This window comes from Fictibacillus sp. WQ 8-8 (assembly GCF_024494405.1).
In the GTDB taxonomy this organism is placed as follows: domain Bacteria; phylum Bacillota; class Bacilli; order Bacillales; family Fictibacillaceae; genus Fictibacillus_C; species Fictibacillus_C marinisediminis.
Genome location: NZ_JAMXKG010000006.1, coordinates 56,866 through 282,440 on the forward strand (window position 1 = coordinate 56,866; position 225,575 = coordinate 282,440).

The following is a 225,575-nucleotide window of genomic DNA, read 5'->3' on the forward strand; positions in this document are numbered from 1 at the left end:
AATAACCTGTGCTACCGTTTTATTATGCTTTTCTGCCAATGCCATCAGGATCGGCTCATCAAAGATTTCACCCTTTAACAGCGGTCTCCATGCTTCCAGCTGGATTTGATGATCTTTGCAGAAAGCCAACAGTTCTTTTTGTGTAAGGCGGGGATGGTACTCCACTTGATTGACCATCGGTTTAATCTCACAGTCTTTCATAAGGTCTTCCAGATGGTGAATTTTAAAATTACAAACACCAATCGCTTTTGTCTTACCCTCTTTATAAAGCGTTTCTAATGCTTTCCACGTCTCTTTATACTTGCCAGACACCGGCCAATGAACAAGGAACAGGTCTGCGTAATCCATATCAAGCTTTTTCAGGCTCTCTTTAAATGAGCGCAGCGTCTCCTCATATCCCTGTTCTGTATTCCAGACCTTGGTCGTAATAAAAAGCTCTTCACGCGGGACATCCACCTGTTTAACAGCCTCTCCTACACCTTCTTCATTTTTATAGAACGAAGCTGTATCGATGCTTCTGTAGCCGGCGGCGACCGCATGTTTAATTGCGTCAATAACCTCTTGGCCTTCTTCTGCTTTATATACCCCAAGACCCAGCCATGGCATCTTTAAACCGTTTTGTAATACAGCTGTATCAGAAATACTTTTTATCATATGTACCGCCTCCTTGTTTGTATGGTACCACTTGGCTGGAGAAAATGAAAAAAAGTGCTAAGAAAAAAGCCCTCCAGGGAGATTGAGGGCTTTTAAGAGTTAACAAAAAGCTTGCGAAGAAGTCTGAATAATGAAATAGGATCAATTAATTGAAGTTAGGCTCAATTATTTCTGATTTGGCTCAATTAATTGAAGTTTAGCTCAAAAATGTTGAGTTCCGCTCAATTAATCAAAAATAAGCTCAATATCGACAAAATCGCTCTTTAGACCGAAGCAAGTTCCTTAGCTTTATTCAATTCAAATTCCTTCTTGATGCCAGCCAGCACTTCACCGTTCGTGAGCAGCTGAAAACCGGTCAAAGCGAGCGCTTTTGCACCGAGAATAAGCGCCTGATCGCCCTGCTCTGACTTTGCCGCCTCCCTGAACTCATCCGTATGTCCGACTATGTGATCAGGGCCGATTTGAAGATAGGGATGGATGGTTGGCACTGCCTGGCTGATGTTACCGGCATCAGTCGAACCAAGTCCGCATCGGTGTGAGGTATCTACTTCTGCACCCAGACTCTCCAGCTGTTCTTGAAACACTTTATCAAACGATCGATTTAATAAAAGGTTATCCACCTGATTCTGAAAAGCAATAACATTAAGCTTTGCGCCTGTTGCAAGGGCAGCACCTTCTGCGATGGCTTTTACTTTTTTCGTTGTCTCATTCAGTTTTGCTCTTGTGGAAGCACGAATGTAAAAACGGGCCTTCGCATATTCAGGCACAATATTAGGAGCGTCTCCCCCGTGTGTAATGATGCCATGAATTTTCACATCGTCCGCCACATGCTGGCGCAGTGCGTTAATCCCGACAAACAACTGAATAACTGCATCAAGTGCATTGATTCCCTTTTCCGGTGCCGCAGCCGCATGAGCGGGCTTTCCGATGTATTCAAAATCCAGCGGATCAACGGCAAGCGATGTCCCGGTAATGCGGTTAGCGTTACCTGGATGGAACATTAACGCAGCATCAATGCCGTCCAGCAAACCGTGTTTCACAAAACTTCCCTTCGCACTTCCGTTCTCTCCGCCTTCTTCAGCAGGCGTTCCAAAAACAGCTACTTCTCCTCCGATCTCATCGATAACGGAAGCAAGAGCGATGGCCGCTGCCACACTTGATGTACCGATGATATTATGGCCGCATGCATGACCGATGCCGGGAAGGGCATCATATTCTGCTAAAAAGGCAACGGATGGCCCATCTAGAATAGAACGCTTACGGGCAACAAATGCCGTTTCGTGACCGGCCACTCCGCGTTCTACCTGAAACCCCTCTTTTTCGAGCAGCGATGCCAGCAGGCTGGATGCAAACACTTCTTCATTTCCGATTTCTGGATTATCATGGATCTCGTGAGAAGTTTGAATGTAAGCCGCTTGGTTTACATCAATGTTCGTACGGATTTGTTCCTGGATTTCTCCGGCAGTTCTGCTGATTACAGTCATGATCTCAGATCCTTTCTCTCTCTATTACTCTCCAATTTCACTTAGTGGTACAAACGTAGGAATGGTTGCACCTTTATAGATTTCTTTAATCTTCTTGGCTGTATCTTTTGATTGATAGATCTTCGCAATTTTTTTCAGCGATTTTTTATTTTTATCTTCAGTTCTTGTTGCAATGATATTGATATATGGCTTTGCAGTCTTGCTTTCAAGGAAGATCGAATCTTTCTTCGGATTCATTCCAGCGTCGACAGCAACGCCATTGTTAATGATTGAAGCGGCCACATCAGGAAGCACCCGTGGTGTCTGGCCTGCAACTACTGGTTTAAGCTTCAAGTGTTTTTTGTTCTCCACCACTTTTTTCAGATCACCATTCCCATCAAAGTTCTTTTCCAGTTTGATTAGCCCGGCACTCTGCAGAAGAAGCAATGCACGGCCCATGTTCGTAGCTTCATTCGGCAAAGCAATGGTTGATCCAGCCGGGATATCCTTGATGTTCTTGTATTTTTTTGAGTAAACGCCCATAGGCGCAATGACGGTTGTTGCAATCGGTGCTAAATCCAATTTATGTTCTTTTTTAAACGAATTGAAGTAAGAGATGGTCTGAAACGCATTAGCGTCAATATCCCCGTCAGACAATGCCTGATTCGGACGGACATAATCGGAAAACTCTACGATTTCCAAATCAATGCCTTCTTTTTCTGCTTTTTTAGCGATATACTTCCACACGTCACTGTCAGATCCACTGATGCCCATCTTTACTTTTTCAAGGCCTTTTTTATCTCCGCCGCTGCACCCGCTCAAGAATGCCGACATTAAAACCCCGATGACTAAAATGATCAATGAATATTTTTTCATACGATTTTCCTTCTCCCTTTTCTCTTTTTATCTTCTTCTAATTTTTCTGGACAGTATATTTCCTGTGCTCTGCAAGCCTTGAACAAGGATGACGAGCAGAACGACGGTGACAATCATCACGTCTGTATCAAATCGCTGATAGCCGTAGGCAATGGCCAGATCGCCCAAGCCTCCTCCACCAACAGCCCCTGCCATCGCCGAAGCTCCGACCAGGCCGATCGTTGCGATCGTAAACGACAGGATCAGTGAACTGAATGCTTCCGGCAGCAGTATGCGAAAGATGGTCTGCCAAGGAGTAGCTCCCATGGCTTCTGCGGCCTCTACAATGCCCGGATCGATCTCAAGCAGGCTGTTTTCCACGAGCCTTGCGATATAGGGGCCGGCATATACAATCAATGGCACAATCGCGGCCGATGTCCCGATAGAGGTACCGACTACTAATCTTGTAAACGGGATAATCGCCACCATTAAGATGATGAACGGTATCGAACGCAGAACGTTTACAATCGCGTTCAAAACGTTAAAGACGGCCAGGTTTTCAAGAATGTGCCCCATCCTCGTGACTACGAGTACGACGCCAAGCGGAATGCCGATTACAGCCGAGAACAATAAGGAAAATCCAACCATCGTTAAGGTATCACCGGCCGCATTTAAAATGTCGACCCAAAATGTACTCCAATCAACTTGCATAAGGTGCAACCTCCCTTATTTCGACTTCACTCTGGTTCACGAAAAAGATCGCTCTTCTGATTTCCTGTTCGTCGCCGATCAATTGAACAACAAGGTTTCCGAAAGGGACGTCTTGAAGTTCTGTGACATGGCCGTATAGAACGCTGACGTCCACGTTGAATTTCTTGGCAATCTGTGACAGCAGCGGTTGTCCTGTGGATGCTCCGGTAAATACAATCCTGAAGATCTGATGATTCCTGTCCTGCTTCTTCAATAGGTCTTTAAGGGACTCAGGCAATTCATCCTGAAGAACTGAACTGACGAAGCGCCTTGCCGTCTCAGTCTGTGGCCTTGCAAATACATCAAAAACGCTCCCTTTCTCAATCACTTCTCCGTTCTCCATAACAGCGACGGAATCGCATATCTCACGAATGACGTTCATCTCATGCGTGATGATCAGAATCGTAATGTTGTATTCCTTATTGATTTTTTTCAGAAGCTTTAAAATACTGGAGGTCGTCTGCGGATCCAATGCCGATGTTGCTTCATCACACAATAGCACTTCCGGATCAGTGGAGAGCGCCCGGGCAATGCCTACCCGCTGTTTTTGTCCGCCGGAGAGCTGGTCGGGATATTTATGCCCGTGCTCGGACAAGCCAACAAATTCCAGCAGGTCGTTCACCTTCTCTTTAACGAATGATTTCTTCATGCCGAGAAGATAAAGCGGTGTCGCAATATTATCAAATACCGTTTTTGCGTTCAGCAGATTAAAATGCTGAAAAATCATACCGATATTTTTCCGTTTTTTTCTCAGTTCCTTCGGAGACAATCTTGCCATGTCCTCCTCTCCTACAAAGACGTGCCCTGATGTCGGCTTCTCCAAAAGATTCACACATCGCAGCAAGGAGCTCTTTCCTGCTCCGCTGTATCCGACAACACCGTAGATCTCTCCTTTTTTTATCTCAAAGCTCACATTGTTTAACGCTCTTACCTGGCTTTTGCCACTCTCATAAATTTTGGTTACCTCTTCAAATCGAATCAATGATGTGATCTCCTTTCTCGCTACTGTTAAAACATCAAAAAAAGCCTCTTCTTGAAAACAAGAAGAGGCCTGACGCATAGATGAGTGGCTGATCTCTTCTTATCTTCCAAGCGCTAATCGCTTGCCGGACTTGGCACAGTATTCCCATTAAACCGGGAACCCGCTGCCGAGGTTTCAAAGGGCCAATCCCTCCACCTCTCTGGATAAGAAACAAATATAATGTTCAATTAAATAAAAAAATCTCTTCTTAAAGAAAGAAGAGATGTTGTATCCATAAGGAAACGAGCTGCTCTTCTTATCTTCCAAGCCCTTAAAGGAACTTGCTGGAATTGGCACAGTGTTTTTCAAAAGAAAAACCCGCTGCCGAGGTATCACAGGGCCATATCCCTCCACCTCTCTGGATAAGAAACACGTTCATATTTACTTGATGTGACCTATCTTATACCATGATCTAAGTCGATGTCAAATCTTTTTTCGGAGTTCTCTGATCGGAATAAAAACACTGAAGCCATAAAAGCCAGCCACATTACTCCTCCGGCAACTCCAGCCAGTACATCCGTAATATAGTGAATGCCTAGATAAATTCTGCTCCAGCAAATAAATCCAAGGTGCACTGCCAATATACAAAATTTCGTTCTAACAAATTTTTTTGATAAGAGTGTAAAAAGACCATAAAGCGCTGTTGCATTCATCGCATGAGCACTCGGATATCCATACCTAATGTAAAAAGGTTTAGTGGATGGAGGCCGCTGCTTCCAATTCTTTCTCCAAACAGAGTTAATCAAACGGCATCCGATCAGGTTGGCTATTAATAAAAAAACAATGTTTCTCTTTCCTTTTTTCCTGTATCTGTATGCAGAATAAATAGTGGCAGGAATCAACAGAAATCCAGAACCAAGAAAAGAGTAACTTCTCAGAAAGAAATCCACGAAACCTCCGCCCCGTGCTGAAAATATAGCCAAGCTTCCCATTCCGTCAAGTTTCATCCAATGATCATCATTACGAAGCCTGTTCATTAGTCTTAAAGCTACAATACCCATTATCATAACGCCGCTTAGAATTGCCATATTCTCTTTTTTCATATCCGCCCTCACTTTAACTTGCTTTTATGTACATATCCTTTCATGTGGCGGACTATTTTATGCGTTCAGGCACCTATTAGAATTACTCTATTGTTAAAGTTTCACCGCATCTTTTTCTAAGAAAACCATAATGCTGCCCTGTTCTATTTTTTGCACATAACGCTCAGCGGTCCGTTCTGAAAGATCCAGGGACATGAGAACTTCTTTTAAATCATCCTCTGAATCCTCATTAAACATGGATGCAAATGGACCAGCAGCAAGCAGCGGACCAATACCGGGAACACCAAGGCCTGGCACCGCGATGGCTCCGCCGATACCAGTCAGAAAACCTGCAATGGTTCCATAGGCGGCTTCGTTTACATCTTCGTCCAGATGTTCTTCTGAAACATTCGTTTTATCGGCAACTCGATCCATCTTTCCATCATCTTTAGCAAGGATGGAGATGTCCTTTGCATTATATCCTTGATTCACCAGGGATTGTATACTTTCAACAGCTTCGTTCTCTGTTTCATACACTCCAATCACCATTTTGCTCATATGTATTGCCTCCTAATCAATGTCTGATTTTATTTACTAGTATTTACCCCAACCCTATATCTGTAAACAGGTGTCATCATAAGCATAAGAAAACTCCCCTCCAAATGCCGGGGAGTTTTAGATGGTTTCCTCTTTTAGGATAGACCGGCTCTTTGGAAAATATATTCCTTTTGATCCGCCTCTTCCCTTGTGTCTCCCAGTACGAGGCCCTGTATAAGCGTGCCGGCATCTTCATAAGGGCTTTCACTGCCATTATAGATCGACAGCGGAATGAAATATCTATCTTCAATCCCCCGTTTCACTTCATCATACAGGGGTTCTATACCGCCCTTGGATTCCCAGGAAACGAATTTGATTACCTTTTTACCGAGCTGTTCATCAACACTGTCTCTCATAAGAAGTGCGGCGGTAGAACCGTTGACTCTATAATTTAAATCAAAGGCTATTTTCCTTCCATCAGCCGTTACCGCAATGTCAAATCCTGCAATCCCTTTATAGCCTCTTTTACAGCCTTCTTCCATAATTCTTCTCCCGACCTTGATGACCTCATCATCGGGTTCTGACTCTTTATCGACCCAGTTTCCTTTATATTTTCCGTCTTCCGTAATATTTTGGACCGTACTGCCCAGATAAATCAGACGGTCATCTGCTGTACAGGCAAACTGAACGCAATAATTGTGCTCGATCTCCAAGTACTCTTCTATGACAATTCCTTCACAGGAGGCGAAAAAGTTTGCTGCCCTGTCAATGTCCTCCTGATTTTTGCAGATAAATACATCAAAACCTGCCGCATTTGCCTCATTTGTCGCTGCCTTAACCACACATGGAAATGGGAAGGTTTCTAATTGATCATGAAGTTCCGCAGCTGTTGTTGATTTTCGTTTCGGAGCATGTCCAGAAGGAACCAGCTCTTCTAAATTCGCTTTATTGTTTAAATACTGAACAAGGCGCGGATCGATCCAATAATTTTCTGATGACATTTCTTCTTCTGGGTGAATATGCTGAACTACCATCTTCTTCTGCTCTTTTTCTAAGCGGCCGAAAATGTTTCGATAATCCGCCTCTGTCGAATATTCGTGAACAGGAAAACGAAGCAGGAGACCCGCCCGTTCATACAGCTCCGTTGCTTTTTTGGTAGTTACCGACCGGTTGCAGATGACCGGCATGCTTCCCAATACCGCAAACTGGCTTCCCGTCAGAAGATCAAGCTTTACTGGACAATCGGGAATCCACTTATTATGAGCGAATGAAGGCCTCGGATTAAAAATGAGATCCGGACCGTAAATTTCAGAAAATGTATAACGCGGAACAATTGCTGGTTTACTTATCTGCATGGATTGTACCTCCTGAACATGCTTTGATTACAGGATAAATACCTTTTTTAGCTTACCCTTAAACCAGCAGCCTTATCATTTAGCAAGCAATGTTTTCCATTTGCCCTATTCTGTTTGAAGCTGATGTATACTAGGGAAATGGCAAAAGAAGTAAGCTGCCATGGAGGAAATTATGAAGAAATCGCTGCAAAATCTGTTCCCGCTGCTTTCTTTAGGATTATTGCCGATTTGCTCCTTGATCTATGATTGGGTCAATCACCCCGGGAGCGAAGTGCATAACCTAGCTACAACAGTTGACAGGAACATACCATTCTCTGCGGTTTTTATTATCCCTTACCTATTGTGGACCTTATATATTTACGGAACCTTGATTTATTTCTATTTCAAAGATAAGAAGACGTACTTCAAGACACTGTTTGTTTACATTGCAGGCCTGCTGGTCTGCTATACGGTATACAGCCTTTTTCAGACCACCGTTCCTAGGCCGCTCGTTGCTGGCTCTTCATTCTTGGAATCTCTTGTAAACCGGGTCTACGAGATGGATGCCCCTTATAATTGTTTTCCAAGCATCCATTGCTTTTCCAGCTACCTGCTGGTCCGGGTAATGCGCAAGGCACCGTTCTCAACAACCTGGAACAGAAGTATGATTACGTACTTTTCCGTGATTATTATCGTTTCAACTCTGATGGTTAAACAGCATGTCATCCTGGATGTGTTCGCTGCCGTCTTGTTGGCAGAGACACTATGTTTTGTCTCCGAGAGAAATTGGTCACCTTCCGTAAAATCCAAACCAATTCCCTCATCAACGAAAGAAATCAGCCATTAAAAAAGCTCCAGCGCCACGATCAGCCCTTGGCGCTGGAGTTGGATTAAAAAATCCCCATTGAGGCGGTGCCAGGCACCATTTCAATAGGGGTTTTTATTGTTAAGCTATTAGCTGAAAATCGGAGCAAACATCATGGTCACGAACATGAGCGTTAAATACAGAATGGAGAATTTAAACATTCTTCCTGACCACGCAATTTCCGTTTCTTTTTCTTTGTACTTAAAGGACTGCATCGCACGGTAAAGGAAGACTGCTCCTAAAATACCCGCAACGATTAAGTACCAGATTCCCAGTACGTTAAAAAAGTACAAGAGAAGAGAAGCTGCTACCGCAAATACGGTATAAATTAAAATATGAACCTTCGTTTGCTTAAAGCCCACTTTGTTCGGCAGCATCGGTACATTTACACTCTTGTATTCTTCTGCCCGTTTCATTGCCAGTGCAAAGAAGTGCGGAGGCTGCCATGCGAACATGAATACAAATAAGAGCAATGCGATCAAATCAAAGTGTCCGGTAACTGCCGTATAGCCAATAATCGGAGGTGTAGCGCCTGAAATACATCCGATTTCCGTATTGATCACAGTCACCCTTTTAGAAATTGTATAAACAAATCCATAGAAAATAAATCCAATAAAACCTACAAGCGCAGCAACCGGATTTACCATCAAGCCTAAAATGGCCTCACCTATGATAATAAAAATGAGCGACATTAAGATCGCATTTCGTTTCGGTATTCTCCCATTGGTAATCGGCCGGTTCTTTGTCCGTTCCATGTACTTATCGATATCCGCATCGTAAACATTATTCACGATCGCAGATGAACCGATCACAAAAATGGTTCCTAGAACTGTCCAGAAGAAAAGCTCCCATAAGCTAAGGCTTGAAGAGAGATTTCTCGCACCGATGCAAAAGCCAGCAATTGTTCCTAACAGGTTAGAAAAGATAATACCCGGCTTTGTTATTTGTATATAGTCTTTTAAAATGCTTGGAGCAGCATTTTCACCCATAAAATCACCATCTTTTCATATCTATCATATAGTATGTCTCTATTTTAACAGACCTAACACTAGTTTGTGATAAATGTCACATTATGTTCTTATACTGTTCAATAATCGTTCAAATCTCGTCAGACATAAAAAAAGACAGCCGCGTGCAGCCATCGTATTGTTTATAAGTGGCGGCCCCGGCAGGAATCGAACCTGCGACGCACGGTTTAGGAAACCGACGCTCTATCCACTGAGCTACGGAGCCAGCCGAAAGCACTGCCATATCAGCATTATCTAACTTTCTTTGGTTCGCTTTTGTATTATACAGGATAACGGTCTATATTAAAAGTGTCTTGTTTGTTCCTTTCGCAAAAATAATGAGAAGAATGGCAGATTATAAATGAAATCTGAAGCAAGATGAGTAGCTTGTTCGGTTTATTCCGGCTACATCACATACTCACTTCTTGTTCACCGTTCCCTCTAGTTGATTTGATTATAACGGGTTCTAGTGGTTGATTATTCTAATTTACCTTTCATATATTCAAAAATTAGGGCGTTTCCTTTTCTTTTTCTTTTAAATATAAATTGATGGTTTTTTTTAGTTCAATCAATTCCTTATTATAGTTATTTTTAATCTAAGGTTTGGAAAAAGATTTACTACCTTTATTATCTTTATTATTTTGCATACCTATTCTCCTTTTGCCCAGTTGTTTATTTTTAGTATGCTCGATAATAAAACCCAAAGAGGTACGGTAATCAATTAAACACTTAAGCTTGAGTATGTTTCAGACATTAAGGCCCTTTATGTTCTGTTATGCATTAAGGAAACCAAGAGTAAAAAGCTAAAAAATAGAAAAACCGGAAAAGGCTATGCTGTTTCGGTTTTTATATGTCACATTAATGGTGTTTCAAAGGTTTCCTGTCCAAATGAATTATACAGAATAATATTTTACATTAATTCATAATATATATGTTTTCGAGCATCATCAAATAAACGTGCATACAATTGCGTTTGATGTTGACGACTTCTGTGTTAGAAGAGTTGGGTAAAGAAGTCGTAATCTCCCAATACTTGTCCAATTTCTTTTCCTCCTATTGATATTTGTCATATTGTTTTTTTCGGGCGGATTCCATAAGGCGTGTATAAATACGAGTACTATTGATATTGGCGTGGCCGAGCAATTCCTGGATATAACTCTGTGGCATATTCTTCTCTGCCAAATGAGCAGCAAACGTATGCCGCATGGTATGCGGTGTTATTCTAAATCCTAAAGCATCAGAAAATTGCCGAAACTGATACTCTATAAAAACTCGGCTTAACCTTCCTCCTTGTCGATTCGTAAAAAGGTACTTGCTATCCGTTTCCCGGTCGCTCAGATATGCTTTTATACGTTCATAACATTCATGTGTAAAAAGGACAAAGCGCTCTTTGTTGCCCTTCCCTTTCCTTATCCAAATCTGTCTCGTTTCCCATTTTATTTCTTCTAAGGTGATATTTATTAATTCACTTACCCGTACACCTGTGGAATATAATGTCTCTACCATCGCTCTATCCCTTAGACTTGATCTAGTATGTTCTTGTAGAAGCGCCACTTTCCGTTTACTCTCAAATAATAAAAGTTGGAGATAAAGCATATGACTATTTTGCGACTAAAAGAAATATTGTACCAGTAGGCAATTGCGAGGATAACGCTTGTAGGATAAAATAAAACACCCTGGTATCATCTATGATACCAGGGTGTTTTCAACTTAAAAATTCTTATTTTTAAATTTTATATTTACAACAGCAATATGTATAAAGCAAAGAATGATGAACCCAACAAATGCTACATAAAAGTTAACTTTTGTATAAATGAAAGCATATAAAAACAACAGAATTCCGTAAATTACAAACATCACTCCATTAACTTTTGCAAATCTTTGTTTGTCATCATCTATTACGGAATCCTTAGTGTATCCGGCTAGTAAAGAAAAATTTTGTTTTTTCCAGATTAAATATGCAACTAAAAAAAAGAGTAAACTCAAAATAATAAAGATTAATCTAATTATAACCATGTTACTCCTCCCCCTGAATATCCCTTTTATTAAAAAATATCATTGATTACTATTTTTTAACATATATGTTTTTAATTGTTTATTAAAAGACTGCTGCATTAGTCACAATGTCCAGAGTAAATAGAAAATGGCGCAAAGTTTGTTGCTAAAGAAGGCATTGTATATGTAATTCAATGAGGAAATAAAAAAGAGAAATATAATCGAAGGATTGGTTACATAAATATCTAGCAGATTAATTTTAACATCCAAACAGTAGTTTGAAGAAGATTTTTTGACAAGCGGAAATAAACATTTATTTGACACTGCGATTATACCAATCATAATTAGCATCTTGAATAATTTCTTCATTTATCCCTCTCCTCTTCATATGTTCCATATTAATTTCGCCAAAAATGGAAATGTCTAGGGTGTTTTAAAAAGGCTGTATTCGTATACATTGTTGGTTTTATCATGTTGTTCAACTAACAACGGTTATCTCAATGTTGACGATACTATTAAACAGAAGGGAAACAACCAATTAATAAAATAAACGCAAAGCTAATTGCTTCGCGTTTATTTTGTGAGAATTATTGTACTTTAGTTGCAGGGATCACCACTATAGGGCCTGTCAGCATCCTCTATTGAATAGTGTACGTGGGCTTGAGCTTGAGCTTGAGCTTGAGCTTGAACTTGAACTTGAGCTTGAACTGGACCGGCGCTTTTTCACTTTTTTACATTTTAATTTGACTGTTTTAGAGGAACGCTTACAACCACAGTGTTTTTTCTTTTTGGACGACAAAAAAATCCCTCCAAACCGTTATAAATTGAGAAAAAAGGTTTAACCTTGTCTCTCACTTTATCTTATGCAGAAATCTAGTAAAGCGTTTGGACGAGCTGGAAAAATCTATTAAATAAAATGCAGGTTGACAAAAGAATTAACATAACATTTCATATTACAGTTTGGGCTCCAGTTTCCTCAACTCCACCCAATCGGATGATTCTTCATACACAGGTGTAAAGTGATCCCCCCATCTTTTTAGAGCATACTCAATGTTCCATCGAATCATATCATTTAAAATATCTTTTCGCTGTACGGTTAAGTTATATGTTTGCGGTAATTATAGAGCATGTAATTAATCCAATGAATCTTATATTTTTATCAATAAAACATCCATTCGGCGGTCCTCAAGATATCTGCCTTCATAGAGATCATCTGTAGGCCAGCCTCCCACCTCTTTAAGCGCAGATGTTCTGTATAGTCTCGGATAAGGTATAGTTTGCAAGCAAGAATTCATACGGGTCATCAAATGATTTTTCTCCCTTGACCTCAACAATTCTTAAGACTTGGCCCTGCTCATTTTCATAAATAAGCGTGTGATTCCCACATATTAATGCAACATCTTCAGAAACTCTCTCCGCCTCCGCTATCATGATTTCCAGCGTATTTGGAAAAAACCAGTTACCACTGTCAAGCATTAAGGTAAGAGGCGTATCGATCTTAAAAGGACCAAAAAGCAAAGTGTCAGACCTCTCAGCATGATATACCGTACTATTCGAAGGATTATACGCCGGCTTTAGGCTAATTTTTCAGCATTTAAAAAAGCGCTATAAATAGCGCTTCATACCGTCGACATACCCTCTCAATAGTTATATATTTTTTATCTTCATCAACCTATGCCCCCTTATTTATTTCAAGTGTAGAAATAATCCATAGGCACCTTCTGCGATCATTTGTATCGCCATCACGGCAAGTATAAGTCCCATTAGTCGGGAAATAACATTTAAACCATTTTCTCCAAGCTTTGTAATAATAGAGGTTGAGTAAAAAAAAAGGATAAAGGTAGCTGCTAATACAAGGATATAGCTAATAAATACGCTCCCTAGATTTTCAAGAGAATGGGAGGAAGTATGTGCCATAACACTAGCTATGGTTCCAGGGCCCGCTATGATGGGGATCGCAAGAGGCGTTATGGAAATATCGTCCTTTAACTCTGCTTCCTTTTGTTCTTGGTGATGAAGGCTTTGCGCTTTTGATGTTTTAGCATGGAGCAGGTTATATGCGATTCCAAAGATTAATATTCCCCCAGCTACTCGAAATGCATGGATCGTAATCCCAAAGAACGAAAAAATTAAATTTCCTAAAAGTAGAAAAACAGTAAGAATGATAAACGAAATAATAGCTGCTTTTCTTGCGGTTCGGTGTTTTTCTTTAAGAGAATAACCGCTAGTAAGAGACATGAAAATGGGAATATTCCCAAGCGGATTCATAACGGCAAAAAATGAAACAGTGAGCTTAAGGATTAAAGTCAGCAAAGTATATACTCCTTTCGTTACCACTTTAACTATTTATTTCCCAATAAGCTTTAGTTCATAAGCCACTGCAATCGAATCTTATAAACATTGGGATAGGGCACTATTTGAGATTCCTAACAATCATTTACCTAACCTTCACACTGCCTTAGTACTAGCATTATAAGTCTTTATTAAGATAAAAGTCGTATAAAGTCGTACTGTGTCAAATCGTTCTTATGGTTCATAGGCACGACCACGCATGTACCTTATACTTTATATTGTTAAATAGTCAGAAAATTCAGAGGAGGATTAAAATGAAGCAGATTTTATCCATATTTGCGGTGTTGATGCTCATCAGTACAATAGCAGGCAACTTTAAAACACCAGAGAAAGCTAGCGCGGCCACTTTAGAGGTGGATCCAGCATTAACACAAGTGCTAAATAAGGTTTCAGACTCAGTTCAAGTAGAAGGTGTCATCACTTACAGTGAAATGCCTGGTGTGTCTCAACTTAACCAATTGAAGGATTTAGGTTTGCAGACGAGGACCTTCCATAAACTTCCGATGGTGGCAGTAAAGGGCACGAAAGCTGACATCAACTCGTTATTGAACGCAAACCTGGGTGCAGAATCCATATACTATAACAAAAAATTGGAATACAAATTAAAAGACAGCCGAGGATTAATCGGAGCTGAAAAGGTTTGGAATGAATTAGGATATACGGGCAAAGGGACAACCGTTGCCGTTATTGATTCAGGAATTGATGCTACCCATAAGGATCTTCCAATTGGTGATAAAGTAGTGCAAAATGTGAAGTTTTTGACAGGGAACAGCCTGTTTGAATCTTCAAAAACGCTGTATGCAGAAAATATACCAAATACCGATACCACCTCAGGACACGGTACACATGTAGCAGGAACCATTGCCGGCAACGGTACTCAAAGCGATGGCTTGTATAAAGGAATTGCTCCTGATGCCAAGCTCGTAGGTTTAGGTACAGGAGAAGCTATTTCTGTCCTCTGGGCACTTGAAGCGTTTGATTATACGCTTGAAAACCAGCAGAAATACGGAATTGATGTAATCAGCAACAGTTGGGGAACCACTGGAACGTATTCAGCAAAAGACCCGATCAACGTTGCGAGCAAAAAGGCACATGATGCAGGAATGGTCGTATCTTTTGCAGCAGGAAATGAAGGTCCAGATGAAAATACGATCAATCCTTATTCTGTCGCCCCATGGGTTATTTCCGTAGCAGCTGGAACAAAAGACAAACAACTTGCTGACTTTTCCTCAAGAGGCGTAAAGGGGGATCCATTATTGCATCCTGACATTACCGCTCCGGGTGTAGACATTGTATCTACAAAATCCAGTACAGGCATGGTTATGAACTTGCTCGGCACCAAAAAAGACGCCACCTACATTGCACCTGAGCATTTACCATATTACACAACAGCAAGCGGAACGAGCATGGCAACACCTCATATATCCGGAGTAGCGGCACTTATGCTGGAAGCCAATCCATCCCTTCAGCCAGACCGTGTTCTGCAGCTGATGCAGTCTACTGCAGATCCAATGTCCGGATATGAAGAACATGAGGCAGGCGCGGGGTACGTCAACGCGTATGAAGCAGTGAAGGCAGCCAAACAATAGGCAGTTCGTGGAAAAGTCATGAAAATAGCTTTGAGATAAACAGCCCTTTTTAAATATTGGGCTGTTTTTTTATAACACGACATTAATACAATCTTCTAGAATAAGGAGTGTAATTATTGTAAAGCGACTACAATACAGGGATGGGACGCTTTGGAGAAGTTTCAATCTTTATTCTAACGGTTGACCTAGACAAAATAAAAAAACGCCTCCTTCCGTATGCTTGCCAACAGACAAGAAAACGTAAGAAGACATTCTTCGGTTATGTAATTATTCGGGTATTAGACCGTGTACCTTCAGTAAAGCATCTGTTTGACAAAAAGCCTTGAAACAGTTGATATCATTAAAGTGGCGGCCCCGGCAGGAATTGAACCTGCGACGCACGGTTTAGGAAACCGACGCTCTATCCACTGAGCTACGGAGCCAATATTTATGGTCAACAAAGTGTATTATACAAAACTGCAAGCCTTTTGAAAAGCCTTTTGTTTGGGCAGGTTGATTATTTCGCCCTCTTTCTCTACTCTATAATTATACATAAAGTTCATGTCCAAAAATTCATGCAAAGGATGAATTATATGCACACAACACTTGAAGATGTAAAAAAGCACCCGGTGTTTCATTATTTTGCCGAAATTTCCGCCATTCCCCGCGGATCCGGCAACGAAAAAGAAATCAGTAATTACCTCTTGCGTTTTGCAAAAGAAAGGAATCTTGAAGCGGTACAGGACGAAGCGCTTAACATTTTCATAAAAAAACCCGCTTCAGAAGGCTATGAGCATGTCCCTGCCGTCATTCTGCAAGGCCATATGGATATGGTATGTGAAAAGAACAAAGGAACGGCCCATGATTTTGAACACGACCCCATCTCTCTGCAGCTAAAAGATGATATGCTCTATGCGTCCAATACGACACTCGGAGCGGATAACGGGATAGCCGTTGCTTACGCCCTCGCCCTCCTTGATTCGAGTGGTATTCCTCATCCTGCCCTTGAAATCATCATCACTACAGAAGAAGAAACAACCATGAAAGGCGCGCTAGAAGCCAGTCCTGAAATTTTTTCCGGAGAAATTTTTATTAATCTTGATTCAGAAGAAGAAGGCAAATTATTGGTCAGCAGTGCAGGCGGCATAACGGCCACTCAAGCTCTCCCCATTCAATGGGAAACTGCTCCAAAAGAGCTTAAAGGCTACAAGATCCAGTTGAGCGGGCTTTTTGGCGGCCACTCCGGCATGTCTATCCAAAAAGGAAGAGGCAATGCCAACAAGCTCCTTGGAAGAATTCTGCATGATCTTTCCGTCCTGTTCCCTTTCAGCCTTCATTCAATCAATGGAGGGATGAAATCAAATGCGATCCCTCGGGAAGCCGAAGCTGTAATCTATTTACCTGCAGATGCTTCAATCGATCTCCCAAAGCTGGTGTCCAACTGGGAACATGTTCTTAAAAATGAGCTGCGGACAGCTGATCCGGAAATCTCAGTTACAGTCGAAGAAACCGCGGAAAGCCCGGACAAACTATATTCCGTCAAAACCACACAAAACGTGATCACCTCACTCATGCTGATCCCAAGTGGTGTGCTGTCCATGAGCCAGGAGATTGAAGGTTTAACAGAGAGTTCAACCAACCTTGGAGTGGTAACGAGCAACAGCCAGGAAGTTCGTTTTGTCAGTGAGATACGAAGCTCTGTGAAAAGTCTGAAGCAGCAGACTGTTGAGCAGAATAACCTGATTGCACAGCTTACAGAATCTCGGTTCTCCACAGAAGCTGATTATCCGGAATGGCCTTACCTCCCAGATTCAAAAGTCCGCCGCTTGTTTGAAACGGTCTACAAAGATTTATACGGCAACCCTCCAGAGATCGTAGCCATTCATGCCGGTCTGGAATGTGGGGTTTTCACAGAAAAACTTCCACATATCGATGCGATTTCCCTTGGTCCTGATATGTTTGATGTGCATACTCCTGAAGAACACCTCAGTGTACCTTCCACCATTCGGACATGGGATTATTTGAAGGCTGTTTTACAGGAAATGAACAACTTTTATAAATCATGATAACGCACACCCCGGGCTGAATTCTCTTCCTTGAATCCTCCAATTTTACTAACTGTAATCAACGGGCAGGGAACTATTTACCATTCTATGCGTAAACAAAAAAGAGGACGGCTCATCCAATTGAGTCGTCCTCTTTTTATCATTTTAGTCTTAGAAGTCAAAGTTATCCGGATCGGGCCCGACTCTTTGATCTTCGTTTAGCGTATTGATTTTCTCCATGTCTTCCGCGCTTAGTTCAAAGTCAAAGACTTCGGAGTTTTCTTGAATTCTATGGTCTTTTACGGATTTCGGAATGGTCACAACACCATTTTGAAGATCCCAGCGCAGGATGACCTGTGCCACGGATTTGTTGTGTTTTTCCGCAATCTCAGAAAGTACTGGATTGTTTAGGAGCTCACCCTGCATCAGAGGGCTCCACGCTTCCATCTGAATTTTGTTTTCTTTACAGAAAGCAAGCAATTCTTTTTGAGCTAACCGCGGATGATACTCTACCTGGTTAACCATCGGTACAATCTCACTGTCTGCCATTACGTCTTTTAAATGGTGGACGTGGAAGTTACTCACACCGATCGCCCGGACACGGCCGTCTATGTATAATTTCTCCAAAGCACGCCATGTTTCTTTATATTTCCCTTCCACTGGCCAGTGAATGAGATAAAGATCCACATAATCAAGCTGAAGCTTTTTGAGAGATTCCTCATATGCTGCTAATGTTGTTTCATAACCTTGATCTGCATTCCATACTTTCGTCGTGATGAATAATTCTTCACGCGGGATGCCGGAATCTTTGATCGCACGGCCTACGCCTTCTTCATTTCCGTATACTGCTGCAGTATCAATGCTTTTATATCCTTTGCTCAAAGCCGATTTAACGGATTGGTAGACTTCGTCCCCTTCTTCCACTTTATAAACCCCAAGGCCGAACCAAGGCATTTTAACGCCATTGTGCAATGTTGTTGTGTCTTGAAGATGTTTAGCCATCTTATTCCCTCCTTAGATTATGAATATATCGACATTTTCGCATAAATCTTCAAAAACAAGAAAAGATATGCCTGACAAGTGTGCAGGCGTTTGCCTTTACGAATATACCCATAATCAAGGAAAGAAAAAACGTTTCTTCTTTTAGATTCTGATGCTTTTTGTTGTAAAATTGAGGCCGTCTTTTCAAAACTTTTACAATTATGTGCAGGAGTGTTTCCTTTTTTATGGAATACTACATTCATGTAGAAGTAAGTTACGCGGAGGTGTTTTGATGAAAAATAATGTCATTGACTTCCCTAAGCAAGTGAGCAGAGATGTTATTCTTGAAAACGAACTGGACTTGATCACCGAGATTCGGGCACTTCTCAGTGAGTTTCAAAATGATTATCCGCTGCTGATTAAACGTGCGATCCTGACACGGGTCGATCTGTTAACGAAGCAACTCGTAACGATGAATTAACAAACGTTTCTTTGGTACTCGTTCAGCAGCCCGTCAAGCTCCTGGCTGCACTGGACCGTTTCATGACTAGTAAACCCTCTGAGAAATGCCAGCCTGATCAGCTCTTCTTTTTTTGCTCCAATCGATTCTAAAAGCCATTTTTGGCGATACTCTACATTACTCACACACAATGCTCTCCTTTTCTATCAATTCCAACATAATCAGATACACAAGTGATATTATCTATAAAAAGTTGACGTTTGAGAAGGGATTCAACAAAAGAAGTGATAAAGTTACAAAACAATACAAACTTCCCTTTGAAAAGCCGCGTTATCATATGGGCTTTTGGTCATACTATTGAAAAAAGACAGGAGAATCCTTTTGAAATACGTCAAATTTATCGTCTTGTCACTGGGGTTTATTTTCCTTGCCGGCATGTGGTATTTCGAAATCATAAGCTGGTTCAAATGAAAAGCTGAAGCTAGACTTCACTTCCTCGAAAAAAAAACATTCTGCCCTTGGGCAGAATGTTTTCCTTTATTATTCTTCAGTCAGGTTTTGTTTGTTGACAGATACGACCTTTGTTAAGTCAATAAGCTGATCGGTCAGTGCAGACACTCTTAACGTAGCCAGTTCTTCTGACAGCTCCCGTTCTTCATTGAAATGAAGGGGATCAGCGACAAATTGATCCGGCAGTACAAGGCTGTATAAACCTCTCATCACCGTACGCAGGTTGTTTAATGCGTTAATTCCGCCTTTTCCGCCGCCAGCAGCCGCTGCGATGGCAACTGGCTTGTTCTTAAAATGGCCGCCGCTTAAAAAATCAAGTGCATTTTTTAAAGCCCCGCTCATTCCATTGTGATATTCCGGCGTGCAAATAAAAAATCCATCCGCTTCATCAGCCGCTTTACTCAAACCGCGAACAGCTTCATCCTCCCGCTCCGCCGTATCTCCCGTGAATAATGGAAGACGGTCTTTTCCCGCGTCGAAAAAGGAAACATCTATACCTTTTTCTTTCAGAACGTTTGCTGCATATTCGGCAATGCCTCTGGTTCTTGATTCCGCAGTTGGACTGCCGTTCATAACTAAAATTTTCATGTTCATTACCTGCCTTTTAAATTTCCAAAATGTTCTTACCTGTATATATTATACTTAAATTTTGAAATAGGTTAAGTATTCTGTTTCTGAGCTTTAAAGGCAGGGAACAATGTCTTCTGCACAGAGTGTTAGGCGCCTGCATACACTAGATTGTCATAAAGGCTACTTAAAACGAGAGGTGAAACGAACGTGCTACCTTATCCAGGTCCTCCTTTACCCTATCCGGGGCCAGCACCCTTTTCAGGACCTCCTGGGCCTCAAGGATGGGCCGGTCCAGGCCCGGGTTATCCAGACCCGGGCTATCCAGACCCGGGCTATCCAGGTCCAGCTCCAGGTGCCGGAGGTTACTACACTCCATACAATAATCCCCTGAAGTTATCGACCTTGACAGCCGTCGAGTGGTTTGTTAAACGGGGATTGACTGAAGCGCCGAAAACCTCCTATGAACATGCTTTGCGGGAGGCTGTTGCCATGGCTTATCTGTACGGAAAAGGCTACCCTCAGCAAGCCGCTTACCAAATGGTAGAATCATGGGAATTGGATGAAAAGTTTTATCCAGGCGAGAGACATGAAAATTATTGAAATGCTAGAGGATACAGTAATGTATTCTCTTTTTTTTGCGAAAATGATAAAAAGACAAGGAAGAACTCCCTGCCTTTTTAGCTATCAATCATTGCAGAAACGATGTTGCCTTATAATTTACGCCAATTCCATTTCCTCCAGCTTTGCCTGAGTCTACCACTTTAAGATAATAATCCCCTGATCCAGCGAGATTGATCACTTTTTGATAGCCTACTCCCTTTTCTGTTATCCAAGGTGTCTGGCCTACTTTTTCATCCGGGAAAAATAAATGCTTTTGCCAAAGCTCAAGTTTCAGCTTTCCGCTTCCTGTCGTCTTCTTTATCGAAATGGTCGCATAGGTGTCGTCAAACGAAACAGCAGACGAGGACTTATCTCCTCCATTTGACCTTACTTGGACTGAGCTGGCTGCATAAACAGTGCCTGTTACCAATAAAAGGAATGCTGTTAAAAGGATAGTTTTTGCCTTCAAAACGAAATCACCTCGCGCGTATGTTATTTCAACATAATAACATACGCGCGAGGCTAACTTAACTGATATTCATAAAACAGTAGGTTTATCCTATTTACTGCTTTTTTTCATTGAAATAATGGACCCCATAGGCTGAACCTTCTGAAACCATTTTTGAATCTTCATAATCGCTCGGATCAGGATGGCCGCCTTTTTCCACAGGGAGAACCTTCGTTCTATCTGAATAGTCAGGCTTAATTTTCCTCTTAATGTTTTTCAATGCAAGTTTTGTTCGAATTCTGTTAGGCTTTGATGATAACCATACGGCTGCAGCCGAAGTACCTATACCCACTAATATCCATGGTTTCATACTCATTGTTTGTTTCATATTCGAACCCTCCTTAGTGGTTTATACCCTGTTTGAAGAAGTGATAACCTGTAAAAACATTTCATTTTATTTACAAAAAAATAATTCGTTAGCCATGTGTATGAACCGATGGAAATATCGGCATATTAACCATAATTAGGATATTAAGGAGGCAGAATTCGTGAAGACCATATTTTTCAACATGCTTCTTTTCCTCATTTTACTGATTACCGCCGGAACGCCGACACTTGCCAACCCGCTCAGCCAAGAAAATAATGAAAATAAAAGCGGTTCATCCATCTATGTGCTGTCACAGCGAAAAATGGATGTAACAGGTGACCGGCGCCCTGACGTAGTAACGTTAATGGGCCAAAAGGAAAAACAGGAGAATATTTACTCTGAAAATCTATTTTTGATTCTTCAAGACTCAGCAACCCATCGGTTCACAACCTTAAATTTAAATGATGGGGGATATCATCCTCACATTCAGTTCTTTGATTTCAATGGTGACCATATTCCTGAGACATACATTTCGGCTGAAACAGGCGGGCGCGGAGGAACTTCTGTCTTTCATCTAGTATCTGCAAAAAATAACCATGTGTTCGAAATTCCGGTTCCTTCTTCTTTAGGAATCAGCGGAAGATTTACAGATGGCTACAACGCTACGATTTTAGTTAAAAACACTGGAAAAATCACTTCTATTAATTTAAAAGAACGAAAACAAAAATATGATACTTCTGAGGTCTATAAAAATGGTACCCTTGTAAAACCGATCAAGGTATCCGCTAATAAATTCAGCATGCTCACACCTGTAGACATAAATGGTGATGGCATATTCGAATTGCGGGGTGTTCAGAGGATATCCGGGATCGCCAACGCAGACTCAGTTGCCTTCGCAGACTCTGTCTGGAAATTTCAGTACACACGCTGGGAGCTTGTGAGCAGCAGCGTACATAAAGCAAACTGAACTTAACAAAAGCCAGCGGCGAAAGGTATTCTTAAATACCTTTCGCCGCTGGCTTTCCGTTTTCGTGCCGCTTGTTTTGTTGCTGCTGCTTAAAATCACCTGAGAAGCTGATCTGCAGCGTCCGAGTCCATAATATTACCGTATATTAAGTTGGCAAATTAAAAAAGAGCGGCTCTCATTACGCTCAAGGAGCCGCCGCTTCATTAGTTTTTATCCTGGTTTTGGTGTTCTTGCTTCAAGTTTTTTATGTACTCAGTTTTCTTCTTTTCATTGTGTTTCCGCTTATTTTTGGCGAATTCATTAATGGTTTCCCGTTTTCTTATCCATTGTTCATCTTCTCCTTTTGAGCCAATTCTTCTATCATGGGGATTAAGTCATATCACCTGGACAATCATAATGCTGATTGTCGGTGCCGCTTTCGCCTTTTATTTTAAGCGCGAAACAGAGACATTTTTTTTCCTCGAATTCGTCTGGGCGTTTATCGGAATTGCTGTCAAACAGACAGATTTACAAGACATTAAACTAGCCGCACTATTAGTGGCTGGCGTTCTTGCGCTTCATGTCATCTACCGTCTATTTCCAAGAAACAAGCATTTCAAACACCGCCTTCAATAAACAGATAAAAAAATAGGTTGGTCTGCATAAGCAGCCAGCCGTTTTTTTTTGAATTTCTATTGGGAATCTCCGTAAGAAAATGGCTGATTTTTATAAAAAATCCTGTATACTTCATATAGGCATAATGAGAATACAGGAGGCCTCTATGGATAAACAAAAGTGCCCTTTTCCGGTATTTATTCCGTTAATCGTCGGTATTGTCGCAGTTTCTTTTTCTTCTATTTTTGTTAAGCTTTCTGATGCTCCCGTTTCCGTTCAAGGGATGTATAGGCTGCTTTTTACTGTTCTGTTCATGCTTCCTTTTGCAGGTAAGCAGTTCAAGCATTCGAAACAAGTTACTCCCCGTCAGTGGCTGCTACTTTTTTTGTCGGGAATGTTTCTTGCTCTTCATTTTTTGCTCTGGATGGGTTCCCTGAAGCTGACGACTGTCGCAAGCTCTACGATCATACTCGCTTTGCAGCCTGTCTTTGTTCTGATTGGGGCCTTCTTTCTATTTAAAGAAAGAACAACCGCCGCTTCGCTTGCTGGGATGGGGGTCGCCATCTGCGGCGCTGTGCTGATTGGCTGGGGTGACGTTGGCATATCGCCCGAAAATTTGCTTGGAGACGTACTTTCCCTTCTTGGGACGCTTGCAGTAGCGGTTCATATGCTGATCGGACAGCATCTTTTACGGCGTATTCCTTCTTATTTTTATAGTCTTTCTGTTTTTGTATCCGCTATTGCTGTTTTTGCTCTTTATAATTTGGGGGCTGGCATCGCTATGGCCGGTTATTCCAAACATGATTGGACCGTTTTCTTTTTACTTGCCATTGTTCCCACCGTCTTCGGCCATGTCCTCTTTAACTGGCTGATGAAATACGTAAGTGCAACAACCATCTCTGTCAATATCCTTGGTGAGCCTGTTGGCGCGAGCATACTGGCCTATTTCATGCTGAATGAGCATATATCTGCATTCCAGGCAGCTGGAGGTTTTCTTGTCTGCACAGGGCTGTATCTATTTTTGAGAACAAACAGGCCCTCACATCCTGTAAATGATCCTGCTGTTTCTCATGGTGTATAGATGCAGAAGTTGATAAAAACCGTTAAAAGAGGTACGTTTATAGAGTTAATGCAGGTTATCGTTTCAAAATAAAAATACATAGATATATGATTTGATCAGGAGGGGACTCAAGATTGGAAAATAAAAAAGCGTTGCCAATCTTATTCTTAGTCATGTTTTTAGTGATGGTTGGATTCGGAATCATTATTCCTGTCCTTCCTTTTTTTGCGGAAAAGGTCGGAGCAAATCCGGCACAGCTCGGTTTGCTGATGGCTGTTTATTCATTGATGCAGCTTCTTTTCGCCCCTATCTGGGGAAGAGTTTCTGACAGGATCGGCCGGAAACCGGTCATGCTGATCGGAATCGCCGGACTTTCTATTTCCTTCTTTTTGATGGCTGTCTCCAGCCAGCTCTGGATGCTTTTTGCGGCACGGATTATCGGCGGCCTGCTTTCATCCGCCAACATGCCAACAACGATGGCTTATGTAGCCGATATTACGACCCCGGAAAACCGGGGTAAAGGTATGGGTATCATCGGTGCAGCTGTCGGTCTTGGATTTATTTTCGGCCCGGCTATCGGCGGTGTTTTTTCCAAGACGAGCTTGAACACACCGTTTTATCTTGCTGGAATTTCATCAATTATCACGTTTTTTCTCGTTCTTTTCGTATTGAAGGAATCACTGCCTAAAGAGCTGCAGACGAATGGACCGTCTGAACCTGGATCGAGATGGAAATCTTTTACAGGAGCCGTATCCATTCTGTTCGTGCTTCAGCTGTTCATTTCCCTTTCGTTATCAGGACTTGAAGCGACTTTCGCTTATTTTGCTGCAAAAAAAGCTGGACTTGATACCAATCACCTTGGCTACATATTTATGATCATGGGGTTTGCAGGTGCTCTTGTTCAAGGAGGACTTGTCGGCAGACTGACCAAAAAATTCGGCGAAGGAAAAGTCATCCAGGCCGGCATTGTTATTTCTGCTGTCGGGTTTGGTTTGATCCTTCTAGTTCATAACTTTACGACGGCGGCCATCTATCTTTCTATTTTCGGGATTGGCAATGGTGTAATCCGCCCTAGTGTCTCTGCACTTTTAACAAAAACCTCAACATCAGGGCATGGCAGTGTAACCGGACTGCTCTCTTCCTTTGATTCTCTTGGACGGATCATCGGGCCTCCGCTTGGCGGCTGGCTGTTTTCTGTTGCAGCGGGACTTCCGTATATCTCAGGAATCATATTGTCCGTCATCGCCCTCGTCCTTTATCAGTTTTATAGTGTGCGGGCAAATGCCTCAATATCCGCGGCATAAGAAGCATAAAAGAATAGAAAAAGCGACAAGGAGAATTAAATTCTCCCTGTCGCTTTTTTTTTTGATTTTTTGCGGTGCCATTTTGGCGTGCCAGGCACCGCAATTACACAAGTGTCAAAAGGCGGTGCCTGGCACCGTACATGTAATGGTAAGCGTTTTATTTTCCTTTCTGAATAAAACCTACTACACTGAAGCTATATACTTTCGTTTATATAATAGGAGGGTCACAATGTCTGTTTATGAGTATCGAGCAAAGACGATCACGGGGGAAGAAAAATCTCTCAGGGACTACGAGGGCAAGGTGTTAATCATTGCCAACACAGCGAGTAAATGCGGTTTCACTCCTCAATATAAGGAACTTCAGGCACTTTACGACCAGTACAAGGAACAAGGTCTTGAGATCCTTGGTTTCCCTTGTAACCAGTTTGCAGGCCAGGAACCTGGGAGTGAAGAAGAAATTCAGGAGTTTTGCGAATTGAATTATGGAGTGAAATTCCCCATGTTCGCAAAGGTTGATGTAAAAGGAGACAACATTCATCCTCTCTTTGCTTTCCTGACAAAAGAAGCGCCCGGCATTTTAGGCTCAAAGGTGGTCAAATGGAATTTCACAAAGTTTCTTGTTGATCGAAATGGAAACGTTGTATCCCGCCATTCTCCTCAGACATCACCCAAAGATATGAAAAAAGAAATTGAATCGCAGCTTGCACAGCAATAAAAAGATTTTCCATAAAACGCACGCCCTGGAATACGGTCCAGAGCGTCGTTTTTTCTTTGCTCCAGGATTTAGGCTTGCCATCAAGGCATTCGTCCAGACCGAGTGGCTGATCCTTCATATACTGTATCGAGGATGTTGGAATAGTATTTTGAAGGAGGAATTTAATATGTATGCAAACGCACCGATTAATGTACCGATGAATGCTCCGCTAAACGTTCCTGTTGCAGCTTCTTACGGGTACGGTTATGGCGGCGGATGTCACGGATATGGCGGTTACGGTTACGGCGGCGGCTACGGCGGCGGCTACGGCGGCGGAAGAGGATTTGCGATTATTATCGTATTGTTTATCCTCTTGATCATCATCGGCTGTTCGTGCGGGATTGGCCATCTCGGTGGATGTGAATCCAGCAGCAGCTGCTAATTTTACTGCAGAACAAAAAGATCCAGGCGGAGGCGCCTGGATCTTTTTGTTTGGTTTTGGTTTTGGTGCCTGGCACCGTAATTACACACTTGTGTAATTGTGGTGCCTGGCACCAACCATTTTAGCAGCTTCTATTCTTCGTCTCTGTTGATCACCATTCCATCAACATGACGTTTGCTCAAGAGCCGGTCTTTTTTTCGGTTTTCCTTGGTTTCAAAAACAATATCCATATCATATCCCTCAGGATACAGCTCGGTTCTTGAAATATGGAGGGTGAGGCGAAGCTTATGGATCTTCACCTTTTCTCCTTGGACAATCACTTCGTATTCTCCTCTTTTATCTTCTTCCGAACAGATGATGCCCGCCGTTTTTAAACTGGATACATACACCCGATCCCCCACTTCGAACGTCCGGGCTTCCGGTTTTTCTTCCGTTTTCTTTTCTGCTTCTCGTATCTTGCGGTTTCTCCCTTCTTCTGCTTCTCTTCTTTTCCTTATCATTTGCGTTTGTGCTTCTACATGCAGTAAATCGAACATAGTGCTCTCTTTCTTTTCTGAAACCTCTTTGCTCGTTATTTGTTTTGCCCTTGTGATCAGCTTTTGTTCGAGACCCAGCTTCCACGCGATGGAAAAGGCCTGGCTTTCACCAGCTTCCCCAATCTTCAGCTCATAAAGCGGCTTTAGAGATTCGAGGTTAAAAGCCATCGATGCGTTCTCAAATCCTGGAGTAAGATAAGCAAAATCTTTAATCTCACTGTAATGGGTCGTGGCTAGAATGGAAGCGCCTCTCTCAAACAAGTCTTCAAGAATGGCTACAGCCAGCCCCATTCCCTCAGCAGGATCGGTTCCTGCACCAAGTTCATCGAGGATGACAAGCGTATCAGGACCGGCCTTCTGAAGGATGGAGATAATGTTCGTCATATGCGCCGAAAATGTGCTCAGCGACTGTTCAATGTTCTGATGGTCACCGATATCTGTCAGCACCTCTGAATAGATTCCAAACTCGCTCCCCTTTCCTGCAGGAATATGAAGCCCCGACTGAACCATCAGCGTCAGCAGTCCTGCCGTTTTTATGGCTACCGTCTTTCCGCCGGTATTCGGACCCGTAATAACGAGTGCTCCATAGTTTTCACCGAGTCGGAAGTTCAAAGGAACAGCATGGCTTCCGAGCAGCGGATGCCTTCCTTCATGGATAATGGTCCGTTTTTCACGATTAAGTGAAACCTCTCTGCCATCAAGAGCGATGCTGTATTTGGCTTTGGCAAAAATAAAATCATAATGAAGCATCCCTTCAATATTAACTGAGATCTCATGTTTGCAGCCTGCAACCAGACCTGTTAATCTGCCCAGCACCCTTGCTGTTTCGATGTCTTCCTCTGCCTGCAGAAGCTGAAGCTCATCCTGCAGCTTGCGGACATCTTTCGGTTCAATAAAAACGGTGGATCCGCTGGAAGAGGAATCAATGATCTGCCCATCCATGCTCCGTTTAAATTTACTTTTTACAGGAATGGCATACCTTCCGTCTCTCACCGAAATCATTGGTTCCTGAAGCATATCCCGATAGGCCGGTGACTTTAGCATATGATCCAGCTTTGCTTTGATTTTTTCCTCACAGGCAAGCATCCTCTTTCTTACTTTTTCAAGCGGCTTGCTGGCTCCGTCATCCACTCTTCCGTTACGGATACAGCGCTGAATTTCAGATTTGAGGTCTTTCAGTTCAAACAGGGAGTAAGCATAAGCAGACACAGTTGGTGCAAGAAATTCTTTGTCCTTCATATACCGCTGCAAACGCTCTACGTTTTCTGCAAGCCCGCAAATAAGCTGCAGCTGTTCAGGGCTTAAGAGAAGGCCTTTATCTGGAATCGTCATCACATGGTCGATCCCGTTCAAGTTCGCAATAGGAACGCTTGAAGACTTTCTAAGAATTGCTGCCGCTTCCGTCGTCTCTCTTAGCCAATTCTTAATGATTGTGATCTGTCCAGAGGGCATTAGCTCTAAAATTTTTCTTTTTGTACTCTCGTTTAATCCATACGCAGATAATGTTTCTGTAATTTTATTAAATTCGAGCATGTTAATTGTATGGGTGTTCAAAGGTAGTTGCCTCCTCATATTTTTTCGAATAACTAATCTATAAAACAGTTCCCCCTTTCCCGGGAACAGGGCCAGATCATGCAATAAAAAAAGGCAGAAATGGACCGCCGCCATTTCTGCCTGTTATCAATTTTCGTGTGGAAGGATACGCCTCTCCATACAGCTGTCCCCTGACTTATGGAAGCTGTAAAAAGCATAAAAAAATACGCCCAAAGAGCGCGGCATCGTTCGTTGCACAAAATACGTACACGAAAATGATAATGTTGTATGCTGACCGCTGTTCTTAACTATTGGTGGCCGCAAAAAGACATCTAGAATACAACCGCTTCAAGCACGGCCTTTTTGCTCCAACTATCCAATTCGCTTAGTTAAGAACGTGAACACTCATCCACACAACTCCCTTCCTTTTGTTACTTCCATCATATGTAAAACCCTTTCCTTTGTCAACATGATGGGTAAAAAAATCCGCAGAGAGCCGACTCTCCACGGATATTCCTGTCTTCTATTCTGCCACCGGCACCTTTTCTTTCTCTGCCCCCTTGCCGCTTTTTGACAGACGGACCGGATAGATGCTGTTCACTGGAATAAACTCATCCTCCTGTTCTAGAGGGAGCGGTCCTTCATAAAGCAGGGCAGCAAGGGAAGTATGCTGAAAACGAAGAGAAGTCCGGTCTAAAATGATTCCATGCCTTTCAATTGCTGAAACCCTTTCCTTTGTAAAATCAATTTTTTCACCGACGAGAAGGTAGGTATTCACCTCTTGTTCTTGTTTCTTAGGGCAGAGTTCTGATACAGCCGGTTTGTTTCTATATACTTCCCTAGTTTCATAGATCGATAATAAGTCTTCCACAATGGCACTTGCTGTTGCTTCTGCACCAGCTCCCGGCCCTTGCAAGGTCAAACAGCCGAGAAGGTCTGTCTGAATACGGACGGCATTGTCCACGCCTTCCACACCATACAGCGGATGATCGCTATCCACAAATACAGGCTGTACCTGGAGATCAAGTCTATCGTTTAAAAGAACGAGATGCTTCAGCCGAAGCCCCAGCTGCTCAGCCAGTTGAATCTCCTCAAGAAGCACATTTCCAATCCCCTCCACCTGCACTTCTTCCCAGGATGGCTGCACGCCATAAATCCATTTGCTCAGCACCATCGCTTTGTAAAATGCGTCCAAGCCTTCGATGTCATTTGTCGGATCCGGCTCTGCATATCCTTTTTTCTGTGCCAGTTCCAGCGCTTCTTCAAACGAGGAACCTGTCGTTCTCATGTACGAAAGAATGAAGTTGGACGTTCCATTTAAAATGGCTTCTACATGCTGAATCCGATTGATTCTTAAAAGCTCCCTCAATGTTCTCAAAATCGGTATTCCTCCGCCTACGCTCGCTTCATAGACAAAACGGACACCCTTTGCGGCAGCACGCTCTGTTAATTCTTCTCCATGCCGGGCAATCAAATCTTTATTCGCAGAAATCACATGGCATCCCGCTTCAAGTGATTGTATGATGTAAGACCGTGCAGGCTCGATTCCGCCAATCGCCTCAATGACCACATCAGGCACTTCTTCCCCGATCGCCTTCTCGAATTCGGACGTCAACGGTACCCCCTTTACGAAAGGCCTTGCTTTGGAAGAATCCTTAATCAAAATACTGGACAGCTTCAGACGATGACCCAGCAATTCTTCTAAAGCACCTTTTCTATCCATGATGGATGTATATACGCCGGATCCTACAGTCCCCAGCCCCAGCAGTGCTATTTTTAATTCTTTCAACATAATCACTCCTTCTGCAAAAGTAAATTTTTTATTAGTGGATGAATGGTATCTGTATGATGGCAAAAGAAAAAACCTCTTTCTAAAGAAGAGGTCTGCAGTCCGGCCTCCTCTTATCATCCAGGGTTCTTTCCTGCAGGTAGTAGCACCTTTTCAAGTAGAATACTTGAAGGTTGCCGGGCTTCATCGGGCCTTTCCCTCCGCCGCTCTGGATAAGAGTATTATCATGAGATTGAAACATGTTATGTAGCACTTTATTTTTTTAGTACAAAAAACCCCCTTATCACGAAGATAAGAGAGCTGTATGGTTCCGATCCGTCTCTTATCTCCCAAAGTTTTACCTTTGAAGGATTTAGCACCTTTTCAAGTAGAATACTTGAAGGTTGCCGGGCTTCATTGGGCCTTTCCCTCCGCCGCTCTTGATAAGCTTCATTAAATTAGTCTTACTCTATCACGGCAGACAGGAGAGCGTCAACCATTATTCAGATATTTCTGGAATCATTGCAGATTATTTTTGGTATGATAGAAACACATAAATAAAAGGGGTGGAAGGTTTGGGCAAGAAAATCGTATTCACAGGGGGAGGTTCCACCGGGCACGTTTCTGTTAACCTGGCTCTGATTCCTTTGTTCTTAAAAGAAGGCTGGGAAGTCAGCTATATCGGTTCAAAAGGAGGAATTGAACGGCAACTGACAGAAACCATCGAAGGCGTCCGCTATTACAGCATCTCTACTGGTAAACTAAGGCGCTATTTTGACTGGAACAATTTTAAAGATCCGTTCCGTGTCATGCAAGGAGCATTTGAAGCATTTCGGCTCATCAAGACCATAAAACCAGACGTGGTCTTTTCAAAGGGTGGTTTCGTATCCGTTCCCGTAATCCTCGGCAGCCGGATGAACAAGGTGCCAATTGTGACCCATGAATCCGATCTTAGTCCAGGGCTTGCAAACCGTCTTTCACTCCCCTTCGCTAACAAAGTGTGTACAACGTTCCCCGAAACCACTGATCATCTTCCAAGGGAAAAAACGGTATACGCGGGTGCTGTTATCCGTAAGGAGCTGCATGAAGGGATCGCAGTCAAGGGGAGAGCTTTCTGTGGTTTGACTCCTGGTAAACCGATCATCTTGATCATGGGAGGAAGTCTCGGATCAAAAAAAATAAATGAGGCCGTAAGATTAAGCCTTGACGCTCTGCTTCCCCGCTTTCAAATCATTCATCTTTGCGGAAAAGGCCAGAAGGATTCTTCCATTCTGAAAAAAGGCTACATCCAGTTCGAATATGTATCGGATGAGCTCGCAGATATCCTTGCAGCAACGGATTTTGTCATTTCAAGAGCAGGCTCTAATTCTATCTTTGAGTTTTTGTCACTGAGAAAGCCAATGCTTCTCATTCCACTCTCAAAAGAAGCAAGCCGCGGAGATCAAATTGAAAATGCCCGATCATTTGAAAAACAAGGCTATTGCGAAGTTCTGTTTGAAGAAGACCTGACTGCTGAATCCCTTATGCAAGGCATTGAGCAGCTTTATTCGAATCAGGAAGCCTATATCAGCAGAATGGAAGAAAGCCAGCTTAGTAATGCGTTAGACCATCTGTTTTCCATCATTAAAGAAGAAGCAAAAGGATGACTTTCCCCATTCCTCCTCTGAGATGGGGGAAAGCTAGGAGAGGAAAAAGCAATAGATAAGCTTGGCCCAAATAATGCGGTGCAAGCTTTTTATTGTGCGTCGGGACAGAAAGCTGAAATGAATGTGTCAAATCGCTGAAATAAGGATTTATGTTCAAATTCGGCTTAATTATTTTCAACAAATCCTAAATATGTTCAAAAATCATAGTTCGCCCGATTATTTCTTATGGTTATATTTTCCCAGCGCAGATCTGTCTCAGACCTTCCAATGCGTGCTGTTTATCCATGCCCTGGGCAGATATGCAGCATAGCCCCGCAATACCGCGAAGCTTGCTCATACTAAGCATGCTTTTAGCGTTCATCTGGCAGTTATCAAGTTCAAAATAGATCTGGCACTCTTCATATTCGTTCGCCTTAAGAACGAGCTTGTTAATTGTCGCAGAATTCATTTTTTCCTGCAAAAAGCAATATGTCTTCATTACCTTCCACTCCTATTCTTTTTCCCTGCCATTTTAATGCACTATCATTAAGCACATGTTAAGCTGGTTTAGCTTTTATGCACACCAATGAGGATATGCGTGCACACTCGCCTTTATGTGAGTAAGAATGAATTTAGGAAAAAGGACTTGATTAGCGGTTTAAAGAGATTTTTCAAGAATATGAAGAAACTTTCCCTCGCTTTCCTTTACTTCTATTTCTGCAAAACCCATTCTGAACCAAAAAGAAAGCGCAGGGATATTCCCGCTAAGTACACCGAGACGCAAGTATTGTTTGTTATTTTTCTTTATCTCTTCTTCGCATGCTAGATAGATTTCCTTTGCGATCCCCTGTCTGTGGAAAGTGCTGTGTACCATTAAAAATCCAAGCCACGGTTTATGGTCCTTCGGATTGTTCAGAATGTACTCAACGATCGCAGCGTTGTTGCCATCCGCTTTAATCAAATAGCGTTGTCTCGGGGATCCTTCCAATCCCTTTAACTCTTCCGTCACCTCTTCAAATGTCACTTCGCCACGACCGTAAAACAGCTTATTGTAAAACGGATTGGTGTTCATGATCTCCAGTTCGTCCATAGTTTTGTCAGGACCGCTCTTCTCCCATGTCAGCACAACGTCTTCCCCCTTTTATCTGAATCCATCATAACCTGTATACTATCGTTCTTTCTAGATAAGAAAAAGCGCACCCCTTGATTAGAGTACGCCCTCCTTGCTATTTATTCTCTTTGATATTTTTTGCTTCAGCTATGTCTCCCTGATTGGCAATCGGATCAGCAAACGTTCCTTTTGGAATATCAGCTTTTCCTTTTCGCTGTTCAGCGTTTTGCTTGCGGATTTTTTCACTGTTAGCCATAACGGCACCTCCTCTTTGGTTATTACCGTAACCATTTTCGAGGAGTCTATTCTTCTATTGCTCAAAATTAATATAAGCGTTCCGTGGATCTTCCTTCTTTTTAATCATATCGGTTTCATAGAGCCAATCCGAAACCTTTTTCCATGAACGCTTGTCCTGATAGCCAAAAGGCTTCTTTCCGCTGTCCATTAAAGGCAGCAGGATCTGCAGGCTTTTCTTTTCTACGTTTTGATCCAGCGGGAATTCTTTGTTTTCATGCTTAAATAAGACATTCAGTGCCTGGTCCGGATAATCGTGTACATCCTTTTGGCCTTTTTCCAGCGCATTCCAAAACTTCTGGTAAAGCTTTCGGTTCTTTTTCAGTCCATCTTCACTGGAAACAAGAACGAGCTCATAATAATCAGGAACACCGTACTTTACAGGATCAATGGACCGTACAGGATGGCCCTCTTTATTCAAGAGAATCTGTTCATGGTTAATATACCCTCCAGATATTCCATCGACTTTGTGAGCCGCCATCGCGGGGATGATATCCCAGCCGACATCTGTCATCTTCACTTTTTCAGGATTGCCTCCATCATGTTTCACCATTGTTTTGACCATCGCTTCATTGATGGGAATAGAAGGATAGCCTACATTCTTCCCTTCCAGATCTTTGGGTGAACGAATCGAACTGTTTTTAGGAACCATCAAATGGTTTAATGGATGCCTGACCAGCGCTCCCAAGGAAACAACAGGAATATCTTCTGACCTGGAAAGAACGACCTGAGGCTGGTACGTTAATGCAAGATTGGTCCTGCCGGCAGCCACCAGTTTTAACGGATCGTTCGTTTCTGCTGGCATCTTCACATCAACCTGGATGCCTTCTTTCTTAAAATATCCTTTTTTGATGGCGTCATAAATGCCGGCATGTACTGCATTCGGATACCAATCGAGCATGATGCTGACTTTTTTAAGATCCCCTTTTCCTCCTTGATTGGCTGTGTCCCCTGAGGAACAAGCACTTAAAAGGAGAAGCAGGCTCCCAAAGAAGAGCCAGCTACTTCGTTTTATCCATTTGTTCATGTTGTACATCCTCTCTGTTAGCTTTCCATTTAAACATTTGTTTTTCTGCGAGTGCAGCTGCTCCGAACAAACACATCCCGAGCAATGACAATAGAAAAATGGCAGAAAATACTCCTTCTGCATTTAGGCTTCCCGACATTCTTCTGGAATAATAGCCAAGCCCCTCGCTGGCACCAAGCCATTCGCCGATCGTCGCTCCTACTACTGAAAATACAGCGGCGAGTTTTATCCCTGAAAAGAAAGCCGGAAGCGCCATTGGCAGCTGCACCTTTTTGAAGACCTGCCATCTCCGTGCTCCCATGGAACGCAGAAGATCCACATAATCTCGGTCATGATGGTTCAAACCATCATACGTGCTGACGACGATGGGAAAGAAGGCAATCAGTACGGTAACCGCCACTTTGCTCCAGATGCTGTAGCCGAACCAAAGGACAAAGATCGGAGACAGTGCAATGATCGGTATCGTCTGGGAAATCAAGACCGCAGGATAGACCATTTTCTGTACAGATTTGAAAAAAAACATGGCAACAGCAAGCGAAACACCTGCAATGGCTGCGATCAAAAAACCGAGGATGGCTTCCTTGAATGTCGCCCATGTATGTCCTAGAAGAACCTCTTTGTTTTCAAAGAGCGAAACGAGGATACCTGTAGGGGCCGGCAAAATAAACGAAGGCACCCTGTCTGTCCTCACAAGCCATTCCCATAGTACGAGCAAGACGGCGGCAGCAGCCAAAAATAAATAATAGTCTTTAAAAAATCGTTTCATGCTGTTCATTTGTAATTCTGCTCTCCAATTTATTGATTAATCCCACCATCTCATTCGTTAATACTCTATTTCTCGGCCTCGGAAGCCGAATCATCACCTCTTCTGTTTCGCCAGATGGATGCAGCAAGATGATTCGGTCACTTAAAAAAACCGCTTCATGAAGATCATGTGTAACCAAAAGAATGGTTTTGTTTAAATCCTTCCATAGGGAAGAAATCCATTCGTGCATTTCCTTTTTAGTCATCGCATCTAAAGCACCGAATGGTTCATCAAGAAGAAGTACTTCTTTTCCAGTCAGCAGGGTGCGGAGAAAGGCTATTCTTTGGCGCATCCCCCCTGAAAGTTCATGCGGATAAGCATTCCGGTAATTCCACAGTCCTACTTTTTTCAGCCATGAATCCCCCTCTTCTACTTTCTGTCCTTTCTGGTTCTGAATCTCAGGAGCAAGAAGAAGATTTTCCATGACCGTACGCCAAGGCAGAAGCAAATCCTTTTGAGGCATGTATCCCGCCGCTCCAGGATAGACTGGCTTCTCATGTACGATAATCTCTCCCTGATCAGGTTTCTCCAGTCCACAGGCAAGCTTGAGCAGGGTACTTTTTCCGGTTCCACTCTTGCCGATGATCGATACAAATTCTCCGGGCGCTGCTGCAAAATTGATGTTCTTGAGAAGCGGGAGGGCTTGTTTTTGCTCCGTAAAAGAATAAGATACATTCTTAAAGATTATTGACATAAAAACTCTCCTTCAAAAGGTGATTACACCGGCCATCCATGACCGTAATACACCATATCCCAAAACATGAATTCAAAGCGCGATGTGGTCAGGAAATGCTCCTCTAGCACCGCCAATTCCTGTTCTGTCATATCTTTCGCCAACTTGTTCAGTTCAACAATCAGCCACTGTGCAAGTGCACCGAACTCTTCTGATGCATACATCTCAATCCATCGGGTATACGGATGCTCTGCGAGGCTTCCCGCTTCCCTCTTTAATAGCGTTCCGATCTCGTGGTAGCTCCACATGCACGGCAGCAGGCATGTGATTAACTCAGCAAGTGTTCCCTGCTGGGAGGCGTTCATCATATAGCGAGTGTACGCAAGGTTAATTGGAGAAGCTTGCTCAGCCTCCAGTTCCTCGGGCTCGATGCCGATTTCATGGCAGTACTCACGGTGAAGATCCATTTCTGTATTCAATGTTTCATGAAGCAGGCTTGAAAACCAGCTCATCGTCTCTGTATCCTTGGATTTTATCGTCCCTAACGCAAAGAGCTTTGCATAATCCTTTAAAAACACATAATCCTGTTTCATGTAATAAGCAAAGCGCTCTTTAGGCAAGGAACCATCTTTAATACCCTGAACGAACGGATGAAGATGAGTATGCTTCCAGATTGGTTCCACGTTTCTGTGTAATCTATCTGTAAATCGTTCTTCCTTTAACTTTGTCATGGTTTATTGCTCCTTTCTGTATTGCACCACTTTGCAATAAATCCGGCGAGAACCTTTGAATGCTCCAGCAACTGTTTAAGCCTCACCTTTTCATTGACAGCATGGGCTTCGTTCAGCTCTCCCGGGCCATAAATGACAGCTGGGATTCCCGCCTGTCCAAGCCACCCCGCATCTGTAACGGTCGGCGACATCGAAACAGCAGCTTTCTGTTCTGAAACGGCATCATGCTGTTCTTTCAGTACTGCCAATGCTTCATGATTGTGATCAACATCAAGTGCATGAAAGATTTCCCCCTTCTCCTCAATCATGGATATTCCTCCCCACTTAAACAGAGGCAGGTTGTTTTTCAGCCATGGATCGGCCTTTGCTATAGCAATAATGTGCTCCTCAATTTCTTTTGCAACATCTTCATACGTCTCATTCGGGTAAAAATGAACAGTAACCCAAAGTTTGCATTCATCAGCGATAAATGCAGCATTCCTGCCTCCTTCAATGACAGAGGGATTGATGGTCGTGCTTCCGAACGGGAAGTTTGGATATGTTTTGGTTACTGCCCAATGCCGTTCAAGTTCCTGCAGCCCTTCTATAATCTTCATCATTTTTTCAATGGCGCTCGCTCCTATTATTCCGCCGCCTGCATGAATCATCCGCGAGCGAAGGCCATCATGAAAGGTCTCTTTACTTTTTATCGTGATCCAGCCGGTGATGACCCCGCCTTGTCCATGAATCTCAAGATTGGACGTATCAGCCACGAGCGCAAAGTCAGCTTTCATTCCCCGATCTATACAGGATTTGGTACCCGCTTCCCCGGCTTCTTCGCCGGTTACTGATTGAAAAAAGAGGTCCCCTTTCAGCTTGATCCCCAGCTCTTGAAGAAGCTGAAGAGCAAACAGAGAAGAGGCCATGCCTCCCTTCATGTCTGCTGTACCCCGTCCATAGAGCCATCCATCTTCCTCCGTCAGCACAAACGGCGGATACTTCCATTGCGTTTCATCCCCGACAGCTACGACATCAATGTGGCCGTTAAGAAGAAGGCTTTGATATTCCTCTGAGGCATCTCCTTGTTTTGATCCTGCGACAATCTTGTCGCCAGGAAACAGCTCCCACTCCTCCGTCTTAAATCCAAGGCCAGAGAGGATGGATTTCACGCAGCTTTGTGCCTCTTCAGTGTTTCTTGCAGGAGGACTGACCGTCTGAAAGGCAACGAGCTCTCTTAAAATCTCAATCAGCCTCTCCTGTCTCTCCTCCGCTAATCTATTAATCTTCTCTTGTAATCCGCTCATGGCATCCTCCTTTATCTTTTATCTGGTGCCATTTATCTGGTGCCAGGCACCAGTCTTTACATACTTGTGTAACGGCGGTGCCTGGCACCGTAGAAATCAACACAAAAAAGCCGCCTTCATGAGAGATGGCGGCTGAGGTTTTTGCTGAGGTCATCTATTCTGAATCAGCTTGTTGCTTCAGCACGCTTCCCTCCGCTGGTATAATCCAGATCAGGTTCCAAGGGTCTAGAACACAAAGGTTCAGTCTCAGCCGTACGGCCCCCCTAGCAGATTGCTATTTCATTATCCTATTAAACTGTAATAGAGATTTTTCGCTTCTGTTATATCTTTCGTGCCGTGAATCAGTACGCGTCCGTCCTTGAAAAAGACAAGCCGCTGTTCTTCTTGATTGCTGTATGAAAGCAGATAAGGGTTCTGTTCTACTTTCCCGCCAAGCCGCGACAGGGACAAAGAAAGCTCATCCAAATCCCTTTCTCCCTTTTCCGAAGGACGGATCTGGACGGTGTTCCTTCCGCAGAGCACAGCTGTCTTCGTCTGATTTTCAGGATTCAGATGCGGATACTGAGGATGTTCTCCACAGGAAGGACAGTCCGTTTTTTTTAGCTTTTGGACATCCATCGCCAAATAATGATTGTTCCATACATCAAAGGAAACCAGTTTGTAGCGGAGTGCAGCGGTGTTGCCCGTCAGCAGCTTCAGTGCTTCAGACGTCTGGTGAGCGACAACCATTTGGACAACAGGCGCAATGATTCCCGCCGTATCACACGTTGCTCCGCCCATCGGCACCTTCTCCAGGAGACAGCTTAGACAAGGCGTCTCCCCGGGTAAAATCACATAACTGAGTCCGTAGCTTCCAACGCATGCGCCGTAAATCCAAGGAATCTTCTTCTCCTGGGAGATGTCATTGATCAGCAATCGCGTATCAAAATTATCTGTCGCATCAATGATCAGATCGGCAAACTCCGTCAGTTCCCTCAGTTCTTCAGCTCCTGCATCCAAAACAAGGCCCTCTACGTGGATATCGGAATTAACCTGTTCCAGCCGTTCTCTTGCAGCAACCGCTTTAGGCATCCGGTACTTTGCATCTTCCTCGCTGAAAAGCTGCTGACGCTGGAGGTTGCTCCATTCTACATAGTCACGGTCAGCAATCGTGATCCTGCCCACACCCGCGCGGGCAAGAATTTCTGCATTGCCCGTTCCGAGCGCACCCGCACCGATAATCACAACATGTTTATCAGACAAGAGATCCTGTCCCTCTTCTCCTATAGGCTCGAATAACATCTGCCTGGAGTAGCGATCATTCATTAAATACTCATTCCCTCCAGCGGACTGCTTGCCGCTGCATACCTTTTCTTTGGAATTCTTCCCGCTTCATACCCGAGACGGCCGGCTTCAATGGCAAGCTTCATGGCCTCGGCCATTTTTACTGGATTATCGGCCCCTGATACCGCTGAATTCAGCAGTACTCCATCAGCCCCCAACTCCATGGCCGCCGCCGCATCAGCCGGTGATCCGATGCCCGCATCTACAATCACTGGTATATTGGCCTGCTCAATAATAAGGCTTATGTTTAACGGGTTGATGATCCCGAGGCCAGATCCAATGGGGGAAGCTCCGGGCATTATGGCATGCACGCCAAGTTCCTCTAATTTTTGTGCAAGAATGACATCATCTGAAGCATAGGGCAAGACCGTAAACCCCTCTTCCAACAGCATTTCTGAAGCCCGCAGCGTTTCCAGCGGATCAGGCAACAGAGTTTTAAAATCTCCTATCACTTCTACCTTTATCATATCACATAGCCCCGAAGCTTTTGCCAGCTTCGCGATTCTAACCGCCTCTTCTGCCGTTTTCGCACCCGCCGTGTTCGGCAGAAGCGTAAAGTTCTCTGCCTCCAGCTTTTCTAAAAAGTTTGGCTGGTCGGGATCAAAAATGTTCATCCTTCTTACGGCAAATGTAAGGATTTCCGTGCCCGACACCCTTACTGCCTCTTTTTGGACATCAAAATCAGGGAATTTACCTGTTCCTAAAAGCAATCTGGAGCGAAATTCATAGTTTCCAATCTTCAGCATAACCTCATCCTCCTCCTACAAAATGTACGATTTCTATTTTGTCACCATCTGCTAAACGCGTTTCTGCGTGCTGGCTTTTATCCAAAATTTCTTGATTCAATTCAACGATTGCCCCTTTGCCGGCAAGCTTTAACTCTCCCAAAAGTTCCTGGACTGTACGGGCTAAGGCTATATCTAAGGCTGTTCCGTTAACCATCAGTTTCATGAGACTCATCCTTTCATCTTTTTATAGGCAAACCGGTCTGGCGCAAACTCTTTTAATCTTTCTTCCTGCAGATCTCCGATCAGCAGCTCTGCCATCCATCGCCCTGTCAGCGGACTGAGCAGGATCCCATTGCGAAAATGGCCTGCCGCAATGTACAAGTCTTTATGGTAAGGATGTTTCCCCATGTACGGGAGGCCATCAGGAGTTTGCGGCCGAAACCCTGTCCATGCCTTCTCCCATTCGCCCTCTTCGATAGCAGGAAGGACTTCACTCGCTTTTGTCAGCAGTTCCAAAACTCCCTTTGCTCTGACCTTTCTGTCGTATGTACCTGCTTCCATGGTTGCTCCGATTACGAGCCTGCCTCCTTGCTTAGGGACGAGATAGCATTCATCTGAGATAACAGTTGATGTAATGACCGGTTCTAAAAAGGTTAAAGAAAGACACTCTCCCTTTACTGGAAAAAGAGGCATGTGCAATCCGGTCTGGGCCGCCAGTTTCCCTGTCCAGACGCCTGATGCGAGCACTGCCTTCTCTCCGAAAAACATACCCGCGCTCGTTTGGATTCCAATCCCTGACCGGCCCATTTCGAATCCGGCTGCTTCGGTATAATCTAAAAAATCAGCTCCAAGCATTGCTGCCGATTGGGCAAAGGCTTTCGTCAATTGAGATGGATTGACCTGGCCGTCTTTCGGCAAATACATTGCACCTTCCAATCCGCTGGACAGCTTCGGCTCCATTTTCAAAAGCTCCGATCCGCTGATCCACTCTGCCGGCTGGCCGTTATCGTTGTGAAAATCAATGAGTTGCTGCAATCGGAGGCTTTCCTTTTCATTTTTTGCCGCTTTAAACAGCCCTTTGTCTATAAACTCAATGTCAATCCCGCTGATTTCCTTCAGTTCCCTGTTTAACTCAGGAAAAAGACTCCTGCTCTCACGGGCCATCGTGTAGAGCGGCCCTGCCTCATTCAGTTCTGCCTGCGCTCCAAGCATTCCTGCAGCGGCCGATGAAGCTTCACTGCCTATTCGGTTCTTTTCAATCACAAGCACGGTATACTCTGTATGTTTGCGCAAATAGTAAGCAATGGCACAGCCGATTATCCCCCCGCCAGCAATTATCACATCATAGTGCCTGGGCATTATGACATCTCCTCCTTCTTAAGTGCTTCCGCATAGCCTTTCGCTTCTAAACCCGGATCTACCGCCGACCAGATCCCCGACATGACGGCGATTCCTTTTGCTCCCGCTTTTATGAGTTCACTAGTATTACTTGGTGTAACCCCTCCGATGGCGATAACTGGAACAGTGACCGCTTCAGCAACCTCCCGCAATTGATCCAGACCCCGCGGATCGCTCCCTTTTTTGCTTCCTGTTCTAAAAACGTGTCCGTAAAACAAATAATGAGCTCCTTTCTCTTCAGCATAGAGCGCTTCATCTATGGAATGAACGGATTGGCCGATTCTCAGCCTGCTAAAATAGCGGTGTACGATTTCCGGATCAAGACTGGAGCCTTTTAAGTGAACGCCTTCAGCTCCCGCAGCAACGGCTACATCCACACGGTCATTGATATAGATCTGCTCCCGGCCCAATCCAGCTCTCTTCAATCTCTCTGCCAGATTAAAAATCTCACTGGCACTTCTGTCTTTTTCCCTGATATGTATGCACGTCACATATGGAGCCAGGATGGATGCGGCCGAGATGATTTCGTCAGGCTGTTTCCTTCCATTTGTCATTACATGAAACTCGAATTTCCCCACCTTGCATCCTCCTTTTTCCCATACAAAAAAGCCACCCTTTTCGCAGAAAAGAGTGGCTGATTATCTGTTTTCTAATCAACAGCAGCTGTATGTGTCATACAGTGCGGATTCCACTTCCCTACGCTGGCATCATCCAGATCAGGTTCAAAGGGTTTAGAACAGGTTGTTCAGTCTCAGCCGGCAAAGGCTCCCCCAGTGTTGCTAGAGTTATTTAATTAACTTCATCTTACCATTCAGGTTAAAAATGTAAAGAGATTAAAATTTGATTTTCGATTCCAGGAAGGATCGAAGCTCTGATACCGGCATGCGGACCTGTTCCATTGTGTCGCGGTCACGTACCGTTACCTGCTGATCTTCTTTAGAATCAAAATCATACGTAATACAGAAAGGAGTTCCGATTTCATCCTGTCTGCGGTAACGTTTTCCGATGGAGCCTGTTTCATCATAATCGACCATGAAGTCGCTGGCAAGACCGGCAAATACTTCTCTTGCTTCTTCAGAAAGCTTTTTCGATAAAGGAAGCACTGCTGCTTTAAACGGCGCAAGAGCTGGATGCAAGTGAAGAACAGCCCTTGTATCTCCGCCTTCAAGCTCTTCCTCTTCAAACGCGTCGATCAAGAACGCAAGTGTTACACGGTCTGCGCCAAGTGAAGGCTCGATGCAATAAGGGATGTAACGGTCATTCGTTTCTTGATCGATATAGTTAAAGTCTTCACCAGAGTGCTCGCTGTGGCGCTTAAGGTCAAAATCAGTACGGGATGCGATGCCCCAAAGCTCTCCCCAGCCAAACGGGAACTGGTATTCAAAATCTGTCGTAGCGTTGCTGTAGTGGGAAAGCTCTTCGGATTCATGGTCACGCAGGCGAAGCTTATCCTGTTTCATGCCAAGATTCAATAAGAAATCGTGAGCATAATGCTTCCAGAAATCAAACCATTTCAGTTCTTCGCCAGGCTTGCAGAAGAACTCTAGCTCCATCTGTTCGAACTCACGGGTACGGAACGTGAAGTTACCAGGTGTGATCTCGTTACGGAAGCTTTTGCCGACCTGAGCGATCCCGAACGGCAATTTCTTTCTCATCGTACGCTGCACGTTTTTAAAGTTTACAAAGATCCCTTGTGCTGTTTCGGGACGAAGAAAGATTTCGTTCGTGCTGGATTCCGTTACACCCTGGAACGTTTTAAACATCAGGTTAAACTGGCGGATAGATGTAAAGTCGTGCGCATCACAATCCGGACATGCGATGTTATGCTCTTCAATCAACTTTTCCATTTCATCGAAAGAAAGCCCGTCAACAATCTTCTCGATTCCTTTTTCAGCAAGTGCATCTTCAATCAATTTATCGGCACGGTGTCTCGCTTTACATTGCTTACAGTCGATCATTGGATCATTGAAGTTTCCGATGTGTCCAGATGCTACCCATGTTTGCGGGTTCATGAGAATCGCTGAATCCAAACCAACATTGTATGGAGATTCCTGAACAAACTTTTTCCACCAAGCTTTTTTCACGTTGTTCTTCAGTTCAACGCCGAGCGGGCCATAATCCCACGTATTGGACAAGCCTCCGTAAATTTCTGAACCCGGAAAAATAAATCCACGCTGTTTTGCCATGTTGACGATCTGTTCCATTGTCACACTCATGACCATCTCTCCTTTTTTAGTAAATGCTAATTAAATCAACCAAAAAAGCCCTCATCCATAGACAAATATCCTTGTCCAGGGACGAGAGCTTATACTCACGCGGTTCCACCCTAATTGATGCTAAAAAAAGCATCCGCTTTGGTCAATTAATCGCTCGAGACTGCCGTTTCTCTGAACTTTTGTCCGGGCTTCCACCACCCCCGGATCGCTTTTCAAAAGCACCTCAGATACTATTCGTCTGTCATAGCTTTACATGTTTAGATTATGGGGAAAATAGTACAATTTTTCAGCGGCATTGTCAAGTTTTTTCAGCCAGTTGGCCCTTTCCCCTATTATAAGCCAGAAGTTTCCGGTTCATTCAAGAGGATTGAAGGGTGTTTACTGTGGGTGTTTTACATGCCGATGTTTCGGATTCACATGCCAATCTCACTCAATTACAGGCCAATTTCTCAGACAGCACTTCACGTTATCAGCAAAGAGTTTTTTATCTTTACTTATCAAAACCCGCCAAAGCCTCCATAGCCGCCTGGAAAGCCGCCGTATCCGCCCGGGAAACCGCCGTATCCGCCCGGAAAGCCCCCGTATCCGCCCGGGAAACCGCCATAGCCGCCAGGATATGGTGCAACCCCGCCGTACCCGTAACCGTAGCCGTAAGCGAACGGACGGGGAGCAAGGGCAAACCCTGCAATGGAACCGAGTCCAAGACCTACCAAGGCTGCACCAAGGACCGGAAAGAACCGCCCTGAACCATCGTCATGATAGGGAAGGAGATAGACATTTTCTGTATCAACGCTTTGGATGGAGCCTCTATAGACACTCCCGTCATGGGTGGTAATTTCAACGTCTTGCCCAATATGCTGACAGCAAAGACCGTAATATTGTTCCTTCAAAAGTAAACCTCCTCTTTACCCTGATTACACTACTTACCCTGCATCTTATGCAAATTGTGGAAAACGGGTGTGGACAGCAGTCTGCCCGTTTCAACTATTGGAGCAAATGGGTATATAGAAGATAGAAACCTTGAAAGGGGCTCCTTTATGGAAAAAGATTTGTCACAGCACAAAGAACATGCCCAAAGAAAAGCAGAAGAATATAAAGATGAAGCTGCACCATGGATCGTCCGGATGGCCCGCCTAGGCCATTTCTCAAAAGGAGCCGTTTATATTGTCATTGGAATACTTGCCGTAATGACAGCATTCGGTTTGCAAGGTAAATTAACCACTTCCTCAGGTGCCCTCTACACCATTGCCAAGCAGCCCTTTGGCTCTGTCATGCTCGCTGCGCTGGCTGTAGGACTTGCAGGCTATGCACTGTGGCAAGTCATCATGACGGTCTTTGACCCCGAGCATAAAGGAAATGACGCAAAAGGATGGATGGCGCGAATCAGTTATCTCATCATCGCTGCTATATATTTCAGTCTATGTGTAAGTGCAATCAAAATAATCTTCAGAGCGAGTGCCAACTCGTCAAGTCAAAAATACCAGACCTTATCCGCAAAAGCGCTGGCACAGCCCTTCGGACAAACAATCATTGCGGTTATTGGTGCTGTATTTATCGGTATAGGGGTTTATAACTTCTACAAGGCCTATACGGAAAAATTCAAAAAAGGGCTTAAACGTCATGAGATGAATCAAAAAGAATGGAAGACCGCACGTTATATCGGGAAGTTCGGACTTTTTGCACATGGTGTAGTATTCGCCATCATCGGCATCTTTTTAATCAGAACAGCCATTCAGGCAGATCCAGATGAAACAAAGGGGCTGGATGGTGCTCTGGCTGAACTTGTAAAGCAGCCGTTCGGTCCAGTGCTCCTTACTATCGTCGCTCTCGGACTGGTCGCTTATGGCGCCTACTTGCTCTTTGAAGCGAAGTACCGAAGACTCGATCCTTAATGATAAAACAGCCTCGTCCCTTTTGGACGAGGCTGTTTTCATTTACCAGGCTTTAAAACTAGTTTTTCTCCGTTTTTGAAGCTGGATTCATTCGTTTCCGTTACATGATAGCGGCCTGTAGTCCAATCTTCAATCTGGTTATCATACCACTTGCTGAGGACATGTCCTGACTGTCCTGGACCGACGACATTGTAGGTTTTCGTCAAGTCTGCAAGATCAACAACCGTTCTCCAGGCAGCTCCATGGTTCACTTTCCCTGTAAGAGAATCCCAGCCTGCAGCACCTACTGTTACCCTGCTTCCTCCCATCGGCGTTTCTTTTGGATTAAACAGCAGGTTCAGCGGCTTTATCGCTGATAGAGGATGATCAAACGGCAATGTATGATACGTTCCCCACTTCCACTTATCGGGATTTTCACCCTGCAGCTTCTCCACCTTTTTAACCGTTCTGCTGAAGGAGATTGTTGCGGCTTTGTCCAGCCCCCCTGCCTCTTTGATCCAGGGACCTTCCTTACCCTCGGCCGCATGACGGATCAGTTCATCCACGACTTGAGCCTTGCCGTCAAACAACGGCATCATCTTTTCATCAATCTTTTTTTCAAAGAGAACATCGCTGAACTCTGGCATCCATAAGTTGAACAGCAGGGGTGCAGCAAGATTTTTGTCATCTTCATGATTCCAGTCTTTCAATAGTTTTACCGCTTTTCTGCCGTTTGTTCCAAGGTCTGCAGTCTTCAAATGGGAGAGAAGGATCGGCAGCATTTCTTCTGCCTGAAGATTTTTCCTGTCGAACTGCAGCTTCTGCATATCTTTTAAGGATAGCTTTTCTTTGGCTGACAGAACATCTTTTATTCGCTGCTCCCGGTAAGGCTGGGCCCATGAATCAGTAATGTGGTACGGGTAGTCGTCACCGATCACTTTATTATTTGCCGTTGCAATAAATCCTTCTTTTGGGTTCACGGCCATCGGGAGCTTATCCCAAGGAATATAACCCTTCCATTCATATTTCTTTTCCCAGCCCGGTACAGGGACAGAAGCATATTTCTCTTTACGGATCGGAATCAGTCCATTGGCGCGATAGGCAATTGTTCCGTCTTTAGATGCGAAGACAAAGTTCTGGGCCGGTGTATGAAAATAAGTCAGCGCCTTTTTAAACTCATTCCAGTTCTTTGCTTTATTAAACATCAGTACAGCCTGAAGTTCCGTTGAGGGCTCAAGTGCCGTCCATCTCATGGAAAGCGCCGTATTCTTTTGCTTGTCATAAGCAAATTCGGACATGATCGGACCGTGACGGGTAATCGTGACTTTGTAAGGAAGGGTCTTTTGATCTTTCACTTTTATATTTTCTGTGATGATTTTGGCTTTCTCCCATTTTCCTTCATACAGAAATTCATCCGGATGATCGGAATTTCTTTTTTCAATGTAAAGGTCCTGAACATCGGGTCCTACATTTGTGACTCCCCAGGCAATCTGTGTGTTCCGGCCAACGATAATTCCCGGAACCCCCGCAAATATGACACCGCTTACATTCATGCCGGGTGCTTTTAAATGGCTTTCGTACCAGATCGATGGCGTGCTCAATCCAAGATGAGGATCGTCTGCAAGATACGGCAGACCAGATTTTGTTTCGGTTCCGGCCACCACCCAATCATTCGAACCGTTGAATTCATTAGGAATGACCGCTTTAGCGAGGCTGCTCTTAATATCCACCTTTGCTTTGCTTGCGATATCAATGATCTCTGCTCCGCCCTTTGGATAAGAAGGGAAAAGATCAAGTGCGCTGCCCTTTGGGAAATTCTGCAGCAAGTAATGCCTGAATGCCTGTCCTTCCCAATGTCCGCCAAGATCAAAGGCCATATATTTTCCAATGGTCAATGAATCGACGGGCGTCCATTTCTTTGGCTTGTACCCCACCATCAAAAATTCGATCGGAAGTGAATTGTTCTTTTCGGCATCCCTTAAGTAGGCGTTCACGCCATCCGCGTACCATTGCAGCACTTGCTTCGCTTCAGAAGAATACAGTTCATACGATGCCTCTGCGGCTCTTCGTAAACCAAGCGTCCTGAAATAACGGTCCTTTTCCACCGTTTTCTCACCGATTACTTCGCTTAATTGTCCTGACGCCTGGCGCCTGCTCAAATCCATTTGAAACATCCTGTCCTGAGCCGTAACGTATCCTTGGGCAGTATATAAATCTTTTAAACTGCCAGCCTTGATATGAGGTACACCGTTCTTGTCACGGACAGCTACTGCCGTTCCGGAAAGTGATGGAACGGTTTTTGTACCGCTCACAACTGGAAGGCTCTTTCTTAGTATCCAATAGGCAGCCGATCCCGAAATGGCAGTAACGAGAAGCAGTCCTGCCAGCATAATCACGGCCACTCTTTTCCATTTTTTCTTTTTCGGTATCTGTTTTTCAATTTGAATAGCTGTTTCCACCTGTATTCCCCCTCTTTCTTTATGGCTTCTTTACTCTTGTCTTTTTTCCTTCTCCTGTAAAATCCAATTTTAAGAAATCTCATATGCCCTACAAAAGTTTATATATTTGATAGAAGAAGTAATGATGGTTTAAAATGGTTACTTTGAAAGGGGGAGCCGTATGAAAAAATGGATATGGCTGACGCTCATCCTTTTTGCATTATGTACGCTGGCTGCTGGAGGGTGGTATTACTATCCCCAGTTTAAGATAGATCGCCTGAAGGCACAGAATGCCGCAGTCACTGAATCCGCCGGGACGAAATCCCATTCGGCTGATGTTTCTTATATTCAGCATTTAAAAACCTTGCCTGCAAAAGAGATTCATCATCTAGCTTTGGGAGATTCGGTCATTCAGGGCCGAGGTTCTAATCAAGGCGGTTTTATTAAAATAGCCAGCAGTAATCTGGCTGTCCTTACGTCTAAAAAAGTGCAGCTAGATAATCAGGGAATTTCAGGAGCAACCAGCCGTGATCTGCTTAAACACATCTCATCCCCAGGTATGTCGGACCGGATAAAATCTGCGGATATTATTACGATCAATATCGGGGGCAACGATCTGGTGAAGCTTGCTTTAAAGGAAGGGCCTGTCCAGGCACTTCAGGATTATCAAAACGTGAAATCTGCTTATGAAGAAAATTTAAATAAGATATTTTCATTAATTCGAAAAGAGAATCCTGATGCTATTCTCGTATACAATGAATTGTATAACGCTGTGGACTCGGGAGAATCCTTTTATCCGGCAACTAAAAAATTGCTGAATGACTGGAATCTGATTGCCTATGAAACAACAGCCAAATATAAACCATCTGTTGTGATACCGAGCAGCGAAGTGCTTAAGCCCGAAAACAGGAAAGAATGGATTTATGATTCTATTCATCCCAACGACAAAGGCCACGAACTGATTGCGGAGCAGATGATTAAAACACTTAAAGCTCCTTATAAGAAAAAATAAAAGGCATTGTCCCGGCAGAGGACAATGCCTTTTCATCTTTATTCAGCGAGCATAAAGTCACGATAAACAAAATTGCCGTCTCTAACCGTCTCACTTCCCTGAACCACTTCAATCTTTTGCCTGAACAATGGCCCCCCAATTACAAGAGTATGGAATTCTCCGTTTTCTCCGCATGGATCTACGTTCTCGGGTAAATCCGTTCTCCAGTCGCCGTTGATCTCACGGCCCAGAAAATCTTCATCCAGCTTCGTTCGATCAAGAGTAGTAACGACGGTCCGATATCCCAACGCGAGAAATTCGTCGATGAGATCCTCTGACTTTGCGCCCCACAGAGGGAAAACAGCTTCCATTCCAGCCAGTTTTAATTTGGCCTCCCTGTACTCTCTGATGTCAGCAAGAAAAATGTCTCCAAACATCACGTGCTGAATGCCGGCTTGGCTCACCTTGTCCATTTCTTCCCGCATCCGCTCCTCGTAGATCTCATTCGTGCATACTTTTGGAATTCTAACTTTACGGACAGGAAAGCCAAGCGCGTTTGCCTGCGCATCAAGAATTTCCTCCCGAATGCCGTGTATGCTCGTCCTTTTAAAATCCTCATTGACTGTCGTCAACAAAGAATCGATTTCATATTCCTTTGATTCCAGCAATTTATGAAGAGCCAGCATGGAATCTTTGCCCCCGCTGAATGAAACTACAATTTTTTTTGTCATCGTCTCACTTCCTTTTGTATCCTAATTTTGGTGTAATTGAAATAGATGGTCTACATATGATTATAAAGCAATGAGGAGGAGAGAATGGAAGAACATTTGGAGTATACAGAAGAAATACCTCAGCCATTGGTGAAGAAGAAACGTGCCTATCCGGTGACCTGGGGAGGATTCATCGGCTTTTTTGGTGCTTACCTTGGATTCATCATCTTGTTTTCATTGCTGACCGGCATGTTTTACGCGCTCGCAGCTGTCATTTTTGGTTTTTCCATGGCTGGATTTGAAAAAAGCCCTGTCTTCTTGCTGATTGATGCTTTAACGTTCACTGCAGTCATGCTCGTCTTTAAGCGCACCCGTCAATTTATGTTCCAGAAACTAACGCTGGGTGCCCTGAAAAAGAAGAGAACCTACTTCTTGATGGCTTGGGCTCTCATCATTTGCCAGGTATCACAATATCTTATTTTTGAGGTGCTTCATCTCGAAGATCCCGGATCAAACGGAGATGACCGCCTTTTTACAAGCGGGATTGGTATCGCAGGTATCGTTATTGTTATTTTTTGCGCCTGCATTGCTGCACCTGTAACTGAAGAATTGGTCTTCCGGGGATTTCTGTTCCGTTTCTTTCATGAGAGATATCATTTTATTGCGGGGCTGGTTGTTTCTTCTGCTGTCTTTGGCTCTTTGCATATCGGTTATCCGCTGGCTGCCGGTATCATGGGCATAGTTTTTGCTATGCTGTTCTACTTTACTAAATCTCTCGTTCCCGGCATGCTTGTCCATGCTCTATGGAATACGTATGTCTCCATTGTCGAGCTTCTTTCTTAATTGTATTTAGCAAAAAAATAGAGGCACCTTTGTAAAGGTGCCTCATATGTATAGGGGATTTATATTATCTCACCTTTAAATCTTATTGATAAGCATCAAGAGACTTGCGACTTGGTGCCTATTTTTGCTTCTTCATGGCATTACAGCCTTCAGTCAGACGATATAACTAAGACCTTTACGCTAGCCCCATAATCCTTTAACCAGCTGATCGCCTTTTATGAATCCGTTAATCCCGTTCTTCTCAAGCAGATAATCCACAACCTCCTGCCGATCCATCCCTAGAGTCTCCAGCCCTTTGGCGATCGTCTTAAGGTAAGCAAAGGAAGGAGGCACAAACTCTTCTTCCCCCATATCATGGTTGGATGTAAACGTGAAAATCGGCTTGCCTTCGCAATCTCCCAAATAAACGATGGTTCCGTACCATCCCTCCGTTAAGGGAAGAAAACGGGATTCCTTAATTCGGGCGAAATCAATCTCTAAACCATCGATGCCGTTTTCCTGTGAAGCAACATCCATAAACTGCTCTTCAGAAATCAAATACATTCTTCCTGCTGTCTTCTCATTTTCACCTTCACGGTGGCCGATGAACGCCACTCCTCCTGTTCCCCATTTGCTTTCCTGTTTAGAAAAATAAAGCGGGTACTGAATGTTTACCGGCTGGTCAGCCAGTGGAGGATCACAATTGCGGCATCCTCTCTCTGGTTCAGAGCTGCCTTCGGCCTGCTTTCCCTCTATATAACAGCTGAACCTGTCTTGATTCATATTTGAGCCGTAACTTGCATACCATACATAATTCATCAATCTGCCCCTCTCTTACAAATAGCGCACTTGCTGTTTAATATAACGCTTTAAATAACTCGCAAAGTCCATAAAACTGTTTTTATCCTCAAAAATGCCCTTTAGGGTGTCAATCTGCGGGAATATTCCATGCCGGTTAAATCTTACTGCCGTAATTCCACGAAAAAACTCGCTTCCATCTTCATTCAGTATGACAGTACACACCATTACTTCTTTTGTCTCTCCAATATAATGCTCTTTTAATTCAATTACATCCACCACATCAAGCTTATATTTCCGCATAATCAAACCTCCCCTTTTATTGTAGCAAACGTTGAAACAGAAAACCCGGCTGTGTTTTTAACTATTTCCCTGCAAAAACAGCATCAATACAACCGGGATATAAAAGTAGTAAAAATGGCATGTATTTTCCTTTAAACTTCAAATTGGAGAATATTTATTCCATTTTGCTTGGTAACTTGGTACCATTGCACTACTGGAAAAGATTTGAAATAGTCTTAACGATTCTTGCTATAAATTGACAATCGGGATAAAATAGGAATATATAAGACAGGGGTTGCTGCTTATCCTGATACAACGTTCTAGCCCGAAATAATTAGGGGGAGGGAATGGTATGACAGTATTCGAAGCAATGTCGTTAATGATTGGTTTTTCAATGCTAGTTCTGACCATTATTCGCTCCAAGGACAACGATTAGGGTTACATCACATATCTCATACAAAAAAGCCATGCGGCATCGCATGGCTCTTTTTTAGTATTATTTTATTTCTCTTTTTTCTACAACTAATTCATTTTCACGAACATCAACACGTAATTCTGTACTTTCTTCTTGCTCCAGAAGGACATCTGCAACAGCATCCTCCACTTTCTCCTGAATCACTCTGCGCAAAGGACGTGCGCCGAACGATGGATGATAGCCCAGTTCAGCAATTTTCTTTTTCGCCTCATCCGTAAAACTGATAGAGATGCCTTGTTCAACCAGGTTTGCTTTCAATTCTGTAAGCATAAGGTCTACGATTTGAACAAGATCTTCTTCTTTAAGTGACTGGAATTGCACAATACTGTCAAAACGGTTAAGGAATTCTGGCTTAAAGTAAGAACCGATCGCATCGAGAATGCTTGTTTCTTTTTGAACTTCAGCCACCTCGTTTGTAAATCCTAATTTCTTCGTTTGTTTAATTCCAGAACCAGCATTGCTCGTCATGATAATGACTGTATCCTTAAAACTTACCGTACGGCCCTGGCTGTCAGTGAGGCGTCCATCTTCAAGAATTTGAAGGAACATGTGCTGGACGTCCGGATGAGCTTTTTCAATTTCATCGAGTAGGATGATGCTATAAGGCTTGCGGCGCACCAGTTCTGTCAGCTGTCCTGCTTCATCATGGCCGACATAGCCTGGAGGTGAACCGATCAGCTTGGACACGGCATGTTTTTCCATGTACTCACTCATATCGAGGCGAATCATGGCTTCCTTATCACCGAACAGTTCTTCTGCAAGCGACTTCGTAAGCTCTGTTTTACCTACCCCAGTCGGACCGACAAACAAGAAGGATCCAATTGGACGGCTTTTGGCTTTAAGGCCTGCACGGCTTCGGCGGATGGCTTTTGATACTTTATCCACCGCTTCTTTTTGTCCGATGACTTTTTGGGATAAGTTTTTCGCAAGATCTTTCATTTTTGCCTGTTCGTCCGCTTGAAGCTTCCTTACAGGGATTCCTGTTTTCTGTTCAACGATTTTTTGAATATCTTCCAATGAAACCTCTGTTTTCATTTTTGGTTCGTTTTCGGTCAGTTTTTCCTGAAGCTGAAGTTCTTCCTGGCGAAGTTTGGCTGCAAGCTCATAATTTTCGCTCAATGCTGCTTTTTCTTTTTCCTTAGAAATTTCTTCTAATCGTTCTTCAATAGAAGAAGTTTCACTTCCTGAGTGCAGCAGATTGATTTTTGAACCTGCCTCATCCATGAGATCGATCGCTTTATCTGGAAGGAATCGGTCTTGAATATAGCGGTGAGAAAGATTTACACATGCTTTTAGAACATCATCAGAAAAGCTTACTTCATGATATTGTTCATATTTTGGAGCTAGTCCTTTTAAGATTTCATACGCTTTTTCTGGCGTAGGTTCATTAACGATTACTGGTTGAAAACGGCGTTCAAGCGCGGCATCCTTTTCAATTTTGCGGTATTCTTTCAGTGTGGTTGCCCCAACAACTTGAAGCTCTCCTCGTGCTAGAGCAGGTTTTAGAATGTTACCCGCATCCATAGATCCTTCCGCAGACCCGGCACCGACAATCTGATGAATTTCATCAATGAAAAGAATGACGTTCTTGCGTTTTTGAAGTTCAGCGATCAGCTGCTTCATCCGTTCTTCAAACTGGCCGCGGATTCCTGTATCAGCAACAAGAGATGCCACATCCAGCAAATAGACTTCTTTAGATAAAAGTTTAGCCGGCACAGAGCCTTCTGCAATTTTTAATGCAAGACCTTCTGCAATGGCTGTTTTACCTACCCCTGGTTCCCCGATGAGAACAGGGTTGTTTTTATTTCGGCGATTCAAGATCTCAATGACACGGCTGATTTCTTCTTCCCTGCCGATCACTGGGTCGACCAAGCCTGCTTTCGCTGCATGGCTTATATTGCGCCCGAATTGATCTAGGAATCCTCCTCCGCCACCCTGCTGGGTCTTAGGAGACTGCTGCTCGCTGGAAATACCTGAATTCATTCCGCTGCTCATCATTTGTTTAAAGAATTCGTCAAAGGATGAGAATTGATTCATAGGATTTATACCTCCTGCAGTGTTCATGGATTGTGTTACTTTATGGTAGCAATCTGTACAAAGCGTTAATTGTTGTTTGTGTTGATTAAAAGAAACATTCATATGAATAGTCGCAGGATTCACTTTACATTGTTCACATCGCATAAAGCATTTCCTCCTTCATTGTAATAGGTCATTTGTTTTGTCTGACTTTGACTATCTTTGACCTTATGGCTTTATTATACTTTGACCTTCTTTGACTTTCAAGGTTTTTGCTCAAATAATTTATACTTGCTTATTTTAAGTGTGTATCATTATCTTTGGTTTCTAGTACCTTACACTTCTTGTTCCCGAAAATCAAATGATCTGTTTTTTTCTGAATCGGAGACCACAACCCAATAAAAAAGCCCGCTTCATGAGCGGGTTCTTCACTATTTAATCTCAAATGTTTGCTTCTGTCTGTAATCGTTATCCTCATCTATTGCCGTGAGCCAGATTTCAATCGTATATGTTCCGGCTGGCAAATTTTTGACTATGATGTCCTGTGTATAGGTTTCTCCTTGTTTTAAAGCGATCTTCGAAAGAGCTTGAGTAAACATATGGTCATCTGAGTATTGATAAACTTTTTTGCCCTCTTTATTTTTCACAATGTAGTCAAATTTCTTACCGCTTGTGAATTCAAATATTTTGACTTGCTCTGTCTGATTTTTCAGTTCATAGCGCAATAGCGCGCTCCCAGCTTTTTGCTCGAGAATCGAAAGTTTAGGCTCGATGGCGCCTGCAACAATTCCTCCGCCATTGTTTCTTTCAGGATCGTCTTTTTTCTGTTCCTGCTTGTTTCCGTCTCCCATGACTGGTTCTCCCTTCTTAGCCTCATTCTTTTCCGTTGTGCCGCATCCGGCTAAAACGATGATAAACCCCAATATAAGCAGCCAGCTTTTCAATGTCATCACCTCACACATAGTCTTGGCTGATTTTTGTTATTTTACCAGAATAAAAAAAGGATTTTTATGTCTACATCTATAAGTACCCTTAAGAGAGATTATTCAACATACACCCAAGGGAGGATTTTTACATGCCAGTACTACATGAAGATTTGCTTATAGAAATGAAAAAACTTACCGATGAAAAACGTGCAACAAGCAACGAGACGATCCTTCAGCAGCACAGCAAAGATGAGTCCCATCATTCACCTGTACTTCCGGAAGTGGTGGTTTTTCCTGATTCAGCTTCCGAAGTTTCTTCTATATTACAATACGCCAGCGAACACCAGATTCCTGTTGTTCCTTTTGGAGCAGGTTCAAGTCTTGAAGGTCACTGCATTCCACTCCAGGGCGGCATCTCTATTAATTTCCAGAATATGAACAAGATCTTGGAAGTGCGTGAAGAGGATTTCCTAGTCAGGGTGCAGCCGGGGGTAACGCGTACACAATTGAATCAGGCATTAAAAAAGTACGGTTTGTTTTTCCCTGTTGACCCAGGAGCAGATGCTACGTTAGGCGGGATGGCAGCAACGAATGCGAGCGGTACGACTAGCGTGCGGTATGGAATCATGCGGCCTCAAGTCAGAGATCTGGAAGTCGTCCTTGCAGACGGCTCGATTATCCATACAGGCGGGCTCGCCGCAAAATCATCATCCGGGTATCATTTGACAAGTCTTTTTGTCGGTTCGGAAGGCACGTTAGGTGTATTTACTGAACTTACACTCAAAGTCTATGGCATTCCTGAGGCTACTGTTGCTGGAAGAGCGGTTTTCCCTAGTGTTAAAGCGGCGGTAGATGGCGCAATATCTCTTCTTTCCTCAGGAAACTCACTAGCCCGTGTAGAGCTTGTTGATGAATATTCCATCAGGCAGGTCAATCAGCACAGTGAAACCTCCTATCCCGAAAAGCCCACTCTTTTCCTGGAGTTTCATGGTAACCCATCCGGTATGCAGCAGGATGTTGCCTTTGCTGAAGAACTATTGTCAGCTAACGGTTCTGAAGATCTGATATTCGAAACAGATTCTATAAAGAAGGCAAAGCTTTGGGAAGCAAGACATCACCTTGCCTATGCATTTAAGCATGGGTTTCCTGGAAGAGAGATGATGCTGACAGATGTGTGTGTGCCCTTATCTGAATTAACAGGCGCTGTGGTTTACGCTCGTGAACTGATAGAAAGGGAAGGTCTGCACGGCGGAGTTCTCGGACATGTCGGTGATGGGAATTTCCATTCTATTCTCATGTTTGATAAGAGCAGCGAAGAAGAAACACAAAAAGCCAATCGTATTAATGAGATGATTGTCGAGTATGCCCTTTCTAAAAGAGGAAGCTGTACCGGTGAACATGGAATCGGAATCGGCAAGATGAAATATTTGCAGCAGGAGCATGCCGATACCCTGCCATTGATGAAAATGATCAAAGAACAGTTCGACCCCCGCCATATTTTAAATCCGGGGAAGGTTTTATTTTAAAAACAGCAGATTAAGGAGAATGCGGACAGGGTAATAATAAAGTACAAATTTACCTTAGAAAGGACTAATCCATGAAAACTCTAATCATCCTAGTACTCGTAGTCATCCTTATCGTTCTGTTTATGAAAAGAAGAAGATAGTACGTAAAGAGGGGCTGTCCAAGAAGTCTGTAAGCTGTTGATTTCCGTTCCAGGCTGCTCGCTTTCCGCGGGGCGTGCGGTGAGCCTCTTGGTGCAAGCACCGGCGGGAGTCTCACCTGTCACGCTAGTCCCGCAGGAGTCTCGCATCTTCCACTTCAATTAACTTTTCATTGAAGATTTTTCAAGCCAAAAAGGGGCTGCCTGAAGGTCAATTTTCGACTTTCTGGACAGCCCCCTTTTTTTAGGTATAATACAAGCTGTTTAGTAGAAAATAGGAACAAGTGATTTTCACTATTTAAAACATGAACAGAATAATGTCCCTTAATATCCTGATGTTCCCCTATCGGTAAAGGTAAAGACCCATATCATCCAATCCGGCACCAGTGATTAGTTGGAAAAGCCGAAGCGCCTGGGGCTAGACATTACACATCTATAAAAAAAGCCAGCTCTATTTGAACTGGTCTAGTTCGTTTTTAATGCATTTAAATCTTGATTCCACTGCATCGGCTGCCAATGTGCAAGATCGTAGCTGCCTCCATCTATGTTTTCCTTTTCCTTGGACAGCGTCTCCAGAAGTTCCTGCGGCAAATGCTCTGTATTCAGAGTAAGATCAATGGAATCATCCGGTGAGTACAACAGAACAGTAAACAGCTTTTTATTTACCATATCCATCCCGTGTACATGCAGATAGCGAAGATCATTCATCCTGTATACGAAAAAAATTCGGTAGGGGGACATCTCATCATCCTGCCTTTTTAGAATCAGTATGTCCCGGGTGCCTATTTCTAAACGACTGAAAATGGATAGATGGGCAATTTCACTTGAACAGTTGTTCCTTTATTCTTTTCACTCTCAAAAGAAATGTTACCGTAATGTTCTTTTACAATTTTATAGCATACCATCAGACCAAGCCCTGTTCCCTTTTCCTTAGTCGTATAAAAAGGTTCTCCTAATTTTCCAAGCCTGTTTTTCGGTATGCCCGAACCCTGGTCTTCAATCTTAATCACTACGCTTCCTTTTTTCTTTATGACAGCAAGCGTGATGATTCCTCCTTGACCCATGGCTTCAATGGAATTCTTTAACAGATTGATAAATAACTGCTTCAGCTGATTTTCCACACAATAAATAGAAGGAATATCTTTATCCACTTTTAATTGAATCTGTATGTTTTTAATAATGGCTTGTGTGTCCAGAAGGCGAATCACAGATTGAAGCATATCTTCTAATGAACTGTATTCGAAGTGGACGGCTTGCGGCTTGGCCACTAGCATAAGCTCCCCGACAATGTCATTAATTCGTTTTAATTCCGTCAGCATAATTGCAACATATTTGGTTTTCATCTCTTCATCTGTTTCCTTTAAAAGCTGGGCAAAGCCGATTAAGGATGTAAGGGGGTTTCGTATTTCATGGGCGACTCCTGCCGCCAGCTCTCCCAGAACAGAAAGCTTCTCCGACTTTCTTATCAATTCCTCAGTTTCCTTCGTTGCTGTAATATCCCGAGCGATCGTTACGAAGCTTTCTATCTCGTTCCATTCGTTAAGTACCGGAACCGCATTAGTCTCCATGACCAGCCAATCTCCATTTTGATGCATCAGGCGACATTCAAAGGTAAAAGGTTTTTTTTTCATTTTGGCCTTCGCAAAGGCAGCTCTAAGAAATTCCCAATCATCCGGATGAATCCTTGAAAAAAGAATTCTGTTTATTTCATCTAAGTTACTAGAGAATCCGAGGATGGCTTCATGGGAAGGTGAACTATAGATCAGTTCCCCATTGGGATTGGCTACGGCGATTAAATCTTTAGAATGCTCGGCAATGACACGGTACTTCGCCTCACTCTCACGGAGAGCCCGCTCTGCCTTTTTTTGTGCTGAAATATCCCGGTAAATCAAACAGAAACCGATGACTCTGCCCTGCATGTTGCGGATCGCAGAAAACGATATGGATACATCAATCCTTAATCCATCACGCCGGACTCTCTGGGTTTCAAAGGAAGGAACCGTACTTCCTTCGGCAAGAAGGCCCATAATACTTTTAGATTCCGCTTTGAATTCATCCGGTATGATAATGTGCGAATCGATTTCATCGGATAGAAGGTCATGCTCTTCCCAGCCGAACATATTCTCAAAGGCATGATTGACCTTGATCAGATTTTCTTTTGTATCGACAATTAAAATGGCGTCAGTCGTGCCCTCGAGTACAGATTCCAAAAGTTCGAGCGCGACACTCAGCTCTTCTTCCTTTTCTTTATGCTGGGTGATGTCCCTTCCTGTCACAAACAAAAACAAAGGATTCCCTTCTTCGTCAAAAGTAGCTTGTTTGATTAATTCAAGATAAATATACGATCCGTCTTTTTGCTGCACTTCTTCTTGAATTTTTATCGGATGTCCTGTTTCCCAAGCCTTCTTGTCTGTTTCCTTTGACCGCTCGATCATCCCTGCATTACACCAGGAGTTCTGTTCATCAAGAGCTTTTCCTTTATACGTACAGCGGTCCACTCCACATACCTGGAGTGCAAATTCATTAGCCTCTATCCAATGGCCTTCTCTATTTTTCAAGCATATAAATTCAGGCAAAACATCAATTAATTTTTTGAAAACACCAAGTCTCGGAAGAAGTTCATCTTTGGTTAGCATCATTTTCAGTCCACACCCTCAACTATCATTCTGTCGTATTGTGTCTCAATCCCTTTTATATTAGATAATGGAGTAAGGTTTTCCTTCAAGAATTTACCGACAAATAGAGACAATAATAGGCATGGGAAAAACTTTGTTCATCAAAAAAAGCCCCGTGACCCGGGGCTTTTTATTTTATACTGCTTTAACGGCTTCTTTCAGTGATTTTCCTGGTTTAAATGCAGGTACACTGCTTGCGGCGATCATGATTTCTTCCCCTGTTAGAGGGTTGCGCCCTTTACGGGCGTTGCGGTTGCGAGTTTCAAAAGTTCCAAATCCAATCAGCTGGACGCTCTCACCCTGCCTTAATGCATTGGTAATCGATTCAAGAACAGCTTCCACCGCAAGGGTTGACTCTTTTTTATTCATGTTTGTTGCAGATTTTACTGCGTCAACTAAGTCTTGTTTTCTCATGAAAAAAATCCTCCTAAAAAGTAATTTAATATATTGCATTTGCTACCATTATTAACGCTTTCTCACTTTTTATACATCTGCCCTGCATATTTTCAAACATGAAAAGATCCCGGTATACAAGGCCGGGATCTTTCTCTTAACACTTAGATTGTCTCTCTAGAATCCATACACGGTCATTCCGCCGTCTACAAAAAGAGTTTGTCCTGTACAATAGGAACCAGCGTCAGAAGACAGGAAAACGGCAGGACCGACTAATTCGGCCAGTTCTCCGACTCTGTTCAGTGGAGTGCGGGATAGAATGTCATTCAAATAGTTTTCATCTGCAAGAAGTTCTGCTGTTAACGGTGTTCTGAAATACCAGGGACCAATTGAGTTCACATTGATTCCGTAAGGGCCCCATTCCAGTGCAAGGTTTTTCGTCATTTGGATCATCGCCGCTTTCGTCGAAGCATATACTACTCCCGTTCTTAACGCAACATGCCCTGCTACAGAGGAAATGTTGATGATTCGCCCGTTCCCTTGAGATTTCATAAGTTTAGCGGCTTCCTGGGAAAAATAGAAGGCTGAACGAAGGTTGGTGTTCATGATCTTCTCCCATTCCTCTTCAGAAACTTCCAGCGCTTTGCTTCTAATATTCATACCGGCATTATTGACTAGAATATGTACAGGAATTTGGCGTGATGTAAGAGAATCATATAATGATTGAATTTCTTCCTTTACTGTCACATCTACTGTAAAGGCATATGCCTTTCTCCCAAGTTTTTCGATAGAGCCGGCAACTTCATCAAGATCTGATCGAGTTCGGGAGATCAGTACAACATCCGCTCCAGCTTCAGCAAAACCAATGGCCAGTGCCCTGCCGATTCCCCGCCCTGCTCCAGTGATCAATGCTGTTTTTCCTTCCAACGAAAAAGACGGTAAATACATGATCAATCTTCCTCTCAGTTAATTTAATGTAAAAAGACTCGCCAGATAACAGAATATTTCTAACGTAACAAAGTATCCCTCTTTTATCCATTAATAAAAGATATTTTTTAACAGAACGAACGATTTACCTTCACAAAACGTATTACTATTGATTCATGAATCAGGTCGCAAGGAGGACACCGTAAAGATGGAAGAAAAAGATTTGGTCAAAAAAGCAAAAAAGGGCGACCAGCATTCTCTTTCTCTCTTGCTGCAGCAAAATTATTCTATTTTGTTTCATTATGTACTGAAAATAACGATGAACCGTTCAACAGCAGAAGACCTTGTACAGGAGACCATGCTTAAATGCATTCAAAAGATTGGGTTATACGAGGGAAAGTCTAAATTTTCTTCCTGGCTCATTTCCATCGCATCCCATCTATACATCGACCAGTTCAGACGCAAGAAAACCGAGCAGAAGTACCAAGAGCACGAACAGGCATCCCGAAACCTGAAATGGAAAGCCGCTTTCATCAATGAAGAATGGAATGAAGTGCTAGATGCCGTAAGCCTTTTAAACGAAGAAACAAGAACCCCCTTAATCCTAAAGCATTATTACGGTTATACGTACGACGAGATCGGGAACATGCTGAATATTCCCGCCGGAACGGTTAAATCTCGGGTTCATACCGGGTTAAGATTCATTAGAAAGGAGTTAGCTGAAAGTGAAGGAGAATCCAGACTCAGCAAATAACCTTGAAGATAAGCTCAAGGAAAGCCTCTCACAGATTGAAAAATATGAAGAATTCAGCGTGCCAGACCTTGCCTTTTTTGAACAAATGGTAGCTGAGGAAACCAGCAGAAATAAAAGACAGCTCGCTAAAGAGCTTGCCCTGTTTGGAGTGATAGCTGCTGCAGTTCTGTTCTGCGTGGCAGCTATGCTTATTCGGCTCCCTTCTGTTTTCGTCATCCTTCAGGCTCCCGTACTGATTGGTGCTATTCTGTTTCTTTATAAACATCATAGAAAAGAAGGTGAATGGAATGACACATAACATACACGGCCAGCCGCTTTGGACACTAATTCTCGTTGTCATCATTCTTCTTTGCCAGAGCACATGGCTGTTTCTGGACGGAAGGAAACGCGGCTACCGTTATTGGTTCTGGTCTCTATGGGGATTGATCCAATGTCCGTTCCCTCTCCTCTTTTACCTCATATTCGCAAGAAAAGTGTTCAGGTCCAAACCATAAATCTCCTTAGCGTTTATGTCTGTCCTCTTGTGGGGAAAATGGTAACATAAGGAGGAGATATCATTGCAGACATCACTTTACGAAAAATTGGGTGGCAAAGACTCCATAGGAAAAGTGGTTGACCGTTTTTATGATAAAGTTTTGGCCGATTCGAGTGTAAATTATTTTTTCGAAAATATCGATATGGAAAATCAGAGGAAACATCAAACCAAGTTCTTGAGTTTCGCTTTGGGCGGACCCGCTCAGTATTCCGGAAAGTCGATGGCAAAGGTACATGAAGGCATGAATCTCCAGCCTGAGCATTTCGACGCCATTGTTCTTCACTTAAAAGAAGCGCTTCAGGAGTTTAACGTGCCCGAACAAGATATTGAAACAGCAGTTGATCACGTCAATACACTAAGAGATGACATACTTTATAAATAATAAAAAAAGAGGAGCTGCTCAATCCTGAGTCTGCTCCTCTTTTTTTACTCTTTTTCTACCCATTCCTTCCGCAGGACAAAAAGCTCTCTGAGTTCCTGAGTAGAAAGCTCTGTAATCCAGTTTTCACTCGTGATGACTTTTTCGCTAAGCTCTTTTTTGCTTTCAAGCATTTCATCAATCCGCTCTTCAAGCGTACCGAGCGTGATCATCTTATGAACGGTCACAAACCGTTTTTGCCCGATTCGGTGGGCACGGTCTGTCGCCTGGTTTTCTACAGCTGGGTTCCACCAGCGGTCAAAATGAATCACATGGTTTGCTTCTGTAAGATTTAACCCTGTCCCCCCAGCTTTCAAGGACAGCACGAACACACTGTGTTTTCCATCCTGAAACTTTTCAATCATTTCATCGCGTTTAGCCTTAGGCACTCCTCCGTGCAAAAAGAGCATATCTTCGTTCCAGCGGTTCGCGATATAGTCCTGAATCAGATTGCCCATAAATAAAAACTGCGTAAAGATCAAACACCTTTCGCCCTTTTCTCTTATGGCTTCCAAGAGTTCCACCAGCTTCGAAAATTTATTCGATCGCTCCTCGAGCCTGTTCTTCTTTTCTTCCTTCAGATATAGAACCGGATGGTCACAAACCTGCTTCAGCTTGCCTAATAAAGCTAAAATCAGCCCTCTTCGCTTCATGCCGCCTTCTTGCTCAAGCTGCTGAAACGTATCCTGAATCATCCGTTCGTATAAGGATGCCTGCTCTGCCGTTAGATGGACATACTCTTTAATCTCCTGTTTCTCCGGAAGGTTCAGCTGTACGTGTGGGTCCTGTTTGGTCCTTCTCAATAAGAAAGGCTGAACGAGGCTCTGCAGCTGTTTCAGCCGGCTGTTATCGTGCTCTCTTTCAACAGGAAGGACGAAACGTTTTCGAAAGGCGGCTTCACTTCCCAGGTAACCGGGATTAAGAAAATCAAATATGGCCCAAAGCTCAAGCAGCCGGTTCTCTACTGGTGTGCCGGTCAGCGCAATTTTATGCCTTCCCGATAAACGGCGGATGCTCCTTGATTGTTTTGTAAAACTGTTCTTTATATTCTGAGCTTCATCTAAAATGATCGCATCCCACAAGACATGCTGAAAATCTTCTTCATCCAGCTGTGCGGTCGTATACGAGGTTAATACAACATCCGCCCCCTGAATCGACTTGATAAATGGCTCTCCTCTTATCCTTGAAGATCCATAATGAAGGAACACGTTTAAATCAGGTGAAAAATGCTGCAGTTCTTTCTGCCAGTTTCCAATGACAGAAGTCGGACAGATTAGAAGTGCAGGAAATCCCCCCTCTTCATTATCTTTTCTTGTTTGAAGCAGGTAATCGATGGTCTGGATTGTTTTCCCCAGTCCCATGTCATCCGCCAGACATCCTCCAAGACCGAACTTCCTTAAAAATTGAAGCCAGGAGCTCCCTGTTTTTTGGTAGTCCCGAAGACTTCCCTGAAAGCCTGGGGCCGTAGGCTGAATCGGGATCTCTTTCACTTCAGACAGCTGTTCGACCATTTTGGCAAGGTCTGTGTTCAGCTCAATATTGACATAGCGCAGCAAGGAAGGCTCTTCTTCATTGCCGTCTTTCCCGGGCTGCATGAGGTGCTGTTCCAAAATATCCTTCAGCTGAAGGCCTTTGCGGTTCACACTCTTCATAACCTGACTGACCTCACGGATAAAAGCAGGATCGAGTTTGAACCATTTCCCTTTAATTTTCACTAGGCGCCTGCGGCTGTCAACGAGCTTCAGGAACTCCTCTTCGCTCAATTCGATGTCGCCTGTGGAAACTTTCCAGTCGAACTGCACGATGGAATCCAGCCCTAAAAATGACGGAGCGTATCCGCCAGATGAACTTTTCACTTTCGCTTTCAGGTCCGGCTGAAGATCTTTCAGCGCTTCCCACCATGAAGGAAGAAGGATTTTAAATCCCCCTTCTTCCAGCCATTGACTCTTCTCATTTAAAAAATCCCATGCTTCATTTTCCGTCAGCTTCGTTTTAAAAGAACCATCCTTCTTTTGAAGAAAAGATACAAGTGTACCGGCAAAAGAAAGATCTTCTGCTATTCGGTGCGTAAAGGGCTGCCATTCTTCCGGAAGATCTTCCGCTGCCCCTGTCCAGTCAAAGTGGATGCTGCTCTCCTTATCCTCCAGCAGCACATCCAGTTTCCAATATCGATCATCTTCTTCAGGTTCCTGAAGCTCAAGAAGGACATCGAACGGCTTTTCATCTTTTTTCCAACCCAGTTTAACGAGCCATGATTCCTCTGACAGATTTTCATAAAGTGTATTTTTTTCGAGAAGATGTTGAAACGGAAACCGGTCGAAAAAGGCAGGATCCGCATCCAATCTTTCTGGTTCTTCAAGAGCGAGTTCATCGATCGCCGTGTTCAGCCAATGGGACAGTTCTTTCCCGGTGGCTTCTATCTCCCATTTCCATTCACCTTTTTTCCAGGATTCAAAACTGGGTTTTACTCGGTGTTCCTGCAGTGATACATCCAGCTCCCGGGCGTGAGTGATCATGTCTTGAGCCTCTGCGCTCCAATTGCCCTGTTTCAGGAAAAAATGCGGATGCCCTGTGAACAGACGAAACGCATCAACAGCAGACACATAAACATATTGATCATCATCTCGTTCGATAAACGTTCCATAATAAGATTTTTTATGCCAGGCAAACAGCATGGGCATCCAGTCATCCACATGGAGTCTGCGCCCTTTCTGCTCTCCCCAGAACACCATTCTGTTGTCGTTCAGCCATCTGGCATGAAGTACAATGGCGGTCACATCAATCATGTATGAATTTTCCTTTCCTTAGCTCTTCCTGAAAAGCGCGGAGTCTGGCATACTGGGTAGCCAGCTTTTCAATATAATCATCAAACTGCACGTCTCGGTCCAGCTTTTTATAGATTGACTGAAGCTTTTTCAAGAAACGGATGGCCAGCTTATAGGATTTGCGGTTTTTCTCCCTGATGAGCCGGTCAACGGACTGGTGGTACAGCGGAAGAAGCACTTCCATATCCAGCTGCTCCACTTCTTTTAAATCCGTACCATTAATCAAGGAAGGCGAATACCCCATTAAGATCTGAAGCTCGACCCAGCGCTTAAAATCCTGCTGGACGTGCAAAAATTCATTGTATTCATAAAAAGTTACCGGAAGGCAGTCAACGAGCATCTGTTCATACTCCTTTTCCTCCCCCGTGTACTGTGCATATTTCCAAAAGTATTCAATATATTGGTGAAACTGTTCCCGAACAGACGCATCCCGGTAATAATCCTGCGTCTTCCGGTAAAATTCCGGCTTCAAGGCGAGCAGCCATTTCAGTAAAGACTCCCACTTTTCCCAATGAAAAAGCAGCTCAAGCCATATTAAGGCATGACGGGAAGAAAACTGCTCTGTTTTTTCCATCCGCTGATAAGCTTCTGTAAGGTCATCCCTCAAAAAGGCAAAGTGAACGAGCGCCATATCCAGAAACTGAGCCCGGGAACCCTTTTCCTTTTCCTCCAGAAGCTGCTTTTCATAAGCTACTACCCATTGGTCCACATGGTAAATGGTCGCCCAGCCTACTTGAAAGACACGAAAAATAATATCAAAATAACGGGCGGAAAGCTTAAATATATTCTGGAATTCTTTTAAACTTTCTTCAATTAAATCCAGATGTTCCGACTTAAGCCTTTCTGCCTGAATCTCCATAGCCGTTTTGAACATCCCATCGACCAGCTGGCTGAGATTAAGTTTAAAATGTGAAGCTAAATAATCGGGCACCCCATATTGCTTTTCATATTCCGTAAGCCTTAGGAAGGTTTCAAGCTGTGCATGAAACCGATACAGCTTTCCTATGTCATCATCCATAAAACTGGCAGCATTCAATAGACCTGGATAAAACTCCTTATGGATGTGGGTGAAGGTATAGCCTTCTCCCCTTTCCAGCTCTTTAAAGGTCAGATTCTGCATCTTATTCTTTTCAAAGTCTTCAAAGCGCTGATTAAAGTTCTTTTTCCATTCATCAACAGAAAGTATGTTTTGAATCACCCGTTTTCTCGTTTTCGGTTCAGCATTCTTTGTGCTGCTCTCTTGCTGATCAGCTGAAGAAATCATGGCTTCCTGCTGTTCATTCTTTTGTTTTCCTCTCTTGCTTTTCCATTCCAATATAAGCTGATAGGGAGGTCCAAAAGAGGCATACAGCTGAAAAAACACAGCCAGCTTATGAGCACATGGCTCTGAGCTGAAGCATGAACAGCTGCTCTCTGAAAAATGCTCAAGATCAAGACTTACCGCATATCCACTCTCTTCAGAAACACTTCCTGTTACAGTCTTGTTATCCACATTAATATTGTATACAGCGCCTTTTTGGTAAAGCGCATAGCCTTCTTGTATCACTTCTCCACTAAAATGAAACAACACGTCTTTTCCAAGTTCCAGAACAACGTCTTTAGGAATCTGCTTACTTAACATGTGAGCCTCCGTAATATAGTACCATCCATTATATCAAATTTAAGGAGGTTCCATTCAATGTTGTGCTTCATTCCTTCAACAACAAAAAAATAATGGACTATATTGCCCATTATTACAGATAATTCAACACCATTTTTTGTAATATTTTGACTACTTTTATCAAATCTCTTTTCGAAATTTAAGTTTTGCTTCATACTAGTTTTTGTGACAAAATCCCTCATGAAAGTCGTGAATGAAAGATGTTATTACAAATGATTGAAAAAAAGCGCGAAGTTTTGCTTTGTCTTGGGAAAACCTACGGATTGACAGCAGAAGTCACCGTGAAATGCAGCCAGGAACTAGATCATTTGCTGAATCTCCTTTCCCGAATGAAGGGTCGCCCAAAACAGTATATCGAGCAATAACCAGCGCAATAACACAGAACGTAAAACTGCATAACGCAGAAAACGGCGGGGAAGTCTCCCGCCGTTTTTGAATTCTATTAATTTTGAAGAATGTTCTCAATATTCTCGAGAGTCTCAGAGGAGAGTTTAATGCCGGAGGCCTTCACGGTTTCCTCCAGCTGATCCGGAGAGCTCGCTCCTACGATCGCGCTTGAAACATTCTCCTGCCGTAAGATCCAGGCAAGGGCAAGCTGTGCAACAGAGATACCGGTTTCTGCCGCAACCCCTTTTAACTGTTCTACTTTCTGAAGCTTCTCGTCTGTCAGATGGCGGGATATAGCCTTTTTACTGTTCTCATCTGCTGCGCGGCTTCCCTTCGGAGCTTCTTCTCCTATTTTGTACTTACCTGTTAGCACCCCCTGTGCCAACGGTGACCATACGACTTGGCCGATTCCGTGTTTCTCGCTGACAGGGATCACTTCTTTTTCAATATAGCGTTCAAACATATTATATTGAGGCTGACTGACAACAATTCGATCCAATAATTTTTTGTCCGCAAGGTGGACCGCTTCAGAAATTTGTTCTGCAGTCCATTCACTTACTCCCGCATACAAAACCTTTCCATGCCTGATCAGATCATCGATGGCCCGCAATGTTTCTTCGAGCGGCGTTTCTTTGTCATAACGGTGACAATAGAAGATATCAACATAATCCAGACCGAGCCGCTGCAGACTGGCATTGCACTGCTCGATGACATGTTTGCGGGAAAGCCCTCTATCGTTCGGACCTTCTCCCATCGGCCAAAAGGCTTTTGTTGCGAGAACATAGGAATCTCTCTGGTAATCTTTCAATACCCCTCCCACAACCTTCTCAGCTTCTCCGCGCATATAGACGTTGGCGGTGTCGAAAAAGTTAATGCCGAGGTCAAACGCTTTATTTATGCTGGCCTCCGCGTTTTCTTTCTCCACATAGCCAGCCGTTGTCAGCCAGCTGCCGAGTGAAATCTCGCTTACCTTCAATCCAGTTTTTCCAAGTCGGCGATATTCCATGAAAAATTCCACCTTTCCTTCAATAAATAGGTACGATACAAGTTTAACAGTTTTCTGAAAATTATAAAGAATTACAGCAAGTAAAACCTCACACCCCAGTCATGCCCTGAGTTCATCAGGTAAATAATTCAATGGTTGGAGGGATATAGAACTATTTCGAAATAATTATGTAATCGTTTTGTTACCTTACTCTAACCTGCCTGTCATACACACCCTGTACAATTGCAATTGGCTATGAAGGAAAACATATCCTTTTTAACTAAAACTTTTCGTACTTGAGGAGGTACTACATATGATTAAAAAAGTAATTGCAACAGGAGCGATCGCTGGAGTAATGATGAGTTCTCCACTAGTAGGGGAAGCCGCGTTAGGGGACCATACATTAAAACAGGGCATGTGGGATAAAGACGTGCATCAATTGCAGCAAAAACTCAAAGATAAGGGATATTTTCATTACACTGAAACAACAGGTTTTTATGGAGATATTACAGCGGCTTCCGTGAAAGATTTCCAAAAGAGAAACGGATTAAAAGTAGATGGAATAGCAGGAAAAAGAACTGCTGAGGCACTTCTTCAGTCCTCTTTAGGAAAATCAAATATACTAAAGCAAGGCAATAAAGGCTATGCAGTTTCAGGATTGCAAAGTGAATTAAAAGACCAAGGATTCTATAACTATACTGTGGATGGCATTTATGGTCCGGTTACTGTGAATGCAGTAAAAGCTTTCCAAAAAGCAAAAGGCATCGCTGTTGACGGATTAACGGGTCCTCAAACCATTAAAGCTCTTTATGGTGAAAATGGCGTTCGTGTGAGAACAGAAGTTGAATCTTCTGCTCCAGCACAAAAAGCCTCAGCACCAGTAAAGGCTGCTTCTACTGATCAGAAACAAGGAAAAACAGTATCTGTTGAAGCAACAGCCTACACCGCTGATTGCGATGGATGCAGCGGCGTAACAGCAAACGGTACAAATCTTAAAGCGAATCCAGACGTAAAAGTCATCGCTGTTGACCCGGATGTTATTCCGTTAAACTCTCAAGTGTATGTAGAAGGCTATGGCTATGCAGTAGCTGCTGACAAAGGCGGCGCCATTCAAGGAAACAGAATCGATGTCTTCTATTCTTCTAAACAAAAAGCAACCGAATGGGGACGCAAGAACGTTAAAGTTACCATCCTGGATAAATAATCTTTGCATTTTAAGAAAAGAGGCGGACATGTGCCGTCTCTTTTTTTGTTTGGGCTGCGAACGTTGTTAGTGCGGATTATTCTATGAACTGCTGCTTCAGCTTTTTTGCGTTGTCACAATATCTTTATATGTTTTTCGGCAAATATCTTTTATAATAGTACAGTATTTGACTAATTAGTGAACAGGCTGGTGAATGTATGTTTCTTTGGATTGCGATTATTATGGGAATGGTAGAAGGATTAACAGAGTTTCTACCTGTTTCCTCCACCGGACATTTAATTATTACCGGGCATTTTCTCGGGTTTACAGGGGACAAAGCGAAAACGTTTGAAATTGTTATACAGCTCGGTTCCATCCTAGCTGTTGTGGTTCTATATTGGAAAAGACTGTGGAGCCTTCTCGGTGTAGGCAAGGTGGAGACAGAAAACGGCCAAAAAGGCCATTTGAATTTACTCCACATTTTTGCGGGCATGCTGCCGGCTGTTGTGTTCGGGCTTCTCGCTCATGATGCTGTAAAAAAATATTTATTCTCTACAAGTACGGTTGTATTCAGCTTAATTGCCGGCGGTCTGCTGATGATTTATGCGGAAAAGAAGAAGAAGAAAATTACGGCAGCTACCCTTGATCAAATTACGTATAAACAAGCATTTATCATTGGGCTGTTTCAATGTCTTGCACTTTGGCCCGGCTTCTCCCGTTCGGGCGCGACCATTTCTGGCGGTGTGCTGCTCGGCTTAAGCCACAGAACAGCTGCAGATTTCACATTTATTCTTGCAGTCCCAATTATGATTGCTGCAAGCGGTCTTGATCTGTATAAAAGCTGGGATGTGCTTAGCGGAGCTGATCTTCCATTCTTTGCAGCAGGATTCATCACGGCCTTTATTGTCGCGGTCGTTGCTATTCTGTTCTTTATCCGCTTGATTGCAAAAGTAAAACTTACTCCATTTGCCTATTATCGTTTTATACTTGCCGCAGTTTTAGCTGCGATCATTTGGCTTTAATTTTCAATTTCAGATAAAAGATGGCGTTTTTCGCCGTCTTTTTTTGTTGGAGGTTTTTCACCGTTTTTGTAGAATATATTAGAAAAATGGAAAATAAAGGTGGAAATAAAATTGGATATCCTTCAGCAAACAGAACGCATGAAACGTAATATAGCGTCAGTATTAGTCGGAAAAGAAAAAATTGTCGACTTGATCATGATTGCACTTATTAATAAAGGACATATTCTTTTAGAAGACGTGCCAGGCACCGGGAAGACGGTGCTGGCTAAAAGTGTGGCCAAGTCCATCAGCGGCGGATTCAGACGGATTCAGTTTACGGCTGATGTCCTTCCCAGTGATATAACGGGGATTAAATTTTTCAACCCGAAAGAACAGGATTTCGAGCTTCGCGTCGGACCGGTAATGACGAACATACTGCTGGCTGATGAGATTAACAGAGCTACACCAAGGGCACAGTCCAGCCTGCTTGAAATAATGGAGGAGAAGCAAGTTACCATTGAAGGGGAAACAACCAAGCTTCCCTCTCCTTTTATTGTCATCGCTACCCAGAATCCGATTGAATCTCAAGGTACCTTTCCCCTTCCGGAAGCACAGCTTGACCGTTTTTTCATTCAAATACAGACCGGATACCCTTCATTTGAAGAAGAAAAGAGGATGATCTCTCTGTATCGAAAGCAGGAACCTCTCGATCTGCTTGAAGCCGTCTTCTCTCTGGAGGATTTACATAGAATGCAAGACATAGTAAAGGAAGTGGAACTATCGGACGATGTTGAGAACTATTTGCTGTCCATTGTTCATGCGACAAGAGAATCAGGATTTGCTGAAGCTGGCGTCAGCCCGCGGGGAACGCTTGCCTTTATGCGTGCATCTCAGGGCCATGCTCTGATTCATGGACGGATGTACGTCACACCGGATGACATAAAACTGATGGCCCCTTATGTTCTGTCCCACCGTCTGGTCCTCTCGCTTGAAGGAACGCTGAGAAAAACAAAGCATCAGGTCATTCAGGAGATCTTGAAATCCGTTGAAGTCCCGGTCGAGTCAGGTGCTGGGTCATGAGTGTCTGGCGGAAAGAGCTTGCCGTACCCAAGCTTCTTCAGGCCTCGTTAAGTGCCGGCGGAGTTTTAGCTGCCATCAGTTTTTATAAAAAATCACCTGCTGTATTAGCGCTTGCTTGCTTATTCGGAGCCGTATACTATCTCAGCCGCCTTTATTTCCGGTCTGCTGCTGATCAACTTGTTTTTCAAAACCCGCGAAGGAGCATCCGGCTTTTTCCGGGCGATACAGACAGCCTGCCTCTTACCCTTTCCTATGAAGGCAGCTGGCCGCAGATCCGTGGAACGATGACCTTTACCGCTTCCGATGCCATTGATGTTGATAACGCAGTACTTACGCATGAAAAGAAAAATTTAAAGCAAAAGGATTATGAGTGGCAATTTGCTGTCCCTAAAAAGTCACGGCTGGAGCAGGAGCTTATAGTTACAGGAAAAAAACGGGGGGCCGTGAAGCTGAACCGTATTGAACTCAGCATCCGGAATGTCATGGGATATGGTCTCCTCCTCCTGGCCTTTGATCCCATCTACCGAACGGAAGTGATAGTATTTCCTGCTCCTCTCCCAGTGATCGGTATCAAGCCGCTGCTGCAGTTCGGCCAGGGTTTCCATCCTTTTTCACGGTCATTGTTTGAAGATCCGGCTTCTCCTGCAGGTGTAAGAGACTATGAAAGGAGTGATCCTTATAACAGGATCCATTGGAAAGCAACAGCAGCTTCAGCTTCACTCAAGACGAAAGTTGTAGAGAAAACAACAGAATACAAATGGGCCTTTATCGTCAATGTTGGGTCATCCTCCTATGGGACCTCCCCTTTTCAGAGTGAGACAATGGAAAACCAGCTCAGTTATTTAACCTTTATGTGCCAGCATGCTTCTTCAGCCGGTATTCCGTATGAAATCTTTATGAATATCCGTGTTCCCGGTGCTGTTGGTTTTCTTAAAGTGGAAAAAGGAGAGGACCGTGCTCATCTGTTAAAAGTACTCGAAACACTTGCCCGTATCAGTGTTTCAAGTGTAACCTTGCCCCTCATTGAGCTGCTTGCAAAATCAGACCGCGAAATTTCAAGCACGGTTCCTGTGGTTATACTGGCAGGCAACCTTGATGAAGATGACAGGCAAGAGCTGTACTTTCAAAAGTGGCAGAAGCACGGGAGCCCTGTCTATCGGATTATAGAACAAGAAGAAGGGGCTTATCTTTCAAAATGGTCTGCAAGGAGAGCCATCTCATGAAAAACAAAGGGAAGCTTCTCACCTTTTCTCTTAATTACTCGTTTGACAGTCTGCTTCTTTATTTAATCGTAATCATCCTGCTGCCTTTCAGTCTTATCCTGTTTTTAAGGTTTTTTGCTCTTTATATTCTTGGCTGCTTACCATTTGTTTTGCTTTTTACCTTTTCGAAAAAGATGAGCGTGGGTAAAATCATCCTTCTCAGCCCTATTGCTTTTGGAATTGCTTATCTTTTTGGGTTTGGCGCCGCCTTTTCTTTCCTTCTCGCAGGGATCATAGCCTGGCGAGCATGGGCTAACTGGTCTGAGCCCATTAAGCAAGACATGGAAGTGATCTGGATTGTCTCTTTTGTACTGGCATTCTTTCAGTATATTTTCTTTCCGAACATTCCTGAGGCTTTGCTCCTCATTCCGACAGTACAGCTTGCCTATCTTATCCTGCTTAAAAGCTATCATCGAAATTTGAATGATGGGAAACCTTGTTTTCAGAACACAAAGCAAGGAATATTATCGTTATCGGTGCTGCTATCTTCAGCAGTTGCTGCATACCTTGCTTTCCCTTTCTTTTCCTTCTTGTTCAAAAATTTGATGGGTCTACTACTCTATGCTGTATTTAAGATTTTAAGCAAACCTCTATTCTTTCTTTACAGCCTTCTTCCCATTTCTGATGGCGGCAAAAGGAGAGCTGAAGCCTTTGCTGGATCATTTAAAGGAAGCAAAAAAGTGAAAGGACTGCCTCACGTATCACCTTTTCACAACCAATGGATATTGTGGATCATCTGTGCAGTCATCCTGCTCGCCCTCTTAATCTATTTCAGAAGAAGGATTCTATCAACATTGGGTCAGACGATATCCTCACAAAGTATTCAGCCCATTATGCCCGGCGAAAAGCCTGCTCTTAAAAGGCGCCGTTTTTGGAAAACACCGGCCGATGAGGCGAGAAAAGTTTATATCCAATTTGAAAAACGCATGACAAAACTAGGGGGCGGCCGTGCCTATGACGAATCCGTTACTGAATGGCTGCATCGTCTCGATCTGCCGAAAACAGCGATTGAGATCGTATCAACGTCTTATAATAAGGTCCGGTATGGAGGCCTTTCACTTGATTCGGACGAGCTGGATTTCTTTAAAAAAGAAACACGAAGCCTTACAGGAGAGTTCAAGAAACGGAATAGAGAAGAAAGGACCTGATGTTTCCCCCTCGAATAGAATAAAAAAACATCACATTCAGAAGCGGTTCTGAGTGTGATGTTTTTGCTAATGAATAGCTGGCCGTGTTCAGCCAACTGGTTTCCATCATAATATACGAAGCAGGCATACCATCCTGCAGCAGCTGTTTCATCCTTTTCATAGAGGGATCAATGTGCTTGAAATAGTTGAGATAAGATGCACATAGATAATTTAATCCTGGCTCATGAAACCAAAAATCTATTTATACTAAGCCCTCTTTAATATTTCCTAACCCATATTCAGGATAGACAAAATGATCACAGGCAAACAACTCACCTGTGTGTTCCATTGCTGCTGCCTGACCGCACTTTTCTGAAAAAATACAAATGGATGAAGGGATTCCAATCCACAAAGCCAGTGCCCATTCAAAGTTCATGACATATACCGAGCCTACATCATGCTCCACCCACTCATTGAATATTTGAATGAGAAACTCCCCATACATTTCGTTATACCACTGCCAGGCAGTATTCTCTGTTAAATAAAAAAAGCTAGGCTCAACGCCTAACTCCATCCATGCTATGTTTGAGTTAATATGTCTTTTTTGAGCAAACTGTACATCACTAAATCTTGAAATTCACCATCAACACATTGATAGTCTCTGAGGCACCCTTCTTCGTGAAAACCAAATTTTGATACAAGTATTGCAGAGCCATGGTTGTCGGGATGAATAAGTGCTCCAATCCGGTTTAGTTTCATGTGTTGAAAGGCGAAAGGAAGTATGGAGCCGAGTACTTCTTTCATAACACCTTTGCGCCATTTGCTTTTTCGTATTTCATATCCTATTTCTGTCCTGAACTTCTTTTTTGCCCAGTTGTGGTATCCGCATGTTCCGATCAGCCGGTTTCCTTCCCTTTCCGCAATTCCCCAGCGGATCGTCATCTGATCCCTATAACCTTTTTGAAAGTCACAGATTAAGGATTTGGTTTGCTCTATAGAAGTAAACGGAGCAGTACCCCAAAATTTTACAACCTCAGGATCAGAATATACTTCATGCAGGTCGGCTGCATCCTCTTCTTCAATGTTTCGAAGAATAAAACGCTTTGTTTCTAATTGCGGAAACTCAGAGTAGATCTCTTCCATTCTTTTTAAGTCCCCTTTATGGCAAACAGCTGATTGGAGCAGTATTCAATAATGTCACTCCTGCGGACAATGCCGATAAATACTCCCTGATCATCCACCACAGGAACAAAGTTTTGGGTGGCAATTAAAGACAAGAGATCTTCCATCTCAGCATTAATATAGACGGACTTGATGACCCGGTCTTTTTGGATGCCGGAGATGGAAAAACGATGGCTCGTTTCAAACGTCAACCCTGGCGTATTTTTAATCGTCCAAAGCAAATCGCCTTCTGTCAGTGTTTCAGAATACCTTCCTTTTTCATCCAGCACAGGAACAGCCGTATATCGATGATGTTCCAGTTTTTCAAGTGCCTGCCTGATCGTTGAGGTAGACTTTAAAAAAGCCACTTCTTCTTTAGGCAAAAGAAAAAAAGCAATGTTCACAGTACCTTCCTCCTCGTTCTATTCGCATTCTTATCTTTCTTTTATCAAGGGTTCAACCGCTAGGCTTTCCCAAAGATAATACGTAATGTAAGTGTTCCATGGCGCCCAGTCTTCAGCCAGCTTTCTTACATCCTCTTCAGTCGGCTGATAGTCAAGATCCCATGCTTTACGCACACCATTTCTTAAACCGATATCAGCTGCCGGAAGAACATTGGTACGCCCCATTGCAAAAATAAGGAGACATTCAATCGTCCAGCGGCCAATTCCCCTGATGGGCAGCAGCGTATTCATTACTTCTTCATCTGTCATGGACCAAAGGGAATCAGTATCTAATGCTCCAGAAGTGATCAACCTTGAAAAATCTATAATATACTCCGCTTTCCTCTGACTGAACTGGAGCTCCCTCAGCTGTTCAACATTCAGTGAAGCCACTTTTTCCGGAGTTGGAAAAACGGAGAACATTTCTCCTTCATGTTCAATGTGTTCACCGGCAAGAACAATCAAACGGTCGATCAAGACACCGGCAAACGTTAGATTCACCTGCTGGCCAATTATAATCTTAACCATGGATTCAAAAAGGTCGGGATCGGTAACAAGACGCACACCGAAAAAGTCCGAGATGAGCGGCGTAATCTGTCTATGGTCCGAAAATTGGCTATAGAATTGTTTAATATCAATCTCCGTGGAAAACATGCGTTTTACCATAACAGCCAGCTCATCCTGCTCCCTTGTGGAAAGCCCATCGGGGTGCTCCAGCATAAGCTCCGGATTGTCAATGCTGCCCGCTGCTTTTACCTGAATAAGTATCGGTTTATTTCTAAGGTGAATCATTCTTTTATAGGTTTGATTGTCCATGTCCACATGCACGATATTATTTTTTCCTGCACTGCTCACCCGCCGAAGCATCTTAGAGAAATCAAAGGGTGAGGCAGGCCTAATTACTTTTAACATATTTTCTCCTTTTTACTTCATAGTTTGTAAAAAAACACATAACGATGTATGCGCTCTCATCATCTTTATTATCCCCTCTCATCCTCAAACTTTCCAGTCTAAATTTATGGGCCTTGCCTGAAAAATAAAAAAAAGCCGGCATGGGCTGCCAGCTTTATGCATCGCGCGATTTTTCCTTTTTTCCTTGCAGGTGCGGATTTTCCTCCAGGCTGTCCACCGTATGTTTATAGGAATATCCCTTTGATATCGCAACAACAAAAATAACAAGGATGAACAAAATGATGATGACAGACATAACAATTGAAATAAGAAGAGTCGACACGTGTACAGCTCCTTTATTTATTATTCCTTATTTTAACATAGGCAAGCAACCTGCTACACTCTGCCTTTATACAGATTGTAATCATCTATACTGTTAAAACAACCCAGTCTGTCACCGATGACCAATCCAAAATCAATATATGCATTGTTTTTGGCGGTTATTATATTTTTATCTTCAACGACCGGCCGGTTGACAGCTCTTCCTGTCAGCCAGTCCTTGGCTCTTCTATGCTCCTCTTCAAGAACAGAGGCCGTAAAATTTTTGTTGATCAATACTCCTGCTTTTCCAGCCAGAAGCACACCCGTGCCTATGGCAGCTATGCGTACACCATCTCTATCAAAGGCTTTGATCAGTCTGATCAGCCGGGGATCAGATTGGCTTCCGGCTTGCGTGCCTCCTGGGATCAGCAGCAAATCATATTCAAGAGGATTAATATTCTTCAGTTTAATAGACGGCTGCATCGTAAGGCCGCATTCACTTGTAACTGCCCCATGCGGCAATGAGAAGGTTAAGACTTCATAAAATCGGCTGACAATAGACAGCGCCACCATAATCTCTACTTCTCGAAACTGGGGATAGAGATAGACAAGTACTCTCTTTTTTTTCACGCCCTCACCCATTCTTCCTGGTACTATTTGCATACCTATCTTTGTCGAACATTGTTTGTTTTCAATTGTATCAGTACAAAAGGAGGATGTGTATTGGGAAAATCAGTGGTTAACCTATGAAAATATCCAAGTGTTTATCTATACATTTTCCCAATTCGTTCCTTCGATGAATAATATTGGATCACAAAAAAGCAAAGCCTAATTGGGCTTCGCTCAGAGTTACAAGATTAGTTTTTCATACCGGCAGATGCAATTCCCTGTACGTAGTATTTTTGAAAGAACACGAAGATGATCAGCAGCGGAATGGTCGCCATTGTAAGAGCAGCCATGACATGGCCATACTTCACAGGAGGCTGATGGAAAAAGAACTGCATGCCGACTTGAAGCGGCCTTACACTCTCATCAGTTGTCGCAATGAGCGGCCACATGAAGTCTCCCCAATGTGTAATAAATGTAAGGAGAGCCACTGTAATAAAAACAGGCTTTGATAGCGGAATGACGATCTGGAAAAAGATTCGAAGCGTAGAAGCACCATCCATTCGTGCAGACTCTTCCAATTCTTTCGGCAAGTTTAAAAAGAACTGCCTAAACATGAAAATATTAAACGCATTTGCAATAAAGGGAACGATCAGCGCCTGGTAAGTATTCAGCCAATCTAACTCATCGATGATTAAATACAAGGGAAGGAGGATACTCTCAAACGGGATTATAATTAACGCGACCACGGCTGCAAACAAAAAGTCCCTTCCTTTAAACTCCATTCTCGCAAACGCATAAGCAGCCAGAGAGTTTACAAACAAACCTAGAAGAACAATAACCGAAACGTACAATGTGCTCGTCAGCAAATATCTGATGAATGGAATCCGTTCAAAGACCCCGGTATAGTTGTCCAATGAAAAAGTATAAGGAACAAAGGCTTTAAATGATTTCAGATCCGCGAAAATCTGCGCTTCCGATTTAAAGGAAGAGACAATCATCCAGATGAGCGGAAATAAAAAAAGAAGGGCCAGCAAAGTAAGGGCGACATACAATCCTATTAATTTAAATAAACGGTTCTTTTTCATAACTCTCCTCCTATTCTGTAGATTCTTTAATAAACTTTCGCTGCAGAATGGAAATGACTAGCACGATCACAAAGAAAAGAATTGCGATGGCTGATGAATAGCCAACATCCCTAAACTTAAAGCCTGTTTCATATACCATATAAACGAGCGTTTTCGTAGAATCCAAAGGGCCTCCCTGCGTCATGACAAAAGGCTGGATAAAGAGTTTGGTAGCAGCAATCATCGTTACAATCGCAATAAATACCAGGATGTTCCGAATGCCGGGAATGGTGATGTTGATGAGCTTTTGCCAAGCGTTCGCCCCATCAATGGATGCTGCTTCATAGAGATGGTCCGGAATTTCCTGAAGGCCTGCAAGAAAGATCATCATCTGATATCCGGCCCCCTGCCAAATACTCATAAAAATAATGGAATACATCGCCTGGTCTTTGTCTGTAAGAAACTGAAACGGGCCGAGTCCCACGATATTTAAGATGGAATTCGCCAATCCGTTGTCCGGATTATATATGAATGTCCAGAGGATGGAGACGATAACCATTGAAGTGACAACAGGAGCAAAAAAAGCCATCCTGAAAAATTTGATGCCTCTTACCTTTTGGTTCACTAGAAGGGCCAGTGCCAAAGCGACAAGGGTTTGTACGGGGACAACGATTACGACAAAAAGAGCGGTATTTCCCAAGGATTTTAAAAAGATATCGTCCTCCGCCAGCCGCTTGTAGTTTTCCATTCCTACAAATTTCATCTTTTCAGGGGTCAGCAAATAATAGTTTGTAAAGCTATAGTACAGTGCCAAAATGGCCGGCAGTATGAGAAAGACAAACAGCAGAATCATCGCCGGGCCAACGAACCCATAGCTGGCAAACAAATTCTTTCTTTTCCTTTGCTTCGGGCTTACCGTAGGTAATGGGCGATCGACGTTTGTTTTTTGTGTAGCGGGTTCCATCCTGTTTCTCCTTTCTGCAAAAAAGTACAGGAAAAGGAGTGAATCCATCACTCCTTTTCCGTCTTATTTTTTGAATCGTTCCAGTTCTCTGTCAGTATCCTTCGCTGCTTTATCAAGTTCTTTTTTTACATCCTGCCCCAAGGCAGCCGCTTGAAAAGCTTCAGCAAATTTAGCGGTTAAGACCGGATAGGCAGGTGTTGCCGGACGGGCTTTTGCTGTGTTCAGCACCTGGTCCTTAATGATCTTTTTAGGGAGCTTATCGTATTCAGGCAGCTCTTTAAACGCGGATTCGCGTGCCGGCGGCATTCCGGTTATCTTGGAAATTTCTACAACAGAATCCTTATTGCTCATCCACTTTACAACCTCAGCTGCTTCCTTCGGCTGTTTGGACTGGCTGGACACACCAAATGCCCAAGATCCGGAAGGTGAGGTTTTCTTTTTGCTGTAAGGGAAATAGGTCATTCCCCAATCCAGATTTTTATACTCCTCAAAGCCAGGAATCAGCCACACACCTCCAAGCATCATGGCCGCCTTTCCTTCTTCAAAATCCGTCGGCCCGTTGGAAACGCTCACAACTTTTGACTTAAACAAATCTTTGACATAGTTCATTGCCTCTACCGATTTCGGGCCATTGACATAGCCGTCAGCTTTAGTGCGGTCTTCATTGAGCAAGAGGCCGCCGTTGGACCACACAAATACGGAACCCATGTAAGTGAGCCATTCCCCGACGCCATTATCCATATGCATCGTGAGCCCGCGGACGTTGTTTTTAGTCAGTTTTTTCGAGGCGTCCATGAACTGGTCCCATGTCCATGCCTTGTCTAATGATTCCGGAGCGTTAATTCCGGCTTCTTTCAGCAACTTTTTGTTATAGAAGACCACAATGGATGATTCCATTGCTCCAAGTGCGTATAGTTTGCCGTCATATGTACCTTGCTGGATGATGGATTTGGCAAAATCCTGCTTGTCCTTTTTCGCTACGTAATCATCAATGGGAGCCAGGATCCCTGTTGCTGCATAGTTCCCGACAAAAGGCCCGTCCATATCAAGAACATCCGGCAGCCCGTTCGAGGTTGCAGCAGCATTGATTTTATCTTCATAGGCGTGGCCTGCACCGCTTGGAATGATATCGAGCTTAACATGAATTTTTCCTTTATGAGCTTTATTGAATTCCTCAATACGTTTTTTATAAAAGTCGACTTCTTTCGGCTGTCCCTGATGCGCCCACATTTTCAGCTGCACTTCTCCATTTTTCTCTGTTCCTGACGCTCCTTGGTTGTCATTGGAACAGGCTGACATGGATAAAGCCAATACAAGACAAAAAAGCAGCAACAATCCCTTTTTCATCGGTTTTGCCTCCTCATTTTATAATCGTATTGGTGATTTGAACGGATTTTGCACTTCATCCTCTGCCGGAAGCGAGCGGATGATTTTATCATTTTCCATGACCGTCATACCGTTCGAATCCTTCAATTGACCTGTTACTTTAACTGTTGTTCCGGATGAAACCGGAAGGGTTAAAGATTCAAATGATTGGACTGAATCTTTCACTATCTTTGGAACAGGCAAACATTGCTGATCGACCAGGGTGCCGTCTTCAAGGAATACCTTGTAGGCTATTTCGCAGTTTTCAAATGTAACGTTGTAATCGTTCACGATCCAAGGAGTTACGGTAGCAGTCTTTCCAAGCTCCCCATCCGTAACTTCGCCGTTAAAGGACAGATGCAGCGGTTCAAAAGCTTTAGCCATGGCAAAATAAGCTTTTTTAGGCTGGCGGTAATAGTCGATGATGGACCAATCGATGGACGGTCCTGTATTAACAAAGTGAAACTGAAGAAGCCCGCCTACATGATTGTATTTCTTCCGCCTTAACGCCTCTGTATGCTCCTTGTAGAACTGAACCTGATATTCTTGTGTAATGTCGATAAGTTCTTGAAGGGACTGAGTCATGACCGACCCCAACATCGTCTGATAAATATTGGTCTGAAAGCCCCATGTACGGTAGATCTCCCAGTTAACAGGCCAGAGAGACTCCTGGTTCATAAATTTCTTCAAGGAATCTTCATTTGGAATAGACTGGGTTCCATACTCTGTTACAAACATCGGGTTATAAAACTCAGCATCCTCAATTTTGCCCCAATACCAACCGACCCAGTGCACACTTAAATGCGTACCGATATAGTCTGTAAAGTCATCCAGCGTCTCAAAAAAATGAGGAAGTTCCTCATCGGATACGAGCACCGAATTTTTAATAACGGGCCGCAGACTATCGAGTTCCTTTACGACACGCAAGAGCATATTGTCCAGCTTGTTGTAGTCATGAAACCGGGATTCGCTGTGGCAGGACCACAAAATGATCGAAGGATGGTTATACAGCATTCTAACGAAACGACGTGAAACATCCTCGGCTCTTTTTATAAAAAGACCCGTAGATTCATAGCCCCATTGAAACGGCAAATCCTGAAAAACCATGATACCCTTTTCGTTGCACAGCTGATAAAACTCTTCCTGTTCGGCATGGGCAAAAAGCCTGGTGGTATTCATGTTGGCATCCAGCATCATTTGGACATCAAGCTGGTAGGATTCCTTTGTCATAAGAGAGAGGAACTGGTCGGACAAATAGTTGTTTCCTTTAATAAACACCCTTGTTCCATTGAGGTAAAAGATCCATTTTTCATCCATTTTAATTTCGCGGATTCCAAATATTTGAATCTTCTTGTCTACCAATACCCCATTTACCCACACTTCAATCACAGCTTTATACAGGTGAGGAAATCCAAGCTCCCATGTCCACCATAATTTGGGGTTGGACAGCTGGTCAGTCATTGAATAGCTGCTCGTACCTGGTCTTTGAAAATAGCTCTGAGACTTCCATCTGTATATTTTCCCTCTGAAATTATGGGGCAAGAATGAAACTTCCACGTCAATTTTGGCTTCCTTGCTGTTATTGTTCTGTATTTCAACATCAAGGTAGATGGTGGCTTTCTTATACTCATCTTTTAGATAAGGAGTCACCTGAATATGCTCAATATGTACCTTGCAGCGTTCTTCAAGATAAACCCCTTTCCATATTCCACCCGGGTTGACAAGAGGATTTGGGTAATGGGCATTCACAGAAGAAGGAACTTCTGGACAATCTGTCAGCCCTTCTTGTTTCACTGGAAGGCAGTCCCAATGGTAAAGGCCTCCCTTGGCAATTTTTTTACGTTCGGGCTTTGTATCCAATTCAGAAGTCACTTTGATTACCAGCGTGTTCTCTCCACAATATTCCAGAAAATCAGAGACATTAAATTCAAACGCATCAAAGTCTCCTTCATGAGCTCCAAGATACACTCCGTTGAGCCAAACCTCTGAATTATAATCAACAGCATCAAAACAAATGTAGAACATCTTATTTTTCTTTAGTGACGGAGCACGAAAGACAGTTTTATACCACATGACTCCCTGGAAATCCTCATATCCCGCTTTCTGCCAGTGTGCAGGAACATGGATATCCTCCCAAGTTAGTTCTTCTGAATGGTATACAGGCTTGTTTCTAATATTTCCTTCCAGACGGTTATCCTCATCAGGAACACATTTCCATATACCATTTAAACTTAATTTTTCTCTGCATTCTCTGCTCATGGGTATCACCTGACTTTGCTTTATATAGTTTATAGTTATTATCGCCTTTATGGGACAGAGACATCATTTTTGTTTTCACTATTCTGAACTTTTCCCGGCGATGAATTAACATAAACACCTTTTTATGGATGCTAACATCCTTCAAAATAAAAAAAGGATGCACATCCTCACACAAACTAAATCCTTAGGGAAGATGTGCTAAGTTAGAGAGACATCACTTATTTCATACCTTTTCCTTTTGTCAGATGGCAGGGGACACCGTGCCCGACCGCGCCCGGTTTAGACATTTTATCTATATAGGCCAATCCCCTCACACATTGAGTTTTGCAGGACAGGCAGGTGGAACTGGTAACCATTTTTAGAGTATGTGCATATTTATTGACCGCCTGATCATACTTAGAGATCTTTTTAGCCTTTTTTTTTGCCATAATTCATCCTCCTCGCCTAACATTCCTCATATGATATGAAGAGGTGAAGAGGTATGCCACAAGACAAAGTAAGAAAAGCGCAAGCGTCCTCGAGGACTTATGCTGAAAACAAGAACCAAGTTTTCAGCCCTGGGCGCTGGAGCTAGACATTACATCTATGCAAGCTGAATATTATACTTTTTTACATCACAAAAAAACCGCTTATAAAACTAAGCGGCTTTCATCATTTTTCAATTCGTAACGTAAAGTATTCTGTTCGGCCAGCGTCAAAATATAATCACTGTCCCTTCTATCATAAGAATCCAAAAAGTCCCGCAGCGGCATGTGATATTTGTCCCACACAATATCCATCAGCCAGTTGTGGTTCACCTCAAAGTATTCCCCGTCAAAACGGTTGATTTTGACAGTTTCACCAAAATACATGCCTAACACTCCTTTCAACAGGAAGGTAAACTGCATTAAGGCCCATTCATGATATGATAGATTATACTATAATATTCAGAAAAGTTAAACGATATGACAAAAAAAATAAAAAAAGCCTTCAAACTGAAAAAAAACAGGCAGAATGAGTCTGCCTGTTTCGTACTTATATCTTTTTAGCGCCAAGGAATTTCGGTGCCCAGTAAGGATTTTGCATTGAAGCAATGCTTACTCCTTTTGAAGATGAACTGTGAATAAACTTATGGTCTCCGATGTATATTCCAGCATGGGAAGCACCATGTTTATACGTTTGGAAAAATACAACATCTCCAGCTTTTGGAGTACTGACAGATGTACCTTTTAAATAGATTCCGGAAACTGTTCTAGGCAAGTCAATTCCAGCCGATTTATCAAAAACATAGTTGATATAGCCGCTGCAATCGAACCCTTTAGGTGTTGTTCCGCCCCAGCGGTAAGGAACACCCATGTATCTTTTTGCCGTACTGATCAAACCTGATGAACTGTATGAAGTGCTTTTAACAGCTGTTTTAACCCCTAGTGCTTTGAACGTACTTTTTCCAGCCACGCCATCCGCTTTAAGTTTTTTTGCTTTTTGAAACTTTTTTACAGCTGATTTCGTATATGTACCATAGTAAGTAGTCGTCTTTTTGTATGTAAAATATCCTTTTTTCTTAAGGACAGTTTGTAATTGCTGCACATCTTTACTGGTCATACCTCGTTTTAAAGTGTGATCGCCAAGCGCTGCTTTCCCTACGATCGGGTTGAAAGCCATCATTCCTAATAGTGCCGCTGCCGCTACCAATTTTTTCAAAGCATGTATCCCCCTAAAATCTGTATTACCAATGTTGGTATTTGTTTCCTTGCTAACTTAATTAGATTCTACCAACAAAATATGACACGAACATTTTAGGAAGATTACAGATATATTACAAATTAATAGAATTCCCGATTTTTTATGACATTAAACCTAATGAATTCCATATTTTCTGTCAAATTAAGCTAAATTCAGTAAAATAAATTGTAACAATCTGACTACCCAATCTTCGATAACAGGACTTAATACCTAGTGTCAAAAGACCTTTATGTGCGGATTTGTCCTTTGAATGATGTTCTTTCCCTCAATTTTTGGAAGTATAATGCAAAGAAGACAAATCGTTAAATAATTTGTCACTAAAAAAAGGATGCCTCTAGCCCTTCATTACGTTATGATAAGCTAGTGTATGACTATTTTTTGGTATAAATATTACATAGCCATTAACAAGAACCATCCCAACTCTAGCAAACGATATGGTATAATATGGTAGTTGTTAAATATGATTGTTATGAATTGAAGGAGCAGTGACTATTGAGTAAATTAAAATCCCATATTCTTCCTTTGTTATTGATGCTCTCTATTCCCCTTCTGCATACTTTTTATGAATTACTGAATAACGGAGATCGGGGAGCAAGGAGTCTTATTACATCATTTGACCAGCATATTCCTTTTATTGAAGCCTTTATTATTCCGTATGTTTTTTGGTACCTTTTCATTTTTGGCATGTTGTTTTACTTTTTTATCTATGACAGATCCTTATATTTCAAGACGCTGTTGAGCTTAACGATCGGGATGGCCATCTGTTATGTCATTTACTATTTCTTTCAGACAACGGTTCCAAGACCTGCCATAGAGGGCAGCGGTGTTCTCACAAATGTTATCCGTTATATTTACTCAGCTGATGAACCCTTTAATTGCTTTCCAAGTATTCATGTCCTGAGCAGTTATTTAATGGTCATTGCAATAAGATACTGCAAAACAAAAACACCAGTACGAATTTTCGCTGTCAACATTGCAGGATACTTGATTATTCTTTCCACACTTTTCATTAAACAGCACGTAGTTCTAGATGCTTTTGCCGGAATCCTTCTCGGTAATATCCTGTTTAATACAATTTATTATTTTAAACCTATATTGTCCTACGCCACGAATAAACGTTATTCAAAGAACAAAAAAGCAGCCGAACCCCGATAGTTGGGCAGGCTGCTTTTTTATTATGCGTCCTCTCCTTTATTAGAAGCATTTCCGTGTGTCTCCATTATCTCGTCAACCGATTGCATTCTGCTGTCTTCATACTTCCCTTCACCCTTCCTGATGAAAGAAGGTTCACCTATTTCATAATCATCTGTTTTCCCGTCCTCATCAGCCTTTTCTTGTGCTTGGATCGTCCGTTTTGCAAAAGGAAGGGCTTTTAATCTTTCGTAAGGAATCTCCTCTCCCGTGTCCACGCATTTTCCGTAGGTGCCTTCTTCAATGCGCTGGAGCGCTTCGTTAATGTCTTCAAGAGTTTCCTCTTGATTTTCATCAAGCGCCATTGCCATTTCGCGGTCATATAACTCACTCCCCATATCACCAAAGTGGTTATCATATGAGCTGATCTCCCCGGTAGACTCTTGCAGGCTTTCATCTTTCTCCCTCAGCTCTTGCTGTTCTTCTAGCTGTTTTTTCATCTTTAGCAGATTTTGTTCTATTTCGTTGATTTGTTGTTTAGATAAGCTCATGCTGTTCCTCCTCATACACTATTGTGGTTAGTATTTACCCTATTTCTAATGAAATAACACGCACAAACCTCTTTGGACAGACATAATCTTTTTTTTAAAAAATAAAAATAGTGTTGGAAGGAGTTGATTGCCTATGGTGGAAGATTACAATAATCAGGAGCAGACGGATGAAAGAAACTGGGCACAGATGCACAATCTTTGTAAGCAGCACTTGTATTTTCATGTGATTATTACCATGCATGATGGCAAGAAAACGGAAGGGATCATTACAAATGTGGATGGCCAGAATCTCCATATGATGGTTCCTCAGGACATTCAGCAGCCGCAACAGGGCGGGCAAGGGAGCCAGCAAGGAATGCAAGGACAGCAGGGCATGCAGGGAACACAAGGAATGCAAGTGCAACAAGGAATGCAGGGGCAGCAGGGGGCTATGGGAAGAGAGGACAATGAAGAAAATCGTGTATTTTTTGGCCGGCCATGGTTTGGAAGAAGGTTTTTTCCAGGGATATTTCCCCTTGCCGCTATAGCTGCACTCTCCCTATATCCTTATTACTATCCGTATCCTTATTACCCTTATCCTTATTATTGATGACCAGCTGGTTCTCCAGCTGGTTTTCCATTGGGTGCTTCTTTCTTGTTTTCCATTTCCTCAATTGCCTCTTCTTCCTCTTTCAGAACCCCCTCATCTAGTTCTTCTTTGTAAGCATATGACAACAGCAGAGATACAAGTATACCGCCGCCGATTAGATTGCCGATACTTGCTGGAACCAGATTAAGCAGAATAAACTTATACCAGCTGATATCAAAGCCTTCAAGGACGGATATACTGAAATAGCCCATGTTGGCCACAGCGTGCTGAAAGTTTCCGGCTTCGAAAATGATAACAGGCAGAGCAATACCGAGAATCTTGCCAACCACATCTCTTGCGGCGGTAGCAAGAACCGCTGCTGCTCCGATTAGCCAGTTTGCCAAAATACCTGAAAAAAGAACCTGAAACCAGCCCCAAGTTCCTCTATGTGTAAATTCCATTTTCTTTTCTACGAATGTGAGCAGGTAATCATAGAATTCATCGTGCAGCGAGCCTGAAAGGTTTAAAAGAAAACCGACAAATAGAGCGCCCACAAAATTTCCAATGTAACAGATAAACCAAAAGGACAGCAGTTTTTTGCTGATCCAAAACTTGCTCTGCATGATATAACTGGGCAAGAGTATGTTTACTTCCGTAAATAATATGGAACCTGATAAAAAGACCATCGCGTAGCCAATCATAAATCCGATACCAGCCATTAAATTCACAATGCCGGCCGATTCAATGTCCATTGTCAATAATACTGAACCTAGAGCTCCAAAAGCGATAAAAGCTCCTGCCAGACTGGATAGAATTAATTGTGCCAAATAAGTGGTTTGTATGGATTCTTTTCCTTTTCTAATAAACGTTTCAACGATTTGGGCAGGGAAATAATATTGTCGCTCAGGATATTTTTGGGGAGTTTTAGGATGCGCGTTTTTCTGTTCGGATTTATTATTCATTTGGGACCTCCATTTCCTGTAACTTAGTTTCCCTTCAAGTCCTCCTCGTCAAACAGCGTCTTATTTAAAATACAAAAATAAGACGCTGTTTATGTAAATTAACATAAACTTGCGCCTTATTTAAAATACTTGCTATTCACTTGTTGATTTCCTTTCTTTACTTAGAACACATGCCTTGCATCACTTGCAGACTTGCATCTTTCAGTTTATTTTCTCCTTTTTGGCTTCCCACATGCCCACATGATGCGAAAATAGTTTTCACGGACTATTTCCTATTGCGCCATGATCCTAGCATGCTTCGCTAACTTTTGTCATCGGAACCACGTCCTCTGAAGTTTTAATGTTTCCATTTTTGGTTTCCCACATGTCCACATATCTCAAAACCAGTTTTCACGGGCTGATTTTTTAGTGGATATGATTTTGACATGCTTCGCTAACTTTTTTCAATGGAATCACGCCTTTAAAAAGGATGTATGGATAATTGTTGCTTGGCAGACTCTGAAGACCCGCATACTGTGCCTGTTAAATAGTTTAACTATTTGTATAGGCTTGTTTAGCATGCTTCGCTAACATTCTTCATTGGAATCTACTCCCTTCTTTTGTTTCGTTTATAATACTTTATGTGAAGATAAATTAAAATATTCAGAATAATCTATTTCGTCTGATTTTAAGCGTTTTTGCTTGCTTCTGCCTTTTAGAACAGGTTTTTTTATAGAATTCCTGCTTTTTTCTCAAAATTCAACAAAAACAATATAAAATCTTCATAAAATAAGCAAAATCTTTTCTTTTCTCCACAGCAACAAGCTTAGTCATGGCTCGCATGGTGTATGGCCTGTTTAAGCAGATCAATGACATGTTCATCGTCCATGGAATAAAACAGGGTGGTCCCTGAACGGCGAAACTTTACAAGACGCAAGTTCTTTAAAAATCTTAATTGATGGGAAACCGTAGATTGCAAAAGAGACAAAGCCTCTGTTATTTCATTCACACTGCATTCTTTTTGAGAAAGCAGATGCAGAATCCGTATCCTGGTAGGGTCAGAAAGCGCTTTGAACGTCTGTGAGACAATAAACAGCGTTTCTTCATCTAACTGAACGTATTCTTCATTATTATAGTCAGGTTTTGAATCCATCAAAATCCCCCCTTTACACTCGTGTATTCGATCATACCCAATGAAAGCTGAATTGGTTAAAAGATTGAAAACGAACGTATAAAAGAAATGCCGCCGAAGCTGTAGGCTACGGTAATCCTTTTTAAAGGCACCTCGTAAAAAATACGTATATACTTTTCTTCCCCCGAATGAATTGTCTGCTTTTTTAACGGTTTAAATTTATCAGTTGCCAGAAAAGAAGCTTCGGCAGGAACCACATTGTTATTCACATACAAGGCATCTACCTTCAATGAAAGCCAGCCTTCGTTCTTTACTTCAATCCATGTTTCATTGGCTGATTTCTTATGTCCACCCACCACGGAAAGCGGAGGATTCAGGCTTATAAAAAAATAGATGGCTGCCATGGTCATGACTACTATGGCAATCAGCTTGTTTTGATATTTCTTTTTCATATTTCACCACCCGGCTGCTTAGGTTGCCTGCTGTTATTCTCTCTTTATTCTCCCCCCTGTATCATTAACCAACATTTTTTATGACAGCTGCTTAGACAGGGCAGCGGAGTGGAAACAATAGAAAGGAAGGAAAACATATGCAAAATAGTAAGAAATTTTTTGTTTCTCTGCTATGCTTTATGTAATTAGTATTTGAAAGGATGGTCTTGTGAGAAAAAAAGGTCTGTCTCTCATCACAGCTCTTTCCATTTTATCAGCTTTTTTATGGCTTGCGGGACTTGCCTGGGTCATACAGGACCAGTTTTTTTCAGCTGGCGGCCAGCGGATGGATACCGTTAAACCAGACAGCGGTAAAACTGCCAGCGATTCAGCGGATGGAATGGGCAGGAACTTACGCATTGCAGCATTAGGCGATTCCTTGACAAGGGGCACTGGCGACCCTGACGGCAAGGGCTACATCGGTTACTTGAAAGAAGAATTAGCAAAGAAAACAAAAAAAGAGATTGAGCTTTCCAATTCCGCTATAAAAGGGCAAACTTCAAAAGAGCTTCTTGACCAGATCAGCCAGCAGCAGATCAAACGCCAGATTAAAAACGCTGATGTCATCCTGCTTACAATTGGAGGCAACGATTTATTCCGCGGCGGACAAGCTCTTCAGCAGCTAAATTCGCAGAGCATCAATAAAACAGAGGAAGCTTACCTTAACAACCTGAAAGAACTATACAAGGAAATTCGTTCGCTAAACAAGACTGGGACCATCTATCATGTAGGGCTCTACAACCCATTCAGCGATATGGAGGATTCCAAGAAAACGTCAAGCATCGTCCGGAAATGGAACTTTGATTCCGCTAACGCTGCGGCTGCTTATCCCAATATTATTTATGTCCCCACCTTTGATCTTTTTGAACTTAATGTGAATGACTATCTTTTCAGTGACCATTTTCATCCGAATAAAGAAGGCTATCAATTAATCGGAGAGCGCACTGCTTCCCTCATTCATTTCAGCGAGGAGGAAAAGAAATGAGCGAATCACCTGCCCTTTCCGTTAGCAACCTTCGGAAAACCATCGGCAAAAAAGAAATTATCAAAGGACTTTCCTTTGAATTATATCCCGGTGAAGTCTTTGGCTTTCTTGGACCGAACGGGGCCGGAAAAACAACCACGATCCGTATGCTTGTCGGGCTGATCAAGCCCACATCAGGATCGATTTATATCGGTGGAAAGAACGTTCAGACCCAGTTCGGGGAAGCGATGAAAGACTTGGGCTGCATTGTTGAAAACCCTGAGCTTTATCCTTATTTAACAGGCTGGGAGAATCTTGAACATTTTGCCCGTATGGATTCCTCCATCCACGAGAGCCGGCTTCAAGAAGTCGTCGAACTCGTAGATATGGGCAAAAGGATAAATGATAGAGTGAGTACCTATTCTTTGGGTATGAGGCAGCGTCTCGGAATTGCCCAAGCCCTGCTTGGCAACCCAAAACTGCTTATACTTGATGAACCGACCAACGGGCTTGATCCTGCTGGAATCCGTGAAATGAGAGAGTTCATCCGCTTCCTGGCTGAAAAGGAGAAATTATGCGTGATGGTTTCCTCCCACCTGCTTAGCGAAATTCAACTGATGTGTGACCGTGTAGCCATAATCTCGAAAGGCAGCATCATCAGAATCGACACAGTAGAATCATTACTGGCTGAAAAGGAACGGGTTGTTTGGAGCGCAGAACCGCTGGATAAAGCGAAGCTTCTGCTTGAAGAAGTTACACCTGTGACAGAATCAGACGGCAGGCTTATCACATTATACGATGAGAGTCAAATAGGAAACTGGAACAGGATACTTGTTAACGCCGGGATTGAAGTAAAAGAGATGAAAACGAAACTCCCTGCCCTTGAAGATCTTTTCTTAGAACTTACAGGAGGAGAGCATATTGACTAAACTTGTTCATAATGAATTGCTGAAGCTGTTCAGAAAAAAGCGGCTGTTTGTCATCATCCTGATTATTGCTGCCCTCGTCCCCCTTTTTACGTATGCTCAATACCAGCAGGCAAAGACCACTCAGGAGAAGCTTGGGAATGCAGATTGGCGTACGAAGCTCCAGCAGGAGATTGTTGACACACAGAACCGTCTAAGTTCAAGCCGGCTACAGGATGACTGGAGAAAATATTTAAAAATTCGTTTGGCCCAGCAGCAATATTATCTCGATCATGATGTTAATCCCCAGGCTCCAGGTGCTCCAACGTTCATGAGAGTTTTCGTTGAAAATTCAATCACTCTGCTTCTTCCGCTTCTTGTTATGGTGGCTGCAGCAGATCTTGTTTCCTCTGAAGCAAGCGGGGGAACCATCAAGCTCCTTCTCACCCGGCCGGTGAAACGGTGGAAAATTTTACTGAGCAAATATATAGCGCTCCTATTATCAGTATCGCTTATTGTAACAGCAGTGGCCATTCTTTCTTACACTATATCAGGTTTAGTCTTTGGCTATGGAGGATGGGATATGCCTCTTTTGACCGGATTCAGTCCAAAGGGTGAAGAACTGCTGACAAACAACGTTCATCTCATTCCTCAATGGCAATATGTTTTGATGGAATTCGGTCTGGTATGGTATGTATGCTTTGTTGTTGGAACATTAACCTTTATGCTTTCTGTACTGCTGAGGAGTACTGCTGCAGTTATGGGAATCATGCTGGCGGCATTGATCGCCGGTGCTATTCTTTCCAATATGGTATCTTCATGGGAAAGCGCTAAATATCTATTCATGGTGAATTTAACCCTGACTAATTATATCAGCGGCATGGCTACTCCGATTGAAGGAATGTCCCTCGGCTTTTCGTTAAGTGTACTATTGGCTTGGGCTGCAGGCGGCCTCATAGTCGCCTTCGCTGTCTTTACGAAAAGGGATGTATATTAAGATACGGGTGCCTGGCACCAGAAATAACAAAAAAAGCTGGAGCAGATAGGATCTGCTTCAGCTTTTTTATTGACTTAAACTCCGCGTTCTTGTGTATTCTTTTGGTTGGCGCCAGAACGTTTTTTCGCTAATCCAATTAGAACGACAGCGCCAATGATAAGAATTTCAAATCCATATTTAATGAACGGATTGCTGAAATATTCTTTGAGGAACGGTTCCCCAACAATCATTTTAGCAGCAGTCCAAGCCAGGATTCCTGCTCCGATCGTAATAATAAACGGAAACTTGTCGATGAGTTTCAAGAACAGTGTACTTCCCCATACAACGATAGGAACAGAAATAAGTAATCCAAGGACTACCAGCAGGAAGTCACCATGAGCAGCTCCTGCTACTGCAAGTACGTTATCGAGACCCATTACCGCATCTGCGATAATGATGGTTCTGATCGCCGCCCAGATGCTATCCTGAGCTTTAATATCATGATCCTTGTCTTCCGTCATAAGCTTATAGGCGATGTAAATCAGGATTAATCCTCCTGCAAGGAGCAATCCTGGCACTTTAAGCAGCCAGACGACCGCCATCGTAGCCAGCGCACGAATAATCACCGCCCCAACCGTTCCCCAGATGATTACCTTTTTTTGCTGCTCTTTTTTCAAGTTTCTTGCTGCAAGTCCTATCACAATCGCATTGTCGCCTGCTAGCACCAGATCGATAATGACGATGGATAAGAGAGCAGAAAAGAATTCTGCCGTAAAAAAATCCATTAGTTAATTTCCTCCTCAACATCTTGCTGTAAAAATGAAACATTATGATAGCGTTTGATCCTTTACTTCCCCATATCATTTCTTAAAAAGCTTGGAGCATGCAAGAAAAATTGCTTTGTCTTAAGTTATACGGATAACAAGGAAGAAGGTTTCAATCATTTTGAAATTTATATCATGAAAGCAGTCTCTATTGCTTTTACAAGGGGAATACTGCATGTAACGGCTAAAAAGGAGTTAGTTATGATCGTATTTTTAAAAGAACTTAAACTTCGTTTTTTTGAAGACAAAGTGTTTGATCTTTCTGCACAGCTTGCTTACTATTTCTTGGTGTCACTCTTTCCTTTTTCATTTTTAATCTTCACCATTTTAGGGTTCCTTCCCATTTCATCCGGTTCAGTGCTTGAGATTATTCGCCCGTTCGCTCCAGTACAGGCCTTTAACTTGCTGGAATATAATTTGATTTCCGTTCTTGATCAGAACAGGAGCGATATTTTCTCTATTAGTATTGTTATCACCATCTGGCTGTCTTCCATCGGAATTCTTGCCATTATCCGTGTGTTTAACCAAGCGTATCACGTGATCGAGAACCGGCCTTTCATCCGGGAACTCTTTCTTGGCATCTTATTGACTTTAGGTCTCGTATTTGCCATCGTCTCTACCTTGCTATTGCCTGTATTCGGCAATTCGGTCGGTACTTTTCTGGCGAACAGGCTTGGCTATGGCCATCCGGCATTCCACCTATGGAATACGACCCGCTGGACGTTGAGCTTCGGTATTCTGATGGTGATGTTTGTTTCACTGTACCTGATTGCTCCGAATATTCGCTTGAAGCTGAAACAGGTCTTGCCCGGAGCCTTCTTCTCTACGATTGGATGGCAGCTGATCTCCATCGGCTTTTCCTATTATGTAACACTTTTCGATTACCGGCAGATCTACGGTAATCTTGGCGCATTGCTCACCCTTATGATCTGGTTCTATCTCTCTGCGATGATTCTGATTATTGGCGGACAAATCAACGCTGCCTTGCTGACAATTCATAAGAGAAAAGCAGAACAGATATAATTTTCTGTCGAAAGGCTAGAACAGGATTGACTTTTTCACCGTTCCATATAATGATTTAAGATATAGATTAAAGTTACTTTACATAGAGGATGATGGCCTGAAATGTCGTTAAAGAATTTAATTATTATTGGGTTAGTGCTGGCTGTGGTTATTTTTCTGATTCCTTACAGCATTCCTTTAATATTAGCCCTTGTAACCGCTCTTGTGCTGGAGCCTGCAATTAAGCTTTTCATAAAGAATTTTAAAATGAAACGGTTATTGTCTGTTACAGTCGTGTTTATTTTATTTCTAGCAGGATTTGGACTTCTCTCCTATTGGCTGACTACAACATTGGTGGTTCAGACGATTGAATTCCTGTCAATTGTTCCTTCTTATGCTGTAAAAGTGTTCGGCCTTATTGAAAAAGATTTATATAAAGCAGAAAAACTTTATGCTTCACTTCCTCCCGAAGTTATTTCAACGATACAGAATGCCTTGATGGGCTTTAAGACGTTTGCTGGAAGTTTCGCGACCAAGCTGACGAATGGAATCATAGCGGTTATTGCTTCCATCCCTCAGCTGTTGATCTATCTCATCATTTATCTGGTCGCTGTGTTTTTGATTTCTCTTGATTTACCCCGGCTCTTCGCCAATTTTCTCAATCTGTTTACAACATCTGCAAGAGAAAAGGTCGAACTCGTTTTCACACAGCTTTCCAGAGCGACTGTAGGCTTCATCCGGGCTCAAATTATCCTTAGCTTTATCACGTACGTACTTGCCTTGATCGGCCTTTTAATCCTTGATGTGAAATATGCTGTACTTATCGCACTGTTTATCGTATTGGTTGATATTCTTCCTATATTAGGGACAGGGTCGTTTATTGTTCCTTGGGCCGTCTATAACTTTGTGGTCAGCAACGATTTCCTGGCCATCGGTCTATTGATTATGTTTGCTGTACTGACAGTCATCCGGCGGATCATTGAACCCAAAATCCTTGGATCCAGCCTCGGCATTTCAGCATTGGCAGCATTGATCAGCCTTTATCTCGGCTTTCAGCTCCTGGGATTCGTCGGTCTGATCGTCGGCCCTGCACTTGTCATCATCTATGAAGCTCTACGGAGTGCTGGATTTGTTAAAATTAAAATCGATTTTTAAATCTCATCTTAAAACAGGTCCTATCATTCAGGACAAAAGTACAAACTTTGGTTTGTACTTTTTTTATTTGTAGGTTAGAAATCCTATCATTTATGGGAATTATAGAACTAGATACAGAAAAAGGGACACGGGCAACGAATAACTATGTTTGCATGTCTTGTAGATGTTGGAGGAAATATGGCAACTGATGTAAAAGAACGCGACTATTATTTTGATAATGCAAGATTTATTTTAATCTTATTGGTGGTGCTGGGTCATTTCATCTCCCCCATCAAAAGCCAAAATGACTTGCTCTATACCCTTTATAACTTTATATATACGTTTCATATGCCAGCCTTTATCCTTATATCCGGCTTCTTTACCAAGGGTGTATTCAAGGATGGCTATTTGTCCAAGATTTTCAGAAAAGTTCTTGTTCCCTATGTTGTCTTTCAATTAATCTATTCATTCTTTTACTATGACTTATATGATAAAAGTGAAATGAAGCTTAATTTTTTCGACCCGCATTGGACGATGTGGTTTTTGTTAAGCCTGGTATTCTGGAACATCCTATTAAAGGTATTTGTAAAAATAAAGTATCCTTTAATCCTTGCGATCGGAATTGGAGTTGCTGTCGGTTATATTACAGAGATAGGAACATATTTAAGTTTATTGAGAACCTTTGTATTTTTTCCAGTGTTTCTGCTAGGTCATTATTTGACAAAAAGGGATTTCAAACAGATTTTAAAACCATCAATCCGGATCGCTTCCGGTATATTCATGGTCTTAATGTTTCTGGCTTATCATTTCTTCATCCCAGACCATGCCAAAGACTGGCTTTTATCTTCTTCATCCTATGCGGAAATTCTCGGGCATAACGAATGGTACGGAGGATTTATCAGGCTTGGTCTCTATGCTGTTATGTTTCTTGCCACATTCAGTTTTTTGGCGATCATTCCAAAGCGAAGATTCTTTTTTACGGAATTTGGCGAAAGAACGTTATATATTTATTTACTGCATGGTTTCGTATTAAAATATTTATTTACAACAGATTTGTTCTCCTCCATAGAGAAGAACAACTATTATGTGATGCTTCTCGTTCTGGCCGTTATGATTACAATGTTCCTTGCCAGCAAGCCGGTCATAGCCCTCGCCCAGCCGCTCATTGAACTGCGCTGGACCAAGCTGAACCGTATGCTCAAAAAGGATGAGTGATATTAAAAAACCATCTCGGATTAAATTTCGAGATGGTTTTTGTGTTATTTTGATGTTTGAAATAATAAAAACTGAAGAATAAGATAGGCAGCTAGGCGGCTGGTCATGTCTCTAAAATCAATAGCTGGATCAATCTCCACGAGATCCATGCCTTTTACGATCGGGAGGGTTGAAAGGAACTGAATGCCCCTGATGAGTTCTTCACTGTGCATGCCGCCAGGGCCGATGGCAGGACATCCTGGTGCGAAAGCCTGGTCAAGAACATCCATGTCTACTGAAACATAAACAGCAGATACCGACGATTTAAGCTGTTGAATGCTTTCTTCCAATATAGGAATGATACCACGGCTGTTTACTTCGCTCATCGGATAAACAGTGACACCTTTCTCTTTAGCATAGTCACTATAGGTCTTTCCATTGGAAAAATCACGCAATCCTATCTGGATCAGATGCTCTCCTTTGATCTTATTCCGTTCGATCAGGTTTCGAAAGGGAGTCCCGTTTGAAGGGCCGCCATCTTCGAGATTGCGCAGGTCGTGATGGGCGTCAAACTGGATAATTCCAACCGAACCATAAATGTTGGAGAAGGCTGCGATGCTGCTGGCGCTGATTGAATGGTCTCCCCCGAGTATGATTGGAATCATACCGGGATTGTGCTTCAGTACTCCTTCCAATGCATGTTCGAATCTGGATTGTGTTTCCTTGAGATCTGTCACATGAGGCATGATGTCACCCAAGTCGGTAATGACTGATGTTTGCAGATCGATGTCCTTTTCAATGCTGTATGTCGTAAACGAATTCAGCATTTTCCTGATCACTTCCGGTGCCGCCGAAGCTCCTGAATGGGAAATCGAGGTTTTGGATAACGGCATCCCGATTAGCCCTATGCCGCTCACCTTCTCTCCGTTCCAGTCCACGAGCATTTCTCCTGCTTTTTTAATCCCCCGGTCAATGAACTTTGGTTTTCCAGAAGGCTTTAAATGTTCGATGTCATGCATAAGCAGGCTTCCTTTCTCCTGCCTTCTTTCCTTTTTTCCACACAGTATTCACGTGATTCACACCGTAATGATAAGGCAGATAGTGATAATTGGGGGCATCCCAAAGAACGAGGTCGGCCCACCTTCCCGTTTCAATGGCTCCAGCTTCACTCCCTCTGCCAATGGCATACGCAGCATTGACTGTGACGGCATTCCAAATTTCTTCAGGCTTCATTTTTAGTCTTAATGCCGCCAGGTTCATAATAAACTGAAGATTTTCGGTTGGAGAACTTCCCGGATTGAAATCTGTGGACAATGCAACTGCTCCGCCTGCCTCAATGATGCTTCTTGCTGGTGCATAGCTGTCTTTTCCAAGGTAGAACGTTGTGCCTGGGAGGAGAACAGCAATGGTTTCCGAAGTTCCAAGCAACCGTATTCCTTCTTCTGAAACACCTACGAGGTGATCGGCGGTAATGGCCCCGATCCCGCATGCCATCTCTGTCCCGCCTAGTGGATCGATTTCATCAGCATGAATTTTCACGTTAAATCCAAGGTCTTTTGCTCGCTCAAGAAACCTTCGTGATTGTTCAACTGTAAATACGCCTGTTTCGCAGAAGATATCCACAAAGTCAGCCAGTCCCTGTTCTTTAATGTAAGGAAGCACATCCAGCATGCTCTCCAAAAATCCTTCTGGTTTCCCCTTATACTCAGCTGGTACAGCATGAGCTCCGAGGAATGTAGAAACAAGGTCCATATCATGAGCCTCATTCAATCGTTTGGCCACCCTCAGCTGTTTTATTTCTGTTTCACGATCCAGACCATATCCGCTTTTGGCCTCCATTGTCGTTACACCCAAACTCAAGCTGCGATCTAGATGAAACAATCCTTTTTGAAAGAGTTCTTCCTCACTCGTATCCTTTGTTGCTTTTACGGTAGATAAGATTCCGCCCCCTCGTGCGAGAATCTCTAAGTAAGATAAGCCCTGCTGTTTCAAGGTCATTTCATGTTCTCGTGATCCGCCAAATACAAGATGTGTATGTGGATCAACAAGGCCCGGGGATACAATTTTTCCTTTACAATCAATGATTTCCTTGGCCTCTAATCCCTTCGCTTCCTCTGTTGTGCCTATAAATGCAATCTTTCCATCCTTTATACCGAGTGCACCGTTTTTGATCACAGGAAGTGTGCTCATATCCTTGCCTCGTTTTGGTCCATGCGATCCATGAATAGCCAGAAGCTGATCAATGGAGGTCAACAATGTATCCAGCATTTTACCCCTCCTATTCTTCCATCATCGGGATTTGAACTCCCTTTTCCTTGGCTGTTTTCTTTGCCAGGTCATATCCTGCATCAGCATGGCGTACAACACCCATGCCAGGATCCGAAGTCAGCACCCGCTCCAGTCTTCTCGCTGCATCATCTGTTCCATCTGCAACGATCACCATACCGCTGTGGAGTGAATAGCCCATTCCGACACCTCCGCCGTGATGCAGGGATACCCAGCTCGCCCCATTTACGGAATTGATGAGAGCATTCAGTATCGGCCAGTCTGCTACAGCGTCACTGCCGTCCAGCATGCTTTCGGTTTCTCTGTTTGGAGAGGCCACAGAACCGCAGTCCAAATGGTCACGTCCAATCACAATCGGAGCCGAAAGTTCTCCCTTGGCGACCATTTCATTGATGATACGGCCGAATTTCGCCCGTTCACCATATCCGAGCCAGCAAATTCTCGAAGGAAGTCCTTGGAACTGGACTTTTTCCCTCGCCATTTTAATCCAATTGCATAAGTGTTCATTATCGGCAAATTCTCTTAGAATGAGTTCGTCTGTTTTATAAATATCCTCAGGATCGCCGGAAAGAGCTACCCATCTGAAAGGCCCTTTCCCTTCACAAAATAGAGGACGGATAAAGGCCGGAACAAAACCTGGGAACTGGAATGCATCTTTTACGCCCTCATCAAAGGCGACCTGGCGGATGTTGTTGCCATAATCAAACGCCACCGCACCCTTTGCCTGCAGGTCAAGAATCGCCTGTACGTGTACGGCCATGCTTTCCTTTGCCTTTCGGATATACGTATCTGGATTTTCCGTCCTCATTTTTTCCCCTTCTTCCATCGACATTCCAGCAGGAAGATATCCATTTAGCGGATCATGAGCTGAAGTCTGGTCAGTAACAAGATGCGGTATTTCATTTCTTTCTGCCAACTGAGGCAATAGCTCAGCAGCATTTCCCAGCAAGCCGATGGACAGAGGCTTCTCTTGAGCCATGGCTTCCTTTGCCAGCGATAATGCCTCATTCAAATCCTTGGCAAGCACGTCACAATATTTAGTATCGATTCTTCGCTGGATGCGAGAAAGATCGCACTCAATCGCGATCACAACCCCTCCGTTCATCGTAACTGCCAGCGGCTGTGCTCCTCCCATGCCTCCAAGGCCCGCCGTAACGGTTAACGTTCCTTTAAGAGAATGGTTAAAATGCTTGCGTGCCGCTTCAGCAAACGTTTCAAAGGTTCCTTGCAAAATTCCCTGTGTACCGATATAAATCCAGCTTCCAGCCGTCATCTGGCCGTACATCATGAGCCCCCGTTTTTCTAAATCACGGAACGTCTCCCAATTGGCCCATGCTGGTACAAGGTTTGAGTTTGCAAGTAAAACTCTCGGTGCGTCTGGATGAGACTTAAATACTGCTACAGGTTTACCGGATTGGATCAGGAGGGTTTCATCGCTCTCCAGTTTCTTAAGGGATTCCAAAATTTTTTCATAGCTCTCCCAGTTTCTCGCCGCTTTCCCGATTCCTCCATAAACAACAAGCTCTTCCGGTTTTTCAGCAACTTCTGCATCAAGGTTATTCATCAGCATCCTCAGTGCTGCTTCTTGAACCCATCCTTTCGTATTTAATTTGTTACCGCGTGGAGCCGAAATTTTTTGAATGGTATTTGACATGGTTATTTCCTCCTCTTAGCATTGCATTTCTTTTGAATTTTCGTTTGGGTGTTTCAGAAGTCCGTCCCATCGAACTTCTTTCAGCCAAGCATTCATTCGTTCAATATCCGTGGAAAAAATTCTGTCAGACGTAATAGGAGGACAAACGGCAGAAGCCTGGTCATAGATTTTGCGGGTTGCGGGTGCAAGGAGATCTATCCCTCTATAGTAGACGGCTTGAAGAGCGCAGATCATTTCAATAGCAAATACTCTTCTTACATTGCTGATAATCTGGTAGGCATGCCGCGCCCCGATGGTTCCCATACTGACATGGTCCTCCTGATTCGCCGAGGATGGAATAGAATCCACACTCGCAGGATGAGCAAGCGTTTTGTTCTCAGAGACCAATGAAGCCGCACAATATTGCATGATCATCGCTCCAGACTCAAGGCCTGGATTAGCGCTGAGGAATGCCGGGAGATCACTGAGCTGAGGATTGACCATCCGTTCGATCCTCCTTTCTGAAATGTTGGCGAACTCTGCCATCGCAATGCTGAGAAAATCCATGGCAAGGGCAATCGGCTGGCCATGAAAATTGCCGCCTGATATAACCTTTCTTCCTTCATCAAAAATAAGAGGGTTGTCTGTTGCTGCATTAATTTCGATTTCCAGCTTCTCTTTTACATAGCCCAGTGCCTGCCAGGATGCACCATGTACCTGAGGAATACAGCGGATAGAATAAGCATCCTGCACTCGTACTTCTCCTTGCCGCGTCGTCAGCCGGCTGCCTTCCAAGTAGGAAAGGATGCGTTCAGCTACTGCTGTTTGCTCTTTATAACCGCGCGCCAGATGAATGTCTTTGTCAAAAGCGTCAGTGATAGCTGTTAAACCTTCCATCGTTAACGCAGCTATGGCTTCTGACTGGCTGGCAAGCTGCTCTGCTTCTAAATAGGCCGCAACTCCCTGAGCTGTCATCGCCTGTGTGCCATTGATGAGGGCAAGGCCTTCTTTAGCCGTAAGTGTGAGCGGCAGGATTTCTTCCTGCAGCAGCGCTTCCATCGCACTCATTCGCTTTCCGCGGTACCATACTTCTCCTTCACCGATCAAAACAAGAGCCAGATGGGACAGCGGTGCAAGATCACCGCTTGCTCCCAAGGACCCTTGCTGAGGAATTACCGGATGGATCTGGCAGTTTACAAGTTTAATCAGGGTTTCTACTACAGCCGGTCTTACTCCCGAATATCCTTTTAATAGAGCGTTGGCACGCAAAACGACCATCAGGCGGCTTACATTTTCAGGAAAAGGCTCTCCTACCCCGCATGCATGGCTTCTTATTAAATTCAATTGCAGTTTTTCAGTATCCTCCGGAGCGATATAAACATCGCTTAGCTTTCCGAAACCTGTCGTGATCCCATAAATGACTTTCCCTTTTGCAACAATATCCTCTACTGCTCTTCGGCTTTCTTTTACTCTTTTTATACTTTCTTCACAGGCAATCACTTGTTCATTGGTACTTAAGATGCTTTTTGCCTCTTCTAAAGTCAATGTATGTCCTGTCAGAACTACCATGCGTCATCCTTCTCCTTTTTGGATAATGTAAAAAAAACGCAAAAAGAGGCTGCATTTAAAGAACAGCAAAAAAACCTGTTCTTTGAAACACAGCCCCCTAAATTCCACTATTTGCTATGGGCTTTTATTTATATATGATTGATGCCGAGTCCGATGGCTTCATGTTCCAGACCTTTGACCGGTGCGCCGATCGTCCCGTATAAAGCTACAGCAATCCATTCTCCTTCTTCCGGCTGCTCATATGGCTGTCCCCTCACAATGGCAAACCGTAAACCTACCGTCCGAAGAACCGTTCCAAGCTGAACTTGCCCCCGGGTAACTCCGTGAAGCGCTTCCATAATGGCATGGTATAACGCATGGGTTTCACGATAGACCCCTCCATTGATGACCTGGTTCTTTTTTGCAGCTGTTTCGATTGCTGCCACTACTTTATTCGATTCCATGGAACCTACTTTACCGGTGCAGTGGAGCCATCCGAGTTCGCCCACCTTCGATTGGTGAGATTCATCCAATACATAAAGCATGGCAAGCTTGCCGATTAACTTCTGTTCTGCAAGAGACATCTTATCCACTACTTTCGCTTAAATCGCAGCTTTCACTAATAACTAATTGCTCACTACACTCAGTTTATGCCTTTCTGAATTGTTCGTCAATTCCCTTTCAACAACTTATCACTTTATCAGGGCAGCATGTCACATGTATAAACTAGTAATCTATCGGGCATGCTGTGTTTATCAATCAATGAAAGAGAGTGGTAGTGTTGATTAACCTTCAAAAAGAAATTGTACATGCCACCATGAAACGGCCTCCCGTTAAAAACGAGAACAGCCATGATTTTTTCATCGGCTATGATGGACAGGATACTCCTTTCCTACTGCTGCCAACAACACCAGGGCTGCTCCTTGAAGATGAATGCTATGGCATTTCATTCCAGAGGGATGTATGCAATCCCTATAAATACCATTTGGATACACACATCGTCCCGGTCGACTTGAATAATATTCGCATGTTCATCGACCACCTTGCTTTCTTTTTCGGACCTGACCATAATATGCTGAACATTTACCTGGAAAGCAGCTGCTATCAGGCCTATGTAAGCTGGAGCACTAAGAAACAAGAGGAGGTAATTAAAGAGACATTGCTGAAGTATGATGCTGTTTCTTCATTAGATGAGAAAAAGAAATACAGTGAATTGTTAGAACAGCTTTTAAGAAATTAACTTAAAAATCTTGATCCTGGAAAAGTTATCTACTTAGTTAGCCATTGACAAGACCATCATTCGACAATATACTACAAATAGTTTGAAAATAAAAATTTTCAATATATTCAAATTATAAAGATTAATCAATGAATGGGGGACATCAATGAGTATTTTCAGAAAAAAATCCATTTCAGAAATGTTAGCTCAAAGTAACAATAAAGGATTGAACCGCTCATTAGGAGCATTTGATTTAACATTATTGGGCATCGGGGCTATTATAGGAACCGGAATATTTGTTTTGACTGGAGTTGTAGCAGCTGAACATGCTGGTCCTGCTCTCATCCTTTCTTTTATCATATCTGGTCTTGCTTGTGCTTTCGCCGCCTTCTGCTATGCCGAGTTTGCATCGACCGTTCCTATCGCCGGCAGTGTTTATACCTATACTTATGCCACGTTAGGTGAAGTTTTTGCCTTTTTGATCGGCTGGGATCTGATGCTGGAGTACTTGCTCGCCACATCTGCTGTTGCAACCGGCTGGTCCGCCTATTTCCAGTCATTGATCGCTGGATTCGGCCTTCACCTTCCAGTTGAGCTTGCAACAGCTCCAGGAGCCGGCAAGGGGGGATGGATTAACCTCCCGGCGGTTATCATCATTTTGCTGATTACTACGCTATTAAGCAGAGGAATCAGGGAGAGCGCCCGCGTCAACAATATTATGGTATTCATAAAGCTTGCTGTTATTATTCTGTTTATTGTTGCCGGTGTCGGCTATGTGAAACCGGATAACTGGACACCATTTATGCCGTTTGGTTTCGAAGGGATTGTAGCTGGTGCCGCAACGGTATTCTTTGCCTATATCGGATTCGACGCAGTAGCAACCGCAGCCGAAGAAGTGAAACGGCCGCAGCGTGATCTGCCTCTCGGAATTATCTGGTCGCTTACCATCTGTACCGCATTGTATATTGTAGTATCCCTTATTTTAACTGGTATGGTGCCCTACAATAAATTGAACGTAGCAGACCCTGTTTCCTTCGCCCTGCACTACGTAGGCCAGGATTCCATTGCAGGTCTTGTATCAGTCGGTGCGATTACGGGAATTACCACTGTTCTGCTCGTCATGCTTTTCGGACAGGTTCGAATTTCTTATGCGATGAGCCGCGACGGCCTGCTGCCGCCGATACTTTCTAAAGTTCATCCGGTATTTAAAACGCCATTCAAAAATACCTGGCTTACGGGATTTATCGCAGCCGGAATTGCAGGTTTTATCGATCTTACAACGCTTGCACACCTAGTTAACATGGGAACATTGTCAGCATTTGCTCTTATCGCTGTAGCTGTGATCGTGTTAAGGAAAACACATCCAAACCTGGAAAGAGCATTCAAAGCTCCATTCGTTCCTGTATTGCCAATCTTAACCGTTTTATTCTGTCTTTACTTGATGATCAGTCTTCCTTCGATCACATGGATTTCTTTTGTCATCTGGATTGCTATCGGCCTAATCGTTTATTTTTTCTACGCCCGCACGAGAAGCAAACTTAATTAAATAAAACCAAAAAAAAGAGGTGCGGAGAATTTCCCGCGCCTCTTTTTATCCTGTATATACATCGCCATCAGGATAGTGAATGATTGCTTTATTCAGTTTCGAGGGGGAAGTGCCCCAGCCCGATTTTCCCCAAGAACATGATGCAGATGAATCTTCAGAGGATTTACACTCCTTCATTTTCGAAACGGTTTAAATCTTTATTTTGTCCGATCACTACGAGAACATCACCTGGCCTCAATACCACATTGGCAATCGGAGAAACAAGAATATCGTTGTCTTTTTTTATTGCGACAATATTACATCCGTATTTGGCACGGACATCAAGTTCCGTCAGGGTTTTGCCTGCAAGTTTGTCAGTGACTCCTACTTCAATGATGCTGTGTTCGTTGGATAGTTCAATAAAATCAATAATTTTCTCAGACGTAATAAGCTGGGCTACCCTGAGGGCCATGTCACGTTCAGGATGTATGATTCGGTCCGCACCCACTTTTTCAAGGACTTTATGATGATAGTCATTTTGAGCTTTAACCCAGACTTTGTTCACTCCTGCTTCTTTTAAAAGAAGCGTAGTTAAGATACTGGATTGGATATCTTCCCCAATCGATACGATCACATGATTGAAATTTCGAATACCGAGGGCGCTTAACGCTTTCTCGTCTGTAGAGTTTGCCTGTACAGCCTGAGTAGCAATACTGGCGTATTCATTTACCCGCTCGATATCCCGGTCAACAGCCATGACTTCATATCCCATTTTTGCAAATTCTCTGCATATGCTTCCACCGAAACGGCCTAGCCCTATAACGGCAAACTGCTTGTCCATTCCTCTCTCTCCCTAGAAAACAAATATTAGATAAGAACAAATAAAAAAAGACCATTATAAAAATGGTCAGCTACTTTCCAAACTGTCCCTTTCTTCCTGTATAACGCTTACGAGGTTAGCTGCCGGATTAGGAATTGGAAGTATCCCTTCTTATTTCTAAGATTCACCCCAAAAAAGTGGTTCCCCCGCTCTTAAAAAGCTCTTTAAAATTAAGCGATTTAAAGGCTATGCGATTTTGAATAAATATAATGTAATCCTGCAGATGTTAATTGTCAATGCTTTCTTAAGGACTTCATTTCAGGTTAAAAAACGCCTGCTGCCTGCATTCCAATAATTGAAATGCCAAGGAGCCATACATATATAGCAAAGCCCTTTAAAGAACCTTTTTTCACTAGAGAGATCATCCATTTAACCGCTAAGTAGCCGAATAATGCTGACATGGCTGTCCCAAGGAAAAGGGAGAAGAACGATAATTGTTCCGCCTGGCCGCCCAGCACATCTTTCACTTGAAGCAGACACCCTCCCGCGATAGCCGGTATAGATAACAAAAAGGAAAAGTAAGCTGCTGTTCCTCTGTCAATCTTACGGAAAAGTGCTGCAGCAATCGTTAACCCTGAACGGGATACTGCAGGCAGGATTGCTGCTCCCTGAAAACTTCCAATTAAAACCGCATCCATAATCGTAATGTCTTCCAGCTGCTTATGTCCTCTTGATTTCATGGTATCCGCAAACCAAAGCACACACCCTGTGGCAAGAAACTCCCATCCTACAGTAACACCGGTCTTCGAGATCTCCTCAAAATAGTCCTTAAATGACAAGCCTATAATAACGGTGGGTATAGTGCCTGCCACAAGCAGCATGGACAGTCTGCTGAAGGGTTTCTTAATCAGTTCTTTGATCTCATTCCAATAAATTGTCACCACTGCAATCAGTGTGCCAATATGAAGCATACTGTCGAGGAACAGCCCTGCTTCATCCAGTCGAAAGAAATGCCTTCCTAAAAGAAGATGCCCTGTGGAACTTACAGGCAGAAATTCAGTCATCCCCTGAATAATCCCTAATATGACCGCCTCAAGCCAATCCATGTGTTCACCTCTTATCACTCATCATGATAAAACGTATTCACCGGAAAGGAAAGTTAGTACAAGGGTTTACTACAGAATACCGGAAAACAGCCGAGCAATCGATTCCTTCGTCCGCTCCCATAATCCTCTTTTATAAAAACCGACAGGCCTTACCTTTTCACTATCTTTTATATCTTCCTCATAATGTTCTGCGAGGTCTTTTATCGATGAAGTCCCCGTTAAAAATACATTCACTTCAAAATTCAGATGAAAACTTCTCATGTCCATGTTCGCTGTACCGATGGATGCCATGTCCCCATCTACGATGATAACTTTCTGGTGTAAAAACCCCTTCTTATAAGAATAGATTTCAATTCCGCTGCGCAGCAATTCAGGAAAATACGACCTTGTAGCATACTGCGTCAGAAAACCATCGTTGATCTCCGGCACCATCAGCCTTACCTGAACCCCTTTTCTTGAAGCAATTCTTAATGCAGTTCTGATGGCTTCGTTCGGAACAAAATAAGGCGTAGCAATCCAGATGGATTTTGTTGCACAGGATATGAGGGAATAATACAAATCACTCATGATGCCTTCCTGAGTATCCGGTCCGCTCGGAACCACTTGAACCACCCCATCCCCTGCAACAGGAACAGGCTTGATATACTCTTCCTTCTCAAGCAGGTATTCTTCACTGACGTAATCCCAGTCCAGATAGAACACAGCGTGAAGCGTTTGAACGGCTTCTCCCTCCATTACCATATGGGTATCACGCCAAAAACCGAATTTTTGGTCCTCTCCCAAATATTCAATTCCTACGTTCAGGCCTCCGACAAATCCTACTGCTCCATCAATGACGATAATCTTACGGTGATTTCTAAAATTAAACTTTTGATTAAAGAATCCATATTTAATAGGCAGGAACGAATAAACCTTAATGCCAGCTTTTTTCATTCGGTCGACTTCATGTGATGCGAGGGTGAGGCTTCCAACCGCATCATATAAGAAGCGAACTTCAACCCCTTCTTCGGATTTTCGAATTAAAATATCGATAATTTCTTTCCCAAGACGGTCCGATCTGAAAATGTAATATTCAATATGTATGTACCTTGTGGCTTCCAGCAGTCTGCGTTTGATTTCAGGAAATGTTTCTTCCCCATTCTTAAGGATTTTTGTCTGGGTGGCACTGTTTTGAAAGGTCATCGTTACGTTGTGCGCAAATCTTGAAAAACAAGCTTGATGCTCATTAAATAAAGACCAATCCGGTTTCTGTTCTCTTTTGGCAAGCAGCAGCAATTCTTCTCTGTCATGCTTCCGTTTGCTCTTGAAAAGGTGGCCCTTTAAGTAAAGCTGTCCGGAATACAGGTAAAAAATATAACCGAAAAGAGGAAAGAACACTAAAGCATAGATCCAGACCAGCGTATGCTGTGCTGTCCGGTTTTCGAGCAGAAGAGAATAAATAGTGATAAAAAGGATCGCAAAATAAGCAGCGGCGCTCCCCCACTTCCAATACAATCCCATATTTGAAAAAATGATGATGTACAAAGCTGCAATCATTGCAAGGACAAATAGAAATTCAAGAATTCGTTTCATGGCTGATTCTCCTACTGCTTGGTTTTCAACTGAAATTCCCGTAAAATCAGTCCATTAAACCAAGAAGAAGGAGAAAGCTTCTCCCTCTTACCATTCATCTTCATTATGTTCAAACAAATCGATGACCCCAAGTACGATATGTGCAAGTCCAAACCCAAGCAGGAAGTTAGAAAGTGAAGAATACTTGCGTGTGTTACCTCTAAAAGAAAAAGAAGCCAAGCTCACAACGGTTCCTAATATAGTGGGAATCAATCCTTCTCTTCTCAGCATAAAGATCCCTCCTTCATCTTGAATATCTATAGTATTTTCAACTTCAGCCGGAGTATGAAATATTTCATTTCCAAGCCCTTTAAGCAAATCAGAATGAGCAAAAGAAAAAACAACGGAAAAAGATCCGTTGTTTTTTATGGTGCGAACGTCAGCTCTTCGCTTTGTGCGGTACTCTTCCCAAATTTCCCGTAAATCGTAATCAGCATTTCACGCTCTTCCTGAGTGAGTTTGCTCAATAAATTTTCCATACTTACCAGACGTCGCTCTTCAGCTTCATGCAAGATTGCAATTCCTGTTTCGGAAAGCTCCAAATAAACAATTCTTCGGTCAGCTTCACTGCGGTAACGCTGCACGTAATTCTTTTTATAGAGACGATCCACCGCTACGGTTACTGCACTCGGCTTCACTTCAAGCATTTCAGCCAATTCAGTAACTGTCCAACGGTCTCTTACAGATAGCATTCTCATTAAAATGTATTGGGTTCTGGTTAGATCTCCTTCACCTGTCGTTTCCGGATGCAAACTTTTAGACAGTATATAATGAGCCACTTCCAGCTTTTCAACATATGCCTTTAGTCCTTCTATTTTCATTTAATAGAATCCTCCAACTTTATGAACTAATAACATTATACTAAAAAATCTAAACATTGGAAATTTATTTTTTTGGGAAATTGGAATTTCTAGGTCAAATGGCTCATTTGGATAAAATTGACACAATTTACGGGATGAGGTAATATAAATTTATAACGTTCAATATAATTTGAACGTTCAAAAGGAGGAGAACATGCAGGAAATTTATTATATGGAAGATGCCGAACAGCTAAAAGTCATTAGCGATCCCCTTCGCTTAAAAGTCTTATGGGAAATTATTGATGAAGCCAAAACAGGAAAAATGATTGCAGATATTCTCGAAGCCCCCGCCCCTAAAATTCATTATCATTTAAAAGAACTAGACCGTGTGGGATTGATTACAGTAGAAAAAACTGAGGAAAAAAACGGCATCATCCAAAAATTTTATCGTCCGATCGCCAGAAATTTTTCTGTTGAAAACATTCTTAAACAACACAAGGATCATGTGAAAAATGAATTATCCGATACGCTCAGGGAAAATGTTCTAATTTCCCTTGATAAAACAAAAAGCTATTTGCGCAGGGTAGACAGCAGCTTGTTCGAAGAGTGGAAACAGATTAAATTCGGCTATGACCAATTGTATTTGAATGAGGCTCAAATCCAGGAATTTGAGGAAAAAGCGAAAGAACTGCAGGAGTTAATTAATTCCTTAAAAAAAAACCGGCAGCAGGACGGAGAGCTCTATCACATGCTGCTGCTGGCATTCCCGTTCCGTGAACCCGAATATCCTGACGAATAGGAGAGTAGTTAACATGGCAGAAGCTATAATCAAAGAAGAACAGCCGGCAATTCCGGTTTCTTTTTTCAGCCAGAAAAAATTTATGCTCTTGTGGGGAGTTACTTTTTGTTCAGCCTTCAGTATTGCAATTTTTTTGTTTTCTCAATCCTGGTACATTGTAAAAACACTTAATATGGAAGCCTCTCTTGGAATGGTAATGATCGCATCAAGTATTCCCCGCCTCCTGTTCATGGCTGTCGGAGGGGTCATCGCCGACCGTGTAAGCCGGACCAAAATCTTATCGGTCTCTAACCTTACACGCTCCATCCTGCTCGGCGGACTTCTGATTTTGCTCGGTTCAGGTGAGGTTTCTGTCTATTCATTTGCCGTATTCGGACTCGTCTTTGGAATTCTCGATGCCTTCGTCTGCCCTGCAAACAGCGCGCTTCTTCCAATGCTTGTTGAGGATTCTCAGCTGACAAGAGCAAACTCCATCATTCAGACGACTCAGCAAGCCTCTATGATCATTGGGCCGATGATTGGAGGATTCCTTATCTCATGGGGAGGGTACCTGTTCTCCTTTTCTGTACCGGCAGTCATGCTGTTATGCTCGGCTTTCCTCAGCAGATTGATTAACTTAAAGCCTGCCTCCACTGACAGCAGCGGCGCACCAGGTATTTTCGCCTCCATCAAAGAAGGCTTTTCCTTTGTTAAGACTCAGCCATTCCTAATCGCCCTCTTCATCAGTACCATATTCATAAATTTAAGCGTAGTAGGGCCGTTGATGATGGGATTGCCCATTTTTGTAAAAACCATCTTGCATGGTTCTGCTCTCGATTTCAGCTATATGGACGGGTCAATGGCTGCAGGAATGGTCGTCAGTTCTCTGGTCATCGGCTTCCTCAATGTAAAAAGATACCGCGGCATGTTTGCGACGGCCGCCCTGTTTTCCATGGCGGCAGCTCTCATGCTTTTTAGCCAAACTCACTTTCAAGCCGGGTGCATGGCCGTCTTATTTCTAATCGGCATGACATTTCCAGCAACGAATATCCCGATCCTCTCTATTTTTCAGCAATTAGTGGATAGGTCGATGCTCGGAAGGCTTTCAGGATTATTAACCATGGCTTCCTTGGGGTTAACCCCTGTTTCCTATGGGGTTACCTCTTTCTTTCTTTCAAATGGCGTCTCTATCGCTTCCATTATGTTTGGCGGCTCCTGTTCATTGCTGCTCGTCAACTTGATTGTACTTTGGAAATTGCCTGTATTTCGTAAAACCAGCTGAGGAGGAATAAAAGTGAGAATACTGATCATTGGCGGTACACGATTCGTAGGAAGATATATTGCGGCTTCATTTTTACAGAAAGGCCATCAGGTTACTCTTTTCAATCGGGGGTCAAATCAAGAACTGTTTCCTGAATGCCAAACCCTGATCGGAGACAGAGACAGCGATTTAAAGCCATTACGAGGACAGAAGTGGGACGCTGTTGTCGACACGTGCGGATATTTCCCGAGGCAGACTGAACAAATGGCGAAAACTCTGAGGGATTCAGTTCCTCACTACACGTATATTTCTTCTGTATCCGCCTATAAAAGCATGGAGGAAAAAAACCAGACAGAAGAAAGTGAACTTGGTGTCCTTGCGGATCCAGCCACAGAGGAAATAACCGGAGAGACATATGGCCCATTAAAAGCCGCCTGTGAGGAAAAAATCAAACAGACCTACGGTGAGTCTTGTCTGATCATCCGTCCCGGCTTAATTGTCGGACCCCACGATTATTCAGACAGATTTACGTATTGGCCTGCCAGAGCAGCGAAAGGCGGGGGGATTTTAGCACCTGCAGAACCAGACAGACAAGTTCAATTCATTGATGTCAGGGATTTGTCTGAATGGATCGTTTCAATGGTGGAGAAAAAAGCAGCTGGAGTGTTTAATGCAGTAGGAGATCATTATAGGATGGCTGAAGTCCTGAAAGCCTGTCTCTCTGTCACCAAATCCGGGGGTGAGCTTATTTGGGTAGAAGAATCCTTCCTAAATGAGAAAAAAGTCGAAGAATGGTTGGAACTTCCGTTATGGATTTCCTCCAAGAAATCCATCGGAATACAGCATATGAACAATGACAAAGCGATCGCCTCCGGGCTTGCTTTCCGAAATATCCAAGAAACCATTATGGACACTTTTAACTGGGATCAGACCAGAAATATGAAACCAGAAGACTATAAAGCCGGCATGTCCCCGGATAGGGAGAAGGAACTGCTATCCGAATGGCGCGCCAAAACAGTGTCACATTCTTGATCATTTCTGAAAAAATTGGAAAATTGGGTGACTTCCCCATGGCACTTGTCCAGTCTTGAACAATAACAGCTGCATATTGTAATCATGTAGAGAATGTCACTCTATCCTGCCGGCTTAAAAGTCTCTCCGGCAGAAAAAGCTCTTCCCCACCCCAATTCTTCATCATGCGTTCGGCTTTTGCCATAATCCCTAAGATTATGGCTTTTTTTTGATTATTTCTTTCTGGGCAAATGGAACGAAGAATAAGGATCTGTGTACTTCGTCAGTTCAGACGGCAGCTTTCCAGCCGTAAATACCTGCTGAATTTCACGGTGGCTGATCTCCATCTTGGCTAAAGCTGGATAGATCGAATAATCCGTTCTCTGCTGATAGCGGCTGTCCATCGTTTGGAAAGCCTTTAGTGTAGATTCTTCAATTTCATTTACATACTGATGAATTTGATGAATCTGCTGAACAATCATTAAATATTCTGCCTTCAAACGGTGCATTTCCTCTATCTTTTTCTTCATCGTTCTTGTAGCAGCATCCACTTCACGGTCTCTTGCCTGATGAAGGGTATTCACAAAATCCTTCATCCTGTCCCGTCTGGTTTCTTTAAGCTCATCCAGATGTTCCATGGCATCCCGTTCCTTCGCTAACAGCCTGAGATACTCGTCCTTACTCTCATGAAGGGCTTCCATACTGACACGGGAATTTCTTCTGCCATACTGTCCAAGAAGACTCTCATACTCTGAAGAGGCCATTTCCTTCTGCTTATGTAGGATCTTCCATCGATCATTAGCCTCTTTTATACGTTCTTCATAATCCTTGCTTATTTGATTAAACTGCTTAAGTTCAGGATACATACCGTACTCCTTTCTAATAGGAAATGCTGAAGTGTCAGCAAAATTCCATCTTCTATATTATTCGTGAAAGGAATCTTGTTTAATGGTCTCGAAGTTTAGAGGGTTAGAACTATATTCTGCAGAAAGAGGAACACACATGAAATCGATTTTAGTTGTCCGGCATTGCAAAGCCAGTGGCCAGGAAAGAAACGCTGTCCTGACAAAGGAAGGATTGCAGCAATCCCACGATTTAAAGAACTTTCTAATGAACAAACCCGTTGACAGAATTATTTCAAGTCCTTTTACCAGAGCAGTTGATTCCATTGAACCTCTGGCAAAATTTAAGGATCTCCCCATCGAAAAAGATCACCGCTTAGCTGAAAGGGTATTATCCTCAAAGGATCATCCTGACTGGCTGAAACTGCTTGAGCATTCCTTTTACGACTTTGAAGCCGTTCTTGAAGGAGGAGAATCCAATCGGAAGGCAATGGAAAGGGTTCGGCCGCTTCTGAAAGAAATCATCGCTTCGCCGTATCAGTGTATCGTTCTTGTCACACATGGAAATTTAATGACTCTGTTATTAAAACTCTTTGATGAACGCATGGGTTTTTCAGAATGGAAGGCTCTATCGAACCCCGATGTATATGAAGTGACCGTACAGGAAGAAAGCCGTATCCAAAGAATCTGGAAATAAACTGGTAGTTGTTTCCACACCCCCACCCGCGGACACCTAAGGGCGAAACCTGTGTTGTAGCTAACATCACTATACAAAAACGGGAGGAATACATCCATGAAAAAGGTAGTAGTAGCTTCAATTCTAGGTGCATCATTATTCGGTGCTAACGCAGGAATTTCTCATGCGCAAGATTGCCCTCAAGGTGGAAATGTACAAGTACAACCACAACAAGGACAATCGAACGCTGATATAAATAAATTAATCGAATCTCTTAAAAAACAAGGATTCGATGTACAAACTCAAAAAGCTGAGCAAAAGCAACAACAAGCTCCAGCTCAAGAAAAAACTCAAACTCAAGCAGCTCCACAACAGCAAAAAGCGAGTGAAGCACCAAAGTCTGACGCTGCTGCTGGGCAATTAACTGCTGACGAAAAGCAAATGGTTGACAAAGTAAACCAAGAGCGTGAAAAAGCAGGGGTTAAACCGCTTCAAGTAGATATGGAGCTAACTAAAATGGCTCGAGTAAAGGCACAAGACATGATCGACAATAACTACTTCGATCACAATTCACCAAAATACGGTTCCCCATTCGACATGATGAAGAAGTTTGGCATCCAATACCAAACAGCTGGTGAAAACATTGCCGGAAACTCTTCAGTTGATGGAGCTCACACATCTCTTATGAACTCTCAAGGACACCGTGAAAACATCCTTAAATCTGACTACACAAAAGTTGGTATCGGGATTGTTGACGGCGGAAAATACGGTAAAATGTTTGTCCAAGAATTCACTGGATGATCATCAAAAAAAAGAGGCTGCCCCTGCGGGCGCCTCTTTTTTGTATGGACATTCATTCCTCCCGCATTTACTCTCAATTTAAATCGGCAAAACCACTTCAAATGTTGTCCCTTTTCCTACTTCACTTGAAACCCTTACCCGGCCTTTATGATTTTCAATAATCTTATAGCTGACCATGAGCCCTAAACCTGTTCCCTCTTCTTTTGTTGTATAGAATGGTTTTCCAATTCTGTCCAATACTTGGTTCGGCATTCCCGTTCCATTATCCGTAAAGCAGAAATGAACATAATCTTTTCCTTTGCGGAAAGCTTTAATGGTAATGGTTCCACCTTCCGCCGTCGCTTCAATCCCATTTTTTATTAAATTAATAAAAACCTGTTTAATCTGAAAAGGATCACAATCAATATCAGGAATGCCTTCGCCAATCTCCATTTCCAGTTCAATGTTTTTTAGGATCGCCTGTGTCTGAAGCAGGGAGACTGTTTCTTTTAGTGTGAGCACGAGACTGCTTTTTTCAATATGCTGGCGGTCGGTCTTGGCAAGCAGCAGAAACTCTTTGATAATATACTCAATCCGGTCAACTTCGTTTAAAATAATGGAATAATAAGCATCATGTGCTTGGCTTTCATTTTTAAGCAGCTGGATAAACCCTTTAAGGCTGGTGAGAGGATTACGGATTTCATGGGCGACTCCAGCAGCCATCTCACCGACGACATTCAAGGTCTCCGCTTTTAGAAGGCGGGCTTCTGTCTGCCTTCGTTCAGTCACATCTTCCAAGATACACAGGTGGATGCCCGGCAGTATGTCTTTCTTTCCTGTAAATTCAATCAGCCTTTTTTCGTCTGCAAATCCTGATTTAAACTCCCATTTGAGGCTCGGATCGAGCATGAACAGATCCCAATTAAGAGATAATTCTCCTTCATCTTCCTCACAGATGAAGGCATCCAGCCTGTTTTGGTTTAAATCCCCGTGTGAGATTCCCAGCACCTTGCGCGCGGCTGGATTAGCTTCGAGAATGACTCTGCTGTTATTCAGCAAAAGAATAGGATTGAGTGTATTATTAAATATTTCTTTGTATTTGTGCGTATAGAGTATTAATTCTTCTCGTGATTTTGTATCGCGTGTACAATCCGTTGAAGTACCAACAACTTCTGATACCTGTCCATTATGAAACACAGGTGAAAGAACCGTATGATAAGAACGGTCCGCATAGTGCGTTTCAAAAAAGCAGGCATGGCCGCTGAAGGCTTTTTCAAAGTAAATTTCCCAGTGCTGAATGGTTTTAAGAGGTATCAGATCACTCAAAGGGCGTTCTGCAGCAGCTCCACGAATTGCAATTTCTTGGGCAAACTTCCCCTCAGAGTGCGTGACAACATAGTTTCCGGCAGCTTTTCTTTTCAGCTTGAAAAATTGAACCGGACTGAGTTCCAATGTATGAATCTGTCCGTCCTCCTTTTGAGGTTGTTCTATACGCCTCTGCATATTCATCATTTTCACTAAAAATTGTTCAACCATGGTGTGTATACCCCTTTTCTCCATAGTTGGATTTTTGTACGCTATCGATCCCCTTTGATATAATTCGGTAAAAGGGAAGAAATCCCTATTATGCAAAGTGCCTAATTTTTCTTTAGGAATTACTAGTAATAATATCCTATGAAGGATAGAAAATCCCTCCTTGCTCAAATGAGCAAGGAGGGATTTTCTTATTTTGCCTTTTCTGCAAAATCAATCATAAGATTTTGAGAAAGAGGTCCAATTATTTTTTTTTGGATTATCCCCTTGGAGTCAATCAAATAACTCGTCGGAAGAGATACCGCCTGAAACTTCTTACTGACCGTTCCATCCGTATCTAACAAAATCGGAAACGCTGCTTTTCGTTCCTTTACAAATTCTGAAACCGAATCCGTGCTTTTCTCTGTATATCTTAGATTTACTGCCAGGATTTCCAGCTTCTTTTCTTCATATTGGTTGAAGACTTTCTGCATATCGGGCATTTCTTTTCGGCAAGGAGGGCACCACGTTGCCCAGAAATTCAGAATGACCTTTTTACCACGGTAATCTTTAATGGAAACCTTTTCTCCGTTCAGTGCCATTATCGTAAAATCCGGCACTTTATTGCCTGGTTTTAAGCCTGTACGTCCATTCTCCTCCACCGGGCTGAATGTACCCCTCGATGCATTCCGGTCCTTAGGTTGTGCTTCCTGCTTTGATGTCCAAAGGGCAAGCCCGATTAAACCAACGAGGATGAGAACAATAATGAATGGTTTTATTTTCATAGAACCTGCCTCATTATGTTTTTCTTAATGGGTTTCTTCCCCTGCATATTACAGCTTAGAAAGAAGGACAATAGAGCCTTTAGGCTGTGTGCTTTTTGCTGTAGGTTCTCTTCCGAATAAACTCCTTTTTTTCTCCAAAGTTTTATAAAAACTTCCTGAACCACATCTTTTGCAGTATCTTGCCTCTGGGTCATTCGGTAAGCAAAGGAAAACAATAACTTTTCGTATCGGTCGTAAATCTGCTCAAGCGCTGATTTATCCCCGTTTTGAACTTTAAGATAAAGTTCAAAATCCGTAAGCTTTGACATACCTGTCTCCTTTGAATCGTTTTACTGTCATTATACCTATAGATGTCTGCTTTGTCCTACCGTAATAAACAGAGTTATTAAGATAACGTTTGAATTAGTGTTTTGGATGACCTGAATTCTGGAATTCTGCATCTGCCACGACGAAGTTTCTATAAAAATACATGGAGAAACGCCGATATATAAGTGTAACCGGAACAGGAGATCTATCTTTAAATTCAGCAAAAAGCGAGGATGAATATAATATGGATAAAACATCGGTGATTGGCTTAATCATTGGATTTGTTGCTATTGGTGTAGGTATGGTTTTAAAAGGGGTTGCTATCTCTTCGCTCTTCAATCCCGCAGCACTGCTGATTATCTTTGCAGGAACAGCTGCTGCCATCATGATTGCCTTTCCTTTAAACGAAGTAAAAAAACTTCCAAAGCTTTTTAAGATATTGTTTACCGATCAGAAGATGGTAAGCATGGGAGAACTGATTGCAATTTTCATTGAATGGGCAACTATCGCCCGAAAGGAAGGCTTGCTTGCACTCGAACCGAAATCTGAAGAAATTGATGATCCATTTTTAAAACAAGGGATCAAAATGATTGTCGACGGCCAGTCCCCCGAATTTATCAAGGATGTACTAATAAAAGATTTGGAAACGATGGAAGAACGCCATCTCAGCAACGCGGGCATCTTCTCACAGGCAGGCACCTATGCGCCGACGCTCGGAGTACTCGGAGCAGTTGTCGGTCTTGTTGCAGCCCTCGGACACATGGATGATATTGAGGCCCTCGGACATGCCATTTCTGCTGCTTTTATCGCAACGCTCTTTGGAATATTTACTGGGTATGTCCTATGGCACCCCTTTGCCAATAAATTAAAACGAAAATCACAGAATGAAGTCATGCTAAAAGAGATTATGATTGAAGGGCTTTTATCCATCCAGGATGGAACCTCTCCAAAAATATTGGAAGAAAAATTATTAACCTACATCCCGGCAAGCGAACGGGAAAGCCTAAAAGAGGGTGTCAGCATTGGCTAGAAAAAAGAAAAAACATGAAGATCATGTAGATGAATCATGGCTCATTCCTTATTCCGACATGCTGACTCTTCTCCTGGCGCTATTTATCGTTCTTTTTGCAATGAGTGAAGTGGATGCATCCAAGTTCAAACAGATGGCCAGCACGTTCCGCAGTCAATTCTCCGGCGGAACCGGCGTAATGGAAGAACAGGCACCCATCTCATCAACCGAATCAACGCCGCTTCCTAAAAAAGAAAAGATCGTACAATTATCGATTCAGGAAAAGGAACGGATGGAGAAGGCCAAAGAAGAGCTAGAATCCCTTCATAAGGTCCAGAAAAAAATAGACAGTTTTATAAAAGACAAACATCTATCGAAAAGCCTGCAGACGAAACTGACAGAGAATGGCCTATTGATTACCATTTTGGATAATGCGCTCTTTGATTCAGGAAGTGCAACCGTCAAGACAGAATCGGTCAGTATAGGAAAGGATCTGTCTAAATTACTCGTCACCAATCCTCCCCGAAATATTATTATTGCAGGGCATACGGATAATGTTCCGATTGAAACGGCTAAGTACAAGTCAAATTGGGAATTAAGTGCTATGCGAGCCATTAACTTCATGCAAATCATGATGAAGAACCCGCATCTATCACCACAAACACTAAGCGCCAGCGGCTATGGGGAATACCGGCCGAGAGCCAGCAACAAAACCGCACAAGGCAAAGCAAAAAACAGGCGTGTTGAAGTACTCGTCCTGCCAAACTATAGTCTTGAAAACGCAAAATAAGAGGATGAGCTTCGGCTCATCCTCTTTTTTTTTTGGCTGTTTTCTAAAAGATTGTGGAATTGGGAAAATTTTTGTAAAAAATCTTCATTGATAAGTTGATTGGAGTGCAAGAGGCGAGACTCCTCGAAAATGAATTTCACATTTTCTTCGTGCGATATAACGCTGCCGAAGCCTTCCTTGTCCTGCGGGGGAAGCGTGACAGGTGAGACTACGCAGGTGCTTGCGCCGAGAAAGTAGGCGCTGGCGCCGGTAAGGCTCAGCGCACGCCCCGCGGAAAGCGAGCCTCCTGAAACGGAAATCAACCACTCCTAAGAGCAACAAAGGTTACGAAAACAACCTTTTTCTTTTATCATCGCTGTTGCTTTTTTGCTTTCTCCAGTTCCTTTGGTTCGTATTTTTGTTTATAGGAATCGAGGAAGGTAATCCTTTCGAGCATAGTGGGGTGGCCATACAAAAAGAACTTCACGAGCTTTGGCGGATTCACTTCGCTGAGCCCTGAGATCGTCAGCTGCTGGAAAGCTCCAACTGCTGAGTCGGGATTCTTGGTCATCTCAATGGCATAGCGGTCTGCATCCTTCTCCGCTTTACGGGAAAACGCATTTTCAACAGGACCAGCAACAAACGACAATAGACTGAATATCAGGAGAAGCACCGGCAAGCCAGCGATATCACTCACTCCTTTGATACCCCACCGTTTGCCCCACTTTGAGATCGCCCAGGAATAAATTCTGCTTCCCAGGAAGAGGCCGAAGAACGACAGGATGATCGCACCTATGAGATTCTGATACAGATGTTTCATCACATAATGCCCCATCTCGTGGGCCATGACAAACAAAACCTGTTTATCGTTCAGTTTATCGAGCGTCGTATCCCATAATACAATTCGCAGGTTGGACCCTATGCCATTTACATAAGCATTGAGGGAATTGGTCTTTTCCGACATGTTCACTTCATATACGTTGGAAGCCGGTATATCTGCCCGTTCGGCCAGCGTTAATATTTTCTCCTTCAGCACCTGGTCCTTTAAAGGATAAAATTTATTATAGAGCGGATCAATCACAACGGGCTGGATGAAATACATAAAGATGGTGAACGGAATGGAGATCAGCCACGCGTACAGCCACCACTTCTTCTTACTTTTACGGATAAAAAAGTAGATGACGAGTACAGTTAATACCGTAAATATCCATCCTACCCAAAAGTCGATCAAACTGTCTTTCATCCATCCCTTGAACGGCTGTACGGAGATATGATAATCCCTTGAGATCGTATAGCTGTAGTATCGAAGCGGAAAGGTCAAAATCCAGCTCACAAAGGACAGCAAAAGGACATAAAGAGCTGTATGGATGACTGAAAAACGGGTCACTTGCTTGACAGTACTCCTCATTTTTTTTGATATTCCAAACCCTAAAACGAGCAGATAGATCAGCCATTCCAGCGGAACAGACAAAAAGTAGATCCAATCCTTTATCCTTGAGAAATCATAGCTCAGCTTAAGCTGCCTATCATTCATAAACATGGTAGGATCAGCAGCAGAACCCCGGAATTGTACCGGCAGATCGGCCTGAGCCCCATGCATTAAGTAATACCACATGGCGGCTCCATACAAAATAAAGCCAATAGCGACCAGAATTGCTTTTTTCACACGCTCTCCCCCTTACGGACATCCTATTCCTAGTTTAGGTAACTTTGTCCAAATTAGAACAAAAAAGAGCAAAAGCTTTCACATCTTTTAAAAAGCCTGTCCCAAAGTAGGAACAATATAAAGATTGTCATGCTGGAGATCGTAGCCATTCGGCTGTATGTACACGGCATTTAGCCCCATCAGCAGGGCCGGTGCGATTTCGTTGATAAAATTATCTCCGATGGAAACCGCTTCATCCGGCTTCACCTTATATTTGGACGTAATGGCCATCAGAATCTCTTTGGTCTTTACAGGCTTCTGTGAGGAAGGAAAGATCTCATCAAACACATCCTGCAGCTCCAGTTCAAGGAGCAGACGCAGCGCATCTTCTTTATCACTGTTTGTCATCAGAACAAGGTGTTTTTTCTTCTTCAGTTTCTCAAGGCTTTCCTTCAATAATGGCGTTTTTGTGAGTGAAAACTCATCACTGACCATATACACCTTTGTCGCGTTGTAGCAATCCCATGTATCCTGCTGGCTCAGACCGTAATGCATGGCGGTAACATAGGGCAGCCACCAGCCATCCCCAATAGCGATAAAGCGTTCAAAATCATATGTAAGTTCTCCAGAGTACTCCCTCTTCATGGTTTCTTCATTCATTTGAGTACCGTCCCAAAGATGTGCAGCCGTTACCTGCAAAGTCAGGGGATCGACAGTGAGCGACGCATTTTCTTTCAAGTCATACACTTTTCCGATGGCAACAGGATGTTTCCCCTGTTTCATCTCTTCATAAGAGTTATAAAACTCTCCTTGTATCGATATATCCGCCCGCTGCTGAAGTAGACGGCAATAATAGTCAAAATGATCAGTGTCCTCATAAAGGGTGCCATCTAAATCAAAGATTAAAAGCTTGCTTTTTTCTATCATTTCACGCATATACACAACTCCTCTCCTCTTTATTGTATGCTCATTATTTTCGGAAGTAAAACAGGCTGAGTATTCAGGTTAACTTTTTTTTCCATTTTTATATCCAGGTGATATACGTCCCTCGGTCAGAGAGCTTTCATCCATTCTTGCCATCAATTTCATGCCAAAAGCAGAAGAACACAAGGTGGAAATCCTAAGGCAAAGGTTGAAACAGCTTATTCTGTGCCATCTTCTTATGCAAAAAATGACATGGGGATGCTAATCAAAAAAAGATGGCCTTTAAAGCCATCTTTTTTGTTTGCTCTTCTTTCTTTTCGGTAAAAATGGGAATAGCAAAGAGGTGAGCGGATGAACGGTATCACAGAAACAGTAGTCAGGACATTACTTGGTTTGATCTTTCTATTGATCTTTACAAAAGTATTTGGAAAGAAACAGTTAGGAGAGCTAACCTACTTTAATTATGCGACGAGTATAGCCTTTGGCAACATCGTCGGAGAAATGATTATTCACTATAGAGAGGTTCCTATTTCCAATGGCTTAGTCGCGGTTTTGATATGGAGTTTTGCTCTCCTGGCTATCGAATTTCTTGTTAAACGGTCACCCAAGTCCAAATTGGCTCTGGAGGGTGAGCCTTGCATTGTTATAAAAAAAGGAATGATTATGCAGCAGGCGCTGGATAAGCTCAATCTCGGTCTGGATGATTTGTGCATGCTGCTGAGAAACCAGGAAATCTTCTCTATAACAGAAGTAGATTATGCTATCTTTGAGCCCAACGGACAGCTTAGTATAAAAAAGAAGAAAACGCCTGATGCTGCTCCCTCCCATTTCCTCCCTTCCGAACTGATTGTTGACGGAATTGTGATGCAAGGAAACTTGCGGGAATATGGACTTACTGAGGAATGGATCCAGAAAAAACTGCAAAATGCTGGTATCTCTTCCTATAAATCTGTTTTTTTTGCACAGCTGCAGGAAGATGGTACCCTTTACATTGCTCAAAAAAATAACGAAAAGCCGCTCATCATCTGAGCGGCTTTCTCATCATTCTGCGTTTACAGGGCGATGATTTTGCTCCTGTTTATTTTTCTCAATCACTTGATGAAGCTTATCCGGGAAGTTCGTGAACATCCCTGTTACTCCCCAATCGATCAATCGTTGCATATCTGCTGTTTCATTCACGGTGTAAGGATGAATTTCCAATCCGCCGTTTACCGCTTTTTGTACATAAGCTTTATCCAGGAAATCTTTGTTTGGACCGATTCCAGTTGCATATTGCTTATAGGAATTAAGATCCTGGTCAGTTAAAACTGCATGCTTCTTATATTCAAGAAGCTGAATTAATTTTAAAGATGGGTCAAGCTTGTGCACTTTCAGCAGGCTGTCTTTGCTGAACGATTGAACGAGCAGCGTGTCTTTATTGATGTGATATTTATTCACGAGGCTGATGAGCTTCTCCTCCATACCTGGATACACATCTGGTGATTTCGTTTCTATGTAGTAATTTTTGTTTTTGCCAAATGTCTTGAAAATCTCTTCAAGTGTAGGTACTTTCAACCCTTTGTACATCGGCTTCGCATATTGCGGATATTTTTCATTAAACCAAGAACCCGCATCAAGCTGTTTGATTTGATTTAAAGTGAAATCTTTCACTTCTCCCGTTCCGTTTGTTGTACGATCGACGGTTTCATCATGCATAGCGATCAGCTTGCCGTCTTTCGTCATCTGCAAGTCAATCTCAATATAGTCTCCATGCATCTTGTCACCCATATGATAGGAAGCCAGCGTATGTTCCGGAGCATAGCCAGATGCACCTCGATGTGCGACGTCAAGAACGTCATGGTGTTTTTGAACAGATTCAGCATCCGCATTATGTCCTGAAAACAGGCTGGCTCCAAGAACGGCCGCACTTAGTAAAGAAGTCATTTTTTGGTTCAACTTACTCTCCCCTTCCGCGTTATCGAACAGACCAAGCGTACCAAGGGAGTATTAAGCGGTAATAAAGCAGGTGTAAATAAGAGGTAAACGAATATTTAGAAAGTATAAATATTGTAAAATTTAAAAATGATCCGCGGAAAATATTTCTCAACAAAAAAAGACAAGCCTGTTAAGCAAGGCTCGTCTTCCGTTCTTCCAAATAATTTTCGATCGCATAGGCGACTCCGCTCTCATCATTCGTTTTGGTCACATGTTTTGCAATCTGTTTGATTTCATCGTAAGCATTCCCCATGGCAACACTGATGCCTGCCTTTTCAAGCATGGAGACATCGTTATAGTTATCCCCGATCGCCATCGTATCGTTCAGGCTTATGTTGTGCAGTTTGGCAAACTTCTCAAGGGCAACTCCTTTTTGAGCATCCGCATTTGTAATCTCAAGGTTATTATTTGCGGATGAACTGACGGCCAGATGATCAATCTTGCTCAGCCTGTCTACAGAGTTTGCGATTTTTTCCTGCTCACTGGAGAAGGCCAAAATTTTGTATACTTCGAGACCTTCTTTTTCCATCAGCTTGTCATAATCGCTAATATATTTAACTGTACCCAATTTAAACCGCCTTAATGCCGCTTTATGGACATCGTCTTCTGTGGCTTCAGGGTTTGAAGTCAGAACGATGTCTTTCATGACTTTAAACGCTTTTTCACGGTTATCTGTATAGGTGCCCTCACTCGTATACACTTCATAATAGATGTCGTTGGCACGAAGCGCTTTTTCAATGTCAAAGTATTGTTTTGACGGGATAGGAATGCTCGTAACCTTTTCCCATTTATCCGAGCGAATCTCAGCGCCGTTCACACAAATCAACGGAAGATACAATTCTGCTTCACTGAGTGTATATCTCGCTTCATCAAATGAACGTCCCGTAGCAATCACAACCATATGGCCTTTTTCCCTGGCTTTCTCAATAGCTTCTTTGTTCGCTTTCGTCACTTTCAATTGTTTGCTTACAAGTGTTCCGTCCATATCTATTGCTATCAGTTTCATCTTATCATCCTTTATCTCTTCTTTCCTTTTTTCAGTGTACCCCTTTTTTTCAATACATTACCTTAATTATTTATAAGAATGCAAGCGCATTTGCTGTAATAAAAAAAGAGCACAATAGCTCTTTACCCTTTAATCATTATGAAAAAAACCTGTAAACACATCGATGAAAGCATGAAGGACTTCTACAGATTGAAAAGGCTCATTTCTAAAAGATTGTTGCTTTGGGAACATTTTTGTAAAGAGCTTCATTGACAAGTTGATTGGAGTGGAAGGTGCGAGACTCCTGCGGGACGAGCGTGACAGGTGAAACCCGCAGGCACTTGCGCCGAGGGGTTCAGCGCACGCCCCGCGGAAAGGGAGCAGCCTGAAACGGAAATCAACCACTCCCAAGGGCAACAAAGGTTACGAAAACAGCCATTGAAAAAGAATAAGCGATAACACGGTTGTAGAAAACAATCCAATTGCAGCAAATCGAATAAGATGTAAACCCATACCATTCGCCAACTTTCTAATGGATGCCTATCCTAACGTGGTAACTTTTGTCATCCCATAAAAAAGGAGCAAATGCTTAAAGCCGCAACAGAGCTTAAAACCACTAAAATTATGTTCCAGTTCAGATACGCGGTCAAGCCTGCCACACATGCCCCCAATAATCCAAACCACATACTGTCCCCGTTTATATGCAGGATACCGGGGAAAATCAATGCTCCGAGAATGGCAAAAGGAACATTGCTTAAAATCCGCTGCAGTCTGGGAGGAATTCGGTTCGTATTGATGAGTACAAGAGGCAGGACACGCGGAAGATAAGTCACAACTCCCATGCCTGCAATCATCCAAAGCAGATTATTTTCCATGAACCTTCTCCTCCTTAACAAAAAATTCAATACCTACCGAAGAAATAAGAGTTGATAAAATGATTCCCCAGCCGCCTGCCAACGGTTCATAAAGAGAAAAGAGCGAGTTAAGAAGTGCAGCTGTTCCTGCCAATGCGATGACTTTTCGTGATTTTTTCGCAGAAGGAATCAAGAGCCCGATGAACATCGCGTAAAGAGCAACTGCCATACCGTTTTGGATCGTTGCAGGGAGTCCAGCACCAATCAAATAGCCGACCCCTGAATTAACGACCCAGCTGCCATACGCAATTAAACCTAAACCGAGCATAAAAGCTGATGTCAGCTTCTTTTCTGTTCGTGTGGCTGCTACTGAGAACGTCTCGTCGGTAATCAGAAATCCGTAAATAGCTTTAATCCACTTAGCGTCATCTTTCATTCTTTCGTTTAATGAAGCACTCATCAATAAATGGCGGATATTCATAATAAACGCGGTTATGATGATTTCAAAAGCACCCGTACCTGCTCCAATCATCGAAAGAGCAATGTACTGGGAAGCACCTGCAAAAACGATGACACTCATTCCAACCGTTTCAACCAACGACAGCCCGCTTGATTTCGCCAGCAATCCATATGTAAAAGCAATCGGCAAATAACCAATAGCAATAGATAGCCCCGCCTGAATACCTGTAGAGAATGGGTGACTTTCCTTTTCTGCAGAAGGGAATGGCAGCATGATGTAGAACACTCCTTTATTAGCTTCATTTTCAGATAATATGTTATATTATACATATTGTATGTTATATAAAACGAAACAACAAGGAGAATTTCTTTTTATGAATTTGAATGAAGTTATAGGCAGAAGGTTAAAAGCGATGAGAGGGCAGCGCAACTGGAGCCTTGAAAAAACGGCAAATGCAACTGGAGTTTCTAAACCCATGCTCAGCCAGATTGAACGGGGAGAATCCAATCCCACCGTCAGTACACTGTGGAAAATCGCAAATGGGTTAGGTGTTTCGTTCAGTTCCTTTTTGGAGGAGGATCAGCCTGCTATCAAAAAAGTAAACACTGCGGATGTTGAACCGATAGCAGACAAAGATGGGACATTCCTTGTAAGGCCGCTATTTCCTATGGAGCCTGGAAAATCCTTCGAAATCTATTCTGTCGAACTTCTTCCCGGATGCCATTATACGTCTGAGCCCCATGGGGATGGTGTAGAAGAATACATTCTCGTGGAAAAAGGCTGCCTCTCATTAACTGTCCATCAAAACTATTTTAATTTGTCAGCAGGTGAAAATATTCGTTTTGCTGCAGACTATGTTCATGTATATGAAAATCAGGAGAATGACCCTGTAAGAATAACGATGATGATTTATTATCCATAGAAAACAACCTTCCAAAACGATGGAAGGTTGTTTTCTGTTTGTATTACGATCGTGAGGTTGCCTTTTTCCTGGCAGGCGGAATATGAATCGCTTTTCCGGCTGCGTGCTCAACCGCTTCAAGCCATGCTTCACTTAACGATGGATGCGCATAAACCGGATAGGCTATGTCTTCATCCCTGGCTACCATTTCAAGGGCCGTTGTACCTGCCTGAATTAATTCCGCTGCACCGGCACCCATCATGTGAACACCGAGGAGAAGATCTGTCTTCTCATCAATGACCATTTTTGTGAGACCATCCTTCTGTCCGGCAATACTGGCAAACCCGTTGCCTCCCATGGCAAACTGGCCGGTCTTCACCTCATAGCCTTGCTGCCTCGCCTCTCCTTCTGTCAATCCTACTGATGCGATTGGAGGAACAGTTTGAATGATAAGCGGTACCAGCGCCAAGTTAAAGGATGTGTTCATGCCGCTGATATGCTCAGCCGCCACTTTTCCTTGCTTGATCGCCTTGCTGGCAAGCCTCCTGCCGATTGTGCAGTCTCCTGCAGCATAAATTCCATCAACATTTGTTTCACCGAATTCATTGACCATTATAAATCCTTGCTTATCGGTGCTGATGTTTAAGAATTCCAATCCCAGATCCTTCGTGTTTGGCCTGGATTCACCTGAAACCATCAGGTGGCTGGCATCCAGAGTGATTTTCTCCTGATCGCTTTGAATGGTAATAGCGACATTGGTTTCTGATGAATAGGCTTCGAGCAGTGTGCTGTTTTTGAAAAGCTTAATCTTGGACTTTTTTAATACCCGATGAAGTTCTTTAGAGATGGATTCATCCAGTCCAAATGTATCGTCCTCACAGATGACGGAAACTTCCGAGCCCAGGTTTCGATAAGCCATTGCCGTTTCAAGCGCGATGTAATCCGATCCGCTGATCACAAGATGTTCTGGCAGCTCCTGAAGGCGCGGAAGTTCATCGGCACTGATAATCTTTCCTTCCACCGGCACGATTCCGTGAGGTAATACAGGCGATGCTCCCACGGCAATAATCGCTTTTTCATACTCATACATTTCATAATGATGGCCGGAATCTACACCGATCCGGTTCCCAGACATAAATGTAGCTGTACCGGTGATGACTTCGATTTTATTTGCTTTGCAAAGAGCCTCTACCCCTTTTTGCAGAGCTGATACTGTTTTTTGCTGATACGCTTTAAATGTCTGCAGTTCAAATCCAGCTTCTCCTGTTTGGATGCCCATTTCGTTCAAATGAGACAATGACGCGAATGCTGCCGCCGCATGCGTCAGTGTCTTGGACGGAATGCATCCCGTATTCAGGCAGACCCCGCCCAGCTTTTCTTTTTCTATGATGGTCACTTCCATGCCGAGCTGTGCCGCACGGATGGCTGCATTATAGCCTCCTGGCCCTCCACCCGCTATGATCAGCTGCCGCTTTTGTGTAAATTCTCCTACGACCATTTTATATCAGCTCCAATACCATGACGGAAGGATTTTCAATCAGTTCTTTAAAACGGTTTGTAAATTGAACTGCCGTTGCCCCATCAGCGATTCGGTGGTCAAACGACATCGAAAGGTTCATCATGGATCTGATCTGAATCTCGTCGTTGATGATAACAGGCATCTTCTTCGTTTTATGGAAAGCCATTAAAGCAACTTCGGGATGGTTTATAATCGGGGTCGCACCCATGCTGCCCAAGGGCCCGACATTTGAGATCGTGAAGGTCCCGCCAGTCTGTTCATCTCTTGTGAGCCTGCCTTCTTTTGCCTTCATTATTTTTTCTTTCATATCGGAATTAATATCTTTAATGGTTCTGCGTTCTACATTCTTGATCACCGGCACAATCAGACCATCTTCAGCATCTGTGGCGATACCGATATTCACTTGCTTCTCAAGTCTGATGACTTCTTTTTCTTCATCCAGTTTGCTGTTGAAGATTGGGAAATCCTGCAGTGCAAGCTGAATGGCTTTTACAAAAAACGCTGCTACAGAAACGTTGAATCCCTTGTTGTTGTTAGGATCCAGCTCTTTCATCTGCTTCTTTAATTCAAGCAAATTCGTCATATCCACTTCCTCAAAATGGGTAACATGTGGAATGGTGAACAGCGATTGAGTCATCTTTTTCGCGATTTGCCTGCGGCGGCCTCTGAATGGAATTTCCTCTGCTTCTGCAGAGCGATTTTCGATTTCCAGCTTTACGGCAGGCTCGGCGGCTGCATGAATTTCGAATGCTTTCGGTTCTGTACTTCCTTTTGCAAACGACAATACATCCTGTTCTGTAATTCTTCCTGCCGGTCCGGTGCCTGTCACCTGTTCGATATCAACGCCGTGCTCTCTCGCTATTTTACGGGTGTAAGGTGCAGCCATAACCCGCTTATTCAGCATCGCGATGGAAGCTTCTCTTTCAGGTGCTTGTGCTGTTGGTTCCTGCACCACCTTTGGAGAGTCAATCTCCGTTATAGACTCTTGGCCAGAACCCTCTCCTTGCAGAGTAAGAAGAACCGTTCCTACAGTGACCGTCTCTCCTTCCTTCACAAGAATGTCAGTAACCTTGCCTGCGATTGGTGACGGCAGTTCTGCGGTCACTTTATCGGTTTGAACTTCAACAAGAGGCTGGTCAATGGAAACCGTATCTCCAGGTTTTACAAAGAAATGAATGATCTCTCCTTCATGCATCCCTTCGCCTATGTCATGCAACTTTACTTCAACCATTTTTACAGCCTCCTAAAAGTTAATCACTTTATGAATTGCTGATGTTACTCTTGCTGCGTCCGGAAGATAATGGTCCTCCAGGGCAAACATCGGTACTGGCGTATCAAAACCGGTAACCCGTTCTACCGGCGCCTTCATATAAAGGAATGAAGTATCGTTGATTAAAGAAACAAGGGTATCTCCAAGGCCTCCTGTAGATGATGCCTCGTGTACGATGACTACTCTGCCTGTCTTTTGGACACTTTGGGCGATCAGGTCTTTATCAAGCGGATACAGTGTACGCAGATCAATAACTTCTGTACTTACCCCTTGTTTTTCTGCTTCTTCTGCTGCTTTTAATGCTGTATCGACCATCGCCCCATAAGTCAGTAATGTTACGTGTTCTCCTTCTTTCAGAACACTTCCTTTACCGATTTCTACGGTGTACTTTCCTTCTGGAACATCCATCTTTGAGCTTCTGTAGCATCTCATCGGCTCAAGGAAAAGCACTGGATCCGGATCCTCTATGCTCGCGATGAGCAGCCCTTTGGCATCATACGCATTCGACGGAACAACCACTTTGATTCCCGGCATGTGAGTGAACAGAGCTTCCACCGAATCAGAATGGATTTCAGGAGCGCGCACACCTGCACCGAACGGAGCACGGATAACCATAGGGACCGTGAAAGCACCTAGTGTTCTTGCTCTTATCCTTGAAGCATGAGTCATGATCTGGTTAAATGCTGGATAAATAAAGCCAAGGAACTGCATTTCTGCTACAGGGCGAAAGCCGTTCATCGCAAGCCCAATGGATGTACCGATAATCCCTGACTCAGCCAGCGGAGTGTCAATGATACGCTTTTCGCCAAACTCATCCATCAAACCGTCCGTCGCCCGGAAAACTCCTCCGTTGCGCCCGACGTCTTCACCTAAAACGATGACTTTTTTGCTTTCCCTCATCATCGTTCTAAGCCCGTCCGTTACAGCCTGAACAAGTGTCAGCTTTTTCGTTTCAACTGCTGCAGTTGTCATCTTACTCCCCCCTCATAAGCGCATACGCTTCTTTTTGGTCGTTGATCGGCCATGGATTTTCTGCAAAAACATGATCAAACATGTCATTAACGTGCGGCGGTTTTTCGTTTTCCATTTCTTTAACGGCTGCTTCAATCTCCGCCGTTATTTCTTTTTCAAGATCTGAAGCCCATTGGCCGTCCCAGATGTTTTCCATCTTCATATACTTTTCCAGCCGGATAAGAGGATCAGTCGTTTCACGCCGAATCGTACTCTCGTTTTGGTCTCTGTATTTGGACGGATCGTCTGCTGTCGTATGGGCACCATATCTCCAGGTAACGGCCTCAATTAAAGTAGGACCGCCTCCAGCCCTTGCCTTTTCAATGGCCGCTTTCGTATGGAAGTACACGGAAAATACATCATTGCCATCCAGCCTTATTCCTTCAATATCATAGCCGAGTGCCTTTTGTGCGATGGTCTTTGCCTTCATTTGCTTTTCAATTGGAACAGAGATGGCAAAACCGTTGTTCTGGTTGAAAAAGACAACCGGAATGTTAAACACGCTCGCAAAGTTAAGCCCTTCATGAAAATCACCCTCTGAGGTCGCTCCATCTCCAAAGTAAACGATGGAGGCACGGTCAGTTCCTTTCATTTTTTCAGCCCATGCTGTCCCGGTTGCATGAAGAAGCTGAGAAGCAATCGGAACGGCAGGCGGAAAAATGTTCTTTCCAGCGGGGGGAATACAGCCTTCCTGGCGGCCTTTCCAATAGAGAAGCACATTCTTTACGGAGTGTCCGAACGTTAACGTCGCCCCATGGTCACGGTAGGTAGGGAACATCCAGTCTCCTTCTCCCATCGCCATGGCACTGCCGATCTGCGCCGCTTCCTGGCCTTCAAACGGCACGTACGTTCCGATTCGGCCCTGCCGCTGAAGATTTACTCCTTTGCGGTCAAAGAGACGGGCTCTCAGCATTTTCGTATAGAGATTTTTCACGAGTTCTTCCGTCAGCCTGCTTTTATATGAATCATCCACCAGCATTCCCTTTTCGTTTAAAATCTGCTTCTTCGGAAATTGACTTTCCACACTAACTCCCCCTTTAATTTGATAGATTCCGTTTTAATGCCGCACATTCCATTTCGGTCTTTTATCATGGGAAAAGAAACTGTTTCGCTGTTGTCGGTGTTCAATCCTGTCCTCACAGAAGCGGTTGGCTGCCTCCATGGTAGATAGATTCTGTTCCTTGCTCTGTTTATAGATTGCCAGAAGAGAATCATAGATGGCTCTAGTCTGGTTCAGCACACGGCCCTTATTCGGTCCGTAAAGCTCATCAGCGACCTGGATCAACCCGCCGGCGTTCACGATATAGTCCGGTCCGTAAAGGATTCCTTTCTGCTGAAGATAGATTCCGTGTTTGTCTTCAAGCAGCTGGTTGTTTGCACTTCCGACAACCGCTTTGACCTTGAGCCTGTCGATGGTTTCGTCATTGACAATACCTCCAAGTGCACAAGGAACAAATATATCAGCGTTCACTCCGTAAATTTCATCGCCATCAACAACTTCAACCGTTCCCGGAAGAAGCTCCGCCCGGTCCACGATACTCTTTAGCGCCTGCTGGTTAATATCGGTGACGTACACATGGGCACCGGCAGCGACAAGCTGCTCCGCTACCTTATAGCCAACTTTTCCAAGCCCCTGTACACTGTAGGACATACCGGAAAGATCTTCTGAGCCATACAGCGCCTGGATGGTTGCTCGAAGCCCGTATATGACACCCTGTGCAGTAGGGACGGACGAATCCCCGCTTCCTCCATATTCATCCGGCACACCTACTATACAGGACGTTTCTTTCAGGGCATGCACGAAGTCATCCGGTGTTGTCCCCATATCTGTGCCTGTATAAAAGCGGCCGTTAAGAGAATCTACGAATTGGCCGAAAGCACGGAATAATGCCGGAGATTTATCTGTTGTCGGATCGCCGATGATCACCGACTTTCCTCCCCCAAAATCCACGTCTGCTCCAGCACACTTGTACGTCATCCCCCTCGACAGCCGAAGTACATCCTCAAGTGCTTCATCCGTTGATTTATACGGGCGCATTCTGCAGCCTCCTAGTGCCGGCCCAAGCGTGGTGTTATGTATTGCAATAATGGCTTTTAAGCCGGTGGCTTGATCGTTGCAGAATACAACCTGTTCATGCTGTGATATCTTTTCAAACATGCTTACTCCCCCTTGGTGATCCTTTATCTCTTTGGCGCTTTAAAGTAAGCGCTTTCATTTTATGGCATTTAGCTCGTCATTTCATGCAGTTTCTGAGAGATTTTTTCTTTTGGAAGAATGTATTGTGTGACCTCTCCCTCTCCTACTGTTGCTTTTTCATTTCTTACTTCAACTTTGCATATCACAGCTCTTCCTTTTAGTTCTGTAAGGGTTGCTTGTATTTCAAGCTTCATTCCTTCAGGTGTAGGCGCTAGATGGGAAGCTTTGATTCCTCCACCTATTCCTTCCTCATCTTCTTCAAGGTAAGGCAGAATAATCTGCCTCGCTGCCCACTCCATATGATAGACCATGGATACGGTGGAATAAGCAGGATGAACGAGTTTTCCTTCGAATTGCGCAAACATATCCGGTGTCACTACAGCTGTAATGGTTGCTGTATCACCGATTTTCATTCCTGGTTTCATGACATCACCTCTTAATAGATACATCCATTCGTTAGACCGCAGACAATGAGGACATATTCCAGCTAATGGTCCATGCCCTCATTTATTCATTCGTTTAAACACGATAATTATATAACGTTTTCTTAACGTAATGATATCATTTTGTTGAATAGTCAGTCAATGAATAGCCTGAAGATTTCAAATCTATACAATATAGCAAGACTATGAAAAAATAAAAACCAGAAGGAGTGAAAATATGGAAAAGTGTCTTTTATGCCAGCCATTCGGGCTGGAGGATCAGGAGATTGTGTTCGAAAACAAAACGTGTCTGTATATCCAAAGCCCGCAAAACCAGACGATCCTTGAAGGAAGCGGATTGATCATTCCAAAAGCTCACCGGCCGTCTGTCTTTGATCTTACACAGGAAGAATGGAACGATACCTACAGTCTTTTGGCCTTCGCTAAAGCTTATCTTGATCGAACACTGAAGCCGGATGGCTATAATATCGGTTGGAACAGCGGCGAAATTGGCGGCCAGCATATCCTGCATGCCCATCTTCATGTTCTTCCCCGTTTTTCAGATGAACCTTACGCGGGGCGAGGAATTCGCTCCTGGCTCAAAAGCCCCTCCAACAAACGCCCTCAAAATGTATAAAAAGCTGTGTTCCTGCCGGAACACAGCTTTAGTTTTGCCTCGTGATTTATGAAAGAAGAGCCCTGTCGCTCGCCATTTTTTCTCCTCTTATGCGCTGAAACTCATTGAGAAGACTTTCTACGGTTAGAGACTTTTTGCTGACTTCATCGACATCCAGGATGATCTGCCCTTTATCCATCATAATCAGCCGGTTGCCGAGGTCGATCGCCTGCTGCATGTTATGAGTGACCATTAAGGTAGTAAGCCCGTGTGCGGCCACAATCTCCTTCGTCAGCTCCGTAATGAGCGCCGCGCGGGAAGGATCAAGTGCTGCTGTATGCTCGTCCAAAAGCAGGATATCGGGCTCTGTAAAAGTTGCCATAAGCAGGGACAGCGCCTGGCGTTCACCTCCGGATAGCAGGCCGACTTTAGCGGTAAAACGGTTTTCCAGGCCCAAATGAAGAGACTTTATTGCTTCCTTAAAGAAGTCCCTGGATTTTCTCGTAATCCCCCGTTTAAGAGTTCTTCTCTTATTGCGCGCGTAAGCCATCGCCAGATTTTCCTCAATCGTCATCGTCGGAGCCGTTCCCGCCATTGGGTCCTGAAAGACCCTTCCAATAAACTTGGAACGTTTATGTTCAGGCAAAGAAAGTATGTTTTTTCCTTTAATCATAACCTGGCCTGCATCGGGAAACAGTACACCTGAAATAACATTCATTAAGGTTGATTTTCCCGCTCCGTTGCTCCCGATAACTGTGACAAAATCTCCAGGTTCCAGTTGCAGGTTGATGTTCGACAGGCCGATTTTTTCATCGGGTGTGTCTTCGTTAAAGATTTTATGAACCGAATTTAGATGCAGCAATTTCTTCACCCTTTCTGTCCATAGTCTGATGGTTCAGCTGCTTTCTCCTCGTTTTCCTCGCCTGTTCCTTTCTCGCTTCCAGCAGTTTAGGAAGGACAAGAGAGCAGACAACGATCAGCGCTGTAATCAATTTCAAATCACCCGTTTCAAAAAATTCAATCTGCAGGGCAAAGGCAATGATGATGCGATAAACAACGGCCCCTAAAACAACCGCAAGCGTTGCACGGGCAATGGACTTTGTTCCGAACAAAGCTTCACCGATAATGACAGAAGCGAGTCCGATAATAATCATGCCAATCCCCATCCCGACGTCAGCAAAACCTCCGTATTGGGCGATGAGTGCACCAGCAAAAGCGACAAGAGCGTTTGACAACCCCAGCCCAAGAACCGTTAAGCCATCCGTGTTTGCCGAAAAACTTCGGATCATCCGCTTATTGTCTCCAGTCGCCCGGAGTGCCAACCCAATCTCCGTTTTCAGGAACCAGTCAGCTGCAAATTTGATAAGAATCGTCACGATCGCCATGACAAAAAAGATGCCCCAGGTTTTTGGAAGACTATCTCCCAGTCCAATAGCTGTGAACAGCTTATTGAACATGCTGTCGAGCCCAAGTTTCTGCCAAAAGGAAGTGATTAAAGTAAATGCTGTATCTTCTCCCAGAAGCGGTACATTTGAACGCTGATCCATAATCCGGAGGTTGATGGAGTAGAGGGCGATCATCATGAGAATTCCGGATAAGAGCGGATTAATTTTTCCTTTGGTATGTAAGATTCCTGTTATACAGCCTGCGATAAATCCAGCGAGTATTCCTGCCATCGTGGCAATAAAAGGATTCTGTCCGTGGACTATTAAACTGGCAGATATCGCTGCACCTGTTACAAAACTTCCGTCTACCGTTAAGTCTGGAAAGTCCAGGATACGGAACGAAAGGTATACACCGAGTGCCATAATGGCATAGATCACACCTGATTCCAAAGCGCTAAAGAGTGCAAACATCTGTATTCCTCCCCTAAAAAGCGTTTGTCTTTATAAACTGCATACGGTTTGCTCTTTCCCTTTGCCATCGAAAAAAACGTGCTGGATTTGACCAAAAGCGATGTGTCAAACCCAACACGGGAGACTTACTTTGTATATTCAGCCATTGAATCCCATTCAGTTTTCAGTTTGATGTTCATGGCTTTTGCAGCTTTCTTATTGATGACGAGTTTCAGCTTTTGAGGGTATTGCACCTTAATTTCGCTAGGCTTCTTTTTACCTTTCAAAATGTCCGCTGCCATCTGCCCGGCTTCATAGCCGATGTCATAATAATCGAATCCGTATGCGGCGAAGGCTCCGCGTTTTACAGAATCAAGCTCACCTGCAAACATCGGTATATCTTTGTCTTCAGCCACACTGATAACGGATTCGAGGGCAGATACTACTGTATTGTCGGTAACGATATAAAAAACATCCGCACGTCCGACGAGTGATTCTGCAGCCTGCTTCACATCCGCAGAGGTTGAGACACTGACTTCCACTGGTTTCAGATTAGATTCCTCAAGCGCTTTTTTCACAAGGTCTACCTGGGCAACAGAGTTCTGTTCTCCTTTGTTGTAAATCAAGCCCACTGTTTTTGCATCGGTCTGTTTGTCAATAAACTCTATCGTTTTTGGGATAGCATCAGGATGAGTATCCGTCGTTCCAGTAATGTTGTCTCCAGGTTTTTCAAAGCTTTGTACGAGCTTGGCTCCGACTGGATCCGTTACTGAAGTAAATACGATCGGAATGTCTTTTGTAGCGTTAAGAGCATGCTGGGCACTCGGTGTGGAGTTGGCAAAAATGAGATCTACTTTTTCACCCACAAGATTCTTGGCAATCGTCTGAGAATTGTTTGGATCTCCTTGCGCTAGCTGGACATCATACTTTACATTTTTCAGTCCGCTGGCAGAAATAGCTTTTTTAAAGCCCTTATAGGCCGCATCAAGCGACGGGTGCTCTACAATCTGAGTGACACCAATCTTGATTTCCTTGCCGCCTTTTTCCTCACTGTTCGTTTCTTTCGATGTTCCGCAGCCTGCCAGCAGCACCATACCAGCCAGTGAAACACCGAGTAAACTCTTCCACTTCATCATTCTCTTTTTCCCCCTTTTTACTACAGCAGACATCTCCCTATCTCGTTGCAGCACTGGTTGAACGGTCATGCCTCTAGTAAATTTTTCAAACTATTTACAAAATTAATTATATTATAAATTCTTTTCCTTTTAAAGGTCTGTTCCTTGTTTTTGTCAGCTAGAAACCTCGCTGCTCTTGCGGCTGATGGCCTGTCCGGCATCTTTCATCATTTTCTGTATCAGCTCGCTTGCTGAAGGCATGTCTTTAATCAATCCTGCAATCTGCCCGCTGTTGATGAATCCTTGCTCAAAGTCACCCTTTATTGCGCCTGCAATGTGCTGGTCTTCCGTCGTCAGTGCATTAAATTCTTCGAGCGTAATGCCTTCTGATTCCTTCGATAGCAGTCTCTCGGCATAAGGAGCTTTCATCACTCTGCGGATTCTTCCGACCGAACGGCCCACAACAACTGTATCCCGGTCATCTGCCTGAATGAGCGCTTCTTTATAGCGCAGGTGGAACGGTGCTTCTTTAACTGCTATGAATCTCGTACCGAGCTGCACACCCTCTGCCCCGAGCATCATGGCGGCCGCTACACCTCGTCCATCCCCGATGCCGCCAGCTGCGATCAGCGGAATCTTGATCGCATCGGCTACCTGCGGAATGAGCGTCATCGTTGTTGTTTCAAATGGAGAGTTTAAACCAGCTGCCTCATATCCTTCTGCGACAATGAGATCTGCTCCCGCGTCTTCTGCCTTTTTCGCATGATAAACAGAAGCGGCCACGCAAATGACTTTAATGCCGTGTTCCTGCAGCTTGTGAATGTAGGGGGCGGGATTTCCAGCTGATAAAGAAACAACGGGAACATGGTGCTTGATGATCAGCTTAAAGATTTCTTTTACGTTGGATGCCACAGTGAGCGGAACATTGACAGCGAACGGCTTCGATGTTTTCGAAGCAGCCTCCACGATCATCGCTTCTACTTCATCAGGGAGCATCGTCCCTACTCCAATTGTCCCCAGCGCACCTGCGTTTGAGATAGCCGCTGTCAGCTGTGCATTGCTGACATTCCCCATTCCTCCTTGAATAATGGGATATTGGATGCCTAAAATCTTGCATACAGTGTTCATTTTCTTACTCCTTTCTATGAATCTGTTATACTTTTTATAAGTCAGAACAACAGGGAGAATCTATTCTATGAATTACACATTTAACGGAAAAGAGCCGCAGATTGATGAAAGCGCTTTTATAGCCCCAGGCGTACATATCATTGGCGATGTCAAAATCGGCAAAGAATCCAGTATCTGGTTTAACAGTGTCCTTCGCGGGGATGAAGGGCCGATCACCATTGGAGATCGCTGCAATGTCCAGGATAACTGCACACTGCATCTATACGAGCAGTATCCCCTTGTTCTTGAGGATGAAGTGTCAATCGGGCATAATGTCATCCTTCATGGCTGCACGGTCAGAAAGGGTGCACTGATCGGAATGGGTGCTACAATCCTCGACGGTGCTGAGATTGGTGAACAAGCCTTTATCGGAGCAAACACCCTTATCCCTCCCGGAAAAAAGATTCCGCCCCGTACCATGGTCATGGGTTCTCCCGGCCAAGTCATTCGGGAGTTGAACGACAAAGACCTGGAGATTATCCGAATAACCATTGAAACGTATCAGCAAAAAGGGCAGCAGTTTAAGCAGGAGTTAAAATAATGGAAATAAAAAGCACTTTCCCGCTCAGGATGAAAGTGCTTTTTGTTTACAAATCTACAGTTCCTGGATGAGCGGGTGGTTCAGCGCGTTGTAAGATTTGTCTCTTTTCAGTTCGTTTCCTTCTTGATAGATCTCCTCGAAAAAGCGGCTGGAAGGACCGGCGAGTGTTCTGTAATAATCTCCAAATAAGGAGGCCGCATAATCTCCGAGCCAGTCGGATGGGAGAAGTTCTTGAGGAAGCCCTGGATCAACAAACAGGAACTTGCGGTATTCATGGACGAGCTTTGTTCGTTCTACAAAGCACTCGCCATCTGTCATCTCGCCCTTTTCAATCTTATTCTTATCAATCACATACTTTTGGGAGTACGTCTTAATAAACTCATCATATTTCCGGTTAGTATCCGCCAAGTCCCAGCACTCATTCACGAGCTGTGCGTTCTCATGAGGTCCTTCATAAGTTGCCGTGAAAAAGTGTACAAAATCCTGGATCTCATATTTCTCCATCATCTGCTTGATCTGTTCTTTCTGGTTGTTGGGAGAAATCCAGAAGCTGTTGGCCAAAAGACCGAATCCGCTCCATACTAATTCTTTTCTTAACTCGTCCCTGATGCTTCTTTTTTCTTCGGGAATGGTATACGTAAACATGTACCAAGTACCGTCCCATTTTTCGGGCTGCAGCTTAAAAATCCGTTTTGCAGCTTCATCCATCCGTCTTGCTCCGCGCGGAGTTAAGTAATAATAGCTCTTGTTCCCCTGCTTGCGCGAAACGATCCAGCCCTGTTTGTTCATACGGGAGATGGCTGCCCTTACCGCCTGTTCGTTATGGCCGAACTCCTCAAGAAGGCGGATCAGGCTTCCAATCCATATTTCATTGCCATAGTGGCGTATGTAATCTCCATACAGCGTAAAAATCATTGAACGCGTGTTTAAACTGTTTTGCATGACTGTCCCTCATTTGCTTTACTGTCAATTTAGATGACTCTTATCCTACCAAAACACATAGAGCAGAACAAGCCATCCAGGTAAAATCTACTCCCCTTTAAAAACAGGAGGTCTTTTTTCACTGAAGGCATCAAGCGCCTCCACTCTGTCTTTTGTAGGAATGGTCACTTCATAGGCTTTGGCCTCGATCGCAAGCCCTGTCTGCAGGTCGGTTTCCATACCGTGCTTGATGGAGTACTTTGCCTGCTGCACAGCGATCGGTCCGTTCTTCAGGATGGCGGCAGCATATTCTACACACGCCGGCAACAGTTCTTCTCTAGTCACCGCTTTATTCAGAATGCCGTATTGCCAGGCTTCATCAGCCTTCATTTTCTTGGCTGTCAGAATAAGCTCCATCGCTTTAGCCTGCCCAATTAATCGCGGAAGCCGCTGTGTTCCACCTGCACCCGGAATAATCGCCCAGCTAAGCTCAGTCAGGCCCATGGAAGCTGAATCAACGGAAACTCTAATGTCGCATGCAAGCGCCAGTTCAAACCCGCCACCGAACGCATGGCCGTTAATTGCGGCGATCGTAGGCTGCGGAAGCGCCTCAACCGCAGAAAATACATCACGGATTTTTCGTACGTTGCGTTTAACATCGGCCTCTGAGAGGGTGCGCCGCTCTTTGAGATCCGCTCCTGCGCTGAAGGCTTTCTCTCCTGCCCCTGTAAAAATAACAACACGGACATCTTGATTATGATGAATCTCATCAACAACCTCACCGAGCCGCTGAAGTGTTCGATAGTTAAAGCAGTTCAGCACTTCAGGACGGTTTAACGTAACATAAGCGATATGGTCTTTTACTTCATAAAGAATAGCTTCTGGCATTTCATTCTCCCCTTACTCCTCTATATTTTCAACGACGGCAGCGATGCCCTGGCCCACTCCGATGCACATCGTTGCCAGCCCATGCTTTACGTTTCGTTTCTTCATCTCATGAATTAGCGTCGTAAGGATTCTTGCACCGCTCGCTCCAAGCGGATGTCCAAAAGCAATCGCGCCGCCGTTCACATTTACCTTTTGCTGATCAAGCTCCAGCTGTTTTATGCACTCCAGAGATTGGGAGGCAAATGCTTCATTCAGTTCGATCAGACCAAGCTCCTCCAGCGTGATGCCCGCCCGCTGCACCGCTTTTCTGCTCGCTTCAATCGGCCCCAGCCCCATAACTGAAGGCTCCAGACCAGAAACAGCAGAAGCCTTATAGCGCGCCAGAGGTTTCACGCCCAATTCCTTTGCTTTTTCAGCGCTCATCATCAACAGCACAGCTGCACCGTCATTCACTCCGGATGCATTTCCTGCAGTGATCGTGCCGCCGGCAAACAAAGGTTTGAGCCCTGACAATTTTTCAGCTGTAGTACCTGGTCTAGGATGCTCATCCTTATCAAAAATGGTTTCATTGCCTTTTCTATCCTTTAAAACTACAGGAATGATTTCTTCGTTAAACCGCCCTGCTTCTATCGCTTTCTGGGCCCTGTGCTGGCTCTCTGCCGCAAAGCTGTCCTGCGCCTCACGGGAAATTCCACAGCGCTGCGCCACATTTTCAGCCGTCTGCGGCATGGAGTCCGTTCCATACTTTTCATTAAGGAGCGGGTTGATGAACCGCCAGCCGATTGTTGTGTCAAACATCTTCATGTCGCCGCGCGGAAATTCCGCATCCGGCTTCGCCATTACGAAAGGTGCTCTTGTCATACTTTCCGTCCCGCCGACAATGAAGATATCTCCCTCATTCGCCATGATGGCCCTTGCTCCATAGATAAAGGCATCAAGTCCGGAACCGCACAATCGATTGATCGTCGTACCGCCAACCTCGACAGGAAGTCCTGCCAGTAACGCCGCCATGCGGGCTACGTTCCGGTTATCCTCTCCTGCACCATTTGCGTTTCCAAGAATAACTTCTTCAACCTCTGCAGCTGGTACATTCGGATTTCTCTCCAGTAACGCCTTAATGGCAATACTTGCAAGGTCATCCGGCCGGACGTTTTTCAACCCGCCTTTGTAGCGGCCGATGGGCGTCCTCACTGCATCGACAATAACGGCTTCTCTCATTTGGTTACGCCGCCCTTCTCGATCATATAATCATAGACGCCGCGTCCGGTCTTGCGGCCAAGTCTTCCCGCTTTCACATATTTAACAAGAAGCGGACATGGACGGTATTTTTCACCGAGGGTCTGATGAAGATAGTTTAAGTTGTTAAGCCGTGTATCCAGACCGACAAGATCGCCAAGTTCAAACGGCCCCATCGGATAGTTTAAACCAAGCTTGATCGCTTTATCGATTTCTTCCGGAGTACCTACACCTTCCTGAAGCATAAAGAACGCTTCGTTTCCGACCATCGCCGAAATCCGGCTCGTTACAAAGCCAGGAAACTCGTTAACAATGACCGTTTCTTTTCCCATCCGCTCTGCTGCTTCTTTTACCGCCGCTGCTGTTTCATCGCTCGTTTCATGCCCCCTTACAATCTCAACAAGCGGCATCTTGTGGACCGGGTTGAAAAAGTGCATAGCGACGACCTTTTCAGGACGCTGCGTAAATGAACCGATTTCAGTCGGGCTCATAGTCGATGTATTTGTAGCTAAAAAGCAGTGATCTGGTGCTGCTTTGTCCAGCTCTTTGAATACAGCCTTTTTAATCTCAAGATTTTCCGGAACGGCTTCAATGACCAAGTCAGCCTGGCTTGCCGCTTCCGAAAGATGGCTGGAGTAAGAAAGCCGATTTTTCGCCGTTTCAGCTTCTTCTGCACCCAGCTTTCCTCTGGCAACACCTTTTGAAAAAATGGCTTCTATTTCACGTTCCGCGTTTTTTAGCGCTTCCTCCTGAACATCAACCAGCTGCACATGGAAGCCCCCTACTGCTGCACTGTAGGCAATTCCTCTGCCCATTACTCCTGATCCGACAACAACGATGGATTGCATCAATGGTATCTCCTCCACATTCCTTGAATGTTGCAAAAGCGAGCCCTGCTGCAGCCCGCTTTTTTTATTTTTCAGCTATATATAGATCCTCGAATGTTTGTCTTCCTGAAGGAATGGAAGCTGGTTAGAACCAGCCACATTCCAGCATACAATCTATTTCCCTGTAAACACGGGCTTGCGTTTTTCCATAAATGCGGTAACCCCTTCTTTATGGTCCTGGGTGCTGCCCGCTGTTTTCTGTGCAAGTGCCTCATATTCCAGCACTTCGTTTAAATCGCTCTCCCAGCTTTTATTCATGTACCGTTTGATCAGACCGATTGCTTTCGTCGGCATATTCGCCAATCTCACCGCAAATGTCTCCACTTCCTGAACAAAAACTTCATCGGATACAACCTTTGTGACAAGACCCAATTCTTTTGCCTGTTCAGCAGAAATTTTCTCGCCTAAAACAGCAAGTTCCATGGCTTTCGCATGTCCGACAAGCCTCGGAAGGAAGTACAGATTGCCTGAATCGGGCACAAGCCCTACATGGATGAACGCTTCGATAAAGCTCGCTCTTTCAGAAGCCACCCTGAAGTCACAGGCAAGTGCCAGACTCATTCCGGCGCCGGCTGCCACTCCATTTACAGCAGCGATGACCGGCTTCTCAATGGAAACAAGCGCCTGGACCATTGGATTATAACCTTGGCGGAGAACCTCTCCGTAGTCAGGATTGTCGCTTCCACCGAGATCCTGGCCGGAGCAGAACGCACGCCCTGCGCCAGTGATAACGATGGCACGGACTTCTTCATCTTTGCCGGCCGTTTTTAACGCGGAAAGCATCTCTTTATGCATCACTCTCGTGAACGCGTTGAGCTTGTCGGGCCTGTTCAGTGTAATCCAGGCTACTCCGGCTCTTGTTTCGTACATGATCGTTTCAAACATCAGCGCTCCTCCTTATTTCCCCTTGAAATTAGCCCGCCGTTTTTCAGCAAAAGCTTTCATGCCTTCCTTCTGGTCTTCAGAAGAAAACAGCAGATAGAAATTTTTTCTTTCAAACTGCATGCCGTCGAGAACAGAGTCATCGACCGCTTTATAGACCGTCTCTTTAATCAACCGTAAGGAGAGCGGTGCTTTGGAGGCGATGGTACGTGCAAATTTCATTGCTTCTTCTAACACGAGTTCAGGAGCTACTACCCTGTTGATCACCCCGTGCTGATGAGCCTCCTTCGCAGTCATCGGTTCACCGAGCCACAGCCATTCCAGTGCTTTTTTCTGCCCCATGAGCTTGGTCAGCTTGACTGTTCCTCCTGCACCAGGCATCACGCCAAGCTTGATTTCCGGAAAACCGAACTGTGCTTTTTCAGAAGCAAAAAGGATGTCACAGCACAGCGCAAGCTCAAACCCGCCGCCGAAACAAAATCCGCTTACCGCTCCGATAATCGGCTTCTTGATGGTGTGCAGCTGGTCCCAATCCTTGAACTGGTTAAGCAGTTCAAGCGTAATGGCATCGTCATTCATCATTTCATCGATATCGGCTCCGGCCGCAAATGCCCGGTCGTTTCCGGTTAGAACGATCGCTTTCACTTGGTCATCACGGTCATATTGCTCAAAAGCAGACAGAAGCTCTGACACCATGCTTCGGTTGATGGCGTTAAGCACTTTGGGGCGGTTAAGCTCAATCAGTGCAATACCCTCTTCTACTTTTGACGTTATCGTTGTGAAATTACTCATTCACTTCCTCACCGATCATCAATGTAACGAGGTCTCCGGCAAAAGACATCAAGTCTTTGCCCGAAGCTTTTCCTTCAGCTGATTTCATCCCTGCTTTTAATGATTCATGATCGTCATAATACATTTCACAGAGCAAGTAGTATTTGCTTTCTCCCATTGGGGAGCCTACAATCTTTGTTACTTCCATTTTGCGAAGCCCTGGAATCTTTTTCGTTACTTCTGTATGTGTACCGAAATAATGGTCATCAAATCTTTCCTTGTTCTCCGGAGTTTTATAAAGTGCGATCAATTTTACCATTTGTATCTTCCTCTCGACTGTATATTTATTGGTTCGTCATAATAAGACAGCATTACATCATTTCTATAAAACTGGCTGTTCCCCTTTTTCTTTTTGGCTGTTTTCGTAACCTTTGGTGCTCTTGGAAGGCGGTTGATCTCCGTTTCAGGCTGCTCGCTTTCCGCGGGGCGTGCGGTGAGCCCCGTGGCGCAAGCGCCTCCTTGGTCTCACCTGTCACGCTTCATCCCGCCGGAGTCTCGCACCTTGCACTCCAATCAACTTGTCAATGAAGCTCTTTACACTCATAAGCAACAATTTTTTGAAAAGAGCCTTCTTTTTCAATTCATATCTGCTACAGGCTTCATCGCTTCAAAAGGGTTTTTACAAGACTTGCAATATAGGATGCTGCGGCATGCGGTCGGGCCGAAGATATTCTCCATGGTTACATATGAGGAGCCGCAATACGGACAATCGATGCTCCACGGTTCCCCCATCACATGATTTGCCGGTGGAGGCGCAATCCCAAACTCTTTTAATCTCTCTTTGCCTTCTTCAGTAATCCGGTCTGTTGTCCAAGCCGGCGTGTAGACAAACTCCACATGAACCTCCTTCACACCTTCTACAGCACGGGCAGCCTGTTTAATATCTCTTTCAATGATATGAAGGGCCGGACAGCCAACGAACGTAGGCAGCGCTTTGATGAGTACAGAGCCTTCTCTTTCCTCAACGTCTTCAATCATTCCCAGGTCCAGTATGCTTACAGAAGCAATCTCCGGGTCTTTTACATCTTTGAGGGCTGAGATTACTTTTTCTTTGAGATTCATAGATTGTATAACCATGCTGTCTCTCCTTTCCGGTCCTGCGTTTTGTTACCAGCCGGAAGCCGGGTTAGTGGCAAACACTTCTGAAAGAGTGGAAAGGGCTTCAGCAAGATCAGGCGTATGCTCGCCTTTCCGGCCGTTACCGCTTTCAATCAGCGGCTCTCCTGGTACTGTTATACCGGTTTCCGAGAATACTTTCTCAATCCTGTTAAGCCAGCGTTTCTTCAGAAGCGGTTCATCTTCTATTAATCCAGCTTTTACGACCTCTCCATAAAATGGTCCCAGCGTAAGTACTCCGCCAAAATCTCTCCATACTCTATCCACTGCTGACAGCATGCGTTGCTTCGCATCTTCTGTGCTCATTACAAGCTGCTTGAACCAAATATCCCAGTGCATCAAATGGTAATACTGCTCTGTCATGATTTTCTTCGCTGCATTGGCCAGCGGTTCGTAGGAAGACATTCTCAGCGATTCCAGACGGATGTGTTTGTGGACCGCATAAAAATAGTTTCTTACGACGGCAAATGCCCAGTCATAGTCCGGTTTATCAAGATAGGTCCCGCTTCCGTTCACCCTTTCAAGCAGGATGGCATTGCGGAACTCTTCGGGTTTTCTGAGATGCGCAATGCGGTCCGCCTCTCCTTCACCAAGGTCCTCCAAAAGGTGGTAGTACATTGAGGCATGCCCCATCATGTCCTGATTGATGGAAGAAAACGCAACGTCTTCTTCGATATGGGGAGCGAGTCCAAGCCATTCCGATCCTCTGTAAGCCAGGATAAAGTCATCATCTGCCAGCTGATAGATCAATTCCTTGAGCGCTTTTTTTTCTTGTTGGTTTAATGTTTCTCCGGTCATCGGCTCTCTTCCCTTCCGCCCATGATGTGCTGTTCTGTAAACTGTTCCTGATTGTAGTCACGCCATTTTTTCTTCAGGTAACCATATCCTTTAGTTTCTCTATAGTCTTTATCCAGTCTTTTCAGCATTTCTCTTTCACTCTGTGTTAAGCCGCGGATGTTCTCCCGTTTGACGACCCAAATGTCAGCCACTGTTTCTCTGCGGAAGAAATTTTCCTTTGCCATGACAAGAGCCATATCTGCGTTCGGCGCAAGCAGGCTGAACTGATGCTGAAAAGGAGCTTTATCTGTCTTCTTGCTGAACACTTCATACACGTTATAAAATTGGTTTCCTTGTTCGCTCATTCGTTATCCACTCTCCTCCGCTTTTAGATCGCCTTTTGGGCGGCAAGTGCCTCCCGAACCCAGCTGTTGGTGTCATATGAACTTCTTCTCAAATCCAATCGTTCCTGTGAACGCGGCCCATTTCCTGAAACAATCTGTTTAAATTCATTCCAGTCGACATCCTGATACACCCACATCTGTGTCTCTTCATCAAAGTGGATCGTTTCATCTGGAATGGTAAGGCCGAGCGCCCAGACGCGCGGAATATATTTGGTGAAGAACTCCTGGCGAAGATCTTCATTCGTTTTCGTCCGGATCTTATACATGATGTTCTTATCGGCGTTCGAATTGCCCGTTTCTTTTGCTGACTTCGGACCAAAGAACATGATCAGTGACGTCCACCAGCGGTTAAGGGAATCCTGCAGCAATGCTCGCTGTTCAGGCGTACCTTCAGCAAGGGCTAAAATAATGCTCTCGCCATGCTGAGCATGGAAGACTTCTTCTGCGCAAATACGCTTTAACGCTCTTGCGTATGGCCCGTATGATGAATCGAGCATCATGCTCTGCGAGATGATGGCTGCTCCGTCCACTAGCCAGGCGATCATTCCGGCATCCCCCCAAGTCGGTGCCTCCATATGAAAGACGTTGTGAAATTTCAGACGGCCGGAGAACAGATCCTGCATGATGTCTTCTCTTGTTTTCCCGAGAGGAGCCATGAGATCCTCCGCAACACGCAATAAGAGCTGGCCGTGCCCCATTTCATCCTGCACTTTCGCCATAATCGCTAATTTACGGTGAAGGGATGGTGCTTTTGGTACCCACTCCTTTTCTGGAAGCGCTCCCATAATTTCCGAAATGCCATGCATAGAAATGAGGCGTATGAGATTTGTTCTATAATCATCCGGCATCCAATCATCGGCTTCTATCTTTTCACCGCGGTTGATTCGATCCATAAAATGCTGGTGCTTTTCATCGTTTGTTAACTGTTCAAAGCTGAGACCTGCCTGCACAATAAGCCCCTCCTAATTATATTACGTTTATTTACCGTTATTATAAAATATCGTCATATAAATAACAACCAACTATACACCTAATTGAGCGGTTTTATGTCTGACCACCCGAACTGCCTTCCCTTCAGACCTTGGAATGGAGCCCGGAGGAAGCAGATGGATATCCAGATTTACAAGACAGCTGCTTTTAACCGCATGCTTGATTCGGTCTTTGAGCAATCCCAAATCCACATGGTCAAGGTTTTGTTCCATGCGTGTGAAACAAGCTTCTGTAATCTCTACGTGAAGCTGAACATTCTCTTTAAAACCGTCTGCATGAACGTGGAGCTGATAATGAGGAACAAGATCCTCTGCTTTCAGAAGACAGTTCTCAATTTCGGATGGAAAAACGTTGACACCGCGGATAATGAGCATATCATCAATCCGGCCTTTAACACGTGACATCCTGACGGAAGTGCGTCCACAGACGCATTTTCCCGTACGAAGCGAAGCGATATCACCTGTGCGGTACCTTATGACAGGGAAGGCTTCTTTCGTTAAACTAGTAAACACAAGCTCGCCCGTTCCTCCCTCTGGAACTGGTTCAAGTGTGTCAGGGTCGATCACTTCAACAAAAAAGTGGTCATCCATGATGTGAAGTCCGTCCTGTGCTTCATGGCACTCCATGGCTACACCCGGCCCCATCACTTCACTGAGTCCATAGATGTCCATCGCTTTAATATTCAGCTTTTCTTCTAGAGCAGTCCTCATCTCCTCTGACCAAGGCTCTGCACCAAATATGCCGTATTTTAAGGAAGTAGCGCGAGGATCCTTGCCCATTTTCTCCATCTTTTCTGCAATAGTCAGGATATAGGACGGAGTTCCGCAGATCACCTCTGGCTTAAAGTCTTCAATGAGCAGGATTTGGCGTTCCGTGTTGCCTCCAGAAACCGGTACAGTCACCATCCCCAGGCGTTCTGAACCAAAATGAAGGCCAAGTCCTCCTGTAAAGAGGCCGTAACCGTATGCATTATGAAGGAATTTTCCAGGCTCACCTCCGCCGATCGCGATACACCGTGCCACCATTTCGCTCCAGTTTTCAATATCTTTTGCCGTATATCCAACGACGGTAGGCTTCCCGCTCGTACCCGAAGAAGCATGAACGCGTGTCAGCTCTTTTGTATCCACGGCAAAAAGGCCAAAGGGGTAATGATCCCTAAGATCCTTTTTTACGGTGAAGGGCAATTTTTTTATATCTTCCAGCGTATGAATATCCTCAGGCGCTATCCCTTTTTCCACAAATGCTTTTCGGTAAAAAGGCACACTCTCATATACCTTCCCAGCTGTTTCCTTAAGTCTTGATAACTGAAGTTCCTGCTTTTCCCCTCGTTCCATGCATTCCATTTCCCGATCAAAGATCAACTGCATTCACCTCTTCTTTAGTTAGTAAGCCCTTTCATTTTTAGTTATTACGTATGACGTTTTATTTTCGTTTTAATTATATATGTAATACTATTTTCTAAAGCTTATCGTTTTACGATTATTCTGTCAAATGGAAGATGAACAAAAAAGACAGCTGTGGCCCCATGCCATAGCTGTCTTTATTAATTGACTTTATTAAAGCAGATTGTATATATAGTGATTCGTGGAACAAATGAAACGCTCCATCATTTAGTCTTACAGAGCTTTTTAATTAATAGAGCAGGTCCAAAAATTCTTCTCTCGTTACATTTCCAAAATAATGGCCCATGTCTGCATCTTCAAGCGCCTTTTCAATGTCTCTTCTGTCATAGCGGGTGCCGATCAGCCGCTCTTCGATGTCACGTACATCGCCTACTCCAAAGAAATCACCGTAAATTTTACATTCACGCATGATGCCTTTCTCGATTTGAAGTTTCACATCTACTGAACCGCCAGCAAAACGGTTGGAAAGTTCCACGTTGGATTTTGGAGATTTGCCATAGTTCCAATCCCAATTGCGGTATCTTTCTTCTGATAACTTATTAATTTGTTCCCAATCTTTTACGGTCAGTTCATAGCGCGGGATTTCCTCAAATTCTTCGAACAAGTACGAAAGTAGAATCTGCTTGAATTCCTCCATCGTCATTTCTTCATTCATATGCTCTTTAATATTCGTAACCCGGCTGCGTATCGACTTGATGCCTTTCGATTGAATCTTATCTAATTTTACATTAAGAGCAGAGACAACATTTTCAATTTCGGAATCAAACATAAGTGTACCGTGGCTAAACATTCTGCCGCGGGTGGTAAACATAGCGTTTCCTGAAATTTTCTTCCCGTCAACGAGAATATCATTTCTTCCGCTAAGCTCCGCATTGAGACCTAGTTTATTCAGTGCCTTGACGACAGGATCGGTAAACTTTTTAAAATCATGAAAAGAATTGCCATCATCTTTCGTAATGAAGCTGAAGTTCAGGTTGCCGGTATCATGGTAGACCGCTCCACCGCCTGATAGTCGGCGGACGACATGGATTCCGTGCTCCCGAACATAATCAGCATTGATCTCCTCTACCGTATTCTGGTTCTTCCCGATAATAATAGAAGGTTCATTAATATAAAATAAAAGATACGTTTCGTTAATATCCAGGTTTTTTAAAGCGTATTCCTCAATGGCAAGGTTTACTCTGGGATCCGTAATATTACGGTTATCAATAAACAGCATAGCTTATTCTCCTTCACTGCTCCGTTAGAAAAAATTTCTCCTTTTTTGTTATACAACTCTTTTAGAAGAATAGCAAGCTGTCAGACTTCTCATTCCCTAACAATTTATGGTTGTATTTTATCCTTCCCACGTCCACCCGGAAGATGCAGTTTCCACTTTGCCGCTAAACCTTTCTGACGCCTGTTCGATTAGCTGGTTATGGTCACCGAAATGCGGCAGATGCGTGAGAAGCAGATGAGGAATATCCGCTTTGGCTGCAATGTTTGCAGCATCATGAGAGTTCATATGTCCAGGGCCGCTTCCATCTTGATCACTGTAGAAATTGCATTCTGAAATAAGCAGATCTGCACCTTTACTAAAGGGAACAAAGTCAGAGAGGTAAGCAGAATCTGCTGTATATACGAAGGTTTTGCTTCCATCTGTAATTCTCATCGCATAGCATGGTGCCGGATGCTTTGTCTCCATAAAGGAGATGTGAAACGGACCAATCTGGAGCAGCTGTTCCGGGAAGTAGGCTTTACCCGCAGTAGCTGAACGGTACGTTAAGCTCTGGAAACCCTTTTGATCTTTTGTGTGGCCATAAACCGGCAGTGTTGGAATACCTTTCTGCAAAAAGGATTGAACGAGCCGTCCATACTGAAGGACGCCAATATCTGCCACATGGTCATGATGATAGTGCGACAGGATCACAGCATTCATTTCCTCAACCCCTATATAGTTCTGCAGGCTGGACAAAACACCGCTCCCGCAGTCAATCAGCAGATTAAATCCCTCATGCTGCAGAAGATAACCCGAAGTAGCTTCTCCTTTTCCCGGATAGCCGCCCCAATACCCAATTACTGTTAGCTTCACTTCATCACTTCCTTATGATTTTACTCCTAGTATAACCTTAAAAGGTGCCAGGCACCGCCTTTTGACATCTGTCAAAGGCGGGTGCCTGGCACCTAAACGAAAGGAAAGGAAAGCCTTCTATTCTTTTACGGCTCCGGATGTAAGGCCGGAAACAATTCTGCGCTGGAACAACAGAACCATGATAACGAGCGGAACAGTAACAATAACCGTTGCTGCTGTTATGTCGCCCCAAGGTACGGTGAACTGCCCTTCAAACATTGCAATCCCGACTGGAACTGTTTTTAATTTATCATCGGTATTGATGGTTAAGGCGAACAGGAATTCATTCCACGCTGCGATAAATACGAGAATGGCTGTTGTAAAGATTCCCGGTACAGCCAGCGGCAGTATAACTTTCCAGTATGTCTGCATCAAGGTTGCTCCATCCATCTTTGCTGCTTCCTCCAGATCAAACGGGATCTTGCGGAAGAAGGTAACCAGAATCCAGATCGACAGCGGAAGCGTAACCGTTGTATAGGGAATGATCAAACCTAAGTAGCTGTTGGTCAACCCGATATTCTTCAATAGAATGTAGATCGGTGAAATGGTAGCGATCTGCGGGAACATGGATACCGAGAGCACCAGCCCCAAAATGACTGTCTTCCCTTTAAATTGCAGCCTCGCGATCGCGTAAGCTGTGAATGATGCGATTAAAACTGTATACACCGTCGTAACACCCGAAACAACGAAGCTGTTCCATAAGTATTTAAGAAACGGATAGTTAGTGAATACAGACACATAGTTTTTAAAAGTAGGATGGTCTGTAAACGGATGGAACGCCTTATCCCCAAACAGCTCTGAAACTGGCTTAATCGAGCTTAACAGCATCCATAAGAACGGGAACATGACGAGAAACACAAAGATTGCAAGAAAGATATAAAACAGCGGTCCTGCTTTTTTATTCACGAATTCTCACTCCTTTTTACAGTAACTGCCCTACTTGTCGTTTAACAGCTCACGGCCAAGAAACTTGATGAAAATCATGGAAATGACGGCAACACAGACAAAGACGATAACCGACAGTGCTGAACCGTCCCCGAAATTGGTCTGTTCGAACATTCTTTTGTACGCCAGGATCGATATCGTTTCCGTTGAGTTGGCAGGACCTCCGCCTGTCAGTACATAAACAAGGTCAAATACCCGGAAAGCATCGAGTGTTCTGAACAGCAAGGCTACCAGAATACTGGATTTCAACAAAGGCAGTGTAATGGTCGTGAACTGCTTCCATTTGGTCGCTCCATCAATGGACGCGGCCTCGTAGAGTGAAGATGAGATTGTCTGCAGGCCGGCTAAGAGCAATAACGCCATATATGGAGTCGTTTTCCAGACATCCGTAAAAATAATAGAGAACATGGCTCCGATATTGCTTGTCAGGAGATCCGTCGCATTATCAACGAGTCCGATTTTTTCAAAAATCTTAGCGACAATCCCATTCTGGCCATCATATAAGAACTGCCACATTTTCGCAGAAACGGCGGTTGGAATTGCCCATGGAATGAGGATCGTCGCCCTGACCAGACCTCTTCCAAAGAAAGCTTTATTGATCAATACAGCAATCGCAAGTCCAAGTACCAGTTCTATAAAAACGGAAATGATGGTAAACGCGCTTGTATTCCAAATCGCCATCCACATCCGCTTATCCGTCAGATTGCTCTTGTAATGGTCAAATCCGATAAAGTTAGGCTTGATTACCGCTTCGTTCAGGGAAGAAGACAATCCGAGAGCATCGTCTTCATTCTTAAGCCCCTTAAGGTCCTTTACTTGTGTGGAAACTTTATGAAGCGTCTTATCAAGCTTCATAGCATCAGCTTTATCAACCTTTACCGAGCTTAGATCCTCACTTACCGGCTCCATGTTCGTCAGCTTGTCATCGACTTGCTCATATTTTTTCTTAACGGCAGCATCACTTTGTATGCCTGTATCAACATCTTTTAGCTCTTTAATCAATCCATTTAGCGTATCAGCCGTTGACCCCTCTGCTTTCCCTGCCTCGTCTTCGAGTGTACTGATCAGAAAAGGGTAACTGTTTAAATACTTTTCAAGGTCAATATGGTAACTCAAGTTTACTTCGGATTTTGTCGGGTTATTTAACCTGAGGTCAAACAGGCTGTAATAAAACGATTGAAGTACGGGCCATACTGCGATAAGGAGAATTAAAATCAAAGATGGGGCAACAAGCGTATAGCCCAATCTGCTTTCAGACGCTTTTCGTTTTTTTCCTGAAGAAGGCTTTACCTGCTTTGGCTGTTTCTCTGGATTTAGCTTTACTTCCACGTTTGTCCACTCCTTACATAACGAATGCCATCGATGGACTGGCGAAGCAACAGTCCATCCATTTCATTCTGGAATCGATACCACTAATAATTTTGCATAAGCCTCCATATACATGAAGGCTTATGCATTTACTTGTCGAGTCTATTACTTTTCAAGCTTTGCAGAGATTTCTTTTTGCATGTTTTTCGCTGCTTGTTCCGGTGTGATTTCTTTAGCGATCGCTTTGGAAATCTGGATTTGGATGATATCTGAGATCTCAGTGTAGTTCGGTGCTACCGGACGGGAAACCGCTGATTTAAGAGCGTTTACGAATCCTTCTTCTTTAAAGTAAGGATTTGCTTTTTGAACATCTGGATCGTCGAACAATTTGTTGAGCGTTGGAGCATGTCCGCCATTGATCGCATCAAGCTTCTGTCCTTCTTCACCCGCCATAAATTTAAGGAATAACCAAGCTTCTTTCGGTACATCAGTATTCTTGTTGATACCCGCTTGCCATCCGCCAAGTGCAGCAGCAGGTCCTTTGTCACCAGCAGGAAGCGGTGCTACGCCAATTTTGCCTACAATTTTAGATTGTGACTTATCATTAGCAAGAGCATATTGATACGGCCAGTTGCGGATGAACGCAGATTGTCCGTTAATGAACGCTGTATGAGACTCAGGCTCTGCGAATGTCGTTACGTTTTTAGGTACAACATCAGAAGTAGCAACTTCTACAAGTTTTTTGATTCCTTTTACAGCTTGTGGAGAATCTACGACAACTTCTCCTTTGTCATTGATGATCTCTCCGCCGTAAGAAGCGATAAATTCAACCGCGTTACATACAAGTCCTTCATATTGCTTTGCCTGCATCAAGTATCCGAACTTCGTGCCGCCTTTTCCTTTATCTGCTTTTGCCTGCTTCAAAAGGTCATCCCACGTCTTCGGCGGTGATTTTACAAGGTCTGTACGGTAGAAAAGCATACCGGCATCAATGAACTTAGGAAGAGCCCATTGTTTTCCTTTAAATTTAGAAGCGCTCAATGCACCTTCGTTATACTCATCCAGCTTTACACCGTCTTTTTGAATGAAACGGTCAAGCGGCATAACGTAGCCAGCCTGTGCAAACTCTGCCGGCCACACAACATCCATATCAAAGACATCGATCTCATCAGATTTGGCATTGAACGCTGTTACGTAAGCGTTATGCTGCTTTCCTGTGTCAGCAGGCATCTCACGGAATTTAACATCGATGTTCGGGTACTTCTTCTCGAACGCTGCTACCATCTTTTGCGTAGCATGTGTGTCATCTTTACCGCGAGCATAAATCAACTCGACTTTTTTACCTTTGCTTCCAGAATCCTTTGACTTTTCGTCTGTGCTCGCTTTGTTGTCACTGCACGCGGACAAAACGAGTGAAAGAGCAAGTGATGTTGTAATGACCTTTGAGATCTTTTTGATGTTCATCAAGGTTATCCCCCTTTAATATAGTACGCGGACTGCTGATTCCATTAATGGAATCAGGTAGACCGCCGTTTAACCAGTTTAAAATCAAGCTTTATTTCCTTTTTCTTGCTTGGCAGTTTCTTTTCTATCGTTTGAATCATTTGTTCCATTGCCCGCTTTGCAATTTCCTCTATCGGCTGCTCAATCGTCGTCAAACCGATCAAATCTGCAATTGGCTGGTCATCGAAACCTATGATGGCTAAATCATCCGGTACTCGCCATTGATGATTGACCGCTTCCTTCCAGATTCCTGCTGCTACTTCATCACTTCCGGTAAACACTGCCGTAGGAGGGTTCTGCATGCCTGCGATGGTTTGAAAAATCCGCTTTCCATCCTCTATGCTGTATGCACTTGTCAGGAACCACTCATCGTTGACAGGAAGCCCTGCCTCAGCCAATGCCTTCTTATAGCCTTTGTACCGGTCAGAAGCTACGCGCGATGCGGTGTTGTCCCCCGAGCAATATCCAATTTTCGTATGGCCTTGCTCGATGAGATGCCGCGTCCCTATGTAACCGCCTTCAACCTGATTTAAATAAACGGTTGGTACATCGGCTTCATCATTGTATTCATTGCATAGCATGATCGGCCCAAAGTTCATATACGGTTCAATGTCACTCCATTCATTCTCGATGGACGTGAGGATCAACCCGTCTACTTGCTTCGTTTTCAGCAATTCAAGATAATTGATCTCCTGATTGCGGCTGTAGCTCGTCTGGCAGAGAATAAGCTGGTATCCTTTATCGGACGCATAGTTTCCCATGACCTCAACCATTTGGCTGAAGAAGGGATTTGTGATCCTTGGGACATAAACGGCAATGGTTTCAGTCTGCTGCTTCCTTAGCCGGCGTGCAGAAGAATTAGGTACATAATTTAACTCTTCCATCGCATTCATAACGAGTCTTTTCTTTTCATCCGTAACATAGGGATGCTGATTGATTACTCTGGAGACTGTTGTTCTCGATAATCCGGCCAGCTTTGCTACATCTTGAATAGTCGCCATTGCGTTTCTCCTTCATTTCTCACTATGAAATCGAAATCATGAAATCGTTTTCATAAATTGAGTATAGGTGAAACTTCCTAGATGGTCAATAAGTTTTCTAAAAATTTTTATAACAGTTTACATTAAAAGTTTTATTCATCGCATTCTCCCCTTTCAGAAGGTATAATCTAGTTAACATCAGGAAAACGATAAAGAGATCTAATAGGATATAAAAAAAGGGGGAGCGAACTCTCAATGATCAAAGTACGAAACTTAAAAAAATCCTTTGGGGATTTAGAAGTGTTAAAAGATATAAACTCTGAAATCAAGGAACAGGAAGTAGTCTGCGTGATCGGTCCGTCCGGTTCAGGGAAAAGCACGTTTCTCCGCTGTTTAAATAAGCTTGAGGATATCACTGGCGGAGAAGTAGTGGTGAATGGCTATAATCTTGTTGATCCGAAGGTAAACATTAACCTTGTACGCCAGGATGTTGGTATGGTGTTTCAGCAGTTCAACCTCTTTCCACATAAATCCGTTCTGGAAAACGTGACGCTTGGGCCTATAAAAGTACGGGGAATGGAACCAGCGAAAGCTAAAGAAAAAGCTCTCGCTCTTCTATCCAAAGTTGGCTTGAATGACAAAGCAGACAGTTACCCGGGACAGTTATCCGGAGGACAAAAACAGCGTGTTGCCATCGCCCGCGCACTGGCTATGGATCCTAAGATCATGCTCTTTGACGAACCCACTTCAGCACTGGATCCCGAAATGGTTGGTGAAGTGCTCGAAGTGATGAAACAGCTTGCGAAGGAAGGAATGACGATGGTCGTTGTTACCCACGAAATGGGCTTTGCCCGTGAGGTCGGTGACCGTGTCATCTTCATGGATGGCGGCTATATCGTTGAAGAGAACATTCCGTCTGAATTATTCGGAAACCCGAAGCATGAGAGGACAAAATCCTTTTTAAGCAAGGTTCTATAATCCAATAAAAAAAGCCTGGCATCGCCAGGCTTTTTTATTGGATGTTTATTTAACTAACCCTTTTTTCTTAAGGAAATCCCTTGCTACATCCCCTGGTTCTTCCTTATCGATGTCCACCTTCGCGTTCATTTCTGCCATATCCTTTTCACTTATTTTTCCTGCCAACTGGTTAACCGTATCCTTCAGCTTCGGAAATTTCTTCAGCGTATCTTCTCTGACAATCGGTGCCGCATAATAAGGCGGGAAGAATTTCTTATCATCTTTTAACAGCTTGAGATTATAGCGCGCAATCCTTCCATCAGTTGTAAAGGCAGCTATGGTATCTACTTTTCCAGCCTTTACCGCTCCATACATCAAATTGGGATCAAGGCTTTTTTTATCTTTAAAGTTAAAGTTATACACCTTTTGGAAACCGGGATAGCCATCCTCACGTTCATAAAATTCGGTTGGAGCGCCGAACGTGACTTGTGATGATTTGCCTGCAAGCTCAGAGGTTGTTTTCACTCCAAGTTCTTTATACTTTTGAGGCCGTAGAGCAAGAGCATACGTATTCTGAAAACCAAGGGGCTCAAGCCAGTCCAGTTTATATTTCTTTTTGTATCCTTCCTTCACACGGTCATAGATTTGATCGGGAGTAAGATTGGGAGAATACTTTTCCTTAAGGATGGTAAGCAGTCCAGTCCCTGTATACTCTACGTACATGTCGATATCACCCTTTTTGATGGCCTGGGTCAATATCGGGGTTTCTCCGAGCCCTTCTCCTACGTCTACTTTATAGTCTGTTTTTGCTTCTACATATTCCGCGATAACATAAGGAAGGATATACTGCTCTGTCCATTTCTTCCCTGAAATCTTAATCGTATCGTCTGATGTACCGCTCCTTATGGCGAAAAACAGAAGCAGCGCAGCGACGGGTATGAGAATAATAGACGCCTTTTTCCACGAAAACTTCCTTTTGCCGACCGGATTAGACGCGATTTCAATCCGCTTCAGAATATAATCGATAACAAGCGCGAGCAGAGCAGCTGGTATAGCACCAGCAAGCACGAGCTCATTCCTGGTTGTTGAAAGCCCCCTGTAGATCAGGTCACCGAGTCCGCCAGCACCAATAAAGGCCGCCAATGTGGCTACCCCGATCGTTAACACTGTGGCGGTGCGCAAGCCTGCCATAATAATAGGAAGGGCAAGCGGGAGTTCAATCATTCTTAAAATTTGATTCTTCGTCATCCCCATTCCCCGGCCCGCTTCAACCGCAGACTGATCCACTCCTGTAATGCCAGTATATGTATTTCTTAAAATGGGAAGCAGTGCATACACAGTCAATGCAATAATGGCGGTTGTGCTTCCGATGCCAAAGAGCGGAAGCAAAAATCCGAATAATGCTAAGCTTGGAATCGTCTGAAAGATAGCTGTTACACCGATTACAGGCTCCGCAATTCTAGCTCTTCTTGAAATATAGATGCCTAGTGGTATGGCAATCGCAGCTGCGATAAGGATCGAAACAAGAGAAAGAAATAAATGCTGCTGCAGCCCTTCCAGAATGTCCGGCCACCTCGTTTTAAACGTATCCACAAGTGTTGAGAAAAAGTTTTTATTGTTCATCTAAAGACCCTCCTTCCTGTCTTGCGGAGGTCTTCATTCCTGCAAGGCCACGCATCATCGTGGATTGAGTAATCAAGCCTGCCAATTTTCCATTGTTCAAGACAGGAATAAATGAAGCCCTTTTCTTGGCAAACACCTCAGCGACATCCGTATAGGGTGACTCCAGCTCTACGGCATGAAAGTCCTTGTCCATAATATCACCAATCGTTTTGTCTTCCTCGTTATAAAACCGTTCCACCGCACCAATAGTTGCAATCCCAAGAAGCTGGTCTTCCGGATTGGTCACCATTAAGCTGTCTACTTTATAGCGTTTCATCATCTTCAATGCTTCCGCCAGTCCTCTTGAAGCCCTCGCAGTCACAACTTTATCAATCATGAGATCAGCTGCTGCCGGCTTATCGTTGCTTAAGTCTTCAAGCCTTTGTTCACCAATAAAGCCTTTGACAAAATCATCGGCTGGATGACGGAGGATTCTTTCCGGGGTATCAAACTGGACAATTCTGCCCTCGCGCATAATGGCTATACGATCAGCTATTTTTAACGCTTCATCCATGTCATGGGTTACAAATACAATCGTTTTCTGGATAGTATCCTGAAGCTTGATCAGTTCGTCCTGAAGCTGCTCCCTGCTGATCGGATCCAGTGCACTGAACGGTTCATCCATTAAAATAACAGGTGGTTCTGCGGCAAGAGCCCGGATGACGCCTATTCTCTGCTGCTGTCCGCCGCTAAGCTCGGAAGGGTATCTGTCTTTGAACGTTTCTGGGTCAAGTCCGACCAAGTTCAGCAATTCATCAATTTTATGATCATACTTGTCTTTCTTCCAGCCTTTCAGCCTTGGTACGAGGGAGATGTTTTCACCGATTGTCATATGGGGCAATAAGCCGATCTGCTGAATCACGTATCCTATATTTCGGCGAAGCTGAACTGGATCTTTTTCAGAAATATCTTCACCGTCAATTAGAATGGTTCCTCCTGTCGGTTCGATCAGGCGGTTAATCATCTTCATTGTTGTCGTCTTTCCGCAGCCGCTCGGCCCGATTAATGCAATCAATTCTCCTTTCTTAATATGAAATTCAATGTTTTTAAGGGCTTCAAAGCCATCAGGGTACTTCTTTGCCACGTTTTTAAATGTGATCAAGGTCTATCTCCTACTTTCTCTTTCCTTTTCTGTCACGGCATATTTTTATCATCATTCCTATGTTTCCCTATTTGATCAAGCAAGAAACCAATTTAGCAAGCAATTTTAAGAAAAACTCTAGTAGTCTGTTAAGGGCCGACAAGTGCTGGAGCTAAACAACGTTTTAAAGAAAAGGCTGTTTTCGTAACCTTTGCTGCTCTTGGGAGTGGTTGATTTCCGTTTCAGGCTGCTCGCTTTCCGCGGGGCGTGCGGTGAGCCTTACCGGCGCCAGCGCCTACTTTCTCGGCGCAGGCGTCTGCGGGTCTCACCTGTCCCGCTACTCCCGCAGGAGTCTCGCACCTTGCACTCCAATCAACTGATCAATGAAGTTTCTATACTTAAATGCCCCCAAAGCAACAATCTTTTAGAAAAGAGCCATAGCAAAAAAGCAGTCCCCTCATTAATAGATAGGACTGCCATATTATTAGATAGTGTTCGCAGCAGGTTCTTCGTTTCTGAACTTCTTCATTTTGATTCTGAAGAAGAGAAGGGAAGCTGCCAGCATTGGAACCATAAAGTACCCGAGTATGATCGCATTCTGCCACATAAGACTGTAATCCCCCGTCGTTATGACAGCACGCAGCCCGGCGATAGAATAGGACATCGGCATAAAAAAGTGAACCGTCTGCAGTGAAGAAGGAATCATTTCTGTCGGGAATGTTCCTCCGCTTGATGTTAATTGGAAGATCAGCATCAGGATAACGATAAATCGTCCGGGGTTGCCCATGGTTGTAACAAGGAACTGAATAATGGCCATGAACGTTAAGCTGATGATGATACTGAACAAAACAAATCTGCCTGTGCTCTGTACTTCGAGACCAAGACCTTGCAGCAAGATCAGATCCGCGATTAGAGCTTGAACAATGCCTGTCACTGCCATAAAAGCATATTTGCTGAAGAACCAGCTGAATGCATTTTTGGGTTTCATCGCTGGTTCAACGAGCGGGAACACAATGGTCAGCATGAGGGCACCTACAAACAGTCCCAGGGACAAGAAGTATGGAGCAAGCCCGGTTCCATAGGTCATATCTTTTACGGTGCTGGCGTTCAAGGTTTTTACCGGATTGGAAATCATTTTGACTTCATCATCCGTAGCTTTCGCTTTGTGAGCCTTTTCTGCCGCTTTGTTCAATTCTCCAGCCAGTTTTTCATTGCCCGATTTAATAGAATCGACACCCGAAGCCAGTTTACCAGCCCCATCATTCAGCTGGCGTGCGCCATCGCTCAGCTTGCCTGAACCGTCTTTTGCACTCTGCAGGCCATTCGTTAGATCAATGCTTCCTTTTGCCAGTTTAGACTGGCCTTGGCTGAGTTTGCCGACGTTATCGACAAGACCGGACCAGCCTTGGGACAACCCTGCTGTTCCTGCAGACAATTTAGCGGAGCCATCGGCTAATTGATCGGCGCCGCCTTTTGCTTCTCCGATTTTGGACATAAACGTTTTTGTTCCTTCAAGCAATTTCTGCTGTCCAGAAGCCAGCTGAGCCGTGCCGTCTACCAGTTTCTTCTGGCCGGCATGAAGGGCTTCTACACCTTTTTGAAACAGTGCCTGGCCTGCTGATAACTTGTTAGCTCCAGCAGAAAGTTGATCGGCACCCGCTTTTAAAGGCGCTGTCCCCTCGGCTACTTTTTGAGTACCGTCGCTGACCTGCTTGCTTCCAGCTTCAAGAGCTGCGACACGGGCCAATATTTCAGCCTTTGGCATATCGGGATTTTTCGCCATATCCTCTTTTAAAGAAGCAAGTCCCTCATTCACGGTTTTTGCCCCTGCTGCTGTTTTGTCAGCACCGTCTTTTAACGTTGTCATCCCGGAGGATAACTGAGCCGCTCCGTCCCTAATGCTGCGGGCGCCATCCTCTAAATCTTTTCCTTTATCATCGAGTACGGCTGAGCCTTCATAAGCAGCCGCTGCTCCCGTCTTCAAGTCATTGGCTCCTTTGGCCAGCTGTTCCTGTCCAGACGTTATCTGATTTCCTTTTTGGTCAAGCTGATCCAGTCCCCCGGATAGGCTGTTCAGGCCCTTTTCAAGGCTGCTTGCGCCTTTATTGAGCTGGTCGATCTCAGGGGATTTCTCTTTCATGCCTGAGTACAGCTTTCCAGCTCCATCTTCGGATTGTTTCAAGCCCTCAGAAAGCTGTGACGATCCTCCCGCCAGCTGGCCCAATCCATTGTGGAGGTCTTCTGTCTTGTTCGAAAAGGCTTCAGTGCCTTTAACAAGATCGTGTGAGCCGCCAGAAGCTTTTGAAGAACCATCAGCTAATTTTCCCGCACCATCTGATGCTTTCTTGAAACCATCGCCCATTTCACCAATTTTATCAAAAATGATTCCGGTATACGTTTTGGAAATTTCATTAGAGAGCTTGTTTTCAAGCTGTTCTACACCTTTTTTCCCGATTTGGGAGGCAAGATAGTTATAGCCAGAATTTGTTTTATAATTTAACTGAAGTTTATCAGGATGAGGATCCATCGCTGTTTTAGCTTTTTCTGAGAAGTTTCCCGGAACCTCAATAACCGCATAATACTGATTATCCTTTAAGCCCGTTTCAGCTTTATCCGAACTGACAAATTCCCACTTGAAGTCTGAGTTATCCTTCAGATCTTTTACTAAATCATCACCGATTTGAAGCTTTTCACCATCCAGCTTAGCTCCCTTATCCTCGTTTACTACAGCGACCGGCAGCCTATCCGTATGCGAATATGGATCCCAGAAAGCCCACAAGTAAATTCCACTGTACAAGATGGGAATAAACAAAATGGCTGCAACCGGAATCAGTAATTTCGGATTGCGTAGGACGGCCTGAAATTGTTTTCTTATCATGCTAATTTCACCCATTTCTATCATTTCATACAATATGACTATTTTGGTCAATCGGTCATTTTATTTCAAAAAAAGAGAGATCTTGCAATAAAGATCACTTAAAATGACTAAAATTAAAATTTGGTCATTTACAAAAATACCACGAATATAACAGGTTTGCAACTGTTACCTTTTAAGTCCCGTCATTAAAATATTTTCAATAATGTCCGCAATCTCTTCCTTGCTGAGAGGCTCATGTTCCTGCTCCCAATCAAATACGAGCGAAACGTACATTTTCAGCATCACAAAAGAAGTAATCTCTGTGTTGCACTTCCTAATTTCTCCTTTTTCAATGGCTTTCTGAAGCTCTTGTTTAATAAAAGTGATTACAGCCGTCTCAAGCATGACGCTTGCCTCTTTTACGGCAGGAGTATTCAGTTCTCTTCCTTCCTGTGCAATCTTGATTGCAAGCTGATGGGACTTGCGGAAATCCAGGACACCATATAATGCGGAATGAAGATTTTCATGAAATGCTCGGTCTTCCTTTATCGCATCTGCTGCGACATGCCGTATCTGCCTTACAAGATCGGTTACAATTTCCCTGAACAGTTCTTCTTTATTATCAAAAAAAGTATAAATTGTCCCTTTACCGACATTAGCAATTTTAGCTACCTGATCCATAGTGGTGGCTTTATATCCAAACAGCGAAAAAGACTTTGCTGCAGCTTCAATAATATTTTGTTTTCGATCAATCATGGGCTCATTCCCTTTCACTGACCATTTTTCCCATCTGGTCAATTTCAAACTTTACCACGTTATTGCGGATCACACAAGTATAATTAGGAAGATTTAACAGGCAAGGTCAATAAAACCTTCGTCCCTTCCTCCGGTGTACTTTCATACCGCACGCTCCCTCCAATACTACGGATGAGCCGGCTAATAATCATTGTGCCCAAACCTGTGCCCTTAGTCTTTGTTGTATAAAAAGGAAGCCCGATCTGCTGAAGTTCTTCTTCAGACATGCCTTTTCCATTATCTTCAATCGCCAGTGTAATGGAGTCTTTGGAGAAAGAATGTTTATAAACTGTAATCAGCCCTTCTTTTCCATCCGTTGACTCAATGGCATTTTTAATAATATTGATCAGACATTGTTTCACATGATGCTCATCAGCAACGATTTCATCATTCTCTCCAGTTAGCTCGTACGCAATGACTGTATTATGAAGAAATCCGTAAGGCCTTATCAGTGAGAGCGTATCCTGGATCAATTTATCCAGTTGAAGGACCTTTAGATCTGGCTTTCCGGGTTTGACCAAAGTTAAGTAATCAGTAATGATTTTATTGGTTCGGTCTAATTCATCCAATATTAAAGGAGCAAGCTCTTCCAGCTTTTTATCTTCCGTATCCTTTGCCAAAAATTGAATGAGACCCCGGACAGTAGTCAGCGGGTTCCTGACCTCATGAGCGATCGCTGCTGCCATCTGCCCTACCACAGAGAGTTTATCGAGATAGGCGGTTTCTTCAAGCCTCATATTAATGAACGTCAATCTTTCAATAAGGATGATAGAAGTAAAGAAAGACACATTAAAGCAAATGAAATAAACCCAATAAAAGTCTCTTGGAAGAAAATCCATCTCACTATGAATAATCATCATATAGATGATCGTGTAAACGGCAGCAATAACTATTCCAGCTCTCCATTTTTTCATTTCCTCAGTAAAAAAACCTTTGTATGCCCCTGCAATGACAAACGCCACTAAGGCAAGCACAACGCCAAGGAAAGCAAAATGGCCCCCGATGATAAGCCTCGCTATGGAAACAATGATCGTGCATATCGCACCTGGCAGCAATCCGCCGTAGAGAGTCGCAACAACAATCGGAACGTTTCTAAGGTCAAAAAAGGAGTCCTTCAGCGTTTCAATAGGATAGGCCATACAAAGCAAAGCACAGATGCCGGCAATCCCCCCATAAAGCATTTTGGCCTTTAGCGCCAGCTTCCGCTCAATAAGAAAAGGTACAATCGTATTGGCGATATAGGTTAAAGAAAAGATAACAGCTATATTCACAAACAGCGGCTGTAAAAAGTATTTCATCACATAAGTCCCTTCAGTAAATCCCTGCAAACCAAGTATATCAAATTATCCCTTTCATATGTTTTGAGCACAAAAAAGCGCGATAGGTCCGTTGTGGCCTATCGCAAGGTTTTGATAATATGGGTAACCGCCTTTTCAGCTGAAGCTACACAATCGGGAAGCCCTACACCTTCATAGGAGGCACCTGCAGCATAAACACCCGGATAATGTGCTGAAAGATTGTTCTGTAGTTTTTGCCACAATTGTTTGTGGTTAACCTCATATTGAGGCATGGACTGAATCCAGCGTGAAACATAATAAAATTCAGGTTCAGAGGTAATGTCCATGATTTTATCCAGATCATTCAGGACGGCTTTCAGAATAGCTTCGTCAGACTCAAAAACAATTTCCTGGTTGTTCGCCCTGCCCACGTAACAGCGGAGCAGAACTTTCCCTTCCGGCGTTGTATGCGGCCATTTTCGGTGTGTCCACGTACACGCGGTGATGGTTGTTGGTTCCTTCCGCGAAATAACGAAGCCTGTACCGTTAATATCATTTTTCAGAGCTGAAGCCGGAAAAGCCATCGCTATGGTTGCAACTGATGTTGATGGTGTGGAATGGAACTCATCCACCCTGATTTGTTCTGGCAGCAGCTGCTTGGCTACTGAATAAGGAGAAGCCAGAATCACAGAATCACCATGCGTATTCGTTCCATCTTCCAATTCAACCCGGTATCGTCCTGTTTCTTCACGTTCGATGCCTGAAACCTTTTTGTTTTTCCAGATACTCTCCGGCTCAAGAAGCTCCTCGAGTCTTTCTACAAGAGATTCCAAACCGGAAGAAAGGGTCAAGAACTGGCCTTTCTTCTTTTTTCCATAAGTTCCCGGTCTTTCAGAAGCCTTTGGTATATTCTGTTTCATACCGAGTATAAGGCTTCTGGACTTTCTTTCCACATCCTGAAACTGAGGAAATGTCGACTGCAGGCTCAGCCGGTCGATGTCTCCTGCGTAAATTCCAGACAGCAAGGGCTCGATCAAGTTTTCAACAACCTGGTCTCCAAGCCTTCTCCGGAAAAAATGGCCGACAGAAATATCCTGATCCGCTCCTTCACGGCGTGGAAGCACAAGATCCATTGCAGCCCTCGCTTTGCCGGCTTTGGAAAATAACTTGGTCTTGATGAACGGCCCCACTTTGGTAGGGACACCCATTACGGCTCCTTCAGGGATAGGGTGCAATTTGCCGCCAGACATCACATAGGCCTGACCTGTTTCATTGGAAACCAGTTTTTCTTCAAGTCCGGCATGTTCAATGAGTTTCGTCAGGCTTTGCTTGCGTCCTAAATAAGAATCCGGACCACGTTCAATGACAAAACCATCGCGATGAATGGTTTTAATTTTTCCACCGAGCCGGTCAGACGCTTCAATCAGCGTGTAAGTAATGGGGAGATTTTTTTCTTTCGCTTCCTTCTGCAAGTAAAAAGCGGCGGTCAATCCTGTTATACCGCCGCCGATAATTACTACATGCTTCCGCTCTGGCATGATTATCACTTTCCTTTTTGAGTTAAGGCTTCTGAAACGACATCAGCAAGTGAATCGATGAATTCATCCTTTGCATTCGGCATGGCCGGACGATAATAGTTTACGTCAAGCTCTTCTGTCACTACTTTGCATTCATAGTCGTTATCAAACAGAACTTCCAAATGATCGGCAACAAAGCCTACCGGACAATAAACATAGGAAGTATACCCGTGCTCTTTATACAGATCTCTTGTTAAATCCTGCACATCAGGCCCAATCCATGGTTCAGGCGTATTCCCTGCGCTTTGCCAGCCGATCGTATAATGAGAGATGCCAGCCTTGGAGGCAATGAGATCAGCTGTTTCCTTGAGCTGATCCGGATATGGGTCTCCCATCTGCAAAATCCGTTCTGGAAGGCTGTGTGCGGAGAAAATAACAACTGTTTTTTCTTTCTCGCCAGATGGAATCTGATCCATAATCTTGTTGATTTCCTTCACCCAATAATCGATAAATTTAGGGTTATCATACCATTGATCAATAGAGGTGATGTTTATGCCTCCTAGATTTTCCGCTTCCTCAACTGCCCTTCCGTTGTATGATTTCACACTGAACGTAGAGTAATGGGGAGCAAGGACAAGTGAGACTGCCTCATTTATTCCATCTTCCTTCATTTGTTTTACGGCATCTTCAATAAATGGATCGATATGTTTTAAACCTAAATAACTCTTAAACTCAAGATCTTCATAACGGCTGTTCATCATCTCTTCAAGCCTTTGTGCCTGTTCTTCCGTTATTTTAGCGAGAGGAGAGATTCCCCCGATCATTTCATAACGGCGTGTTAAATCTTGAAGCTGCTCTTCTGAAGGCTTTCTTCCGCGTCTGATATGTGTATAATATGGCTCAACTTCATCAAGGCTTCTTGGAGTTCCGTAAGCCATGACAAGCAATCCTACTTTTCGTTTCCCCATCATCGTCACCCCAGTTTGTTAGAAGAATATTCATGAATAAACGCTGTTAAACGCTGCAGGGTTTCCACTTGTACCTGTGGGAATATCCCTTTTCCAACGTTAAAAATGAAACCTGGTTCTTCCATTCCTTCGTCAAGTATCTGCTTCGCTTTTTCCTCAATGACCTTCCATGGGGCCAGTAAGATGGATGGGTCCAAATTACCTTGCAATGCTTTAGTAATCCCCATCTGTCTGGCTTCTCTTGGAGAGGTTCTCCAGTCAAGTCCGATAACATCGATCGGCAGGTCGTTCCACTCGTGAAGAAGGTGCCGGGCTCCAGTACCATAGAGGATGAGGGGGACCCCTTCACCGCGAAGCGCTGTAAAGATACGGTTCATTACTGGTTTGATATATGTTCTAAAATCTTCTGCGTTCAGCGCACCGACCCAGGAATCAAATATCTGGAACGCCTGAGCACCTGCAGCGATTTGTGCTTTTGCATAAGCAATCGTCATATCTCCAAGCTTGTCCATAAGCAGGAACCATGCTTCAGGATCAGAATACATCAGTGCTTTTGTATGGTGATAATCCTTGGATGGCCCGCCTTCGATCATATAGCTCGCTATCGTGAACGGCGCACCTGCAAATGTAATCAGCGGCACTTCTAGCTGCTGGCGAAGGAGTTTTATTGTGTCGAGCACATAAGGTACATCCTTCTCCGGCTGGATAGCTCCAAGTTTTTCTACATCTTCCATTGTGCGTAAAGGACAGTCAATAACAGGCCCAACACCAGCTTTGATCTCAACATTGATGCCCAAAGCGGGAACCGGCGACATAATATCCTTATAAAGGATCGCTGCATCTACACCATGCTGGTCGACAGGAAGCTTCGTAACCTGAGCACAAAGCTCGGGGCGGTGAGTAATGTCAAAAAGCGAATATTTCTCTTTCAGTTTTCGATACTCCGGCTGTGAACGCCCTGCTTGGCGCATATACCAAACCGGTACAAAACTGTTTTTCTCTTTTCGGCAGGCTTTTAAAAACTCATCGTTAACTGTCAAAATCAACACACCTTTCTGCTTTGAAGCAAAGCCCGATCCACGTTTCTTCCTATACTTTGTGTCCCGACCTACTATGAATTCCTGTAATTTAACGTTTAGAAACCCGTTCGCTCCATATCCATTAAACATTGTAAAAGAATTCACAATAAATGTATAGCTTCCGGTTTTAAATGTCATGAATTTGACAATCAGCCACCGACAAACATCACAGCACCGGAGGCAAACAAGGTGCGTGGCACTGCTCCGATGCGGGTGCCTGGCACTACCTTTTTAAACATAAACTTCGAAGTGAAGTGCCTGGCACCTTGTTTACTTCGAAGGTATCATCTGAACCACTCCATGGAGACGGTGTTGGACGGTTCGCCTTCCTGATCGGTCTGCGGATTTAGCGGGACGACATAAAACTTTGGCATGCTGAACAAATATTTGGCGGATACGTTGTAGCTTCCTTTGCCCGTTACGGTATCAATATGTGTTGCCTTTCCTTCTTTGACTGAATAGATTTTATACTGCAATCGTTTATCAGCCGATGGAGTCCATGTCAGTTTTATTCCCGGAACACCGAAGGACCCCAATGCGAAATCAGCCTTCAGGTCCTTGATCTTAACGAGATCGACCGGAGGCTCCAGCTCTTTTACCCCTTTAGGCTTTTTAAAGGTCAGGCCCCGCTGTGAGGGCATCTGATTGATGACATCTTTAAAGAGCCTTGTTGCTTTTTCGCTGGACGTGTTGAGATAGCTTTCATTCGTCGTTTTATCGTATCCAATCCATGCTGCTCCTACTACTTTCGGGGTATATCCTACAAACCATGCATCTTTGTTGGCATGCGGCACACCTTCATAGTTTGTTGTACCGGTTTTGCCCGCCAGCTCTGTATCAACCGTGCCGTATCTCCCCGTTCCTTTTTCCACTACTTGCTGAAGCATACGTGTCATGTACCATGCGGTTTGTTTTTTAAATACTTTCTTTTCCTTGTGGCTTGCCTTTCCTACCAGTTCGCCGTTTCGGTCATAAATTTTGGCGATGACGTACGGTTTGACAGTTTTTCCTTCACGTGCAAATGAACGGTAGGCTGCCATCACCTGATAAGGGGTTACACCATGATCCAGACCTCCGAGTGCAATGCCGAGACCTTTATCTGGAATATCCATCCCCAGACTGCTCAACGCTGCTTTTGATTGATCGACTCCCAATTCGTTGAGCAGCCACACAGCAGGAGCGTTGATGGAATCGCGGATCGCTTCTGCCATGGACACCCTTCCCCTGTACCGTCCATCGTAATTTTTCGGTTCATAGCCGTTGTAGCTGAGCTGTTCATCTTTTAACATAGAATACGGTTTATAGGCCTTTGATTCCAATGCAGGCGCATAAACTGCAAGCGGTTTAAAGGATGAACCCGGCTGCCGGTTAACATATACCCGGTTCAGCCCCTCCGTGAGATAGCCTCTTCCTCCCTGCGCAGCAATAATTCCGCCTGTATCAGCATCCATGAGCACCATGGCTCCTTCAGGACGCTCTTTCCCTGTTCCTACAAAATAATCCGGCTTTAAAAAGGTCTGGTACATCGCCTCTTGTGTACTTTCTTTCAGCGGCACGACAACTTTGTAGCCGCCTTTTCTCATTTCTTCCCTGGAAAGGTGATATTTCTGTTTAGCCTCATGAAGCACCATATCAATGTAAGTAGTAAGTGCTGGATTCCGCTCTTCCTTGTGGATATTAAGAGCAATTGTCTTCCCCTTCGCCCTTACCGCTTGTTCGGCTGAAATAAAATGATGCTTTGCCATCAGGTCGAATACGAGATCTCTTCTTTTTTTACTCGCTTCTTTATGTTCGATCGGAGAGTAATAGCTTGGGGCTTTTGGCATCCCGGCAAGCATGGCCCCTTCTTCAACCGTCAGATCGCTGACATCTTTATTAAAATAAAATTTGGACGCTGCCTGAATCCCGTATGCGCCATGCCCAAAATAAATCTGATTTAAATACATCTCCAAAATCTTGTCCTTGCTGTATTTTCTTTCAAGATTGATAGCGATCACTGCTTCCTTCGTTTTTCGGAGCAATGACTTCTCATGTGATAAAAAAACGTTCTTCGCAAGCTGCTGAGTGATCGTGCTGCCTCCCTCAACTTTATGGCCTGCCGCGATATCACGGTAAACTGCACGGGCGATCGAGCGAAAATCCAGCCCGTGATGCTCATAAAATCTTGTATCCTCAACCGCAACAAAAGCATCCTTCACTTCATCTGGAATTTCATCAGCTGAAACCAGCTCCCGATTTTCAGAATAAATCCGGGTGATTGTGCTGCCCTTCATATCTACAAGTTTAGAGGCAGAGCTCATAACAAGATCTTTCTCGTCGACGACGTAGTCGCCAGCCATAAGTATGAATAAATAGCCCATAAAACCTGCTATCAATATTCCTATTAATAAACCGATGCCAAGCATTCCGTTTTTAAACACGTCTGTACCTCTTTTCAATACAAAGTTTCCCTATCAACGTGCCCATACCTGATTGCTTATTTTACTATATTATTACAGAATCCGCTAAAACAAGGATAAAGTCTTTTTAATTGCAGACGCTAGTAAAAAATTGCTTACGCTGCCTGCTGTCCGTTTTTGCTTTCGTTTATTATTTGCTTTCCGCGGGTAAATCATGAATTAAAGATGACTGCAATTCAAACATAAAAAACATAAGGAGCGGATTATATGAAGCTATATATCACGTATGGAACCCAGCACTATTTAGAAAATCTTCCAGAAGCCTCTTCTGTTCACTCCATTCTGCTGGAAAGCAGCGGCGATGCGGCACTGATCGCAGAGCTTGAAGGAGAAAATCCCTTCCAAGAGGGCCATGGCTATGAGATTTTAAATGCAAGGGGCCAATTGAAGGAAGGCTCTTTCGCTGTCTTAAACCACATACAAGTAACTGAAGAAGGAAAATCGCTCTTTGAAGAACGTTTTAAGCAGCGCGCAGGTCTTGTTGAACAGGAATCGGGCTTTGCTGCCATCAGGGTACTGCGACCAGAAGAAAACGACCCTTATATCGTGATGACCCTTTGGAAATCCCAAGGGGATTTTACGAGCTGGCAGCAGTCGAATGCCTATGCCGAAGCCCACAAGAACAGAGGCACCGGCTCAGGACTGCCCCAGACGCTATTTTCCGGCCCCTCTTTTGTAAAAGAATATGATATCGTTTCAAAATCGTAACTGCTATTAAACATTGGACGTCCCGAAAAGCCAGCGGGCAGAATTGCTGCTCTGCAGGCTTTTTCCTGACTGAAATAAACAATGGCAATCGTATTATAAACAAAAAATCATTTTGAATTTCTAGTAACAAGAATGGGGAGGCGCGGATATGAATAAAGCCGCCATTATCGTAAATCCGAATGCCGGAAATAAGCAACTTGTTGAAAACATAAATGAAGTGGTACAAAAACTAGAAGAAAAATACAGCGAGGTCATCGTCCATCAAACGCAGGATGTTGGAGATGGAGGAAATTTTTTGACGAAGATTGCAGGTGAAGTCGATCTCGTGATTGGAGCGGGAGGAGACGGTACCATCCACGAGCTCGTAAACGCGCTTTGCCCTCTGGAAAAAAGGCCTTTGTTTGCTATACTTCCCGGAGGTACATGCAACGACTTCTCAAGGGCGATCGGCATGAATCAGAATCCCTTCAAAGCTATTGACCAGATCTTGGAGCATAAGGTCGAGCAGCTGGACGTTGGACACTGCAATGCTCACTATTTTCTTAACTTCTGGGGAATCGGTCTCATTACACAAGTTTCCACCAATATAGACAGCCAGTTCAAAGATAAATTCGGACGGCTCTCCTACTACCTTTCAGCCGCCCAAACATTAAAAAATTATGATCCGTTTCAACTTGAAATCGAGAGCCCCGACTTTACGTATCAAGGGGAAGCCGCCATGCTTATCGTTGGAAATGGCCCTTTTACTGGAGGCATCAAAGCCTTTTTCCTAGATACCGATATACAGGACGGAAAATTCGATATTCTTATCGTAAAAGAACCATCTCTGCGTTTAATCTGGGATACGATTCAATCCAAAATGCTGAACCAGACTCCCGCCAATGACGATATCAAATACTATAAAACCAGCCGCCTTAAGGTGAATACAGCGCCTGATCAACTGATCGACTGTGATGGAGAACGGAATGTCCATACACCCGCTGAACTGGTTAACCTGGAAAAATATCTGTCAGTCATCGTCGGCAACTTTCCAGTCTGAGGGATCATCTTCTTGGCTGTTTATAAAAATAAACAGCCTCAAGGGCTGCTATGCATAAGAGAAGCCATACCAATCCTGCAGAGTAACCCGCAATAATATCAGAGGGATAATGAACACCAAGATAAATGCGGCTGATGCCGATTCCAATTATGGCGACCGCAAATAATAAGGTCCACCCTGCTTTTTTTAAGGGCTTTCTCTTGCTCCTTACAACCAAATATCCCAGGAATCCATAATACACCATACTGCCCATTGCATGTCCGCTTGGAAAACTGAAGCCGAGTGCTTCTACCAAAGGATCTGCATTGGGCCTTTTTCTTTGAAAAGCATTTTTGAGCAGCAAGTTCAATAAGCCTCCCCCGCCAACAGCCAGCAGGAAGAATACCATCCCCCATAGGTTCTGCCGTTTGAACCACAGCCAAAGCATACCCACAGCAAGCAGAATGCCGAGAGCCAGCTTGGACCCTATTTCTGTGAAAAATAACATCACACGATCCAGCCCCGGTGAGGAATAAGAACGTATGGCATCAATAATTACCGGATCAAATTCAAAAGGTTCCTTTTCAACAATTTCCTCAGAGAGGGAAGCAAAAATAAAAATAGCAGCCGCCGCCAGCAAAAAGCCAATCACAAGCAGAACAGCCGGGACGATAGGGAAAGATATTTTTTTCATCCATTTTTGCAGCATTTTAACACCTCTTGCTTCATCAGTCATAACATCTGGCAATAAGAAAAAGCTGCTGAGAGCAATCAAAGCAGCTTTTTCTGCGTCCTATTGTACAAGCTTTACAAGCATATGCGCCAGTTGATGCCTTTGATTTTCGTCGCCTGCCTTCCAAAGCTCTTTCAGAAGGTTTTCTTCAGCATTGCGCGGCTCTTCGGTCTCAGCCAGATGATCTGCAACTTTTTGTGCAGCTTTAGCAAGTGTTTCTTCATCTAATCCAAGTTTCTCACCAAGCGCCACCCTTGTATGAAGATACGATTTAAATTCAGAAAAGTTCCGTAAAATTTCATCTTTGCGTTCATCACTGATGCGTCCAACGGTATCATCTACTTTGTTGATGTTCACTGTATCGTCTTTGTGCAGGATATGCTTTTCTTCATTGCCCATAGCTTTCTTCTCCTTTATTGATTTAATTTTGAAAGAATGGAAAGGGACTCCTTGTTGAATGCCGGGATGTCATCAGGCTGTCGGCTAGTCACAAGGTTGCCTCCGCAAACTGCCACTTCTTCATCGACAAAATTAGCTCCCGCATTTTTCAAATCCACTTTAATGGAGTTATAGCCTGTTACTTTTCTGCCCTTTAATACTTCTGCTGTAATTAACAGCTGAGGGCCGTGACAGATCGCAAAGATTGGTTTTCCGTTATCAGCAAAGTCTTTTGCGAAACTCACAAACCGTTCATCATCCCTAAGTTGATCAGGCGAGAAGCCGCCGGGGATGAAAAGAGCATCAAAATCAGAAGGGCTGACATCGCCAATGCCTGCATCAGCAGTAACGGTTTCTTCTTTCTGCTTTCCTTCCAGCTGTTTTCCTTTTTCCGAGCTGATCACCACTACTTCGTGACCCGCTTCTTTATAAGCTTTCGCTGGGTCTGTATATTCAACATCTTCAAATAAATTGGTAAGTACAGTTGCGATTTTAGCCACTGAAATCCACGCTCCTTTACATTTTCATCTGTCTACACCTCTTAACATTTCCTTTTGCCAACTGAAGTAAACCCTTTTTTCCATAGTTTATCCATTATGCAAACGGGGAAGAATAACACAGAATGAATTTTGGGAGGTAATGTAAAGATGGAAAAAGATTTACAAGCACTAATTGATGGACTAAACGAGGATCTAGCCAACGAATATTCAGCGATCATTATGTACAATCACAACGCAGCAACGGTTTCAGGAATCTTTCGCCAAGTGCTAAAGCCATTCTTTGAGTCAGAAATTGGCGATGAACAAGGCCATGCCCTTTACCTTGCAGAAAAGATCAGCACACTCGGCGGAATACCTACAACAACTCCAAAAGAAGTCAAACAGGTATCAGATGTACGCCAAATGCTTGAAGAAGCAAGAAATGCAGAAATTGACACCATTCGCCGATACGAAGAACGCAAAGAGCAGGCAGCTCAGCTGAAACTGACGGAACTGGTTGTCCAGCTCGAAGACATGATTGCTGATGAAACCAAACATAAAGAAGAAATGGATCGTCTATTAAAAGACAACCGTTTCTAAAATAAAACAATAAAGCTGCCCCCGGATAAACCAATTGGTTTATCGGGGGCAGCTTTTTTTATGGCTCTTTCAGCCAGCCTTTTTCCTTTAATTGATCGATTGTCCTCAGCCGGAAACAATTCTTCGCGGTTTTTCCAAGTTCATCCAAAAAGCGATAGTTCGCATAAGCACCCACTACTGCTCCAAAACCGGGGATCATCTGCAGCATCTTTACTAGATCGATACGATCTCTGTAATCCTGCTGCAAAGATTGCCAATCAATATTCTGCAAAGATTGCTGTTCAGACGGAAAATCTGCAATAGTCCGTTCCCAGTTCAGGATTTTCTCAAAGAGTTCTTTTCTCTTAAACGGGCTTGAGTAAGAAAGCTGAAAGATATACAAAATATACAGGCGTTCACGATAATCTTTAACATCGTATCCATAGACTCCAGCCACATCGAACAGAAACTTCATTTTAATTCCTAATAAGATTGGAAAATCCGCAAGGCCCAGCAAAAATCCCCCCGCCCCTGTTCCCGCCCCCTCAACTGCAGCTGTCCGGCGGTAAGCGGTGATTAACGAATCTGCCGCTTGATCACTTTCCCTGAGGGCAAGAGGAGCATGCGGCTGCTTTTTCGAGGTATATTCTGAACCAATCAGTGTGCCATGCACCATGCTTTTGATGCTTTTCGTGATCACCTGATGAACCTTTTCGGGCAGAAGATCATTTATGCGGGTTTGCAGTTTTTTAGCTGATCGGTCCCAGAGAGAGGGATTTTTGTTGAACTCTTTTTCCCAACTGTTCAGTTCAGCCAGAATTTGTGTTTCATACTTTCCCATACAGCTTCCCCTCAATCCTTCCCAGCCTTGCTTGGTTGTATTACTACTACATTACTCGCAACAGCTGTTTTTTAGTATAGTAAGAGGTAAACAGCCAGACAAAGATAACTGCAGCCACTCCTGATACAGCTCCAATCATCCAAGTCCCTCCCGTCAGCAGCAGAAAGGCAATATAAAGGACGGCCTGGATGGTTAAAAGGATACGAAGCCATTTTTGAAAAGCCTGAAAACGCCATTGGTGTTTGACAGGATACAGCTCGAACCATACGTTTCCCCTGTGGTGACCGTAAAGCGGCAGCAATTGTACGCCTGTTGCATGCATAAATAACAAGACGAGTAAAGGATGCCACCACCCGGACGGGATCCAGAAAAGGAAAAGAACGCCGATGATGATCAGTCTAATGTAGATTCCATAATAATCATTGGATCGAAAAAACGTCTTGCGGTATAAACCGTCAAACGTATGTCTCTGTTTATAGGCCACTTTGGAAAGCGGTGACAGCCACTTTCTCGGCTTTACTTTTTGAGACAGCTGAGGGACGTCTGTGAACAAGTTGGCAATCCGATAAAGCTTCATCATCATGCCATTTTCCACTTCAAGCAAATGCTCCCACTTGTAGCCGTGCACTTTCTTGATGTAACCAAACACAAAATTGGATAAAACGTACATAATGGCAAGAATAGCGAGGATAAACACATAAGCCTTCTGAAAAAGAAGATACAGGTACACTGCATTAACAGCCAAACGGATGGCCATATAGTTCCTCCTGCTGCGGTCAAAGGGCAGCCGCTGTTCTTCCCATGAGGTTTTGACGTTCCATATTTTTGCTGACAGCAACAGAATTAAGGTCAGCAACATCTCAAACAGCCTTCCGGTAATGAACTTTGAAAACAGCGGCCCGAATGCGAGAAACACAACGACGATCACGAAGCATTGAATGATGATCGTATAGCGCAAGGAATGCCTGAAATATTCTTTCATTCTCGATTCGACAGGCAGGAGAAACACGATGTCGCCTTTTTTCAAAAACGTCCGTACTGGGCTTTTTGTCAGCAAATAGGCAAACACCGCTACAAGCAGCCAGGACGCTGGAAAGTTTTCAGGCAGCTGTTTAAGGATCCTGGCATAATAGAAGCTTCCCATCACAAACAAAATGTAAAGCGAGAGCATGAACCCGCTGTTTCCAATCAATCTGAAGTAGCGGAGCGCTATTGCAAAATACTGGTCCTTCCTGCTCTCCCATATCTTTGTGAAATCCATCATGGCCTGTTTCCTCTGCTGGTATAAATATAGATCTCATCGAGCGTAGCCTGAGGATTTCCGACCTGATTTTTCAATTCCGCTAACGTCCCTTCCAAAGCGATCTTGCCTTCATGCAGGATGATGAAACGATCGCAGTACCGTTCCGCCGTTGCCAGGATATGTGTTGACATCAGGATGCCTGCTCCGTTATTTTTAAACCTTTCCATCAGTTCCAGAAATGAATGAATGCCGAGCGGATCCAGTCCGACGAATGGTTCGTCAACGATGTAGAGTTCAGGCTCTACCAGGAAAGCGCACAAAATCATGACTTTCTGCCGCATACCTTTTGAAAAATGTCCAGGAAACCATTTGATTTTATTTTCCATGTTAAATTCCGTAAGCAGGGGCCTTACTCTTGTTAAAAACGTCTGCTCCTCCAGGCCATAAGCCATGGCAGTCATCTCGAGGTGTTCCCAAAGAGTAAGCTCTTCGTACAGGATGGGTGTCTCTGGTATGTATGATAACTGTCCACGATATTCCTCCGGTTCCTCCTGAAAGGTCTTCCCATTAATTCTGGAGGTACCTTTATTCGGCTCCATAAGACCTAAAACATGCTTGATGGTCGTACTTTTACCCGCTCCGTTCAAACCGATCAGCCCTACGATTTCATTGGCATGCACATTAAAGGAAACATCATGCAGCACAGGCCTGTCAGGTGAATAGCCTCCTGTTAATCCGTTGACTTCAAGAATTTTTTTCATGTTCGACCCCTTCTTTCCCAGCTTCTCCTCTATTTTACCGAGATTGTCCATTTTATATGAAAAACCGCACCGCGAACCACGTTTTAAAAAAGCTGTCCTTCGTTTCAGGAACAGCTGCGACACCTCTAATTTGTTATCAATTCCGCCTTTATTTCATCTTCATCATACTATGTTTCTTTTTTGTTTTCCAACGGCTGCATTTTTTATGGATAAACTTCTTGATTCTTGGCAAACCTATATTTGAAGAAGGCATCCCCCCTTCTTCGAGGGAGATTTTAGGTGCTATATAACGATTTGAACAACCAAATTCAGGGAGATGATTCTCTTGGAAAGATTATTGCTTACCTAAGCTTTTAATCCAACAGAATGAGGTGTTCGCAAAAAAATCGAAATGTATGTTTCCAGGTTCTCCTTTCTTCTCTAACCTCTATAAGGAAGAGGGCTCTACAAACGTAGGGTCCTCTTTCTTTGTTTAAATTTCTAAATGTTCCAATAACATATTGTCCGCACTTATGCTAAAATGAGAAAAAACATTTTCAGAGGTGATGAAATGAACCATGACGAGCATTGTATTTTTTGTAAAATCGTGAAGGGCGAAATACCAGCCTATAAAGTATATGAAGACGAAAACGTGCTGGCCTTTCTCGATATCAGCCAAGTCACAAAAGGGCATACTCTCGTAATCCCAAAGGAACATTACAAAGATATTTATGCCCTGCCTGCTGAAGCAGCAGGAAAACTGTTCGCAGCTGTTCCGGCCGTTGCCGAAGCGATTAAAGAGTCATTTGATCCCATCGGTCTTAATGTACTGAATAATAACGGAGAACCTGCAGGACAATCCGTTTTTCATTACCATGTACATATCATTCCCCGCTACGGCAAAGGAGATGGCTTTGGAGCGGTGTGGGAAACCCATGATTACTCACAGGAAGAGTTCAGTGAGATTTCCAGCTCGATCGCTTCCCATCTTTCTTCATAACATTTGTATATCTGCTGCCTGAATCAAGGCAGTTTTTTATTTTATAAGCTCTGTTAGTCCATGTTGTTGATTTTTGGTGGGGTGTGATTGAACCGCCAGCTATCACCCCTTTTAAGTGGAGAAAAAGACTTGAGGGCCTCTTTTAAGCATCAGTATGCGATGTCCAATATGATTGAAATCAACAATCTGCTTTAACAAAGCCTTTTAATAAAGCATTGAAACCACTAAATAAGGGGAGGAATTGTATTCATGAAACAGGTATATAATTTTAACGCAGGACCTGCCGCTTTACCCCGGCAGGTATTGGAAAAAGCAAAAGAAGAATTTTTGGATTTCCAGGACACGGGGATCAGCATTATGGAACACAGCCATCGCGGAAAACACTATGAGGAAGTTCATGAAGAAGCAAAAAACCTTTTAAAAGAACTGCTTTCTATACCCGATCAGTATGAAGTTCTATTCTTGCAGGGCGGTGCGAGCCTGCAATTTGCGATGATACCCATGAATTTTATGAAGCCCGGCGAACAGTCCGGCTATATCTTAACCGGTTCCTGGTCTGAAAAAGCGTTAAAAGAGGCCGATAAATTTGGAGATGTAAAAGAGATCGTATCAGGAAAAGCTTCCAACTATGCCTCTATTCCTGATCTTCCTTCTTTTTCTCCTGAAGAATATTCGTATGTTCATTTAACATCCAACAATACCATCTATGGTACACAATGGGCTTCATTCGACGGGATTGACCACCCTTTTTTGATCGCTGATATGTCCAGTGATATTTTAAGCAGAAGGATTCCAGTAGATAAGTTCAGCCTAATTTATGCAGGAGCTCAAAAAAACCTGGGCCCTGCCGGTGTGACGGTTGTAATTTTTCGAAAAGATGCAGCCGAACGGGCAAATGAAGGGCTTCCGGCCATTCTTTCGTATGAGACACACATTAAAAACCGTTCGCTCTATAACACCCCTCCTACCTTTTCCATCTATCTCCTGAAACTCGTTCTTGAATGGGCGAAAAATCTGGGCGGTCTGGAGGAACTCGAAAAAAGAAACCAGGAAAAAGCGCAGCTCATCTATGAAGCCATTGATCAAAGCAGCGGCTTTTATTCAGGACATGCTGCCAGGGACAGCCGATCATTGATGAATATTACGTTCACCTTAAAAAATGAAGAGTTGACGAAGCAGTTTTTAAAAGAAGCACATGAACAAGGATTTTACGGGCTGGCCGGACACCGGTCCATCGGCGGATGCAGAGCCTCAGCCTATAATGCAGTTCCTCTTGAGGCCTGTCAGGCACTTAGGGATTTCATGGGAAATTTCCAGAAAAAACATGATAAATAGTCTTTATTTACTGTTCAAAACGCTCCAGATTTGTTATTATAGGTGATAACTTCTTTGCATAGGGCAAAAGTGCACCTATGAAAGATGAATTAAGAGTTGAGTTGAGGAGAGATGAGTAATGAAAACTAAATCATTAGCACTAACAGGTGTTTTATTAGCATTGGGGTATGTTCTTCATGCCATTATGCCGCCCTTCTTTTTAGGGATGAGGCCTGATATGATGCTTACTATGCTATTTCTAACGATTATCATGTTCCCGTCGCTTTCTAACGTCATTGTAGCTGCGCTGGCAACAGGAGTCATTACAGCCATAACAACAACTTTCCCGGGCGGGCAGATCGCCAACCTGGTCGATAAACCAATAACCGCACTCGTTTTTTTAGGACTTTTCCTACTCGTTTCGCGCTTTAAACTAAATGCATTAACAGCTGCGATATTAACTTTCGCTGGAACGATTGTGAGCGGATCGATTTTCCTCGGTACAGCTCTTCTCGTTGCCGGCCTGCCTGGTACGTTTTTGTCCATCTTCCTGGCGGTCGTATTGCCGACAGCTGCCGTAAACTGTGTCGTCATGTTCGTCTTGTATCCGGTAGCACACAGCATCAGAAAGCGTTCAATGCCCCCGCAATCGAAAGAGGCACAAGTATAATTCATTTTAATAAGCCATAAAAAAAGCCGGTACCTGATTTAAGGTGCCGGCTTTATGGTTTGCTCTTCTTCTTCCCATTCCATGTAATGATCGATTTCTTTTTTGATCGTTTTATATAAAAAAGCCAAAACAGCAGCATCATCCAATAGGCCAATGCCTACCAAAAAGTCTGGAACAGCATCGATTGGACTGACAAAATAAAGCAGGGCCGCAACAATAAGTATCATCGATTTTTTTGATACATGCCGGTATGAGCCATCACGATAATGCTTCACCAGCCTAATTAACGCTTTCACCTGAGAAGTCAGTTCCCGCAAGCTGCTGTTGTTTTGTGCAGATTCTGTTTTTTTCTCGGCATTGGTGATCAGTTCACCTGTTTGATGATCATCATCCAGAATAACAGAGGCCTTGCTTTTCATTCTGTTAAAATAATTACCGATGGTGTGACGTTCCATAATACCCTCCTCCTGACTTGTTGTTATTATACCTTTATCTATTATATTTCTAACATAAAAAAGCAGATTCAAAAAGAATCAGCTTTCCCTATTTTTCGTTATTTTGTGACAAAAGTGAGCAAACAGACAACTAGCCCCGTAATCCCGATCAAGCCGAAAACGACAGCGGTTTTTCTCTTTTTTTTGATGGAAGTGTTACGAAAGGAATACTGGCGGGTAGTGTTTAAGGAGTACATCATGCGCATAATTAAAAGCAGTCCTGCAATCAGCAATATTATGGTTTTCCAATTCATTGTCCATCCCCCCATTTTATAAATATGCAGGTGCCTGTCCAATCATGCCGAAAATCATCGTTAAATATTTATGTTTTCGGGAAATTTCTCAATAGGAATTCTTCTGATCCACCAAGAATGTAATACTAACTATAATAGAGGAGGAATTATTTATGTCTAAAGCAAAATCTTTACTTTACGGCTTCGCCATCGGAACAATCGTTACAGGTGCAACTACCCTGCTGTCTGCGCCTAAGTCAGGCAAGGATGTCAGACAGGACATTAAAGACAGTGCGAATAAGTTAAAGAACTCTGTCTCCCAAATGAAACGTGAGAGTATTACTCTTAAAGAAAAAATTATGTTTGTTTCCAAAGAAGGAAAGGACGCGTTCAAACAGGCTTCTGCTGACTTAAAGAAGGATATTGATCATTGGAAGGAAGATGTTCAGCCCAACATGGAAAGTATTCAGGAGAACGTAAAAGAGATCCAGGACACGCTTGAGGAAAGCAAAGCTACCCTGGCTAAATAATCACTGTACAATTGGGGATCTCCCTTGAACGGGGAGATTTCTTTTATTATTTAACTATTATGATCTTCCATATCTTATCATACTTAAGTTTCATGCCTTTATTACCAATTTTTCTTTTAGTTTTGAAAAATTTTACTTTCTTATTATAGAAAATACTGGCATAATGAGGGGTAGATTGATGTTCTTATATGTAGTAATGGAGGGCATTTAGTATGGAAAAGGACAATTTGTACAGTGTAAAGGAAGCGATGATTTTCAGTCATAAATTCGCGCAGATCAGCAAAGCATTATGGAAGAGTGTGGAAAAAGACTGGCAGAATTGGATTAAGGATTACGGATTAAACATCAACGAACATCACATTTTATGGATTGCACATCAATTGGAAGGAGCCAGCATTTCCGATATTGCAAAATTCGGAGTCATGCATGTGTCGACTGCTTTTAACTTTTCGAAAAAGCTGGAGGAACAAGGCTACCTTTCATTTTCCAAAAAAGAAAATGACAAGCGCAATACATACATTCAATTGACGGATAAGGGTGAAGAGCTTCTCCTAAAAACAATGGAAACCTATGATCCGTCAAGCTTCGGTGTCTTTTCATCCGCTTTACCGATCAAGGAACTCTTCGGAAAGTTCCCTGACTTCCCTGAGATCATGTGCATGATCCGAAACCTCTACGGTGAGGACTTCATGACGATCTTTAACAAACTTGAGTTGAAAGTTGAAGAAAGCTTGGAGGAAAAGCCCCCAAGCAATGTCATACCAATGACTCCTGAGCTGGCAGGCATTCACTCGTAATGCCGTGCCAAATCATACAGCTTATCCATAAGTTCAGGATAGACGCCTTGGGTACGAAGAGCTTGAACGGTTTCTCTTGGCTTCAGCTTTGGATTCAGCATTCCTGCAAAATGGAGAAGAAGAGGAAGGTATTGCACATAACCACTCTCCGTCTGGACCTCAAAACGTCTTTGGAGTTCATCGCACAATGAAAGGACATCTCCCACCTCGTCTTCGCTCAGGTGTTTTTCCATCACCAGCGTATAGAAGGGATATGTCCTTAAATTAATCGATTGTACAGTAAGCCGGTTATAATATTCCAGCCGTTCAACACGTTCTTCAATCGTTTCCATCTTCATCCTGCTTTCTTATAGTCGATCTTTAGTTTCTATTGTATAGTAAAGCCGCCTTTTTTGTAAGGCGGCTTTCTTCTTATCTTCTAAAATTCTCCATCTGTTTATTTTCCAAACACTTCTATCGAAATATTATTATGCGGCAGATCGACCTCTTTGGCCTTTACCTTAATGTGCTTCTTTATGTTCATCTTGGTCAGCTGCACGTGAATCATTTCTTCCTGCGGGTAAACCTTCACCCATCTGGGGAGGTCTCCACTGTTTGAAACAAGATTAAGCACCTGCTCGCCCGGCAGATTCAAACGTCCGACCTGTACATTTTTTTCATGCAGAGCCAGATCTCCATTCGGAAGAACTTCTGGCGCCATCGACATCTGGTATACTACTTCTCTTCCAAAAACGTCTATCCGCCCGAACAGTTTCATCTGATTCGTAAGCTTTACCTTTAGGTCCAGGTTTTTTTGTTCCTCAATTTGTTTGTTCATTAGAAACGCAGCCTGTTCTTTCCCCGTATGTATAGTGAATAGTTTCTTCCCCGCCAGTGATCCACCGGTTTGTTCAGCTTTATCAAAGTCCTTTTCTCCTCCTGAAAAAATCAACGAAGCAATGACAATGATAACGATGACGATAACGGCAGCCAGAGCAAAGAAGCTCCATTTCCATTTGTTTTTCATTTTCGTCCTCCAATAGTTGCATTTTTCTATTCTTATTCCCCAACTTTTGTTAAAGTAAGAATGGTAGCTTTTTATGGAGGTATTGTAACATGCCAGATGTGATATTTGTAATTCTTGCCCCTGTTTTTTTATTTGTTTTTAATACCCTCACCAATGAACTCTGTTCACGTAAATCCATTCCTGCTGAAACACAGCCCAATGTGTTCCGTACCATAAATGTTCTGATTACCATTCTTTTAATCAGTGCTTATGTAGAAAACATCTTTACATACTAATGAGGCATCCCTATGCTTCTACGAAAACAAAAGGGATGGCAGATGCCACCCCTCTCTAGTTTTCGTCAACAGAAACAAATGCATCCGATAATAATGAGTAGGATTATCAATACAACAATCAGCTCAAAGCCGCCAGAAAAACCGTTCATTGAAATACCTCCTCCGGCAGAAAAAGCCGGTTTACTACCGATTATGAGGAGTGATTAACACCATCCTCCCCAACATACACATCCGACGATGATCAACAGAATAAACAACACAACGATTAACGCAAAGCCTCTTCCATGTGTAGAACCCATGATGCCACCTCCTTTATTTCTTACGCTATCCTATGCAGCCCACCTATTGCTCGCATAGGCGAATGCCTGTAAATCGAAATAAATTTTAAACTTTTGCCTACGTCCTTGTCCTTACCACGTGAAGCAAGTACAGCCAATTATTATTAATAAAATGAAAAGAATGATCAGAATTAAAAAGCTATGTCCGAAACCAGCACCGCATCCCATCATCTATCTCCTCCTTTTTTCTTCTCCACATCATATAGTGATATGTCTTGGTTTGATTAGGCGAATGTCCCGGTTTATAAAAATTTCCTTGCTCAATTAAACAGTAAATTCGTGTAATTTTTCTCATAATTCCGAGTATGAATAGGATTTTATCCAATGTTTATGCTATAGTAGATACTGTGAAAATATTACTCGAACAGTGGGAGTGTGTCAGATGAAAAAATGGTTATTATCCCTTGGACTTGCTGCGGGAGTGTTGTCGCTGTCAGCGTGCAACTCCGGTGCAGGATCAGAGAAGGTTGTGGAATCCAAAGCTGGAGACATCACCAAGGATGAATTCTACAATGAGCTTAAAGCACAGTACGGAGATCAAGTTCTTAAGCAAATGGTAGATAATAAACTTCTCGAAAAAGAGTACAAGGTTACCGATAAAGAGATTGACAACGAGATCGCTAAAATCAAAAAACAGCTTGGCAGTGAAGACCAGTTCAAGCAAGCCCTTCAACAAAACGGCATTAAAAACGAAAAAGATTTACGAAAACTCGTTAAGACACAGCTTCTAAATAAAAAGGCAGCAACTGATGGTGTCAAAGTTACCGATGCTGAAATGAAAAAAGTATTTAACGAAAAATATAAAGAAGAAGTAAAAGCAAGCCACATCCTGGTGGATGATGCTAAAACAGCAAAAGAAGTAAAAGCGAAACTTGATAAAGGTGAAGACTTTGCCAAACTTGCTGAAAAGTATTCCAAAGACCCTGGTTCTAAATCAAAAGGCGGAGACCTTGGCTACTTCGGTAAAGGCCAAATGGTTCCTGAATTTGATAAAGTGGCATTCAAGCTTAAACCTGGACAAGTCAGCGACCCTGTAAAATCTCAATTCGGCTACCACATCATTAAAGTCGTAGACAAGAAATCCAACAAGTTTGAAGACAAGAAGAAACAAATCAGCGAAGAACTGAAACAGCAAAAAGCGAAACCAACAGACCAAGTCATCACTAAGCTTCAGAAAAAAGCTGACATCAAGATCAAAGATAAAGATCTAAAAGACGCACTAAAAAAACAAGACACTCAAATGCCAGCACAGCCACAGCAATAATGAAAGGCTGAAACGCTTTGCTCAGAGCCCCGTTGAACTGGAGCTCCTGAAATTCAACACGTTTTTTGTGTTGGGTTGAGGGAGTGAAGTTGGCGGGGCTCTAAGCGTTGAAGTTGGATCGATGAAAAGCTGAAGGACCCGTTCAAAGCCGATAGACGGTGGAACTCTTACACAGCAACAAAAAGAGGATGATTCCCGCAGGGATCATCCTCTTTTTTTATATGGGTTGGAATAAATGAATGGGTCGAAATTTATCGAATTGTGTTAATATAAACTGTTCGATAATAAAATAGAGTGTTTCGATTATAAAATAGTTTTTTCGATAATAAAATTACCCGTTTCGATAATATACTTCTAATATCGATAATATATTCTTTTAGCACTCCTAAATAAATGATAAATCATAATTTCCAAGTTGAATAATCTCTAAATGTCTGCTCTGACCAGCTATATTTCAACTAAAAAGAGAAAAAATACATAGAACTGGCAGATTTTTAACGCTTTTTACACCGATTTACTCGTTTTTCAGCCTGGTTAAGTGTTTTTCCACATCTTCACTACTGTTTACCAACCTTTCCCGCCCGTAAAAACAAAAAACCGCCCAACAAGGTTTCATACACAGTACCTTGCCGGCCGGCTTGTTAAACATTTACCCTATTTACTTCTGCGTTCACGTTCTTCAGCGATTCGTTTCATGAATACTTCCCCTTCTTGTTCAATCACCTTCAGGTCGAGAAGCTTTTGTTCAGAACCTAAATTGTAGCTCCGGTATCCGCTGAAGATGATGCCTGCGACCACAAAGTATACCCAAAATGGCGTTAAATCAAAGAAATATTGAAGAGGAGCAACAAATTCTTTTAAAACAAAAGCAACAATGAGTAAGACTCCAAGTCCCAGGGCTACATATCCTTTCATTCCTATTCCTCCTAAAGACAAGCTTCGTATTCCCATCTTATGAAGCATGGAAGAAAGATATGTCATTTGATTATTGTTTTTTTTAACCTGCCGCGTTGGGAGCAACTGACTTTTGTTTTTCTGTCTCTCCCATTTTTCTATCATGCAGACGGAACATCACGTGATATAAGCCTGCACTGATTACGGTTAGAACGAACAGCATAAAGAACGTCCATTGAAAACCAATCCACATGGTAAGCGGAATTGCTAACGGTGCTAAGCTTCGCCCGATGGAGAAACGCAGTCCTGCTGCGGCAAAATATTGTCCGCGCATATGTTCCGGAGCCAACTTGGAGATAAAGCTCTCCTGAATGCCGACGACCATCAGCTCAGCAGCTGTAAAGACAGTAATAGCCAGGAAAAGGAACCAGATGACGGTCGTGTTGCCGTAAAGCAGCATACCTACTCCATATAAAAGAGAGGAAATGACAAAGATGTTTCCTTCTTTGTATTTGTTCATCCACTTTGACATAAAAACGGTAAACAGCGCGACCAATAAACCATTTGTTGATACGATGTAACCGAACGCTTTTTCACCTGAAAGCGATAGTGACCAGTCACCGAGATGAAGCAGCGTCTGTACAGGAACCTTTTCTGTCGTATACACCGCAATCAATAAATCAAGCTGCATAAAGGTCTGTGCGACGAGCACACCTGCCAGAATAAACAATAGGAAAAGTTTATCTTTTGCAATTACCCGGTAATCTCTCAACTGATCCCAGACGACCTCGGACCATTTTTTCGGCTCGCCGTTCTTGTCTTCTACAATCGGCTTCTTCTCCGGCACGGTTTCCCTGATAAACCTCTGCAGGACAAAAGTCAGGATAATGCCAACAATCGTACAGGCCAGCAGCAATTCAAACCGGTAGTCGAAAAAGAAGATGCTTCCCAATGCCGGTCCGAACACAACTGAAATGTTAATGCTCGTATAAAAGACAGCAAACACTTCACTGCGGTTCTTCTCAGGCACTACATCCGCGATCATTGCATGGCTTGCCGGCCAATACAAAGATCCGAACAAACCTAATGCCGTAAACGCCAAAAAAGTCAGCACAGGCGAATTCAGCCAAGGAGAATTGGCCAGTGCGAACAGAGCAAAGGAAACTGCCTGCCCTGCACCGGCAACCACCATCATTTTCTTTCTTCCGAATGTATCGGCACAATAACCGCCGACCAGGTTGGTTACGACTCCCACCAACTGGGAAGCGACCAGCAGCATACCGGCTTGTTCTTTTCCAAGTTCATCGGAAAAATAAATCGCCATATACGGGAAAAACATCCAAAACAGCAGATTAATTACAAACTCTCCCAAAAGCCGAACTTTAATATTTCTGTCCCAATCTTTCCACTTCATCCCTATCACTCTCTTTTCATATGTTTCAATCAAATAACAATCAACCGATCTCTTGAGCGCTTATAATTGGAAAGTGCTGAAATTGGGCATAAAAAAGCCTATAGCTGCGCATTCCACGTCAACTATAGGCTTCTATTACGTGCTGAAGGCTATAGCGTGACAAATGGGTCCATCGCTCAAGAGAAAAGGTCATAACTAAATAAATCACACTTGTACGCTATAACGTAAGGAAACAGAGCTCCTTCAGCCGTCCGGTACAACATTTGATTTAGTTAGTTATTTAGCAGACACCTTTTCTTGAACAATGGGTTTCATTTGTCATTGCCTCCATCTCATTTATCTCTCTCTCTAAATTTACCATATTCAAATTGTTACGACAATTACTTTTTTGCTAATTCTCTTTCAAAAAGCGGTTTGTAGAGGCTGCGGTTTTCCAGAGGGAAGATTTTTTCCGTGAATTCCCCTGGTTCCACCTTGACCAGCGCTCTGTCCATCATGTTGATTTTCGCATCGAAATTATCAATCATATGAAGGATCTCCGCTTCACGGATCATCGGTGCTTTCGGGCTTCCCCATTCTGGTTTGCTATGATGGCTTAACACGAGATGCTGAAGGACCGTAACTTCCTCTCCTTCAATTTCCAGTTCTTTTGCGATAATCCCGATCTCATTCACCATAATGGAAATGTGGCCGAGGAGCTTTCCTTCCAGCGTATAGTTGGCAGCCACAGGACCGGACAGTTCAATCACCTTGCCCAGGTCATGAAGGATGATGCCGGAATAAAGCAGATCAGTATTAAGCGAAGGATACAGGGTTGATATTCCCCTGGCCAGATCAAGCATGGACACGACATGGTAGGCAAGACCAGAAACGAATTCATGGTGATTTTTCACGGCTGCAGGGAACTTTAGGAAATCATCCTGATATTTCTTTAAAAGGTTCCTTGTAATTCTCTGGATGTTAGGATTTTGCATCTCAAAAATGTACTGTGTGATTTTCTCCATCATCACATCTTGTGTAAGCGGTGCTGTTTCTACAAAATCACTAATCTTCACGCCGTCAATCTCAGATGCCGGACGGATATGTTTGAGCTTGAGCTGCATCTTTCCTCTGTAGTTGCTCATATCACCGGTAACTTTGATCAAAGCCTGAGGAACATATTGCTGTTCGTCCTCCGGGGAGCAGTCCCATAGTTTTGCATCGATATCCCCTGTCTGGTCCTGCAGGATTAGGTTTAAAAAGGGTTTACCGTTGCTTGCTGTAGATTTTGTGGATGATTTTATCATTAAATAGGAGTCTACCACTTCTCCCACTTTATATTGAGCAAGACCTTTTTTCATTATGCCACCTCATATTTTATTTTATATTGTTTAAACTTATGTCTGCCTGTCCTTTGGAAGAATGACTTCGAATAGAATACCATCTTCAATATTGGTCACTTTGGGTATTCCGCCATGCAGCTCGGCAATTCGATTCACGATCGCTAATCCAAGACCGAACTGCCCTTTATTGCCTTTACGGAAAGGCAGGAAAAGATTTTCACGGTCCCGGTCTGAAAGCTGCTCTCCATCATTCCATACGCCAAGGGTGATGTTGTTTCCTTCTTCTTTTGCCGATAATATGATCTCAGATCGTGCATACCTCATCGCATTTTGGATAAAGTTCTCAAAAACGATTGTGATCTGCTCACGGTCACCCCAGAATAAAACTTCATCACCAATTATGGAAAGCTCAATATCATCCCGCTGAAAACGGAAACGGCTGATAATTTCTTCCGCAAGTACTCCAAAATAGATCATTTCCCACTGAAGGGTCTGTTGTTTCAGTGTATCAAGCTTTGTATAATACAGCATGTTTTTTACCCGGTTTTCCATCCGGTCGGCTTCACTTAAGATTACATCCATCATATCTTCAATGTTATTTTTCGGCATGATGCCGTCCTTGACCGACTGGGCATAACTCTTAATGGTCATGACCGGTGTTTTCAGTTCATGTGAAGCATGCTGGATAAACGTCTTTTGAGCAGTATCGTATCGGATCAGATTCCGGCGCATGGATTCAAACTGCTGCGAAAGCTTCTGGAATTCATCGTCTTCATGCCAGATGAAGGGCTCTTTCCAGTTTCGCTTGGCGATCTGTTCAAACCGTCTGCCCAATATCGTCAATGGAGCGCGAAGATAGCGGGCCATCCAAAGGGCCGGGATAACGGCAATCATCCCTGTGAAGAATAAGATCCAGAGAAGCCGTGTCCATAGCCGGTCCACCATCTGGTCACGGTACGTATCCCACATATAGGAAATTAAATAAAAGTCGCCATGTGAATCAGTTTCCAGTCTTTTAACGATGTAAAACAGCGTGGCATCGCCATACGTCAGTTCATACTTCTGCTGGTCAGACTTCTGCTTATAGGCATGTGAACCCATTTCAGCCAATACGCGATCGGGAATATAGTCTCCTTTTGTGCCAAGATAATCATTTTTAATGACCACATGTCCGACAGAACGGCCTAATTTTCTGCGCTCAATAAAATCAATCGATGTATCAGGCTGAGGAATCTCTTTATCCTGATCCATAAGTTTATCCTGTTCGATTTTGATAATCTTATAGGTTTCATCTGTCATCGTTTTTTTAATAGATAGCGGAAAGATAATAGCAAGAATAAGCCCTATGAGAAGAATTAAAAGGGCGAACGATATCCAGATTCTCTGTGTCAGGTTTAAACGGATCATGAGGTAACGATCCTATACCCGTTACCATAGACCGTTTCAAGATTTAAGCGCGGCATCTTCTTTCTTACCCGCCGGATGACATCATCAACCGCACGTTCAGATCCGAAGTAATCAGAGCCCCACACGTGAGCCAGGATCTCTTCCCTGGCTTTTGAGGTACCAAGATTTTCAATCAAATACAGCAAAACGTCCATTTCTTTTGACGTCAGATTGATCAGTTCCTCGTCAAAGGTAATCTTTCTCGCGACCGGATCAATGATATACCCCGTGATTTCTATTTTTTTAGGAACCATTGCTCCGCTTTCATATACCCGAATCAGAAGTTTTTTAGCACGTATGACAAGCTCCCTTGGCATAAATGGCTTTGCAAGATAATCATCACTGCCTAATTCCAGACCGACGATCCGGTCGAGGTCCTGATCCCTGGCTGAAATAAAAATAACCGGAGTATCGGAATGCTGTTTAATCTTTCGTAATACTTCATATCCGTCAATTCCAGGCAGCATAATGTCTAATATCCAAAGATGAGGGGTATCTTCTACGTTTTTCGCGGCCTCTTCGCCATTGTCAAAAACGGTCACGTTCCAGCCTTCCTGTTCCATATACGCTTTTAAAACCTGTGAAAGATTCTCTTCATCTTCCACCAGGTAAACATTATAGTCACTCATTGGTCGTTCCCCTCCTGTGTGCAGGTTCAGCTCTGTAAGCACTTCTGCTACTCTTTTTATATCATAAACACGTCAATTTATAAAAACGCACCGTCGCCCGGTCTGACAGGCTGCGGTTCCTTTAAATGGATGACCGGTACGGAAGGCCTGTCACTGAACAGCGTTTCATGGCACGTAAAGAAGATGATCTGATGCTTTTCACCGATCTCCATGAGCAGGTCCAAGGTCTGTTTTGTACGGACAGGATCAAAATTAACGGTCACATCATCCAAAATCAGAGGCATTCCTTCTCTCTGGTATAAAGAAGCTAGGGAAAGCCGCACACATAAGTATAGCTGTTCGGCTGTCCCGCGGCTTAACTCCACGGGATTGAAACGGACACCGTCATTCCGCTCAATGATTAAACTTTCCTTTTCCCCTGCCAGGAATAAATCCGCGTATTTTCCAGCGGTGATGCGGGAGAAATATACTCCTGCCTTTTTTATAATGGCAGGCAGCCGCTCCGCATGAAACTGTTCTTTCGTTCGTTTCAGCAGATCCGCAGCTGTCCTGTAAACGGCCCACTTTCTTGCTTGATCCTGCAGAATATCCTTTAACGTTTCATATCGCTGCAGGCATTCCGAGTAGCTGCCCTCTTCCTGCAGCTGCTGCAGGCGAAGGGACAGTTCAGCACTTTTGCCCTTGAAGCTTTCTAACTCCTGCTCACTTTCTTTAAGATAGGCTTCTGCCGCAGCAATCTCCTTTTCCAGATTAAAAGATTTGTCCAGCAGCCTGTCCGAGAGATTGAAAATTTCTTCATCGCTGTATCCAAAAGCATAAAGCTGCAGCGAAGCCTGTGACAGTTGCTCCTGTATCTTTTTCCTTGAATCTGCCGCTTCTCCCTTTTTTCTGTAACTCTCTTCGTTATCAGCACCGGCTTGCTGAAAGAGCCGGGTTCTTTCTGCTGTGTAACTTAAACGCTTCGTCAGTAATTCCTGTTCATTCTCAACAGCTGCCCGTTTTGCTTCCTGAAGCAATTCAAGCTTCCGCTGCTTTTCCTTTTCCTGCTGAAGCAGCATACGCGCTTGCATTATTCTCTCATGATAAGAGGCATGCTCTGAAAGGCCGAGCTGTTTTGAAAGCTGGTTCACATCTTCTAAAATAACGGAAATATTAACTTGAAGCTGCGAAAGCCTTTCTTCCAATTGATATTTTTCGATCAATAGTTCCTTCAGTCTTTCAATCTTTTCAAAATAGCCAGGCAGAATCAGGTGCTGCCAAGGTCCATTAAATCCATTTTCCCTGCTCCACTCCTGGATGCTGGCCTCGTTGTCAAACTCCTCCAGCTCCAGCTTGTCATAGCCGGCTGCGGTTTGCTGGTAGGACTGTTCCAGCCGCTTTTTTTCTTCCTGAAGCCTATTGTACTCATTGCGCTGCGCTTGCTCCTCGATCCATTGCTGCTGTAGACGGTCAAGCTCTTCAAAATTTGAAATGCCCGCAAGCTGTTCTTCAAGCTTTTGCAGCTGCACCAAGAGAGCCGGAAGATTTTCCTTCCCCGTATGGCTGCCTCTTTCTTTCGTTCTGCTTTTCATCCAATACAGGAAACCGGCACCCAGCGCCAAAGCTGAAAGCAAAGCTCCAGCCATTTCGCCTTTACTTACAAGATAGATGATAATGACGGCAATAAAAACAAATAAGGCTCCTGCCGGAATCCAGTTCTTTTTCAGGGGAACTGAGCGTGACGAACTATTCCCCTCTGCATTTTTGATCTGCATCTGAAGCTGTTCTTTTTCGAGCATGAGCCTTCGATAGGTTCTATCCTGATCAGCATGTTCCTTCAGTTTCTGAAAATCCGCTTCATGGAGCAGCTTTCCTTTTGCAAGCTTCAGCCGCTCCTCTGCTGATTCCAGACGGCTGCGGGAGGCTGTCAGCTCCTGATCCATCCATTCTTTCTTCTGCTGCAGCAATTCATGGTTTTTTGTCATGAGAACAAGGCCGTTTTTTGCTGCAATTCCATTGTTCAATTCATAAAGGTTATTGTCTTCTCCTTCATAGCCTGTTTCATGAATAAGACGATGAATTTCTTTGCTTAGCAATTCAGCCTTTTGGAGCAAGCCCGCTTTGTCGCTCAAGAGACTCTCAAGATAATGGATTTTCTGTCCAACGGCTTCAATACGCGCCCCTTCTTTCAGTACTTGTTCATCGATTGCCAGAATTGCAAGCTGCTTTTCAATTTCATCGTTCTTATTCTTGCAAACTGCCAAGTCTCCTTCAAGATCAAACAGCTTTTCCTGCAAATACTCCAGCCGCTGCAGTCCATTTTCAGGAAACTCACCCTCTTGCAGCTGATCGAGCGCCAGTTTATTTTCTTTCCACTTCTGCAGAGGCGGAAGCACCGATTTCCACTTTTGAGCCTGATACCATTGTTCCTGATGATGAGCCTTTTCTTTCTCCGCTCTTTGTATAGAGTCCTTCACTTCTTTTAATTCCAAAGCGGCGGGCTGAAATTCTTCGTTTTTCCTTTTCCACTTCAGCAGATCTTCTTCTGCCCTGTGGAGCTCCTGAAGCATTTCGTTGATCACCGGCTTCCTGCCGCCAGGTTTAAAAAGCGCCGCCTGCTTTTTTTCCAGCAGGGCTTCAAGCTCCTGCAGCTCCTTACTGCCTGTCATACCCGCGCCGAGCAGATAGCTCCCCAGCTGATCCCGGCTGATTTTTTCGATTTCCTGGAGTCCATCGATGTCAAAACAATAGATTCCTTGAAAAAGCGAACGGTCCAGCCCTTTCAGCACGCTTTGCAGAAAATCTTCACCGGCCTGTTCACCATTCTCCAAATAGACTGTAACATCACCTGCCGCTTTTCCTGCTACGCGCTCAATGGCCAGTTCTCCGTGTGATTCTGTCATTAATGTAAGAGATCCGCCCATCCGGTTCCCATCTTTTGGCTCATACCTTCTTTCGCTGGTAAGCTTAGAAGGAAAACCAAAAAGCATACATTTAATAAAACTCATCAAGGTAGATTTACCCGCTTCATTTTCTCCAGAAATAAAGCCCGCTCCCTTGGACAAATCCTTTATTTTGAGGTTTTGAAACTTGCCAAAATGATAGATGTGCAGTTGTTTAATCCACATAGCTTCATACCCCCTATTCTTTCAGCAAAAACCGTAATAGAAATGTTTCTGCCTCCTTGATGATTTCTTCTTCCTCTTCTGATTCAAGAGGCTTTAAATATCGTCTGGCTCTTTTGTGCAAAAACAGCTCTCTCGTGGTTTTCAGCATCTCTTCGTATTCACTGCTGTTGTGCAAAAGGGCTCCGACGAACCCTCCATCGTTCAATAGCTGATCACGATTCCAGCTTCTTCTTAAACTATTTATAACAGCGAACGGGTAAACAAAAGATGAGTTCTCCTCTTCACCGTCCTGAAGGGTCTCCATTAAGTCATCCAGGAACAGTTCATCACTCAGCTCATGAAATAAAGAAGAATCGCCCTCTAAGATCAGTTTAAGAAGTATACCCTTTCCTTCTGTTCTGGCATTCTCTTTCACTTCGATACACGTTTCAATCACTTCCGACATGGCCGAACTTCCCGTAAGATCAATGAATTCTTCTTTCCATAGGATGTCTGCCATTGCGTGGAAGTCCCGTAGTCCGTTATTAGTGTCGACGATATAACAGCCTTTCTCACCCGTTTCCTTTTGATTTCTGCCTTGAATGTTTCCAGGATAGATAACAGAAGGATCCTGGCTAAGCTCCATTCTCTTATGAATATGCCCGAGAGCCCAATAGTCATATCCCTTCACTAAAAGCTCCGTCACTTTAAACGGCGCATAGGATTCATGTTCGCTTTGTCCATCTGCGTTTCCGTGCAGAATACCGATATGATAAGCTTCATCCTTTTTCTCCGGAAAATGAGGCACACGGTTCTCGGCTACAGACCGTTTCTCATAACTGAATCCATGCAGCATGGCTGCCAGCTTTCCGTTTTTATAAAAGGGCACCGAGCTTGGAAGCCCTCCCTGAAAAATATGAACAGTCATCGGCCATTCAATATCTATCCATGAACCTTCGAGATGATCATGATTTCCATGAACCATAAAGGTGTAAATTTCGTGTTTTTCCAGTCTCTCAAGCTCTTTCCGAAAATAAGTCTGCGCTCGTAAACTTCTGGAATCCCCATCATATATATCACCTGCAATCACAACAAAGTCCACCTTCTCCTTTATTGCAAGGTTTACTGTTGCAGTAAAGGATCGGAAGGTGCTGTTTTGTATCCGTTTAAAAATAGGTTTGGGCAAATATTTCAATCCTTTGAAAGGGCTGTCCAGATGAAGGTCAGCACAATGCAAAAACTTCAACACCCATCTCTCCTTTTTCTTACACATTCTAACCTTTATTTTACCATATATACGAAAGCACGTTCTCGTATTTGGGAAAATACCCATAATTGTGGCAGCTGTTTTGATAAGTGAAGGAAAACATAAAAAAAAGCAGGAAATTTGGCGAAAAACAAGAAATATAATTTAAGAATCTTGAAGGGAGTTTTCACACCATGAATAAGTATTTTCTTACCGTATACGATAAGAGCGGCGAAAAACTGCTCGACGAAACCATTCAGGCCCAAGACGACCAGCAAGCCAAAACACTTGGAGAAGAGCGATTGAAGGAGAAAGAGTACAGCGAGCGCACTCATCGCCTCACTTCTCCAGCTGGTGCCCTGCTTCTCTTTCATCGCTGATCATAGTTTCCGCAGGCCGATCTGGCTGCATATAAGCCAGACATCTCTGTATGTTCATTTCCTAATTTTCTTATCTTACCAAAAAGAGGTGCGAAGATGAGTGAAATTTTCATTCGGAGGGGGACGATTGAGGATAGCCTGTCTCTCTCTTATTTAATGGGCGATCTCGGCTATCCTACCACCGAAGAAGAAATGAGAGACCGATTAACGTATATTCTTCAGGATCCTTCCTACATTTGCTTTGTCGCTTGCTATAATGATCTTGTCATTGGAATGATCGGTCTCGTTAAGGGCTATTATTTCGAGAAGAATGGGACATATTTGAGGATTATTGCCCTCGTGGTCTGTGAGGAGTATCAAGGAAATGGATTCGGCAAATCGTTAGTGCGCCATGCGGAAGAGTGGGCAGAGGAACAAGGGTGCACATCCATCGTTCTCCACAGCGGAAAACACCGTACCGATACCCATGAGTTCTACCGTAACCTTGACTATGACGATACCGGACTTCGCTTTATAAAAGTTATGATTTAAAAACAACATAAAAAAGCCCGGCTGCTGGATCTAGCAGCCGGGCTTTTCGTTTCCGTTCAGTTATTGACCCCTTAATCATGTATATCTATTTGCCTGTGCCGAGTCGCTTCCCTGAATCACACATGCTTTTGCTTGTCTTTTTATTTTAGGTTAACCCACACACTTTTTACTTCTGTGTAGTTATTTAGCGCATAAGAGCCCATCTCACGGCCCATTCCGGATTGCTTGTATCCGCCGAATGGAGAAGCTGCATCAAACGCATTGTAGCAGTTAATCCAGACTGTACCGGCTTTTAAGTTATTGGATACATAGTGTGCCGTTTTTAAGTTTTCAGTCCACAATCCTGCAGCAAGACCATACTCAGAACGGTTCGCACGCTCGATAACTTCGTCCAGGTCTTCAAACGGCATCGCCGCTACAACCGGTCCGAAGATCTCTTCTTTAGCGATCGTCATCTTATCGTCTACATCCGCAAAAATAGTAGGCTCTACAAAGTAACCTTGCTCAAACGGCCTCGTTCCTCCCGTTAACAGTTCGGCTCCTTCATCTTTCCCTTTTTCAATGTAGCTCATGACACGGTTATGCTGCTCTTCGGATACAAGCGGCCCCATCGTAGTGTCCGGATCAAGGCCAGGACCCTGCTTAATGTTCTTCGCATGGGAAACCATGTCCGCCATTACATTGTCAAAAGCTTTCTTTTGAATGAATAATCGGGAACCTGCGCAGCAAACTTGTCCTTGGTTGAACATGATTCCGCCCAATGCACCAGGAATAGCACGTGTCATGTCTGCATCCGGAAGAATGATATTCGGTGATTTACCGCCAAGCTCAAGCGTTACACGTTTTAGTGAATCTGCTGCATTTCTCATGATCATCTTACCGACTTCAGTTGATCCGGTAAAGGCGATTTTGTTCACTTCCGGATGATCAACAAGAGCTGCTCCTGTTTCACCCGCACCTGTTACTACATTCAGAACGCCCTCTGGGAATCCTGCTTCTTGAGCAAGCTGTGCAAGATAAAGAGCAGACAGCGGAGTTTGCTCAGCTGGCTTCAGGACAACTGTACAGCCTGTTGCAAGTGCTGCACCAAGCTTCCATGCAGCCATTAAGAGCGGGAAGTTCCAAGGGATGATTTGTCCTACAACCCCAACCGGCTCGTGGCGTGTATAGTTAAAGAAACTCCCTGCAACCGGGATGGTTTGTCCGACGATTTTAGTTGCCCAGCCAGCATAGTAGCGGAAATGCTCAATTGCTAGGGGAACATCTGCATTCATCGTTTCGCGGATCGGTTTCCCGTTATCCAGCGTATCAAGCTGTGCAAGCTCTTCTTTGTTCTGTTCCATCAAGTCTGCAAGCTTATAGATTAAATAACTGCGCTTCGCTGCGCTCATTTTAGTCCAATATCCAGAATCAAAAGCTTTTCGCGCCGCATCAACCGCAAGATCGATATCTTCTTTTCCACCTTCTGCAACAAGCGCCAAAACCTCTCCTGTTGAAGGATTAAGTGTTTCAAACGTTTTTCCTGATTTAGAGGTTACCCATTCACCATTGATAAAAAGTTTCTTCGTGCCGTTTAGAAATTCTGCCACCTTTGGCTTCAAATTCAGGTTAACTGTTTTTTCCATTACAATCCTCCTCATATACTTGTTCCTTACATCAAAATGATTCGACAGCACTTTATGAAAACCCTTTCAAAATTTGTCGTTTTTTCAATCTGTAATAAAAATGAAATATATTTTACATTAAAACCCAAAAAAGCCCCGTTTCGGAGCTTTTTCGTTAATATAGTCCCACTCTCAGCTGCTTTCGGAAAACTTCTTTTATCATATATGGCACTCCGAGCTGATCGTTCGTCCTGGTGATCCAATTAGCAGCCTGTTTCACATCTTCAGGAGCATTGCCCATGGCCACTCCAAGCCCCGCCATCTCAATCATTTCCCTGTCATTATGAGAATCACCGACAGCCACCATCTCCTCAGGGGTCACATCAAGCTTCAAGCCGAGCAGTCTTAATGCATTGGCTTTCGTGACATTGGGGGAAGTAATTTCGAAATTGCACTTCGTCGAGGAGGTATACTCAAAATTGGCAAAATGCGTCCTCAAATGCTGTTCCGCTGACCGCCGTTCTCTTTCCTCAAAGAACTGAACATCAATCTTAGATGGGGTAATATCTTTTTCCAGTACATTACTGCTCAGGCTCTCCTGAAACGTTACCGGATAGAAAAGCGGATCCCCTGCACCCAATGTTACCTTCGCAACGAGCTGGTTTTTCTGCTGAACCTGGTTTCCGACTGAGAAACGTTCATGCACGAGCCGGATATGGCAATTGTAATTCTCTAAAATATTGACGATCCGATACGTGTCTTCTTTTGAAATATGTGATTCAAAAAACGGTTCATCCACACTAGAAGCGATAAACCCGCCGTTTTGGCTGATTAAATAACCATCAAGTTTCAATGCCTTAGCGATCTTTTTTGTAGATGGAAAATTCCTCCCTGAGGCCAGTGTGATATAAACACCCTTCTTCTTCACATAATCTATCGCTTCCCTCGTTTCCTTATCCATACGAAAATTGCTTCTCAACAGGGTCCCATCGATGTCAAGAATCAGCATCCGGTATACCATGGCAATCCCCCCTCTGTATCGAATAAAGACTCTCTCTGTCAAAATGTATTCCCCTATCGAAGAAGGTAGAACAGATAAAGAAAACACAGCTTGCGTATTGGGCAGGCTGATGTTGCAGTTATGCCCATCGAAAATGCTGAAGAACCTGTAACGGGGACGCCCCAAAAAGCGTTTTATGAGAATGCCCCTAAGAAGTTATCCGAATTTTCTAAAAGGATCAATTGTACTTCATTTTCGCTCAATTATTTTGAGTTCGGCGCAATTAATCTGAATTAGGCGCATTTATGCAATGGTTTGGCTCAATCCGCCCCCCGTGCAACAAAAAAAGCCGTCTCCCTGCACAAAATGCACACCGGGGACGGCTTTTTACATGATATATTTACTGCTCGTTATCTACCATTGGTCCGTAGATCTCTTCGAGCGGCTTAGTGATTATTTTATTGAGATCAGAAATGGTTAGGCTCATGCGCTGTTCAGTTGCCATGAGTTTGCTGATGATTTCATTTTGCTGAACGGCTTGGAACATGGCTTGAGCTTTTTCCACTTCCTCTTGTGTTACTTGTTCGCCGGTCATTTGTTTTTGCTGAAGGCCCATTTGCAGGTTGCGGAATTCTTCAAACATTTTTTGTGCTTCTGCATCGGCATTAACTTCTGCATAGCATTGTTTTAATGTTTGGAAATCCTCACTGTCGCGCAAAGCTTTTTCAAGGCTGTATGCCAAGTCATAAATATTAGACATGAATGTATTCCTCCTCAAATCTCTGAATCTCTACCACTATAACAGACCTTGCATGAACATCACAATTAAAGCCTGGACGAACCCGATGGCTCCTCCCAGCAATACGCCAAGCCAGGTAATCATTTTTAGTTCTTTTCTCGCATTTGTCTCCTAATTGTTAAACACGATTTTCATACTGCTTTCATAGTATACGATATCGGCATAAGCCTAATCAATCGAGAATGCCATCGCAAGGCGCACTTCTCGTGGGGAGGAAAAGAAATGCAGCATGTACTTCCAATCTGCAAAGGCAAGGATGATGGAAGCAGAGTCTATGTGCCGGAATATCTCTTACAACACGGCAGGCACCGCGTATCCTTGTCCTTTGGTTCAAGAACCGTTTTATGCGAAGCTGTTCCTCATTCCAAAAGGGAAATTCAATTATCGAAGTCCCTTTGGGATTTGCTGTCCATACCTTTTGAGGCAAAAATCCACGTACATATTGAGGATTCACGCATCCTGATCGGGCCGCTTGTGGGTATTTTTACATCAGGGGTAGGCCTTTTTCCTTCCCGTCCGGTTGGAGAGAGATCTGCTTTTTTCAGTAAGCTTCTCTCTGCAGACCGACAAGTCGGGGCTTATTATTTTGTATTTGGTCCTGAGCAATTACAGCAGGAAAATCGAATGGTTCATGGATTCTTTTACTCGGAGAAAGGATGGTCACAGCACCTCGTCCCCCTTCCCTCCATCATCTACAACCAGATTCCCAATCGGCGAACAGAAAGCAGCTTGAAATATCAGAAAGCTGTTCATCTGCTTGACCTTGAATGGGAGATTCCATTCTTTAACCCTTCTTTTTTCAGCAAATGGGAGATTTTTCGGTTTCTGCAAAAAGATAAGGAGATGAGGGACTACCTGCCCTATACGGTGATTAATCCAGGAGTTCAGCTAATTGAAAATATGTTAAACACGTATTCTGCTGTTTTCTTCAAGCCGATCGGGGGCAGCCATGGCCGAGGAATTCTTTCCGTGCACAAAGAGCCGGCTGGAGGTTACAGCTGCAGATTCCTTGAAGATCACCGTCCTAAAATCGAGCATTTCCAAAGTTTGATCTCTCTTCTGAAAACACGCAAACTCTATGGCCGGCTTCAGGATACGCTAGTACAGCAAGGGATAGACCTGATCACTTGGAAACAGCGGCCGGTTGACTTTAGAGTGCATACGAATAAAAACCGGGACGGAAAGTGGGTGGCCAGTGCGATGGCCGCAAAGATTGCCGGTACACAGGCCCATACCACACATCTGGCTTACGGCGGTGAAATAAAGCGGGCCGAAGAGGTAATCCAGCATGCCGGCCTCCCTTCAAAATCTGCTTTGAAACTAACAAAAGCCGCGTTACAGCTCAGCCATAAAATTGATGAGAACATATCGGGCCTCATCGGAGAAATTGGATTTGATTTTGGCTTGGACCAGCAAGGAAAGGTGTGGCTGATTGAAGCCAATTCCCGTCCAGGAAGGGGCATTTTCTCCCATTCTTCCTTTAGAGCAGAAGATTATTCGACGAGAATGCTTCCTTTGCAATATGCTGTTCATCTCGCCAAACAGGCCTTTGTTTCCAAAGGGCTGAACGTGACCTAAGTGCAGGTCCCCTCTTTTTTTGTTACATCCTGATCTGCACTGGTATACTAACAGTAGATTAAACAAAGGGGTTTTCGGCATGCTATCCAAACTTAAAGATTATTATGGAGACCATTTCACTATATCTGCCAGCCGCCCGGAACACTATTATTGGTTTGCTGATCAAGAGGGAAAAAGATTCGGGATTGCCAAATCAGCGGTTACCTCAGATGAACTGTGCTTATTAAACTCGCTGTTCTCACAAGAAGCTGAAGTACCTCTCTCTCAGCAGCAAATCTTTTGGAAGAACGTGCTCGAAGGAAATCCATCCGAAAAAGAGGCCGGTACCAGCTTCAGGTTCATTCATTTCTTTTTAAAAAGCCCCCTTTCCGATCAGGAAGCAGAAGCATTTATGGAAGCCGTATCTGGTATTTTCCCTTCTGAAGTAACCGTTTTGTTTATAAACGCTCATTATGGCGTTCTGATCGAACCGAAAACAGATGAAGCGAAAGAATTGCCCTACGATCAGGTAAAATCTGTCCTGACGGGTGATTTTTACACCGATCTGGACTTGTTCCTCGGGATGTGGCTTCAGGATTATGAACCCGCAGCTGAACAATTCAAACTGGAAAGGGAACTGTTCTCTTCAGTGCGGCCGTTTCTTCCACCACAAGAGGTGTACAGCCGTGAAGACCTTGTCCCTTATCTGCTGCTCACCCAGACGGACAAGCCTGCCCATCACTATATTTCCCAACTGATCCCGGATGAGCTATTTGACGACAGAGACCTCATCCAAAGCATCAAAGTGTTCCTTGAATGCAACATGAACCTGTCGATGGCGGCAAAGAAACTTTACATCCACCGAAACAGCCTTCAGTACCGGGTTGATAAATTTATCGAGAGAACTGGAATTGACGTTAAACAATTCAAACCAGCCGTTGCAGTGTATCATGCGTTAATCAGCCGTGAACAAGCAAGGTAACGTTTTAAGGTGGTTTTTTAGGCTTTACATAATTAAGGTGGTTTTTTAGGCAAAGCCTAAAAAACCATTTGTGCACTATGCACAAAAATAGCGCTTTCATTTCGGACAAGCCTCCAATATACGAAAGCCCTTACATTCGATACAATGAAGGCAACAAGCAAATGCTTTTCTTTTGCGAACTTAAGGAGGCAGTAACAATGGCAGAAATTAAACTTCAAAATATTGTGAAACGCTATGACAATAAAGTCACTGCAGTACATGACTTTAACCTTGATATTAAAGATAAAGAATTTATTGTATTCGTTGGGCCGTCCGGCTGTGGTAAGTCCACTACTCTTCGTATGATTGCAGGACTTGAAGATATTTCTGAAGGAGATCTTGTGATCGGCGACCGTGTTGTAAACGATGTCGCTCCTAAAGACCGTGATATCGCCATGGTTTTCCAGAACTATGCCCTTTATCCGCACATGAACGTATATGACAATATGGCATTCGGGCTGAAGCTTCGCAAATTCAGCAAAGAAGAAATCGATCGCCGTGTAAAAGATGCTGCGCGCATCCTTGGACTTGAACAATACCTTGACCGTAAACCGAAAGCTCTTTCAGGCGGTCAGCGCCAGAGGGTTGCGCTCGGACGTGCCATCGTTCGTGATGCTCAAGTATTCTTGATGGATGAGCCGTTATCCAACCTTGATGCAAAATTGCGTGTTCAGATGCGTGCTGAAATTTCCAAGCTGCATCAACGTCTTCAAACAACGACGATCTATGTAACGCATGACCAGACAGAAGCGATGACGATGGCAACTCGAATCGTTGTTATGAAAGACGGACACATCCAGCAAGTAGGATCACCGAAAGAAGTATACGATACTCCTGAAAATGTGTTTGTCGGCGGATTTATCGGAAGCCCGGCGATGAACTTCCTCCAAGGAAAAGTAGAGGACGGATTCTTCGTCATCAACGATATCCGTGTTGCCATTCCTGGAGGCAAAATGAAAACGCTGAAGGACAACGGTTACCTTAATAAAGAAGTAACCCTCGGAATTCGTCCAGAAGACATCCATGATGAGCCTGTGTTCCTTGAGTCTTCTACAAATACAAAGATCACTGCCCGCATTGATGTAGCAGAGCTGATGGGAGCTGAAACTTTCCTATACTCTACAATCGCTGGCCAAGATTTCATCGCGCGTGTTGATTCCCGTACAGATGTTCAGAACGGGCAAAACATTCATCTTGCCTTTGACATGAACAAAGCGCATTTCTTCGATAACGACACTGAAGAGCGCATTAGATAATTTCAAGTTCAAAACCTCTTTTCTTCCTAAGAAAGAGGTTTTTTTATTTTTTCTTCATTTCATGTGAAAATCGTTCTGAAATAGGGAATAATGTTTAATCATTGACAACAACTTAGTTTACTGATTAAAATGACTAAAGAATTCTGATGTGTTTTATCGGTTTAAACTAAAAAAATAATCCAAATTTGGATTTATAACGGAGGTTTTTTACATGAAAAAGCTGTGGGCATTACTCATGGTTTCTGTCATGCTTGCGGGTGTGTTAACCGCTTGCGGCAACAATGGGGAAAAGAAAAAAGAGTTGACGATCGGAACGGAAGCTACATACCCTCCATTCTCTTATCGCGACAAAAAGACGAATGAAGTCACTGGCTATGATGTTGAAGTCGCAAAAGAAGTGGCAAAACGCCTTGATATGAAGCCAAAAGTTGTACCAACCGAATGGAAGAACATGTTTAGTTCTCTAGGAAAGCGATTTGACATGGTAGCGAATCAGGTAACGATTACTCCGGAACGCAAAAAACAATTTGCTTTCTCCAGTCCTTACACCGTGTCTGGCGGGAAAGTAATTGTTAATAAAAACAACAAAGACATTAAAAGCATTAAAGACCTTAAAGGAAAAGTGGTAGGAACCACACAAGGAAGCAACTATGCAGCTCAAGCTGAAAAAGCGGGAGCAAAAGTTAAATATTACAAAGGCATTGCTCAAGTACTGACTGATCTAGATGTTAACCGTGTGGATGCTGCCTTAAATGATGAGCTCTTTATTTTAACCGAGCTTAAAAATACAAAATACAATGTGAAACCGGTTGGAGAGCCATTCTCAGAGAATAAAATGGCATTTGCTTTTAAGAAAAATGATAAAGATTTAGCAAAAAAAGTGGATAAAGCACTCGCTGACATGAAGAAGGACGGCACTCTTTCCAAGCTTTCCAAAAAATACTTTGGAGCAGATGTAAGTGAGTAGTTCTCTCCAATACATGGTGGACTCCCTCCCGTTTTTACTGGAGGGAGCCAAAATCACCGTTATCCTCAGCCTTGGTTCCATAATTGGCTCGCTGATTTTCGGCCTGATCATTGCACTTTGCCGGATGTCGAGCAACAGTGTGCTTGTCAGTTTTGCAAAGATTTATATCTCTTTTTTTCGCGGAACACCGCTCCTTATTCAATTATTGATCTTATATAATGGTTTTACATTTGCGATTACCCCTGAAGGATGGCAAGCAGCTCTCGTAGGATTGATCCTGCATTTCAGCGCTTATATTGCAGAATCATACCGCGGAGCCATTCAATCCATTCCAAACGGACAATGGGAAGCCGCCTATTCCCTCGGCATGAACTACTTCCAAACGTTCAGGGAAGTAATTTTTCCGCAAGCTTGGCGGATTGCTATCCCATCGATCTGGAATTCATTGATCGATGTTGCTAAATCCTCTTCTCTGGCTTCGGTGATTACCGTTCCAGAACTTACTTCCATTGCAGACCAGCGCAGTGCATCAAGTCTCATCGTCCTGCCGGTACTCTTGGAAGCCGCACTTATCTATTGGGGTATATCCACCCTGCTTGAATGGGGTCGCGAACGCCTGGAACGTCGATTGCGCCTGGTAAAATAAAAATCACCGCTCTTTTTAAAGAGAACGGTGATTTTTTTTGCCTATTGCAGTTCCTCTGAGTTCCATTCAGAAATAAACATAATCATTTCATGCCGGCATATCCGGCAATAATACATATGCGGGCACTGGCCTTCTTTAAAATCAGCCGGATAACCATTTTCAAGCTTTAATCCATCGGAATCCACATAAGGGCTGTAATCATCAAAGTAATCGCTCAGCTTCCCTAGATCTTCACTCAAATTACCGCATTCCGGACAGCGGAAGGCAACATTATGTAATTGATTGCAAACCGGGCACATACTCATTTTGCCTTCCTCTTTTCCTTATCAAAAAGGGCGGATTACTCCACCCTTCTACAGCCATGATTATAGAGTTATCGAGCTGATCCGCTGATTTGTTGTTGAGCCATTGCTACAAGACGTTTCGTGATTTCTCCACCTACAGATCCGTTAGCACGAGCAGTTGTGTCAGCTCCTAATTGAACACCAAACTCAGAAGCGATTTCGTACTTCATTTGATCAAGAGCTTGTTGAGCACCAGGTACTGCTAATTGGTTTGAGCTATTGTTGTTTGCCATTGATATCACCTCCTCTTGAAACATATTGTGCATCAATTAAAAAAGGTTATGCGCCGGTTTTTTTCCAATTTATGTGGAATGGCCCCAAACGCTGAAAATACAGCATCCTCTTTCCACGTGTGACATATCTTTGGGTTGAGGGTGAAAATATTAACGTGCTCTGTTACAGTGGGGGTGAAGAAATACAACGTTTTATTCGACCTGCATTTTTACAAATTTAAAGAATCGGGGTGGAACATTGAGTGACAAGTGGCTAATTAAAGAAGGGAAGACGTGGGTACAGGATGGAATTATTACGGAAGAACAATACAAACAGATTCTTTCAAAATATCCAAACGGGCATTCAAAGCAAGAAATCGGACTCATTCCCGTCTTTGCAAGCATTCTCATCGGCCTTGGGATTTTATCCTTCATCGCTTCCAACTGGGATGGAATATCACCTCTCTTCCGTCTGGTGCTTCTGATTGCTGTTCTCAGTGTGTTCTACACAGCTGGCCATGTTCGGCTAAAAAAAGGAAATCCTGTTCTGGGAAGAGCTTTTATAGCCCTCGGAATCGCGGCTTTTGGAGCTGGACTTATCCTTCTTGGCCAAACGTTTCATTTCGTATCCTATGATGCACGCACTTTTATCATTTGGTCCGTTCCAGCTTTGCTTTATCTTTATTTATTTCGCGGGAAGCTTTTGTTCTTTATTTCCTTCGCGATCCTGACCGGAGGCCAGCTTTATGCATTATCCGAATTCTCCAACTACAGCTATGTGATACTTATTTTGTTCGCGATTGGTCTAGGCTGGTTCGTTTCCGCTTCAAAAGACAAGCTGCTTACTTGGTTTTTTTCTGCCGGTCTCGTTTTGCACCTTGTCCTTTATGCCTTAACACTTGAGGATAACTGGCTCTGGCTGATTGTAATCTTGATCGGCTTATATGCCGCAGCTGAAGGATTGAACCAAAATCTCGCTTCACCGTTGCGTTTTTTTACAACGGGTGCTGCCTTTATCACCAGTTTGCTGCTTTATTTCTTCTTAACCAATACTGCCAGTTCGTTGGATTATCCTGATCCGTCATGGTTTGGCATCATATATGTTCTGTTGTTTGCTGCAGTTGTATCCGTAAAAATGAAAAAGGGCACTTTCCCCTCATTTTTGAAGACAGGATTATTATTTTTCCCCTGGTTTTATTCCACATTCCTCATTGGGGAATTCACAGCAGGCATCATTTATTTGATCACGGCATTCCTATTCTCCGGACTTCTTTTGACGGAAGGATATCAGAAAGAAGAACGGTCCCAGATCAATTGGGGAATTATCCTGTTCTTGATTGTAACGTTCATCGCATACATCAATCTGGCGTGGTCATTTATGCCAAAATCTCTCTTCTTCCTGATTGGCGGAATTCTCCTGTTTGCTCTTTATTTCTTTTTGCAGAAAAAGAAAAAGGATGTTCTGGAGGAAGGCGGTGATTCTCATGAAAAAAAATAAATGGTGGATAGGGCTGATCGTTCTTCAAGTACTTGTCCTTTTGGGAATTGCATCCAGTTATTATGCAGCAGATTACTATGGCAACGAAATTGTTTTAAAAACAAAGCCTGTTGATCCTTCCGATGTTTTCTACGGAGATTACGTAACGCTGAACTATGAGATCAACGAAGTCTCTTCCTCACTTTGGAATGGTAAATCCATCGTGGATCCAACCCCTGTTTATGCTGTCCTGTCTCCGGATAACGACGGCTCATATAGGGTAACCAAGGTAACTAGTGATCGTCCTGATGTTAAGGGGCAGCAAGTATATTTAAAAGGAAAAGCCACACCTTCTATGGAAGGATTCCTGCACCTTGAATATGGGCTTGAACGTTATTATGTAAAAGATAACACCGGAAAACAGCTTGAAAGGCCTCAGCGTGAATATAAAGTAACCGTTAAGGTCGCATCTTGGGGCAAAGGCGTCATTCAGAGGGTTCAGCCTTTAAATTAACCCTCTCACATACGATTTATAACGTGTACTCTCCTGGTAACAGGGTTTATTCTGGTGGTTTCAGGGTACATTGTTAAAGAGGTGAGCATAATGAGCGAATTAAAAATTATCGACGTAAAAGACCATATAAATAACTGGGCTGGACATCAGATTTCCATCCGAAAAGAAGAAAATGGAGATTTGGATCAGATCAACATTCAGCTGGAAGAGGCGACTTTTGAACAGCGGGATTCCATTGATGACTATCTATCCGATAATGTCATGTTCCTGCACGGTAGAGCTTACAGTACGGAAGATGGAGAGTCGACTGAACTTCCATCTGTTTTATATGAAGTTCCCCTTGATGGAATTAACGGAATCAATATTGATGGCAGCATCATTTCATTTATAACAAACAGAGGGCAATATGCCATCATAAAATCATAAAAAAGAGCCCAATAAGGGGCTCTTTTTTTATAGATGATACGTACTGTCTGAAAGGCTTTCTGCAGATTGAGCAATTTGGGCAATGGCATGTTCCATCTCTTTAATAATTTTTGCTATATCCAGTATCTTTCCTCCAACGCTGTTGCTCTGTTTTCTGCTTTCTTCCATGTATTATCTCAGAAAGCTGAGGTACGTGGGCAATTGTGCTGTAGAACCCAGTGACAACTTGATCAATATGCTGTGAAACAAAAGGCTGTAGTGCTCGGAGAACCGCCAGATCTTCCGGGGTCATTGAAATCATGGCTAACTGCTTTTCCAGACTGGATCCAGGGCTTCGTTCCATCACAACATGGTTCAATTCATGCAGCACTTGTTCCTGAAGGCTTGATTTCATTTCTTCCTTTTTAAAATACCGAATCATTTTAGTTTTCATTTTGTCTTCTCCCAATCTGCATTTTGGGTATACATTATCCCGTTTTTACATACATTGAATTACATTTATCTACCTAGTTATTATCGGTTAGTTATGGATAGGGTTTAATATGTTTTAATAAGGGTAATTCTCCACAAGCTGATTTTTCTTAACATTAAGTAGGAGGGTATTCATGCATCCTGATTGGAAAAAGAAAATCGTTATTACAGGAATGGCTGCTATATTAAATGTAACAGGGACCGCTGCCGCATCCGAGGGAAGCGATGGCTCTGGACATGAAAATAGTACAGACGAAAAGCTCGATACCGACTGTGCTGAAAGGGAACAAGAGGAAGTTCAATAGATTTTCCAAATAAAAAAGGGAGCCGGCTGGCTCCCTTTTTAATGTTATACTGCTTTACTCGCTTTCTGTCCTTGTTGAATTTGATACATTTGAAAATAGCGGCCTCGGGCTTCCATCAATGAAGTATGATCGCCTTTTTCAACAATTCTTCCGCGATCCAGGACAAGAATCTGGTCCGCATTTTTAATGGTGGACAGCCTGTGGGCAATGATAAAGGTCGTTCGTCCCCTCTTCAGCACATCAAGCGCCTCTTGAATGATGGCCTCTGTTTCAGTATCGATACTAGCCGTTGCCTCATCCAAAATTAAGATTGCTGGATTGAACGCCAGGGCCCTTGCAAAAGAAAGAAGCTGCCTTTGACCGGAAGAAAGAGTGCTTCCTTTTTCGATGACGGGTTCATCCAATCCTTTTGGAAGGTTTTGTACAAACGGCATCGCTCCTACATCATTAATGGCCTTTTCTACCATCTCTCTTGAAATCGCGGGGTCATCCAGGCTGATGTTCGAAGCGATGGTTCCCGTAAATAGAAATGGATCCTGCAGAACAATCCCCATATGCTCCCTGAGCACCTGCTTTGGCATTTTCATAATATCCTTGCCATCAATAAGGATTCTCCCCTGCTTAATATCATAAAACCGGAAAAGAAGGTTCATAATAGAGCTTTTTCCTGACCCCGTATGGCCGACAAGAGCTACCGTTTCGCCCTGCCTTGCTTCAAAGGTAATATCATTCAATACATTCTCACCTTCTTTATAAGCAAATGTAACTCCATTGAATGTTACATTTCCTTTATAACGCTCAACTTCCTGTACCTTCACATCCATACCCGGCTCATCCAGCAGGACAAATACACGCTCTGCTGATACGAGCGCCTGCTCAAGCTGGGCGAGCTGGTTAACCATCCCGGTGATGGGCTGGAACAGCCGGTTCAAGTAATCAACAAAAGCATAGAGGACACCAACGGAAATCAGGGTGTCCGTCTTAAGTGAGGCCCCTCCGAAGTACCAGATCAAGGCAACAAACGCTAAATTCCTAAGTACACTCACAAGGTTGTGAGAAGTAAGGCCATTTAAACTCAATAACCTATTTTGAAAAGAAAAATATTTCTCATTCATCTCTTCAAACTCTTCTGTCGTTTCCTTCTGCCGTTTAAACGCCCGTATAATTGGCATGCCTTGGATGGATTCGTTGACCATTCCATTGATGTCGCTCAGTGTTGAACGGATAATATGGTTATACTTAGAAGCCAGTTTTCGATAGAGTTTAATCCAAATAACCAGAATCGGCACGAGAATCATCGTGATCAGGGCGAGACGCATATCCAGAATGAACAGCGCTGTGAAGATTCCCGCCATATAAATAATGCCTGTGAAGAAATTAGAAAGTACATTAACGAACAGCTCTTTAATTGCTTCTGTATCATTCGTCACCCGTGATACTATTTTTCCTGCCGGCTGATTATCAAAATACGTAATCGGCACTCTCTGGATCTGTGAAAATACATCTTGCCGCAGCTTCTTGATGACCAGATTGGAGGAGCTCTGCAGCATATACCTCTGTCCGTACTGAAACAATCCAGCAAACAACAAAAGAACAAAATAAATGCCCGTCAGCTTAAACAGCCCTCTGATCTCGGGCTTATAAAATTTAAAAAGCTCACTGTTCTTCAGCTGTACTGCCGGATATTTAGTGGTTACACCTTTAGAAGTGACCATGATTTCCTTGTTTTTGTAACTCTTTTCCCCTTCTAATTTTGCGGGCTGATTAATGAAGTAATACTTTCTCCCAATCTGTGTAATCCTGGCCTGTTTTCCTTTTGGTTCACCGGACTGAAAACGATCTTCGCGCTGATATCGGCTCCCCTTATAAGAAACCGTGTCTTTATCTTGAGCAGTCGTTTCAAACCAAGGGTTTTCAATGCCTAGAATGTGAACATCAATCATGCGCTTGGCGATGAACGGACCGGTTAACTCTGCTGATACGGCCAAAGCCAGCAATAGCAGACCTATAATAAAACTTTTTTTATAAATCAGTGCGTAACGAAATAATCTCTTCCCTACGTTCAAATCTTACACCGCCTTTTCATCGAAGGTTTCTTCGACTTTTTGCCGTTCGTACTGCTCACCATACCAGCCTCCGGAGGAGATGAGCTGTGCGTGTGTACCTTCTTCGATAATCCTTCCTTCATCCATTACGATGATCCAATCAGCATGTTCTACTGCTGATAACCTGTGGGTCGTAATAAAAGTGGTCTTTCCTGCCCGTTCTCTTCTGATGTTTGCGATGATTGCTGCTTCCGTCTTAGCATCAACAGCCGATAGCGCATCATCAAGCATGAGGATTTCCGGATCAATAAATAACGCCCTGGCGATAGAAACACGCTGTTTCTGTCCGCCCGATAACGCTACTCCTTTTTCTCCGACAAGCGTATTCAACCCTTCCGGCAAATATTTCACGTCACGGTCAAAGGAGGCCATCCGAAGGACGTGCTGAAGCTCTTCTTCTGTTCCGCTGCTTTTTCCAAATAAGATGTTCTCTCTTATTGTTTTAGAAAATAGAGTGGCATCCTGAGGTACATAGCCGATCCATCCCTGGATATCTTCAATGGCCAAGTGATGAAGATCAATGCCGGAAATTTGGATTTCTCCTTCACCTAAAGGATACTCTCTGAGCAGCTGTTTCAGGAACGTCGTTTTTCCGCTTCCTGTGCGGCCTACAATCCCAAGCGTCTGTCCTTTTTTCACCCTTGCATTCACGGACACAAGATTATCTACCTCAGAAGAAGGATAGCGGAAGGTCACATCATGAAATGCAATCTCTCCAGGTTCTTTGAGAGGGATGAGGTCATCTTCATTTTTAACGTCCGGTTCATAAGCGAGAGTCTCGTTCACCCTGTCGAGTGAAGCATTTCCCCGCTGCATGATGTTGATCAATTCTCCAACAGCGAACATGGGCCAAATGAGCATACCAAGGTAAACGTTAAAAGAAACCAACTGCCCTAATGTGATACTGTTATGAAACACCAGATACGCCCCGTACCCAAGACCGATCAAGTAGCTGATGCCGACGAGTACTTTAATAGTCGGTTCAAACAGCGCATCGATTTTAGCAACGGCGATATTTTTACCGTACACATCGTCGGTAAGGTCATTGAACCGCTCGATGTCTTCCCGCTCTTTCACGTAGGCGCGAATAACCCTTACTCCTGAAATGCTTTCAAGCACCTGGTCATTCATGTCCCCGAAGGCATCCTGTGCTTTCATGAACCGCTCATGAACTTTCTTTCCATACCTGTTCATGGCAATGGCCATCAAAGGAAGCGGCAATACAGCAGCCAGCGTCAAATTCCAGCTGATGAAAATCCCCATCGTAAAAAGGATAACCAGCATAAATACACTGGAATCAACAAGTGTTAATATCCCGAAACCGGCAGTAACGGAGATCGCCTTCAAGTCATTGGTAGCTCTTGCCATCAAATCTCCTGTCCGGTTCTTTTCGTAAAATGCCGGTGTCATTTTCAACAGGTGTCGCATGAATTTCGAACGAAGAATCCGCTCAACAACAAACGCCCCTCCAAACAACTGATACATCATGAAATACGTTAAAATATAGGTTACTGTTAACAAACCTAAATAAAATAAGATCGTTTGTACAAGCGACTCTTTTGTCAGCTTGCCGAGATTGATCGCATCAATCGCATTGCCGACGATCTTCGGCGGAATGACTTCCAAGATGCCGACAACAATTAATAACAGAACAGCAATCGTATATCGTTTCCAAAGCTTTTTAAAAAACCAGCCTAATTTGCTCAGTACCGAAAACATAAATTCTCCCCTTTCCCCTTCATGTTACTGCAAACAAACGTGCTACCCCGATTCGAGATGGGCTTCAGAATTCAACCTGACCATAGAAAATACATACATAGTGCATTGCTCCTTTATGTGAAAAAATTTGTGAAACCAACTTGAAAAGCGCTGTAATTTTCGTCCTCCGAGGACTAGGGATGAAATAATGTTATGGATTTCATCATTATGCCGAAAACAAGAAATAAGTTTTCAGCCCTGGATGCTGGAGCTAGACAAAAGAAAAAAGCATACCGCCCCTGTGGCGATATGCTTAGAAAAACAGAAGACACCTCACAAAGGAAAATGTGACCGGTGCCTGTGAATAAACGAAAAAGAATGACTAGTGTTCTTTCATCTCTGGGTGGCCGGCCGCACTATGAAATTGAGAAACAGCGATATGACGAACATCATAGATTTTCACTGACTTTTTCATGACCAACCATCCCTTCAAAAATTTGGTATTGTTTTCGACTTCGCTAATATTAACACTATTCTAACTATAATGTCAATATGAAAAACACTGTATTTTCTTTACTCCCATCTTCCCAAAAAAGAAAAAAATCCGCGGTGTGCGGATTTTTCCCTGGTTAATCATTAAAAATTAAATTGTCGGTTCAAATTAGCCATTTCGATGGCTGCAGCAGCTGCTTCCCATCCTTTGTTTCCGGCTTTTGTACCAGCACGCTCTATCGCCTGCTCAATGGAATCTGTTGTCAGGACACCAAAAATGACAGGTACACCAGACTGAAGAGAAGCAGCGGAAACGCCTTTTGCCGCTTCGTTGCAGACATAGTCAAAATGAGGTGTAGAGCCACGGATGACTGTTCCAAGGGTGATAACGGCATCATATTTGCCCGCGTCTGCCATTTTCTTGGCGATCAATGGAATTTCAAAAGCTCCAGGCACCCAAGCGATGTCGACGTTCTCTTCTTCTACACCGTGGCGTTTTAAAGCATCCTGCGCCCCGCTTAACAGTTTTCCAGTAATAAATTCATTAAACCGACCTACTACAATTCCAACCTTTAATCCTGATCCAACTAAATTCCCTTCATAAATCGTTGCCATTATTAAAATTCCTCCTCTGATTAAAACTGCAGCAAGTGCCCTAGTTTTGTTTGTTTTGTTTTTAAATAATTTTCGTTATCCTTATTTGACGGCGTTTGAATCGCTATGCGCTCCACCACTTCAAGGTCATAGCCTTTTAATCCTGTAATCTTTCGCGGATTATTCGTCAGCAGGCGCATCTTCTTTATACCGAGCTCTTTCAAGATTTGTGCTCCGATACCATAATTTCTGAGATCTGGTGCGAATCCAAGCTTTTCATTGGCTTCTACCGTATCGTAGCCCTCTTCCTGGAGCTTGTAGGCCTTCATTTTATTAAGAAGTCCAATCCCTCTGCCCTCCTGCCTCATGTACAAAAGCACACCTGTATCAGCTTCCTGGATCTGGCGGAGCGCTGCGTGAAGCTGAGGTCCGCAGTCACAGCGGCGGGAACCAAATACATCCCCTGTTAAACATTCCGAGTGAACCCTCACAAGCACTGGCTGATCTGGGTCAATGGTACCCTTAACGAGGGCCACATGTTCTTTATCATCGATTAGGTTGGTAAAACCGATTGCCGTAAACTCTCCGTATTCCGTCGGAAGCTTAATCTCAACTTCTTTAGCCACCAGCTTTTCCTTCTGGTTTCTATATTGGATTAAATCCTTGATGGTGATGAACTTCAAGTCATGTTCTCGGGCGATTTCCTGCAGTTCAGGCACCCTTGCCATGCTTCCATCCTCATTCATGATCTCGCAGATCATCCCCGCCGGTTTGCAACCAGCCAGAATCGCCAGGTCTACAGCAGCTTCCGTATGGCCCGCACGCTGAAGGACGCCGCCTTTTTTTGCGATCAGGGGAAAGATATGTCCCGGGCGTTTAAAATCAGCTCCCTTCGACTCTTCCTCCACCATCTTTTGAATGGTAACTGCCCGCTCAAGTGCAGAAATGCCGGTTGTGGTACTTTTATGATCAATACTGATCGTAAAGGCTGTTCCATGAGGGTCTGTGTTATGGCTGACCATTGGAGAGAGCTCAAGCTTAGCAGCAAGCTGCTCATCGATAGGCGCACAGATCAGCCCTCTTCCATACTTGGCCATAAAGTTTACGGTTTCGGGTGTGACTTTTTCTGCAATGGCAACAAAGTCACCTTCATTCTCTCTATCCTCATCATCTACCACAATTACTGGTTTTCCCATAACTAAATCCTGTACGGCCTCTTCTATACTGTGAAACATGTAAAACCCTCCTTTGCCTCTAAAATCCGTGCTCCGTTAAATAGTCCATCGTGATGGCTGTTTTCTTGTTCTCCGGCTGAGTCTTACCGGACATAAATTTTTCAACATATTTTCCAAGCATGTCGCACTCGATGTTTACCGAATCTCCCTTTGCTTTTGCACCCAGTACGGTATGTGAGACCGTATGGGGGATCAAGGAGATCGTAAACGTATCATCTGTCAGTCCAAAGATCGTCAGGCTCGTTCCATCTACAGCAACTGAACCTTTCAGCAAAAGGTATTTCGCAAGGTGCTGCGGTACTTTAATGTCATAATAGATGGCATTTTTTTCTGGCCGCTTCTGGACAATCTCTCCCGTTCCGTCGATATGTCCGCTGACAAAGTGTCCTCCAAACCTTCCGCCGGACGCCATGGCCCGCTCCAAGTTGACTTTGGAATGGAATGACAATCCTTTTAGCCCTGTACTTCTGTACGTTTCCGGCATCACATCAACAGTGAAGCTCTTTTCAGAAAAGGTTGTGACCGTGAGACAAACTCCGTTTACAGAAATGCTGTCCCCGAGCTGTACATCAACGAGAACTTTTGCAGCTGAAATGGTGAGTACAATTGTTTCATTGCCTTTTTTTATACCTTCAATGGTTCCTAATTCTTCTATGATTCCTGTAAACATTCATTCACCCCCTGTCGTTTATTATTGAAATATCTTAATTTAAGGAATGGGCTGAACTTGATGATTAAGCATCAGAAACAAAAAACCCCCGGAAGACACAATTCTCCCAGGGGTTCCTATTTATTGTTCTGAATAAACTCGTAGCATCAATAAACAGTTATGACGAAATAAGCTTTCAAGGATTGTATTTTTAAACAATGCCAAATAAGCGTTCTTCATTCCTTCTCCCATCCAGACTATACTGTCGGCTCTGGAGTTTCACCAGATCCACCGTCTATGCACACTGCACAGCCGGGTCACGGACTAAGAGGACAAATCCTCATCACCGCCGGTTGGGAATTTCACCCGACCCCGAAGGAAACATATTTAATTGTAAAGCATGATTCAAGTATAACGTTGTTTTATTTTCATTTCAAACATCATATCTCAGAACTTTTTCTTGCTATTGTTTATCAAGCCCTTTCGACTCAATAAATTCTTTCATATAGGTCCGCTTTGGCTGCGCCATTACTCTCGCCATTTGAGTGGCCCACCCTTCATCCCGGGCTCCGCCTGTGCGCTCTTTATAGTACTCTGCCGTTTTCATCTCGAATTCCTTTAAGACCGGCAGCGCTTTTTCATCATCCTTGTACTGATTTTTGTGGAAGACGGCTTCTTGAGGCAAGCGCGGTTTTAAACCAGGGGAGGCATCAGGAAAGCCGACAGCCATGCCGAACAGCGGCACTACATGGTCAGGGCAGCGAAGCAGCTCGGAGACTTCCGGAAGATTGTTTCTAATACCCCCGATATAGACGATGCCTAAGCCGAGCGATTCTGCAGCCATAGCAAGGTTCTGTGAGGCAAGAGCAACATCGATCATCCCTACCATGAATCCTTCCTTGGATTGTACGGTCGCATCAACATTTCCGCCTGTCATTTCAGCCATAAGCTTATGGCGGTGATAATCAAGGCAAAAGACGAAGAAGTAGCCATTCTGGGCCACATAGCTTTGATTGCCTGCCAATTCAGCAAGCTTATCCTTTAAACTCTGCTCCTCCACTCCTATGATGGAATATACTTGCTGATAGCTGGAAGTGGAAGCAGCCTGAGCACATTGGACGAGCGTTTCAATGGTTTCTTGCGGAATCGGTTCATCTTTAAACCGGCGGATCGACCGGTGAGAAAGAATATTTTTTATCGTTTCGTTCATTCTCCACAATCCCTTCGTGTTAAAGTACTTAGTTATGTTTCCTAATCTATCACAAGATTAATCGTGACAGGAAGCGTGGCGGCTTAGTCGTGTTTCATCCTCTCATGCCTATTCGTAATATTAATGGTACCGTAATTTGATGTAGTTGGTATGCAATGTGATGTCACGGATGTACAGAGAAAAGCCGCCTCACAATTTATGAGGCGGCTTTTATTATTCCTTTATACTGGAAGGCTCTCCAGATAAGCACGAACGTTTTCTGGTGTTTTTGCATTGGCACTGTGAAGATGGGCGAGTTTCTCTCCATTTTTAAACAAAAGCAAGCTTGGGATTCCCATGACTTCGTACTTTTCAGCAAGTTCCGGAAACTTATCCCGGTCGATCTCATACCAGGCTTTGTCGTTGTGTTCTTCGATAATATCTCCAATGAATACTTCCAGTCTGCGGCAGTCCGGACACCAGCCCGCTGTAAAAATCATAATGGTTTCTTTATCCGCTGAAATGACTTCATTAAATTCTTCTAAAGTTTGAATCTCTTTCATTTTATTCCCTCCCTTATTTAGCTTACACTATTATATATACCACGCCTAATCTTGATCATGAAGCTTAATGCTCTGTAATTTCTATTATTTGATGTTAACATTTTTTTATGTTTCTTGTTATGATACTAATAAGAAATTCGGCGGAACGAAAGGACGAAGACCATTGAAAATTGACGTTTTAAAAACACATGGCTCCTGCAATGACTTTATTTTAATTGATGAATACAGCAATGATTACGGACTCGATGATGAAAAGCGTACCGTTTTGACGAAAGTCCTCTGTGACCGCAAAGGCTCTATTGGGGCGGACGGCATTTTGTTTATCCAAAAAAGCGAGAAAGCGGATGCTAAATACCGGATTTTCAATTCAGATGGCACCGAGCCGGAAATGTGCGGCAACGGGCTCCGCTGTGCAGGAAGATACATTACTGAGTTATTAGGAAGAGATCATGCCATCGTCGAAACGCTAAAAGCAAACCTCGATGTACAAAGAACTGAAAATATTTACGGCGATATTCAAACCTTTGAAGTTCTGATCGGACCTGTCTCGTTTGATGTTCACACCTTGCCCTTAATCCATGACCAAGAAACACTTGAAAATACGGTGATTCCTGAATTGTCTCCAGAAATAGCCTTCACTGCAGTAAGTATGCCGAATCCGCATATCATTACACTTGTCGATGATATTGATCAAGATCAAGTAGCTGAGATCGGGAAAAAAGCGAATGAATTAAAAAGTGTGTTTCCCAAGGGCGTGAATGTCAGTTTCGTCAAAGATTTGGGTGATTCAAAAATCTTTGTCCAAACGTATGAACGCGGTGTGGGAATCACTAACTCATGCGGAACAGCGATGTCCGCAGCAAGCCTGATTACGTGCCGGCTAGGCATCAATCATCCCGAAAAAGATATTACAGTGTTAAACAACGGCGGTATGGTGCGCTGCAAAGTGAATGAACTGAAAGAAAAAAGCGGCTATTCTGTACTGCTTAAAGGAAACGCAACCTATGTCTTCTCTGGAACGGTTGAATTTGACTTCAACTCTCCAGAAGAATTTGTCTTTGAACAAGAAGAAGAATTTACACAAGAAGAAGTAAGCTATCGCAAGCTTGAAACGTATGCTAAAAGCGCCGTATAAAACAAAAGGCAGTTGCCGTAAATGGCCGCTGTCTTTTGTTTATTTATTTTCGTAAAATCAATGACTGAAAGCTAAAAGAACCGCCAATCACATCAGGGGGAACCACATGGAACCTTTCAATGTGAAAAACAGAAGACACCGTCTCTTGAATGTCTTCATCCGTAAAGAAGGAAAAAAATCGCTTCGGATCATAGGAATCGCCTTCCCATACCCCTTCAGAATCAACGCCGCCATACACTCCCATAAAGAAGAGTCCGCCTGCCCTTAACACTCGCTTTATTCCTTCGAGTACATTTATAATCTCGCTTTTTGGTACGTGCAAAAGAGAATTCAATGCCCATGCAGCATCAAACGACTCATCTGCAAATGCTAAACTGTCAAAACTCATTACTTCTGCAGCCAGTCCTTTTTCCCGGCATAATCCAACCATCTCAGGTGATAAATCAAGAGACAGGGTGGACAATCCTTCTTGATGAAAAAATAGACTGTCACGCCCCGGCCCGGCACCAAGGTCCAAAAGGCTTTTTTTGTTATCACGCAAGAGCAGGTCAGCAAATATTTGTCTCTCTTCAACCTTCCATGTTTGCGTCTCCTGTCCGTTTCTGCTCATCGATTCTTTATCATAGGATTCTCGTAATTGCTGTTTTAGTCCTGTATTCATCTCTATACTCCTTATGTACTCTTTACGGTCACTTTTCTTTCTTTATCAGCCGGCCGACTTCCCCTTTGCCTCCCTATTCATTTCGGCACGCCGCTCCCTTTTTCCTCGTAAAAAAAAGGATATGTCAGCTGACATACCCTTTTTTCCATGAGCTTTAATTTGAAACTGTCTTGTTTGCTGATTTGGATGTTGGTGAAGCAAATCCCGTAAAGATTGAGACAAAAGCAATGATGAAATGCAGCACGTTGTCTGCCGCAAGAAAATGGATTCCCGCAAATTCATGTGTGAATAAAGATTGCAACAAGCAGATACACAAATCCGAACACTTTCGCATACAATTTCGCCTTCGCTTCTGTACCGCTCATAATGATTGCCACAATTCCTGAAGCTAAATGAACAATATTGTGGACCGGCGTCAGATGAAAGAGTCCCTCCATCGGTATAATGAAACCAACAATTCCTAATACGATAAAAATAATACCCAAAGTTCTAACAAATATTCGTGCTATCGTTTTCATCCTTTCATCCTAAATACTTTGTTTTCATCTAGCTAACCTTTCCATTCTTGATTTGGATCACAAAATAGTTAAAATTTTCAATCGTATTTGATTGACGAAAAATTCCATTAAAAATACAATGAAAATAAACCACATAGTCAGTTTAATTTTAAAACTACTGAGGAGGATCCCATGGAAGCATCATTTTTTATTGAAAACAGAAAAAAACTAACAGATCAGCTCCCTGCTGAATCAACAGCTATTATTTTTGCCGGCCAGGCCCCTTATAAATCTGCCGATGAACGATATCCCTTTACTCCGAACCGCAACTTTTATTATTTAACGGGGATTAACCGTCAAAACATCATCCTCGTCATGAAAAAGACGGAGACTTCCGTGGAAGAGACGCTTTTCATCGAGAAAGCAGATCCTGTGATGGAAAAATGGATTGGCGCGTCACTGACAAAAGAAGAAGCTCAGAACCTTTCCGGGATAAAAAGCATTTCATATCTGGAAAGCTTTGAAACGTCCATGGCAAGAACATTTTTTGCAGAATCCGTAAAGAATGTATACTTAGATTTGGAGCGCAGAGAATGGTCTGAAGCACAAACCAAGGCTTTCTCCTTCGCAAAGCATTTACAGGAGCATTATCCTCATCTTGCGATTCAAAATGCGTATCCTCTCATTACAGAATTAAGAGTGTTCAAAACCGAAGAGGAAGTTCAAAAGATTAAGGAAGCCATCAACATTACGAAAGAAGGCATCTATAACGTACTAAAACATGCAAAAGCCGGTATGATGGAAAACCAGCTCGAAGCGCACTTTGACTTTATCCTCAAATCATCAGGCGTTAAGGATTTTGCCTTCCATACCATCTTGGCAAGCGGAAAAAACGCTACTGTTCTGCATTATGAAGACAATGATTCTAAGATCAATGATGGTGATCTCATATTACTGGATCTTGGTGCTCAAAAAGACTATTACAATGCTGATATCAGCTTCACGTTCCCTGCTGATGGAAAATTCACTTCCCGTCAGAAGGAAATCTATAACATTGTTCTTAAAGCATTGAAAGAAACAACAGCCCTTATTAAACCAGGCCTAAAGTTCGCAGAATTAAATGAACACACGAAAGCCGTTCTCGCAGAAGAATGCATAAGAATCGGCTTATTTAAAGAAAAAGCCGAGCTGTCTAATTATTATTACCACGGCGTCAGCCATTTCCTCGGACTCGACACTCATGATGTCGGTTCATACAAAGACCGTGTTCTTGAGCCAGGAATGGTCCTTACGATTGAACCTGGTTTGTATATTGAAGATGAAAGAATCGGCATCAGGATTGAGGACGACATTCTCGTAACCGAAGACGGATATGAGAATCTTTCAAAGGACATTATTCGTACAGTAGAAGACATTGAAGCGTTCATGTCTGACAAATAATCAATCATAAAAAAGAGAACCGCAGACGATGGAGTCTGCGGTTCTCTTTTTTTAAACAGGACAATACTGACACATTAATTACCACCAGAAACGTCTAAAACCTCTAAATCCGAAGAAAGGAAAACCGAACAAACCGAAGCCCGGGAAAAAAGGTCCTACGAAAAACGGGTTGAAACCAAAACCTCCGAAACCAAAACCAGGGAAGCCTCCGAAGCCAAAACCAGGGAAGAAGCGTTCAGATGCTTCGTCTCTGTGCTGCATGGGCATGATGAGATAAATGTTGTCATTATCATGGCTATGAATCTTTCCATGATAAATCTTACCGTCTGCCATCTCAATCTCACAGTTGGCTCCTGCATACTGCTTGCAGAGATGCATCCAGTGCTCTTTGTGGCTTGGGCTTACCTGGTACGCTTTATTGTCTTTCGGCATGTGATAGCCTGGCTTAATATTACTCATGTGTTCGTACAAGTATAGATCCTCCTTGTGTGGTATATAGCCAGTTTATTCTCTGAGACAAGGTTGGTTACCAAAATGGTTGTTTCACCTATACGTTAACTATCATTCCAAAGACACCGGCACATTTCACAGCTTGCCTAAACCAATTAAGTCAAGCCATCATATTCTAAGTTGAGGAGGTGTAAACTATGAGTTTTTTTGGCGGCGGAGCTTCTTTTGCTTTAATTGTCGTATTGTTCATTCTTTTGATCATCGTTGGATGCGCGTGTATCGGCTTCGGAGGCTTTGGGGGCTTCGGAGGCGGATTTGGCGGAGGCGGTTTTGGTGCAGGAGGAATTGGCTACGGCGGAGTCTATTAATTCATGTTTTACCGTTAAGTATAGTAGAAATCAAAGAAGATGTTTCTCATCAAGAGAAACATCTTTTTTACAATATTGATGTTATTCCTCCCGTTCACCCTGAAAAAAAATCATGATGAATTTCAAAAGTTCCAGGAGAGAGATCAATGCAGCGGCCACATACGTAAGAGCCGCAGCGTTCAGTACCTTGTTCACTCCTCGCTCTTCCTCATTGCGGATAAATCCTTCAGTCACAAGATAGCGTTTTGCCCGTGAGCTGGCATTAAACTCCACGGGAAGCGTAACGAGCTGAAAGAAGACAGCGAATGAGAAAAGCACAATTCCGATACCGATCAATGAGAACTGGTTAAGCAGAAATCCTCCAAGCAATAAAAATGGCGCCACTCCCGAGGTCAGGTTCACTAATGGAAACATACGATGACGCAGCGCTAATGCACCATAGGATTGCTTATGCTGAACGGCGTGGCCGACCTCATGAGCAGCAACAGAAACAGATGCGATGGAATCCCCGTAATATACCGGTTCTGAGAGGCGCACCACTTTCGAAACAGGGTCATAATGGTCGGTTAGCGTCCCGCGGACCGCTTCAACCGGGATATTGTGCAACCCGTTGTCATCCAGGATCGACCTTGCGATTTCAGCCCCAGTTTTCCCGGAATGAGCCTCTACTTGTGACCATTTCTTAAAATTCCCTTTAACTTTAAACTGCGCCCACAACGAGACAGCAAATGCAATGATGATCAAAAAATCCATCGGGTGAAAAAACATATCTTTATAAATCCTCCTTTTTTGTGCTCCGTATATTAAGAGATGTTTCAAGCCTTAGCCATATAAGCCAGTTTAGCTTTAAGCTCGTCTTCAACGTCTTGTCGGTTTCTTAGTTTTTCATTCAAAAAAAGTGTTCTTTCCTATTTATCACGCCTTCACGGCAATAGGTTTCCAGTAAAATTCGGATTCCGCTATTTTCACTCCCCGCCTGGATATGCACTTCTTTTATTTCCTCTTTCCTCAGTACAGCCGGGAAAAAAACAAACGTCTGAAGTGAGCCGTTGAACTCTCCCGATTCTGCGCTTTCACGGAATCCGAGAGCGCCAAGTCCATAGAAAATCTGCAGGAAAGCATCCGTGCCCTTAAGCGTAACAGTTTCCGTATCCCATACATCCGTCCCATCCTCCAACTCGAGACGCGTACAGAGTGAATAAGAAACAGACTGGCAAGAGATCGGCAAATCTTCTGGCAATGGGTAAATAAATGGAAGAGTAATAACTTCATCTGCATCAATGACAAACTGTTCAGCTACCGAAACAGAGCCCATCACTTTGGTAGAGGGGAGGCCCTTTATTTCATACTCAACGAGCAGATTCACTGACAGCGAGTGGATCATCTGAGGAACTCCTCCTCCCCTTACCACAATCTGGCCTTCTAATGTCCATCCAAGCACATAAGTTGAGTCTGTAAGCTGCAGATCCACAGCGGCCCCGCCTTTACCAATCTTTGAAAAAATCGATTTAATCACAATCAACCTTCCTGTTGAAATGAGTGTTTACCGTTATATATACGGACAACACTCTCTAAGGTTTCATTTTTGCACAAAAAAGCAGGCAACGGCTGGGCCATTACCTGCTGCTTAACGTTTTATCCGATAGGCTGCTGTCAGCATTACAAAAGAAATACTGATGCTTGCGAGGACGAGAAGCCAAGCCTCCCTCATGTTCCCTGAATCAATGGCAAGATAGATAGCGCTCGGAATCGTTTGAGTCTCACCCGGGATATTTCCGGCAAACATTAAAGTTGCTCCGAACTCGCCAAGCGCCCTTGCAAAGCTTAAGATCGCTCCAGAAATAATGGATGTCATTGAAAGAGGAACAGAAATAAGAAGAAAAACCTTCCATCTCCCGCCTCCATCTACCCTGGCTGCATCCTCGATCTCATGATTGACACCTTCAAAACCTGTTTTTGCCGATTGATACATAAGAGGAAAAGCCACCACACTTGAAGCAAGAACAGCCGCCCACCATGTAAAAATGATCGGCTGATGAAACACCGCTTCGATCAGCTGTCCGGCCGGACTCCTCTTCCCAAACACAACAATAAGTAAAAATCCAATAACCGTTGGAGGAAGTACGAGCGGCAGCATCAGCATCGTTTCAATGATCACTTTTCCTTTAAAACGCCTGCCTGCCATAGTCTTACCCAGTATAACCCCGATGATTATCACGATGAGCCAGGCTGTTGCCGCAATACTGATGGACAAAGAGATCGGCGGCCAAATATCTGCTAACATAGTTCCTCCTCAGGATGAAAATTTTGTATGTAACATGATACGTCGATATTTATTATAGCGAATGAGGAAGTGATTTTACAAAAACTTGCCGCATCTCTAAAAAAGCCGAGCTCACAACCATGAGGTTAACTGAGCTCAGCTCTTTCGGATTAGTTACAGTGATCCCCCTTTTTACAAGGATGGCCGCCTGCATCAATCTGTATCGTCGTGTGTTCAATATGGTATTCATCATGCAGCAGGCTGTTTGCTTGTATTAACAACGCTTGTTGATCAATCCCGGTATCCGTAACCAGGTGGCAGCTGAAGGCCGGAAAATCTGAAGTGATTGACCAGACATGCAGATCATTCACCTCTTTTACTTCCTGAATGGATAATAGTGTTTGTTTAACCTTATCTATATTGATGTTGGCTGGAGTCCCTTCCATTAAGATGTGGATGGATTCTTTCGTTACCCGCCAGCCACTTATCAATACAAGGACAGCTACTATAACACTTGCTGCCGGATCCGCCCATCCCCAACCGAAGAACATAATAAGGAGGGCTGCGATAATCGCACCTACAGATCCAAGCAGATCTCCAAGCACATGCAGAAAAGCACTTCTTACATTTATGTTTTCGTCTTTATCGCCTCTCATCAGAATAAATGCAGCTATGATATTCACAATAAAACCGATGACTGACACAATCAGCATGCCAGAGCTGACAATACTGACAGGCTGTAAAATACGATGATACGCTTCCCAAAAGATATAGATAGCAATCGCAATCAGAGCAATTCCATTAATAAAAGCTGCTAAAATCTCAAAACGTTTGTAACCAAATGTTTTAGAATGAGAAGAGGCCCTCTTACCATACGTCATGGCTAAAAAGCTTAATCCAAGTGCCGCTGAATCGCTCAGCATATGCCCTGCATCTGATAACAGCGCCAGGCTGTTGGTCATTATTCCACCGATGACTTCAACCACCATAAACAGAGTAATGATAATGAAAGCCCACTTTAATGCATCCTTATTTCCGCTGCCGTGATGATGGTGGTGCTGGTGATCATGAGAATGTCCCATAGCAATAATTCCTTTCATATATGAATATATGCTCATATATATATTATGGCAATGCATCCTGTTATGTGCAACCTTTTTAGGATGGATATAGAAAAGCAGCCTTAGACGGCTGCTTCTGAAATTTCAATAAAATGGTCCTTCATATAACGACGATTTAATCACAGGTTTAAACGGAAGCCTGTATTTTTCCAGAACGGACTGTACTACCTCCCTCAGCCATTCAGGGCTTGTTGGCGATACATACACTTCATCAATTAATGTGTTCAAATTACTCTGTACATATGCCCCGTCTTTATGGTCAAAAATGCGGTTATTCGGATTATCAAATGCGAGCAGTCGGATCTCGTTCTCATGACTGAAGGAACGGCGTTTGTAAAAGAGTGTTTCATAGGGATTCAGGCTTGCCATTTCAGAATTAAAGTTGATGTACTGAACCTGTCCGATATACGTATGAAACCTCTTATCCGATATGCTGCTGTATAATTTCTCCACAGTAGAGCAGATGGCGATGCCTTCATCGGACTTCAAGTACAGATTCCACATGGCCGCAGATTCCTCTTCGTTCAAGTGCCAGCAGTTCACTCCGACATAATCATGCATCTGCTTGATGTATTCGTGAAGCTGTCTTCGCTTCTCTTCTTTCGATAGTCTTTCATCCACAGGTATGGTCAAATAAGATAGAGGATCATTCAAAATATTATTAACATCCAGCGCCGAATAACTGCCTTCATGATTATCCACGAACAGCGAAGGCTTTGGAAAGAACAAGGATTTTTGATATAGCATACTGACAAACTTAGCAAAGTCCATATACTTCCATACCTTTGATTTTTCTGATAGCCGTCTGTTGTTTTTTATGTTGTATGTGTTGTTTTGATCAAACTGAGATTCGAATTTGACCAATGCCTTCTCAGCCCAGTATTCACTCATAAAACAATCCTTTCTACGATATCCCTGTTCATCGTTTATATTTTAATTCACCGTTTTCCATATCATCCAATCACGCTATATAGAAAAAAGCTTCTGATT

General features: G+C 43.5%; 241 protein-coding genes, 2 tRNA genes, 1 pseudogene, 8 riboswitches and 1 other annotated feature (1 of these 253 running past the window's edge). Of the genes and pseudogenes, 74 read left to right on the forward strand and 170 right to left on the reverse strand.

Translation table 11 applies throughout. The features are described from left to right. From M1K46_RS14465 to M1K46_RS14500, 8 genes are all read right to left on the reverse strand, one after another. Positions 1–654: the 5' portion of an aldo/keto reductase gene (locus M1K46_RS14465; RefSeq protein ID WP_091007276.1), read on the reverse strand. It extends 171 nt beyond the left edge of the window; the window shows 654 of its 825 coding nt (coding positions 1–654); the start codon lies at positions 652–654; the stop codon falls past the left edge of the window. 263 nt (positions 655–917) lie between these two features. Further along, complete coding sequence (locus M1K46_RS14470; protein WP_256226521.1) at positions 918–2,138, reverse strand: M20 family metallopeptidase; 1,221 nt, start codon at positions 2,136–2,138, stop codon at positions 918–920. A 24-nt stretch (positions 2,139–2,162) separates the two neighbouring features. Next, positions 2,163–2,993, reverse strand: a complete 831-nt coding sequence (locus M1K46_RS14475; RefSeq protein ID WP_062236261.1) for a MetQ/NlpA family ABC transporter substrate-binding protein — start codon at positions 2,991–2,993, stop codon at positions 2,163–2,165. Between the two features lie 27 nt (positions 2,994–3,020). After that, positions 3,021–3,683, reverse strand: coding sequence for a methionine ABC transporter permease (locus M1K46_RS14480; protein ID WP_256226522.1), 663 nt, complete (start codon positions 3,681–3,683; stop codon positions 3,021–3,023). Continuing rightward, positions 3,673–4,704 carry a methionine ABC transporter ATP-binding protein gene (locus M1K46_RS14485; protein ID WP_256226523.1) on the reverse strand — a complete coding sequence of 344 codons (1,032 nt, stop codon included), beginning with the start codon at positions 4,702–4,704 and terminating at the stop codon, positions 3,673–3,675. The genes M1K46_RS14480 and M1K46_RS14485 overlap by 11 nt, the downstream gene beginning before the upstream one ends. Positions 4,705–4,800: 96 nt before the next feature. Next, a riboswitch (SAM riboswitch) is annotated at positions 4,801–4,914 on the reverse strand. An 82-nt stretch (positions 4,915–4,996) separates the two neighbouring features. Then, positions 4,997–5,112: riboswitch (SAM riboswitch) on the reverse strand. Between the two features lie 26 nt (positions 5,113–5,138). Then, a complete protein-coding gene (locus M1K46_RS14490; protein WP_256226524.1) occupies positions 5,139–5,786 on the reverse strand; it encodes a phosphatase PAP2 family protein in 648 nt (215 codons plus the stop codon). Positions 5,787–5,879: 93 nt separating this feature from the next. Next, the gene (locus M1K46_RS14495) at positions 5,880–6,323 is read right to left on the reverse strand and encodes a general stress protein (RefSeq protein WP_256226525.1); all 444 of its coding nucleotides are present in this window, start codon (positions 6,321–6,323) and stop codon (positions 5,880–5,882) included. A gap of 134 nt (positions 6,324–6,457) precedes the next feature. Further along, complete coding sequence (locus M1K46_RS14500) at positions 6,458–7,657, reverse strand: ATP-grasp domain-containing protein (RefSeq protein WP_256226526.1); 1,200 nt, start codon at positions 7,655–7,657, stop codon at positions 6,458–6,460. A 172-nt stretch (positions 7,658–7,829) separates the two neighbouring features. On the opposite strand from M1K46_RS14500, the gene M1K46_RS14505 reads away from it, so the two are divergent. Then, positions 7,830–8,483, forward strand: a complete 654-nt coding sequence (locus tag M1K46_RS14505) for a phosphatase PAP2 family protein (protein ID WP_175501912.1) — start codon at positions 7,830–7,832, stop codon at positions 8,481–8,483. 107 nt (positions 8,484–8,590) lie between these two features. On the opposite strand, the gene cyoE is transcribed toward M1K46_RS14505, so the two are convergent. The 7 genes from cyoE to M1K46_RS14540 all read right to left on the reverse strand — a co-directional run bounded on the left by cyoE (position 8,591) and on the right by M1K46_RS14540 (position 13,816). After that, the gene (gene cyoE / locus M1K46_RS14510) at positions 8,591–9,490 is read right to left on the reverse strand and encodes a heme o synthase (protein ID WP_256226527.1); all 900 of its coding nucleotides are present in this window, start codon (positions 9,488–9,490) and stop codon (positions 8,591–8,593) included. A gap of 168 nt (positions 9,491–9,658) precedes the next feature. Next, positions 9,659–9,734: transfer RNA gene (locus M1K46_RS14515), tRNA-Arg, on the reverse strand. A gap of 689 nt (positions 9,735–10,423) precedes the next feature. Next, entirely contained in the window at positions 10,424–10,549 is a 126-nt protein-coding gene (locus M1K46_RS14520; protein ID WP_256226528.1) for a hypothetical protein, read from the reverse strand. 12 nt (positions 10,550–10,561) lie between these two features. Then, a complete protein-coding gene (locus tag M1K46_RS14525) occupies positions 10,562–11,014 on the reverse strand; it encodes a tyrosine-type recombinase/integrase (RefSeq protein ID WP_375162207.1) in 453 nt (150 codons plus the stop codon). 204 nt (positions 11,015–11,218) lie between these two features. Continuing rightward, positions 11,219–11,524: a DUF3784 domain-containing protein gene (locus tag M1K46_RS14530; protein WP_256226531.1), complete on the reverse strand. Its 306-nt coding sequence runs from the start codon at positions 11,522–11,524 to the stop codon at positions 11,219–11,221. Between the two features lie 1,215 nt (positions 11,525–12,739). Then, complete coding sequence (locus M1K46_RS14535) at positions 12,740–13,021, reverse strand: hypothetical protein (RefSeq protein ID WP_256226532.1); 282 nt, start codon at positions 13,019–13,021, stop codon at positions 12,740–12,742. A gap of 168 nt (positions 13,022–13,189) precedes the next feature. Next, on the reverse strand, positions 13,190–13,816 hold the full coding sequence (locus M1K46_RS14540; protein WP_256226533.1) for a MarC family protein: 627 nt from the start codon (positions 13,814–13,816) through the stop codon (positions 13,190–13,192). Between the two features lie 293 nt (positions 13,817–14,109). On the opposite strand from M1K46_RS14540, the gene M1K46_RS14545 reads away from it, so the two are divergent. Continuing rightward, on the forward strand, positions 14,110–15,444 hold the full coding sequence (locus M1K46_RS14545) for a S8 family serine peptidase (RefSeq protein WP_256226534.1): 1,335 nt from the start codon (positions 14,110–14,112) through the stop codon (positions 15,442–15,444). A 346-nt stretch (positions 15,445–15,790) separates the two neighbouring features. Here the strand turns inward: M1K46_RS14545 and M1K46_RS14550 are convergent. Next, positions 15,791–15,866, reverse strand: a tRNA-Arg gene (locus tag M1K46_RS14550). A 150-nt stretch (positions 15,867–16,016) separates the two neighbouring features. On the opposite strand from M1K46_RS14550, the gene M1K46_RS14555 reads away from it, so the two are divergent. Further along, positions 16,017–17,489: an aminoacyl-histidine dipeptidase gene (locus tag M1K46_RS14555; protein ID WP_256226535.1), complete on the forward strand. Its 1,473-nt coding sequence runs from the start codon at positions 16,017–16,019 to the stop codon at positions 17,487–17,489. A gap of 150 nt (positions 17,490–17,639) precedes the next feature. Here M1K46_RS14555 and M1K46_RS14560 read toward each other — a convergent pair whose 3' ends face one another. After that, positions 17,640–18,470, reverse strand: a complete 831-nt coding sequence (locus M1K46_RS14560) for an aldo/keto reductase (RefSeq protein WP_091010745.1) — start codon at positions 18,468–18,470, stop codon at positions 17,640–17,642. A 271-nt stretch (positions 18,471–18,741) separates the two neighbouring features. On the opposite strand from M1K46_RS14560, the gene M1K46_RS14565 reads away from it, so the two are divergent. Next, positions 18,742–18,930, forward strand: a complete 189-nt coding sequence (locus M1K46_RS14565) for a hypothetical protein (protein ID WP_053355398.1) — start codon at positions 18,742–18,744, stop codon at positions 18,928–18,930. Here M1K46_RS14565 and M1K46_RS14570 read toward each other — a convergent pair. Both M1K46_RS14570 and M1K46_RS14575 read right to left on the reverse strand, forming a co-directional pair. After that, positions 18,927–19,094, reverse strand: a complete 168-nt coding sequence (locus tag M1K46_RS14570; protein ID WP_248251768.1) for an aspartyl-phosphate phosphatase Spo0E family protein — start codon at positions 19,092–19,094, stop codon at positions 18,927–18,929. The genes M1K46_RS14565 and M1K46_RS14570 overlap by 4 nt on opposite strands. Positions 19,095–19,449: 355 nt before the next feature. Beyond that, positions 19,450–20,007, reverse strand: coding sequence for an NADPH-dependent FMN reductase (locus tag M1K46_RS14575; protein ID WP_256226536.1), 558 nt, complete (start codon positions 20,005–20,007; stop codon positions 19,450–19,452). A 189-nt stretch (positions 20,008–20,196) separates the two neighbouring features. Between M1K46_RS14575 and M1K46_RS14580 the strand changes: the two genes are divergently transcribed. Then, a complete protein-coding gene (locus M1K46_RS14580) occupies positions 20,197–20,589 on the forward strand; it encodes a hypothetical protein (RefSeq protein WP_256226537.1) in 393 nt (130 codons plus the stop codon). Between the two features lie 88 nt (positions 20,590–20,677). On the opposite strand, the gene M1K46_RS14585 is transcribed toward M1K46_RS14580, so the two are convergent. Both M1K46_RS14585 and M1K46_RS14590 read right to left on the reverse strand, forming a co-directional pair. After that, complete coding sequence (locus M1K46_RS14585; RefSeq protein WP_053355401.1) at positions 20,678–21,058, reverse strand: hypothetical protein; 381 nt, start codon at positions 21,056–21,058, stop codon at positions 20,678–20,680. A 94-nt stretch (positions 21,059–21,152) separates the two neighbouring features. Beyond that, positions 21,153–21,425: a LapA family protein gene (locus tag M1K46_RS14590; protein WP_053355402.1), complete on the reverse strand. Its 273-nt coding sequence runs from the start codon at positions 21,423–21,425 to the stop codon at positions 21,153–21,155. Between the two features lie 160 nt (positions 21,426–21,585). On the opposite strand from M1K46_RS14590, the gene M1K46_RS14595 reads away from it, so the two are divergent. The 6 genes from M1K46_RS14595 (at position 21,586) to yjcZ (ending at position 26,465) form a co-directional block, all read left to right on the forward strand. After that, positions 21,586–22,371: a hypothetical protein gene (locus tag M1K46_RS14595; protein WP_053355403.1), complete on the forward strand. Its 786-nt coding sequence runs from the start codon at positions 21,586–21,588 to the stop codon at positions 22,369–22,371. Positions 22,372–22,767: 396 nt separating this feature from the next. Next, positions 22,768–22,986, forward strand: a complete 219-nt coding sequence (locus tag M1K46_RS14600) for a hypothetical protein (RefSeq protein ID WP_256226539.1) — start codon at positions 22,768–22,770, stop codon at positions 22,984–22,986. A gap of 145 nt (positions 22,987–23,131) precedes the next feature. Next, a complete protein-coding gene (locus M1K46_RS14605; protein WP_053355405.1) occupies positions 23,132–24,046 on the forward strand; it encodes a DMT family transporter in 915 nt (304 codons plus the stop codon). 113 nt (positions 24,047–24,159) lie between these two features. Continuing rightward, a complete protein-coding gene (locus M1K46_RS14610; protein WP_256226541.1) occupies positions 24,160–25,329 on the forward strand; it encodes an MFS transporter in 1,170 nt (389 codons plus the stop codon). 229 nt (positions 25,330–25,558) lie between these two features. Beyond that, complete coding sequence (locus M1K46_RS14615; protein WP_053355406.1) at positions 25,559–26,044, forward strand: glutathione peroxidase; 486 nt, start codon at positions 25,559–25,561, stop codon at positions 26,042–26,044. Positions 26,045–26,240: 196 nt separating this feature from the next. Continuing rightward, positions 26,241–26,465, forward strand: coding sequence for a sporulation protein YjcZ (gene yjcZ / locus M1K46_RS14620; RefSeq protein ID WP_256226771.1), 225 nt, complete (start codon positions 26,241–26,243; stop codon positions 26,463–26,465). A 131-nt stretch (positions 26,466–26,596) separates the two neighbouring features. Here the strand turns inward: yjcZ and M1K46_RS14625 are convergent, their stop codons facing one another. Both M1K46_RS14625 and M1K46_RS14630 read right to left on the reverse strand, forming a co-directional pair. Continuing rightward, the gene (locus M1K46_RS14625) at positions 26,597–28,555 is read right to left on the reverse strand and encodes an endonuclease MutS2 (RefSeq protein WP_256226542.1); all 1,959 of its coding nucleotides are present in this window, start codon (positions 28,553–28,555) and stop codon (positions 26,597–26,599) included. Between the two features lie 502 nt (positions 28,556–29,057). Next, entirely contained in the window at positions 29,058–30,323 is a 1,266-nt protein-coding gene (locus M1K46_RS14630) for a homoserine dehydrogenase (RefSeq protein WP_256226544.1), read from the reverse strand. A 110-nt stretch (positions 30,324–30,433) separates the two neighbouring features. Further along, a riboswitch (SAM riboswitch) is annotated at positions 30,434–30,542 on the reverse strand. Positions 30,543–30,642: 100 nt separating this feature from the next. Next, positions 30,643–30,752: riboswitch (SAM riboswitch) on the reverse strand. Between the two features lie 125 nt (positions 30,753–30,877). Between M1K46_RS14630 and M1K46_RS14635 the strand changes: the two genes are divergently transcribed. Next, complete coding sequence (locus M1K46_RS14635; RefSeq protein WP_091010712.1) at positions 30,878–31,948, forward strand: undecaprenyldiphospho-muramoylpentapeptide beta-N-acetylglucosaminyltransferase; 1,071 nt, start codon at positions 30,878–30,880, stop codon at positions 31,946–31,948. Between the two features lie 229 nt (positions 31,949–32,177). Here M1K46_RS14635 and M1K46_RS14640 read toward each other — a convergent pair whose 3' ends face one another. From M1K46_RS14640 to M1K46_RS14715, 16 genes are all read right to left on the reverse strand, one after another. Further along, complete coding sequence (locus tag M1K46_RS14640; protein WP_053355410.1) at positions 32,178–32,426, reverse strand: HPr family phosphocarrier protein; 249 nt, start codon at positions 32,424–32,426, stop codon at positions 32,178–32,180. A 159-nt stretch (positions 32,427–32,585) separates the two neighbouring features. Continuing rightward, entirely contained in the window at positions 32,586–33,053 is a 468-nt protein-coding gene (locus M1K46_RS14645) for a GNAT family N-acetyltransferase (protein WP_256226545.1), read from the reverse strand. Positions 33,054–33,153: 100 nt separating this feature from the next. Beyond that, positions 33,154–33,294 (reverse strand): hypothetical protein, encoded by a 141-nt coding sequence (locus M1K46_RS14650; RefSeq protein ID WP_156316251.1) that lies wholly within the window; start codon positions 33,292–33,294, stop codon positions 33,154–33,156. A gap of 54 nt (positions 33,295–33,348) precedes the next feature. Then, positions 33,349–34,359, reverse strand: coding sequence for an ABC transporter substrate-binding protein (locus M1K46_RS14655; protein ID WP_256226547.1), 1,011 nt, complete (start codon positions 34,357–34,359; stop codon positions 33,349–33,351). Continuing rightward, positions 34,334–35,134, reverse strand: a complete 801-nt coding sequence (locus tag M1K46_RS14660) for an ABC transporter permease (RefSeq protein WP_256226548.1) — start codon at positions 35,132–35,134, stop codon at positions 34,334–34,336. The genes M1K46_RS14655 and M1K46_RS14660 overlap by 26 nt, the downstream gene beginning before the upstream one ends. Continuing rightward, on the reverse strand, positions 35,109–35,858 hold the full coding sequence (locus M1K46_RS14665; RefSeq protein WP_053355414.1) for an ABC transporter ATP-binding protein: 750 nt from the start codon (positions 35,856–35,858) through the stop codon (positions 35,109–35,111). The genes M1K46_RS14660 and M1K46_RS14665 overlap by 26 nt, the downstream gene beginning before the upstream one ends. Positions 35,859–35,881: 23 nt before the next feature. Then, positions 35,882–36,568, reverse strand: coding sequence for a thiaminase II (gene tenA / locus M1K46_RS14670; protein ID WP_062236325.1), 687 nt, complete (start codon positions 36,566–36,568; stop codon positions 35,882–35,884). Then, a complete protein-coding gene (locus M1K46_RS14675) occupies positions 36,565–37,851 on the reverse strand; it encodes an acetylornithine deacetylase (protein WP_256226549.1) in 1,287 nt (428 codons plus the stop codon). Before M1K46_RS14675 ends, tenA begins: the two co-directional genes overlap by 4 nt. Next, a complete protein-coding gene (locus M1K46_RS14680; protein WP_256226550.1) occupies positions 37,826–38,005 on the reverse strand; it encodes a hypothetical protein in 180 nt (59 codons plus the stop codon). Before M1K46_RS14680 ends, M1K46_RS14675 begins: the two co-directional genes overlap by 26 nt. Before the next feature lie 16 nt (positions 38,006–38,021). Then, a riboswitch (TPP riboswitch) is annotated at positions 38,022–38,126 on the reverse strand. Between the two features lie 7 nt (positions 38,127–38,133). After that, entirely contained in the window at positions 38,134–39,156 is a 1,023-nt protein-coding gene (locus tag M1K46_RS14685; protein WP_091010700.1) for a thiazole biosynthesis adenylyltransferase ThiF, read from the reverse strand. Next, a complete protein-coding gene (locus M1K46_RS14690) occupies positions 39,156–39,920 on the reverse strand; it encodes a thiazole synthase (RefSeq protein ID WP_053355418.1) in 765 nt (254 codons plus the stop codon). Before M1K46_RS14690 ends, M1K46_RS14685 begins: the two co-directional genes overlap by 1 nt. A gap of 4 nt (positions 39,921–39,924) precedes the next feature. Then, positions 39,925–40,125, reverse strand: coding sequence for a sulfur carrier protein ThiS (thiS, locus tag M1K46_RS14695; RefSeq protein ID WP_091010698.1), 201 nt, complete (start codon positions 40,123–40,125; stop codon positions 39,925–39,927). Positions 40,126–40,130: 5 nt separating this feature from the next. Further along, on the reverse strand, positions 40,131–41,261 hold the full coding sequence (gene thiO / locus M1K46_RS14700; RefSeq protein WP_256226551.1) for a glycine oxidase ThiO: 1,131 nt from the start codon (positions 41,259–41,261) through the stop codon (positions 40,131–40,133). Beyond that, positions 41,261–41,878 (reverse strand): thiamine phosphate synthase, encoded by a 618-nt coding sequence (locus tag M1K46_RS14705; RefSeq protein WP_256226552.1) that lies wholly within the window; start codon positions 41,876–41,878, stop codon positions 41,261–41,263. Before M1K46_RS14705 ends, thiO begins: the two co-directional genes overlap by 1 nt. 98 nt (positions 41,879–41,976) lie before the next feature. Next, a riboswitch (TPP riboswitch) is annotated at positions 41,977–42,082 on the reverse strand. Positions 42,083–42,133: 51 nt separating this feature from the next. Beyond that, entirely contained in the window at positions 42,134–43,516 is a 1,383-nt protein-coding gene (locus M1K46_RS14710; RefSeq protein WP_256226553.1) for a glycine--tRNA ligase, read from the reverse strand. A gap of 74 nt (positions 43,517–43,590) precedes the next feature. Continuing rightward, positions 43,591–43,770: a binding site (T-box leader), on the reverse strand. Between the two features lie 243 nt (positions 43,771–44,013). Next, positions 44,014–44,406 (reverse strand): hypothetical protein, encoded by a 393-nt coding sequence (locus tag M1K46_RS14715; protein WP_256226554.1) that lies wholly within the window; start codon positions 44,404–44,406, stop codon positions 44,014–44,016. Positions 44,407–44,553: 147 nt separating this feature from the next. On the opposite strand from M1K46_RS14715, the gene M1K46_RS14720 reads away from it, so the two are divergent. Next, positions 44,554–45,408 (forward strand): DUF1206 domain-containing protein, encoded by an 855-nt coding sequence (locus M1K46_RS14720; RefSeq protein ID WP_256226555.1) that lies wholly within the window; start codon positions 44,554–44,556, stop codon positions 45,406–45,408. Positions 45,409–45,446: 38 nt separating this feature from the next. On the opposite strand, the gene M1K46_RS14725 is transcribed toward M1K46_RS14720, so the two are convergent. Then, complete coding sequence (locus M1K46_RS14725; RefSeq protein WP_375162211.1) at positions 45,447–47,852, reverse strand: penicillin acylase family protein; 2,406 nt, start codon at positions 47,850–47,852, stop codon at positions 45,447–45,449. Positions 47,853–48,006: 154 nt separating this feature from the next. On the opposite strand from M1K46_RS14725, the gene M1K46_RS14730 reads away from it, so the two are divergent. Further along, positions 48,007–48,837, forward strand: coding sequence for a GDSL-type esterase/lipase family protein (locus M1K46_RS14730; protein WP_256226557.1), 831 nt, complete (start codon positions 48,007–48,009; stop codon positions 48,835–48,837). Positions 48,838–48,875: 38 nt separating this feature from the next. On the opposite strand, the gene M1K46_RS14735 is transcribed toward M1K46_RS14730, so the two are convergent. Further along, positions 48,876–49,547, reverse strand: coding sequence for a diphthine--ammonia ligase (locus tag M1K46_RS14735; RefSeq protein WP_256226558.1), 672 nt, complete (start codon positions 49,545–49,547; stop codon positions 48,876–48,878). 84 nt (positions 49,548–49,631) lie between these two features. Between M1K46_RS14735 and M1K46_RS14740 the strand changes: the two genes are divergently transcribed. Next, positions 49,632–50,369: a CPBP family intramembrane glutamic endopeptidase gene (locus tag M1K46_RS14740; protein WP_256226559.1), complete on the forward strand. Its 738-nt coding sequence runs from the start codon at positions 49,632–49,634 to the stop codon at positions 50,367–50,369. 180 nt (positions 50,370–50,549) lie between these two features. Here M1K46_RS14740 and M1K46_RS14745 read toward each other — a convergent pair whose 3' ends face one another. Then, positions 50,550–51,167: a hypothetical protein gene (locus M1K46_RS14745; RefSeq protein ID WP_091010690.1), complete on the reverse strand. Its 618-nt coding sequence runs from the start codon at positions 51,165–51,167 to the stop codon at positions 50,550–50,552. Between the two features lie 15 nt (positions 51,168–51,182). Further along, entirely contained in the window at positions 51,183–51,449 is a 267-nt protein-coding gene (locus tag M1K46_RS14750; RefSeq protein ID WP_256226560.1) for a hypothetical protein, read from the reverse strand. A gap of 331 nt (positions 51,450–51,780) precedes the next feature. Between M1K46_RS14750 and M1K46_RS25850 the strand changes: the two genes are divergently transcribed. Then, entirely contained in the window at positions 51,781–51,864 is an 84-nt protein-coding gene (locus M1K46_RS25850; protein WP_353051312.1) for a putative holin-like toxin, read from the forward strand. A 60-nt stretch (positions 51,865–51,924) separates the two neighbouring features. Here the strand turns inward: M1K46_RS25850 and M1K46_RS14755 are convergent, their stop codons facing one another. Beyond that, entirely contained in the window at positions 51,925–54,084 is a 2,160-nt protein-coding gene (locus tag M1K46_RS14755) for an ATP-dependent Clp protease ATP-binding subunit (protein ID WP_256226562.1), read from the reverse strand. Between the two features lie 266 nt (positions 54,085–54,350). After that, on the reverse strand, positions 54,351–54,863 hold the full coding sequence (locus M1K46_RS14760; protein WP_256226563.1) for a BsuPI-related putative proteinase inhibitor: 513 nt from the start codon (positions 54,861–54,863) through the stop codon (positions 54,351–54,353). A gap of 131 nt (positions 54,864–54,994) precedes the next feature. Here M1K46_RS14760 and M1K46_RS14765 point away from each other — a divergent pair, with 131 nt between their 5' ends. After that, the gene (locus M1K46_RS14765) at positions 54,995–56,371 is read left to right on the forward strand and encodes an FAD-binding oxidoreductase (protein WP_062236372.1); all 1,377 of its coding nucleotides are present in this window, start codon (positions 54,995–54,997) and stop codon (positions 56,369–56,371) included. A 602-nt stretch (positions 56,372–56,973) separates the two neighbouring features. Here the strand turns inward: M1K46_RS14765 and M1K46_RS14770 are convergent. The 4 genes from M1K46_RS14770 to M1K46_RS14785 all read right to left on the reverse strand — a co-directional run bounded on the left by M1K46_RS14770 (position 56,974) and on the right by M1K46_RS14785 (position 60,524). Beyond that, complete coding sequence (locus M1K46_RS14770; RefSeq protein WP_053355435.1) at positions 56,974–57,249, reverse strand: hypothetical protein; 276 nt, start codon at positions 57,247–57,249, stop codon at positions 56,974–56,976. 47 nt (positions 57,250–57,296) lie between these two features. After that, positions 57,297–59,147: a PAS domain-containing sensor histidine kinase gene (locus M1K46_RS14775; RefSeq protein ID WP_256226565.1), complete on the reverse strand. Its 1,851-nt coding sequence runs from the start codon at positions 59,145–59,147 to the stop codon at positions 57,297–57,299. 171 nt (positions 59,148–59,318) lie between these two features. Further along, a complete protein-coding gene (locus M1K46_RS14780) occupies positions 59,319–59,597 on the reverse strand; it encodes an HU family DNA-binding protein (RefSeq protein ID WP_053355437.1) in 279 nt (92 codons plus the stop codon). Between the two features lie 156 nt (positions 59,598–59,753). Further along, positions 59,754–60,524 carry an SDR family NAD(P)-dependent oxidoreductase gene (locus tag M1K46_RS14785; RefSeq protein ID WP_062236379.1) on the reverse strand — a complete coding sequence of 257 codons (771 nt, stop codon included), beginning with the start codon at positions 60,522–60,524 and terminating at the stop codon, positions 59,754–59,756. Positions 60,525–60,711: 187 nt separating this feature from the next. Between M1K46_RS14785 and sigY the strand changes: the two genes are divergently transcribed. From sigY to M1K46_RS14805, 4 genes are all read left to right on the forward strand, one after another. Continuing rightward, complete coding sequence (gene sigY, locus M1K46_RS14790) at positions 60,712–61,257, forward strand: RNA polymerase sigma factor SigY (protein ID WP_256226566.1); 546 nt, start codon at positions 60,712–60,714, stop codon at positions 61,255–61,257. Then, entirely contained in the window at positions 61,229–61,555 is a 327-nt protein-coding gene (locus M1K46_RS14795) for a YxlC family protein (RefSeq protein ID WP_256226567.1), read from the forward strand. The genes sigY and M1K46_RS14795 overlap by 29 nt, the downstream gene beginning before the upstream one ends. Then, positions 61,545–61,751 carry a sigmaY antisigma factor component gene (locus M1K46_RS14800; protein ID WP_082316010.1) on the forward strand — a complete coding sequence of 69 codons (207 nt, stop codon included), beginning with the start codon at positions 61,545–61,547 and terminating at the stop codon, positions 61,749–61,751. The genes M1K46_RS14795 and M1K46_RS14800 overlap by 11 nt, the downstream gene beginning before the upstream one ends. A 63-nt stretch (positions 61,752–61,814) precedes the next feature. Further along, positions 61,815–62,174: a group I truncated hemoglobin gene (locus M1K46_RS14805; RefSeq protein ID WP_305585427.1), complete on the forward strand. Its 360-nt coding sequence runs from the start codon at positions 61,815–61,817 to the stop codon at positions 62,172–62,174. 44 nt (positions 62,175–62,218) lie between these two features. On the opposite strand, the gene M1K46_RS14810 is transcribed toward M1K46_RS14805, so the two are convergent. Continuing rightward, positions 62,219–64,996 carry a DEAD/DEAH box helicase gene (locus M1K46_RS14810; RefSeq protein WP_256226568.1) on the reverse strand — a complete coding sequence of 926 codons (2,778 nt, stop codon included), beginning with the start codon at positions 64,994–64,996 and terminating at the stop codon, positions 62,219–62,221. After that, positions 64,989–66,656 carry an SWIM zinc finger family protein gene (locus M1K46_RS14815; RefSeq protein ID WP_256226569.1) on the reverse strand — a complete coding sequence of 556 codons (1,668 nt, stop codon included), beginning with the start codon at positions 66,654–66,656 and terminating at the stop codon, positions 64,989–64,991. Before M1K46_RS14815 ends, M1K46_RS14810 begins: the two co-directional genes overlap by 8 nt. A gap of 251 nt (positions 66,657–66,907) precedes the next feature. Here M1K46_RS14815 and M1K46_RS14820 point away from each other — a divergent pair, with 251 nt between their 5' ends. After that, positions 66,908–67,060 (forward strand): aspartyl-phosphate phosphatase Spo0E family protein, encoded by a 153-nt coding sequence (locus M1K46_RS14820; RefSeq protein WP_231689152.1) that lies wholly within the window; start codon positions 66,908–66,910, stop codon positions 67,058–67,060. Positions 67,061–67,137: 77 nt separating this feature from the next. On the opposite strand, the gene M1K46_RS14825 is transcribed toward M1K46_RS14820, so the two are convergent. Further along, positions 67,138–68,088 (reverse strand): aldo/keto reductase family protein, encoded by a 951-nt coding sequence (locus tag M1K46_RS14825; RefSeq protein WP_053355445.1) that lies wholly within the window; start codon positions 68,086–68,088, stop codon positions 67,138–67,140. A 292-nt stretch (positions 68,089–68,380) separates the two neighbouring features. Here M1K46_RS14825 and M1K46_RS14830 point away from each other — a divergent pair, with 292 nt between their 5' ends. The 5 genes from M1K46_RS14830 (at position 68,381) to M1K46_RS14850 (ending at position 73,741) form a co-directional block, all read left to right on the forward strand. After that, complete coding sequence (locus M1K46_RS14830) at positions 68,381–69,271, forward strand: peptidoglycan-binding protein (protein WP_053355446.1); 891 nt, start codon at positions 68,381–68,383, stop codon at positions 69,269–69,271. Between the two features lie 197 nt (positions 69,272–69,468). Next, entirely contained in the window at positions 69,469–70,272 is an 804-nt protein-coding gene (gene bacA, locus M1K46_RS14835) for an undecaprenyl-diphosphate phosphatase (protein ID WP_256226570.1), read from the forward strand. Between the two features lie 138 nt (positions 70,273–70,410). Next, positions 70,411–71,331, forward strand: a complete 921-nt coding sequence (locus M1K46_RS14840; protein WP_256226775.1) for an AAA family ATPase — start codon at positions 70,411–70,413, stop codon at positions 71,329–71,331. Beyond that, positions 71,328–72,554 (forward strand): DUF58 domain-containing protein, encoded by a 1,227-nt coding sequence (locus tag M1K46_RS14845; protein WP_256226571.1) that lies wholly within the window; start codon positions 71,328–71,330, stop codon positions 72,552–72,554. The genes M1K46_RS14840 and M1K46_RS14845 overlap by 4 nt, the downstream gene beginning before the upstream one ends. Further along, positions 72,551–73,741, forward strand: a complete 1,191-nt coding sequence (locus M1K46_RS14850; protein WP_256226573.1) for a DUF4129 domain-containing protein — start codon at positions 72,551–72,553, stop codon at positions 73,739–73,741. The genes M1K46_RS14845 and M1K46_RS14850 overlap by 4 nt, the downstream gene beginning before the upstream one ends. 241 nt (positions 73,742–73,982) lie before the next feature. Here the strand turns inward: M1K46_RS14850 and M1K46_RS14855 are convergent, their stop codons facing one another. The 13 genes from M1K46_RS14855 to M1K46_RS14915 form a co-directional block, all read right to left on the reverse strand. Then, positions 73,983–74,225 carry a hypothetical protein gene (locus M1K46_RS14855; RefSeq protein ID WP_256226575.1) on the reverse strand — a complete coding sequence of 81 codons (243 nt, stop codon included), beginning with the start codon at positions 74,223–74,225 and terminating at the stop codon, positions 73,983–73,985. A 74-nt stretch (positions 74,226–74,299) separates the two neighbouring features. After that, positions 74,300–74,863, reverse strand: coding sequence for a GNAT family N-acetyltransferase (locus tag M1K46_RS14860; RefSeq protein WP_082316012.1), 564 nt, complete (start codon positions 74,861–74,863; stop codon positions 74,300–74,302). Between the two features lie 5 nt (positions 74,864–74,868). Beyond that, a complete protein-coding gene (locus tag M1K46_RS14865) occupies positions 74,869–75,285 on the reverse strand; it encodes a CBS domain-containing protein (RefSeq protein ID WP_053355450.1) in 417 nt (138 codons plus the stop codon). A gap of 30 nt (positions 75,286–75,315) precedes the next feature. Further along, a complete protein-coding gene (locus tag M1K46_RS14870; protein WP_062236409.1) occupies positions 75,316–76,236 on the reverse strand; it encodes a DNA-3-methyladenine glycosylase family protein in 921 nt (306 codons plus the stop codon). Positions 76,237–76,390: 154 nt separating this feature from the next. Further along, positions 76,391–76,558, reverse strand: a complete 168-nt coding sequence (gene ytzI, locus M1K46_RS14875; RefSeq protein ID WP_256226579.1) for a YtzI protein — start codon at positions 76,556–76,558, stop codon at positions 76,391–76,393. 53 nt (positions 76,559–76,611) lie between these two features. Further along, positions 76,612–77,166, reverse strand: a complete 555-nt coding sequence (locus M1K46_RS14880) for a DJ-1/PfpI family protein (RefSeq protein WP_197275474.1) — start codon at positions 77,164–77,166, stop codon at positions 76,612–76,614. 227 nt (positions 77,167–77,393) lie between these two features. Continuing rightward, the gene (locus tag M1K46_RS14885) at positions 77,394–78,230 is read right to left on the reverse strand and encodes a carbohydrate ABC transporter permease (protein WP_062236422.1); all 837 of its coding nucleotides are present in this window, start codon (positions 78,228–78,230) and stop codon (positions 77,394–77,396) included. A 10-nt stretch (positions 78,231–78,240) separates the two neighbouring features. After that, positions 78,241–79,173: a carbohydrate ABC transporter permease gene (locus M1K46_RS14890; RefSeq protein WP_082683487.1), complete on the reverse strand. Its 933-nt coding sequence runs from the start codon at positions 79,171–79,173 to the stop codon at positions 78,241–78,243. Positions 79,174–79,236: 63 nt separating this feature from the next. Next, positions 79,237–80,520 (reverse strand): ABC transporter substrate-binding protein, encoded by a 1,284-nt coding sequence (locus M1K46_RS14895; protein WP_062236423.1) that lies wholly within the window; start codon positions 80,518–80,520, stop codon positions 79,237–79,239. Between the two features lie 18 nt (positions 80,521–80,538). Then, positions 80,539–82,797, reverse strand: a complete 2,259-nt coding sequence (locus M1K46_RS14900) for a glycoside hydrolase family 2 protein (RefSeq protein ID WP_256226581.1) — start codon at positions 82,795–82,797, stop codon at positions 80,539–80,541. Between the two features lie 218 nt (positions 82,798–83,015). Further along, on the reverse strand, positions 83,016–83,225 hold the full coding sequence (locus M1K46_RS14905; protein ID WP_231689154.1) for a hypothetical protein: 210 nt from the start codon (positions 83,223–83,225) through the stop codon (positions 83,016–83,018). Positions 83,226–83,426: 201 nt separating this feature from the next. Then, entirely contained in the window at positions 83,427–83,648 is a 222-nt protein-coding gene (locus tag M1K46_RS14910; RefSeq protein WP_062236429.1) for a hypothetical protein, read from the reverse strand. 163 nt (positions 83,649–83,811) lie between these two features. Continuing rightward, positions 83,812–84,477, reverse strand: coding sequence for a C40 family peptidase (locus M1K46_RS14915; RefSeq protein ID WP_256226582.1), 666 nt, complete (start codon positions 84,475–84,477; stop codon positions 83,812–83,814). A gap of 534 nt (positions 84,478–85,011) precedes the next feature. Between M1K46_RS14915 and M1K46_RS14920 the strand changes: the two genes are divergently transcribed. Next, positions 85,012–85,674, forward strand: coding sequence for a phosphatase PAP2 family protein (locus tag M1K46_RS14920; RefSeq protein WP_256226583.1), 663 nt, complete (start codon positions 85,012–85,014; stop codon positions 85,672–85,674). 20 nt (positions 85,675–85,694) lie between these two features. On the opposite strand, the gene M1K46_RS14925 is transcribed toward M1K46_RS14920, so the two are convergent. After that, positions 85,695–86,201, reverse strand: a complete 507-nt coding sequence (locus M1K46_RS14925) for a TraR/DksA C4-type zinc finger protein (RefSeq protein ID WP_256226584.1) — start codon at positions 86,199–86,201, stop codon at positions 85,695–85,697. A gap of 133 nt (positions 86,202–86,334) precedes the next feature. Here M1K46_RS14925 and M1K46_RS14930 point away from each other — a divergent pair, with 133 nt between their 5' ends. Further along, positions 86,335–86,790, forward strand: coding sequence for a hypothetical protein (locus M1K46_RS14930; RefSeq protein ID WP_256226585.1), 456 nt, complete (start codon positions 86,335–86,337; stop codon positions 86,788–86,790). Here the strand turns inward: M1K46_RS14930 and M1K46_RS14935 are convergent. The 3 genes from M1K46_RS14935 to M1K46_RS14945 form a co-directional block, all read right to left on the reverse strand. After that, positions 86,784–87,731: a formate/nitrite transporter family protein gene (locus M1K46_RS14935; RefSeq protein WP_256226586.1), complete on the reverse strand. Its 948-nt coding sequence runs from the start codon at positions 87,729–87,731 to the stop codon at positions 86,784–86,786. The genes M1K46_RS14930 and M1K46_RS14935 overlap by 7 nt on opposite strands. A gap of 805 nt (positions 87,732–88,536) precedes the next feature. Further along, the gene (locus tag M1K46_RS14940) at positions 88,537–88,863 is read right to left on the reverse strand and encodes an ArsR/SmtB family transcription factor (protein ID WP_053355461.1); all 327 of its coding nucleotides are present in this window, start codon (positions 88,861–88,863) and stop codon (positions 88,537–88,539) included. A gap of 56 nt (positions 88,864–88,919) precedes the next feature. Then, on the reverse strand, positions 88,920–89,294 hold the full coding sequence (locus M1K46_RS14945) for a hypothetical protein (RefSeq protein ID WP_256226587.1): 375 nt from the start codon (positions 89,292–89,294) through the stop codon (positions 88,920–88,922). Between the two features lie 208 nt (positions 89,295–89,502). Between M1K46_RS14945 and M1K46_RS14950 the strand changes: the two genes are divergently transcribed. Genes M1K46_RS14950 through M1K46_RS14960 form a run of 3 tightly spaced genes read left to right on the forward strand, consistent with a single transcriptional unit; the run spans position 89,503 to position 92,199 of the window. After that, positions 89,503–90,318: an SGNH/GDSL hydrolase family protein gene (locus tag M1K46_RS14950; RefSeq protein ID WP_256226588.1), complete on the forward strand. Its 816-nt coding sequence runs from the start codon at positions 89,503–89,505 to the stop codon at positions 90,316–90,318. Beyond that, complete coding sequence (locus M1K46_RS14955) at positions 90,315–91,226, forward strand: ABC transporter ATP-binding protein (protein ID WP_256226589.1); 912 nt, start codon at positions 90,315–90,317, stop codon at positions 91,224–91,226. Before M1K46_RS14950 ends, M1K46_RS14955 begins: the two co-directional genes overlap by 4 nt. Beyond that, positions 91,219–92,199 (forward strand): ABC transporter permease, encoded by a 981-nt coding sequence (locus M1K46_RS14960; protein WP_256226590.1) that lies wholly within the window; start codon positions 91,219–91,221, stop codon positions 92,197–92,199. Before M1K46_RS14955 ends, M1K46_RS14960 begins: the two co-directional genes overlap by 8 nt. 74 nt (positions 92,200–92,273) lie before the next feature. Here the strand turns inward: M1K46_RS14960 and M1K46_RS14965 are convergent, their stop codons facing one another. Continuing rightward, positions 92,274–92,963 carry a TerC family protein gene (locus tag M1K46_RS14965; protein WP_256226591.1) on the reverse strand — a complete coding sequence of 230 codons (690 nt, stop codon included), beginning with the start codon at positions 92,961–92,963 and terminating at the stop codon, positions 92,274–92,276. Between the two features lie 240 nt (positions 92,964–93,203). Between M1K46_RS14965 and M1K46_RS14970 the strand changes: the two genes are divergently transcribed. From M1K46_RS14970 to M1K46_RS14980, 3 genes are all read left to right on the forward strand, one after another. Continuing rightward, positions 93,204–94,025, forward strand: a complete 822-nt coding sequence (locus M1K46_RS14970) for a YihY/virulence factor BrkB family protein (RefSeq protein ID WP_175501891.1) — start codon at positions 93,204–93,206, stop codon at positions 94,023–94,025. A gap of 102 nt (positions 94,026–94,127) precedes the next feature. Beyond that, on the forward strand, positions 94,128–95,159 hold the full coding sequence (gene ytvI, locus M1K46_RS14975) for a sporulation integral membrane protein YtvI (RefSeq protein ID WP_256226593.1): 1,032 nt from the start codon (positions 94,128–94,130) through the stop codon (positions 95,157–95,159). A gap of 177 nt (positions 95,160–95,336) precedes the next feature. Further along, positions 95,337–96,353: an acyltransferase family protein gene (locus M1K46_RS14980; protein ID WP_053355470.1), complete on the forward strand. Its 1,017-nt coding sequence runs from the start codon at positions 95,337–95,339 to the stop codon at positions 96,351–96,353. Between the two features lie 44 nt (positions 96,354–96,397). On the opposite strand, the gene hutG is transcribed toward M1K46_RS14980, so the two are convergent. The 5 genes from hutG to hutP form a co-directional block, all read right to left on the reverse strand. Further along, a complete protein-coding gene (gene hutG, locus M1K46_RS14985) occupies positions 96,398–97,351 on the reverse strand; it encodes a formimidoylglutamase (RefSeq protein ID WP_256226595.1) in 954 nt (317 codons plus the stop codon). Further along, a complete protein-coding gene (hutI, locus tag M1K46_RS14990) occupies positions 97,344–98,600 on the reverse strand; it encodes an imidazolonepropionase (RefSeq protein WP_256226596.1) in 1,257 nt (418 codons plus the stop codon). The genes hutG and hutI overlap by 8 nt, the downstream gene beginning before the upstream one ends. Positions 98,601–98,610: 10 nt before the next feature. Next, positions 98,611–100,272, reverse strand: a complete 1,662-nt coding sequence (hutU, locus tag M1K46_RS14995) for a urocanate hydratase (RefSeq protein ID WP_256226597.1) — start codon at positions 100,270–100,272, stop codon at positions 98,611–98,613. 15 nt (positions 100,273–100,287) lie between these two features. Then, positions 100,288–101,820, reverse strand: a complete 1,533-nt coding sequence (gene hutH / locus M1K46_RS15000; protein WP_053355474.1) for a histidine ammonia-lyase — start codon at positions 101,818–101,820, stop codon at positions 100,288–100,290. Between the two features lie 128 nt (positions 101,821–101,948). Next, complete coding sequence (hutP, locus tag M1K46_RS15005; protein ID WP_256226598.1) at positions 101,949–102,383, reverse strand: hut operon transcriptional regulator HutP; 435 nt, start codon at positions 102,381–102,383, stop codon at positions 101,949–101,951. 194 nt (positions 102,384–102,577) lie between these two features. Here hutP and M1K46_RS15010 point away from each other — a divergent pair, with 194 nt between their 5' ends. Both M1K46_RS15010 and M1K46_RS15015 read left to right on the forward strand, forming a co-directional pair. Continuing rightward, positions 102,578–103,039 carry a hypothetical protein gene (locus M1K46_RS15010; RefSeq protein WP_248251695.1) on the forward strand — a complete coding sequence of 154 codons (462 nt, stop codon included), beginning with the start codon at positions 102,578–102,580 and terminating at the stop codon, positions 103,037–103,039. A 145-nt stretch (positions 103,040–103,184) separates the two neighbouring features. Continuing rightward, positions 103,185–104,564 (forward strand): amino acid permease, encoded by a 1,380-nt coding sequence (locus M1K46_RS15015; RefSeq protein WP_256226601.1) that lies wholly within the window; start codon positions 103,185–103,187, stop codon positions 104,562–104,564. Positions 104,565–104,727: 163 nt separating this feature from the next. Here M1K46_RS15015 and M1K46_RS15020 read toward each other — a convergent pair whose 3' ends face one another. The 5 genes from M1K46_RS15020 to M1K46_RS15040 all read right to left on the reverse strand — a co-directional run bounded on the left by M1K46_RS15020 (position 104,728) and on the right by M1K46_RS15040 (position 108,901). Further along, a complete protein-coding gene (locus M1K46_RS15020; RefSeq protein WP_062236478.1) occupies positions 104,728–105,384 on the reverse strand; it encodes a potassium channel family protein in 657 nt (218 codons plus the stop codon). A gap of 89 nt (positions 105,385–105,473) precedes the next feature. Further along, a riboswitch (cyclic di-AMP (ydaO/yuaA leader) is annotated at positions 105,474–105,610 on the reverse strand. Positions 105,611–105,686: 76 nt separating this feature from the next. Continuing rightward, entirely contained in the window at positions 105,687–106,469 is a 783-nt protein-coding gene (locus M1K46_RS15025) for an undecaprenyl-diphosphate phosphatase (RefSeq protein ID WP_256226602.1), read from the reverse strand. A gap of 69 nt (positions 106,470–106,538) precedes the next feature. Next, positions 106,539–108,041 (reverse strand): cardiolipin synthase, encoded by a 1,503-nt coding sequence (gene cls, locus M1K46_RS15030; protein WP_256226605.1) that lies wholly within the window; start codon positions 108,039–108,041, stop codon positions 106,539–106,541. 87 nt (positions 108,042–108,128) lie between these two features. Further along, positions 108,129–108,311, reverse strand: a complete 183-nt coding sequence (locus M1K46_RS15035) for an asparagine synthase (RefSeq protein WP_256226606.1) — start codon at positions 108,309–108,311, stop codon at positions 108,129–108,131. 134 nt (positions 108,312–108,445) lie between these two features. After that, positions 108,446–108,901 (reverse strand): MarR family transcriptional regulator, encoded by a 456-nt coding sequence (locus M1K46_RS15040; RefSeq protein ID WP_256226607.1) that lies wholly within the window; start codon positions 108,899–108,901, stop codon positions 108,446–108,448. Between the two features lie 193 nt (positions 108,902–109,094). Between M1K46_RS15040 and M1K46_RS15045 the strand changes: the two genes are divergently transcribed. Genes M1K46_RS15045 through M1K46_RS15055 form a run of 3 tightly spaced genes read left to right on the forward strand, consistent with a single transcriptional unit; the run spans position 109,095 to position 111,951 of the window. Continuing rightward, positions 109,095–109,679, forward strand: a complete 585-nt coding sequence (locus M1K46_RS15045) for an ArsR/SmtB family transcription factor (RefSeq protein WP_256226609.1) — start codon at positions 109,095–109,097, stop codon at positions 109,677–109,679. A 13-nt stretch (positions 109,680–109,692) separates the two neighbouring features. Then, the gene (locus M1K46_RS15050; protein WP_256226610.1) at positions 109,693–110,940 is read left to right on the forward strand and encodes an MFS transporter; all 1,248 of its coding nucleotides are present in this window, start codon (positions 109,693–109,695) and stop codon (positions 110,938–110,940) included. 12 nt (positions 110,941–110,952) lie between these two features. Next, positions 110,953–111,951, forward strand: a complete 999-nt coding sequence (locus M1K46_RS15055) for an NAD-dependent epimerase/dehydratase family protein (protein ID WP_256226611.1) — start codon at positions 110,953–110,955, stop codon at positions 111,949–111,951. Positions 111,952–112,163: 212 nt separating this feature from the next. Here M1K46_RS15055 and M1K46_RS15060 read toward each other — a convergent pair whose 3' ends face one another. Then, a complete protein-coding gene (locus tag M1K46_RS15060; protein ID WP_256226612.1) occupies positions 112,164–112,796 on the reverse strand; it encodes a hypothetical protein in 633 nt (210 codons plus the stop codon). A 136-nt stretch (positions 112,797–112,932) separates the two neighbouring features. Between M1K46_RS15060 and M1K46_RS15065 the strand changes: the two genes are divergently transcribed. Together M1K46_RS15065 and M1K46_RS15070 are read left to right on the forward strand one after the other, a co-directional pair. Next, positions 112,933–113,469, forward strand: a complete 537-nt coding sequence (locus tag M1K46_RS15065; protein WP_256226614.1) for a histidine phosphatase family protein — start codon at positions 112,933–112,935, stop codon at positions 113,467–113,469. Between the two features lie 96 nt (positions 113,470–113,565). Then, on the forward strand, positions 113,566–114,249 hold the full coding sequence (locus M1K46_RS15070; protein ID WP_248251683.1) for a CAP domain-containing protein: 684 nt from the start codon (positions 113,566–113,568) through the stop codon (positions 114,247–114,249). Between the two features lie 78 nt (positions 114,250–114,327). Here M1K46_RS15070 and M1K46_RS15075 read toward each other — a convergent pair whose 3' ends face one another. The 3 genes from M1K46_RS15075 to M1K46_RS15085 form a co-directional block, all read right to left on the reverse strand. After that, the gene (locus M1K46_RS15075; RefSeq protein ID WP_256226615.1) at positions 114,328–115,764 is read right to left on the reverse strand and encodes an ATP-binding protein; all 1,437 of its coding nucleotides are present in this window, start codon (positions 115,762–115,764) and stop codon (positions 114,328–114,330) included. A gap of 188 nt (positions 115,765–115,952) precedes the next feature. Beyond that, positions 115,953–116,525: a TlpA disulfide reductase family protein gene (locus M1K46_RS15080; protein WP_256226616.1), complete on the reverse strand. Its 573-nt coding sequence runs from the start codon at positions 116,523–116,525 to the stop codon at positions 115,953–115,955. Next, positions 116,522–116,833, reverse strand: coding sequence for an RNA polymerase sigma factor (locus tag M1K46_RS15085; RefSeq protein WP_256226618.1), 312 nt, complete (start codon positions 116,831–116,833; stop codon positions 116,522–116,524). The genes M1K46_RS15080 and M1K46_RS15085 overlap by 4 nt, the downstream gene beginning before the upstream one ends. A gap of 242 nt (positions 116,834–117,075) precedes the next feature. On the opposite strand from M1K46_RS15085, the gene motA reads away from it, so the two are divergent. Continuing rightward, positions 117,076–117,861 (forward strand): flagellar motor stator protein MotA, encoded by a 786-nt coding sequence (gene motA / locus M1K46_RS15090; RefSeq protein WP_062236518.1) that lies wholly within the window; start codon positions 117,076–117,078, stop codon positions 117,859–117,861. Further along, positions 117,854–118,630 (forward strand): flagellar motor protein MotB, encoded by a 777-nt coding sequence (gene motB, locus M1K46_RS15095; RefSeq protein WP_053355493.1) that lies wholly within the window; start codon positions 117,854–117,856, stop codon positions 118,628–118,630. The genes motA and motB overlap by 8 nt, the downstream gene beginning before the upstream one ends. Here motB and M1K46_RS15100 read toward each other — a convergent pair. The 3 genes from M1K46_RS15100 to M1K46_RS15110 form a co-directional block, all read right to left on the reverse strand. Then, positions 118,606–118,932: a hypothetical protein gene (locus M1K46_RS15100; protein WP_256226622.1), complete on the reverse strand. Its 327-nt coding sequence runs from the start codon at positions 118,930–118,932 to the stop codon at positions 118,606–118,608. The two genes, motB and M1K46_RS15100, sit on opposite strands and share 25 nt — an antisense overlap. Before the next feature lie 47 nt (positions 118,933–118,979). Next, positions 118,980–120,275, reverse strand: coding sequence for a M48 family metallopeptidase (locus M1K46_RS15105; protein WP_254781553.1), 1,296 nt, complete (start codon positions 120,273–120,275; stop codon positions 118,980–118,982). Between the two features lie 87 nt (positions 120,276–120,362). Next, positions 120,363–121,190, reverse strand: coding sequence for an HAD family hydrolase (locus tag M1K46_RS15110; protein WP_256226623.1), 828 nt, complete (start codon positions 121,188–121,190; stop codon positions 120,363–120,365). Between the two features lie 339 nt (positions 121,191–121,529). Between M1K46_RS15110 and M1K46_RS15115 the strand changes: the two genes are divergently transcribed. Then, the gene (locus M1K46_RS15115) at positions 121,530–122,207 is read left to right on the forward strand and encodes a YetF domain-containing protein (RefSeq protein WP_256226624.1); all 678 of its coding nucleotides are present in this window, start codon (positions 121,530–121,532) and stop codon (positions 122,205–122,207) included. A gap of 12 nt (positions 122,208–122,219) precedes the next feature. On the opposite strand, the gene M1K46_RS15120 is transcribed toward M1K46_RS15115, so the two are convergent. From M1K46_RS15120 to M1K46_RS15135, 4 genes are all read right to left on the reverse strand, one after another. Then, complete coding sequence (locus tag M1K46_RS15120; RefSeq protein ID WP_375162212.1) at positions 122,220–123,101, reverse strand: glycerophosphodiester phosphodiesterase; 882 nt, start codon at positions 123,099–123,101, stop codon at positions 122,220–122,222. A gap of 181 nt (positions 123,102–123,282) precedes the next feature. Continuing rightward, complete coding sequence (locus M1K46_RS15125) at positions 123,283–124,158, reverse strand: Cof-type HAD-IIB family hydrolase (RefSeq protein ID WP_256226626.1); 876 nt, start codon at positions 124,156–124,158, stop codon at positions 123,283–123,285. Between the two features lie 542 nt (positions 124,159–124,700). Next, entirely contained in the window at positions 124,701–125,012 is a 312-nt protein-coding gene (locus M1K46_RS15130; protein WP_248251672.1) for an AzlD domain-containing protein, read from the reverse strand. Then, positions 125,002–125,724 (reverse strand): AzlC family ABC transporter permease, encoded by a 723-nt coding sequence (locus M1K46_RS15135; protein ID WP_248251671.1) that lies wholly within the window; start codon positions 125,722–125,724, stop codon positions 125,002–125,004. The genes M1K46_RS15130 and M1K46_RS15135 overlap by 11 nt, the downstream gene beginning before the upstream one ends. Positions 125,725–125,824: 100 nt before the next feature. On the opposite strand from M1K46_RS15135, the gene M1K46_RS15140 reads away from it, so the two are divergent. After that, positions 125,825–126,373 carry a helix-turn-helix domain-containing protein gene (locus M1K46_RS15140; protein WP_256226627.1) on the forward strand — a complete coding sequence of 183 codons (549 nt, stop codon included), beginning with the start codon at positions 125,825–125,827 and terminating at the stop codon, positions 126,371–126,373. 43 nt (positions 126,374–126,416) lie between these two features. Here the strand turns inward: M1K46_RS15140 and lpdA are convergent, their stop codons facing one another. From lpdA to M1K46_RS15170, 6 genes are all read right to left on the reverse strand, one after another. Then, positions 126,417–127,850 (reverse strand): dihydrolipoyl dehydrogenase, encoded by a 1,434-nt coding sequence (lpdA, locus tag M1K46_RS15145; protein ID WP_256226628.1) that lies wholly within the window; start codon positions 127,848–127,850, stop codon positions 126,417–126,419. 1 nt (position 127,851) lies between these two features. Beyond that, complete coding sequence (locus M1K46_RS15150) at positions 127,852–129,102, reverse strand: dihydrolipoamide acetyltransferase family protein (protein WP_256226630.1); 1,251 nt, start codon at positions 129,100–129,102, stop codon at positions 127,852–127,854. Positions 129,103–129,114: 12 nt separating this feature from the next. Next, a complete protein-coding gene (locus tag M1K46_RS15155; protein ID WP_256226631.1) occupies positions 129,115–130,113 on the reverse strand; it encodes an alpha-ketoacid dehydrogenase subunit beta in 999 nt (332 codons plus the stop codon). Position 130,114: 1 nt separating this feature from the next. Continuing rightward, a complete protein-coding gene (gene pdhA / locus M1K46_RS15160) occupies positions 130,115–131,176 on the reverse strand; it encodes a pyruvate dehydrogenase (acetyl-transferring) E1 component subunit alpha (RefSeq protein WP_256226632.1) in 1,062 nt (353 codons plus the stop codon). A 33-nt stretch (positions 131,177–131,209) separates the two neighbouring features. Further along, positions 131,210–132,310, reverse strand: coding sequence for a Leu/Phe/Val dehydrogenase (locus M1K46_RS15165; RefSeq protein WP_248251665.1), 1,101 nt, complete (start codon positions 132,308–132,310; stop codon positions 131,210–131,212). Between the two features lie 68 nt (positions 132,311–132,378). After that, positions 132,379–132,774 carry a thioesterase family protein gene (locus tag M1K46_RS15170; protein ID WP_053355506.1) on the reverse strand — a complete coding sequence of 132 codons (396 nt, stop codon included), beginning with the start codon at positions 132,772–132,774 and terminating at the stop codon, positions 132,379–132,381. Between the two features lie 235 nt (positions 132,775–133,009). Between M1K46_RS15170 and M1K46_RS15175 the strand changes: the two genes are divergently transcribed. Further along, positions 133,010–133,408, forward strand: a complete 399-nt coding sequence (locus M1K46_RS15175; RefSeq protein ID WP_256226633.1) for an HIT family protein — start codon at positions 133,010–133,012, stop codon at positions 133,406–133,408. 46 nt (positions 133,409–133,454) lie between these two features. Here the strand turns inward: M1K46_RS15175 and M1K46_RS15180 are convergent, their stop codons facing one another. From M1K46_RS15180 to M1K46_RS15195, 4 genes are all read right to left on the reverse strand, one after another. Beyond that, positions 133,455–134,249 carry an ABC transporter ATP-binding protein gene (locus M1K46_RS15180; RefSeq protein ID WP_256226634.1) on the reverse strand — a complete coding sequence of 265 codons (795 nt, stop codon included), beginning with the start codon at positions 134,247–134,249 and terminating at the stop codon, positions 133,455–133,457. After that, complete coding sequence (locus tag M1K46_RS15185) at positions 134,224–135,243, reverse strand: ABC transporter permease (RefSeq protein ID WP_053355509.1); 1,020 nt, start codon at positions 135,241–135,243, stop codon at positions 134,224–134,226. The genes M1K46_RS15180 and M1K46_RS15185 overlap by 26 nt, the downstream gene beginning before the upstream one ends. Positions 135,244–135,368: 125 nt before the next feature. Further along, positions 135,369–136,355 (reverse strand): ABC transporter substrate-binding protein, encoded by a 987-nt coding sequence (locus M1K46_RS15190; protein WP_256226776.1) that lies wholly within the window; start codon positions 136,353–136,355, stop codon positions 135,369–135,371. A gap of 156 nt (positions 136,356–136,511) precedes the next feature. Beyond that, positions 136,512–137,465 carry an NAD(P)H-dependent flavin oxidoreductase gene (locus M1K46_RS15195; protein ID WP_256226635.1) on the reverse strand — a complete coding sequence of 318 codons (954 nt, stop codon included), beginning with the start codon at positions 137,463–137,465 and terminating at the stop codon, positions 136,512–136,514. Positions 137,466–137,532: 67 nt separating this feature from the next. On the opposite strand from M1K46_RS15195, the gene M1K46_RS15200 reads away from it, so the two are divergent. After that, complete coding sequence (locus tag M1K46_RS15200) at positions 137,533–138,045, forward strand: gamma carbonic anhydrase family protein (RefSeq protein ID WP_091006882.1); 513 nt, start codon at positions 137,533–137,535, stop codon at positions 138,043–138,045. 54 nt (positions 138,046–138,099) lie between these two features. On the opposite strand, the gene paaX is transcribed toward M1K46_RS15200, so the two are convergent. The 18 genes from paaX to M1K46_RS15290 all read right to left on the reverse strand — a co-directional run bounded on the left by paaX (position 138,100) and on the right by M1K46_RS15290 (position 155,247). Continuing rightward, positions 138,100–138,987 (reverse strand): phenylacetic acid degradation operon negative regulatory protein PaaX, encoded by an 888-nt coding sequence (gene paaX, locus M1K46_RS15205; protein WP_062236571.1) that lies wholly within the window; start codon positions 138,985–138,987, stop codon positions 138,100–138,102. Positions 138,988–139,074: 87 nt separating this feature from the next. Further along, positions 139,075–139,854: an enoyl-CoA hydratase-related protein gene (locus M1K46_RS15210; RefSeq protein ID WP_256226636.1), complete on the reverse strand. Its 780-nt coding sequence runs from the start codon at positions 139,852–139,854 to the stop codon at positions 139,075–139,077. Positions 139,855–139,866: 12 nt separating this feature from the next. Next, positions 139,867–141,072, reverse strand: coding sequence for a thiolase family protein (locus M1K46_RS15215; RefSeq protein WP_256226637.1), 1,206 nt, complete (start codon positions 141,070–141,072; stop codon positions 139,867–139,869). Beyond that, entirely contained in the window at positions 141,069–141,941 is an 873-nt protein-coding gene (locus M1K46_RS15220; protein WP_256226638.1) for a 3-hydroxyacyl-CoA dehydrogenase, read from the reverse strand. Before M1K46_RS15220 ends, M1K46_RS15215 begins: the two co-directional genes overlap by 4 nt. Positions 141,942–142,091: 150 nt before the next feature. Continuing rightward, positions 142,092–142,862 (reverse strand): enoyl-CoA hydratase-related protein, encoded by a 771-nt coding sequence (locus M1K46_RS15225; protein ID WP_256226639.1) that lies wholly within the window; start codon positions 142,860–142,862, stop codon positions 142,092–142,094. A 12-nt stretch (positions 142,863–142,874) separates the two neighbouring features. Then, positions 142,875–143,651 (reverse strand): enoyl-CoA hydratase/isomerase family protein, encoded by a 777-nt coding sequence (locus M1K46_RS15230; protein WP_256226640.1) that lies wholly within the window; start codon positions 143,649–143,651, stop codon positions 142,875–142,877. Next, a complete protein-coding gene (locus tag M1K46_RS15235) occupies positions 143,644–143,949 on the reverse strand; it encodes an EthD family reductase (RefSeq protein ID WP_256226641.1) in 306 nt (101 codons plus the stop codon). The genes M1K46_RS15230 and M1K46_RS15235 overlap by 8 nt, the downstream gene beginning before the upstream one ends. 317 nt (positions 143,950–144,266) lie before the next feature. Then, the gene (gene paaD / locus M1K46_RS15240; protein ID WP_053355520.1) at positions 144,267–144,767 is read right to left on the reverse strand and encodes a 1,2-phenylacetyl-CoA epoxidase subunit PaaD; all 501 of its coding nucleotides are present in this window, start codon (positions 144,765–144,767) and stop codon (positions 144,267–144,269) included. A 30-nt stretch (positions 144,768–144,797) separates the two neighbouring features. Further along, entirely contained in the window at positions 144,798–145,604 is an 807-nt protein-coding gene (paaC, locus tag M1K46_RS15245) for a 1,2-phenylacetyl-CoA epoxidase subunit PaaC (RefSeq protein WP_256226642.1), read from the reverse strand. After that, on the reverse strand, positions 145,601–145,948 hold the full coding sequence (paaB, locus tag M1K46_RS15250; protein ID WP_053355522.1) for a 1,2-phenylacetyl-CoA epoxidase subunit PaaB: 348 nt from the start codon (positions 145,946–145,948) through the stop codon (positions 145,601–145,603). The genes paaC and paaB overlap by 4 nt, the downstream gene beginning before the upstream one ends. A 23-nt stretch (positions 145,949–145,971) precedes the next feature. Then, the gene (paaA, locus tag M1K46_RS15255; RefSeq protein ID WP_305585598.1) at positions 145,972–146,880 is read right to left on the reverse strand and encodes a 1,2-phenylacetyl-CoA epoxidase subunit PaaA; all 909 of its coding nucleotides are present in this window, start codon (positions 146,878–146,880) and stop codon (positions 145,972–145,974) included. Between the two features lie 129 nt (positions 146,881–147,009). Further along, positions 147,010–148,335, reverse strand: a complete 1,326-nt coding sequence (locus tag M1K46_RS15260; protein WP_375162213.1) for a phenylacetate--CoA ligase family protein — start codon at positions 148,333–148,335, stop codon at positions 147,010–147,012. A gap of 274 nt (positions 148,336–148,609) precedes the next feature. Further along, the gene (locus M1K46_RS15265) at positions 148,610–149,599 is read right to left on the reverse strand and encodes a lipoate--protein ligase (protein WP_256226647.1); all 990 of its coding nucleotides are present in this window, start codon (positions 149,597–149,599) and stop codon (positions 148,610–148,612) included. 117 nt (positions 149,600–149,716) lie between these two features. Beyond that, the gene (locus M1K46_RS15270; protein ID WP_256226648.1) at positions 149,717–150,451 is read right to left on the reverse strand and encodes an MBL fold metallo-hydrolase; all 735 of its coding nucleotides are present in this window, start codon (positions 150,449–150,451) and stop codon (positions 149,717–149,719) included. Positions 150,452–150,568: 117 nt separating this feature from the next. Next, positions 150,569–151,396, reverse strand: a complete 828-nt coding sequence (locus M1K46_RS15275) for a carbohydrate ABC transporter permease (RefSeq protein ID WP_053355526.1) — start codon at positions 151,394–151,396, stop codon at positions 150,569–150,571. 30 nt (positions 151,397–151,426) lie between these two features. Next, the gene (locus tag M1K46_RS15280) at positions 151,427–152,764 is read right to left on the reverse strand and encodes a carbohydrate ABC transporter permease (protein ID WP_369795820.1); all 1,338 of its coding nucleotides are present in this window, start codon (positions 152,762–152,764) and stop codon (positions 151,427–151,429) included. Positions 152,765–152,908: 144 nt separating this feature from the next. Then, a complete protein-coding gene (locus tag M1K46_RS15285) occupies positions 152,909–154,207 on the reverse strand; it encodes an ABC transporter substrate-binding protein (protein ID WP_053355527.1) in 1,299 nt (432 codons plus the stop codon). A 53-nt stretch (positions 154,208–154,260) separates the two neighbouring features. Further along, on the reverse strand, positions 154,261–155,247 hold the full coding sequence (locus M1K46_RS15290) for a LacI family DNA-binding transcriptional regulator (protein ID WP_091006902.1): 987 nt from the start codon (positions 155,245–155,247) through the stop codon (positions 154,261–154,263). A gap of 234 nt (positions 155,248–155,481) precedes the next feature. On the opposite strand from M1K46_RS15290, the gene M1K46_RS15295 reads away from it, so the two are divergent. Then, positions 155,482–156,204 carry an amino acid ABC transporter ATP-binding protein gene (locus M1K46_RS15295; RefSeq protein WP_256226649.1) on the forward strand — a complete coding sequence of 241 codons (723 nt, stop codon included), beginning with the start codon at positions 155,482–155,484 and terminating at the stop codon, positions 156,202–156,204. A gap of 45 nt (positions 156,205–156,249) precedes the next feature. Here the strand turns inward: M1K46_RS15295 and M1K46_RS15300 are convergent, their stop codons facing one another. The 9 genes from M1K46_RS15300 to M1K46_RS15340 all read right to left on the reverse strand — a co-directional run bounded on the left by M1K46_RS15300 (position 156,250) and on the right by M1K46_RS15340 (position 169,839). Beyond that, positions 156,250–157,806 carry a glycine betaine ABC transporter substrate-binding protein gene (locus M1K46_RS15300; RefSeq protein WP_256226650.1) on the reverse strand — a complete coding sequence of 519 codons (1,557 nt, stop codon included), beginning with the start codon at positions 157,804–157,806 and terminating at the stop codon, positions 156,250–156,252. Beyond that, positions 157,796–158,947, reverse strand: coding sequence for an ABC transporter ATP-binding protein (locus M1K46_RS15305; RefSeq protein WP_091006908.1), 1,152 nt, complete (start codon positions 158,945–158,947; stop codon positions 157,796–157,798). The genes M1K46_RS15300 and M1K46_RS15305 overlap by 11 nt, the downstream gene beginning before the upstream one ends. A 463-nt stretch (positions 158,948–159,410) precedes the next feature. Next, entirely contained in the window at positions 159,411–161,804 is a 2,394-nt protein-coding gene (locus M1K46_RS15310; RefSeq protein WP_256226652.1) for a YhgE/Pip domain-containing protein, read from the reverse strand. A 165-nt stretch (positions 161,805–161,969) separates the two neighbouring features. After that, a complete protein-coding gene (locus M1K46_RS15315) occupies positions 161,970–162,539 on the reverse strand; it encodes a TetR/AcrR family transcriptional regulator (RefSeq protein WP_062236620.1) in 570 nt (189 codons plus the stop codon). Positions 162,540–162,622: 83 nt separating this feature from the next. Then, positions 162,623–163,876 (reverse strand): ATP-binding protein, encoded by a 1,254-nt coding sequence (locus M1K46_RS15320; RefSeq protein WP_062236622.1) that lies wholly within the window; start codon positions 163,874–163,876, stop codon positions 162,623–162,625. Between the two features lie 98 nt (positions 163,877–163,974). Then, on the reverse strand, positions 163,975–165,393 hold the full coding sequence (hemY, locus tag M1K46_RS15325) for a protoporphyrinogen oxidase (protein ID WP_256226654.1): 1,419 nt from the start codon (positions 165,391–165,393) through the stop codon (positions 163,975–163,977). Between the two features lie 5 nt (positions 165,394–165,398). Continuing rightward, on the reverse strand, positions 165,399–166,340 hold the full coding sequence (gene hemH, locus M1K46_RS15330) for a ferrochelatase (RefSeq protein WP_256226655.1): 942 nt from the start codon (positions 166,338–166,340) through the stop codon (positions 165,399–165,401). A gap of 5 nt (positions 166,341–166,345) precedes the next feature. After that, complete coding sequence (hemE, locus tag M1K46_RS15335; protein ID WP_375162208.1) at positions 166,346–167,380, reverse strand: uroporphyrinogen decarboxylase; 1,035 nt, start codon at positions 167,378–167,380, stop codon at positions 166,346–166,348. Positions 167,381–167,703: 323 nt separating this feature from the next. Next, positions 167,704–169,839 (reverse strand): transglycosylase domain-containing protein, encoded by a 2,136-nt coding sequence (locus M1K46_RS15340; RefSeq protein ID WP_375162209.1) that lies wholly within the window; start codon positions 169,837–169,839, stop codon positions 167,704–167,706. 246 nt (positions 169,840–170,085) lie between these two features. Here M1K46_RS15340 and M1K46_RS15345 point away from each other — a divergent pair, with 246 nt between their 5' ends. Both M1K46_RS15345 and M1K46_RS15350 read left to right on the forward strand, forming a co-directional pair. After that, positions 170,086–170,586: an antibiotic biosynthesis monooxygenase family protein gene (locus M1K46_RS15345; protein ID WP_256226657.1), complete on the forward strand. Its 501-nt coding sequence runs from the start codon at positions 170,086–170,088 to the stop codon at positions 170,584–170,586. 148 nt (positions 170,587–170,734) lie between these two features. Further along, complete coding sequence (locus M1K46_RS15350) at positions 170,735–171,625, forward strand: diacylglycerol/lipid kinase family protein (RefSeq protein ID WP_256226658.1); 891 nt, start codon at positions 170,735–170,737, stop codon at positions 171,623–171,625. A 4-nt stretch (positions 171,626–171,629) separates the two neighbouring features. On the opposite strand, the gene M1K46_RS15355 is transcribed toward M1K46_RS15350, so the two are convergent. The 3 genes from M1K46_RS15355 to M1K46_RS15365 all read right to left on the reverse strand — a co-directional run bounded on the left by M1K46_RS15355 (position 171,630) and on the right by M1K46_RS15365 (position 173,275). Beyond that, positions 171,630–172,313: a phosphatase PAP2 family protein gene (locus M1K46_RS15355; protein ID WP_256226659.1), complete on the reverse strand. Its 684-nt coding sequence runs from the start codon at positions 172,311–172,313 to the stop codon at positions 171,630–171,632. 84 nt (positions 172,314–172,397) lie between these two features. After that, positions 172,398–172,736, reverse strand: a complete 339-nt coding sequence (locus M1K46_RS15360; protein WP_256226660.1) for a DUF3243 domain-containing protein — start codon at positions 172,734–172,736, stop codon at positions 172,398–172,400. A 14-nt stretch (positions 172,737–172,750) separates the two neighbouring features. Continuing rightward, complete coding sequence (locus tag M1K46_RS15365) at positions 172,751–173,275, reverse strand: type 1 glutamine amidotransferase domain-containing protein (RefSeq protein ID WP_248251633.1); 525 nt, start codon at positions 173,273–173,275, stop codon at positions 172,751–172,753. 147 nt (positions 173,276–173,422) lie between these two features. On the opposite strand from M1K46_RS15365, the gene M1K46_RS15370 reads away from it, so the two are divergent. Continuing rightward, positions 173,423–173,854, forward strand: a complete 432-nt coding sequence (locus tag M1K46_RS15370; protein ID WP_256226661.1) for a ferritin-like domain-containing protein — start codon at positions 173,423–173,425, stop codon at positions 173,852–173,854. Between the two features lie 58 nt (positions 173,855–173,912). On the opposite strand, the gene M1K46_RS15375 is transcribed toward M1K46_RS15370, so the two are convergent. The 3 genes from M1K46_RS15375 to M1K46_RS15385 are packed head-to-tail and all read right to left on the reverse strand — an operon-like array spanning position 173,913 to position 176,678. After that, positions 173,913–174,674 carry an EcsC family protein gene (locus M1K46_RS15375; RefSeq protein ID WP_256226662.1) on the reverse strand — a complete coding sequence of 254 codons (762 nt, stop codon included), beginning with the start codon at positions 174,672–174,674 and terminating at the stop codon, positions 173,913–173,915. 46 nt (positions 174,675–174,720) lie between these two features. Further along, a complete protein-coding gene (locus M1K46_RS15380) occupies positions 174,721–175,938 on the reverse strand; it encodes an ABC transporter permease (protein WP_256226663.1) in 1,218 nt (405 codons plus the stop codon). Next, positions 175,935–176,678, reverse strand: a complete 744-nt coding sequence (locus tag M1K46_RS15385) for an ABC transporter ATP-binding protein (RefSeq protein WP_062236648.1) — start codon at positions 176,676–176,678, stop codon at positions 175,935–175,937. Before M1K46_RS15385 ends, M1K46_RS15380 begins: the two co-directional genes overlap by 4 nt. A gap of 550 nt (positions 176,679–177,228) precedes the next feature. Here M1K46_RS15385 and M1K46_RS15390 point away from each other — a divergent pair. The 3 genes from M1K46_RS15390 to M1K46_RS15400 all read left to right on the forward strand — a co-directional run bounded on the left by M1K46_RS15390 (position 177,229) and on the right by M1K46_RS15400 (position 179,641). Next, positions 177,229–177,657 (forward strand): HIT family protein, encoded by a 429-nt coding sequence (locus M1K46_RS15390; RefSeq protein ID WP_062236651.1) that lies wholly within the window; start codon positions 177,229–177,231, stop codon positions 177,655–177,657. Between the two features lie 249 nt (positions 177,658–177,906). After that, on the forward strand, positions 177,907–178,992 hold the full coding sequence (serC, locus tag M1K46_RS15395; protein ID WP_256226665.1) for a 3-phosphoserine/phosphohydroxythreonine transaminase: 1,086 nt from the start codon (positions 177,907–177,909) through the stop codon (positions 178,990–178,992). A gap of 118 nt (positions 178,993–179,110) precedes the next feature. After that, a complete protein-coding gene (locus tag M1K46_RS15400) occupies positions 179,111–179,641 on the forward strand; it encodes a tryptophan transporter (RefSeq protein WP_053355549.1) in 531 nt (176 codons plus the stop codon). Positions 179,642–179,679: 38 nt separating this feature from the next. On the opposite strand, the gene M1K46_RS15405 is transcribed toward M1K46_RS15400, so the two are convergent. Together M1K46_RS15405 and M1K46_RS15410 are read right to left on the reverse strand one after the other, a co-directional pair. Continuing rightward, positions 179,680–180,096, reverse strand: coding sequence for a YkvA family protein (locus M1K46_RS15405; RefSeq protein WP_256226666.1), 417 nt, complete (start codon positions 180,094–180,096; stop codon positions 179,680–179,682). A 98-nt stretch (positions 180,097–180,194) separates the two neighbouring features. Further along, the gene (locus M1K46_RS15410; protein WP_053355551.1) at positions 180,195–180,389 is read right to left on the reverse strand and encodes a hypothetical protein; all 195 of its coding nucleotides are present in this window, start codon (positions 180,387–180,389) and stop codon (positions 180,195–180,197) included. A gap of 152 nt (positions 180,390–180,541) precedes the next feature. On the opposite strand from M1K46_RS15410, the gene M1K46_RS15415 reads away from it, so the two are divergent. Together M1K46_RS15415 and M1K46_RS15420 are read left to right on the forward strand one after the other, a co-directional pair. Then, positions 180,542–180,898, forward strand: coding sequence for a YtxH domain-containing protein (locus M1K46_RS15415; protein WP_053355552.1), 357 nt, complete (start codon positions 180,542–180,544; stop codon positions 180,896–180,898). Positions 180,899–181,110: 212 nt separating this feature from the next. Further along, entirely contained in the window at positions 181,111–181,695 is a 585-nt protein-coding gene (locus M1K46_RS15420; protein WP_053355553.1) for an HTH-type transcriptional regulator Hpr, read from the forward strand. Here M1K46_RS15420 and M1K46_RS15425 read toward each other — a convergent pair. Beyond that, on the reverse strand, positions 181,686–182,027 hold the full coding sequence (locus tag M1K46_RS15425) for a DUF1878 family protein (RefSeq protein WP_256226667.1): 342 nt from the start codon (positions 182,025–182,027) through the stop codon (positions 181,686–181,688). The genes M1K46_RS15420 and M1K46_RS15425 overlap by 10 nt on opposite strands. 104 nt (positions 182,028–182,131) lie before the next feature. After that, positions 182,132–182,701, reverse strand: a complete 570-nt coding sequence (locus M1K46_RS15430) for a YpmS family protein (RefSeq protein WP_256226668.1) — start codon at positions 182,699–182,701, stop codon at positions 182,132–182,134. Positions 182,702–182,790: 89 nt separating this feature from the next. Here M1K46_RS15430 and M1K46_RS15435 point away from each other — a divergent pair, with 89 nt between their 5' ends. After that, positions 182,791–182,976 (forward strand): hypothetical protein, encoded by a 186-nt coding sequence (locus M1K46_RS15435; protein WP_053355556.1) that lies wholly within the window; start codon positions 182,791–182,793, stop codon positions 182,974–182,976. Between the two features lie 65 nt (positions 182,977–183,041). Here M1K46_RS15435 and M1K46_RS15440 read toward each other — a convergent pair whose 3' ends face one another. The 3 genes from M1K46_RS15440 to M1K46_RS15450 all read right to left on the reverse strand — a co-directional run bounded on the left by M1K46_RS15440 (position 183,042) and on the right by M1K46_RS15450 (position 183,485). Then, a complete protein-coding gene (locus tag M1K46_RS15440; RefSeq protein WP_082316023.1) occupies positions 183,042–183,125 on the reverse strand; it encodes a YjcZ family sporulation protein in 84 nt (27 codons plus the stop codon). Between the two features lie 54 nt (positions 183,126–183,179). Next, entirely contained in the window at positions 183,180–183,275 is a 96-nt protein-coding gene (locus tag M1K46_RS15445) for a YjcZ family sporulation protein (RefSeq protein WP_082316024.1), read from the reverse strand. 111 nt (positions 183,276–183,386) lie between these two features. Next, positions 183,387–183,485 carry a YjcZ family sporulation protein gene (locus M1K46_RS15450; protein ID WP_082316025.1) on the reverse strand — a complete coding sequence of 33 codons (99 nt, stop codon included), beginning with the start codon at positions 183,483–183,485 and terminating at the stop codon, positions 183,387–183,389. 211 nt (positions 183,486–183,696) lie between these two features. Here M1K46_RS15450 and M1K46_RS15455 point away from each other — a divergent pair, with 211 nt between their 5' ends. Then, positions 183,697–184,578 carry a peptidylprolyl isomerase gene (locus M1K46_RS15455; protein ID WP_053355558.1) on the forward strand — a complete coding sequence of 294 codons (882 nt, stop codon included), beginning with the start codon at positions 183,697–183,699 and terminating at the stop codon, positions 184,576–184,578. A 654-nt stretch (positions 184,579–185,232) separates the two neighbouring features. Here M1K46_RS15455 and M1K46_RS15460 read toward each other — a convergent pair. From M1K46_RS15460 to M1K46_RS15490, 7 genes are all read right to left on the reverse strand, one after another. Continuing rightward, positions 185,233–185,493: a sporulation YhaL family protein gene (locus M1K46_RS15460; protein ID WP_082316026.1), complete on the reverse strand. Its 261-nt coding sequence runs from the start codon at positions 185,491–185,493 to the stop codon at positions 185,233–185,235. A gap of 82 nt (positions 185,494–185,575) precedes the next feature. Next, a complete protein-coding gene (locus M1K46_RS15465; protein WP_256226669.1) occupies positions 185,576–186,886 on the reverse strand; it encodes an MDR family MFS transporter in 1,311 nt (436 codons plus the stop codon). Positions 186,887–187,266: 380 nt separating this feature from the next. Beyond that, entirely contained in the window at positions 187,267–188,226 is a 960-nt protein-coding gene (yhaM, locus tag M1K46_RS15470) for a 3'-5' exoribonuclease YhaM (RefSeq protein ID WP_256226671.1), read from the reverse strand. 36 nt (positions 188,227–188,262) lie between these two features. Then, positions 188,263–189,615 carry a sensor histidine kinase gene (locus M1K46_RS15475; RefSeq protein WP_256226672.1) on the reverse strand — a complete coding sequence of 451 codons (1,353 nt, stop codon included), beginning with the start codon at positions 189,613–189,615 and terminating at the stop codon, positions 188,263–188,265. Next, a complete protein-coding gene (locus M1K46_RS15480; protein WP_053355562.1) occupies positions 189,612–190,283 on the reverse strand; it encodes a response regulator transcription factor in 672 nt (223 codons plus the stop codon). The genes M1K46_RS15475 and M1K46_RS15480 overlap by 4 nt, the downstream gene beginning before the upstream one ends. A gap of 77 nt (positions 190,284–190,360) precedes the next feature. Next, positions 190,361–193,390 carry an AAA family ATPase gene (locus M1K46_RS15485; protein ID WP_256226674.1) on the reverse strand — a complete coding sequence of 1,010 codons (3,030 nt, stop codon included), beginning with the start codon at positions 193,388–193,390 and terminating at the stop codon, positions 190,361–190,363. Positions 193,391–193,403: 13 nt separating this feature from the next. Continuing rightward, entirely contained in the window at positions 193,404–194,615 is a 1,212-nt protein-coding gene (locus M1K46_RS15490) for a metallophosphoesterase family protein (protein ID WP_256226675.1), read from the reverse strand. A gap of 194 nt (positions 194,616–194,809) precedes the next feature. On the opposite strand from M1K46_RS15490, the gene M1K46_RS15495 reads away from it, so the two are divergent. Both M1K46_RS15495 and M1K46_RS15500 read left to right on the forward strand, forming a co-directional pair. Beyond that, on the forward strand, positions 194,810–194,995 hold the full coding sequence (locus tag M1K46_RS15495) for a YhzD family protein (protein ID WP_082683496.1): 186 nt from the start codon (positions 194,810–194,812) through the stop codon (positions 194,993–194,995). 96 nt (positions 194,996–195,091) lie between these two features. Then, positions 195,092–195,526 (forward strand): GNAT family N-acetyltransferase, encoded by a 435-nt coding sequence (locus M1K46_RS15500; RefSeq protein WP_062236706.1) that lies wholly within the window; start codon positions 195,092–195,094, stop codon positions 195,524–195,526. 140 nt (positions 195,527–195,666) lie between these two features. Here M1K46_RS15500 and M1K46_RS15505 read toward each other — a convergent pair whose 3' ends face one another. The 4 genes and pseudogenes from M1K46_RS15505 to M1K46_RS25855 form a co-directional block, all read right to left on the reverse strand. Then, entirely contained in the window at positions 195,667–197,151 is a 1,485-nt protein-coding gene (locus M1K46_RS15505) for an aldehyde dehydrogenase family protein (RefSeq protein ID WP_053355567.1), read from the reverse strand. Positions 197,152–197,305: 154 nt separating this feature from the next. Then, the gene (locus M1K46_RS15510) at positions 197,306–198,193 is read right to left on the reverse strand and encodes a Cof-type HAD-IIB family hydrolase (protein WP_231689156.1); all 888 of its coding nucleotides are present in this window, start codon (positions 198,191–198,193) and stop codon (positions 197,306–197,308) included. A 337-nt stretch (positions 198,194–198,530) separates the two neighbouring features. After that, entirely contained in the window at positions 198,531–198,890 is a 360-nt protein-coding gene (locus tag M1K46_RS15515) for a YlbF family regulator (RefSeq protein ID WP_053355570.1), read from the reverse strand. A 36-nt stretch (positions 198,891–198,926) separates the two neighbouring features. Further along, a pseudogene (locus M1K46_RS25855) lies at positions 198,927–199,028 on the reverse strand (hypothetical protein); the annotation flags it as partial. Between the two features lie 123 nt (positions 199,029–199,151). Here M1K46_RS25855 and M1K46_RS15520 point away from each other — a divergent pair. The 5 genes from M1K46_RS15520 to M1K46_RS15540 all read left to right on the forward strand — a co-directional run bounded on the left by M1K46_RS15520 (position 199,152) and on the right by M1K46_RS15540 (position 204,376). Beyond that, the gene (locus M1K46_RS15520; RefSeq protein WP_256226676.1) at positions 199,152–200,507 is read left to right on the forward strand and encodes a YheC/YheD family protein; all 1,356 of its coding nucleotides are present in this window, start codon (positions 199,152–199,154) and stop codon (positions 200,505–200,507) included. Between the two features lie 79 nt (positions 200,508–200,586). Further along, positions 200,587–201,468: a PucR family transcriptional regulator gene (locus M1K46_RS15525; RefSeq protein WP_256226677.1), complete on the forward strand. Its 882-nt coding sequence runs from the start codon at positions 200,587–200,589 to the stop codon at positions 201,466–201,468. Between the two features lie 197 nt (positions 201,469–201,665). After that, entirely contained in the window at positions 201,666–202,763 is a 1,098-nt protein-coding gene (locus tag M1K46_RS15530) for an ABC transporter ATP-binding protein (protein ID WP_256226678.1), read from the forward strand. Between the two features lie 211 nt (positions 202,764–202,974). After that, the gene (locus M1K46_RS15535) at positions 202,975–203,730 is read left to right on the forward strand and encodes a transporter substrate-binding domain-containing protein (protein ID WP_248251610.1); all 756 of its coding nucleotides are present in this window, start codon (positions 202,975–202,977) and stop codon (positions 203,728–203,730) included. Further along, complete coding sequence (locus tag M1K46_RS15540; protein WP_256226680.1) at positions 203,723–204,376, forward strand: amino acid ABC transporter permease; 654 nt, start codon at positions 203,723–203,725, stop codon at positions 204,374–204,376. Before M1K46_RS15535 ends, M1K46_RS15540 begins: the two co-directional genes overlap by 8 nt. 41 nt (positions 204,377–204,417) lie before the next feature. Here M1K46_RS15540 and M1K46_RS15545 read toward each other — a convergent pair whose 3' ends face one another. Both M1K46_RS15545 and M1K46_RS15550 read right to left on the reverse strand, forming a co-directional pair. Further along, positions 204,418–204,681, reverse strand: coding sequence for a hypothetical protein (locus tag M1K46_RS15545; protein ID WP_248251608.1), 264 nt, complete (start codon positions 204,679–204,681; stop codon positions 204,418–204,420). A 68-nt stretch (positions 204,682–204,749) separates the two neighbouring features. Beyond that, on the reverse strand, positions 204,750–204,953 hold the full coding sequence (locus tag M1K46_RS15550) for an alpha/beta-type small acid-soluble spore protein (protein ID WP_053355577.1): 204 nt from the start codon (positions 204,951–204,953) through the stop codon (positions 204,750–204,752). A 238-nt stretch (positions 204,954–205,191) separates the two neighbouring features. Here M1K46_RS15550 and M1K46_RS15555 point away from each other — a divergent pair, with 238 nt between their 5' ends. The 3 genes from M1K46_RS15555 (at position 205,192) to M1K46_RS15565 (ending at position 207,349) form a co-directional block, all read left to right on the forward strand. Continuing rightward, positions 205,192–206,430, forward strand: a complete 1,239-nt coding sequence (locus M1K46_RS15555; protein WP_256226684.1) for a DUF2157 domain-containing protein — start codon at positions 205,192–205,194, stop codon at positions 206,428–206,430. Then, on the forward strand, positions 206,417–206,923 hold the full coding sequence (locus M1K46_RS15560) for a GDYXXLXY domain-containing protein (protein ID WP_256226685.1): 507 nt from the start codon (positions 206,417–206,419) through the stop codon (positions 206,921–206,923). The genes M1K46_RS15555 and M1K46_RS15560 overlap by 14 nt, the downstream gene beginning before the upstream one ends. Positions 206,924–207,013: 90 nt before the next feature. Further along, entirely contained in the window at positions 207,014–207,349 is a 336-nt protein-coding gene (locus M1K46_RS15565) for a hypothetical protein (RefSeq protein WP_053355579.1), read from the forward strand. A gap of 100 nt (positions 207,350–207,449) precedes the next feature. On the opposite strand, the gene M1K46_RS15570 is transcribed toward M1K46_RS15565, so the two are convergent. Then, entirely contained in the window at positions 207,450–207,782 is a 333-nt protein-coding gene (locus M1K46_RS15570; protein WP_256226689.1) for a protoglobin domain-containing protein, read from the reverse strand. A 172-nt stretch (positions 207,783–207,954) separates the two neighbouring features. On the opposite strand from M1K46_RS15570, the gene M1K46_RS15575 reads away from it, so the two are divergent. Further along, the gene (locus tag M1K46_RS15575; RefSeq protein WP_256226690.1) at positions 207,955–208,125 is read left to right on the forward strand and encodes a hypothetical protein; all 171 of its coding nucleotides are present in this window, start codon (positions 207,955–207,957) and stop codon (positions 208,123–208,125) included. 44 nt (positions 208,126–208,169) lie between these two features. On the opposite strand, the gene M1K46_RS15580 is transcribed toward M1K46_RS15575, so the two are convergent. Both M1K46_RS15580 and M1K46_RS15585 read right to left on the reverse strand, forming a co-directional pair. Next, positions 208,170–210,191 (reverse strand): ABC transporter ATP-binding protein, encoded by a 2,022-nt coding sequence (locus M1K46_RS15580; RefSeq protein WP_256226692.1) that lies wholly within the window; start codon positions 210,189–210,191, stop codon positions 208,170–208,172. Positions 210,192–210,194: 3 nt separating this feature from the next. Further along, positions 210,195–211,949 carry an ABC transporter ATP-binding protein gene (locus tag M1K46_RS15585; RefSeq protein WP_256226693.1) on the reverse strand — a complete coding sequence of 585 codons (1,755 nt, stop codon included), beginning with the start codon at positions 211,947–211,949 and terminating at the stop codon, positions 210,195–210,197. Positions 211,950–212,141: 192 nt separating this feature from the next. Here M1K46_RS15585 and M1K46_RS15590 point away from each other — a divergent pair, with 192 nt between their 5' ends. Further along, positions 212,142–212,279, forward strand: a complete 138-nt coding sequence (locus tag M1K46_RS15590; protein ID WP_256226694.1) for a hypothetical protein — start codon at positions 212,142–212,144, stop codon at positions 212,277–212,279. Positions 212,280–212,564: 285 nt separating this feature from the next. On the opposite strand, the gene ribH is transcribed toward M1K46_RS15590, so the two are convergent. The 5 genes from ribH to M1K46_RS15615 all read right to left on the reverse strand — a co-directional run bounded on the left by ribH (position 212,565) and on the right by M1K46_RS15615 (position 216,650). After that, complete coding sequence (gene ribH, locus M1K46_RS15595) at positions 212,565–213,035, reverse strand: 6,7-dimethyl-8-ribityllumazine synthase (protein WP_053355583.1); 471 nt, start codon at positions 213,033–213,035, stop codon at positions 212,565–212,567. A 20-nt stretch (positions 213,036–213,055) separates the two neighbouring features. Continuing rightward, positions 213,056–214,249, reverse strand: coding sequence for a bifunctional 3,4-dihydroxy-2-butanone-4-phosphate synthase/GTP cyclohydrolase II (locus M1K46_RS15600; protein ID WP_256226695.1), 1,194 nt, complete (start codon positions 214,247–214,249; stop codon positions 213,056–213,058). A gap of 19 nt (positions 214,250–214,268) precedes the next feature. After that, entirely contained in the window at positions 214,269–214,919 is a 651-nt protein-coding gene (gene ribE / locus M1K46_RS15605) for a riboflavin synthase (protein ID WP_053355585.1), read from the reverse strand. A 215-nt stretch (positions 214,920–215,134) separates the two neighbouring features. Continuing rightward, positions 215,135–215,282, reverse strand: a riboswitch (FMN riboswitch). 79 nt (positions 215,283–215,361) lie between these two features. Beyond that, positions 215,362–216,108, reverse strand: coding sequence for an oxygen-insensitive NADPH nitroreductase (nfsA, locus tag M1K46_RS15610; protein ID WP_256226696.1), 747 nt, complete (start codon positions 216,106–216,108; stop codon positions 215,362–215,364). 221 nt (positions 216,109–216,329) lie between these two features. Continuing rightward, positions 216,330–216,650, reverse strand: a complete 321-nt coding sequence (locus M1K46_RS15615) for a thioredoxin family protein (RefSeq protein ID WP_062236743.1) — start codon at positions 216,648–216,650, stop codon at positions 216,330–216,332. A 163-nt stretch (positions 216,651–216,813) separates the two neighbouring features. Here M1K46_RS15615 and dapF point away from each other — a divergent pair, with 163 nt between their 5' ends. Next, complete coding sequence (gene dapF / locus M1K46_RS15620) at positions 216,814–217,785, forward strand: diaminopimelate epimerase (RefSeq protein WP_256226697.1); 972 nt, start codon at positions 216,814–216,816, stop codon at positions 217,783–217,785. Positions 217,786–217,828: 43 nt separating this feature from the next. On the opposite strand, the gene M1K46_RS15625 is transcribed toward dapF, so the two are convergent. Then, the gene (locus M1K46_RS15625; RefSeq protein ID WP_256226698.1) at positions 217,829–218,446 is read right to left on the reverse strand and encodes a class I SAM-dependent methyltransferase; all 618 of its coding nucleotides are present in this window, start codon (positions 218,444–218,446) and stop codon (positions 217,829–217,831) included. A 278-nt stretch (positions 218,447–218,724) separates the two neighbouring features. Next, positions 218,725–218,964 (reverse strand): DUF4383 domain-containing protein, encoded by a 240-nt coding sequence (locus tag M1K46_RS15630; protein ID WP_256226699.1) that lies wholly within the window; start codon positions 218,962–218,964, stop codon positions 218,725–218,727. Between the two features lie 171 nt (positions 218,965–219,135). Between M1K46_RS15630 and M1K46_RS15635 the strand changes: the two genes are divergently transcribed. Next, complete coding sequence (locus M1K46_RS15635; protein ID WP_256226700.1) at positions 219,136–220,383, forward strand: aminopeptidase P family protein; 1,248 nt, start codon at positions 219,136–219,138, stop codon at positions 220,381–220,383. A gap of 78 nt (positions 220,384–220,461) precedes the next feature. On the opposite strand, the gene M1K46_RS15640 is transcribed toward M1K46_RS15635, so the two are convergent. Further along, entirely contained in the window at positions 220,462–220,854 is a 393-nt protein-coding gene (locus tag M1K46_RS15640) for a hypothetical protein (protein WP_256226701.1), read from the reverse strand. 176 nt (positions 220,855–221,030) lie between these two features. On the opposite strand from M1K46_RS15640, the gene M1K46_RS15645 reads away from it, so the two are divergent. Further along, complete coding sequence (locus M1K46_RS15645; protein ID WP_256226702.1) at positions 221,031–221,201, forward strand: YjcZ family sporulation protein; 171 nt, start codon at positions 221,031–221,033, stop codon at positions 221,199–221,201. An 81-nt stretch (positions 221,202–221,282) separates the two neighbouring features. Here the strand turns inward: M1K46_RS15645 and M1K46_RS15650 are convergent, their stop codons facing one another. The 5 genes from M1K46_RS15650 to M1K46_RS15670 form a co-directional block, all read right to left on the reverse strand. Beyond that, entirely contained in the window at positions 221,283–221,969 is a 687-nt protein-coding gene (locus M1K46_RS15650; protein ID WP_256226703.1) for a zinc metallopeptidase, read from the reverse strand. A 121-nt stretch (positions 221,970–222,090) separates the two neighbouring features. Then, positions 222,091–222,717, reverse strand: a complete 627-nt coding sequence (locus tag M1K46_RS15655; RefSeq protein WP_256226704.1) for a sporulation protein — start codon at positions 222,715–222,717, stop codon at positions 222,091–222,093. Between the two features lie 111 nt (positions 222,718–222,828). After that, positions 222,829–223,485, reverse strand: coding sequence for a molybdate ABC transporter permease subunit (modB, locus tag M1K46_RS15660; protein WP_256226706.1), 657 nt, complete (start codon positions 223,483–223,485; stop codon positions 222,829–222,831). A 149-nt stretch (positions 223,486–223,634) separates the two neighbouring features. Then, positions 223,635–224,546 carry a cation diffusion facilitator family transporter gene (locus tag M1K46_RS15665; protein ID WP_062236763.1) on the reverse strand — a complete coding sequence of 304 codons (912 nt, stop codon included), beginning with the start codon at positions 224,544–224,546 and terminating at the stop codon, positions 223,635–223,637. Positions 224,547–224,669: 123 nt separating this feature from the next. Beyond that, positions 224,670–225,476 (reverse strand): DUF2971 domain-containing protein, encoded by an 807-nt coding sequence (locus tag M1K46_RS15670; protein WP_062236766.1) that lies wholly within the window; start codon positions 225,474–225,476, stop codon positions 224,670–224,672. Positions 225,477–225,575: the final 99 nt, after the last annotated feature.

Excerpts from the sequence above, each read along its gene's own strand:
- M1K46_RS15045 (WP_256226609.1), top strand. The coding sequence starts at position 109,095 with ATGCAGGAAATTTATTATATGGAAGATGCCGAACAGCTAAAAGTCATT.
- M1K46_RS15455 (WP_053355558.1), top strand. The coding sequence starts at position 183,697 with ATGAAAAAATGGTTATTATCCCTTGGACTTGCTGCGGGAGTGTTGTCG.
- M1K46_RS14945 (WP_256226587.1), bottom strand. The coding sequence starts at position 89,294 with ATGAAAAAGAAATATCAAAACAAGCTGATTGCCATAGTAGTCATGACC.
- M1K46_RS15545 (WP_248251608.1), bottom strand. The coding sequence starts at position 204,681 with ATGAGTATGTGCCCGGTTTGCAATCAATTACATAATGTTGCCTTCCGC.
- M1K46_RS14825 (WP_053355445.1), bottom strand. The coding sequence starts at position 68,088 with ATGGAATATCGCCGACTTGGAAAAACTGGATTGAAGGTAAGCGAGATT.
- hutG (WP_256226595.1), bottom strand. The coding sequence starts at position 97,351 with ATGCATGACATCGAACATTTAAAGCCTTCTGGAAAACCAAAGTTCATT.
- M1K46_RS15150 (WP_256226630.1), bottom strand. The coding sequence starts at position 129,102 with ATGGTTGAAGTAAAGTTGCATGACATAGGCGAAGGGATGCATGAAGGA.
- M1K46_RS14530 (WP_256226531.1), bottom strand. The coding sequence starts at position 11,524 with ATGGTTATAATTAGATTAATCTTTATTATTTTGAGTTTACTCTTTTTT.
- M1K46_RS15265 (WP_256226647.1), bottom strand. The coding sequence starts at position 149,599 with ATGCTGTTTATTGATAACCGTAATATTACGGATCCCAGAGTAAACCTT.
- M1K46_RS15300 (WP_256226650.1), bottom strand. The coding sequence starts at position 157,806 with ATGAACAATAAAAACTTTTTCTCAACACTTGTGGATACGTTTAAAACG.
- M1K46_RS15590 (WP_256226694.1), top strand. The coding sequence starts at position 212,142 with ATGGATTTCATCATTATGCCGAAAACAAGAAATAAGTTTTCAGCCCTG.
- M1K46_RS14545 (WP_256226534.1), top strand. The coding sequence starts at position 14,110 with ATGAAGCAGATTTTATCCATATTTGCGGTGTTGATGCTCATCAGTACA.
- M1K46_RS14810 (WP_256226568.1), bottom strand. The coding sequence starts at position 64,996 with ATGATTGATGTGACCGCCATTGTACTTCATGCCAGATGGCTGAACGAC.
- paaA (WP_305585598.1), bottom strand. The coding sequence starts at position 146,880 with ATGGATCGAATCAACCGCGGTGAAAAGATAGAAGCCGATGATTGGATG.
- M1K46_RS14740 (WP_256226559.1), top strand. The coding sequence starts at position 49,632 with ATGGAAGAACATTTGGAGTATACAGAAGAAATACCTCAGCCATTGGTG.
- M1K46_RS15025 (WP_256226602.1), bottom strand. The coding sequence starts at position 106,469 with ATGGATTGGCTTGAGGCGGTCATATTAGGGATTATTCAGGGGATGACT.
- M1K46_RS15155 (WP_256226631.1), bottom strand. The coding sequence starts at position 130,113 with ATGACAACTGCAGCAGTTGAAACGAAAAAGCTGACACTTGTTCAGGCT.
- M1K46_RS15040 (WP_256226607.1), bottom strand. The coding sequence starts at position 108,901 with ATGAAAATAGAAGGACTAAAGGCATATGTTGAAAAGCTGGAAGTGGCT.
- M1K46_RS14765 (WP_062236372.1), top strand. The coding sequence starts at position 54,995 with ATGCCAGTACTACATGAAGATTTGCTTATAGAAATGAAAAAACTTACC.
- cls (WP_256226605.1), bottom strand. The coding sequence starts at position 108,041 with ATGAAACGAATTCTTGAATTTCTATTTGTCCTTGCAATGATTGCAGCT.
- M1K46_RS14730 (WP_256226557.1), top strand. The coding sequence starts at position 48,007 with ATGAAAAAATGGATATGGCTGACGCTCATCCTTTTTGCATTATGTACG.
- yjcZ (WP_256226771.1), top strand. The coding sequence starts at position 26,241 with ATGAATGCTCCGCTAAACGTTCCTGTTGCAGCTTCTTACGGGTACGGT.
- M1K46_RS14750 (WP_256226560.1), bottom strand. The coding sequence starts at position 51,449 with ATGCGGAAATATAAGCTTGATGTGGTGGATGTAATTGAATTAAAAGAG.
- bacA (WP_256226570.1), top strand. The coding sequence starts at position 69,469 with ATGTTTCTTTGGATTGCGATTATTATGGGAATGGTAGAAGGATTAACA.
- M1K46_RS14895 (WP_062236423.1), bottom strand. The coding sequence starts at position 80,520 with ATGAAAAAGGGATTGTTGCTGCTTTTTTGTCTTGTATTGGCTTTATCC.
- M1K46_RS14735 (WP_256226558.1), bottom strand. The coding sequence starts at position 49,547 with ATGACAAAAAAAATTGTAGTTTCATTCAGCGGGGGCAAAGATTCCATG.
- ytvI (WP_256226593.1), top strand. The coding sequence starts at position 94,128 with ATGTCGTTAAAGAATTTAATTATTATTGGGTTAGTGCTGGCTGTGGTT.
- M1K46_RS14560 (WP_091010745.1), bottom strand. The coding sequence starts at position 18,470 with ATGGCTAAACATCTTCAAGACACAACAACATTGCACAATGGCGTTAAA.
- serC (WP_256226665.1), top strand. The coding sequence starts at position 177,907 with ATGAAACAGGTATATAATTTTAACGCAGGACCTGCCGCTTTACCCCGG.
- M1K46_RS15050 (WP_256226610.1), top strand. The coding sequence starts at position 109,693 with ATGGCAGAAGCTATAATCAAAGAAGAACAGCCGGCAATTCCGGTTTCT.
- M1K46_RS15185 (WP_053355509.1), bottom strand. The coding sequence starts at position 135,243 with ATGTTTGCACTCTTTAGCGCTTTGGAATCAGGTGTGATCTATGCCATT.
- M1K46_RS15600 (WP_256226695.1), bottom strand. The coding sequence starts at position 214,249 with ATGTTTCACAGTATAGAAGAGGCCGTACAGGATTTAGTTATGGGAAAA.
- M1K46_RS14885 (WP_062236422.1), bottom strand. The coding sequence starts at position 78,230 with ATGAAAAAGAACCGTTTATTTAAATTAATAGGATTGTATGTCGCCCTT.
- lpdA (WP_256226628.1), bottom strand. The coding sequence starts at position 127,850 with ATGGTCGTAGGAGAATTTACACAAAAGCGGCAGCTGATCATAGCGGGT.
- M1K46_RS14930 (WP_256226585.1), top strand. The coding sequence starts at position 86,335 with ATGGTGGAAGATTACAATAATCAGGAGCAGACGGATGAAAGAAACTGG.
- M1K46_RS14970 (WP_175501891.1), top strand. The coding sequence starts at position 93,204 with ATGATCGTATTTTTAAAAGAACTTAAACTTCGTTTTTTTGAAGACAAA.
- M1K46_RS15295 (WP_256226649.1), top strand. The coding sequence starts at position 155,482 with ATGATCAAAGTACGAAACTTAAAAAAATCCTTTGGGGATTTAGAAGTG.
- M1K46_RS14905 (WP_231689154.1), bottom strand. The coding sequence starts at position 83,225 with ATGGCAAAAAAAAAGGCTAAAAAGATCTCTAAGTATGATCAGGCGGTC.
- M1K46_RS14650 (WP_156316251.1), bottom strand. The coding sequence starts at position 33,294 with ATGGCTAACAGTGAAAAAATCCGCAAGCAAAACGCTGAACAGCGAAAA.
- M1K46_RS15390 (WP_062236651.1), top strand. The coding sequence starts at position 177,229 with ATGAACCATGACGAGCATTGTATTTTTTGTAAAATCGTGAAGGGCGAA.
- M1K46_RS15505 (WP_053355567.1), bottom strand. The coding sequence starts at position 197,151 with ATGGAAAAAACAGTTAACCTGAATTTGAAGCCAAAGGTGGCAGAATTT.
- motA (WP_062236518.1), top strand. The coding sequence starts at position 117,076 with ATGGATAAAACATCGGTGATTGGCTTAATCATTGGATTTGTTGCTATT.
- M1K46_RS15035 (WP_256226606.1), bottom strand. The coding sequence starts at position 108,311 with ATGCTGAGAAGAGAAGGATTGATTCCCACTATATTAGGAACCGTTGTG.
- M1K46_RS15285 (WP_053355527.1), bottom strand. The coding sequence starts at position 154,207 with ATGAACATCAAAAAGATCTCAAAGGTCATTACAACATCACTTGCTCTT.
- M1K46_RS14680 (WP_256226550.1), bottom strand. The coding sequence starts at position 38,005 with ATGACCTCAGCAAAAACCTCAGCCGCCATCTCTCATGAAGGCGGCTTT.
- M1K46_RS15135 (WP_248251671.1), bottom strand. The coding sequence starts at position 125,724 with ATGCTGCCATTCCCTTCTGCAGAAAAGGAAAGTCACCCATTCTCTACA.
- M1K46_RS14575 (WP_256226536.1), bottom strand. The coding sequence starts at position 20,007 with ATGAAAATTTTAGTTATGAACGGCAGTCCAACTGCGGAATCAAGAACC.
- M1K46_RS15575 (WP_256226690.1), top strand. The coding sequence starts at position 207,955 with ATGCATCCTGATTGGAAAAAGAAAATCGTTATTACAGGAATGGCTGCT.
- M1K46_RS15320 (WP_062236622.1), bottom strand. The coding sequence starts at position 163,876 with ATGAAATACTTTTTACAGCCGCTGTTTGTGAATATAGCTGTTATCTTT.
- sigY (WP_256226566.1), top strand. The coding sequence starts at position 60,712 with ATGGAAGAAAAAGATTTGGTCAAAAAAGCAAAAAAGGGCGACCAGCAT.
- M1K46_RS15315 (WP_062236620.1), bottom strand. The coding sequence starts at position 162,539 with ATGATTGATCGAAAACAAAATATTATTGAAGCTGCAGCAAAGTCTTTT.
- M1K46_RS14720 (WP_256226555.1), top strand. The coding sequence starts at position 44,554 with ATGGAAAAAGATTTGTCACAGCACAAAGAACATGCCCAAAGAAAAGCA.
- M1K46_RS15495 (WP_082683496.1), top strand. The coding sequence starts at position 194,810 with ATGAATAAGTATTTTCTTACCGTATACGATAAGAGCGGCGAAAAACTG.
- M1K46_RS14525 (WP_375162207.1), bottom strand. The coding sequence starts at position 11,014 with ATGGTAGAGACATTATATTCCACAGGTGTACGGGTAAGTGAATTAATA.
- M1K46_RS14800 (WP_082316010.1), top strand. The coding sequence starts at position 61,545 with ATGACACATAACATACACGGCCAGCCGCTTTGGACACTAATTCTCGTT.
- M1K46_RS15635 (WP_256226700.1), top strand. The coding sequence starts at position 219,136 with ATGGAAGCATCATTTTTTATTGAAAACAGAAAAAAACTAACAGATCAG.
- M1K46_RS14845 (WP_256226571.1), top strand. The coding sequence starts at position 71,328 with ATGAGTGTCTGGCGGAAAGAGCTTGCCGTACCCAAGCTTCTTCAGGCC.
- M1K46_RS14755 (WP_256226562.1), bottom strand. The coding sequence starts at position 54,084 with ATGCGATGTGAACAATGTAAAGTGAATCCTGCGACTATTCATATGAAT.
- M1K46_RS14745 (WP_091010690.1), bottom strand. The coding sequence starts at position 51,167 with ATGAATTATGTATGGTATGCAAGTTACGGCTCAAATATGAATCAAGAC.
- M1K46_RS15230 (WP_256226640.1), bottom strand. The coding sequence starts at position 143,651 with ATGAGTAATTTCACAACGATAACGTCAAAAGTAGAAGAGGGTATTGCA.
- M1K46_RS15665 (WP_062236763.1), bottom strand. The coding sequence starts at position 224,546 with ATGGGACATTCTCATGATCACCAGCACCACCATCATCACGGCAGCGGA.
- tenA (WP_062236325.1), bottom strand. The coding sequence starts at position 36,568 with ATGACAAAGTTAAAGGAAGAACGATTTACAGATAGATTACACAGAAAC.
- M1K46_RS15140 (WP_256226627.1), top strand. The coding sequence starts at position 125,825 with ATGAATTTGAATGAAGTTATAGGCAGAAGGTTAAAAGCGATGAGAGGG.
- M1K46_RS15400 (WP_053355549.1), top strand. The coding sequence starts at position 179,111 with ATGAAAACTAAATCATTAGCACTAACAGGTGTTTTATTAGCATTGGGG.
- M1K46_RS15070 (WP_248251683.1), top strand. The coding sequence starts at position 113,566 with ATGAAAAAGGTAGTAGTAGCTTCAATTCTAGGTGCATCATTATTCGGT.
- M1K46_RS15210 (WP_256226636.1), bottom strand. The coding sequence starts at position 139,854 with ATGCCAGAAGCTATTCTTTATGAAGTAAAAGACCATATCGCTTATGTT.
- M1K46_RS15650 (WP_256226703.1), bottom strand. The coding sequence starts at position 221,969 with ATGTTTTTTCACCCGATGGATTTTTTGATCATCATTGCATTTGCTGTC.
- M1K46_RS14850 (WP_256226573.1), top strand. The coding sequence starts at position 72,551 with ATGAAAAACAAAGGGAAGCTTCTCACCTTTTCTCTTAATTACTCGTTT.
- M1K46_RS14495 (WP_256226525.1), bottom strand. The coding sequence starts at position 6,323 with ATGAGCAAAATGGTGATTGGAGTGTATGAAACAGAGAACGAAGCTGTT.
- M1K46_RS14660 (WP_256226548.1), bottom strand. The coding sequence starts at position 35,134 with ATGAACAGCATGAAACGATTTTTTAAAGACTATTATTTATTTTTGGCT.
- M1K46_RS15120 (WP_375162212.1), bottom strand. The coding sequence starts at position 123,101 with ATGACTTCTTTACTAAGTGCGGCCGTTCTTGGAGCCAGCCTGTTTTCA.
- paaD (WP_053355520.1), bottom strand. The coding sequence starts at position 144,767 with ATGGTTATACAATCTATGAATCTCAAAGAAAAAGTAATCTCAGCCCTC.
- M1K46_RS15085 (WP_256226618.1), bottom strand. The coding sequence starts at position 116,833 with ATGTCAAAGCTTACGGATTTTGAACTTTATCTTAAAGTTCAAAACGGG.
- M1K46_RS14940 (WP_053355461.1), bottom strand. The coding sequence starts at position 88,863 with ATGGATTCAAAACCTGACTATAATAATGAAGAATACGTTCAGTTAGAT.
- M1K46_RS15430 (WP_256226668.1), bottom strand. The coding sequence starts at position 182,701 with ATGAAAAACAAATGGAAATGGAGCTTCTTTGCTCTGGCTGCCGTTATC.
- M1K46_RS14910 (WP_062236429.1), bottom strand. The coding sequence starts at position 83,648 with ATGTATTTTGGTGAAACTGTCAAAATCAACCGTTTTGACGGGGAATAC.
- M1K46_RS15615 (WP_062236743.1), bottom strand. The coding sequence starts at position 216,650 with ATGAAAGAGATTCAAACTTTAGAAGAATTTAATGAAGTCATTTCAGCG.
- M1K46_RS15110 (WP_256226623.1), bottom strand. The coding sequence starts at position 121,190 with ATGCGTGAAATGATAGAAAAAAGCAAGCTTTTAATCTTTGATTTAGAT.
- M1K46_RS14900 (WP_256226581.1), bottom strand. The coding sequence starts at position 82,797 with ATGAGCAGAGAATGCAGAGAAAAATTAAGTTTAAATGGTATATGGAAA.
- M1K46_RS15670 (WP_062236766.1), bottom strand. The coding sequence starts at position 225,476 with ATGAGTGAATACTGGGCTGAGAAGGCATTGGTCAAATTCGAATCTCAG.
- nfsA (WP_256226696.1), bottom strand. The coding sequence starts at position 216,108 with ATGAACGAAACGATAAAAAATATTCTTTCTCACCGGTCGATCCGCCGG.
- M1K46_RS15465 (WP_256226669.1), bottom strand. The coding sequence starts at position 186,886 with ATGAAGTGGAAAGATTGGGACAGAAATATTAAAGTTCGGCTTTTGGGA.
- M1K46_RS14830 (WP_053355446.1), top strand. The coding sequence starts at position 68,381 with ATGATTAAAAAAGTAATTGCAACAGGAGCGATCGCTGGAGTAATGATG.
- M1K46_RS15405 (WP_256226666.1), bottom strand. The coding sequence starts at position 180,096 with ATGGAACGTCACACCATCGGTAATTATTTTAACAGAATGAAAAGCAAG.
- M1K46_RS15170 (WP_053355506.1), bottom strand. The coding sequence starts at position 132,774 with ATGAAACCAGGAATGAAAATCGGTGATACAGCAACCATTACAGCTGTA.
- M1K46_RS15190 (WP_256226776.1), bottom strand. The coding sequence starts at position 136,355 with ATGAAGTGGAAGAGTTTACTCGGTGTTTCACTGGCTGGTATGGTGCTG.
- ribE (WP_053355585.1), bottom strand. The coding sequence starts at position 214,919 with ATGTTTACAGGAATCATAGAAGAATTAGGAACCATTGAAGGTATAAAA.
- M1K46_RS15485 (WP_256226674.1), bottom strand. The coding sequence starts at position 193,390 with ATGTGGATTAAACAACTGCACATCTATCATTTTGGCAAGTTTCAAAAC.
- M1K46_RS14605 (WP_053355405.1), top strand. The coding sequence starts at position 23,132 with ATGGATAAACAAAAGTGCCCTTTTCCGGTATTTATTCCGTTAATCGTC.
- thiO (WP_256226551.1), bottom strand. The coding sequence starts at position 41,261 with ATGCCCAGGCACTATGATGTGATAATTGCTGGCGGGGGGATAATCGGC.
- M1K46_RS15410 (WP_053355551.1), bottom strand. The coding sequence starts at position 180,389 with ATGAATTGGAAAACCATAATATTGCTGATTGCAGGACTGCTTTTAATT.
- paaB (WP_053355522.1), bottom strand. The coding sequence starts at position 145,948 with ATGAGCGAACAAGGAAACCAATTTTATAACGTGTATGAAGTGTTCAGC.
- M1K46_RS14600 (WP_256226539.1), top strand. The coding sequence starts at position 22,768 with ATGCTGATTGTCGGTGCCGCTTTCGCCTTTTATTTTAAGCGCGAAACA.
- M1K46_RS14475 (WP_062236261.1), bottom strand. The coding sequence starts at position 2,993 with ATGAAAAAATATTCATTGATCATTTTAGTCATCGGGGTTTTAATGTCG.
- M1K46_RS15565 (WP_053355579.1), top strand. The coding sequence starts at position 207,014 with ATGAGCGAATTAAAAATTATCGACGTAAAAGACCATATAAATAACTGG.
- M1K46_RS14710 (WP_256226553.1), bottom strand. The coding sequence starts at position 43,516 with ATGAGTGTGACAATGGAACAGATCGTCAACATGGCAAAACAGCGTGGA.
- hutU (WP_256226597.1), bottom strand. The coding sequence starts at position 100,272 with ATGTCAAATACCATTCAAAAAATTTCGGCTCCACGCGGTAACAAATTA.
- M1K46_RS15500 (WP_062236706.1), top strand. The coding sequence starts at position 195,092 with ATGAGTGAAATTTTCATTCGGAGGGGGACGATTGAGGATAGCCTGTCT.
- M1K46_RS15020 (WP_062236478.1), bottom strand. The coding sequence starts at position 105,384 with ATGGACAAGCAGTTTGCCGTTATAGGGCTAGGCCGTTTCGGTGGAAGC.
- M1K46_RS14655 (WP_256226547.1), bottom strand. The coding sequence starts at position 34,359 with ATGAACAAATGGATAAAACGAAGTAGCTGGCTCTTCTTTGGGAGCCTG.
- M1K46_RS15130 (WP_248251672.1), bottom strand. The coding sequence starts at position 125,012 with ATGGAAAATAATCTGCTTTGGATGATTGCAGGCATGGGAGTTGTGACT.
- M1K46_RS15290 (WP_091006902.1), bottom strand. The coding sequence starts at position 155,247 with ATGGCGACTATTCAAGATGTAGCAAAGCTGGCCGGATTATCGAGAACA.
- M1K46_RS15165 (WP_248251665.1), bottom strand. The coding sequence starts at position 132,310 with ATGTTTGAAAAGATATCACAGCATGAACAGGTTGTATTCTGCAACGAT.
- M1K46_RS15195 (WP_256226635.1), bottom strand. The coding sequence starts at position 137,465 with ATGAACACTGTATGCAAGATTTTAGGCATCCAATATCCCATTATTCAA.
- M1K46_RS14665 (WP_053355414.1), bottom strand. The coding sequence starts at position 35,858 with ATGTCAATAATCTTTAAGAATGTATCTTATTCTTTTACGGAGCAAAAA.
- M1K46_RS14775 (WP_256226565.1), bottom strand. The coding sequence starts at position 59,147 with ATGATGCTAACCAAAGATGAACTTCTTCCGAGACTTGGTGTTTTCAAA.
- M1K46_RS14840 (WP_256226775.1), top strand. The coding sequence starts at position 70,411 with ATGAAACGTAATATAGCGTCAGTATTAGTCGGAAAAGAAAAAATTGTC.
- M1K46_RS15115 (WP_256226624.1), top strand. The coding sequence starts at position 121,530 with ATGAACGGTATCACAGAAACAGTAGTCAGGACATTACTTGGTTTGATC.
- M1K46_RS15450 (WP_082316025.1), bottom strand. The coding sequence starts at position 183,485 with ATGATGGGATGCGGTGCTGGTTTCGGACATAGCTTTTTAATTCTGATC.
- M1K46_RS15235 (WP_256226641.1), bottom strand. The coding sequence starts at position 143,949 with ATGGTAAAATTGATCGCACTTTATAAAACTCCGGAGAACAAGGAAAGA.
- M1K46_RS15200 (WP_091006882.1), top strand. The coding sequence starts at position 137,533 with ATGAATTACACATTTAACGGAAAAGAGCCGCAGATTGATGAAAGCGCT.
- M1K46_RS15375 (WP_256226662.1), bottom strand. The coding sequence starts at position 174,674 with ATGGGAAAGTATGAAACACAAATTCTGGCTGAACTGAACAGTTGGGAA.
- M1K46_RS15360 (WP_256226660.1), bottom strand. The coding sequence starts at position 172,736 with ATGGGCAATGAAGAAAAGCATATCCTGCACAAAGACGATACAGTGAAC.
- M1K46_RS14675 (WP_256226549.1), bottom strand. The coding sequence starts at position 37,851 with ATGAGCGGATTACAAGAGAAGATTAATAGATTAGCGGAGGAGAGACAG.
- M1K46_RS14505 (WP_175501912.1), top strand. The coding sequence starts at position 7,830 with ATGAAGAAATCGCTGCAAAATCTGTTCCCGCTGCTTTCTTTAGGATTA.
- M1K46_RS15310 (WP_256226652.1), bottom strand. The coding sequence starts at position 161,804 with ATGATAAGAAAACAATTTCAGGCCGTCCTACGCAATCCGAAATTACTG.
- M1K46_RS14855 (WP_256226575.1), bottom strand. The coding sequence starts at position 74,225 with ATGTATGGGGAGTTTCTCATTCAAATATTCAATGAGTGGGTGGAGCAT.
- M1K46_RS15065 (WP_256226614.1), top strand. The coding sequence starts at position 112,933 with ATGAAATCGATTTTAGTTGTCCGGCATTGCAAAGCCAGTGGCCAGGAA.
- M1K46_RS14640 (WP_053355410.1), bottom strand. The coding sequence starts at position 32,426 with ATGAAGACATATTGCTTTTTGCAGGAAAAAATGAATTCTGCGACAATT.
- M1K46_RS14565 (WP_053355398.1), top strand. The coding sequence starts at position 18,742 with ATGAAAAATAATGTCATTGACTTCCCTAAGCAAGTGAGCAGAGATGTT.
- M1K46_RS14935 (WP_256226586.1), bottom strand. The coding sequence starts at position 87,731 with ATGAATAATAAATCCGAACAGAAAAACGCGCATCCTAAAACTCCCCAA.
- hutP (WP_256226598.1), bottom strand. The coding sequence starts at position 102,383 with ATGTCTCTTGCAGAACAGAAGTTAATCGGCAAGCTTGCCATGCTTTAT.
- cyoE (WP_256226527.1), bottom strand. The coding sequence starts at position 9,490 with ATGGGTGAAAATGCTGCTCCAAGCATTTTAAAAGACTATATACAAATA.
- M1K46_RS14815 (WP_256226569.1), bottom strand. The coding sequence starts at position 66,656 with ATGTTAAGTAAGCAGATTCCTAAAGACGTTGTTCTGGAACTTGGAAAA.
- M1K46_RS15370 (WP_256226661.1), top strand. The coding sequence starts at position 173,423 with ATGGAAAAAGATTTACAAGCACTAATTGATGGACTAAACGAGGATCTA.
- M1K46_RS15535 (WP_248251610.1), top strand. The coding sequence starts at position 202,975 with ATGAAAAAGCTGTGGGCATTACTCATGGTTTCTGTCATGCTTGCGGGT.
- M1K46_RS14470 (WP_256226521.1), bottom strand. The coding sequence starts at position 2,138 with ATGACTGTAATCAGCAGAACTGCCGGAGAAATCCAGGAACAAATCCGT.
- hemH (WP_256226655.1), bottom strand. The coding sequence starts at position 166,340 with ATGGGGAAACGAAAAGTAGGATTGCTTGTCATGGCTTACGGAACTCCA.
- M1K46_RS15460 (WP_082316026.1), bottom strand. The coding sequence starts at position 185,493 with ATGAAAGGATATGTAGCCCTGGGACTTGGAGTCTTACTCATTGTTGCT.
- M1K46_RS15550 (WP_053355577.1), bottom strand. The coding sequence starts at position 204,953 with ATGGCAAACAACAATAGCTCAAACCAATTAGCAGTACCTGGTGCTCAA.
- M1K46_RS15520 (WP_256226676.1), top strand. The coding sequence starts at position 199,152 with ATGCAGCATGTACTTCCAATCTGCAAAGGCAAGGATGATGGAAGCAGA.
- M1K46_RS15075 (WP_256226615.1), bottom strand. The coding sequence starts at position 115,764 with ATGGTTGAACAATTTTTAGTGAAAATGATGAATATGCAGAGGCGTATA.
- M1K46_RS15125 (WP_256226626.1), bottom strand. The coding sequence starts at position 124,158 with ATGAAACTGATAGCAATAGATATGGACGGAACACTTGTAAGCAAACAA.
- M1K46_RS15475 (WP_256226672.1), bottom strand. The coding sequence starts at position 189,615 with ATGATCCGTTTAAACCTGACACAGAGAATCTGGATATCGTTCGCCCTT.
- M1K46_RS15215 (WP_256226637.1), bottom strand. The coding sequence starts at position 141,072 with ATGAGAGAAGCCGTTATTGTCGATGCAGTGAGGACGCCCATCGGCCGC.
- M1K46_RS14890 (WP_082683487.1), bottom strand. The coding sequence starts at position 79,173 with ATGGAACCCGCTACACAAAAAACAAACGTCGATCGCCCATTACCTACG.
- modB (WP_256226706.1), bottom strand. The coding sequence starts at position 223,485 with ATGTTAGCAGATATTTGGCCGCCGATCTCTTTGTCCATCAGTATTGCG.
- paaX (WP_062236571.1), bottom strand. The coding sequence starts at position 138,987 with ATGCAAAACAGTTTAAACACGCGTTCAATGATTTTTACGCTGTATGGA.
- M1K46_RS15630 (WP_256226699.1), bottom strand. The coding sequence starts at position 218,964 with ATGAAAACGATAGCACGAATATTTGTTAGAACTTTGGGTATTATTTTT.
- M1K46_RS14925 (WP_256226584.1), bottom strand. The coding sequence starts at position 86,201 with ATGAGCTTATCTAAACAACAAATCAACGAAATAGAACAAAATCTGCTA.
- ribH (WP_053355583.1), bottom strand. The coding sequence starts at position 213,035 with ATGGCAACGATTTATGAAGGGAATTTAGTTGGATCAGGATTAAAGGTT.
- M1K46_RS15435 (WP_053355556.1), top strand. The coding sequence starts at position 182,791 with ATGCCAGATGTGATATTTGTAATTCTTGCCCCTGTTTTTTTATTTGTT.
- M1K46_RS14860 (WP_082316012.1), bottom strand. The coding sequence starts at position 74,863 with ATGGAAGAGATCTACTCTGAGTTTCCGCAATTAGAAACAAAGCGTTTT.
- M1K46_RS15345 (WP_256226657.1), top strand. The coding sequence starts at position 170,086 with ATGAAGCTATATATCACGTATGGAACCCAGCACTATTTAGAAAATCTT.
- M1K46_RS14780 (WP_053355437.1), bottom strand. The coding sequence starts at position 59,597 with ATGAGAAAACAAGACTTAGTTGACGCAGTAAAATCTGCAACAAACATG.
- M1K46_RS15415 (WP_053355552.1), top strand. The coding sequence starts at position 180,542 with ATGTCTAAAGCAAAATCTTTACTTTACGGCTTCGCCATCGGAACAATC.
- M1K46_RS14870 (WP_062236409.1), bottom strand. The coding sequence starts at position 76,236 with ATGTTAAAAGTAATTAGGCCTGCCTCACCCTTTGATTTCTCTAAGATG.
- M1K46_RS14785 (WP_062236379.1), bottom strand. The coding sequence starts at position 60,524 with ATGTATTTACCGTCTTTTTCGTTGGAAGGAAAAACAGCATTGATCACT.
- M1K46_RS15385 (WP_062236648.1), bottom strand. The coding sequence starts at position 176,678 with ATGAAAAAAATTCTTGAAGTCAACGGATTAACAGGAGGCTATTCACCT.
- M1K46_RS15350 (WP_256226658.1), top strand. The coding sequence starts at position 170,735 with ATGAATAAAGCCGCCATTATCGTAAATCCGAATGCCGGAAATAAGCAA.
- M1K46_RS15380 (WP_256226663.1), bottom strand. The coding sequence starts at position 175,938 with ATGATGGATTTCACAAAGATATGGGAGAGCAGGAAGGACCAGTATTTT.
- yhaM (WP_256226671.1), bottom strand. The coding sequence starts at position 188,226 with ATGAAAAAAGGTCTTGCTCAATATAAAGTGGGAGAAGTGGTAGACTCC.
- M1K46_RS14770 (WP_053355435.1), bottom strand. The coding sequence starts at position 57,249 with ATGTCCCCCTACCGAATTTTTTTCGTATACAGGATGAATGATCTTCGC.
- M1K46_RS14690 (WP_053355418.1), bottom strand. The coding sequence starts at position 39,920 with ATGCTGAAGATTGGAAACTATGAATTTCGCTCCAGATTGCTTTTAGGA.
- paaC (WP_256226642.1), bottom strand. The coding sequence starts at position 145,604 with ATGACCGGAGAAACATTAAACCAACAAGAAAAAAAAGCGCTCAAGGAA.
- M1K46_RS25850 (WP_353051312.1), top strand. The coding sequence starts at position 51,781 with ATGACAGTATTCGAAGCAATGTCGTTAATGATTGGTTTTTCAATGCTA.
- M1K46_RS15440 (WP_082316023.1), bottom strand. The coding sequence starts at position 183,125 with ATGAACGGTTTTTCTGGCGGCTTTGAGCTGATTGTTGTATTGATAATC.
- M1K46_RS14480 (WP_256226522.1), bottom strand. The coding sequence starts at position 3,683 with ATGCAAGTTGATTGGAGTACATTTTGGGTCGACATTTTAAATGCGGCC.
- M1K46_RS15420 (WP_053355553.1), top strand. The coding sequence starts at position 181,111 with ATGGAAAAGGACAATTTGTACAGTGTAAAGGAAGCGATGATTTTCAGT.
- M1K46_RS14590 (WP_053355402.1), bottom strand. The coding sequence starts at position 21,425 with ATGAAACAAACAATGAGTATGAAACCATGGATATTAGTGGGTATAGGT.
- M1K46_RS14500 (WP_256226526.1), bottom strand. The coding sequence starts at position 7,657 with ATGCAGATAAGTAAACCAGCAATTGTTCCGCGTTATACATTTTCTGAA.
- M1K46_RS15355 (WP_256226659.1), bottom strand. The coding sequence starts at position 172,313 with ATGCTGCAAAAATGGATGAAAAAAATATCTTTCCCTATCGTCCCGGCT.
- M1K46_RS15425 (WP_256226667.1), bottom strand. The coding sequence starts at position 182,027 with ATGGAAACGATTGAAGAACGTGTTGAACGGCTGGAATATTATAACCGG.
- M1K46_RS15645 (WP_256226702.1), top strand. The coding sequence starts at position 221,031 with ATGAGTTTTTTTGGCGGCGGAGCTTCTTTTGCTTTAATTGTCGTATTG.
- M1K46_RS15560 (WP_256226685.1), top strand. The coding sequence starts at position 206,417 with ATGAAAAAAAATAAATGGTGGATAGGGCTGATCGTTCTTCAAGTACTT.
- M1K46_RS15530 (WP_256226678.1), top strand. The coding sequence starts at position 201,666 with ATGGCAGAAATTAAACTTCAAAATATTGTGAAACGCTATGACAATAAA.
- M1K46_RS14980 (WP_053355470.1), top strand. The coding sequence starts at position 95,337 with ATGGCAACTGATGTAAAAGAACGCGACTATTATTTTGATAATGCAAGA.
- M1K46_RS14965 (WP_256226591.1), bottom strand. The coding sequence starts at position 92,963 with ATGGATTTTTTTACGGCAGAATTCTTTTCTGCTCTCTTATCCATCGTC.
- M1K46_RS14685 (WP_091010700.1), bottom strand. The coding sequence starts at position 39,156 with ATGAATGATCGCTACTCCAGGCAGATGTTATTCGAGCCTATAGGAGAA.
- M1K46_RS15080 (WP_256226616.1), bottom strand. The coding sequence starts at position 116,525 with ATGAAAATAAAACCATTCATTATTGTTCTCATCCTCGTTGGTTTAATC.
- M1K46_RS15570 (WP_256226689.1), bottom strand. The coding sequence starts at position 207,782 with ATGAAAACTAAAATGATTCGGTATTTTAAAAAGGAAGAAATGAAATCA.
- M1K46_RS14955 (WP_256226589.1), top strand. The coding sequence starts at position 90,315 with ATGAGCGAATCACCTGCCCTTTCCGTTAGCAACCTTCGGAAAACCATC.
- hutI (WP_256226596.1), bottom strand. The coding sequence starts at position 98,600 with ATGCTGGATACATTGTTGACCTCCATTGATCAGCTTCTGGCTATTCAT.
- hemY (WP_256226654.1), bottom strand. The coding sequence starts at position 165,393 with ATGCCAGAGCGGAAGCATGTAGTAATTATCGGCGGCGGTATAACAGGA.
- thiS (WP_091010698.1), bottom strand. The coding sequence starts at position 40,125 with ATGAAACTGATGGTTAACGGAACAGCCTTAGATATAGCCTTAGCCCGT.
- M1K46_RS15175 (WP_256226633.1), top strand. The coding sequence starts at position 133,010 with ATGGAAAAGTGTCTTTTATGCCAGCCATTCGGGCTGGAGGATCAGGAG.
- hutH (WP_053355474.1), bottom strand. The coding sequence starts at position 101,820 with ATGGTAGTTCTGACAGGACATACATTGACTTTAGAAGAGGCAAAAAGC.
- M1K46_RS14490 (WP_256226524.1), bottom strand. The coding sequence starts at position 5,786 with ATGAAAAAAGAGAATATGGCAATTCTAAGCGGCGTTATGATAATGGGT.
- M1K46_RS15515 (WP_053355570.1), bottom strand. The coding sequence starts at position 198,890 with ATGTCTAATATTTATGACTTGGCATACAGCCTTGAAAAAGCTTTGCGC.
- M1K46_RS14820 (WP_231689152.1), top strand. The coding sequence starts at position 66,908 with ATGATTGAAAAAAAGCGCGAAGTTTTGCTTTGTCTTGGGAAAACCTAC.
- M1K46_RS15625 (WP_256226698.1), bottom strand. The coding sequence starts at position 218,446 with ATGAATACAGGACTAAAACAGCAATTACGAGAATCCTATGATAAAGAA.
- M1K46_RS14555 (WP_256226535.1), top strand. The coding sequence starts at position 16,017 with ATGCACACAACACTTGAAGATGTAAAAAAGCACCCGGTGTTTCATTAT.
- M1K46_RS15445 (WP_082316024.1), bottom strand. The coding sequence starts at position 183,275 with ATGGGTTCTACACATGGAAGAGGCTTTGCGTTAATCGTTGTGTTGTTT.
- M1K46_RS15480 (WP_053355562.1), bottom strand. The coding sequence starts at position 190,283 with ATGAGTGACTATAATGTTTACCTGGTGGAAGATGAAGAGAATCTTTCA.
- M1K46_RS15525 (WP_256226677.1), top strand. The coding sequence starts at position 200,587 with ATGCTATCCAAACTTAAAGATTATTATGGAGACCATTTCACTATATCT.
- M1K46_RS14615 (WP_053355406.1), top strand. The coding sequence starts at position 25,559 with ATGTCTGTTTATGAGTATCGAGCAAAGACGATCACGGGGGAAGAAAAA.
- M1K46_RS15585 (WP_256226693.1), bottom strand. The coding sequence starts at position 211,949 with ATGTTTTCGGTACTGAGCAAATTAGGCTGGTTTTTTAAAAAGCTTTGG.
- M1K46_RS15060 (WP_256226612.1), bottom strand. The coding sequence starts at position 112,796 with ATGTATCCTGAACTTAAGCAGTTTAATCAAATAAGCAAGGATTATGAA.
- M1K46_RS15015 (WP_256226601.1), top strand. The coding sequence starts at position 103,185 with ATGAGTATTTTCAGAAAAAAATCCATTTCAGAAATGTTAGCTCAAAGT.
- M1K46_RS15225 (WP_256226639.1), bottom strand. The coding sequence starts at position 142,862 with ATGTTTGAAACGATCATGTACGAAACAAGAGCCGGAGTAGCCTGGATT.